The organism is Streptomyces sp. NPDC087859, from assembly GCF_044742595.1.
Lineage (GTDB): Bacteria > Actinomycetota > Actinomycetes > Streptomycetales > Streptomycetaceae > Streptomyces > Streptomyces canus_F.
In genome coordinates this window covers 1-225,132 of sequence record NZ_JBIUUU010000006.1, presented here as the reverse complement: position 1 = coordinate 225,132, position 225,132 = coordinate 1, and the positions used below count along the sequence as shown (strand labels likewise).

Sequence of the window (225,132 nt, the reverse complement as noted above, 5' to 3'; positions counted from 1 at the left end):
CCCTGGTCGGCGCCGCCCGCCGGCTCTCCATCGCCGCGAAGGCCCGCGAGGTGCGCGGGGTGGACCGGGTGGTCGTCCGCGACGGTGACGCGATCGGCGCGCTGCTCACCCGGCTCGGCGCCCATGAGTCGGTGCTGGCCTGGGAGGAGCGCCGGATGCGGCGCGAGGTGCGGGCCACGGCGAACCGTCTCGCCAACTTCGACGACGCCAACCTGCGACGCTCGGCGCGTGCGGCCGTCGCCGCCGGCGCCCGGGTCCAGCGCGCGCTGGAGATCCTCGGCGACGAGGTCCCCGAGCACCTCGCGGCCGCCGGACGCCTCCGCATGGACCACAAGCAGGCCTCCCTGGAGGAGCTCGGCGCGCTCGCCGACCCGCCGCTGACCAAGGACGCCGTCGCCGGCCGGATCCGTCGGCTGCTGGCGATGGCCGACAAGCGGGCCCAGGATCTCGGCATTCCGGGCACGGAGTCCAGCATCACCGAGGAGATGGCCGACAACTTCGCAGGCTGACTCGCCGTCACCACGCCGGTGCCGATACTCCATCGGAGTGTCGGCACCGGCGTTTGTCCGTCCTTGAGGCCCCCTTGACTGGATCATGAACTGTCATGAGCCTGGCATCTGTTCGCTGCTGTGGCGGACACACGCAAGGGGGGCACATGAGACGAAGAGCGAGACCGATCCTCGCTGTCGGCGCACTCCTTCTGGGCGGTGCGGGCATCGCACCCATCGCCCAGGCGGCGGAGAGCGCGGGCTCTCCCGATCCCGACGAGATCAAGGTCTTCCGGGCCGAGGTCACCAACCAGCAGGTACCCCTGCTGCTGGCGGCCGGGCAGGACGGCCACGAACTGAGCGAACAGGTACCCGCCAAGGGCACCGCGACCGTCGAGGTCTATCTGACCGACCAACAGGCGGACAAACTCGAGACACAGGGCGTCGACCTCACCGAGCACACCCTCTCCGCCAAGGCGGAGAAGCGGGTCGAGGCGGCCGCCGACGGTGTGTACCGCCCGTACAGCGGGGCCGGGAACATCAAGGAGGAGATCCTCCGCACCGGCCAGGAGAACCCCGGCCTCACCAAGGTCGTCTCCATCGGTAAGACGGTCAACGGCCAGGACATCCTCGCGCTCAAGCTCACCAAGAACGCGAAGAAGACCAAGGACGGCGCCAAGCCCTCCGTGCTGTACATGTCCAACCAGCACGCGCGCGAGTGGATCACGCCGGAGATGACCAGACGGCTGCTCCACCACTACGTCGACAACTACAAGTCCGACAAGCGCATCAAGAAGATCGTCGACTCGACCGAGCTGTGGTTCGTCATCTCGGCCAACCCCGACGGCTACGACTACACCTTCCAGGGCGACAACTCCCGCCTGTGGCGCAAGAACCTGCGGGACAACAACGCCGACGGCACCATCGCCATCGGCGACGGCGTCGACCTCAACCGCAACTTCTCCTACAAGTGGGGCTACGACAACGAGGGTTCGTCACCCACCCCCACCAGCGAGACCTACCGCGGCACGAGCGCGGGCTCCGAGCCCGAGACGAAGGCCATCGACGCCTTCCAGAAGCGGATCGGCTTCACGTACGGCATCAACTACCACTCCGCCGCCCAGCTCCTCCTCTACGGCGTCGGCTGGCAGGTGGCCACCGACACGCCCGACGACGTCCTCTACAAATCGCTCGCCGGCACCCCGGACAACTCCGCGATCCCCGGCTACCGGCCCCAGGTCTCCTCGGAGCTGTACACCACCAACGGCGAGGCGGACGGCCACGCGTCGAACGTCAACGGCCTGGCGATGTTCACCCCCGAGATGTCAACCTGCCAGACCGCGTCGGACCTCTACCCCGACGACCAGTGGAACGCGGCCGACTGCCAGTCGGTCTTCAACTTCCCGGACGACGAGAAGCTGATCCAGCAGGAGTTCGAGAAGAACATCCCGTTCGCGCTCTCCGTCGCCGAGTCCGCCGCCCAGCCCGACCAGCCGAAGTCCTCGCTCGGTCTGAAGGCCGCCGACTTCACCCCGAAGCAGTTCGCCACGTCGTACTCGCGCGGGGCGGACCAGGAAGTGTCCGTCGTCGCACGCAGGTCCGTGCGCGACAAGGAGCTCAAGTACCGCGTCAACGGCGGCCGTGTCGAGGACATGGCGCTCAAGGCATGGAAGGGCGGCGAGACGTTCGGCGGTGAGGACAACCTCTACTTCGACGAGTACCGCGCCAAGGTCGCCGACGGCGACCCGGGCGACAAGGTCGAGGTGTGGTTCACCGGCGAGACGCGCGGCGGAAAGCGCACCTCCAGCGAGCACTTCACGTACACCGTGGCCGCGCGGCCGCGCGCGGACGCGCTCGTGGTCGCCGAGGAGGGCGCGGCCGCCACGCAGGCGCAGACCTACGTCGACGCCCTGAAGGCCAACGGCCGCAAGGCGATCGTCTGGGACGTCGCCACCCAGGGCGCGCCCGACGCGCTCGGCGTGCTGGACCACTTCAAGACGGTCGTCCACTACACCGGCGCGAGCGTCCCGGGCAACGCCACCCAGCTCCAGCTGCGGGCCTTCCTCAACGAGGGCGGCAAGCTGATCGAGGCGGGCGAGCGGGCCGGCGGCAACGTCGACCTCGGCGGCGGCACCCTGTCGAACGACTTCAGCCAGTACTACCTGGGCGCCTACACCCGTACGTCCCTGCCGGGAACCACCGCCTTCCAGGGCGTCGGCAGACTCGCCGGAGCCGGCGGAGCGCTCGGCGCGGCCCCGGGCAACCCGCTCGACACGGCCGGGTCGTTCAGCGTCACCTCGGACACCCTGCCGGTCGCCACGTTCCCGCAGTTCGCGAGCGCGGGCGGCGGCACCTACCCCGGCACGGTCAACCCGTACGGTCCCTACGAAGGCGCCTCCATGGCGGCCGTCACCCACAGCGACTACGCCTGGAACCGCCTCACCCGCACCATCGACCTCACCTCGGTGACCGCCGCCCAGGCACCCACGCTCAGCACCCGGCTGCTGTGGAGCACCGAGGAGGACTACGACCACGCCGTGCTCGAGGCCCACACCGCCGGGGCCGACGACTGGACCACGCTCCCGGAGAAGAACGGCAAGACCAGCACCGCCGTGCCCGCGGAGTGCGAGGCCGGGTACTTCATCGCGGCCCATCCCGCACTCAAGCGGTATCTGACCCTCGGCGACGGCGGCTGCACGGCCTCCGGCACCAGCGGCCAGTGGAACAGCTTCACCGGGGCGTCGGCCGGCTGGCAGGAGGTCTCCTTCGACCTCTCCGCGTACGCCGGCAAGAAGGTCGAGGTCGCCCTCAGCTACATCACCGACCCCGGATCCGGCGGCCGCGGCGTCCTCGCCGACAACGCGTCCGTGGTGATCGGCGGCAACGCCGTCGAGACCGAGGGCTTCGAGACGTCGCTCGGTGCCTGGAGCGTCCCCGGACCGCCCGCGGGCAGCCCGGCGGTCGTCAAGGACTGGGGGCTCTCCGGAGAGCTGTTCAAGACGTACGGCGCGGTCACCACGGACGACACCGTGCTGCTGGGCTTCGGCCTGGAACACGTCACCGCGGCGGCCGACCGCACGACCCTGCTCGGCAAGGCGCTCGCGGCTCTCGGAAGGTGAACACACCGGTCAACGGTGACTGACGCTCCGTAACCATTTCGAGCGACAGGGCCTTCCGGCCCGGGCGGTCCGTACCCCTACTGGCGGGTACGGACCGCCTGCCCGTGTATGCGGCATCTCGATGTCACTGCGGGAGCTTCCGGGAGGTAGGGTCGTAGGCGGTCGGGGACATCCCAAACAGAGCTCGCCGGCATCGCATAGCCGGCGTACCAACGAGGAGATCGGTTCGTGACGATCCGCGTAGGCATCAACGGCTTCGGTCGTATTGGTCGCAACTACTTCCGCGCACTGCTGGAGCAGGGTGCTGACATCGAGATCGTGGCTGTCAACGACCTGGGTGACACTGCGACCACCGCTCACCTGCTGAAGTACGACACCATCCTGGGTCGCCTCAAGGCCGAGGTCTCGCACACCGCCGACACCATCACGGTGGACGGCCACACCATCAAGGTGCTTTCCGAGCGCAACCCCGCCGACATCCCCTGGGGTCAGCTGGGCGTCGACATCGTCATCGAGTCGACCGGCATCTTCACGAAGAAGGCCGACGCCGAGAAGCACATCGCCGGTGGCGCCAAGAAGGTCCTCATCTCGGCTCCGGCCAAGGACGAGGACATCACCATCGTGATGGGCGTCAACCAGGACAAGTACGACGCGGCCAACCACCACGTCATCTCCAACGCCTCCTGCACCACCAACTGTGTGGCGCCGATGGCCAAGGTTCTGGACGAGAACTTCGGCATCGTCAAGGGCCTGATGACGACGGTCCACGCGTACACCAACGACCAGCGCATCCTGGACTTCCCGCACTCGGACCTGCGCCGCGCCCGCGCCGCCGCCGAGAACATCATCCCGACCACGACGGGTGCCGCCAAGGCCACCGCCCTGGTCCTCCCGCAGCTCAAGGGCAAGCTCGACGGCATCGCGATGCGCGTCCCGGTCCCGACCGGCTCGGCCACCGACCTGGTCGTGGAGCTCCAGCGCGAGGTCACCAAGGACGAGGTCAACGCCGCGTTCAAGAAGGCCGCCGACGACGGCGACCTCAAGGGCATCCTCGTCTACACCGAGGACCCGATCGTGTCCTCGGACATCGTGAGCGACCCCGCCTCCTGCACCTTCGACTCCTCCCTGACCATGGTCCAGGAGGGCAAGTCGGTGAAGATCCTCGGCTGGTACGACAACGAGTGGGGCTACTCCAACCGACTCGTCGACCTCACGGTCTTCGTCGGCAACCAGCTCTGACCGACAGAGCAGGCACGTTGATGTGAGAGCAGGGCTCGGGCGGCGCAACGACGCGCCGCTCGGGCCCTGACTCACGTACAGACCAGCCCTCTTAGGATCACGAGCACCACCAGTCCTCTCGGGAGCCCTCTCAATGAAGACGATCGACGAACTTCTCGCCGAAGGCGTCGCAGGCAAGCGGGTCTTCGTCCGCGCCGACCTGAACGTGCCGCTGGACGGCACCACGATCACCGACGACGGCCGTATCCGCGCCGTGCTGCCCACCGTCAAGGCGCTGGCCGAGGCGGGCGCCCGCGTGGTCGTCGCCTCCCACCTGGGCCGCCCCAAGGGCGCCCCGGACCCCGCCTTCTCCCTCGCTCCCGCCGCCGCGCGCCTCGGTGAACTCCTCGGCGCCGACGTGGCCTTCGCGACCGACACCGTCGGCGAGTCCGCCACGGCCACCGTCGCCGGCCTCGCCGACGGCCGGGTCGCGGTCGTGGAGAACCTGCGCTTCAACGCCGGCGAAACGTCCAAGGACGACGCCGAGCGCGGCGCCTTCGCCGATCAGCTCGCCGCCCTCGCCGACGTGTACGTGGGCGACGGCTTCGGCGCGGTGCACCGCAAGCACGCCTCGGTCTTCGACCTTCCGGCCCGCCTGCCGCACTACGCCGGCTACCTCATCGCCACCGAGGTCGGCGTCCTGAAGAAGCTCACCGACGAGGTGCAGCGCCCCTACGTGGTCGCCCTCGGCGGTGCCAAGGTCTCCGACAAGCTCGCCGTCATCGACCAGCTGCTCGGCAAGGCCGACCGCATCCTCATCGGCGGCGGCATGGCGTACACCTTCCTCAAGGCCAAGGGGTACGAGGTCGGCGCGTCGCTTCTCCAGGAGGACCAGATCCCGGCCGTCCTCGAGTACATCGAGCGCGCGGAGAAGACCGGCGTCGAGCTGGTGCTGCCCGTCGACGCCGTGGTCGCTCCCGGGTTCCCGGACCTGAAGGCCAAGGCTCCGGCGGGTGCCACCACCGTCGCCGCGGACGCCATCCCGGCCGACCGGATGGGCCTGGACATCGGTCCGGAGTCCGACAAGCTGTACGCCTCGAAGATCACCGACGCCGCCACCGTCTTCTGGAACGGGCCGATGGGCGTCTTCGAGCACCCCGAATTCGCCGAGGGCACCAAGGCGGTCGCCCAGGCACTCCTCGACTCCCAGGCCTTCACGGTCGTCGGCGGTGGCGACTCCGCCGCGGCCGTCCGCATCCTGGGCTTCGACGAGAACGCGTTCGGCCACATCTCGACCGGCGGCGGCGCCTCCCTCGAATACCTCGAGGGCAAGACGCTCCCCGGCCTCGCCGCACTGGAGGACTGACCCCGCATGACCACTCGCACGCCGATCATGGCGGGTAACTGGAAGATGAACCTCAACCACCTCGAGGCCATCGCGCACGTCCAGAAGCTCGCTTTCGCCCTGGCCGACAAGGACTACGAGGCCGTCGAGGTCGCCGTCCTGCCGCCCTTCACCGATCTGCGCTCCGTGCAGACCCTGGTCGACGGCGACAAGCTCAAGATCAAGTACGGCGCCCAGGACATCTCCGCGCACGACTCCGGTGCCTACACCGGCGAGATCTCCGGTGCCATGCTCGCCAAGCTGAAGTGCACGTACGTGGCGATCGGCCACTCCGAGCGCCGCCAGTACCACGCCGAGACCGACGAGATCGTCAACGCCAAGGTCAAGGCCGCCTACAAGCACGGTCTGACCCCGATCCTGTGCGTCGGCGAGGAACTGGACGTCCGCGAGGCGGGCAACCACGTCTCCCACACCCTCGCCCAGGTCGAGGGCGGTCTGAAGGACCTCCCGGCCGAGCAGGCCGAGTCCGTCGTGATCGCCTACGAACCCGTGTGGGCCATCGGCACCGGCAAGGTCTGCGGTGCCGAGGACGCCCAGGAGGTCTGCGCCGCCATCCGCGGCAAGATCGCCGAGCTCTACACCCAGGAGCTGGCCGACCGGGTCCGCATCCAGTACGGCGGCTCCGTGAAGTCCGGCAATGTCGCCGAGATCATGGCGCAGGCCGACATCGACGGTGCGCTCGTGGGCGGTGCGTCGCTCGATGCCGACGAGTTCGTCAAGATCGTGCGCTTCCGCGACCAGTGAGTATGCGGTAAGCGGGATCCGTCGTACCCTTGCGGGGGCACAGCCCTGAGGCTGTGCCCCTGTCGTCCATCCAGATCCGAGGAAGTTGGTCCAGCCGTGGTTATGGGGTTCTCGATCGCCCTGATCGTCTTCAGCGGCCTGATGATGCTGCTGGTGCTCATGCACAAGGGCAAGGGCGGCGGCCTCTCCGACATGTTCGGTGGCGGTATGCAGTCCTCCGTCGGCGGCTCCTCGGTCGCCGAGCGCAACCTCGACCGGATCACCATCGTGGTCGGTCTGCTGTGGTTCGCGTGCATCATCGTGCTCGGCCTTCTGATGAAGGTGAACAACTGACCGGCACGCACATTCCGTACGTAAGGCCCCATGTTCGGTACGCGCACCTGAGCGCGGCCTATCATGGGGCTTGCGTCTAGGTGTAGGGGCTGTAACTCCAATCACTGGACGCGCGTTGGGCCTTACGTAGACTGAGGCGCTCGCAACGAAGCGAAAACGCCGACTCGCTTCGCGGCACCATCACGCAGGGAGTTACGACCGTGGCAAGTGGCAACGCGATCCGAGGAAGCCGGGTCGGGGCGGGGCCGATGGGCGAGGCCGAGCGTGGCGAGTCCGCGCCCCGGCTGCGCATCTCCTTCTGGTGCTCCAACGGGCACGAGACGCAGCCCAGCTTCGCCAGCGACGCGCAGGTCCCCGAAACCTGGGACTGCCCGCGCTGCGGCTTCCCCGCCGGACAGGACCGGGACAACCCGCCGGACCCGCCGCGCACCGAACCGTACAAGACGCATCTCGCGTACGTACGGGAGCGGCGCAGCGATGCGGACGGCGAGGCGATCCTCGCCGAGGCGCTCGCCAAACTGCGGGGCGAGATCTAGGAATTGACAGCCGGCCGGGCACCGAGAGGTGCCTGGCCGGAGCTGTTCTCACGTTATCCACAGGCTCACCGCGATGTCAGTGGTGACCTCTACGGTTTGTGCATGCCGCAAGGCGTGTGAATCGTGAGGGGGAAGCTGTGGTGACGGTCGAGGCTGCGGGTGTGCGGGTGCCCGCGTGGCGTGGAGGGTTCGGGCGGCTGTGGAGTGCCGCCGTGCTCTCCAGTTTCGGTGACGCGCTGCGTACGGCGGCGCTGCCCCTGCTGGCCACCACCCTGACCGACGAGCCCCTGGCCATAGCGGCGGTCACCGCCTGCGGCTATCTGCCCTGGATCGTCTTCGGGCTGCTCGGCGGAGCGGTCGCCGACCGGGTGGACCAGCGGCGCGCGATGTGGACGGTGGATGCGCTGCGAGGGCTGCTGGTCGCCTGTTTCGCGGTGGCTGTGGCGCTCGGGCAGGCCTCCGTCGGTCTGCTGATCGCGCTGGCCTTCGCCCTGACCACCCTGCAGACACTCTTCGACAACGCGTCCACCGCCCTGCTGCCCGCTCTGGTGGACGGCGAGGCCCTCGGCAGTGCGAACGCCCGGCTGATGACCGGGCAGAAGATCGCCGGCGGTCTGCTCGGCGCCCCCGTCGTACCCCTGCTGCTGGTGGTCGGCGCCTCCGTGCCCTTCGTGGCCGACGCGGCGACCTTCCTGGTGGCGGCGGCGCTGGTGGCCTCCCTGCGGACCGGTGCGCCCGCGCGGAAGCCGAGACCGGCGGGCAGCACCCTGCGCCGGGAGATCGCGGAGGGGCTGCGCGCCCTGGCCGGGGACCGGGCCCTGCGTGGGCTGTGCGCGGCCACGGCCTTGTGCAATGTCGGCGTGGGCGCCCTCATCGCCACCATGGTGCTTCTGGTGACCGACTGGATCGGCGCGGGACAGGCCGGGTTCGCGGCGGCGACGACCGCCTACACCGTCGGCTCCCTGGCCGGGGGAGCGCTCAACCGCCGGCTGGTCTCCCGCACCGGACGGGTGCGGGCGGTACTGCTCGCCGGGACCGTGCAGATCGGCGCGCTCGTCGTGATGGGGACGGTGCGGAGCCTGACCGCGATGGTGGCGGCGATGGCCGTCTTCGGACTGATGGGCATGGTGTGGAACGTCAACACCACGACCCTCATGCAACAGCGCAGCCCCGCCGACATGCTGGGCCGGGTCAGCTCGGCCTTCCGCACCCTGGCGGTCGCGGGGGCACCCCTGGGCGCGCTCCTCGGCGGCGTCGTCGCCACCGTCTGGGGGCAGGGCACCCCGGCGTTGCTCGCGGCCGGCTTCTTCGTTCTCTCCGTCGCCTCGTTGACACCTGCGCTCAAGCCGGACGTACCTGTTGTTGCACCGCAGGACGGCGCCGCGACAGCTCATGTCACGCGCTGATCAATTAGGTTGGACCAGCTGGGACAGGCACGAAAGAAGGCGGAAGTCGGACATGAACGCAGACGGCCGTACGAGGCTCAACCAGACACCCGAGTGGACCGCTCTGGCCAAGCACCGCGAGGAGCTCGGCGAGGTGCGGCTGCGCGAGCTGTTCGCCGCCGACCCGGGCCGCGGCGCCGGGTACACGCTCCAGGTCGGGGACCTGCACGTCGACTACTCCAAGCACCTCGTCACCGAGGAGACGCTGCGGCTGCTGCGCGAGCTGGCCGCCGCCACCGGTGTCTTCGGCCTCCGGGACGCCATGTTCCGCGGCGAGAAGATCAACACCACCGAGGACCGGGCCGTCCTGCACACCGCGCTGCGGGCGGCCCCGGACGCGGTGGTCGAGGTCGACGGGGAGAACGTCGTCCCGGGCGTGCACGCGGTCCTCGACAAGATGGCCGGCTTCGCCGAGCGCGTCCGCTCCGGGGAGTGGAAGGGGCACACCGGCAGGCGCATCAAGAACGTCGTCAACGTCGGCATCGGCGGCTCCGACCTCGGCCCGGCGATGGCGTACGAGGTGCTGCGCAGCTTCACCGACCGCGACCTCACGGTCCGCTTCGTGTCCAACGTGGACGGCGCCGACCTGCACGAGGCGACCCGCGACCTGGACCCGGCCGAGACGCTGTTCATCATCGCCTCCAAGACCTTCACCACCATCGAGACGATCACCAACGCGACCTCGGCACGCCAGTGGCTGCTGGACGCGCTCGGCGACGAGGCCGCCGTCGCCAAGCACTTCGTCGCGCTGTCGACGAACGCCGAGAAGGTCGGCGACTTCGGTATCGACACGGCCAACATGTTCGAGTTCTGGGACTGGGTCGGCGGACGGTACTCGTACGACTCGGCGATCGGGCTGTCCCTGATGATCGCCATCGGCCCGGACCGCTTCCGGGAGATGCTCGACGGGTTCCGGCTCGTCGACGAGCACTTCAGGACCGCGCCCGCCGAGTCCAACGTGCCGCTGCTCCTTGGCCTGTTGGGCATCTGGTACGGCAACTTCCATGACGCCCAGTCGCATGCGGTGCTGCCCTACAGCCACTACCTGTCCAGGTTCACGGCGTACCTCCAGCAGCTGGACATGGAGTCCAACGGCAAGTACGTGGGCCGGGACGGTGTTCCCGTGGACTGGCAGACGGGGCCCGTGGTGTGGGGGACTCCGGGGACGAACGGGCAGCACGCGTACTACCAGTTGATCCACCAGGGCACGAAGCTGATCCCGGCGGACTTCATCGGCTTCGCCGAGCCCGTCGCCGAGCTGGGCGACCAGCTCAAGGCACAGCACGACCTGTTGATGGCGAACTTCTTCGCGCAGACGCAGGCCCTCGCGTTCGGCAAGACACCGGACGAGGTACGGGCCGAGGGCGTGCCCGAGGAGCTGGTCGCGCACAAGACGTTCCAGGGCAACCACCCGACCACGACGATCCTCGCCCGCGAGCTGACGCCGTCGGTGCTCGGGCAGCTCGTGGCGCTGTACGAGCACAAGGTGTTCGTCCAGGGAGCCGTCTGGAACATCGACTCCTTCGACCAGTGGGGAGTGGAGCTCGGCAAGGTCCTCGCCAGGCGCGTGGAGCCCGCGCTGACCGAGGGCGCGGACGTTCCGGGTCTCGACGAGTCGACCAAGGCGCTGGTGGCCAAGTACCGGGAGCTGCGCGGCCGTTCGTGACCGCAGATCGCGGAAAGCGGGCGGCGAGGTGCCGTCCGCTTCCCGTAGAATCCCCGGCGATCATGGAAGCCATGGCTCGGGGGAGTGCACAGTGGCTGGTTCACAAGGAAGCTGGACGGGCGGCGCGCTGACGGCGGGGCCGCTGTGGAAACCGAAGTACGCGGCACGCGCCGTCTTTCATCCGGCGTGGATACCGGAGTCCGTCGACCCGGCGGTGGAACAGCTGAAGAAGATCCGTCTCATCGCCGGGACGGTCGCGGCGATCGGTGTGTACACCTTCGTCGAGGGCGGGTTCGCCTTCGACGAGATGCTGGAGAACATGCTGACGGCCTCCGTCGTCCTGCTCCTCATCACACCGCTGACGGTCGGCATCATGCTCTTCGTGTGGCGGCGGCGCGGCTCGGTGAGCGGGCTGAAGCCCTCGCTGTTCAACTCGCTGAAGCTACTGCTGCTCTTCGTGGGGACGATCGTGCTCACGGTCGTGCTGCTGCAGTCGGCGGGCGGCGCGGGATTCTTCATCCTGGTCCTCGGCCCGGCCGTGCTCTGGCTGATCGGGTTCGTGGCCCGCGGGGCCTGGCACGTGGGCGCGAACTTCTTCGGCACCGCGGGCGTGCACCGCTGTCTGCCGCCGCTGCTCGCCGCGGTCACGTCCTGGCTGATGGCCCTGCCCGACCTGCTCACGGGCGACCTGCACGGGCTCAGCCTCGGGATGGGCGTCCTGTTCATCCTGGGCGCACCACTGACGGTCACGGGGATCGCGCTGCTGGAGATGCGGCGACTGGAGCAGCGCTACGGCATCCGGCTGGCGGCCCACCCGGCCACCCATCCGCACCTCACCCCACCAGCCCCGCCGATGCCGCCGACCGCCCCTCCGGCGCCGCCGTACCTGCCGCCGCAGGGCAATCCGTACGGGCCGGGCACGGGACAGCCGTACCACCCGGGCAATCCGTACGGGCCGGGCGCAGGACAGCCGTATCCCCACGGCAACCCCTACGGGCCGCCGGCCGGGAACCCCTACAACCAGGGCAATCCCTACGGGCACTGACGGGCCCCGGTTCCGCCGCGGCAACGTGCCGTGAACGCGAGACGGCCCCAGGTCATCGACCTGGGGCCGTCCGGCAGTGCGCTCAGGGTGACGCCGGCGGATACAGCGCGCGCGGCAGTTGTGAGGCCGCTGCCGCGTCCAGGAGCCAGAGGGTGCGCCGGCGGCCCTGTGCGCCGGCCGCCGGGGCCTGGATCTCGCCCGCGCCCGAGAGGGCGATCGCCGCCGCCTGGGCCTTGTCCTCGCCGGCCGCGAGGAGCCAGACCTCACGGGCGGCGCGGATGGCGGGCAGCGTCAGCGTCACACGCGTCGGCGGGGGCTTCGGCGCGCCGTGGACGCCGACCACCGTGCGCTCGGTCTCGCGGACCGCCGGGAGCTCCGGGAACAGCGACGCGACATGCGTGTCCGGGCCGACGCCCAGCATCAGGACGTCGAAGGTCGGCACCGAGCCGTGGTTCTCCGGGCCCGCCGCACGGGCGAGCTCCTCGGCGTAACCGGCCGCGGCGGCGTCGACGTCGGCGCCGTACGGGCCGTCCGAGGCGGGCATGGCGTGCACCCGCTTCGGGTCGAGCGGCACCGAGTCCAGCAGGGCCTCGCGGGCCTGCGTGACATTGCGGTCCGGGTCGCCCTCGGGCAGGAACCGCTCGTCACCCCACCACAGATCGAGCCGGCCCCAGTCGATCGCGTCCCGCGCGGGAGCCGCCGCCAGCGCGGCCAGCAGGCCGTTGCCGTTGCGGCCGCCGGTGAGGACCACGGACGCGTAACCCCGGGAGGCCTGCGCGTCCACGATCTTCGTGATCAGACGGGCCGCGGCGGCCTGCGCCATCAGCTCCTTGTCGCGGTGCACGACCAGCTGCGGAGTGCTCACTTGGCCGCCGCCTTCTTCACCGGGCCGGGCTTGGCCACCGCCTTCTTCGCGGGAGCCTTCGCCGCCTCCTCCACCGGAACCGCGACCGGTTCCTCGGCCGAAGCGACCGGAGCCGAAGCCGCCGGAGCCGCCGTGGCCTGCGCCGAAGGGTTCAGCCGGTCCACCCCGAACCGCAGCGCCGAAGCGTATGTGTCGTCCGGGTCGAGCCGCCGCAGTTCCTCGGCGATCAGCTCGGCCGTCTCCCGCCGCTTGAGTGCCACCGCACGGTCCGGCTGGCCCTCGATGGACAGCGTCGCCAGCGAGCCGTCCGCGCGGTCCAGGGTGATCGGACCGTGGCTGGTGTCCATGCGGACCGCGGTGAGACCGGGGCCGCCCGACAGCGAACGCTTCACCGGGACGTCCAGCCGGTCCGCGAGCCACATCGCCAGGAGCTCGCAGCTCGGGTTGAACTCCTCGCCCTCGACCTCGACGGCGTTGACGTCCACGGTGACCTGGTCCAGGGCCGCGGCCAGCATCGAGCGCCAGGGCGTGATGCGGGTCCAGGACAGATCGGTGTCGCCCGGCGTGTAGGTGTCGGCGCGGGCGCCGAGGTCCCGTACCGGCTGCTCGGAGGCGTAGGTGTCGGTGACCCGGCGCTGGGCGAGGGCGCCCAGCGGGTCGTTCGCCGGGTCGATCGGCGCCTCCACCGGCCACCAGACGACCACGGGGGCGTCGGGCAGCAGCAGCGGCAGGACGACCGACTGGGCGTGGTGCACGACATCGCCGTACAGCCGCAGGACCACCGTCTCGCCGGTGCCCGCGTCCGCGCCCACCCGCACCTCGGCGTCGAGGCGGGACTGGGTGCGGTCGCGGGGAGTGCGGGAGATGCGCTTGATGACCACGAGCGTGCGCGAGGGGTGCTCGCGCGACGCGTCGTTGGCGGCCTTCAGAGCGTCGTACGCGTTCTCCTCGTCCGTGACGATGACCAGCGTGAGCACCATGCCGACAGCCGGTGTGCCGATGGCCCGGCGGCCCTTGACCAGTGCCTTGTTGATCTTGCTGGCCGTGGTGTCCGTGAGGTCTATCTTCATGGCCGGCGCCAGCTCCGTCCCTCTCGTACGAGCATTTCGTCCGCCTCGACCGGCCCCCAGGTGCCGGACGGGTACTGGGCCGGCTTGCCGTGCCGGTCCCAGTACTCCTCGATCGGGTCGAGGATCTTCCAGGACAGCTCGACCTCCTCAGTGCGCGGGAAGAGGTTCGAGTCGCCGAGCAGGACGTCGAGGATCAGCCGCTCGTACGCCTCGGGCGAGGACTCCGTGAAGGACTCGCCGTAGGCGAAGTCCATCGACACGTCCCGGATCTCCATGGAGGTGCCGGGGACCTTCGAACCGAAGCGGACCGTGATGCCCTCGTCGGGCTGGACGCGGATGACGATCGCGTTGGAGCCCAGCTCCTCGGTGGCCGTCGAGTCGAAGGGGGAGTGCGGCGCCCGCTGGAACACCACCGCGATCTCGGTGACCCGGCGGCCCAGGCGCTTGCCGGTCCTCAGGTAGAAGGGGACGCCCGCCCAGCGGCGGTTGTCGACCTCCAGCTTGATGGCGGCGTACGTGTCCGTCTTGGAATTGGGGTCGATGCCCTCCTCCTGGAGGTACCCGACCGCCTGCTCACCGCCCTGCCAGCCCTCCGCGTACTGTCCGCGGACGGTGTCCCGGCCCAGGTCCTTCGGCAGCTTCACCGCGCCGAGCACCTTGGTCTTCTCGGCGGCCAGCGCGTCCGCGTCGAAGGAGGACGGCTCCTCCATGGCGGTGAGGGCCATGAGCTGGAGGAGGTGGTTCTGGATGACGTCACGGGCGGCGCCGATGCCGTCGTAGTAGCCGGCCCGGCCGCCGACGCCGATGTCCTCGGCCATCGTGATCTGCACGTGGTCCACGAAGGACCGGTTCCAGATCGGCTCGAACATCTGGTTGGCGAAGCGGAGCGCCAGGATGTTCTGGACGGTCTCCTTGCCGAGGTAGTGGTCGATCCGGAAGACCTGGTCCGGGGCGAAGACCTCGTGCACGACCTTGTTGAGGTCCTCGGCCGACTTCAGGTCGTGACCGAAGGGCTTCTCGATGACCGCACGGCGCCAGGAGCCGGTGGACTGGTCGGTGAGCCCGTGCTTCTTCAGCTGCTGGATGACCACCGGGAAGGAGCGCGGCGGCACCGACAGGTAGAAGGCGAAGTTGCCGCCCGTGCCCTGTGCCTTGTCGAGCTCCTCGATGGTGCCGCGCAGCCGCTCGAACGCGTCGTCGTCGTCGAAGGTGCCCTGGACGAAGCGCATCCCCTGGATGAGCTGCTGCCAGACCTCCTCGCGGAACGGCGTACGGGCGTGCTCCTTGACGGCGTCGTGGACCTCCTGTGCGAAGTCCTCGTTCTGCCACTCGCGCCGGGCGAAACCGACCAGCGAGAAGCCCGGCGGCAGCAGACCCCGGTTCGCGAGGTCGTACACGGCGGGCATGAGCTTCTTCCGGGACAAATCGCCCGTGACGCCGAAGATGACGAGCCCCGACGGCCCCGCGATACGCGGGAGCCGTCGGTCGGCGGGGTCACGCAGCGGGTTGCTGCTCGACAAGGTTTCAGCCCTCCGAGGGGGCGAGGCGCTCCAGCTCTGCCTCGGTCGACTTGAGCAGATCGTTCCAGGACGCCTCGAACTTCTCGACGCCCTCGTCCTCCAGCAGCTGCACGACCTCGTCGTAGGAGATCCCGAGCTTCTCGACCGCGTCGATCTCGGCACGGGACTGCTCGTAGGTGCCCGCGATGGCGTTGCCGCGGATCTCGCCGCTCGCCTCGGTGGCCTGGAGAGTGGCTTCCGGCATGGTGTTCACCGTGTTCGGCGCCACCAGCTCGTCGACGTAGAGGGTCGGCTTGTAGGCCGGGTCCTTCACGCCGGTCGAGGCCCACAGCGGACGCTGCTTGTTGGCCTGCGCCTTGTCGAGCTCCTGCCAGCGGGAAGAGGAGAAGACCTCTTCGTACGCCTCGTAGGCCAGACGCGCGTTGGCGACGCCCGCCTTGCCGCGGGCGGCCTTGGCCGCGTCGGTGCCGAGCGCGTCGATCCGCTTGTCGATCTCGGTGTCCACGCGGGACACGAAGAAGGACGCCACGGAGTGGATCAGGGAGAGGTCCAGGCCCTTGGCCTTGGCCTTCTCCAGACCCGCGAGGTACGCGTCCATGACCTCGCGGTAGCGCTCCAGCGAGAAGATCAGCGTGACGTTGACGCTGATGCCGTTGCCGATCACCTCGGTGATGGCCGGCAGACCCGCCTTGGTGGCCGGGATCTTGATGAGGGTGTTGGGGCGGTCGACCAGCCACGCCAGCTGCTTGGCCTCGGCGACGGTCGCCTTGGTGTTGTGGGCCAGGCGCGGGTCGACCTCGATCGACACGCGGCCGTCCTGACCGCCGGTGGCGTCGAAGACCGGGCGCAGGATGTCGGCGGCGTCACGGACGTCCGCCGTCGTGATCATGCGGATGGCCTCTTCGACGGTGACCTTGCGGGCGGCGAGGTCGGACAGCTGCTGGTCGTAGCCGTCGCCCTGGGAGATCGCCTTCTGGAAGATCGACGGGTTGGTCGTGACGCCCACGACGTGCTGCTGGTCGATCAGTTCGGCGAGGTTGCCGGACGTGATCCGCTTGCGCGACAGGTCGTCCAGCCAGATCGCGACGCCTTCTTCGGAGAGGCGCTTGAGTGCGTCTGTCATGGAATTACATCTCCTACGTGTCGTATATGAGCGTCAGCGCTGGGCAGCGGCGAGGGATTCCCGCGCCTTCGCGGCCACGTTCTCCGCAGTGAAGCCGAACTCCTGGAAGAGGACCTTGCCGTCGGCCGAAGCACCGAAGTGCTCCAGGGAAACGATGCGGCCCGCGTCCCCGACGTACTTGTGCCAGGTGAGACCGATACCGGCCTCCACCGCGACACGCGCCTTCACCGACGGCGGCAGGACGCTGTCCCGGTACCCCTGGTCCTGCTCCTCGAACCACTCCACGCACGGCATGGACACGACTCGCGTCGGCACACCGTCGGCCTCGAGCCGCTCGCGCGCCTCGACGGCGACGTGCACCTCGGAACCCGTGGCGATGAGCACGACCTCGGGGGCGTCGTTCGACGCCTCGAAGAGGACGTAGCCGCCCTTCACCGCGTCCTCGTTGGACTCGTACGTCGGCACGCCCTGACGGGTCAGCGCCAGACCGTGCGGGGCGCCCTTGCCGAAGACCTTCGTGTAGCGCTTGAGGATCTCGCGCCAGGCGATCGCGGTCTCGTTGGCGTCGGCCGGGCGGACCACGTTCAGGCCCGGGATGGCGCGCAGCGAGGCCAGGTGCTCGACCGGCTGGTGGGTGGGGCCGTCCTCGCCGAGACCGATGGAGTCGTGCGTCCACACGTACGTCACCGGCAGGTGCATCAGCGCCGACAGCCGTACCGCGTTGCGCATGTAGTCGGAGAAGACGAGGAACGTACCGCCGTAGATACGGGTGTTGCCGTGCAGCGCGATGCCGTTCATCTCCGCGGCCATGGAGTGCTCGCGGATGCCGAAGTGGATCGTGCGGCCGTACGGGTTCGCCTCCGGCAGCGGGTTGTCCGCCGGCAGGAAGGAACTGTCCTTGTCGATCGTGGTGTTGTTCGAGCCGGCCAGGTCGGCGGAGCCGCCCCACAGCTCGGGGATCACCGCGCCGAGGGCCTGGAGCACCTTGCCGGAGGCGGCACGCGTGGCGACACCCTTGCCGGGCTCGAAGACCGGGAGCTTGTCCTCCCAGCCCTTGGGCAGCTCACCGGCGACGATGCGGTCGAACTCGGCGGCGCGCTCGGCGTTGTTGTTGCGCCACTCCTGGAGCTGCTTCTCCCACTCGGCCTTGGCCTGGCGGCCACGGTCCAGGGCGCCCCGGGTGTGGTTGATGACCTCGGCGGAGACCTCGAAGCTCTGCTCCGGGTCGAAGCCCAGCACCCGCTTGGTCGCCGCGACCTCGTCGTCGCCGAGCGCCGAGCCGTGGGCGGCCTCGGTGTTCTGCGCGTTCGGGGCGGGCCAGGCGATGATCGAGCGCATCGCGATGAAGGACGGCTTGTCCGTCACCTGCTTCGCGGCCTGGATCGCGTCGTAGAGGGCGTGCGGGTCGAGGTCGCCGTCCGGCTTCGGGGCGACACGCTGCACATGCCAGCCGTACGCCTCGTAGCGCTTGGCGGTGTCCTCGGAGACGGCCGTCTCGGTGTCGCCCTCGATCGAGATGTGGTTGTCGTCCCACAGCAGCACGAGGTTGCCGAGCTTCTGGTGGCCGGCCAGCGAGGACGCCTCGGCGGAGATGCCCTCCTGGAGACAGCCGTCACCGGCGATGGCGTACACGAAGTGGTCGAACGGGGACTCGCCCTCGGCGGCCTCCGGGTCGAACAGGCCGCGCTCGTAGCGGGCCGCCATCGCCATGCCCACCGCGTTGGCGACGCCCTGGCCGAGCGGGCCGGTCGTCGTCTCGACGCCCTTGGTGTGGCCGTACTCCGGGTGACCGGGGGTCTTGGAGCCCCACGTCCTGAACGACTTCAGGTCGTCCAGCTCCAGGCCGAAGCCGGCCAGGTAGAGCTGGGTGTAGAGGGTCAGGGACGAGTGGCCCGCGGACAGCACGAAGCGGTCGCGCCCCACCCATTCGGGGTCGGCGGGGTCGTGCCGCATCACCTTCTGGAAGAGGGTGTAGGCGGCGGGAGCCAGGCTCATCGCCGTACCGGGATGGCCGTTGCCGACCTTCTGTACGGCGTCGGCGGCCAGGACGCGGGCGGTGTCGACGGCCCGCTGGTCCAACTCGGTCCACTCGAGGTCTGTGGTGGTCGGCTTGGTGCTCACCCTGGGTCAGGGCTCCTCTCCACATGTCACGCATGTCGAATGCCGGTGCACGGGGCGCCCCGGCCGTTGTCGAGCCTACCCCCGTAAGTACGTGCGTTTTTTCGCGTCATTCCAGACTGCCGGGAGTCACGACGATCCGCCTCCTGACTGGGCCGATTCGCCATTCGGCAACTGAATACGGACGCGCTCGTTCGAGTGCTCAACCGAGTGTCGATCGGCTCGTCCGGGGGTACTGATCCCCTCTTACGGGGGTGCTGCCCAACACGACCCCACCCCCGCGAATATCGGGGTATGGGCAACGTCTACAGTGGCGTGGTACGCGCGAGCCTTTACCGGGACTTCACACGGGAGGGGCTTGCTGGGATGTCTCTGTAGGGGTGTGCGTGACGGCCGTCGAATCCCGTCCAGCCGGGGTGCTGGGGGAGAGCAAGAGCTCGGGTCACCGGCCGTTCGGGGCCCGTGTCAAGGCATTCGTGGCGCTGACCAAGCCCCGGATCATCGAACTGCTGCTGATCACCACGGTCCCGGTGATGTTCCTCGCCGAGCAGGGGGTGCCCGACCTGACGCTGGTGCTCCTCACCTGCCTCGGCGGCTACCTCTCCGCGGGCGGCGCCAACGCGCTGAACATGTACATCGACCGCGACATCGACGCGCTCATGGACCGCACCTCGCAGAGACCGCTGGTCACCGGCATGGTGTCGCCGCGCGAGTGCCTCGCCTTCGGCATCACCCTCGCGATCGTCTCCACGCTCCTGTTCGGCCTGGCCGTCAACTGGCTGTCCGCCTGGCTGTCGCTCGGGGCGCTCCTCTTCTACGTCGTCGTCTACACGATGATCCTCAAGCGGCGTACGTCGCAGAACATCGTGTGGGGCGGCATCGCCGGCTGCCTCCCGGTGCTGATCGGCTGGTCGTCCGTCACGAACTCCCTGTCGTGGGCGCCGGTCATCCTCTTCCTCGTCATGTTCTTCTGGACGCCGCCGCACTACTGGCCGCTGTCCATGAAGGTGAAGGAGGACTACGCGCGCGTGGGCGTGCCCATGCTGCCGGTGGTCGCCTCCAACAAGGTGGTCGCCAAGCAGATCGTGATCTACAGCTGGGTCATGGTCGCCGTCTCGCTGCTGCTGACCCCGCTCGGCTACACGGGCTGGTTCTACACGCTGGTGGCGCTGCTGGCCGGCGGGTTCTGGCTGTGGGAGGCGCACGGACTGCAGAACCGGGCCAAGGCCGAGGTGACGGGCGGCAAGCTCAAGGAGATGCGCCTGTTCCACTGGTCGATCACGTACGTGTCGATCCTGTTCCTCGCGGTCGCGATCGACCCCTTCCTGCGCTGAGCCCCCGTGAGGGACGTGGGGAACCGCGCGACCGGCGCGTGGTCAACACCACGTGACCCGGCAGTCGCCGTACCGGCTACCCGTCGGTAGCATCCTGGTCATGGCAGACACCAAGCAGGCGGCCCAGGCCGAGCGCCGAGCGACCCGGCTGGCCAAGCAGATCAGCGCCTTCTCCAAGGCACACGGCGGCGCCGAGGGCCAGGTGGCCTACCTGGGCGACCTCGGCGCGCGGATCGCCCTCGTCGGCGAGGACGGCGAGTGGGGCAACCTGGTGGCCCCGACCGTCGAGATCGCGCAGAAGGCGGTCGAGAAGGCCGGCATCACCGTCCACGAGGACTTCGACGGCGAGTTCGCCGCGAAGGTGCGCACGGGACCGTACGAGTGGACCCGCATGGCGGGCATTCAGCTGGGCGGCCCGAAGAACGGCTGACGCACACGGCTTTCACACCGGGTGCGCGACAGCAACACCTGACGCCCCGTTCACCCGTTAGGCCCCGTAGCAAGGACACGGTCCAGCCGCGGGAGCCCGGATGATCGAAACGCCGTCCCTCGTGGACCAGTACTGCCACGGCGTACTGAGAACAGAGCTGGGCCTCGGCACCTTCGAGGCCCAGCTGGCCCGTACGGAGGGGCCGCCCGCCCCCGGTACGACCCTCTTCGACACCCAGACCGGTTTCGCGGTACGGCGGCTGTGCCCCCCGCTCCTCGGTCTGGAACCGCACTGCCCGCCCGCCCGCTATCTCGCCCGGCGTCGTGAACTCGGCGTCATGGAGGCGGGCCGCAGGCTGCTGCGGGGCAGTGGCATCACGACGTACCTCGTCGACACGGGCCTGCCCGGCGATCTGACCGGCCCCGGCGAGATGGCGGCGGCGTCGGCCGCCGAGGCCCGCGAGATCGTGCGGCTCGAACTCCTCGCCGAACAGGTCGCCGACACCTCCGGCACGGTCGAGTCGTTCCTCGCCAACCTCGCCGAGTCGGTACACGGGGCGGCGGTCGACGCGGTCGCCTTCACCTCGGTGGCGGGGGTACGGCACGGACTGGCGCTGGCGCCCGAGCCACCGGGGCCGGGGGAGGTGCGGGGCGCGGCCGGCCGCTGGCTGGCGGGCCGCCGGGTGGGCGGCGAACTGTCCGATCCGGTGCTGCTACGGCACCTGCTGTGGATCGCGGTCGCCTCGGGGCTGCCGCTCCAGCTGCACGCCGGGCTCGGCGAGCCGGGGCTGCGGATCGACCGTACGGACCCGGTGCTGCTCACGGACTTCGTCCGCGCCACCGCCGGGCTCGGTACCGACCTGATCCTGCTGCACGGCTACCCGTACCACCGGCACGCCGCCCATCTCGCCGGTGTCTTCCCGCATGTGTACGCCGACTCGGGCGCCGCTCTGGTGCGTACGGGCGCCCGTGCGGCGACGGTCCTGGCGGAGATCCTCGAACTCGCCCCCTTCGGCAAGATCCTCTTCTCCAGCGGTGCCCAGGGCCTGCCCGAACTGCATGTCGTCGGCGCGCGGCTCTTCCGCGAGGCGCTGGCCCGGGTGCTGGGCAACTGGGTCGCCGAGGGGGCGTGGTCGCTGGCGGACGCACAGCGCGTCGCGGGGCTGATCGCGGCGGGGAACGCGCGCCGGGTGTACGGACTGGAGTGAGCCGGGGGCGGGCGCCGGTCCGGGTGCGCCCGGACGGGGTGCGGGGAGGGTGTACGGGGCCGGGCGGGTTGTACAGGATGGGGCTCATGCAGACCGACGCGTTACTCGACCGCTTCCTCACCGGCCTCGAACCACTCGCGCCACTCGCCGTCTGGGCCCATGGCTCCCTCGCCGGCGGCGACTACCAGGAGGGCCGCAGCGACCTGGACCTGATCGCCGTCCTGGACCGTCCGATCTCGCCCCGCACGATCTGGCGGCTGGCGAAAGTGCACGCCCGGCTGCGGCACGAACCGCTCGCCCCGCATCTGCACTGCACCTATCTGACGCCGGATGCCGTGGAGAGCTCCGCCCGGCCGCACCTGACCTGGGCGCACGAGCAGCTGTTCAAGCGGCCCGTGACCCCGGTGACCCGGCGTGAACTGCACACGTTCGGGCGGGTACTGCACGGGGAGGGTCCGGCCGGACTGCTGCCGCCGGTACCGGACCTCGAACTCGACGAGTTCGTCGTCCGCGACCAGCGTGACTTCTGGCGGCCCAAGCTGGAGAAGGGGGAACGCTGGCGGCAGGCCCCCTGGGTCGACGTCGGCCTGACGACCTTCGCCCGCGCGACCGCCACCCTGCGCGACGGACGGCTCATCACCAAGCGGGAGGCGCTGGAGCTGCTGCCGGAACTGGGGGCGCCCGTCGAGGTGGTGGAGGACATCAGGCGGCGGCGGTACGAGGACCCCGCGCCGCCCACCGAGGAGTGGACGGCACGCAGGGGTGAGCTGACCCGGGGCTACCTGGGGCCGGCGATCGACCGGCTCGTGGCCGCGTACCCCTGACCGGCCGCTCGCGGTGTTCGGGACGGAGGGTCAGATCCCGGCGGAGAGTGATGACGTGGCCTGAGCCGGGAGCGGCACCTCGGTGTCCGTCTCCGGTCGCTCCCGCAGTGCCAGCAGCACCCGCAGGACCGCGATCCAGACCAGGCACGAGCCGAACATGTGCAGGCCGACCAGGATCTCGGGCAGATCGGTGAAGTACTGGACGTAGCCGATGACACCCTGGGCGAGCAGGACCAGGAAGAGGTCACGGGTGCGGTGCAGGGGGCCCTTCGGCGCGTCGACCGCCTTGAGGACGAACCACAGGGCGAACGTCAGCGTCACCACGATCCAGGCGAGGACGGCGTGCAGCTTGCTGACCGTCTCCCAGTCCAGCGGCATCCGCTCGACCTCGCTGGAGTCGCCCGCGTGCGGTCCCGAGCCGGTCACCACCGTGCCCACGGCGATCAGCAGCACGGACGCGGCGACCAGGAACCACACCAGCTGCTGCACCGACTTGCCGACCAGCGGACGCGCCTGCCCGTCGCCCTCCCGGGTGCGCTGCCACATCACCGTGGCCACCGCGATCAGCGCCGTCGACAGCAGGAAGTGCGCGGCGACCGTGTACGGGTTGAGGCCGACCAGCACCACGATGCCACCGAGGATCGCGTTGCCCATCACGACCCAGAACTGCGCCCAGCCCAGCCGGGTGAGGCCGCGCCGGTACGGCTTCTCGGAGCGTGCGGCGATGATCGCCCAGCCGACCGCGGCGCACAGCACGTACGTCAGCATGCGGTTGCCGAACTCGATCACACCGTGCACGCCCATGGCGCTCGTGGTGGTCAGCGAGTCGTCGGTGCACTTGGGCCAGGTCGGGCAGCCGAGGCCCGAGCCGGTGAGCCGCACCGCGCCGCCGGTGACCACGATGACCACCGACATGACGAGGGCGGCGAGAGCCGCCCGCTGTACCGTCCGGGGATCCGGGGTCCAGCGTGCGGCGATGAAGGCGAGCGGGTTGCGCACGGCGGCTGCGGCGTCGGCGGGGGTCAGGTTCGGCACGTGTCCCATCGTAGGCCGCCGCTTGTGCACGCTTTCACGAGGGTCCGGCACGGACCTACTCCCAGCGGAAGAACCTGCCGGCCGCGGCCAGCGCCACGACCGCCCACACCGCCAGGATCCCCAGGTCGCCCCACGGCATGCCGGCCCCGTGCTGGAGCACGTCCCGCAGTCCGTCCGACAAGGCGTTGATGGGGAGCAGCCCGAGTACGTCCTGCGCGCCGGAGGGGAACTTGTCCATGGGCACGATGACTCCGCCGCCGACCAGGAGAAGCAGGAAGACGAGGTTGGCGGCGGCCAGGGTGGCCTCCGCCTTCAGGGTGCCCGCCATCAGCAGGCCCAGGCCGGAGAAGGCGGCGGTGCCCAGCATCAGGAGGAGCAGGACGGCCAAGGGGTTTCCGTGCGGCTCCCAGCCCAGGGCGAAGGCGATCACCGTCAGCAGGACGATCTGGAGGACCTCCGTGACCAGGACCGACGCCGTCTTGGCCGTCATCAGGCCCCAGCGCGGGAGCGGGGAGGCGGCCAGCCGCTTCAGGACGCCGTAGCGGCGCTCGAAGCCCGTCGCGATCGCCTGGCCGGTGAAGGCCGTGGACATGACCGCGAGGGCGAGGATGCCGGGGGTCAGGAAGTCCACCGCCTCGCCCGCGCCCGTGTCGACGATGTCGACCGAGCTGAACAGGACCAGCAGGAGGGTGGGGATCACGACGGTCAACAGGAGCTGCTCGCCGTTGCGCAGCAGCATCCTCGTCTCCAGCGCCGCCTGTGCCGCGATCATGCGTCCCAGGGGAGCCGCGCCCGGCCTCGGGGTGTACGTGCCGGTCGTGGTCATGAGCGCAGCTCCTTGCCGGTGAGCTCCAGGCTGTGTCTTCCCGGGGGATAACCCCCGGACCCCCAGCAGATCATTGTCCGAGCCGGCGTCATGAGCGCAGCTCCTTGCCGGTGAGCTCCAGGAATACGTCTTCCAGCGTGTGCCGTTCGACCGAGATCTTGTCCGGCATCACCCCGTGCTGCGCGCACCAGGAGGCCACCGTCGCCAGCAGCTGCGGGTCGACCTTGCCGCCGACCCGGTAGGAGCCCGGCGTCAGTTCGGCGGCCGTGCAGTCGGCCGGGAGGGCCTTCAGCAGCGAGCCCACGTCCAGGCCCGGGCGGCCGGTGAAGCGGAGGGTGTTCTCGGCGCCGCCCCGGCACAGCTCCTCGGGGGAGCCCTGGGCGATGACCTTGCCCGCGTCGATGATCGCGACGTCGTCGGCGAGCTGTTCGGCCTCGTCCATGTAGTGGGTGGTGAGGACGACGGAGGCGCCGTCGGTGCGCAGATCGCGGATCAGGTCCCAGGTCGCGTGGCGGGCCTGCGGGTCGAGCCCGGCGGTCGGCTCGTCCAGGAACACCAGCTCCGGGCGGCCGACCACGGCCATCGCGAGGGCCAGGCGCTGCTGCTGGCCGCCCGACAGACGCCGGTACGTCGTTCTGCCGCAACTGCCGAGACCCAGCCGCTCGATGAGCGCGTCCACGTCCAGCGGGTGCGCATGCAGCTTGGCGACATGGCGCAGCATCTCGTCCGCCCTCGCACCCGAGTACACGCCGCCGGACTGCAGCATCACGCCGATCCGGGTGTGCAGCTCACGGGATTGCCGGACCGGGTCGAGGCCCAGGACGCGCACCGTGCCGGAGTCCGGCTTGCGGTACCCCTCGCAGGTCTCGACCGTGGTCGTCTTGCCCGCCCCGTTGGGACCGAGTACGGCGGTCACCCCCGCCGTGGCCACCAGGTCGAGGCCGTTCACCGCGGTCTTCGTGCCGTACCGCTTCACCAGGGCCTGGACCTGGACCACGGGCTCGCTTCGCATGGCTCAAGAGTCTAGGTACGCCCTGCGCGCCTCAGGCGGGCGGGTGCAGGATCTCCTCCTCACGGGGGCGGTGCGCGGCCAGCCACCGCTCCGCGTAGGACACCGCGTCGGCCACCGGGAACAGCCGTGCGTCGGCCGCGCCCACCTTGCCCCGTACGACGGGACGGTCCCGCTCGAAGTCGTGCCCGAGCTCGTCGAACTGGTCCGAGGTGATCGACACCTCGGTCACCGTCTCCCAGCCGACCGGGCCCGGCCGGCCCACCTTCACCAGGGGCGACGGGATGCGGTACTCGGCGAGATGGAAGCTCGTACAGGTGTCGTAGCCGGCGCCGAGCAGGAGCACGCGCGCGTCCAGGTCCTCGAGGCGGGCGAGGGGGCTGTGCTCGCCGAGACGGCAGTCGGTGGCGTGTCCTTCGGTGATCTGACGGGCGCGGCGGCCGATCGCCGCGAACGACGTCTGCGGGTGCGCGCTGCGCAGGGCGCCCGGCCAGGTGCGTACGGTCTCCGGGAGCACGCCGACGCCGCGCGAGGGCGTGACCTGGGGGTCGTAGACCGGCATGGCTGCGCGGATCGTGTCCCACCACTCCTCGGGGACCGGCGGGTTTCCCCACAGGGCGGGGTCCGAGAGGTCTCCGGTCTGTGTGGGGACGACGAGGGTGCCGTCCGGGCCGACGGCGTCCAGAAGTCCCTGGACCACGGCCACAGGTCCTCCGCAGACCCAGCCGAGGGACTTCAGGGAGGAGTGGACGAGGAGAGCCTCGCCGTCCCGGACGCCCAGCTCGCGCAGCTGCGCGGCCACGGTGCCGCGGGTGACAAGAGGGCCGGTCGGAGGGGGTATGGGCATGGTTGTGAAGTGTCCCGCAAGAGGCCCGGCGATGCCACCGAATTGATCGATCAAAGATCGTTCCCGCAGGTCAGGTTAGCTTTACCTAAGTGATGCACCGCACCGTCCATCGGCCGGGACGCGGGTTGCCCGCCTCTGAGGAATTACGCAACAATGGTGTTGTGAAAAACGTCGGCGAGGCCCAGGCGACCCCCACGGGGGCCCTGCAGGAGGAGCTCGCGACCGGAGAGCGGTCAACCCGCAACCGGGTCGCGCGGTCCATCCTGGACCACGGGCCGTCGACCGTCGCCGAGCTGGCCGGCCGCCTCGGCCTGACCCAGGCGGCCGTACGCAGGCACCTGGACGCGCTGGTCGTCGACGACGTCGTGGAGGCACGCGAGCAGAAGATCTATGGCGCGCGGACGCGGGGGCGTCCCGCCAAGGTCTTCGCGCTCACCGACTGCGGCCGCGACGCCTTCGACCAGTCCTACGACAAGCTCGCCGCGGACGCCCTGCGCTGGATCGCGGAGCGGTTCGGCGGGGACGAGGCGGTCGTCGCCTTCGCCCGCGCGAGGATCGCCGAGCAGGCCACCGCGTACCGCAGGGCTATCGAGGCCGCCGCCCCCGAGGAGCGCACCGAAGCCCTGGCCAAGGCCCTGAGCGCGGACGGGTACGCTGCTACGGCGCGCAGCGCACCGGTCGGCGAGCAGCTGTGCCAGCACCACTGCCCCGTCGCCCACGTCGCGGAAAAGTTCCCCCAGCTCTGCGAGGCGGAGACCGAGATCTTCTCCCAGCTGCTCGGAACGCACGTCCAGCGACTGGCGACCATCGCGCACGGTGACGGCGTCTGCACGACGTTCATCCCAAAGATTTCCCACACCACACATAACGCATCTGCAAGCACGGCCGGGAGGAACCCCGCATGACTCTCCCCATCGAGGAGACTGCCCACCCCGAGCTCGAGGGCCTGGGTAAGTACGAATACGGCTGGGCGGACTCCGACACGGCTGGTGCTTCCGCGCGGCGCGGCATCAACGAGGACGTCGTCAAGGACATCTCCGCGAAGAAGTCCGAGCCGGAGTGGATGACCAAGCTCCGTCTCAAGGGCCTGCGTCTGTTCGACAAGAAGCCCATGCCGAACTGGGGCTCGGACCTGTCGGGCATCGACTTCGACAACATCAAGTACTTCGTGCGCTCCACGGAGAAGCAGGCGGAGTCCTGGGAGGACCTGCCCGAGGACATCAAGAACACGTACGACAAGCTCGGCATCCCCGAGGCGGAGAAGCAGCGCCTCGTCGCCGGTGTCGCGGCCCAGTACGAGTCCGAGGTCGTCTACCACCAGATCCGCGAGGACCTGGAGGAGCAGGGCGTCATCTTCCTCGACACCGACACCGCGCTGAAGGAGCACCCGGAGCTCTTCAAGGAGTACTTCGGCACCGTCATCCCGGTCGGCGACAACAAGTTCGCGTCGCTGAACACCGCGGTGTGGTCCGGCGGCTCCTTCATCTACGTGCCGAAGGGCGTGCACGTGGAGATCCCGCTCCAGGCCTACTTCCGTATCAACACGGAGAACATGGGCCAGTTCGAGCGGACGCTGATCATCGTCGACGAGGACGCCTACGTCCACTACGTCGAGGGTTGTACGGCGCCGATCTACAAGTCGGACTCCCTGCACTCCGCGGTCGTCGAGATCATCGTCAAGAAGGGCGCCCGCTGCCGTTACACGACCATCCAGAACTGGTCGAACAACGTCTACAACCTGGTCACCAAGCGCGCCGTGGCGTACGAGGGCGCGACCATGGAGTGGATCGACGGCAACATCGGCTCCAAGGTCACCATGAAGTACCCGGCCGTCTACCTGATGGGCGAGCACGCCAAGGGCGAGACCCTCTCCATCGCCTTCGCGGGCGAGGGCCAGCACCAGGACGCCGGCTCCAAGATGGTCCACATGGCGCCGAACACCTCCTCCAACATCGTCTCGAAGTCCGTGGCGCGTGGTGGCGGTCGTACGTCCTACCGTGGTCTCGTCGAGATCGGCGAGGGTGCCCACGGCTCCAAGTCGAACGTGCTGTGCGACGCGCTGCTCGTCGACACCATCTCCCGCTCCGACACGTACCCCTACGTGGACGTCCGCGAGGACGACGTGTCCATGGGCCACGAGGCCACCGTCTCCAAGGTCAGTGACGACCAGCTCTTCTACCTGATGAGCCGGGGCATGACCGAGTTCGAGGCGATGGCGATGATCGTGCGCGGCTTCGTCGAGCCCATCGCGAAGGAGCTGCCGATGGAGTACGCGCTGGAGCTCAACCGGCTGATCGAGCTGCAGATGGAAGGCGCGGTCGGTTAAGACCCGCACTCCTGACACAGCTAGCGAAATCTGACGTAGGAAGAGAGCAGACCGACAGCCATGGCTGAGGCTCAGAACATCCCGGTGGGGTCCACCACCGCCGGCCAGATCGCGGTGGCCGCCGAGTCGACCGTCGCCACGCGCATGAGCGCGCCCCCGTCCTTCGACGTCGCGGACTTCCCGGTCCCGCACGGCCGTGAGGAGGAGTGGCGGTTCACCCCGCTGGAGCGCCTGCGCGGGCTGCACGACGGCACCGCCATCGCCACCGGCGACGGCCTGAAGGTCGAGATCGAGGCGCCCGAGGGTGTCACGGTCGAGACCGTCGGCCGCGACGACGCGCGCCTCGGCAAGGCGGGCACCCCCGTGGACCGCATCGCCGCCCAGGCGTACACGGCGTTCGAGAAGGCCGGCGTGATCACCGTCCCCAAGGAGACGGTGCTCACCGAGCCGATCCGTATCGCCGTGCACGGTGAGGGCGGGACCGCCTACGCCCACCAGGTCGTCGAGCTGGGAGCCTTCGCCGAGGCCGTCGTCGTCATCGACCACACCGGTGACGCGGTGCTCGCCGGCAACGTCGACTACCTCCTGGGTGACGGGGCCAAGCTGACCGTCGTCTCCGTCCAGGACTGGGACGACAAGGCCGTGCACGTGGCCCAGCACAACGCGCTGATCGGCCGGGACGCCACCTTCAAGTCCTTCGTGGTCACCTTCGGCGGCGACCTCGTACGCCTCCACCCGCGCGTCACCTACGCCGGCACCGGCGGCGAGGCCGAGCTCTTCGGCCTGTACTTCACGGACGCCGGCCAGCACCAGGAGCACCGCCTCCTGGTCGACCACAACGAGGCGCACTGCAAGTCCAACGCCGTCTACAAGGGCGCGCTGCAGGGCGAGGGCGCCCACGCGGTGTGGATCGGCGACGTGCTCATCGAGGCCAAGGCCGAGGGCACGGACACCTACGAGATGAACCGCAATCTCGTCCTCACGGACGGCGCGCGCGTCGACTCCGTGCCGAACCTGGAGATCGAGACCGGTGAGATCGTCGGCGCCGGGCACGCCTCCGCGACCGGCCGCTTCGACGACGAGCAGCTCTTCTACCTGATGGCCCGCGGCATCCCCGCCGACGAGGCCCGTCGCCTGGTGGTCCGCGGCTTCTTCGCCGAGCTGGTCCAGCAGATCGGTGTCGACGACATCCAGGAACGCCTTCTCGTGAAGATCGACGAGGAGCTGGAGGCGTCGGTCTGATGACTGCCTCTTCGACGTATGTGCGCGCCTGTGGGCTGAGCGAGCTGGAGGAGGACACCCCGAAGCGGGTGGAACTCGACGGCACGCCGGTCTCGGTCGTCCGCACCGAGGGCGAGGTGTTCGCGATCAACGACATCTGCTCGCACGCGAACGTCTCGCTCTCCGAGGGCGAGGTGGAGGACTGCCAGATCGAGTGCTGGCTGCACGGCTCCGCGTTCGACCTCCGCACCGGCAAGCCGTCCGGCCTTCCCGCGACGCGCCCCGTCCCCGTATACCCCGTAAAGATCGAAGGGGACGACGTGCTCGTCTCCCTCACCCAGGAGTCCTGAGGAACCCATGGCAACGCTTGAAATCCACGACCTGCACGTCACCGTCGAGGCCGACAACGCCACGAAGGAGATCCTCAAGGGCGTCGACCTGACCGTGAAGCAGGGCGAGACCCACGCCATCATGGGCCCCAACGGCTCCGGCAAGTCGACCCTCGCCTACTCGCTCGCGGGCCACCCGAAGTACACGATCACCGGCGGCACCGTCACCCTCGACGGCGAGGACGTCCTGGAGATGTCCGTCGACGAGCGCGCCCGCGCGGGCCTGTTCCTGGCGATGCAGTACCCGGTCGAGATCCCCGGCGTCTCGGTCTCCAACTTCCTGCGCACCTCCGCCACCGCCATCCGCGGCGAGGCCCCCAAGCTCCGCCTGTGGGTGAAGGAGGTCAAGGAGGCCATGCAGCGCCTCAACATGGACCCCGCCTTCGCCGAGCGCAACGTCAACGAGGGCTTCTCCGGCGGTGAGAAGAAGCGCCACGAGATCCTCCAGCTGGAGCTCCTCAAGCCGAAGATCGCGGTCCTCGACGAGACGGACTCCGGTCTGGACGTCGACGCCCTCCGCATCGTCTCCGAGGGCGTCAACCGCGTCCGCGAGTCCGGCGAGGTCGGCACCCTGCTGATCACGCACTACACGCGCATCCTGCGCTACATCAAGCCCGACCACGTGCACGTGTTCGCGAACGGCCGGATCGCCGAGTCCGGCGGCCCTGAGCTCGCCGACCAGCTCGAGGCCGAGGGCTACGACAAGTACGTGAAGGGTGGCGCATCCGCGTGACACAGCTGCCGGGCCTCCTCGACACAGAGGCGATCCGCAAGGACTTCCCCATCCTGGACCGTCAGGTCCATGACGGTAAGAAGCTCGTGTACCTGGACAACGCGGCGACCTCGCAGAAGCCGCGCCAGGTCCTGGACGCCCTGAACGAGTACTACGAGCGCTACAACGCCAACGTCCACCGCGGTGTGCATGTGCTCGCCGAGGAGGCCACGGCGCTGTACGAGGGCGCGCGCGACAAGGCCGCCGCGTTCATCAACGCGCCGAGCCGCGACGAGGTGATCTTCACCAAGAACGCCTCCGAGTCGCTCAACCTCGTGGCGAACATGCTGGGCTGGGCCGACGAGCCCTACCGCGTGGACCACGAGACCGAGATCGTCATCACGGAGATGGAGCACCACTCCAACATCGTGCCGTGGCAGCTGCTGTCGCAGCGCACGGGCGCGAAGCTGAAGTGGTTCGGCCTCACCGACGACGGCCGGCTCGACCTCTCCAACATCGACGAGATCATCACCGAGAAGACGAAGATCGTCTCCTTCGTGCTGGTGTCCAACATCCTGGGCACCGTGAACCCCGTCGAGGCGATAGTGCGCCGTGCGCAGGAGGTCGGTGCGCTCGTCTGCATCGATGCCTCGCAGGCCGCCCCGCACATGCCGCTGGACGTGCAGGCGCTGCAGGCCGACTTCGTGGCCTTCACCGGCCACAAGATGTGCGGTCCGACCGGCATCGGCGTCCTCTGGGGCCGCCAGGAGCTGCTCGAGGACCTGCCGCCGTTCCTGGGCGGCGGCGAGATGATCGAGACGGTGTCTATGCACTCGTCGACCTACGCTCCCGCCCCGCACAAGTTCGAGGCGGGCACCCCGCCGATCGCGCAGGCGGTCGGGCTGGGCGCGGCGATCGACTACCTGAACTCGATCGGCATGGACAAGATCCTCGCCCACGAGCACGCGCTCACCGAGTACGCGGTGAAGCGGCTCGGCGAGGTCCCTGACCTCAGGATCATCGGCCCGACGACGGCCGAGGACCGGGGCGCGGCGATCTCCTTCACGCTCGGCGACATCCACCCGCACGACGTGGGCCAGGTGCTGGACGAGCAGGGCATCGCGGTCCGCGTGGGCCACCACTGCGCCCGCCCGGTCTGCCTGCGCTACGGAATTCCTGCGACCACGCGAGCGTCGTTCTATCTGTACTCCACGCCGGCCGAGATCGACGCTCTGGTCGACGGGCTGGAGCACGTACGGAACTTCTTCGGCTGAAGGGCGTGAGCTGAGACCGTGAAGCTGGATTCGATGTACCAGGAAGTCATCCTGGACCACTACAAGCACCCGCACGGGCGCGGTCTTCGGGATGGCGACGCCGAGGTGCACCACGTCAACCCGACGTGCGGCGACGAGATCACGCTGCGCGTGAAGTACGACGGCGAGCAGATCGCCGACATCTCGTACGAGGGCCAGGGCTGCTCGATCAGCCAGGCCTCCGCCTCCGTGCTGAACGACCTCCTCGTCGGCAAGGACCTCGCCGAGGCGCAGAAGATCCAGGAGACCTTCCTGGAGCTGATGCAGTCCAAGGGGAAGATCGAGCCCGACGACGCCATGGAGGAGGTGCTGGAGGACGCCGTCGCGTTCGCCGGTGTCTCCAAGTACCCGGCCCGGGTCAAGTGCGCCCTCCTCAGCTGGATGGCGTGGAAGGACGCGACGGCCCAGGCCCTGGGCGGGGCCGACGCCGAAAGGAAGACGGCATGAGCGAGACCCTTGAGATGAAGCCGGCCTCCGAAGAGGAAGTCCGCGAGGCCCTGTACGACGTCGTCGACCCCGAGCTGGGCATCGACGTCGTCAACCTCGGCCTCATCTACGGCATCCACATCGACGACGCGAACATCGCGACGATCGACATGACCCTGACCTCGGCGGCCTGCCCGCTGACCGATGTCATCGAGGACCAGGCCAAGTCCGCCACGGACGGCATCGTCAACGAGCTGCGCATCAACTGGGTCTGGATGCCGCCGTGGGGCCCGGACAAGATCACGGACGACGGGCGCGAGCAGCTTCGGGCGCTCGGGTTCAACGTCTGAGACCGACCGCGTACGAAGAAACGGCGACGTCCTCGTGGACGTCGCCGTTTTTCGTGCGTGTGCTCAGGTCAGCCCGTCGACGAGCTGGAACGCCGAGTCCGACCGGTACAGGTCGCTGTACTGGTAAGGGTCCAGCTTCAGCTGGAAGTTCTGGTGACGCAGGAAGCGGCCCGGGTAGTTCATCGACTCCAGCATGACCGCTCCGTACACCGACGAGGAGCGGGCGCAGAAGGTCGCGTCCTGCTTGAACAGGGACGAGCCGTCGTTGCGGTCGGCGATCAGGACGAAGCTGCGATGGCGCAGGTAACCGCCGTCGTGGGTGGCGAAGGAGTAGCAGGAGCTGTCCGCAAGGCCCTTGACCAGTTTGAAGGTGGAGTCCTCGCGGGATTCCGGACCGCGAACCGGGTCGAGCTTCACGTAACCGCCGCTCACGTGCCAGTAGCGGTCGGGGTAGTTCGCCGAGCGGACCGAGCGCCACGTGACCGCCGGCTTCGGGGCCGGCGAACTCGGCTTGGAGGACGGTGACTTGGAGGTCGTAACCGGGGCGGGCGAGGGGGAGGAGCCCTGCTGGCGCGCGGCGGAGGCGGTCTCCTCGGAGGTCGCCAGGCCGCTCTTGCCCTTCGGGGGGACCGTCGTGGTGTCGGACGGACTGGCGTAACCGGCGAGGCCCGGTATCGTCCCGCCGTCCGAGGGGGGCGCCGACTTCGCCACGGCGTCAGGAGTGCTGTCCGTCATGGATATCGCCGTGACGCAGGCGACGACCGTGGCCACGGCGAGGACACCTGCGAGATAGAGACGTCGGGTTCCCGGTGCCCGGGTGGTGTCGGGCGCCCAGCCGGTCTCCCACGGTCGGTCATGTGGAGGCTGGGACTTGGTGTCTGGCATGCGCAGTTCCTCTGGCGGAGCCCATGGGGGGAGGCCGCAGCCGTGACGGCGCGGTAGATGAACGGTGAAGCAGGTCGCACAGTAGTGGACCTTGCGCTCTTCGAGCAGCCGTTTGTGCGAGCGGTTTCCACATCGTTCTCTCAGCGGCTTTCCCACGGCTTTCTCGGAGCCCTCCGCGCCGTGGCAGGCCAACAGTGGCTGACGCCCGATCAGATACGGCTCCGCGACGTGGGTCTGCGTTCCGCGCCGCTGCCTGAGCATCGTTATGTACACTCGTACACATGGGATACGTGCTGCTCGCCGGAGCGATCGCCGCCGAGGTGGCCGCGACGACCGCCATGAAGTACAGCGAGGGCTTCAGCAAGCTGCTGCCGTCGCTGCTGACCGTCCTCGGGTACGCCCTGGCGTTCGCGCTGCTCGCGCAGACGCTGAAGACCGTGTCCGTCGGTACGGCCTACGCGATCTGGGCGGGCGTCGGCACCGCGGTGATCGCCGCGATCGGGTTCACCTTCCTGGGCGAGGGGATGAGCCCCGTCAAGGCCGCCGGGATCGTGCTGATCATCGCCGGGGTGGTCGTGCTGAACCTGGGCGGTGCGCACTGATGGCCCGCCGCTACGACCCCGAGCGGCGGCAGCGGATCATCGACGCGGCGATCCGGGTCGTGGGCCGCCATGGCCTCGCCGGGCTGAGCCATCGCTCCGTCGCCGCCGAGGCCGATGTGCCGCTCGGCTCGACGACGTACCACTTCAAGACCCTCGACGAGCTGATGGTCGCCGCGCTGCGGCAGGCCAACGAGGGGTTCGCGAAGGTCGTCGTGGCGCGGGGCGGCCTGGAGGACCGGGACGCGGACCTGGCCACCGAACTCGCCGGTCTGCTGGGTGAGTGGCTCGCGGGCGACCGTACCGGCGTGGAGTTGGAGTGCGAGCTCTATCTCGCCGCCCTGCGCCGCCCCGCGCTGCGGCCGGTCGCCGCGGAGTGGGCCGAGGACCTCGCCGAGCGGCTGGGCCGCCGCACCGACGCGGTCACGGCGCGGGCGCTGGTGGCGCTGATGGACGGTATCTGTCTGCAGGTGCTGCTGACGGACGGGGTGTACGACGAGGAGTACGCACGGGAGGTCCTGGGGCGGGTCATTCCCGCTGGAGCATGTTGACGGTCGACGGGGTGGTCCTCTTCGCCCCCGCCGCCCCTACCCGTCCCGTCCCCAGGGGCTCCGCCCCGGACCCCGTTCGGCCCCGAAAGAGCCTCGTCCTCAAACGCCGGACGGGCTGAAATGCCTGGACCGGCGTCCGGGGGCAGAAACTGCGTGGGGCGGTGATTCAGGGGGCGCTCCCCGTGTTCCGCCCCCGTTCCGGCCCGGCGTGGCGGTTCGGTACCTGAGATGGTGTCTTGGCTGGTTGGCCTCTGTGGGTGTGGGGCGGTTAGGTTGCCCTCATGACCGACACGACTGCTTCTCGTACCACCGGCGCCGTGGCCGCCGGCCTCGCCACGATCGCCGCCGACGGCACTGTTCTCGACACCTGGTTCCCCGCGCCCGAGCTGACCGCGGAGGCCGGGCCGTCCGGTACCGAGCGGCTGTCCGCCGAGCGGGCCGTGGAGCTGCTCGGTGAGGGTGCCGCGAAGGCGATCGGGCCGGACGCCCGGCGTGGCGTCGAAGTGGTCGCGGTCCGTACGGTCATCTCCTCGCTGGACGAGAAGCCGACCGACACGCACGACACCTACCTGCGCCTGCACCTGCTCTCGCACCGCCTGGTCAAGCCGCACGGCCAGAGCCTGGACGGCATCTTCGGCCTCCTCGCCAACGTCGCCTGGACCTCGCTGGGCCCGGTCGCCGTCGACGACATCGAGAAGGTACGGCTCAACGCCCGCGCCGAGGGCCTGCACCTCCAGGTGACCTCCGTCGACAAGTTCCCGCGCATGACGGACTACGTGGCGCCCAAGGGTGTCCGCATCGCCGACGCCGACCGCGTCCGCCTCGGTGCCCACCTCGCCGAGGGCACCACCGTCATGCACGAGGGCTTCGTCAACTTCAACGCCGGCACGCTCGGCACGTCCATGGTCGAGGGCCGTATCTCCGCCGGTGTCGTGGTCGGTGACGGCTCCGACATCGGTGGCGGCGCGTCGACGATGGGCACGCTGTCCGGTGGCGGCAACGTCCGTATCGTCATCGGCGAGCGCTGCCTCATCGGCGCCGAGGCGGGCGTCGGTATCGCGCTGGGCGACGAGTGCGTCGTCGAGGCCGGTCTCTACGTCACCGCCGGCACCCGCGTCACCATGCCCGACGGCCAGATCGTCAAGGCCCGCGAGCTCTCCGGCGCCTCGAACATCCTCTTCCGCCGCAACTCGGTCACCGGCACGGTCGAGGCCCGGCCGAACAACGCGGTGTGGGGCGGGCTGAACGAGATCCTGCACAGCCACAACTGACAGTCGGCGTCATCATGGTGAGCGCCCTTCCGCCGAGTGCGGGAGGGCGCTCGCTCATGTCCGCAACGTCTTCGCGAACTCCGTCAGGGCCGTGAAGTCGTCCTCACGCAGGCCGAGTCGGGGGTCGACGTGGTGGAGGAGGGCGGGGGCCGGGTGGTGGTCGGTGACGTAGGCGGTGTCCGCCGGGGTCTGCTCGTCGTCGACCCAGGCGAAGGGGCGCCCTTCGGCGTACGCCACGATGGCCTGCGTCTTCCAGTGGATTCCGTCGGGGCGGTGGACGAGCAGGGAGTCGCCGAAGTCGACGTAGGGCAGCCGGGGGAGGCCGATGACCGGGGCGATCCAGCGGTTCGCCGCGTCCATCCAGGTAGTCGCCCAGCACAGGTCGTAGGGAAGCGCGAGGAGGGCCGCGCCGTGGGCGGGGTTGAGCCACACGCGCAGGGGGCGGCCCGGGTGCACGGACGCCCTGATCGTCGTATAGCCCTCAGGGCGGCGCTCGGCCTTCGCCGCGTACGGGTTGAGGGGGCCGTCGACGTCGAGGAAGAGGAGCGGGCGGGCGCGCTGGCGGCTCATCGGGTCACCGTACGGGAGGGCGCCTGGCGGGTCGGTGGAATTTTCTCGTACGCGCAGACATAGCGGGGTGCGGTCCCGCGCGTCAGAAGGGGCACAGGGGGCGGACATCGGGTCCGCCCCGGGGGAAGAGAAGGTGACGATGGATGCCGAAGCGCAGGACAGCTTCCGGGAGTTCGTGGAGCACCGGTCGTCCGCGCTGCTGAAGACGGCCGTGCTGCTCAGCGGCGGGGACCGGCACACCGCCGAGGACCTGTTGCAGAACGCGCTGATCAAGGCGGCCGGCCGCTGGCACCGTATCGACGAACCCGAGGCGTACGTACGGCGGATCCTCTACCGGCAGCAGATCAGCCGCTGGCGGCTGAAGTGGCCCAGACGCGAACTGAGTGTCGCCGAGCCGCCGGAGGGACGGGCGGACCCGGACGCCTCGTCCGCCGCCGAGCTGCGTCTCGTGATGCGCGGCGCGCTCGCCCGCCTCACCGCCCGACAGCGCACCGTGCTCGTGCTGCGCTACTTCGAGGACCTGCCCGAAGCCGAAGTGGCCCGCGTCCTGGGCTGCTCCGTCGGCACCGTACGGTCCACCGCCCACCGCTCGCTCGCCCGGCTGCGCACCCTCGCGCCCGAACTGGCCGCCCTGAGCGGTGGCGAGGACATCCGGCAGCCGCCGGCTCACGACCGCACACCCGTGGAGGTACGTCCGTGAACGTCGAGGAACTCGTGCGTGACTCCCTGCGTGAGCTGGCCGTCGAAGAGGCCTCGGCGGGCCCCGGGTTCGCCGACCGGGTGCTGGCCGTCCGCCGGCGCCGCCGCACCCGCCGGCTCGTGGCCGTCGCCGTCGCCACCGCGGCCGTGGTGGCCGTCTCGGTGGCGATGCCGCTGCTGAACGAAGGACGCGACGACGCACGCCCCGCGCGTGTCACGCAGCAGGACGGGATCAGCGCCCACCCCGACCAGTCGCCGCCGAGCGACCTGATCGCGGCCGGGCGGTCGGCGCTCGCCGCGTACTACACGACGGAGCTCGTGGCGAAGAGCGACAAGGAGGCGACCTACGAGCGGACCTACTGGCTGCTCGATCCCGACACCGGCAAGTACAAGAAGGACACCCGGTGGTCCTTCGTCGCCGTGGCACCGGGCCTGAAGACCGCCGCCGTGCTGGAGCGGACCCTGCCCGCCGCCCGGATCGGGCTGCTCGACCTCGCGACGGGGGAGGTCGAGCGGTGGATCCCGGTCGGGAAGGGGGTCGCCGGGCTGGCGTTCTCGAACGGCGGGACCGAGCTGGTCGCCACGACGTACTCCGAACACCCCGACTCGCTCGAGAAGGTCGAGAACGCCGATGAGGACGAGTGGACGTCCACGCACAGGGTGAGCCGGACCGGGTTCCTCCTCCTGGACCTGGCCGGGAAGGGCGGGGGGATCTGGCACCGGGTCCCGAGTTCCTCCGCGGGTGGCCGCGCCGACTTCGCCTTCACTCGTGACGACAAGCGCCTGTTCGCGGTCGGCGGAGGTCTCGAGACCCTCGTCCGGCCGAAGTTCTACGACCTGTCGGGTGAGGAGACCGCCGCGCCCGCGAACGAGAAGTACCTGCGCTGGGACGTGCCCGCGAGGCTGTCCCCGAACGGCAAGCTGGCCGCCCTCGGTCAGGCCGAGGTGAACGATCCCGCCATCGCCCCGGAGGCCGGGAGGACCCTGCCCGGCCAGTCGTACTCCTTCATCAAGGATCCCCTCACCGGCAAGGAGATCACCAAAGTCCGTGGCGCCGAACTGCTCGCCTGGGTGGACGACCAGCGGCTCATCGCCTGGGAGCGGGCCGCCGGTCATGACGAGCCGTACAAGGACCGGCTCGTGCTGGTCACGATCGGCAGCGACAAGGTCGTACCACTGAGCGGCGTCCGTGAGCATTCGGAGACCGACCCGGAGCCGTGGGAGCCCGTCTTCGCCGAGCGCTGATCAGCCGGCCGTCAGCTCCTCGTATGCCGCCCGCAGCCCGTCGACCGCATCCCGGCCGGCGGGCAGCAGCGGTGCGCGGACCGGGCCCGCGGGCAGGCCCAGGTCGTTGAGGAGGGCCTTCACGGTGACGGTGCCGGGCAGGCCCGCCGACATCGTCAACTCGATGAGGGGTGTGGCGCGTTGCTGGAGGCGCGCCGCCTTGGCCGTGTCGCCCGCGTCGAACAGGTCCAGGACCGCGCGGAGTTGAGCGGGGACGAGGTTCGCGACGGTGCTCACATATCCCGCGCCGCCCACCGCGTACAGGGCGAGGTTGTGTTCGTCGCAGCCCGCGTAGTACGCCAACTCCGTGCGGGAGATGACCTTCTGCGCGGCGAGGAAGTCGTAGGAGCAGTCCTTCACCGCCACGATCCGGGGGTGTTCGGCGAGCCGGATCAGGGTGTCGGGCTCGATACGGGTGCCGGTGCGGCCCGGGATGTCGTAGAGCGTGATCGGCAGGCCGGTGGAGTCCGCGATCTGGCGGAAGTGCGCCTCGATCGCCTCCTGCGGAGGCTTGCTGTAGTACGGGCTGACCACCAACAGGCCGTCCGCGCCCGCCTTTTCGGCCTCCAGGGCGAGTTCGACCGTATGCCGGGTGTCGAAGGTGCCGACGCCCGCCAGGACCGACGCCCGCTCGCCCACCGCCTCCCGCACCGCCCGAACGAGCTCCGCCTTCTCGGCGTCCGTCGTCGTGGGCGACTCGCCGGTCGTCCCGGAGAGCACCAGCCCGTCGCAGCCCTCCGCCACCAGCCGCTCCGCGAGCCGCTGGGCACCGTCCAGGTCGAGGGCGCCGCCCTCGGTGAACGGCGTGATCATGGCGCAGAGGGCGCGACCGAAGGGAGGGGCGGAGGGAGCGGAGTACGTCATGGGGGTAGTCTCGGCGGAGCCATCGTGAAGCTCCACTTAATTTTTCTACGCAGTATCGATAAGTGATGCTAAGAGGTCGCTGGCGGGGAGCGATGCCAGGGCCCTATGTCCAAATCGGCACTTCATGGGTCACCATGGCCAGGACGGTCATCGGCCCCTGGTCATGGGAGGCGTCATGAAGCTCGGTAAGGCACTCGCCACCGGAGTCGCGGAAGAGCGGCCGCAGGCGCACGAGCAGGAACCCGAACTCGGACTTCCGGAAGAGATCAAGGAACTGAAGGCGCCCGAAGAGGTCCCGGCCGCCCGATGAGGCTGCGGCTTCCGGAGGAACGTCCGACGGAGCCGCCGACCGGATACAAGATCGCCCACCCGGTGCTGTCCCACGACGGCACCCGGGCCGGGTTCACCGGTGTGTCGCTGGGCGGCGCGCTGCCGTACGGAGTCGTGGCCGACGCGTCCTGCGTCTATGGCCTGCGGCACCAGGCGCCGCACCGTCGCTGCGACTGCGGCTTCCACTGTGTGCACGACCGCTCGACGGCCGAGGCGCTGCTGTGCACGGCCGAGCACCGGGCGGCCGTCCTGCTCGAGGTCTCGGTCATCGGCCGCTACCTCCGTTTCGAACGCGGCTTCCGCTATGCCCGCCAGCGGATCCGGGTCGCCACCGTGGGCCCCTGCACCTGCGGCACGGTCGCCTCCGCGCTGGCCGACGCCGGCTGGGGCCGCCCCGGCTGGCGTGCGCTCGCGCCCTCGTGCGCGGGGTGTCTGCGGGGTCGTACGTCCGTCTCGCTCGCGTCGTTCGCGCGGCTGGCGGGAGACGGGCTGCGGGTGGTGGCGGGGAGCGGGGCGGCGGTGGCGGATGTCGCTGCCGACGGCCTCGGCGTGCCCGAACTCGCAGCGGAGGCGGCCTTGTTGCAGGCGCGGCTGGACTGGTTCCAGAGCCAGCTGGCGAAGCTGGGGGAGCGCGGGAAGGGCGAGGAAGGCTAGGGGGACGGTCCGGTGACCGAACTCGCGAAACAGCGCTTGTGGGGGCCGCATACGGGTACTCGTCCGCTCCGAACCAGAGAGGAGGCGGACATCGTGACCCACTCCACGGCCCCCGGCCAAGCCCAGCACTCCGTGGGCGAACTCGTCGGCCAGGCCACCGAACAGCTCTCCCAGCTCGTACGACAGGAAGTGGCCCTCGCCAAGGAGGAACTGGCCGAGAAGGGCCGGCGCGCAGGCCGCGGCGGCGGGCTGCTCGGCGCCGCGGGCGCATTCGCCTACGCCGGGCTGCTCGCTCTGGCCGGTACGGCGACCGCCGCGCTCTCGCTGGCGCTGGCCGTCTGGGCCGCGGCGCTCATCGTGACGGCGGTGCTGTTCGTGATCGCGGCGGTGCTTGCCGCTCGCGGTCGCGCCCAGTTGCGTCGGGCCGCACCCCCCACGCCCGAGGAGACCCTCGGCAGCGTCAGGGCCGATGTCGAGGAGATCAGGGAAAGGGCACACCGATGACGGACAAGACGACGCCGGGCGTGGCGGGCGGGGCGAAGAGCCCCGAGGAGCTGCGTCGGCAGATCGAGGAAACAAGGGGCCAACTCGGCGACACCGTCGAGGAGTTGGCGGGCAAGGCGGATGTGAAGGGGCGGGCCATGGCGCGTGCCGCGGATCTCAAGGACAAGGCCGGTGCGATGACCGTGCAGCTGCGCAGCAGTGCGGCCGAGGCCGGTCATGCGGTTCAGGACCGGGCGAGCCGGGCCGGGCATGCCGTGCAGGGCAGGGCGAGCGAGGTCGGGCACACCGTGCAGGACAAGGCGTCGCATGCGGGGCATGCCGTCGAGCACAGTGTGCCGCGGCCTGTTCGTACCGTGGTCCAGGCTGCGCTGCGGAATCCGCGGCCGGTGCTGGTCGTGGGGGCGGTGGTGGGTGTCGTGGTCGTGGAGGAGATGGTGCGGCGTCGGAACGGACGCTAGCGGAGCGAGGAGTTGTGTGACGCCGGCCGGGTGAGTACAGCCCGGCCGGCGTCGTCGTGCCGGGTGGATGTCGTGCGCGCCGGGCTTTTCTCGCCCCCGCCGCCCCTACCCGTCCCATCCCTGGGGGCTGCGCCCCCAGACCCCCGCTTCGGCCCTGAACGGGCCTCGTCCTCAAACGCCGGACGGGCTGAAGGGTGCGGACCGGCATGGTGAGGCGGAGCCCCGGTGGGTGGGTGGGGGGTTGGGACGGTGTGCCCTCGTCCTCGAACGCGGGGCGGGCTGAGATTGCCTGGACCGGCGTCGAGAGGTGATGCCGCCGCCGGGTGGGTGGGGGTTCGGGGCGGTGTGTCCTCGTCGTCGAACGGCGGACCGGCGTTACGGTCACTGCTCCCGTGTCGCTCGCCACTTCGGGGGCCATTTTCGGGTGTCCCGGGGCTCCACGTACGGTTCCTCCGTCGGGGGGCGGCCGTCGGTGATGGCTCGTTCTCGGGCCAGTTCGGCGTCGAATTCCAGGCCCAGGAGGATCGCGAGGTTGGAGAGCCAGAGCCAGACGAGGAAGACGATGGCGCCCGCGAGGGTGCCGTATGTCTTGTTGTACGAGCCGAAGTTGGCCGCGTAGACGGCGAAACCGGCGGAGGCGGCGAGCCAGATCAGGGTGGCGAGGCAGCTGCCGGGGGAGATCCAGCGGAAGCCGCGGCCGCGGACGTTGGGGGCGGCCCAGTACAGCAGGCCGATCATCAGCACCACGAGGATCAGCAGGACCGGCCACTTGGCGATGCCCCACAGGGTGATCGCCGCGTCCCCGAGCCCGATCGCCGTACCCGCCCGTTCCGCCAGCGGGCCGGTGAACACCACGATCACCGCGCTGGCGGCGAGCATCAGCATCAGGGCCACGGTCAGGATCAGCCTGAGCGGCGTCAGTTTCCACACGGGGCGGCCCTCGGGGAGGTCGTAGACCGCATTGGACGTACGGATGAACGCGGCGACGTAACCGGACGCGGACCACAGCGCGGCCAGCAGCCCGAGCACCGCGAGCACGCTCCCCGTGCCTCCCGAGTCGCTCAGCTGCACCACCGCGTCCCGCAGGATGTCCCGCGCCGGACCCGGGGCCAGGTCCCCGATGTTGTCGAGGATCTTGTCCGTGGCGCTGCGCCCCACCACCCCCAGCAGGGACACCAGTACGAGCAGCGCGGGAAACATCGACAACACGCCGTAGTACGTCAGCGCGGCCGCCCGGTCGGAGAGTTCGTCGTCCAGGAACTCCTTCACCGTGCGCCGCAACACCGCCCGCCAGGAACGCGCGGGCAATTCGGAGGGACTGTCCTTGTCGGCCATGAGCAGGCGAGTCTCCCGGAATCCCGTGGCCAAGCACGGGCTTGACCTGAATCTTGGTTGAGGTTGGAGGGTGGGGCCTGCACCGATCGCGAGCGATCACAAGCGATCACGAGTGAGGGAGTCCGCCATGACCCGTCGTACCGACGTTCACCCCGACCTGACCGACCCCCGGGTCGGCGCCCCCTTCTTCAGCACCTGGCGGGTGGGCACCCCCGAGCGGCAGCGCGACGCCGTCGAGGCCATCGCCCGCACCTGGGAGCGCAGGCCCTGGCCGACCCCCGATCTGCGCTCGTACCACGTCTACACCGGCCATGACACGGGCACGCTGCTCCACCATTCGCAGTGGACGGGCGAGGCGGCGTACGAGGCCTTCGTCAAGACGCACCGGCAGGAGCGGGTCGACGAGATCGACACCGCCGTGCCCGGCATCGAGCGCCTGTGGCTCGGCCGCTACCGGCGCTACCGCAGTGCCGTCCGGGAGGGCGACACCCGGGTGCCGGGGTGTGTCGTGATCGTCGACGTGGAGTTCGAGGGTCCCGATCCGGAGCGGCAGCGTGCCTGGGTGGACGCCGTCCTCGAGGCGCTGGAGAGCGAGCCGAACCCGCATCCCGGAGGCATCTCCGGCCACTTCCACCTGAGCACCGACGGCACCCGGGTCCTGAACTACGCCGAATGGGAGAGCGCCCGGGCCCACATTGACGCCATGGCCGCGCCCGGGGACGGCATCGGCTCGGGGAGCGCCCTGTGGGAGCGCGTCCAGACCTGGCCGGGGCTCAAGAGCAGCACGGTCAGCCGGTACGACCACGCGCTGGGGCTCGTGCCCGAGTGACCCGGCCGGCGGGGTCCGCAGCCGAAGACTATTCTCTCCTGGACAAAAAAAGTTTTCGGTGAGACGGTGGACGCATGCTGGACGTGACCGTGATCGAGGACCCCGAGGCCGCAGCCGTCTCGCTGGACCCCATAAGGGCCGGGCTGCTCGCCGAGCTCGCCGCCGGACCCGCGTCGGCGGCGATGCTCGCCGGCAAGGTCGGGCTGCCCCGGCAGAAGGTGAACTACCACCTCAAGGCGCTGGAGCGGCACGGCCTGGTCGAGCTGGCCGGGGAGCGCCGCAAGGGCAATGTCACCGAGCGGCTGATGCGGGCGACGGCCGCGTCGTACGTCATCTCGCCGCTCGCGCTCGCCTCCGTGCAGCCGGACCCGGACCGCTTCCGCGACCAGCTCTCCGCGCGCTGGCTGCTCGCGCTCGGCGCCCGGCTGGTGCGGGACGTCGGGCAGCTGATCACCGGTGCGGCAAAGGCGCGCAAGGGGCTCGCCACCTACGCGCTGGACGGCGAGGTGCGGTTCGCGTCGGCCGCCGAACGGGCCGCGTTCATCCAGGAGTTGACGGCTGGAGTCACCGCGCTGATCCGCAAGTACGACGCCCCGGATTCCGAGGGCGGCCGGGACCATCGGATCGTCGTGGCGGTCCATCCCACCCTCAAGCAGACCGAGTTGGAGTAGATCATGTCCAAAGAGTTCGAGATCGTCCGCGAGTTCGAGGTCGACGCCACCCCGCAGCAGGTGTGGGACGCCGTCACCACCGGCACCGACGGCTATCTGTGGCCGATGGAGCCGCCGGAGCCCAAGGTCGGCGGCAAGGGGCCCTTCGGGTCCACCGTCACCGCCTGGGACCCGCCCCACCGCTACACCAACCGGGTCCAGAACGTGGAGGGCATCTCCGAGCAGACCATGAACCAGCTCGACTACACCGTCGAGCCGCGTGACGACGGCCGCCGCGCCTGGGTGCGGTACGTGCACAGCGGGATCTTCGTCGACGACTGGGACAACCAGTACGACGGCGCCGCCAAGCACACCGACTTCTATCTGCACACCCTGCGCGAGTACCTCACCCACTTCGCGCCCCGGCCCGCCGCCTTCGCGACCTTCGACGGACCTGAGGCGTCGAAGGCCGCGGACGCGCTGGAAACCGTCGCACGGGCGCTCGGGGTCGGGGAGGGCGTGGCCGCCGGGACCTCGGTGCGGGTCCATGGGCCCGACGCGTTCGACGCCGTCGTCGACTTCCGCAACCCCTACTTCATCGGGCTGCGGACCGACCGGGGACTCACCCGCATCTTCGGGCGCAACCACTGGGGTTATCCGGTCGGTGTCTCCCTGCACGACTTCACGCCGGGTGACGACATCAAGGAGTGCGAAGCCGCCTGGCAGGACTGGCTGAACGGGGTGTTCAGCCAGTCCTGAGCCCCGATGACTTCATGGGCCGCGGTGCTTACGGCTGGAAGCGCAGCACCTGCGGGTCGTGGTCGCTGATCTGGTCGTTGAACTCCGAGTTGACGTGCACGCTGTCGTACTCGAAGTCGCAGGACTTCCGGATCGAGGGGCTGACCAGGATCTGGTCCAGGACCTGGGCGTTGCCCTGGTAGACGTACGAGTAACGCTCGCTCTTCGGCAGCGACTTGATCGCCGACCAGAGGGCGCCGTCGGTCTCCAGGATCTTGGCGGTGTCGGAGAACTCGAAGTCGTTGATGTCGCCGAGGGCGATGACGTCCGCGTTCTTCTGGGTGGCGAGGACGTCCTTGACGAACGTGTTCACCGCGGTCGCCTGGAGGTGGCGCTGCGTCTCCGAGCTGCGCGGCACCGGCTGGTACTGCGAGGTCAGGCCGTAGTCGCCGCCCTTGGAGTTGAAGTGGTTGGCGATCACGAAGACCGTCCTGCCCCGGAAGACGAACTCGCCGACCAGCGGCTTGCGGCTGTTCGCCCAGGCCGTGTTCGCCGGGTCGATACGGCCCGGGGAGACCGTCAGGGCGGCCTTGTCCTTCTCCTTGGTGACGCCGACGGCGGTGGTGGCGTCGCCGCCCGCGCGGTCGGTGAAGGAGACCCGCTCCGGGTTGAAGAGGAACACCTGGCGGATGTTGCCGCCGGGCTCGCCGCCGTCGGTGCCGTTCGCCGGGTCGATGGAGCGCCAGTCGTACGCCGGGCCGCCCGTGGCGACGATCGCGTCGATCAGCTTCTGCACCGTCTGGTCGGCGGCGACCGTGCCGTCGTTCGTCGCGCCGTTGTTGTCCTGGATCTCCTCCAGGGACACGATGTCGGGCGACTGGAGGTTGTGCACGATCGCGGCGGCGTGCTCGGCGAAGGTGTTGTCGGACGGGTCGAGGTTCTCGACGTTGTACGTCGCGACCGCCAGCTCGCCCTTCTTCTGCTTCTCGGTCGTCTCACGGGCCACGCCGGCGCTCTGCAGGGTGCCGATCGTGTTGGCGACGAGGGTGTAGCCGCCGAACTGGTTGTAGTCCAGCGGGCCGGAGGTGGCGCCCGTCAGGACGTCACCGACGTTCGCCTTCGGGAAGGCGGAGGTCGCGCCGAGGGACTGGATCTGGATGCGGCCCGTGTTCTGGGAGTCGTAGGAGCCGTAGACCGTGCCGCCGCGGCGGTTGGCGTTCTCGCGCGGCTTCACCGTGACCCAGAGCTCGGTGTACGGGTCGGTGGCGCCGGTCACGCGGGCGTCGGCGACCTGGACGTTCTCGCCCTCCAGGGACTCGTAGTAGTCCAGGGCGTACTTCGACGGCTGCAGGGTCAGGCCGTTGACGGAGTTGTTCGCGGCGCTGTCGCCCGCCGGGGCGTACGCGGCCGGCACCGACTTGGCGCCGATGACCTTCGCGGCCGGGACGGCGTTGCCGCTGGAGACGACGGTGAACGTCGGCTTGGTGATCTCGGTGATCGACTGGTTGCCGGAGGCGGCGCCGGCCGGGACGAACTCCGAGACCGTGCCCGAGACCGTGACGAGGTCGCCGACGGCGACGCCCTTCGGGGTGGAGCTGGTGAAGACGAAGACGCCCTCACTGGTGGCCGGGTCGGCGTCGGCGTTCGGGTCCTGGATCCAGAAGCCTCTGGAGGAGCCGTAGGTGCGGATGCCGGTGACGATTCCGGACACATCCGTGACGGCCTTGCCCGCGTACGGGGATATGCGCGTGGCGCCCTGAATGTCATGGATGGCCACGGAGTCCGCGTGCGCGGGAGAGGTCAGGACGATGGTGGACGCCGCGGAACACACGGCGGCGACGGTGAGCGCGGCGAGGCGCGCAGAGGACTTGCTCGGCAACGGGATCCCTCCGGGGACGTGCGTAAGCGCCGGGACGAGGGTGAAGCGTGTGTGGAGCCGAACCGGTGGGGCGGTGCGACGCGCGTAGAAAATTACAGTGAACACATGTCCAGCAGATTTCTACGCGCGTAATCTCCTGCCTGGTCAGGCCACTTGTCAAGGTTTCGGCCATGTACGCGGCCCGACGGGTAGATGAACCGGGCGGCATGGGTGGAAATCCGTCTAGGCTGAGCGGCTGAGTGGTCACGCCGCGCCTCTAGGAGAACCAGCCGATGTCAGACAGCTCCCCCTTGCCGCCGGTGCGGCTGCATCCCGAAGCGGAGCTGGCGCGGGACGCGTTGTCCACGCCGTTGCTGTCCCGGGCCGCCCGGCTCGCCCGCTGGGCGGGCCCCGACACCCGCGTCGACGCCGGCGGCGAGCTCGTCGAGGAGCAGCTGCCCGCCGCCGCCGAGCTGCTCGGCCTCACCGGGGACGACGCCGCCGCCTGGGCGAGCGAGGCCTGGCGGGTCGCCGTCGACACCGGGCTCGTCGAGATCACCGACGAGGAAGCGGGCACCGTCGCCGCGGGCGAGGAGCTCGCCCTGCTCACCGGCGGCGCACCGCACGACGTGCTCGCCGTGTGGCAGACGGCGCTGGAGACGGTGCTCGCCGACGCGAGCGTGCCCGACCTGGACGACCTGCTCGACGCGGTGAACCCGGAGGAAGAGGTCACGGAGATCGACCTCTCCTCGCTGGACTGGGACCCGGAGGCGGAGGCCGAGTTCCTCGACGGGGTGCTCGGCAACCTGTATCTGCTGACCGTCAACGAGGAAGGGCCCGGCGACGGACCCGTGCCGCTGCCCGCGCTCGCCGCCTCCATGATCGTGCCCAGCGACATGGGGGAGCCCACCAACGACGTCCTGGAGCAGGTCTCCGACGCGATGATGCGCCTCGACGACCAGTTCCGGCTCCTGGAGCCGGTCGGTCTGGTCGAGTACCAGCCCGTCGACGAGGCGCTCATGGCCGACGCCGACGAGGAGCCCGCCGCCCCGGTCGACGACACCGACGTGTCCCGGTACGGCATGGTGCGGCTCACCCCGCTCGGCCTGTACGGGCTGCGGACGCGGCTGCAGGAGGCCGGATTCCCGGCGCCCGCCGTCGGGGACCTCGCCGACAAGGGCGCGGACGCGCTGCTCGACGGCACCGCCCACTTCCCGCCCGCCGCCGCGCAGGCCGAGACCGAACAGTGGCTCGCGCGACGCGAACCCCTCGCCGCGGCACGGGAGTTGCTGGCGGCCGCGCGGGGCGGGGACGCCGGGGCGCCGCTGCGCAGGCTGCGGTGCCAGCAGGCGTTGTCGCTGGTGGGCGCCACTGCCGAGCCCGCCCTGCGGGACGTGCTCGAGGACGCGGAGCTCGGCGGTCTGGCCCGGGTCTGGCTGAGCGAGCAGGGCGCCTCCGACGTTCCGCCGCCGTCCGAGTCGATGATCTTCTGGCTGACCGTCGACACGGTCGCCGCGCAGCTCGCGGCCGAAGGCAACTCCGACGAGCTGAGGGCACTGGTCGAGGGACTGGCCCAGCAGCACAGCGGGTTCTTCTCGGCGGCCTGGCGGGTGGATCACCCGGCGACCGCGGATGTGCTGGAGGCGATGGGGCGGCTGCATCCGGACAAGAAGATCGCGAAGGAAGCGCGGAAGGCGGCCTTCAAGGCGCGTTCCCAGCAGGGGAGTTGACGCGACTGTGGCGGGGAGGTCGCCGGCCTCCCCGCCACAGCACTTACTCGTTCACCGCTTCAGCGGTTCACTGCCTCAGCAGTGGTACCTCGTCGTGTGCTTGAAGGACGACGTCGCCCCGTTGAAGCCGTACGTACCCCGGTAGGCCGACGGGTTCTGGAACTCGCCGACGAGGGTCATCGTGTGGGCGTGAGAGCCCTGGCCGGTGCGCTTCGCGTCCAGGCGAATCGTTTCGCCCATGAAGCCGCCCGTGATGTCCCAGGGGGCGCCGCTGATGCCGGAGGTGATCTTGCCGCTGGTCACGACGTGCGGGTAGGTGTTGGGGTTGTACTTCACCTCCATGGCGAAGGTCACCGTCCCGTTGTGCAGTTCCAGCTTGGCGGACGTGGAGACCGCCTCGGGGGACACGTCCTGAGGTGCGGCGAACGCCTCGTCACGCGTCTTGACTTCCGCGCCCTGGGGGTTGTGGAAGCGGTGTTCGGAGCCGGCTTGGCTCTTCTGCCGCTTGGTCTGCGTGGTCATGCTGATTCCCTCTTCCTGTGCGGGTCTTGAGTGACCGTCAGGCCAGCTGCTCGGCGATCTCCACCCGCAGCAGTGCGCGAACGTTCTCGATGTGGTTGGCCACGGTGACGACCGAGGAGCCCGCGAAGAGCAGACCGGTCGCGACGTTGTCGAGGGAGGTCACCAGCGAACCGGAGTCGCCGCCCGCCGAGATGGCCGTCGTCAGGATCTGGTCCTTGAACCTGGCCGTGCCCGCCGTGCCGTAGCCGACGTCGATCGTGGCGTCGGTCGCGATGATCCGGCCGAAGCTGATGTTCGTCGTACGGCCGGTCTTCTTCACCAGGTCGCCTACCGCGACGTTGGCCTTGCGCCGCCAGGCACGCGGCGTACCGCTGAAGTACTGCTCACGGCTGACGTCCTGGAACTCCACCGCACCGAGCGCGCAGTCCACGACGTTGTTGTGGCGCTCCACCGGGATCTGCGGCGCGAACTGGATCGGGATGAACCGGTCCAGGGTCGCGATCCGGTCCGCCGGGTCCGTGCCGCCGTCGAACGCTCCGGGCTGCAGGATCGAGCTGCCCAGCTGCGCGCGGTTGGAGTCGGCCAGCACGTGGTTGTTGGAGAGGATGTAGAACTTCGACGGTGTGCCGAGGCCGGGACCCGGCGGGTCCACGGAGGCGCCCGGCAGGAAGTCGTACACCACGCTGCCCAGCGTGCCAGCGGTCACCCGTACGTTGCCGACCGAGAAGCCGGAGGGAGACGGGCGCATACGGCGCTTGAGGAGCTGCGGCTCGAACTGTCCGAGCCCGCTGAGCTCTTCCAGCAACGGCTGCGAGAGGCCCGCGAGTTGCTCGGCCACGCTGCCGTCGGACCGGTAGGAGGCGCCGCGGTCCTCGGAGCGGTCCGAGGTCCTGCGCTGCTGCTGACGCTGCGCGGCGACATGGCCGACCGCGATCACGTCGGTGGGGGTTCCGTCGTCCATCATCTGCGGGACGACATCCCGCTCGGGGAGCTGGGACTCCGGAACCTTCTGGGTCACGAACACCAGCACGGCCGCCTCGCCCGTGGGCTGTCCGTCGATCCACTTCACGCCGTGGCCGAAGCCTACGACGTTGGCCAGCGGCGACTGTGCCCGCAGGAAGTCTGAATTCGCTTGCTGGCGGGAGCTGTCACTCAGCTGACCACCAGTCGGTCCTCGCATCATTTCGGGCTGGCTCACGCCAGGCCACCTCTTCAGTTTTCGTCTCTGGGTTCCTTACGGGCCGCGGCGCGGTGACTCAGCGCGCAGGGCTCACAAGGCTCACAAGTCCTCTGCCTGAGCGCTCACTTCACCGATCGCGAGCACGCGCACCGGTACGCCGTCGAGCTCGTCCGGAACCACGTCTTCTTGAAGGAGCCGGTCACGGGGCACTTTCCGGGTGACGAAGACGATGATCACGTCCTGTCCCGAGTGCTCGTCCCTCCCGGTGCCGACTCCACTCACATGGGCCAGCTTCATGAGCCGGCCTTCGTGGAGGCGACTCACCCGCTTCGCGTCCATCGGGCTCGCCTCCCCTTCGGGTGGTGTGCTCTTCCGGTCTATGTCCCTGGGCTTCGAGAGTCAAGGCATTCTGAAATGAATCACGAATTTCATTACGATTCGCCCCTGTTGACCTTCATTACGAAGATTATTCCGCCCATTGGCTCGAACAGCGGCGATCTGGCGGATTCACGGAAGCGGGGCCCTCGCAGCCGCCCCCTGTTCAACTGCCGTTCAGACGTGGGCGGGACGGTGGCGCCGACCCGAGGTCCCCCACCCTCCAGGCCACCCACCGTCACAGGAGACACCATGTCGCTCACCCGCAGGGACTTCGCCGCGAAATCCGCGATCACCGGTGCCGGGGTCGCCCTGGCCGGCAGCGTCGGCGCCCTCGCCACCGCGCCCAACGCACTCGCGGCCACCGACATCGAGAGCCAGGGAGCGGAGGCCGCGGGCGGCCACGGCGGTGTCGGCTACGGGCCGCTGATCCCCGACCCCGACGGCATCCTCGCGCTGCCCGCCGGATTCAAGTACCGCGTCATCACCTACAGCGGGAAGACCAAGCTGGAGTCCGGCGAGATCACGCCCTCCAACCACGACGGCACGGCCACCTTCGCGGGCCCCCGCGGCACCACCCTCCTCGTCAACAACCACGAGCTGAAGGGCCCGCGCGCCAACTGGACGTACCCCGTGCCGCTCACCGAGGGCCTCGTCTACGACCCCGCCGCGTCCGGCGGCTGCACCGTCGTCGAGGTCCGCCCCGACGGACAGGTCGCCGAGTGGGTCGGCATCGCCGGCACCTCCACCAACTGCGCGGGCGGCACCACCCCTTGGGGCACCTGGCTCACCGGCGAGGAGACCGAGGACAAGGCCGGCCAGAACGGCATGACCAAGGACCACGGCTACGTCTTCGAGGTCGACCCCGCCGACCGCCGCGCCAACCGCGACCCCAAGCCCGTCAAGGCGTTCGGCCGGTACGCCCACGAGGCGGTCGTCATCGACCCCAAGCGCGACCACGCCTACCTCACCGAGGACGCCTCGGGCCCCAACGGCCTGCTCTTCCGCTGGACCCCGCCGCAGGGCTTCCGGCACGGCCGCGGCAAGCTGCGCACCCTCGCCGACGACGCCGGCGTCCTCCAGGCGTTCAAGTGCTTCGACTCCGGCGGCAAGTTCGTCGACGACCTCTCCCGCGCCACGAGGATCGGCACGGTCTACGGCGTCGACTGGATCGACGTCCCCGACCGCGACGCCAGGACCGTCCCCGTCCGCAAGCAGTTCACCGACGGCCAGGTCACCCGCGCCCGCAAGCTGGAGGGCATGTGGTGGGGCGACGGCGGCACCTACATCGTCTCCTCCTACGCCCGTGACGAGAGCCCCGTCCAGCACGACGGCGCCGTCTGGTTCTACGACCCCAAGCGCCGCACCCTGACCCTGAAGGTCCTCCTCGGCGTGAACCCCGACCCGTCCGTCGACGGCGCCTTCGACGGCCCCGACAACATCACCGTCTCCCCCTACGGCGGCCTCGTCATCGCCGAGGACGGCGAGGGCGTCCAGCACCTGTTCGGCGCCACCGACAGCGGCCGCACCTACCCCATCGCCCGCAACGAACTCAACATCGGCACCGAAGAGGAGCCCGAGTACAGCGAGTTCACCGGCGTCACCTTCTCGCCCAGCGGCCGGACGCTGTACGCCAACATCCAGACGCCCGGAATCATGCTCGCCATCACCGGCCCCTGGAAGCGCCAGAAGCGCGGGTAATTAATTCGCTCGCCCGTTCCGCGGCCGCCCTCCTACAGTGATGAACGTCCAGGTGCGAAGGCAGGACCTACTTCCACTGATAATGGGGCGGCCGCGGGTTCGAGTCCCGCCACCGGTACAACGCGCCGGTGTAGCTCAGGGGTTAGAGCACCTAATGTCGGTTCCGCCGACCTGAACTCTGGACACCACAACTTCATGCACCTCCCGGTGCGAACCATTTGATCTCGGGGAGGCGCAGCTCAAGGTGGGTGCCCGGTGCGCAGGCAGCGGATACTTCGGGAACTGGTGGGGGCGAGTCCCTCGTGCGGGTTCGAATCCCGTCATCGGCCCAGGGTCGGTGTGGCGGAACGGAAGACGCGCCAGTCATAAGCAACCGCAGTCGACTTCGACCTCGGACACCCTCCTTTTGCTGCGCCTCCCTCCGAAACGGAAATGAATTCGGGGGAATTCACCATGGCGCGATTCAACAAGAAGGCGGCACGAGCCCAGCCCACCTCGCGTGTCACCTCCACCGGACGAGTACTCCGGTCGTACGAGGGCGGCCGCGGCCATGAGCGAGACGCGCGTTCCGAACTCTTTCTGCTGGCGATCGCCAACTTCGTCTCGCAGCAGACCTTCTACGAGTCCGGCGCCGACCGTGACGACCGTTTCGCGCGCCTCGTGCGGCAGCTCGCCGTCGAGGACCCCGCGTGGACGGCCGGCCTGCTCGGCTGGCTGCGCGGCGAGGGCAACCTCCGTACGGCCTCGATCGTGGGCGCCGCCGAGTACGTGAAGGCACGCCTGGACGCGGGCGTCACCGACGGCCCGGCCAACCGGCAGGTCATCGCCTCGGTGCTGCGGCGCCCGGACGAGCCCGGCGAGCTGCTCGGGTACTGGACGGCGACGTACGGCCGCGCGGTGCCCAAGCCCGTCAAGCGCGGAGTCGCCGACGCCGTACAGCGTCTCTACAACGGCAAGTCGCTGCTGAAGTACGACACCGCGTCCAAGGGCTACCGCTTCGGCGACATCCTCAACCTGGTGCACGCGGCGCCCGACGCGGACAAGCCGTGGCAGGGCGAGCTGTTCCGGTACGCGCTCGACCGCCGGCACAACCCGGACACGGCCGTGCCGCCCGCGTCGAACACCGTGCTCACCGCGCACCGCGAGCTGATGGCGCTGCCGGTCGAGCGGCGGCGTGCGGTCATCACGTCCGAGGGCGGCGCCGAGCGGCTGGCGGCGGCCGGGATGACGTGGGAGGCGCTGGCCGGATGGCTCCAGGGCCCGATGGACAAGGCGGCCTGGGAGGCCGTGATCCCGTCCATGGGTGCCATGGCGCTGGTCCGCAACCTGCGCAACTTCGACCAGGCCGGTGTCTCGGACGAGGTCGCGGCCCAGGTCGCGGCGCGCATCAGCGATCCGGCCGAGGTCGCGCGGTCGCGGCAGTTCCCCTTCCGGTACCTGGCCGCGTACCAGCACGCGCCCTCGCTGCGCTGGGCGTACCCGCTGGAGCAGGCGCTCGGCCACTCGCTGGCCAATGTGCCCGCGCTGCCCGGTCGGACGCTGGTCCTGGTCGACCGTTCGGGCTCGATGTGGGCGCGGCTGTCGGACCGCTCGCAGCTCAACCGGGCCGACGCGGCGGCGATCTTCGGTACGGCGCTGGCGCTGCGGGCCGAGCAGGCGGACCTCGTCGAGTTCGGCACCACGAGCCGGAACCTGGCGTACGCCAAGGGCGAGTCGGTGCTGAAGATCCTGGGCCGCTTCGGCGACCTGGGCGGCACCGACACCACCTCGGCGGTCCGTGCGAACTACCGGGGGCAGGACCGGGTGCTGATCGTCACCGACGAGCAGTACACGTTCAACCGGCACGGTGACCCGACCCAGCAGGTCCCCGCCCATGTGCCGGTCTACACCTGGAACCTCGCCGGCTACCGCGCGGGCCACGGCCCCTCGGGCAAGGCGAACCGGCACACGTTCGGTGGTCTCTCGGACGCGGCTTTCCGGATGGTGCCGCTGCTGGAGAGCGCTCGGGACGCCGACTGGCCGTGGGCCGTCTGACCGGTGACCGGCGTGGCCCGCACTTTCACGGGGAGTGCGGGCCACACCCTTGTCCACACCCCTTGTCCGCGCACTTGTCCGCCTCGTGGATTGACATCTAACATTTCAGTTCGTGGAAGCCATACCGCGCACCTTGCTCAGGGACCGCGCCTACGAAGCCATCCGGGACGCCATCGTCGCCGGTGAGCTCGCACCCGGCGCGGTGGTGCGGGACGCCGATCTAGCGGAGCGGCTCGGGCTGTCCCGGGCGCCGGTGCGGGAGGCGTTCTCGCGGCTCGTCGACGAGGGGCTGCTGGAGAGCAAGCCGCAGAGCTATACGCGGGTGACCCCGCTGATGGCCGGTGAGGTGCGGGACGCCGCGGCCGTGGTGGGCGCCATGCACGAACTCGTCACCCGGGTCGCCGTGCCCCGGCTGTTCGCCGCGGACGTCGAGACGATGCGCACGGCCAACGAGCGGTTCGCGGCGGCCGTCGCCGCGGGCGACGTGGACACCGCACTCCAGGCCGACGACGAACTCCACGACGTCCTCGTCCGCGTCAGCGGCAACCGCGCCGCGGCCGCCACCGCCGCCCGCTACACCCCGCTCATCCGCCGGCTGGAGCGACGGCGCTTCGGCGAGGGCGGCGCCTGCCGTTCCGCCGGGCTGCATGAGCGGCTCATCGAGGCCTGTGCGGCCGGTGACGTGGACGGGGCGGTCCGGGTCACGGCCGAGATCTGGCGCGGCCTCGCCGAACTCGCCGACAGCGACTGAACCCGTCCCGGGAGGACCCATGTCCCTTTCCTCGTACGAGCGTTACCCGCTTCTCTTCGGTCCGTCGCCGGTGCACCGGTTGGATCGGCTCACCGCCCACCTCGGCGGCGCGGCGGTCTGGGCCAAGCGTGAGGACTGCAACTCCGGGGTGGCGTACGGGGGGAACAAGACCCGCAAGCTGGAGTACCTGATCGCCGACGCCCTCGCGCAGGGCTGCGACACGCTGGTCTCGATCGGTGGTGTGCAGTCCAACCACACCCGTCAGGTCGCGGCCTGTGCCGCCCGCGCGGGGCTCAAGTGCGTCCTGGTGCAGGAGAGTTGGGTGGACTGGCCGGACGCCGTGTACGACAAGGTCGGCAACATCCTGATCAGCCGGCTCGCCGGGGCCGACGTACGGCTGGTGAAGGCCGGGTTCGGGATCGGGTTCAAGGAGAGCTGGGAGCAGGCGCTCAGGGAGGTCGAGGAGTCGGGCGGCAAGCCCTACGCCATCCCCGCCGGCGCCTCCGACCACCCGCTCGGCGGTCTCGGTTTCGCCGGATGGGCGTACGAAGTCGCCGAGCAGGAACGGGAGTCGGGGGTCTTCTTCGACACCGTGGTGGTGTGCTCGGTCACCGGGTCCACCCAGGCGGGGATGGTCGCCGGGTTCGCCGCCCTGGAGGAGGCGGGGGCGCGGCCGCGCCGGGTGCTCGGCATCGACGCGTCCGCGAAGCCCGCCGCCACCCGTGAGCAGATCGCCCGGATCGCCCACAACACGGGGCAACTCATCGGCGTCAAGCGGGAGTTGACTGAAGCGGACGTGGAGCTGGACGACCGGTACCACGCGGGTGTCTACGGCATCCCCGACGAGACCACCCTCGCGGCGATGCGGCTCGCCGCCCGCACCGAGGGGATGGTCACCGACCCCGTGTACGAGGGGAAGTCGATGGCCGGCCTCGTCGATCTCGTGGAGCGCGGGGAGATCGGGCGGGACTCCACCGTCCTGTACGCCCACCTGGGCGGGCAGCCCGCGCTGAACGCCTACAGCGCGCTCTTCTGAGCTGAGACGGGCGTCGGCGCACCGGTCCGGCGCACCGGTCCGGCGGTCGGGTCCGGCCGGGGGACGACACCGGCCGGACCCGCGACCGCTACAGGGCCTGAGCGGCCGGCTTCACCATTCCGCGCACCGTGCGGGACTTCACGAAGTCACCCATCGCCGTCATCTCCCACTCGCCGGAGAACTGGCGGATCAGCTTGGCCATCATCACGCCGGTCTGGGCCTCGGCGCCGGTGAGGTCGAAGCGGACGAGTTCCTCGCCGGTCGTGGCGTCCAGCAGCCGGCAGTAGGCCTTGGCGACCTCGGTGAACTTCTGCCCGGAGAAGGAGTTGACGGTGAAGACCAGTCCGCTGACCTCCTGCGGCAGCCGTCCGAGGTCGACGGTGATGACTTCGTCGTCCCCGCCGCCCTCGCCGGTGAGGTTGTCGCCCGAGTGGCGGATGGCGCCGCCCACGATCTGGAGCTTGCCGAAGTAGCAGCTGTCGACGTGGTTGCGCTGCGGTCCGTACGCGATGACCGAGGCGTCCAGGTCGATGTCCTTGCCGCGGTACGCCGGCTCCCAGCCGAGGCCCATCTTGACCGAGGAGAGCAGGGGGCGGCCGCCCTTGACGAGGGACACCGTCTGGTTCTTCTGGAGGCTGACGCGGCCCTTGTCGAGGTTGATCTTCCCCGCGCCGGGCGCGTGCGCGGGCGGCGGCGGGGTCGCCGGAGTGGTCATCGGCGGGGCGGGCGGGGTCACGGGGGTCTGGACGGTGGGCTGCGGCGGGGCGACGGGGGCGGCCGGCTGGGGCGGAGCCACGGGGGCCGGTTCCTCCACGCTCACGCCGAAGTCGGTGGCGATGCCGGCCAGGCCGTTGGAGTAGCCCTGGCCCACCGCGCGCGCCTTCCACGCGCCGTTGCGCAGGTAGATCTCCACGACCACCAGCGCGGTCTCGGCGCCGAGCTGCGGGGGTGTGAAGGTGGCCAGCACGGCGTTGTCGTCGGCGCTGCGGATCGTCGCCGTCGGTTCGACGCCCTGGAAGGTCTGGCCGGCGGCGTCCGGGCTGGCGGTGACGACGATCTTCTCGATGCCGGGCGGGAGCGCGGCGGTGTCGACGACGATCGCGTCCGGGGCGGTGCCGCCGCCGGAGCGGTACGTCACGCCCGGGCCGTTGGGTTGGTTGTAGAAGATGAAGTCGTCGTCGGAGCGCACCTTGCCATCGGCGGTGAGCAGCAGGCCCGATACGTCGAGCCGCACCGGGGCGGCGACGTCCACCGTCACGCGCGCGGTGGAGAGAGGGATGTTCGAGCCGGGGGTCATAGCTGTCATGCCCGGTGAACGATCGAGCCCGCTTTACCGTTCCCTTACCTGCGACCGATCGGGTCAGCGGCGGTTTCTGGGGTGGTTGCGGGCGGTGCGTTCATTTCCTCGCTTGTAGTTTCCGGTCCAGCGGGCCATGACGAGCTGGGGGTCGGAGGAGGACTCGACCTCGGCGAGGAACTGGGCGGCTCGGGGGCCGTGGAGGGTGGTGGCGGGGCGGTTGTGGTGGGTGATGTGGACGGTTCCGTTGGTGTGGGCCTCGTAGAGGAATCCATGGGGGCTTGGCATGCGGGGATGGTAGGGGGCCGGTGGGGGCGGGCCCCAACGGTTTTTCGCCCCCGCCGCCCCTACCCGTCCCATCCCTGGGGGCTGCCGCCCCCAGACCCCCGCTTCGGCCCCGAAAGGGCCTCGTCCTCAAACGCCGGACGGGCTGGAAGATGCGGGCCGGCGTCGAGAGGCGAAGCCCCTGGCGGGTGGGTGGGGGTGCGGGGCGGCGAGTCCTTGTGGTGCGTCCCTGGCGGGTGGGTGGGGGTGCGGGGCGGCGAGTCCTCGTGGTGCGTCCCCGGTGGGTGGGTGGGGGGTTAGGGGCGGCGTCAGCCTCGTTCCGGGATGTCGGAGGGGCTGGGCTGTATTCAGCCCCTCCGGCGTTTGAGGAGCGGGGGTCCAGGGGGCAGCGCCCCCTGGGGGCGGGGTCGAAGGGGCGGCAGCCCCTGGAGGACGGGAACGGGTAGGGGCGGCGGGGGCGAGGAAAGTCCCTACGGCACCACCACGATCTTCCTGCCCACGCCCGCCGCGAACTGGTTCAGTGCCTCCGGGTACCGGTCCAGTGGGATGCGGTCGCTGATGAAGATCTCGGGGTCGAGGACGCCGTTCGCGAAGAGTTCCGCCGCGCGTTCGAAGCTGTGCAGGACCGCCATCGAGCCGGTGATGGTGATCTCCTGGTTGTAGATGCGGTAGGGATCGATCGTGACGCGCGTCGCGTAGTCGGCCACGCCGAACTGGAGGAAGGTGCCCGCCTTCGCCACCCGCTCCAGCCCGTCCTGGATCGCCGCCGCGTTGCCCGTCGCGTCGACGACCACGTCCCAGCCCTGAGGCCGCTCGAGCTCGTCCGCGTTCGCCGCCGAGGACGAGACGCCCAGCCGACGGGCCGTCTCCAGACGGGCCGGGTTCACATCCACCACGTCCACGCTCGCCGCACCGGTCCGCTTCGCCAGCTCCAGCATCATCAGCCCCATGGTTCCGGAGCCGTAGATCAGGACGTGGGCGCCGAGGCGGGACTGGAGGACGTCGTAGCCGCGGACCGCGCAGGAGAGCGGTTCCACCAGTGCCGCGTCCTGGGTGCGCACATGCTCGGGCAGCTTCACGCAGTTCGCCACCGGGGCCACCGCGTACTGCGCCGCGCCTCCGGCCGTGGTCACCCCGATCGCCGCCCAGCGTTCGCAGAGGTTGTTGTGGCCGGTACGGCAGTGGCGGCACTCGTAGCAGTACAGGGACGGGTCCACCGCCACCCGGTCACCCACCGACAGTTCCGTCACCTGCCGGCCGACCCCCACCACCTCGCCCGCGAACTCGTGCCCCGGCACGATCGGCAGCTTCGGCGCGAACTCGCCCTGGAGGATGTGCAGGTCGGTGCCGCACAGACCGCACGCGGCGACCTCGACGACGACCTCGCGCGGACCCGGCGTCGGGTCCGGGACCTCGGCGACGACGGCACGGCCCACGGACTCGATGACGGCGGCCTTCATTTCACGGCTCCCAACGACAGACCCTGGACCAGCTTGTCCTGGGCGGCGAACCCCGCGGCGAGCACCGGCAGGGAGATGACGAGCGACGCGGCGCACACCTTCGCCAGGAACAGGCCCTGGCTGGTGATGAAGCCGGTCAGGAAGACGGGGGCGGTCTCCGCCACCACGCCGGTCAGGACCCTCGCGAACAGCAGCTCGTTCCAGCTGAAGATGAAGCAGATCAGCGCCGTCGCGGCGATTCCCGGGAGGGCGATCGGGGCGACCACGCGCGCCAGGATCGTCGGGAGCCGCGCGCCGTCCACCCTGGCCGCCTCGATGATCGCCACGGGCACCTCGGCCAGGAACGACTGCATCATCCAGACCGCGATCGGCAGGTTCATGGAGGTGTAGAGGATGACCAGCAGCCAGATGTTGTCGAGCATGTCCGTGTTCTTGGCGAACAGGTAGATGGGCAGCAGACCCGCCACCACCGGCAGCATCTTCGTCGACAGGAAGAAGAACAGGACGTCCGTCCACTTCTTCACCGGGCGGATCGACAGCGCGTACGCCGCCGGGAGCGCCAGGAGCAGGACGAAGGCCGTCGACGCCAGCGACGCCACCGTCGAGTTGACCAGCGCCGGCCAGGGGCTCGCGCCGCCGCCCGTGCCGAAGAACTCGCGGTAGCCGTCCAGGGTGAGGGCGGCCCCGAAGGACGGCGGGTTGGTCGCCGCGTCCGTCTCCGAGTGGAAGGACGTCAGGGCCATCCACGCGATGGGGAGGAAGAACGCCACTCCCAGGAACCAGGCCAGCAGGCCCAGGCCAACGCCCTTACGGCGTACGGTCGTTGCACTCATGCCCGACCCGCCTCCTCACGGAACAGGGACGACACCACGCGCAGGGCGAAGGTCGCGATGACGATCGAGCCGATGACCACCAGGACGCCCGCGGCCGAGGCGAGGCCGTTCTCGTGGGCCTGGTAGAAGCTCTGGTAGACGGTGTAGGGGAGGTTGGCGGTGCCGAGGCCGCCCGACGTGATGGTGAAGACCGCGTCGAAGTTCTGGACGATGTAGATCGAGCCCAGCAGGGCGCCGAGTTCGAGGTAGCGGCGCAGGTGCGGGAGCGTCAGATGGCGGAAGATCTGCCAGTCGCTCGCGCCGTCCACCCGTGCCGCCTCGATCTGCTGGGGGTCGCGGCTCTGGAGGCCCGCCAGCAGGATCAGCATCATGAACGGGGTCCACTGCCAGACCAGCGAGGCCTCGACCGCCAGCAGCGGGGTGTTGGAGATCCAGTCCGGCTGTGGGCCGCCCACATAGTGCAACAACCCGTTGAGCAGACCGTATTCGGGGTTGTAGAGCACATGCTTCCAGAGCAGGGCCGCCGCCACGGGGACGACGAGGAAGGGGGCGATCAGGAGCGTGCGGACCACGCCGCGGCCCTTGAACCGACGGTCCAGCAGGAGCGCCAGGGCCAGGCCCAGGACCAGGCTGACCAGGACCACCGTCGCCGTCAGCAGGGCGGTCGTCCAGACGGAGTGGCGCAGGTCCGCGTCCGTCAGGACCTGGCGGTAGTTGTCGAGGCCGGTGAAGTGCCGGGCCTTCGGGTACAGGGCGTTCCAGTCGAAGAACGAGATCACCAGCGTGGCCACGAACGGGAGCTGGGTGACCACGATCATGAAGATCAGGGCGGGCAGGAGCGGGGCCCGGGTGGCCCAGTTGCGCAGACGGGCCGACGGCTGACGGGTGGTGCGTACGGGAGTGGCGGCTATCGGAGCCGTAGTCGTCGCTGTCATCGTCCCTCGTACTCCTCGGAGATCTTCTCGGCGAGCCGCTGGGACTTCTCCAGCGCCGACTCGACGGACTGGCGTCCGGCGATGGCCGCGCTGATCTCCTGGGAGACCTTGGTGCCGAGATCGGTGAACTCGGGGATGCCGACGAACTGGATGCCGGGCGCGGGACGCGGCTGCACCCCCGGGTCATTCGGCCGCGCGCCTTCGATGGCCTCCTTGGTCATCTCCTGGAAGGCGGCGGCCTCTTTGACGTACGCCGGATTCGTGTACGTCGACGCGCGCTTGCCGGCCGGGACGTTGGACCAGCCGATCTGGTCGCCGACCAGCTGTTCGTACTGTTTGCCGGAGGCCCAGGACACGAACTTCCAGGCCTTGTCGGGGTTGCGGGAGGCGTCCTGGATGCCCCAGGCCCAGGTGTAGAGCCAGCCGGAGGACTTCGTCTCCTCGACGGGGGCGGGGGCGTAGCCGACCTTGCCCTTGACGGGGGAGTCGTTCGCCTCCAGGGAACCGGCGGCGCTCGTGGCGTCGTACCACATGGCGACCTTGCCCTGGGTCATGTTGTTGAGGCACTCGGCGAAGCCGGACTGGGGCGCTCCCGACTCGCCGTGCTCGCGGACGAGGTCGACATAGAACTTGGTCGCCTTCTCCCACTCGGGGGAGTCGAGCCGGGCCTTCCAGTTCTGGTCGAACCAGGTGCCGCCGAAGGTGTTCACGATGGTCGTCAGGGGCGCCATCACCTCGCCCCAGCCCGGCAGTCCGCGCAGGCAGATGCCCTTCATGCCGGACTCGGCGCCGTCCGCCTTCGCGGCCAGGTCGGCCACCTGGGTCCAGGTGGGGTGGGCCGGCATCGTCAGGCCCGCCTTCGCGAAGACGTCCTTGCGGTACATCAGGAAGGAGGACTCGCCGTAGAAGGGCTGGCCGTAGAGCTTGCCGTCGTCGCCGGTCAGGGACTGGCGCATGGGCTTGAGGACGTCCTGCTCGTCGTATGCCGGGTCCTTGGCGACGTAGGAGTCCATCTCGTGCAGCCAGCCGTTGCGGGCGTAGATCGGGATCTCGTAGTTGGAGAGGGTGGCCACGTCGTACTGGCCGGCCTGGTTGGCGAAGTCCTGGCTGATCTTGTCGCGGACGTCGTTCTCGGGCAGGACGGTGAAGTTGACCTTGATGCCGGTCTCTTCGGTGAAGCGGGGGGCGAGTTTCTGCAACTCGGTCATCTGGGGGTTGTTGACCATGAGGACGTTGATCGAGTCGCCGCCCGCCCCCGCCCCGCCGGCGCCGACCCAGCAGCCGGAGAGCAGCGGGGTGAGCAGCGTCCCTGCGGCGGCCAGGGCGAGCGTGGCTCGCGGTGGCCGTCGTCGGCTCTGGGTTCGCATGGATCGCTCCTGGACGTATGGGGAGATAAAGGGCACGGCAAGGTGTGGCGTGCCGTATTGAGGGGTGAGTCGGTTTTTCAGACGCGGATGACCTGGGGCCCGAGCAGTGAGTAGCGGTGGGCCTCGGACGTGGGGAGCAGGGTGCTCGTGACGATCGTCTCCAGCGCGCCGATCTCCGCGAACCGGCAGAAGCTGACCGCCCCGAACTTGGTGTGGACACCCGCGAACACCGTGCGGCGCGCGGCCCGGATCGCCTGTGCCTTGACCTCGCTGACCGCGGGGTCGGGGGTGGTGAGGCCGTGTTCGCGGGAGATGCCGTTGGCGCCGATGTAGGCGAGGTCGAGGACGAAGCCGGCGAGCATCTTCGTCGTCCAGTGGTCGACGGTGGCCAGGGTGCCGGAGCGGACCCGGCCCCCGAGCAGGAGGACCGAGACGCCGTCCGCCTCGGCGAGGGCGCCCGCGACCGGGAGGGACGCGGTGACCACGGTCAGGGGGCGGTCCCGGGGGAGGGCCTCGGCGATGAGCTGGGGGGTGAATCCCTCGTCGACGAAGACCGTCTCCGCGTCCCCGAGCAGTTCGGCCGCGGCGGTGGCGATGCGGCGTTTCTCCGGGACGTGGCTGGTGGCCCGGAAGGCGAGCGTCGTCTCGAAGCCGGCGCTCTCCACGGGGTAGGCGCCGCCGTGGGTGCGGCGGACCAGGCCGTGGTCCTCCAGGGCGCGGAGGTCCCGGCGGACGGTTTCCTTCGCCACGCCGAGCTGGGTGGCGAGTGTGTTGACGTCCACGGCGCCCGTGGTGCGGGCGGCGTGGACGATTTCCCGCTGGCGTTCCTCCGCGGTTCTGGTCATTCGGTCACCCGCCTTCCTGTCGTGCTGCCCGTTCGGGCCGTATGCAGGAAGTTGTACAGCGGGGACGGGGTGGTGACCAGGTCTGTTACGAAGGGGATGCTGACCGGATGTGCCCGTTCGGGCAGGGTGCGTCCACGCGCTCGGAGGTGGCTGCTGTGTGGCGGCCGCGGGTGCGTTGTGGCTGGTCGCGCAGTTCCCCGCGCCCCTGGACGTGGCGCTGTGCGCCACGGTCCACGGTGCCCGTCATGCCCGTATCGATCTGCGGGCCGGTCCGTTCTGTGACCGTCAGTACGGCCAGATCGGCGGGTCGCTCACGAAGTGGCCGCCCAGGTAGGCGTGGGCGATGTTCTCCGGGTCGAGGTCACCCTGCTCGGCGATGATCTTCTCGGCGTACTGCTCGGAGTCGTCCTGGGGGTCGTAGCCGATCGCCCGGGCGGTGCTGAGGTCCCACCACAGGCGGGTGTTGGCGGAGGAGCCGTAGACGACGGTGTGCTCGACGTTCTCGGCGGTCAGGGCCGCGTGGAAGAGGCGGGCGCCGTCGGCCGGGCTCATCCACACCGAGAGCATGCGGACGCTGCTGGGCTCGGGGAAGCAGGAGCCGATGCGTACCGACACGGTCTCCAGGGCGTGCTTGTCCCAGTAGAGCTGGGCGAGGTCCTCGCCGAAGGACTTGGACAGGCCGTAGAAGGTGTCCGGGCGGTGCGGGGTGTCGATCGGGATCAGCGGGGCGTCGCCCTGGGGGCGGGGGGTGAAGCCCACCGCGTGGTTGGAGGAGGCGAAGACGATCCTCGGTACGCCCTCCTCGCGGGCGGCCTCGTACAGGTTGTAGGTGCCCTCGATGTTCGCCCTGAGGACTTTCTCGAAGGATGCTTCCAGGGAGATGCCCGCGAGGTGGATGATCGCGTCGACGCCCCGGACGGCCTCGCGCACGGCGTCCTTGTCGGCGAGGTCCGCGACGATCGCGTCCGGTTCGCCCTCGATGGGGAGCAGGTCGAGGAGGCGCAGCTCGTAGCCGTACCCGGGAAGCAGGTCCCGCATCAGGGTGCCGAGCCCGCCGGCGGCGCCGGTGAGCAGAACGGTGCGGGGCGCTGGCATCCTCGGTTCTCCTTGAGTCGACGGCCGTAAGACTGCTCGACATTCACATGCGTGGACAAGTTAAGGATCATCGCCACTCCTCGTCAAGGGTGGTGCTACGCATGTTCAGAAATGTAAACTCTGATCAGAATCCCGCACGCCTCTGTTTATCGACCCCAGGGAGAGCCCGTGACGACTGCCGACCTCGCCACCCGACTCGGCATCCCCAGCGGGCCGCTGTTCTTCCCCGTCACCGCCTACGCGCCCGACGGCTCGGTCGACCTCGACGTCTACCGCGCGCATGTGCGCCGCGGGGTGGAGGCCGGGGCCGCCGCCGTCTTCGCCTGCTGCGGCACCGGGGAGTTCCACGCGCTGACGCCCGAGGAGTTCGAGGCGTGCGTGCGGGCGGCCGCGGAGGAGACGGCGGGACGGGTGCCCGTCGTCGCGGGCGCCGGGTACGGCACCGCGCTCGCCGTGCGGTACGCGAAGCTGGCCGAGGCGGCCGGCGCGGACGGACTGCTCGCCCTGCCGCCGTACCTCGTGATCGCCGGGCAGGAGGGACTGCTGCGGCACTACAAGGAGATCGCGGCGGCCACCGCGCTGCCCGTCGTCGTCTACCAGCGCGACAACGCCGTGTTCACACCGGAGACCGTCGTCGAACTGGCCCGCACCGAAGGGATCGTCGGCCTCAAGGACGGGCTCGGCGACCTCGACCTCGTCCAGCGGATCGTCAGCGCCGTGCGCACCGAGGTCCCCGGCGACTTCCTCTACTTCAACGGCCTGCCGACCGCCGAACAGACCCAGCTCGCCTACCGCGCGGTCGGCGTCCCGCTCTACTCCTCCGCCGTGTTCTGCTTCGCCCCCGAGATCGCCCTCGCCTTCCACGGGGCGCTGGAGTCGGGCGACTCGGCGACGGCCAACCGTCTCCTGGACGGCTTCTACCGCCCGTTCGTCGAGTTGCGCGCCCAGGGCCGCGGTTACGCCGTCGCCCTGGTCAAGGCCGGTGTCCGGCTGCGCGGACTCGACGTGGGGGAGGTGCGGCCGCCGCTGCACGAGCCGACCGAGGATCATGTGAAGCAGCTCGCTCAGATCATCGAGCGTGGATACGCGCTGCTGGAGGAGGACACCAAGTGAAGGCGTCGACATTCGTCTACCCCTGGGACGTCAACGGGGACCCGGAGGCCGCCGCGCGCATCGCCTCCCTCGGCGTGCGCCAGGTGACGCTCGCCTCCGCGTACCACTCCACGCGCGCGTTGACGCCCCGCCACCCCCGCCACCGCATCGTCACCGCCGAGCACGCGTCCGTGCTCTACCCCACCGACGACCGCTGGCGGGGACGGGAGCTGAGCCCGTACCCGGCCGGCGACTGGGCGCCCGGCGACGCGTTCGGCGAGGCGGCCGCCGCGCTGACGCGGGCCGGTCTGGAGGTGCACACCTGGGTGGTCCTCGCCCACAACTCCCGCCTGGGCGCGGAACGTCCGCAGACCTCGGTCGTCAACGCCTACGGGGATCGCTACCCGTGGGCCCCCTGTATCGCCCAGCCCGCCACGCGCGCGTACCTCGTCGACCTGGCCGCCGAGGCCGCCGTACGACCGGGCGCGCGCGGCACCGAACTGGAGTCCCTCGGCTGGTACGGCCTCCAGCATCTGCACGCCCACGACAAGACCGGCGGGGTCGGCCTCGGGGACGTCGGCATGTATCTGATGGCGCTCTGCTTCTGCGCGGTCTGCCGGGAGGGCTACGGCGCCCAGGGCCTGGACGCCGACGAACTGGCCGCCGCGGTACGGGACGCGCTGGAGCCGCTGTGGCAGGGGGCGCCGGATGACGGGGACTGGGCGGGGGTCGAGAAGCTCCTCGGTGCCTCGGTCGCGGCGGCCACGCGCGCGTGGCGCGACGAAACCGCCCGCACGCTCCAGGAGGCGGCGGTCGGCGCGGTGCGCGCGGCGGCTCCCGACGGTTTCCGGATCCTGCTGCATGCCGACCCGGTGACGTACCACGTCGGCGCGAACCCCGGCGTGGACCCCGCGCACATCCTCTCCGTCGCGGACGGCGTGGTCGTGCCGTGCGCGGGCGGACCGGGCCTGCTGACGCCGTTCGCCGAGCAGGGCCGGACGGACGTGGTGATCGCCGCCAACTTCGGCGTGGTCTCCGGGATGGGCGGCAGCCCCGGCACACTCGCTACGGACGCGGCACGCGCGCGGGAGCTGGGGGCCACGGAGATGCGGCTCTATCACGCGGGGTTGGCGTCTGACGGGGATCTGGAGCTGGTGCGCGCGGCGCTCGCCGGCCTCTGAGCCAGCCGCACCGCCGTCAGCAGCCACAACCCGCCCAGGACGACCAACAGCGGCTTCTGGTCGACCAGTTCGACCAGGACCGCTCCCGCGGCCAGCCCGAGGACGTTCGGCGCGAACACCAGCGTGTTGGCCGTGGTGACCGTGCGGCCCAGCAGCGCGTCCGGTGTCTCGCGCTGTACGGCGGTGAGCGCGGCGATCAGCACACAGGGCAGCCCCACCCCGCTCGCCGCGGCGCACGTGAGGGCCACCGGATCGGACGGCACGGCCCGCAGCCCCGTCGCCACGGCCGTCAGGGCGATGCCGTACGCCGCGAACCGGCGGGCGCCGAGGAGCCGCAGGGCGGGGCCCGAGAGCAGCCCGACCACCACGGAACCGGCGCCCTGGACGGCGTAGAGGACACCGGCGTACGCGGGGGAGTGCCCGAGGTCGTCGATGACGGCGTAGAGCATCGCACCGCTCAGACCGGCGAAGAGCATGGTGATGCCGCCGGCCAGGACGAGGGGGCGCAGAAGCGGGTGGGCCCGCAGATGGCGGACGGCCTCGGCGGCCGGGGTGCGCCGGGACGGCCCCGGCCCGCTCTCCCGGACGCGGAGGGCGGCGTACAGGATCGTGGCGACGACGAAGGTGCCGGCGTCGAGGAGGGCGACGGCAGGGCCGCCGTACGCGGCGCAGAGTCCGGCGCCCGCCAGGGGAGCCACGAGTTTCATGCCCTCCGTGATCGCCGTCCGCAGCCCGTTGAACTCGCCGAGCAGGGACGGGTCGACGGCGGCGGCGACCAGGGCGGACTCGGCCGCGTCTTGGACGACGCCTGCCGCGCCGTAGACGAAGAGGACCGCGTAGAGAAGCCAGAGGCCGTCGGCGGAGTCGACGGTGAAGAGGGTGGGCAGCAGGGCGGCCAGGAGCAGGTTCGCGCCGATCAGCAGGGGTTTGCGCCGCACACGGTCGGCGAGGGTGCCCAGGAGCGGGCCGAGCAGCGTCGGCGCCCACATGGCGAGCAGGCACAGCGCGGCGAGGCCGTCCGAGCCGGTGAGGTCCTTGACCCAGACGCCCGAGGCCAGCCAGAGCGCGGAGGTGCCGAAGCCGGAGACGACGACGGCGGTGAGGTAGAGGCCTGCGTCGCGGTCGCGCAGGACGGTCCGAAGAGGTGCCATGCCTGTTGATCGTGGGACTGAGGAGGGGGTGCGGGGATCGGGCAGATGCCCTAGAAGGAGAGGTGATTCGGGACGCGGCGATGAGTTCCGGGAGGCCTGCCGGTCTACCTCCTGAAGGGCACCCATCCCGGAGGAGCACGCATGACTGTCGACCTCGGCCCCCAGACCCGCACCCTGGCGCGCCTCGCCCAGGCCGTCCGGGACGACCAGCTGGCGGACCCGACCCCCTGTCCGGCCATGGCGGTCCACAATCTGCTGGGCCATCTGCTGGGCCTGGCCGTCGCCTTCCGTGACGCCGCCCGCAAGGACCTCGGCCCCACGACGAACACCGCCCCCACCGCCGCCGTACCGGACATCGGCCCCGGCTGGCGCGAGGAACTGCCGAAGGTCCTCGACGAGCTCGCCGACGCCTGGCGCGACCCGTCGGCCTGGACCGGTATGACCCGCGCGGGCGGCGTCGACCTGCCGGGCGAGGTCGCCGGAGCGGTCGCGATCGACGAACTGGTCATCCACGGCTGGGACCTGGCCCGCGCCACCGGCCTCCCGTACGACCCGGATCCCGCCGCGCTCCAGGTGTCGTACGACTTCCTGCTCGCGGCCGCCAAGGAGGACGACGGGGGCGGTGGCATCTTCGGTCCCGTCGTCCCCGTGCCGGACGGCGCCCCGCTGCTCGACCGGGCCGTCGGGCTGAGCGGGCGGGATCCCGGGTGGCGGCGGCCTTGATCGAGCGGCCCTGATCGAGCGGCCTTAATCAGAGGCGTGTGCGAGACACCCGGGCCTACGCTCCCCGCATGTCCCTCACCCTCACCGTCCTCGGCACCGCCTCCCCGCACCCCGGCCCGGACACCCCGTGCTCCGGCCATCTGGTGCGGGGAGGCGGTGCCGAGGTGTGGGTGGACGCCGGGACCGGGACCTTCGCCGAGTTGCAGCGGCACACGGACCCGACGCGGCTGAGCGCGATCTGGATCTCGCATCTGCACGCCGACCACTACGCCGACCTCACGGCTGCCCTCTACGGCTTCGCGTACGGCGGGCTCACCCTCCCCGCGCCGATCCCGGTGTACGCGCCGCGCGACTGCGCCGCACGCCTCGCCGGATTCTTCGGGCGGCCGGACACCGGGTTCCTGAGCGGCGTCTTCGACTTCCGGCCGCTGCACGACGGGCACACTGTCCGGCACGGCGATCTGACGCTCACCGCCCGCGAGGTCCTGCACGACGTCGAGGCCTACGGCCTGTGGGCCGAGAGCGGCGGACGGGCCCTGGCGTACTCCGGGGACACCGGGCCGTGCGACGGACTGCTGCATCTCGCCGGCGGGGCGGACCTGTTCCTCTGCGAGGCCGATGTCGACGCGCATTGCGAAGGCGAAGTCGATCCGGTGCATCTGACACCGGAGGAGGCCGGGGCCTTCGCCCGCGGGGCGGGAGACGTGGGGACGTTGCTGATCACCCACGTCGGGCCCACCCTCACCCCCGAGAACGCCACCGCGCGCGCCGCCTCCGTCTTCGGCGGTCCCACTGCCGCCGCCCGTGTCGGCGAGACGTACACCGTCTGAACTCTCTGCTCGGCAACCTCAACTTCCTCTGTCAGAAGCATTGACGAAACACGGGCCCCCTCCTACCTTCAACCCGTCGTACTTCGTACGTCATATATGAGACGCGATACGTGAGATCCGATACGCGAGATCCGAGAGGCGCGCATGACCTCTGTGCCCACGCCGATCCCCTCCCGCACGCAGTACGTGCTCGAGGAGATCAAACGCCGCATCCTCACCGGCCAGTTGACGCCGGGGCAGGCTCTGGTCGAGACCGACCTCGCCGCGCAGTTCGGGGTGTCCAAGACCCCGGTGCGCGAGGCGCTCAAGACCCTGGCCGGCACCGGGCTCGTCGTGATGAACCAGTACAAGGGCGTCACGGTGCGCATGGTGGACGCGGACATGGCGCGCGAGGTCTACGACGTCCGGCTGCTGCTCGAGCCCGAGGCCCTGAAGCGGGCGGTGAAGCGCGGCGCCTCCCTCGACGAGGCCCGTGACGCGCTGACCCGGGCCGACCAGGCCACCGACACCGCCGAACGCTCCCTCGCCAACCGGGAGTTCCACCGGTCCCTGTATCTGCCGTGCGGCAACCCGCTGCTCGGCCGGATGCTCGACGAGGTGCGTGACCAGGCGGCCCTCGTCTCCGCCGTCGCCTGGGCGGCCTCGCCCTCTTGGGAGCGGGAGGCCGGTGAGCACCGGGAGATCCTGCGGCTCGCGCTCGACGGTGACGCCGACGGCGCGGCCCGCGCCCTTCACGCGCACATCGCGTCGTTCGTGCAACGGGCCTTCCCGGACGCGGAGTCCGAGGCCCAGGGAGAGGACGGTCAGGCATGACAGCGACGTTCGAGACCCAGCGGGCGGCCCTGGCCGACGTGGTGGCGATCCCGGTGACACCGTTCGCCGAGGACGGCACCGTCGACCAGGACACCCACCGGGCCCTGCTGCGTCGTCTCCTCGACGGTGGGGTCACGACCCTCACCCCCAACGGGAACACTGGCGAGTTCTACGCCCTGACCCCCGAAGAGCGCCGGCTCGTCACCGAGCTGACGATCGAGGAGGCCGGCGACCGCGCCGTGATCCTCGTCGGCGTCGGCCATGACGTGCCCACCGCCGTCGCCTCCGCGGAGCACGCCCGTGCGCTGGGCGCGGCGATGGTGATGGTCCACCAGCCCGTCCATCCGTACGTCTCCCAGGGCGGCTGGGTCGACTACCACCGCGCCATCGCCGAGGCCGTGCCCGAGCTGGGCGTCGTGCCGTACATCCGCAACGCGCAGCTCACCGGTGCCCGCCTCGCCGAACTCGCCGACGCCTGCCCGAACGTCATCGGGGTGAAGTACGCCGTCCCGGACGCGGCGAGATTCGCCGCCTTCGCCCGGGACGCGGGACTGGAACGCTTTGTGTGGGTCGCCGGCCTCGCCGAGCCCTACGCCCCCTCGTACTTCTCCGCGGGCGCCACCGGCTTCACCTCCGGACTGGTGAACGTCGCCCCGGCCGTCTCGCTGAACATGATCGAAGCGCTGCGGTCCGGCGACTACCCGGCCGCCATGAAGGTCTGGGAGCAGATCCGCCGCTTCGAGGAGCTCCGCGCCGCCAACGGCTCCGCCAACAACGTCACCATCGTCAAGGAGGCCCTCGCCTCCCTGGGCCTGTGCCGCCGCGAGGTGCGTCCGCCGAGCCGGCCGCTGCCCGAGGACGAGCGGGCCGAGGTCGCCGGGATAGCCGCCGGGTGGTCGATATGACCGACAGAGAACGCAAACGCCCCGAGGAGCTCCGGAGCCACCAGTGGTACGGCACCGAGGGCCAGTTGCGCACCTGGTCGCACAACGCCCGGATGCGCCAGCTGGGTTACGAGGCGGAGGAGTACCGGGGCCGCCCGGTGATCGCCGTCCTCAACACCTGGTCCGACATCAACCCCTGCCATGTCCATCTGCGTGAGCGCGCCGAGGCGGTCAAGCGGGGCGTGTGGCAGGCCGGGGGCTTCCCGCTCGAGTTCCCGGTCGCCACGCTCTCGGAGACGTACCAGAAGCCGACCCCGATGCTCTACCGCAACCTCCTCGCGATGGAGACGGAGGAGCTGCTGCGGTCGTACCCGATCGACGCGGCGGTGCTGCTCGGCGGCTGCGACAAGTCGACGCCGGCGCTGCTCATGGGCGCCGCCTCGGCCGATGTGCCGTCGCTCTTCGTGCCCGCGGGGCCGATGCTGCCGGGGCACTGGCGCGGGGAGACCCTCGGGTCGGGCACCGACATGTGGAAGTACTGGGACGAGCATCGCGCGGGCAATCTGACGGACTGCGAACTCCGCGAGCTCCAGGGCGGGCTGGCGCGTTCACCCGGTCACTGCATGACCATGGGCACCGCGTCCACGATGACCGCGGCGGCGGAGGTCCTCGGCATGACACTGCCGGGCGCCTCCTCGATCCCGGCCGTCGAGTCCGGGCACGAGCGGATGGCCGCCGCCTCCGGGCGCCGTGCCGTGGAGCTCGCCTGGACCGCTCTCAAGCCGTCGGAGATCCTCACCCGGGAGGCCTTCGAGGACGCCGTCACCACGGTGCTCGGACTCGGCGGCTCCACCAACGCCGTGATCCATCTGATCGCGATGGCGGGCCGGTCCGGGATCAAGCTCGCCCTCGACGACTTCGACCGCATCGCCCGTACCGTCCCGGTGCTGGCGAACGTACGGCCCGGCGGACAGACGTACCTCATGGAGGACTTCCACTTCGCCGGCGGCCTGCCCGCCTTCCTCACGCGGATCACCGACCTGCTGCACCTGGACCGGCCGACCGTCAACGGCACGCTGGGGGAGCAGCTCGAAGGTGCCGTCGTGCACAACGACGACGTCATCCGCACCCGCGAGAACCCGGTCGCCGGCGAGGGCGGAGTCGCCGTCCTGCGCGGCAACCTCTGCCCGGACGGCGCGGTCATCAAGCACATCTCCGCCGAGCCGCACCTGCTCAAGCACACCGGTCCCGCGGTCGTCTTCGACGACTACAAGACCATGCAGCGGACCATCAACGACCCGTCGCTGAACATCACCGCCGACAGTGTGGTGGTGCTGCGCAACGCCGGGCCCAAGGGCGGACCGGGCATGCCCGAGTACGGCATGCTGCCCATCCCCGACCATCTGCTCAAGCAGGGGGTGCGGGACATGGTCCGGATCTCCGACGCCCGGATGAGCGGCACGAGTTACGGCGCGTGTGTACTGCACGTCGCGCCCGAGTCGTACATCGGCGGACCGCTCGCCCTCGTCCGCAGCGGTGACCGGATCACCCTGGACGTCGAGGCGCGCTCCCTCCATCTCCATGTGGACGACGAGGAGTTGGAGCGCCGCAGGGCGCAGTGGACACCGCCGCCCGTCCGTTACGAGCGAGGCTACGGCGCGCTCTACAACGAGCAGATCACGCAGGCCGACACCGGCTGCGACTTCGAGTTCCTGGCCCGTCCGGGCAAGGCGACCGACCCGCACGCCGGCTGAGCCGCAGCAGCACCACAGCGCACCCGCATGTCCAGAGAGAAAGCGCTTCCCGCAAGGCGTACCAAGACGTACCGAGATCGGAGAACAGTCATGGCCCAAGCCGCAGCCGTGGCGAAACCGCCAGCGCCACCCCGGCGGCGCCGTGCCTCCGCCACCCCACGCAAGCTCCCCTACCTGCTGATCGCACCGGCCGGCCTGCTCATGCTGGGCTTCATCGCCTACCCGGTCATCAGCGTCTTCTACTACAGCCTGCAGAACTACAACCCCACGAAGCCCTGGCGCAACGGATATGCGGGCTTCGACAACTTCGTCCACGCCTTCACCGAGGACCCCATCTTCTGGGACACACTGGTCTTCAGCGCCAAGTGGGTCTTCGTCGAGGTCGGCCTCCAACTGCTCTTCGGTCTCGCACTGGCGCTCATCGTCAACCAGAGCTTCGTGGGCCGGGCCATGGGACGCGCCATGGTCTTCTCCCCGTGGGCCGTCTCCGGTGTGCTGACCTCCGCGATCTGGGTCCTGCTCTACAACTCCCAGACGGGCATCACCCGTTACCTCGCGGACATGGGCATCGGCTCCTACGGCACCAGCTGGCTGTCGGACACCTCCACCGTGTTCCCGGCGGCGATCGTCGCCGACCTGTGGCGAGGGGTCCCCTTCTTCGCGATCCTCATCCTCGCCGACCTCCAGTCCGTCTCCAAGGACCTCTACGAAGCCGCCGAGGTCGACGGAGCCAGCCGGTTCAAGCAGTTCCTGCACATCACGCTGCCGCACCTGAAGGACGCGATCATCCTGTCCACGCTGTTGCGGGCGGTCTGGGAGTTCAACAACGTCGACCTGCTCTACACCCTCACCGGCGGCGGACCCGCGGGCGAGACGACGACCCTCCCGCTATACATCGCCAACACCAGCGTCGACGCCCACAACTTCGGCTACGCATCGGCCCTGACCACGGTGGCGTTCGTGATTCTGCTCTTCTGCTCGATGGTCTATCTGCGCCTGAGCAAGTTCGGAGGCGACGACAAGTGATCACCAAGGAAGCCGCCCCGGTCGCCCCGGCCCCGCAGGCCGCGGATCCCGCACCGCCGCGCCCGAAGAAGCGCCAGCGTGCCTGGGACGAGGTCCCCCGCTGGCACATCTACCTGCCGCTGTCGATCTACCTGCTCTTCACCCTGATCCCGTTCTACTGGATCCTGCTCTTCGCGCTCCGCCCGTCCGGCTCGACCTCGCTCGTACCGTGGCCGATGACCTTCGACCACTTCGAGAAGGTCTGGACGGAACGGTCGTTCGGCACCTACTTCGAGAACAGCGTCCTCGTCGGCGTCGCCACCCTGGTGATGACGACCCTCGTGGCGCTGGCCGGCGGTTACGCCCTCGCCCGGTTCAACTTCAAGGTCAAGCGGGCCTTCATGCTCGGCCTGCTGTGCTCCCAGTTCGTGCCGGGCGCGCTGCTCCTGGTGCCGCTGTTCGAGATCTTCGCCGAACTGCAGATGATCAACTCGCTGACCAGCGTCATCATCGCCGAGACGGTCTTCCAGCTGCCGCTGTCGATCATCCTGATCAGCAACTTCATCAAGAACGTGCCGTACTCCCTGGAGGAGGCGGCCTGGGTCGACGGCTGCAACCGCTTCACCGCGTTCCGGATCGTCGTCCTGCCCCTGCTGCGGCCCGGTCTGATCGCGGTGGGTTCCTTCGCCTTCGTGCACTCCTGGAACCACTTCCTGTTCGCCCTGATGTTCCTCAACAACCAGGACAAGCAGACGATCCCGGTCGGCCTCAACACCCTGATGGGCGCGGACAGCGTCGACCTCGGCGCGTTGGCCGCCGGCGGCATCATCGCGGCGGTGCCGGTGGTGATCGTGTTCGCCTTCATCCAGAAGTGGCTGATCACCGGGTTCAGCGCGGGGGCGGTGAAGGGATGAGCCACCGTCAGAGCGTGGAGGGGGGAGCGCGGCCGGATTCCCTCCGGGCCGGGGAGGGAGGCGCTGGGCCGGATCTCTTTCGGTGCGCCGACCGGGACGGCCGGGCCCGGACGAGGACGGCATCCGCCACCAGCGTGAAGGCAAGGGAGGTGCGAGCATGAGGCTTCGTCACATCGCCGCCTCCGCCGGCGTGTTGGGGCTCCTCTGCGTCCCCGCCCACGCCGAGGCCCGTGACATCGGCCGCGACACGCTGCCGGCGAACGACGGCTGGGCGGCCGAGGGAGCGGGCACCACCGGTGGCGCCGCCGCCGACGACGCCCATGTCTTCACGGTCACCGACCGCGCCGGGCTCGCGGCGGCCCTCGACGGCGGCAGCGCCACCCCGAAGATCATCAAGGTCGCCGGGACGATCGACGCCAACACCGACGACGACGGCGACCACCTGGACTGCGCGGACTACGCCACCGGCGGGTACACCCTGAAGAAGTACCTCGCCGCCTACGACCCCCGCACCTGGGGCCCGGCCAAGCCCGGCGGAGCACAGGAGGAGGCCCGCCAGGCCTCCGCGGCCCGGCAGGCCGAGCGGGTCACGCTGACCGTCGGCTCCAACACCACGATCGTCGGGCTCGAGGGCGCGGTCCTCAAGGGCGCCAACCTCCAGGTCAGGAACGCCTCCAACGTCATCATCCGCAACCTCGACCTGCGCGACGCCTACGACTGCTTCCCCGTCTGGCAGCCCAACACCGGCGGCCTCGGCGACTGGAAGACCGCGTACGACAACATCTGGCTGACCGGCTCCCACCACGTCTGGGTCGACCACGTCACCCTCAGCGACAAGGGCCACCCGGACGAGAAGGAACCCACCCACTTCGGCCGCAACTACCTGCGCCACGACGGCCTGCTGGACATCACCAACGGCTCCGACCTGGTCACCGTCTCCTGGAGCCGGCTCGTGGGCCACGACAAGGCGATGCTCATCGGCAACGGCGACGCGGTGACGGGGGACCGCGGCAAGCTCCGCGTCACCCTGCACCACAACCAGTTCGAGTCGATCGTCCAGCGCGCCCCGCGCGTCCGCTTCGGCCAGGTGCACCTCTACAACAACCGCTACGTCGTCCCCGAGGACGTCCACGACTACCGCTACTCGATCGGCGTCTCCACCGAGTCCGCCATCCACGCCCGGAACAACGCCTTCACCACCCCGGGCCATGTAGAGGTCGCCGACCTGATCAAGAGCTGGAACGGCACCGCCCTGCACGACGAGGGCACCCTCTTCAACGGCTTCCCGGTCGACCTGCTGCCGATCCACAACGCCTACAACTCCGGCAGCGAGCGCGACCTCACGGCCGACGTCGGCTGGACGCCTACCCTGCACACAAAGATCGACAGCGCCGAGGCTGCCGACCGGAAGGTGGCACGCGGCGCGGGCGCAGGGAGGATCCCATGAGCACCGTAGACATCGTCCTGGCGGGAGCGCGCGGCCACGGCCGCTGGCACCTGGAGAACATCCGCCGGCTCCAGGACAAGGGGATCGTCCGCCTGGCGGGCATCTGCGAGCTGACCCCGCTGACCGCTGGCGAGCTCCCCGAGGGCCTCGGCACGCCCGAGCAGTCCGCCGACTTCGGTGCCCTCCTGGACTCCACGGGCGCCCGGATCGCGGTGATCTGCACGCCGATCCCGACCCACACCGACCTGGCGCTCGAAGCGGCTCGCCGGGGTGTGCACATCCTGCTGGAGAAGCCTCCGGCCCCGTCGTACGCCGAGTTCCGGCGCATGGCCGACGGGGTCGCCGCGGCCGGGGTCGTCTGCCAGATCGGCTTCCAGTCGCTGGGCTCGCACGCGGTGCCCGCGATCCGGCAGCTGATCGCCGACGGGGCCGTCGGTGACCTGGTCGGCGTCGGTGGCGCCGGTGCCTGGGCACGCCCGGAGTCCTACTACACGCGGGCCCCCTGGGCGGGCAGGCGGCGCCTGAACGGCGTCGACGTGATCGACGGCGCGTTGACCAACCCGCTCGCGCACGCGGTCGCCACCGGTCTCGCCCTGAACGGTTCCACGCGCGCCGAGGACGTCACCCGCATCGAGACCGAGCTGCTGCACGCCAACGACATCGAGTCCGACGACACCTCCTGTGTCCGGATCTCCACGGCACAGGGCCGCCCGGTCACCGTCGCCGCGACCCTGTGCGCCGAGGACCCGGACGACCCGTACGTCCTCGTGCACGGCACACGCGGCCGGATCACCTTCTGGTACAAGCAGGACCGCGTCCTGCTCCAGCGCGCGGACCACGGCCCGGAGGAGTACGACCACGGTCGCACCGACCTGCTGGAGAACCTCGTCGACCACCTCACCGACGGCACCGACCTGCTGGTCCCGCCGGAAGCGACCGGCGCCTTCATGAAGGTCGTCGAGGCGATCCGGACGGCCCCCGACCCGGCCCCGCTGCCCGCGAGCGCCTGGCACCTGGTCCCCGGCGAGGACCGCAGGGTCGTCCCCGGCGTCGACGGGCTCGTCGCGGCCTCCGCGGACACTCTCGCCCTCTACTCCGAGCTCGGCGCGCCCTGGGTCGTGGATGCCCTACCGAAAGAGGTGAGTACCTGATGACGACCCCCGACTCCCCGGTCCTGCGCGTCGCGGGCCGCCCGGTCGGCCGCTATGTCACCCGGCCCGAGCTGCCCGCGCGGCTCTCCCCGCGCCCCTATCTGCACCCCGTCACCACCCTGGCCGGCACGGCAGTCACCGAACTGAGCCCCGCCGACCACCTCCATCACCTCGGCGTCGGTGTCGCCGTTCCCGACGTCGAGGGGTTCAACTTCTGGGGCGGACGCACCTACGTCCGCGGCCAGGGCCCCACCGAGCTCGACAACCACGGCGCCCAGCGCCACAGCTCCTTCCAGCTCCGCGACCCGGACGGCTTCGTGGAGGAACTGCGCTGGATCGCCGCGGGAGCGGAGCTGCTGCGCGAGCGCCGTACGGTCGCGGCCACCGAACTCACCGACACCGCCTGGGCGTTGGACTTCACGTTCTCGCTCACCAATGTCACGTCCGACCCGCTGTCCATCGGCAGCCCGGCCACCAACGGCCGCCCGGGCGCCGCGTACGGAGGCTTCTTCTGGCGGGCCCGCAAGGAGGACCGGGCGCCGGACGTGTTCACCCCGAGCGCCGACGGCGAGTCCGAGGTGCACGCCCACCGCGCCGACTGGCTCGCCCTCGCCGGCTCCGCCTGGACGCTGGTCTTCGCCGGGGCCACCGAGCAGACCCGCCGGGACCCGTGGTTCGTGCGCACCGGCGAATACCCCGGCGTGGGCTCGTCGTTGGCGCACACCGAGCGGGTACCGGTCGCCGCGGGCGACACCCTCGTCCGCCGGGTCGTCACGGTCGTCGCCGACGGCCGCCTCGACCGCGCCGGGGCCGCCGCCCTGATCCGCAAGGCGGTGAGCCTGTGACCGCCGAGACGTACACCAACCCGGTGCTCGACGCCGACTGGTCCGACCCGGACGTCCTGCGCGTCGGCGACGACTTCTACCTCACCGCCTCCAGCTTCGGCCGCGCCCCCGGCCTGCCGCTGCTGCACTCCCGCGACCTCGTCAACTGGACCCTGGTCGGCCACGCGCTGCCACGGCTGGAGCCCGCGGCCGAGTTCAAGGCACCCCGGCACGACCGCGGTGTCTGGGCCCCGTCGTTGCGCCACCACGACGATCGGTTCTGGATCTTCTGGGGCGACCCCGACCAGGGCATCTTCCAGATCAACGCCCCCGAGATCAGGGGGCCTTGGACCCACCCGCACCTCCTCAAGGCGGGCAAGGGCCTGATCGACGCCTGCCCCCTGTGGGACGACGAGACCGGCGAGGCCTACCTGGTGCACGCCTGGGCCAAGTCCCGCTCCGGCGTCAAGAACCGGCTCACCGGCCACCGGATGCACCCCGACGGCACCGAACTCCTCGACGACGGCAAGGTGATCGTCGACGGCGACCGGATACCGGGCTGGTTCACCCTGGAGGGCCCCAAGCTCTATCAGCACGACGGCTGGTTCTGGATCCTGGCCCCCGCCGGGGGAGTCGAGACCGGCTGGCAGGGCGCCTTCCGCTCACGCGAGTTCTTCGGGCCGTACGAGGAGCAGGTCGTCCTGGAGCAGAAGGACACCGACGTCAACGGCCCCCACCAGGGCGGCTGGGTGCGCACCCCGTCCGGCGAGGACTGGTTCCTGCACTTCCAGCAGAAGGGCGCCTACGGCAGGGTCGTCCACCTCCAGCCGATGCGCTGGGGCGATGGGGGAGGCTGGCCGGTGCTCGGGGACGACGGAGCCCCCGTCGCCGTACACACCAGGCCCGACCTGCCGCCGCAGCCGCCCGCCGCGCCCGCCACCGACGACGACTTCCCCGGCGGACGCTTCGGCCGCCAGTGGAGCTGGACCGCCAACCCGCGGGACGGCTGGGCCACCCACCACTCCGGTGACGGGCTCCGCCTGACCTGCGTCCGCTCGGCCGACGCGCACGACCTGCGCAGACTGCCGAACGTCCTCACCCAGCGGCTGCCCGGCAAGCCCTCCGCCGTCGAGGTGGAGCTGCGCCTGGACAGCGAGGAGCCGGGGGCACGGGCCGGGCTCGCGGTCCTCGGGGACGCGTTCGGCTGGATCGGGCTCCAGCGGGACGAGGACGGAACTGTTCAGGTGGTGCACCGGTTCGCCGAGGCGGTCGCCGAGCGGGAACGCGACGCCGCCCACCCCGTGATCGCCCCCGAGGGACGGGTGCGGCTGCGGATCGAGATCGGCGCGGGGGCGCGGTGCCGCTTCTTCCACGACATCGGCGACGGTCCGCGTCCTTCCGGTCCCGTCTTCGCGGCCACGCCGTGGCGCTGGGTCGGCGCTCTGCTCGGTCTCGTCGCCCTCGCGCCCACCGGACACGGTCATGCCGGCGCGGCAACCTTCACGAAGTTCAGGATCGACCAGCTGTAGCACACCTCTCCTTGTACGCCTGTTGGGAGCCGCAATGACGCACCTCCATAGCAAGCGCTTGTCGGGACTCGGTCCCGGCAGAGTCCTGGCCACCGTCGTGGGCCTGCTGGCCGCCCTCGTACTCGGGGCGAGCGGGGAAGCCGACGCCTCGGCAGGGTCCTCGCCGGTGGCCGCCCCCCGCTGGACCGACCAGCCGCACGGCTTCGCCTCCCTCGCCGGCGGCACCACCGGCGGGGCGGGCGGCAAGGTCGTCACCGTCACCGACCAGGCCTCGCTCACCCGGTACGCGGCGGCCGAAGAGCCGTATGTCATCCGGGTGTCGGGGGCGATAGCCGTCGAGCCGTTCGGCTCGGACATCGTCGTGGCCTCGGACAAGACGATCATCGGCGTCGGCGACACCGGCGAGATCGTCCACGGTGAGCTGCACCTCAACCCCGGCACCAGCAACGTCATCATCCGCAACCTGACGATCCGGGACTCCTACGTCGAGGGCGACTGGGACGGCAAGACCACCGACTTCGACGCGATCCAGATGGACACCGTCGACCACGTCTGGATCGACCACAACCGCTTCACGCACATGGGCGACGGGCTGCTCGACATCCGCAAGGACAGCCGGTACATCACCGTCTCCTACAACCGGTTCACGCACCACAACAAGGCGTTGGGGATCGGCTGGACGACGAATGTCCTGACCGAGATCACGATCGACCACAACTGGTTCACGGGCACGAAGCAGCGCAATCCTTCCGCGGACAACTGTGCCTACGCCCATCTCTACAACAACTACCTCTCGGCCCAGGTCGCCGACGGGGACCCGACGTGGACGTACGGGAACTGGTCGCGCGGCAGGACCAGGATGGTCATCGAGAACAGCTACTACGACGGCGTCCAGCACCCCTACCAGGCCGATGCCACGGCCGAGTTGGTGCAGCGCGGGTCGATCCTGAGGAACACCGCCGGGCGTACCGACGCGTGGGGTGCCGCCTTCGATCCGCGGGAGTTCTACGACTACCGGCTGGACCCGGCCGCCGCCGTTCCCGCGCTGGTGAAGCGGTTCTCCGGGCCGCAGCAGCGGATCGGTGCGACCCTGCACGTCCCGGCCGACTACCCGACCGTGCAGGCCGCCGTGGACGCCGTGCCGGACGGTAACACCGTGCCCGTGACGATCGCCGTCGCGCCGGGGACGTACCGCGCCAAGGTCTTCATCCCCGCGACCAAGCCGAACATCGTGCTGCAGGGGACTGGACAAGATCGGTCCGACACCGTCATCGTCTACGACACGCCCGCCGCGTACGGCGGTTCGACCGGCAGCGCCACCGTGCGCATCGCCGCGAACGACGTCACGGCGCGCAACCTCACCTTCAGCAACGACTTCGACGAGGCCGCGGTCGAGTTGAACGGCGAGCAGGCGCTGGCGATGAAGACGACCGGCGACCGGATCGTCTTCGAGGACACCGCCTTCCTGGGCAACCAGGACACCCTGATGACCGACAGCCCCAAGCTGACCACCGTCAGCCGGGTCTATGTCCGCGACTCGTACATCGAGGGCGACGTCGACTTCGTCTACGGACGGGCGACGACGGTGATCGAGCGGTCGGTCATCAAGGCGCTGAGCCGGGGCTCGGCGACCAACAACGGCTACATCACGGCGGCTTCGACCTGGACCGGGAACCCCTACGGCTTCCTGATCACCGACTCCAGGATCGTGAGCGACGCGCCGGCCGGGAGCTTCCACCTCGGCAGGCCCTGGCATCCGGGAGGGGAACCGGAGGCCGTCGCCCAGGTCCTGATCCGCGACACGAAGCTGCCGGCCGCGATCAAGGCCTCCCCGTGGACCGACATGAGCGGCTTCTCGTGGAGGGACGCCCGCTTCACCGAGTACCGCAACTACGGGCCCGGCGCCGAAGTCACCGCGGACCGGCCGCAGATGAGCGACGCGGACGCCCGCGCCCACACCGTCGCCGACTACCTCCGCGGCAGCGACGACTGGGCGCCCCACGCCCGCCACTGACCCCCACAACTTCATATCTGCACACAGCAGTTCACATCTCGATCCAGCTGAGATTGACCCAGAAGAGAGAGCCGACCAATGAAGATCAGCATCCGCAGAAGCAGGCGAGCCGCCGTGGCGGTCGCCCTGGGCTCCGTCCTCGCGCTGACCGCCACCGCCTGCGGTGACGACGGCAGCAGCACGGGTGACAAGGGCAACGACGGCACCGGCACGGGCAAGATCGTCTTCTGGGACAACAACGGTGGTGTCCGCACCGACATCTGGAAGGAGGTCATCGCCGACTTCGAGAAGGCGAACCCGAAGATCGACGTCGAGTACGTCGGTATCGCCTCCACCGACTACCAGTCCAAGGTCGACACCGCCATCCAGGCCGACAGCCTCCCGGACGTCGGTGGCGTCGGCGCGGCGATGCTCGCGAGCTTCTCCGCCCAGGGCGCCCTGGAGCCGCTGGACAACCGGCTCGCCAAGTCCTCGCTCAACGGCAAGCTCAACGAGGACATGGTCGAGTCGCTGACGGCCGCCGGCGGCGGTGACGGCCGGCTCTACTCGATCCCCACCTCCGCGAACAACGGTGTGCTCTACTACCGCACCGACCTGTTCAAGAAGGCGGGCCTGGACGAGCCGACCACCTGGGACAAGTTCTACGAGGCCGCGGACAAGCTCACCGACGCCGGCAAGAACGAGTTCGGCTACACGATCCGCGGCGGCGCCGGGTCCATCGCGCAGGCACTGGACGCGATGTACGGGCAGTCCGGGATCACGTCGTTCTGGAACGGCGACAAGACCACGGTCAACGACCCGAAGAACGTGGAGGCGCTGGAGAAGTACGCGGCGCTCTTCAAGAAGGTCACACCGGCCGCCGACCTCAACAACGACTTCACCAAGATGGTCGCCCAGTGGGATTCCGGCACCATCGGAATGCTGAACCACAACCTGGGGTCGTACCAGGACCATGTGAAGGCGCTCGGGGTCGAGAAGTTCCGGGGTATTCCGCAGCCGACCGGGCCCGACGGAAAGCGGGTCCAGGTCTCCAACCCCGTTGACGGCATCGGCCTGTTCAAGACCTCCAAGAACAAGGACGCGGCCTGGAAGTTCATCGAGTTCGCCCTGTCGAAGGCGGAGAACTCGAAGTTCAACGAGTCCGCGGGGCAGGTGCCCGCGAACAACGACGCGGCGCAGGACGCGTGGATCTCGAAGGCCGAGCCGACCAAGCTGGCCGCGGCCGCGCTGACCGACGGTTCCACCAGCATCGTCCAGCTGCCGTACTACCTGCCCGACTGGGGCACCATCTCGAAGGCCGACAACGAGCCGAACTTCCAGAAGGTGCTGCTCGGAAAGATGAGCGCGAAGGACTTCCTCGACACGCTGGCGGACCAGCTGAACGAGGCCCAGACCGAGTGGAAGTCGCAGAACGGCTAAGAGCCAAGAGCACGGGTGGTTCGGGTAGTGGGGAGCTGCCGACCGGTTGGGGCCGGTCGCGCAGTTCCCCGCGCCCCTGGGTTGGTCAACGAAAGGCTTTCCTGTGTCCCTTACCCGCAGACAGATGACCACGGCGGCCCTTGCCGCTGTTCCCCTCACCTTTGCGGCCTCCGGTACCGCTTCCGCCGGAATCCGCCGCCCCCGGACGATCTACATCGCCGGTGACTCCACCGCCGCCCAGAAATACGCCGACGCGGCCCCCGAGACCGGGTGGGGCATGGCGCTTCCCTTCTTTCTGCACCGAGACCGGCCCGTCGCCAACCACGCGGTGAACGGGCGCAGTTCGAAGAGCTTCGTCGACGAAGGCCGGCTCGACACGATTCTCGGGCTGATCCAGCCCGGCGACTACCTCCTCGTCCAGTTCGCGCACAACGACGAGAAGTCCGCCGACCCCACCCGCTACACCGAGCCCTGGACGACGTACCAGGACTATCTGCGGCTGTACATCGACGGCGCCCGTGCCCGTGGTGCGCGGCCCGTGCTCGCGACCTCCGTGGAGCGCCGGAAGTTCGACACGGCCGGCAACGCCGTGCCGACCCACGGCGACTACCCGGCGTCGATGCGTGCGCTCGCCGAGGAGGAGCGGGTCGCGCTGCTCGACATCCAGGCGCTGTCCCTCGCGCTGTGGCAGAAGCTCGGGGTCGAGGAGACGAAGACGTACTTCAACTGGACCGCGACCGAGCAGGACAACACGCACTTCAATCCGCCCGGTGCCATCGCCGTGGCGCGGCTCGTGGCGCAGGAGCTGCTGCGCACCCGGGTGCTGCGCCCGCAGGACGTGCGGCGGCTCGACCAGGAGATCCCCACGTCCTGGATCACCTGGCCCGAGGCCACCGCGTAACCACCCCCTGAACCGGAAGAGAGAGCCGCACCATGAGCACACAGAAATGGCATGGGCATGACATAGCAGCCAAGGTGGCGCGTGCCGCCGTCGTCGTCGGCTGCACCGCCCTCGTGCTGACCGTCACCGGGCCCGGCGCCCAGGCGAGCGGTCGTGACGTCGCCCGGCAGACCCTCCCGGCCGGTGACGGCTGGGGTTCCTACGGGACCGGGACCACCGGTGGCGCCGCGGCCGACGCCGCCCATGTCCACACCGTCTCCACCTGGGCCGACTTCAAGGCCGCCCTGGCCGCCGGCGGAGACGCGCCGAAGATCATCAAGGTCAAGGGGACGATCGACGCCGTCTCGGAGGGCTGCGACGCCTTCGCCGCCGCCGGGTACGACTTCGACGCCTACCTCGCCACGTACGCGCCGGAGACCTGGGGGCTCGACACCGACCTCAGCGCCGAGCCCGACGACAGCCCCGAGGGGCTGCGCCGCACCTCCGCCGCCAACCAGGACAAGGCCATCAAGGCCAACGTCCCCTCCAACACCACGATCATCGGCATCGGCAAGAACGCCGGGATCAAGGGCGCCAGCCTCCAGATCAAGGCCGTCGACAACGTCATCATCCGCAACCTCGCCTTCGAGAGCCCCATCGACTGCTTCCCGCAGTGGGACCCGACCGACGGCGCCAACGGCAACTGGAACTCCGAGTACGACACCGCCGTCGTCTACGGCTCCACCCACGTGTGGATGGACCACAACACCTTCACCGACGGCTCCCACCCCGACAGCGCCGCGCCGACCTACTTCGGCATGCTCTACCAGCAGCACGACGGGGAACTGGACATCGTCCGCGGCTCCAACTACGTCACCGCCTCGTGGAACGTCTTCACCGAGCACGACAAGACGATCCTGATCGGCAACAGCGACAGCGAGTCCACGGCGGTGGGCGACCGGGGCAAGCTCAAGGTCACCTTCCACCACAACCAGTTCTCCGACCTCGTCGAGCGCGCCCCGCGCGTGCGGTTCGGGCAGGTCGACTCCTACAACAACCACTTCGTGGCCAACGAGGACTACTCCTACAGCTTCGGCATCGGCAAGGAGTCCCAACTGGTCGCCGAGCACAACGCGTTCACGCTGCCGGAAGGGGTCAGCGCGGCCAAGGTGCTCAAGCGCTGGAACGTCTCCCCGGTCACCGCCGCCGACAACTACGTCAACGGCAAGCCCACCGACCTGATCGCCGTCCACAACGCCGAGATCCCCGCCGAGACCCTCGAGTCCGGCGCCGGCTGGACGCCGACCCTGCGCACGAAGATCGACCCGGTCAAGAAGGTCCCCGGGATCGTCGACCGCGGCGCCGGCGCCGGCCGCGTCTGCTGACACCCGCCCCCTGAACGGCCGGGGCGGCCCGCACCGCGCACTCACCACCCCGAGTGCGCCCGCCCCGGCCCCAGCCCCCCACGGCGAGGAACACCACGCACATCACCGAAGAGCCGCACAGCCAAGGAGCATCGCCATGCCCTCGCCCCACCGCCAACTCCCCCTGTCCAGAAGGGGATTCCTGACCGCGAGCGTTGGCACGGCCGCCGCGCTCGGCCTCGCGTCCGCGCCCGCCTTCGCCGGCGGTCGGCGCCCCTTCGGCCGGTTCGGTTCCCCGGCCGCCCGGCTGACCCCGACCACGCTCTACATCGACACCCAGGGCCGCGGCGACTTCACCAGCGTCCAGGCCGCCGTCACCACGGTCACCACCGCCGGGTACACCCTGGTCCTCGCCCCCGGTGTGTACCGGGAGACCGTCGCCGTCGCGGCCACCGCCACCGAGCTGACCTGGATCGGCGCGAGCGAGGACCCGCGGGACGTCGTCATCGTCTACGACAACGCGGCCGGCACCCCCAAGCCCGACGGCTCCGGCACCTACGGCACCACCGGCTCGGCCACCACCCTGGTCCGCCCCGACGGCTTCACCGCCCGCTGGATCACCTTCGCCAACGACTGGCTGCGCGCCGACCATCCGGGCGTCTCCGGCACCCAGGCCGTCGCCATCAAGGTGCTGGGCGACCGCTCGGCCTTCCACCACTGCCGCTTCCTGGGCCACCAGGACACCTTGTACGCGGACTCCACCGCCCTGGCCGTCTTCGCCCGCCAGTACTTCTCGCACTGCTACGTCGAGGGCGACGTCGACTTCGTCTTCGGCCGGGGCACCGCCGTGTTCGAGCAGTGCCACTTCCGCACCCTGACCCGCACCGACCTGGCCTCCGCCCCGTACGGCTTCGTCTTCGCGCCGTCCACGGCGGGCGCCAACCCGCTCGGCTACCTGGTCACCAAAAGCCGCATCAGCAGCGAGGCCCCCGACGCCTACTACAAGCTGGCCCGCCCCTGGGTGCCCAGCTCCGACCCCACCGCCCGCCCCGGCCTCACCGTCCGGGACAGCCGCCTCGACGCGGGCATCGACGCGGTGGCGCCCTACGCCAACATGTCGGACGGCTTCCCCTGGCAGAACCAGCGTTTCGCCGAGTACCGCAACACGGGACCGGGCGCGGTGATCACGGTCCCCGAGAACCGGCCCCAACTCACCGACGACCAGGCCGAGTCGGCGACCCGCGCCGCCTACCTCGGCGACTGGCAGCCGTGGAAGCGGGGGTGCTGAGATGCGCAGACGCATCCTTCTCGCCGCCGGCGCGGGCCTGTTCGCGGCAGGGGCCGCCACTCCGGCCTCCGCCACCGGTGCCCGCCGGGTCCTGCACGTCCGCCCCGGCGGCTCCGTCCAGGCGGCCGTGGACGCGGTCGACGGTCCCGGCTGGACGATCGTCGTGCACCCGGGGACGTACCGCGAGGTCGTCGACGTGCCCGCCGACAAGGCCGAGTTGACCCTGCGCGGTGCCTCCCGCGACCCCCGCGACACCGTGATCGTCTACGACAACGCGAACGGCACACAGAAGCCCGACGGCTCCGGAACGTACGGCACCGCAGGCTCCGCCACCTTCACCTCCGCCGCCCCCGGCCTCACCGTCCGCGACCTGACCCTCGCCAACGACTGGCTGCGCGCCGACCATCCCGACATCACCGGGACCCAGGCGGTCGCCTCCTGCACGTACGGGGACCGCACCCACTTCGACAACGTCCGGCTGCTCGCCCACCAGGACACCCTCTTCGTCGAGACGACCGCGCTCACCTCCTTCGACCGGCAGTACTTCCACCGCTGCTACATCGAGGGCGACGTCGACTTCGTCTTCGGCCGGGCCACCGCCGTCTTCGAGGAGTGCCACTTCCACACCCTCCAGCGGGACGTCACCTTCACCCCGAAGGGCATGGTCTTCGCCCCGTCCACCGCCCGCGCCAACCCCCACGGCATCCTCGCCCTGCGCTCCCGCATCACCTCGGGCGCCGAGGACGCGGCGTACAAGCTGGCCCGGCCGTGGGTCCCGTCGTACGAGACGACCGCCTGGCCGTCCCTCGTCGTGCGGGACACCCGGATCGGACCCGGCATCGACCCCGTCGCGCCCTACACCAACATGCGGGAGGCGTACCCCTGGCAGACCATGCGGTTCCACGAGTACCGCAACTCCGGCCCCGGCGCGGCGATCCCGGTGCCGGAGAACAGGCCTCAACTGACCCGCGACCAAGCCGAGTCGCACACCAAGGCCACGTATCTCGGCGACTGGTGCCCGCGTGCGTAGGGCTGCCGCCGCCCTCCTCGCCTGCGTGTGCCTGGCCTTCGGTTGGGCGCCGCCGGCCGCCGCCGGCGAGGGCGGTCCCGTCGGCTGGGCCTCCACCGGCGCCGGCACCACCGGCGGGGCGGGCGGCACCGTCTCGACGGTGCACACCCGCGCCGAGCTCAAGGAGGCCCTCGCCAACGCGGGTGATCCCACCGCGCCCAAGGTGATCCGGGTCGTCGGGGACATCAACGGCCATGAGGCGGACGACGGTTCCCTGCTCGGCGAGCAGGACTACGCGCCCGGATACGACCTCGCCCAGTACATGTCCTGCTTCGGCGAGGACGGCACCACCTGGTCCGACACCCGCCACGACTACTGCAGACAGCAGCGGCAGCTGCGCCAGACCGGGTCGAACAAGGAGAAGGCACAGATCCAGCTCACCGTGCCGAGCAACACGACACTCGTCGGTGCCGGCCGTGACGCCCGGCTGCTCGGCGTCTTCCTGACGGTCAACACCGGCACGAACATCATCGTGCGCAACCTCCGGCTGGAGGCTCCCGTCGACCACTTCACCAGCTGGTCGCCCGACGACGGCACCCAGGGCAACTGGAACGCCCGCTTCGACGCGATGACCGTCATCACCGGCAAGAACATCTGGGTCGACCACTGCACCTTCACCGACGGCCGCTTCCCGGACCGCGAGGCACCGCTCGGCTTCCACGGCGAGCACGTCCAACGGCACGACGGACTGCTGGACATCGAGGACGGCTCCGACTTCCTCACCGTCTCCGACAGCCGGTTCACCGACCACGACAAGGCGCTCCTCATCGGGTCGGGGGACGGGCGCGGCGACCGCGACCGGGGGCACCTCAGGATCACCTTCGCCCGGAACCTCTTCACCGACATCATGCAGCGCGGCCCCCGCGTCCGCTTCGGACAGGTGCACGTCGTCAACAACGTCTACCGGGGCCGGGCCCCTCTCTACGCGCTGGGCGTGGGCGTGGAGTCGGCGATCTACTCCGAGCGCAACGTCTTCCGGTACGACCCGGGTCTCGCCCTGGCCGCCTACGGCGGCGAGCACTTCCGCGACACCGGCTCCTGGCACAACGGCCGCCCCGCCAGGCTGAACACGGTGGCGAGCGGCCTCGGACTGACCGACGACGTCGGCTGGGACCCGGCCGGCGTCTACGACTACCGGCCGCTCAGGTCCCCGGCGGCGGTCGAGCACCACGTCCTGACCCACGCCGGCGCGGGGAGGCCGTATGGCCACTCCTGACAGCCTGTACCCGGAGCTGAGGAAGGAGCTCACCTTCCCGCTCGCCTGGGGCACTTCGCGGGTCCGGGACTTCAGCGACTGGCGGCTCCTGGCCCGGGCCAAGGTCGAGCAGCACCTCCTGGTGGAGCGGCAGGACGAGACACCGTACGCGCCGGAGTACGGCGTGCCGTCCCGGACCGACTCCTGCACACGGGAGCTGGTGACGCTCTCCCTCACCCGGTACGAGCGCGTTCGGGGCGTCCTCCTCACCCCGCGAGGCCCCGGCCCCTTCCCCGCCGTGCTCCTCTTCCACGACCACGGGTCCGAGTTCGGCATCGGCAAGGAGAAACTCGTCCGGCCCTGGTACGACGAGACCCGGCTGGCCTCCGCCCAAGCGTGGGCCGACCGGTACTACAGCGGTCGGTTCGTGGGCGACGAGCTGGCCCGGCGCGGATATGTCGTGCTGTGCCTGGACGCCCCGGGCTGGGGCGACCGCGGCCCGATCGCCTACGACCAGCAGCAGGCCCTGGCGAGCAACTTCTTCCACCTCGGCTCCTCGCTCGCCGGACTCATGGCCCGCGAGGACGCCCGCGCCGCCGGCTTCCTGGCCGGCCTGAAGCACGTGCGCCGGGTCGCCGCCCTCGGCTTCTCCATGGGCGCCTACCGCGCCTGGCAGACCGCCGCGCTCAGCCACGACATCGCGGCCACCGCCGCCGTCTGCTGGATGACCGGCCTCAGGGAAATGATGGTGCCCGGCAACAACACGCTGCGCGGGCAGTCGTCGTACTACATGCTCCACCCGGGGCTCTCCCGGTTCCTCGACTTCCCCGACGTGGCGAGCATCGCCGCCCCCAGGCCGATGCTCTTCTTCGACGGCGGGCTCGACCCGCTGTTCCCCGCCGACGGCGTCCGAGCCGCGTACGACACGCTGCGCGCCGTCTGGCACTCGTGCCACGCCGAGGAGCGGTTGCGTCTGAAGACCTGGCCCGATCTCGGCCATGTCTTCGCCGACCGCATGCAGGACGAGGTCTTCCACTGGCTCGACCACGTCCTCTGATCCACCGTCCCCCTCCCCGTCCGTACGAGAAAAGGACCGCACTCCATGTCTCGTCGTACCGCTCTGATCGCCACGACGGCCCTCGCCCTCGGCACCGCCGTGGCCGTCCTCCCCACCCAGGCCCAGGCCGCGACCGTGGTCGTGGACACCTCGGCCGAACTGAGCAGCGCCCTGTCCGGCGCCACCGCCGGCACGGTCATCCAGGTCCGCGGCGGCACCTACTACCCGACGGCCACCCTGCAGTCCACGGCCAACGGCACCTCGTCCTCGCCGGTCCAGCTCACCGCCTACGGCTCGGAGACCGTCAAGATCGACGGCTCGAACCTGCCCGACGGCGACTGGATCTTCAAGCTGACCGCGGACTACTGGAACGTCTCCAACATCACCTTCCAGAACTCCCCGGACAGCGCCGTCGTCTGCCAGTCCTGCACCGGCACGGTGTGGAACAACATCAAGACCATCAACGGCGGCGACTCCGGCTTCACGCTCACCGGCGACGGGACCGTCAACAACACGGTCAAGAACATCGACTCCTACGGCCACTACGACGCCGCGGGCCACGGCGAGAACGCCGACGGCATCGCCGTGAAGTTCGGCTCCGGCACCGGCAACCTGATCACCGGCGCCCGCCTCTACAACAACTCGGACGACGGTCTGGACTTCTGGTCCTTCTCCTCGCCCGTCACCGTCGAGCACACCTGGGCCATGGGCAACGGCGTCAACCGCTGGTCCGACTCGGCCTTCGCGGGCGACGGCAACGGCTACAAGCTGGGCGGCGACGGCGAGGTCGTGGCGCACGTCATCAACAACTCGGCGGCCTGGGGCAACGCCGGCAACGGGTTCACCGAGAACTCCAACAAGGGCGCGATCGTCATCAACCGCACCACCGCCTACGCCAACAGCAAGTGGGGCTACTACTTCGCCACCGGCGCCGCCAAGCTCGGCAAGAACCTCGCCGTCGGCAACAGCGGCGGCTCGGTCAGCAAGGGCTCGTCGGTCACCTCGTCCGGCAACAACTGGGACTCCGGCATCGCGACGCCGGCCTTCATCTCCACGAACGCGTCGACGACCTACAACGCCCGCAGCTCCAGCGGCACCCTGCCGGCCACGACCTTCCTCACCACGGGCTCGACGACGATCGGCGCCACCATGAACTGACCTCTCGGGGTGCTTGACCCGTTTTTTGCCCGGCGGGTCTCGCGCCCACCGGGGTGACGCGCGTAGAACGTCTGTCATGCATAAGTCACTGCGTATCGCGGCGCTCGCCGCGGCGTGTGCCGTCACCGGCGCCGCCCTCTACGGCGCCGGTGCGGCCACGGCCGGCCAGTCCACCGCGAACAGCACCCACGAGCCCTACAACATCGGGCTCCTGGTGAAGGACATCGACACCTACTACGGCACCACACTCGACGCCAACGGCGTCTACCAGGCGTCCACGAGCAGCCAGTACGCCAAGGACCTGGCGAAGCTCGACGCGGCCGCCAGGAAGCAGATCGACAAGGCGGCCCGCAAGGCGCTGAAGAAGCACGACAAGCCCGCGGTCGTCTTCGACATCGACGACACGCTGCTGCTCAGCCTCGACTACGAGAAGAAGACCAACTACACGTACAACGCCACCACGTGGGCCGACTACGTGAACAAGGCCGACCGCCCGGCCGTCTTCGGCAGCCCCGAGCTGGTCCGGTACGCCGAGTCCAAGGGCGTCGAGGTCTTCTACAACTCGGGTCTGTCCGAGGCGCAGCGCTCCGCGGCCGTCGAGAACCTGAAGAAGATCGGCGCCGATGTGAACCTCGACGCCGACCACGTGTTCCTCAAGGACAAGGCCAACCCGCCGTCCTACCTCAGCGCCTGCGCCACGCCGGGCACCTGGACCTGCACGACCGTGCAGTACAAGTCCGGCACCCGCAAGCACATCGAGCAGGACCTCGGGTACGACATCGTCGCCAACTTCGGCGACCAGTACTCCGACCTGGACGGCGGCTACGCCGACAGGACGTACAAGCTCCCGAACCCGACGTACTTCGTCAGCTAGTCCTTCCTGACCGGCTTGATTCCCTCCAGGGTCGGCACCACCGGCAGAATCGATCCGTCGGCCGCGAACTCCATGCGGTCGACGGTCGTCTCCCGGTGCATACCGTCCCCGCCCGCCTTGCCCGGCCCGTTCAGGGCGAACCGGTGGTAGACGATGTACCAGTCGTCGGTGCCGGGCGTGTTCACCACGGAGTGATGGCCGGTGGCGAGGATGCCGTACTCGGGACGCTTGGACAGGATCGTCCCCTTCTTGGTCCACGGGCCGAGCGGGGACGGTCCCGTCGCGTAGGCGACGTGGTAGTTCTCGCTGCGGGTGTCGTCCTCGGACCACATGAAGTAGTACGTGCCCTTCCGCTTGATCACGAAGGATCCCTCGCGGAAGTTGTCCGGGGTGATGTCCTTGACCTGCGCCGGGTCGTACGAGGTCATGTCGTCGTTCAGCGGCACGACGTATCCGTGGCCGTTGCCCCAGTAGAGATACGACGTCCCGTCGTCGTCCGTGTACACGGCGGGGTCGATCATCTGGCCCTGGAACGAGCCGCCCTTCGCCACCAGCGGCTTGCCCAGCGCGTCCTTGAAGGGACCGGCGGGGGAGTCCGCCACCGCGACGCCGATCTGCTGCTCGGCGCAGAAGTAGAAGTAGTACCTGCCGTCCCGCTCGGCGATGGCCGGCGCCCACGCGTACCGGTCCGCCCAGGTGACGTCCGGACCGAGGTCCAGGATGACGCCGTGGTCCTTCCAGTGGACCAGGTCCTTCGACGAGTACGCCGTGAAGCGGGTGCCGCCCCAGCCCTGGAAGCCGTCCGTCGTCGGGTAGATCCAGTACTCGCCGTTCAGATAGTGCACGTCAGGGTCGGCGTTGAGCCCTGGCAGGACGGGACTCCCGGTCCGGACCGCCTCCACCGTCCAGGTCCGCCTGGTGCCGTCGGCGGCCGTCACGGTGTACGTCTGCGGCTTGCGGAAGTCGCGGCGGGTGCCGGACCGGGGGCTGACGGAGGCACCTTCACCGATCGCGAGCTTCGGTGCCAGGCGCGCGAGGTCCGCGTCCGGCCGCATCGGCAGCACGACCTTCGAGGCGGCCTCCGTGACGATGGCGTACCCCTTCTGGTCCTTCGCCGTCACGTCGACGACCGAGGCGGGGGTCGACGGGTAGGCCGCCAGCAGCCGGTCGTACTCGGCCTGCGTCACCGGAAGTACCGTTCCGTGACGGGGACTTGCCGGGAGCTGGTAGTCCGTCGACGGCGTCCACCGGCCCGAGTCGAGGTCGGTCGTCTCGAAGGGGACGTACCCGCGACCGCCGTACTCGTCGATGAAGAGGTACCACTTCTCCTCGGTGTTCGACTTGAACACCGTCGGCCCCTCGCCGCGCGACATCGCGCCGCTGCCGACACAGTCCGCCACGAAGTCGTACGTCGTCGAGGTCAGGGAGGTCGACTTCTCCGCGGTGATGAACTTCGAGCAGGGGCTGGAGGAGCCGGGGTCCCGCTCGTCCTTGGTGTAGCGGTAGTAGGTGTCCTTGTGCTTCACGACCGTCGAGTCGATGACCGAGTAGCCCGGGTCGTCCCAGACCTTCGGCTCGCTGAAGGTGCGGAAGTCCTTCGTGGTCGCGTACAGCATCTTGTTGTACGTCGATCCCGCGTGGTCGGGGTCGTCGTCGGCGTACAGCTTCGACGCCCAGAAGACGACGTACTCGCCGAGGGAGTCGTCCCAGTAGGCCTCCGGCGCCCAGGTGTTGCCCGCGGAGTCGGGGGAGACCTTCACCAGGCGCTGGTCGGTCCAGTGGACCAGGTCGGTGGACTCCCAGACCATGATCGACTTGCTGCCGTGCCGCTGGACGTGGTCCCAACTGCCGCTGCTGTTGCGGTACATGCGCAGGTCGGTGGCGATCAGATAGAACTTGTCGCCCTGGGGGGAGCGGATCACGAACGGGTCGCGCAGCCCCTTCTCGCCGGTCGTCGAGGTCAGGACCGGCTTTCCGGCGTTCAGCTCACGCCAGTGCAGCGGGTCGTTGCCACGGCTGAGGGCATAGCGGATCTGCTCGCCGTCGGCGGTGCCCTCGCCGGTGAAGTAGGTGAAGAGATATCCGGCGTACTTGGACTTGTTCACGGGTGGAGCTCCGGAGTTGGCGGTACTGGGCGGGGCCGACAGCAGACCGAGCAGAAGGGCGAGGAGGGGGAGCAGGAGCGTGCGAGCGGTGCGGGGGCGCATGACACATCCTGTGTGAGTGTGGGGGTTTGTGTTCGATCGGAGTGTCATCGGTGGGGCCGGACGCGTCAATCGGTGTGCGGGGGATGGGCGACACCGAAACTTTCGATCGATCTTCACGCCGCGCGGCAACTTTTACGGGCGTGGTGGCGACCTGGATGCAGAAACGGGCCGGGGCGGCCCCTCCGGCCCGTTTCGCCTTCATCGCCTAGGAAAGGAACGCCCCGTGCGTCAGAGCACCGGACGCCACCGCAGGACCCGTACGCTCTCCGTCGCCGCGGCGGTGGCCGTCGCCGCGGGGGCGGGCGGCGTCTGTCTCGGTCTGTCGAACGGCGGCGCCGAGGCCGCTTCGTCGACGGTCACCGTGTCCACCACCGCGCAGCTCGAAGCAGCCGTGAAGAGCGCCGCCGCGGGCACCACCATCCAGCTCCGCGCCGGCACCTACTACCCGACGGCGACCCTCAAGTCGACCGCGAACGGCACGAGTTCGGCACGGATCACACTCCAGGCGTACGGCGGCGAGAAGGCCAAGGTCGACGGCTCCAAGCTGGCCGCCGGGTCCTGGCTGGCCGGGATCTACGGCGACTACTGGACCGTGCAGAACCTGACCTTCCAGAACTCCCCGGCCCAGGGCTTCGTCGTGACCTCGTCCGTGGGCGGCGTCTTCAAGAACCTCGTCACCGCGAACAACGGCGACTCCGGGTTCACGCTGCGCGGCGACGGCACGACGAACAACCTCGTGCAGAACCTGGACAGTCACGGCAACTACGACCCGGCAGGGCACGGGCAGAACGCCGACGGCATCGCGGTCAAGTTCGGCTCCGGCACCGGCAACAGGATCACCGGAGCCCGTCTCCACAACAACTCGGATGACGGTCTCGACCTCTGGCAGTTCTCCTCCCCCGTCACCATCGAGCACTCCTGGGCGTTCGGCAACGGCAAGAACCGCTGGAACGACGCGGCCTTCGAGGGCAACGGCAACGGCTACAAGCTGGGCGGCGGGGGTGTCACGGTCGCGCACGTCGTCAACAACAACGCGGCCTGGGACAACACGCTGAACGGGTTCACCGAGAACTCCAACCCGGGCGCGATCGTCCTGAACCGCAACACGGCGTACGCCAACGCCGAGGCGGGCTTCTACTTCGCCACGGGCAAGGCCCGTCTGGCGCGGAACCTGGCCGTGGGCAACAAGGGCGGCCTGTCCAAGCTGGGCTCGTCGACGGTGTCCGCCGCGAACAACTGGGACGGCGGGGTCTCGACACCGTCCTTCAAGTCGACGGACGCGGCGACGGCGTACGGCGCGCGGAAGTCGGACGGTTCACTCCCGGCCACCACCTTCCTCACCACCGGCTCGACCGCCATCGGTTCGACCATGAACTGAACGCGGGACACGGAACGCCCCGCCTGTCGTCACAGGCGGGGCGTTCTCTGTGCCGGCCGAGGGGGGCTCGGGCCGGCTACTGCTGACCGAGGGGGGCTCAGGTCAGCAGGTCCACGCAGTCGAACGACGTGCCCGGGCTGAGATAGGCCGTGCCCGTCGAACCACTGACGATCTCGAGCTTCAGGACGTTGTACTGGGAGGTGTCCGTCTGCCACGCACTATTAGGGACGTTGAAGGTGAACGAATGGTTGTTCCCCCGGTATGAACCTGTGGTGAGAGAGCGGGTGTTGGGCTGAGCGGGGGCCGTGGGGACGGCCGAAACCCAGTCGTTCACGGTGACGCGCGGACGGCCGTTGAGAAAGGCGTCCGTGACACCGACCCTGAGAGTGTGCGCGGACGCGGCTTGTGCCTTGGTCAACTTGAAGTGGACCAGGATGCCGTCGTTGACGTCCTTCCAGATGTACGCGGGGAAGGACGCCGCCTCACTGCCGTCGCCGATCGTGACGTTGCCGGTCCACTTCGCCGCGCGGGCGTCGGACGGGTGGGCGTACGTCATCAGCTCGGCGTTCTTGAACTGCCCGGGCGTGCCGTCCCAGTCGCCGAGCCGCCAGATCGCCGAAGCGGTCGACGGGTCGCCCGTGACGGTCAGGCTGTTCAGGGACGTCGTACCGCCCGCCGTGACCTTCACCGACGCGGTGTGCACGGCGAGTTCGCCCTTGTAGACGGTCAGCGTGTACGTCCCCGGCAGCATCCCCTTGCAGGAGAAACCGCCCGTGCCCGCCGCGGCCTTCGCCCAGTACTGGGCGTCCGCGTTGGCGAAGCCCACGGTGTACGGGTATCTGGCGTCCATCCCCTTCAGCCCGACGCCCGCCACCTTGCCGCGGCCGGCCGCGCCGACCCAGCCGGTGATGCCGAGGCCGTCGACCCAGGAGGTGTCGAGCCTGGCGTGGAAGAGGGACGAGGAGGGCGTACCGCCGTCCGTGAAGGCCAGCACGTACGGGCCCTGGAGGCCGAAGCGCTCCGGCTCCGTCTGGGCCTGGTTGTAATGCAGGATCTCGTAGAGCCCCGCGCCCAGGTCGTTGGAGTGGCGCAGCAGCGAACGGTAGAAGGGGCCGCCCGAGGCCTTCTCGTGGTTGGAGCGCACCAGGTACAGACCGACCGAGCCGGTGGTGAGGCCGACGTGGTCGTAGTCGATGACGCGCTTGCCCGAGTAGTGCTTGGAGTGGGTCGTGCCGTCGCCGCGCTTCCAGACGTCACCGGCCTCGATGACCTTGTCCGAGGCCTCGATCCAGGAGTCCGAGCCCTCGTTGGGGAACATCCCGGGCTTGAGGCGGACGAGGTAGCGGGTCGCGGTGAAGGAGGCGTCCGCCTTGTTCGTCCAGGCGTAGACGTTGTTCTGGCCGCTGCGGGCCGCGTACCACTGGGTGATCGCACCGTGCGCGACCTTCACCAGGATCGTCGACCCGGACTGCAGAATCGTCACGGTGGAGGCGCCGAGGCCGGACTCGACGTGCGAGTGCCTGCCGCCGTAGCCCTCGTACTCCTTGCCCTTGTAGGCGAGGGAGGTGATGTCGCCCGTCGACTTGGAGACCTTGAACACGAGCGAGGCACCGGTGTCGATGACGTAGTTCTTGCCGTCGTCCTGGTAGCCGAAGGCGGCGGCGGACGCCGACGACAGCGGGCCGGTGCCGCCCGCGACGGCGGCGCCGGTGGCGGCGACGCCGATCGCGGAGGCCCCGAGCACGCGTCGGCGTGTGAGGTGTCTCTTGTGCGTGCTCAAGGGGATGGCTCCGTCATGCTTGAAGGTTCACTCACTCGTACGAAATGTCAGAGGAAGAGAACTTGCAGAAGGTTCCGTCGGCACCGGTACCGATCTGGGTCGGTTCGGCGCCCGTGTTGTTGCCCTTGAAGCGGACACAGGTCTTGATCTTCTTGCCGCTGTCGCCGTGGATACGGACCTTGCGCAGCGCGGCGGTGTCGCCGTAGTTCGTGTTGATGCCCACGATCGCGTTCATCGGCGCGGTGACGTCCACGTCGTTGAGGATGATCGTGCGCTTGTACTGCGTGGAGCAGTTGCCGCAACTGCGCACCAGCTTGCCGGAGTTCTCGACCTGGAACTTGGAGACGACCAGCTTGCCGGCGCCGTTGAACTGCAGGACCTTGTCCGAGCCGTTCTTCGCGCCGCCGCCGTAGACCGTGTAGACGGACGAGGAGGACTTGCCCTTGAAGGTCGCCGCGTCCTCGCCGACATCCGTCCACCACACGTTCTGCAGCGTGCAGCTGCCCAGGCAGTGGACGCCGTCCGCGGCCGGGGTGCCGATGATCACGTTCTTCAGGACGGCGCCGTCCGCCAGCTGGAAGACCGGGTCCTGGCCCTCGTCCTGGCTGTCGCCGCCGAGGGCACCGCTGCCGTAGAACTGCTTGTAGCCGCCGTTGTAGGTGCCCGTGACCTTGATGGTGCTGCTCACGGCCTGCTTGCCGGTGGCGGTCGGCCAGGAGGACGCGGCGCTCGCGGAGGACAGCATCGTCGTCGTGACGATCGCCGCACCCGTGAGGCCGAGGGCCGAGGCTCCGGCGATCACCGCCCGGCGCTTGGAAACCTGGCGGCGGTGGCGGACGCGCTGTTCAGCTCGTGCAGTCATGCCCATTCCTTGCGTGGGAGAGGATCCTTACGGCTCCTGGTCGCCACGGGTGAAGGAAAGGGTTGCCGTGTCCGCGGATTTCTTTACGAATCCCCGTCGGAGGACGCGTCGTCGCCCGAGTGGGAGGCGAAGTCGCCCTTCACCGCGAGCTGTTCGCCGCCCGCGGTGCCGGTCGCGGTGTACCGGTCGTCCGCCGCGTCGCGGCCGCCGCGCTCATGGTCGTACTGCCCCGCGAACACCCACTCGCCCTTGGCGACCTTGCGGCCCTCCTTGAGCGTCCAGGTGTAGACGAGGAAGCCGTCCTTCTCCTCGGTCGTCAGCGTGAAGTCGTCCTCGGGCAGCGAGCGCCAGGCACCGGACGAGGTGACGCCGCCGGTCTGCGCGACCTTCAACCGCACGGTGAGCGCGGTCAGTTCCTCGGAGGTCTTCAGGGTGATGTTGCTCTGCGCCCAGAAGTCGTTGCTGTGCGGGTCGACCGAGCCGTCCGACCAGAGCGGGCCGTCCTCCTCGCCGGAGGCGGTGACCGGGGCCTGGGCGGTGGGGGTCGCGGAGGGCTGCTGCCGGGTGGGGGTGGCGCTGGGCTTCCTGGTCTCCTGGGCCTCGCCCGGCGACGGGTCGGCCGGTTCGACCGGCGCCCGGCTCGTCGCGTCCGGCGACGGCTCGGGGGTCGCCGTGGTCGCCACGGTCTGCTGCGGAGCGTCGTCCTTCACGGCCGAGGCCACCGCGTAGCCGCCGACGCCGAGCACACACGCGACCGCGGCCGTGGCGCTGACCACCCGCACCCAGCCGAACACCGGCGGGCGGGTCGCCCGGTGGTCCGAGCGGACCTCCTCGGCCATGCCGCGCTCGATCCGCGCCAGGATGCGCGCGCGATCGGGCTCGTGCTGTCCGGCCGCCTCGTGCAGCCGGGCGCGCAGCTCGTCGTGCACGTCCTGCTGCCTCATCGGTTCCGTCCTCCGGTCTCGCCGCCGCGCGCCATCGCCGCGTGCACCTTCTGCGGTACGCCCTGGGAGCCGAGCAGCCGCTGCAGTTCCGCCATGCCCTTGGACGTCTGGGACTTAACCGTACCCACGGAAACACCGAGGGCGAGAGCGGTGTCCTTTTCCGACAGGTCGAACGCGTGCCGCAGGACCACGCACGCCCGTTTCCGGAACGGCAGTCTGCGCAGCGCCTCTTGGACGTCTACGACACCCGCTATGTCCGGGTTCTCCGTCTTCTCCTCGCGCTGTGACCAGAACAGGGCGATCCGCCGGCGCTCGCGGACCGCGCTGCGGATGCGGGTGCGGGCCAGATTGGCGACGACACCACGGGCGTACGCTGCCGGATGGTCGGCCGCGCGCACCCGGTCCCAGCGGTTCCAGAGCGCGAGCAGCGCGTCCGCCGCGAGATCGTCGGCGGCGTCCGACTCGCCGGTCAGCAGATGGGCGAGACGGGACAGTTCGGCGTAGTGACGCTCGAAGAAGGCATGGAACTCCACGGAGGCTGCGTCGTCGACGACCGTGCCCACGGGCGAGACCTCCCTGTGTCTGTCATGTGAATGACATGTGATCATCCGGAGGTTGCCCGGACGAGATCCGGAAGCGTAGCAGTGATCAACCGCGTGGTTCGTACAGGGCTTCGAACGCAGTCTGGCCCACCGGACCCCGATTCCGTAACACGTTGAAAACCTGAAGCGCGTTCAACACGGGAACAATCCAGCCAGCATCCGCGCACAGATCAATCAGGCAACAAGGAGCAACAGCCATGTCCGACACGCAGAAGGTGGCCGACCGGCCGAGTACCCCGCCACCAGCGGCGAACGGCGTCGACCGGTACTTCAAGATCTCCGAGCGGGGATCCACCTTCGCCCGCGAGATACGCGGCGGCTTCGCCACATTCTTCACGATGGCCTACATCCTTGTCCTGAATCCCATCATCCTGGGCAGCGCCAAGGACAAGTTCGGCGACACCCTCGACCCGGTCCAACTCACCACCGCCACCGCCCTGGTGGCCGCGGTGATGACGATCATCATGGGCGTCGGCGGCAACCTGCCCCTCGCGCTCGCCGCGGGCCTCGGATTGAATGCAGTCGTCGCCTTCCAGATCGCCCCGCTGATGAGCTGGGACGACGCGATGGGCCTTGTCGTCCTCGAAGGCCTGCTGATCTGCGTCCTGGTGGTGACCGGTCTGCGCGAGGCCGTCATGCACGCCATCCCGCAACCGCTCAAGCAGGCGATCAGCGTCGGCATCGGCCTGTTCATCGCCTTCATCGGCTTCGTCGACGCCGGCTTCGTCAGTCGCATCCCCGACGCCGCGAACACCACCGTGCCGGTCCAGCTCGGCGGCACCGGCACCCTCTCCGGGTGGCCGATCCTCGTCTTCTGTCTCGGCGTGCTGCTGACGATCGGACTGCTCGCCCGCAAGGTCAAGGGCGCCATCCTGATCAGCATCGTGACCATGACGATCATCGCGATGATCATCAACTCGGCGGCCGACATCAAGAGCTGGGGCCTGACCACGCCCGCGTGGCCCGACAAGCTCGTCGACACCCCGGACTTCGGGCTGATCGGCAACTTCAGCCTCTTCGGGGCGTTCAGCGCCGCCGACGTCGGCATCATCACCGTCGTCCTGCTGATCTTCACGCTGATCCTGTCCGACTTCTTCGACACCATGGGCACGGTCGTCGGCATCAGCGCGGAGGCGGGCCTCCTCGACGAGGAGGGCAAGGTCCCGAACCTCGGCCGGGTGCTGCTCATCGACGGCGCGGCGGCGGTCGCGGGTGGCGCGGCGTCGTCGTCCTCCGCCACGTCGTACATCGAGTCGGCGGCGGGTGTCGGCGAGGGGTCGCGCACCGGCTTCTCGAACCTGATCACCGGTGGCCTCTTCGGCCTCGCCCTGTTCCTGGGCCCGCTGCTCACCATCGTCCCGCTCCAGGCGGCCGCCCCCGCCCTGGTCGCCGTCGGCTTCCTGATGATGACCCAGGTCAAGCACATCGACTGGGAGAAGTACGAGATCGCCATCCCGGCGTTCCTCACCATCGCCGTGATGCCGTTCACGTACTCGATCACCAACGGCATCGGCGCGGGGTTCCTCGCCTACGTCGTGATCAAGACGGTTCTCGGCAAGGCGAAGGAGATCCACTGGCTGCTGTGGGGGACGTCGGCGCTGTTCCTGATCTACTTCGCGATCGACCCGATCGAGCAGATCCTCGGCGCGAAGTGACGTGAGGGGTGGCCCTTGCCAGGGCCACCCCTTCCGCTAGTTCTTGAGCGCCGCTTCCATCATCGCCTTGGCCACCGGCGCCGCCAGACCGTTGCCGCTGACCTCGGAGCGCTCCGCGTTCGACTGCTCCACCAGGACCGCGACGGCGACCTCCTTGCCGTCGGCCTTGCCGTACGAGGTGAACCAGGCGTACGGCGACTCGCTGTTGTTCTCGCCGCGCTGTGCGGTACCCGTCTTGCCGCCGACGGTCGCCCCGGCGATCTGCGCGTTGGTGCCGGTGCCGTCCTTGACGACCGTCTGCATCGCGGACTGGAGCTGCTCGGCGGTCTCGGAGCTGACGACCTCGGTCGTCGACGTCTCGTCGTCGTAGTTCTCCAGTGCATCCCCGCCGTTGTCCGTGATCTGCGACACCATGTGCGGCGAGACCAGCTTGCCGCCGTTGGAGATGGCCGCGGACACCATGGCCATCTGGAGCGGCGTCGCGGTGACATCGAACTGGCCGATGCCGGTGAGGGCCGTCGACGAGTCGTTCATGTCCGACGGGTAGACGCTGGTGTACGCCCGCACGGGCACGTCCTGCGACTCGTCGTTGAAGCCGAACTTCTCCGCCATCGCCCGCAGCTTGTCCTGGCCGAGGTTGAACGCCATCTTCGCGAACACGTTGTTGCAGGAGTACTGGAGCGCGGTGCGGATCGAGGCGTTCTCGCAGGGCGCGGACTTGTTCTCGTTCTCCAGATCGGTGACCGTGCCCGGCAGCCGGTACGGGTCCGGGCTCTCGGTCTTCTCGTCCACCGACGAGTACAGACCGTCCTCCAGCGCGGCCGCCGCCACGACCAGCTTGAACGTCGAACCCGGCGCCACGGGCTGCCGCAGCGCGCGGTTGGTCAGCGGCTTGTCGGAGTCCGTGGTGAGCTTCTTCCAGGCCGAACCGGCCGTGTTGGCGTCGGTCAGCGAGGACGGGTCGTACGACGGGGTCGACACGACGGCAAGAATCCTGCCGGTCGCCGGATCGATCGCGACGGCCGCGCCCTGCTTGTCGCCGAGCGCCTCATAGGCCGCCTTCTGCACGTCCGGGTCGATCGTGGTGACCACGTTGCCGGGTTCGGCGCGCTGGTTGGTGACCGTGTCCATGACGGACTTCAGCCGGCTGTCCGTGCCGTTGAGAAGGTCGGTGTAGATGCCTTCCAGCTGGGTCGGGGCGTAGGCCTGCGAGGCGTAGCCCGTCACCGCGGCGTACAGCTCGCCGTCCTTGTAGGTGCGCTTGTACTTGAGGTCGCTGCCCTTCGTCTGCGTGGAACCGGTGATCGACTCACCGGCCACGATGATGTTCCCGAGCGGCGACGAGTACGTCTCGATCGCGTTCCGCCGGTTGTCGCTGTCGTCCGCGAGCGCCTGGCCGTCGTAGAACTGCACCCAGGTCGCCCGCAGCAGCAGAGCGAACACCAGCAGCAGCGCGAAGACCGAGGCGCGCCTGATCGTCTTGTTCATCCCGCTCAGGTAGACGAGCAGGGCACCGCGAATCGTTCCCGTGCGTCCGCGTTTCTCATGGGACGTTCATACGCGGGCGCCGTCAGCCGTCCAGCGTCAGGACGACCTCGTCGATCTCCTCGCCGCGGGCGTTCGCGTACCCCCGCGCATGGGCCGTCAGCCGGAAACCGCACTTCTCCAGCACGCGCCGGGAACCGGCGTTGTCGGCGGCGGCGCGGGCGTACAGCGGGCGCTCGGGCACCTGGGTCACCAGCTCGCGCAGGGCCGACGTGGCGATGCCCCGCCCCCAGTACGCGCGGTCGATCCAGTACGTCACCTCGCGCTCGTTCGGTTCGCCGTACACCGACGCGCTGCCCACCACGTCCCCGTCCGCCAGGACCGTGCGATGCACGGCGTCGGAGGCCCGGATGCGCTCCCAGTGGGCGTCGAAGGCGTCCCGGTCGGTCGGGTCCTTCGAGGTGAAGGCCGCCATGTGCAGGGCTTCGGGATCGTTCATCTGCCGGAAGAACACCGGCAGATCGCTGTCGTGGACCTCTCGGAGCGTGATCTGCATGCCTCAGAGCCTACGGGTGGCCAGTGTCAGCCGGTCCCGCGCGTCGAACAACGCGTCCTTCACCATCTGTTCGTGCGCCGGCGTGAGCCGGGCCACCGGCACCGAGCAGCTGATCGCGTCCCGCGCGGGGGTCCGGTAGGGGATCGCCACGCCGAAGCAGCGCAGCCCCAGCGTGTTCTCCTCGCGGTCCACGGCGAAGCCCTGCTCCCGCACCAGGTGCAGCTCCTCGATGAGCTTCTCCCGGTCGGTGATCGTGTTCTCGGTGAGCGCGGGCAGTGTCTCCGGGAGCATCTTGCGGACCTGCTCGTCGGTGTAGGTGCTCAGCAGCGCCTTGCCGAGGGAGGTGGAGTGCGCCGGCAGCCGGCGGCCGACCCGGGTGAAGGGGCGCAGATAGTGCTGCGACTGCCGCGTGGCCAGATAGACGACGTTCGTCCCGTCCAGACGCGCCAGGTGGATGGTCTCGGTCGTGTCGTCCGACAGCCGGTCCAGCGTCGGACGCGCCGCCGCGACCACCTCGTCGCCGTCGATGTACGACGTGCCGACCAGCAGCGCCCGCACCCCGATGCCGTACCGCGTGCCCGTCGCGTCCGTCTCCACCCAGCCCAGCTCCACCAGCGTGCGCAGCAGCATGTAGAGGCTGGACTTGGGATAACCGACGGCCTCCTGGACCGCCGCGAGGGAGTGCATGCCGGGGCGTCCGGCGAAGTATTCGAGCAGTTCAACCGTCCGTACCGCGGACTTGACCTGCGCCCCGCCGCCCGTCTCGCCTGCCGACATCGCCCTTGACCCCTTCGTTGGACGGGAAATAGTCTCCAACAGCATATTCACCATCAGAGACAGCGTTCAGTATATCGAACGACCCTGGTGGATGACCTAGGAACTGTGTGGAGGGACCCGCGGTGGCAGCAGCACCAGTCTGGAGTGTCGACCCCCGAACCGGGAAGCAGCGTGAGCAGGTTGCCGTGGAGGCTACCGCCCAGGAGGTGGACGCCACCGTCCGGGCCGCGCACGACGCCCGCGGCGCCCTCGCCGACCGCACGGTCCGCGCCGCTTTCCTGCGTACCGCGGCCGACAAGCTGCAGACCGCCAAGGACCAGCTCGTCGAGGCCGCGGACGCCGAGACCGCGCTCGGCCCGGTCCGGCTCACCGGCGAACTCGCCCGCACCAGCTACCAGCTGCGGGCCTTCGCCGACATCGTCGACGAGGGTGCCTTCCTCGACGTCGTGATCAACCACCCCGACGACACCGCGACGCCGCCGATCCCGGACCTGCGCCGCTACAAGGTGCCGCTCGGCGTCGTCGCCGTCTACTCGGCCTCCAACTTCCCCTTCGCGTTCTCCGTCGCCGGCGGTGACACCGCGAGCGCGCTGGCGGCCGGCAACCCGGTCGTCGTCAAGTCGCACCCCGACCACCCGGGCCTGTCCGAGCTGGTCGCGGCCGTCCTGCGCCGGGCCGCCGCCGAGCACGGCATCCCCGAGAGCGTGCTCGGTCTCGTGCACGGCTTCGAGGCGGGCATCGAGCTGATCAAGCACCCGCTGGTCGCCGCGGCCGGCTTCACCGGGTCCATCCGTGGCGGGCGGGCCCTCTTCGACGCGGCCGCCGCCCGTCCGGTCCCGATCCCCTTCCACGGCGAGCTGGGCTCCCTGAACCCCGTCGTCGTCACCGAGGCCGCGGCCGCCGAGCGCGCCGAGGCCATCGGTACGGGCCTCGCGGGCTCCATGACGCTGGGCGTCGGCCAGTTCTGTGTGAAGCCGGGCCTGGTGCTGGTGCCGTCGGGCGCCGCCGGTGACGGCCTGGTCAAGTCCCTCACGGACGCCGTCAGCGACACCGACGCCGGCGTGCTGCTCGACCACCGTATGCGGGACAACTTCATCGCCGGGGTCGCCGAGCGCGCCCGACTGGCCGATGTGGAGACGCCGGTCACGCCGGGCTCGGGCGGTGACCACACGGTGAGCGCGGGCTTCCTGACGGTACCGGCGGACAAGCTGGCCGCCGAGGGCGAGCACGATCTGCTCCTGGAGGAGTGCTTCGGTCCGGTGACGGTCGTGGCGCGCTACGACGACGACGCGCAGGCGCGGGCCGTGCTGTCGCGGCTGCCGGGCAACCTCACCGCGACGGTGCATCTGTCGACCGAGGAGACCGAGGGCAAGGGGCGTGGCACGGAGATCCTGGCGGAGCTGACGCCGCTGGCGGGGCGAGTGCTCGTCAATGGCTGGCCGACCGGGGTTGCCGTGGCGGCGGCTCAGCATCACGGTGGTCCGTACCCGGCGACGACGTCGACGTCCACGTCGGTCGGTGGCACGGCCATCGAGCGGTGGATGCGGCCGGTTGTCTATCAGACGACGCCCGAGGCTCTGCTGCCGGTGGAGCTGCGGGATGACAACCCGCTGGGGCTGCCGCGTCGGTTCAACGGGCAGTTGGAGCGATAGCGCCGTAGGGGTGCGGGGCTGTGTGGCGGCTGCGGGTTCGTTGTGGCTGGTCGCGCAGTTCCCCGCGCCCCTAAGTTTCTCGACCCACCCTGAGATAGTTGGCTGATGGACATCGAGCTCCCCGAACTGCCCTTCCGCCTCCGTACCTACGGACCTGACGGGCACTGGTCCTACGAGGACGGTGTGCTCACCGGGTGGGCCGGGCCACGGCAGGACCGGTTCGTGCCGCCCACCGCCGAAGGGCTCGATCCCGCCTCCGACGCGCCGCGGCTGCTGGGGGCGCCCGAAGGGGACTTTCAGCTCATCGCCCGTGTCACCGTGGGGTTCAACGCGTCCTTCGACGCGGGTGTGCTCTACGTCCATGTCGGCGACCGGGCCTGGGCCAAGCTCTGTCTGGAGTACTCCCCGGACGTGGCCACCATCTGCACGGTGGTCACCCGGGGACACTCCGACGACGCCAACTCCTTCACCGTGGACGGCAGTTCGGTCTGGCTCAGGGTGAGCCGCACCGGCCGCGCCTTCGCCTTCCACGCCTCCCGGGACGGCGAACGCTGGATATTCGTCCGGCTGTTCACCCTCGACGACGAGAAGAAGAGCGACGCCGCCCTCGTCGGCTTCATGACCCAGTCCCCGATGGGGGAGGGCTGCGTCGTGACGTACGACCACCTGGAGTTCAGGCCCGACTGGCCGAAGGACCTGAGAGACGGAAGCTGAACAGCCACGTCACCGCGAACAGGGCCGCGCCGATCCCGAGGCTCTGCCGCATCCCCTCGACGAACCCGTGGGAGACCAGCGTCCCGAACACCGCGATCCCCAGCCCTCCCGCCGTCTGGCGGGCGGAGTTGAGGACGCCGGCCGCCAGCCCGGCCCGCTCCGCCGGCACCGCCTCCATCATCAGGGACGTCAGTGGCGGCACCGTCAGCGCGCAGCCGACGGACAGCGGGATGAGCAGGGCCGCCACCAGGGCCGCGGGGGTCCCCTCGTCGACGCACACGAGCAGCAGCAGGAGACCGGCCGTCGCCAGGCCCTGGCCGATCAGGATCGGCACCCTCGGCCCGTAGCGCCCCGCCAGCCGTCCCGCGGACACGTTCGATGCCGCGATCAGCCCCGACATCGGCAGGAACAGCAGCCCGGCGTACAGCGCCGAATGCCCCTGCACCTGCTGGAAGAAGAGGGAGAAGACGAACACCACCCCGTAGAAGGCCACACTGCACGCCACCCCCGCCGCGACCGCCACGGAGACGGCCCGGGTATGGAACAGGCCCGGCGGGACCACCGGATGCGCCTGCCGCGCCTCGACCCGCACGAAGAGCAGGCCCGACACCACCGCCACCGTCAGCGCCACCAGCCCTCTCGCCCCGCCCTCGATCACCGCGAACGTCAGCGCCGTCAGGGCCACGATCGCCGTCAGCTGTCCGGGCAGGTCGAGAGGGGCCGGACGCCGCTCCGACCGAGGGGCCCGCACCAGCAGCGCCAGCGCCACGGCCCCCAGCGGCAGGTTGATGAAGAAGATGCCCCGCCAGTCCCAGGCCGTTGTCAGCGCACCGCCCGCCACCGGCCCCAGGGCGACCGCCACCGAACCGCCCGCGGCCCACGCGGCCACGGCACGCGCCCGGCGCGCGGCATCGGGATACGCCTGCCGTACCAGGGCCAGCGACGCCGGAAGCACCACGGCCGCCGCGACGCCCTGCACCGCCCGGGCGCCGATCAGCACCGCCAGGTTCGGTGCCAGCCCGCAGGCCGCCGAGGCGAGGGTGAAGAGCAGGATGCCGATCGTGTACGCCCGGCTCGCCCCGGCGCGGTCCGCGAAGGCGCCGGTGGACAGCATGAGCGCGGCGAAGGCGAGGGTGTAGGCGTCCACCACCCACTGCAGGCCCGCCATCTCCCCACCGAGCGCCGAGCCGATGGCCGGGAGGGCCACGTTCACCACGGACGCGTCGAGAGTGATCAGCGCGAAGCCGAGAAGGGCGGCGACCAGAGTGGTGGCGGGAGAGGTCCTCATGGACTGCGACTCCCCGGAAGGGACGGCGAGTTGACGTTTCCTGGCCAAGTGATTACCGGACATGGCCTCCATGCTGCGGATCTCCGCCGACGTACAGTAGTGGCCTGAATGCCATACGTCCGGAGGGTCTGGCCATGTCCCGCGCCCCGCACCGTGTCGTCGTCATCGCGCCGTCACCGGTCTCGATGTTCAACCTGGCCATCCCCGAGATGCTTTTCGGGAAGGTCGAGGTGGACGGCGGCCAGGGGTACGAGGTCGTCGTCTGCACCCCGGACCCGGGCCCCGTCGCCACCACCGGCGGCCTCGCCCTCCACATCGACCGGGATCTGGACGCGGTCGGGGGCGCCGACACGGTGGTGGTGGCCGGGACGGGCCACCACTACGTCCCCGACCCGCGCACCATCCACGCCGTGCGCGAGGCGGCGGCGGCCGGCAAGCGCGTGACCTCCATCTGCAGCGGCGCCTTCGTCCTGGCCGAGGCCGGCCTCCTGGACGGCCGCAGCGCCACCACGTACTGGCAACTGGCGGACGAACTGCGCGACCGCTACCCGTCCCTGGATCTCCAGGGCGATGTCCTGTACGTACAGGACGGCCAGGTCCTCACCTCCTCCGGCTACGCGGCCGGCATCGACATGTGCCTGCACATGATCCGCACCGACTACGGCGCCGCGGTCGCCAACGAGGTGGCCCGCCTCTCCCTGGTGGCCCCGGTGCGGCCGGGCGGCCAGACCCAGTTCACCCAGACCCCGCTGCCCCCCGAACGCGGCACGGCCTGCGCCGATACCCGGGGCTGGGCCATGCGCCACCTCGACAGGCCCCTCACCCTCACCGACCTCGCCCGCCACGCCGGCGTCTCGGTACGCACCCTCACCCGCCGTTTCCACGCGGAAAGCGGCGTCAGCCCCCTCCAGTGGCTCCTGCACCAGCGCGTCGAGCGCGCGAAGGAACTCCTGGAGACGACCACCCTCCCCATGGACCAGGTGGCCCGTTCCTGTGGCCTCGGCACCGCCGACTCCCTCCGTGCCCATCTGGTGCGCCGCACCGGTCTGACACCGAGCGCCTACCGGGCCCAGTACAGCCGTCTGGGAACCGGGCCGACCGAGGTCACGTCCTCCGTTGCATGATCCATGACAGGGCCGCAGGAGCCCGGGTGATCCGGACCGCCGTACCCGCCGAGGCGGAGGTGGTCGCCGCACTCCACGCGCGCGCCCGGGCCACGTACTACCCCGACGGCGTCCCGGACGACGGCACCGACTGGCTCGCCGCCTGGCAGGGCGCCATCGCCCGGCCGGACGGCCATGTCCTGTGCCTGGTGGACGACGGGCGCGTCGTCGCGCTCGCCTCGTTCCGTACCCCCGAGGGAGCCCCGGCGGAGACGGTCGAGCTCTTCCAGTTCCACGTCGACCCCGACCGGTGGCGCTCCGGCGTCGGCAGTGCCCTGCACGCGGCGTGCGTGGAGCAGTGGCGGGCCGACGGCAAGCGGACCGCCGCGCTGGGGGTGCATGCGGACAACGCGCGGGCGCAGGCCTTCTACACACGCCAGGGCTGGACCCCGCACCCCCTCGAACCGGGGGACCACCATCTGCGCATGACCCTCGCGGTGACCGGGGAATGATCCCCACTCCTTGAACGTTCACCGATTAACCGGAGGCCGTCTCCGTACCCGTGCGACCTGGAAAGAGCCGAAGACATGCGCGTCGAGATCTGGAGCGACATCGCCTGCCCCTGGTGCTACGTGGGCAAGGCCCGCTTCGAGAAGGCGCTCGAGGCCTTCCCGCACCGTGAGCAGGTCGAGGTGGTCCACCGCTCCTTCGAGCTGGACCCGAACCGCGCCAAGGGCGACGTCCAGCCGGTGATCAGCATGCTGACCAAGAAGTACGGCATGAGCGCGGCGCAGGCCCAGGCCGGCGAGGAGAACCTCGGCACGCAGGCCGCCGCGGAGGGCCTGGAGTACCGCACCCGGGACCGCGACCACGGCAACACCTTCGACATGCACCGCCTGCTCCACCTCGCCAAGGCGCGCGGCAGGCAGGACGAGCTCATCCAGCTCTTCTACCGGGCCAACTTCGCGGAGGAACGCTCCGTCTTCGCCGAGGGCGAGGAGCGGCTCGTGGAGCTGGCCGTCGCCGCCGGTCTGGACGCCGACGACGCCCGCAAGGTCCTGGCCGATCCGAACGCCTACGCCGACGACGTCCGCGCCGACGAGCGCGAGGCCGCCGAACTCGGCGCGAACGGCGTGCCGTTCTTCGTCCTCGACCGCAAGTACGGCGTCTCCGGCGCCCAGCCCGCCGAGGTCTTCACCCAGGCGCTGACCCAGGCCTGGGGCGAGCGCCCGCCGCTGAAGCTGATCGAGGACAACGGCGCGGAGGCCTGCGGCCCCGACGGATGCGCGGTACCGCAGCAGCACTGAGACAGCGCAGGTCGGGACGGACCCATAAGAGTTCCTTAGGGGAACCACGTAAAAAATCGCAATGGACTAATGCTTCGAGCGGCTCCAGAGTGGACGTATGGAGACCTTCGAGAGCCTGGTCCGTTCCGAGTTCGCCCCGAAGAACACCTTTCTGAACACCGCGTCCAGCGGTCTGCTCCCCGCCCGCACCGTGACCGCCCTGACGGAGGCCACGAGGATCCGGGCCGAGGGCAGGCCGCTGGACCCGCTGTTCGAGGACGTGGAGAGGGCCCGCGCGGCCTTCGCCCGCCTCGCGGCGGTGCCGACGCACCGGGTGGCGGCCGGCGCCTCCGTCTCCACCTACTCCGGCCTGGTCGCGGCCTCGCTTCCCGCGGGCGCCGAAGTCCTCACCGCGGAGGACGACTTCACGTCCGTCGTGAACCCCTTCCACGCCCGGGGCGACCTCAAGGTCCGCATCGTCCCCCTGGAGCGGCTCGCCGAGTCCGTCCGCCCGGAGACCGCCCTCGTCGCGGTCAGCGCCGCCCAGTCCGCCGACGGCCGCATCGCGGATCTGCCCGCGCTGCGCGAGGCCGCCCGGGCGAACGAGGCCCGGACCTACGTCGACTTCTCCCAGGCCGCCGGATGGCTGGCCATGGACGCGACCGAGCACGACTACACCGTCTCCACCGGCTTCAAATGGCTGCTCGGCCCGCACGGCGCCGCCTTCCTGGTGGTCCCGGAGGACTTCGGCGCCCTGACCCCCCTGCTGGCCGGCTGGGTCGCGGGCGAGATCCCCTGGAACAGCTGCTACGGCCCGATCGCCGAACTCGCCCACTCCGCCCGCCGGTTCGACATCAGCCCCGCCCTGTTCACCTACGCCGGCCTGCGCGCCTCCCTCTCCCTGATCGAGGAACTCGGCGTGGCCGCCATCCACGCCCACGACCTCTCCCTGGCCGACCGCTTCCGCGCGGGCCTCGCCACCCTCGGCCACGAACCGGTGCCGGCCCCCGGCTCGGCGATCGTCTCCGTCCCCGGACTCGGCGCGAAACAGCCCGCGTTGAGCGCGGCGGGCATCGAGGTCTCCGACCGCGCGGGCCATCTGCGCGCCTCCTTCCATCTCTACAACACCCCCGCGGACGTCGACCGCCTGCTGGACGCCCTGTCCGTCTGACCTACGGCGCGTGAATCATTGGCCATGGCCTGTTGTCGTGAACCGCTGGCGCGGGCCCGGCGAGGACGCTAGGAAAGGCACCAGGGGTGGTGGTGCCGGTGGAACACGCGGGCGACACGTCCGTGCGGCCTCCTGTCGACATGGAGCTGCACAGGCGGCTGGTGTACGGCGACGAGTCCGCGCTGACCGAGGCGTACGAGGCGTACGGCGGCCTGGTCCGGCGGGTCGCCGTACGGGTCACCCGCAGCCCGGGCGCCGCCGAGGACGTGGCGCAGGAGGTCTTCACCCACCTGTGGACCAGGCCGTACGCCTTCGACGCCGACCGCGGCACCCTGCGCACCTGGCTCTCCATGCTCGCCCACCGGCGGGCCGTGGACTGGGTGCGCAGCGAGGCCCGGCACCGCAAGGCCGCCGGCGCCGACGACTCGGCGCTCCAGGCCATCCCCGAGCCCGGTCCCGGCCCCGACGAGACGGTCGTCGACCGGGAACGCGCCCTCCTGCTCCACTCCGCCCTCGCCGAACTCCCGCAGACCCAGCGGGAGGTGGTGCACCTGGCCTACTTCGCGGGCCGCACCTACCGGCAGGCCGCGATCGAACTCGGCATCCCCGAGGGAACGGCCAAGACACGGCTGCGCACGGCGTTACGTACCTTGGCCGACTCTTTGGCGGACCCGCCCGACCCCGCGCTGGAAAGAGGCGCATGATGGCAGGAGACCTCGCGCGAAAGGGGGGCGTCCGGTGACCACCGAACACGACGGCGTACGCGACCTGCTGGCCGCCTGGGCCTTCGGAGCGCTGGACCCCGCCGACCGCAGAACGGTCCCGCTGCACCTGGCCGAGTGCGAGAGCTGCGCGGCGGAGGCGGAACGGCTGCGCGAGACGGTACGACTCCTCGACGGCCCCGCGTCGAACGGCGCGGGCCGCCGCCCGGCCGCCGGCATCCTCTCCGGCGCCCTGCGCACCCGCCCCGCCGCACCCCGGGTCGCGCCGCACGCCGCCCCGTACGCCGCGGCGGTGGCCGGCCTCAAGGCGCTGCTGCCCGAGATCGAGGGCCGCTGGACCACCCCGGTCGTGCACGACTGGGATGTGCACGCGACCCTCGCCCACCTCCTCGCCGCCGACGAACACCTGGCGCGGTTGCTCGGTCTGGACACCCGTCTGCCGCTCTCCCGGATCCCGCCCGACACCGACTGGGGGGCGGCCTGGAACGCGCGGACCGCCGAGGTCATCGCCCACGAGTACGGCCGTACGCCCGAGGAGACCGTCGCCGACTGGGCGGCGCAGGCGGACGACCTGCTCACCGCGCCCGAGGCCCTCGATCCCGAACCGGCCGCCCGCGCGGTGACGTTGACGGGGGTACGGCTGCCGATCGCCGACCACTACGTGGTGCGCGCCTTCGAGGCGTGGATCCACACCGACGACATCGGCCGCGCCCTCGGACTCGCCGTCCCGCCGCCGCCCGAGGCGCACCTGTGGCAACTGGTCCACCTGGCCGTCCGTATCCTCGGCCTGGCCCTGGGCCCGGACGCCGCGCCGGTGCTGGTCTCGGTCACCGGCGGCGAACAGTGGGTACTGGGCTCGCAGGACGATCCCGTACGGGCCGAACTCACCCTGGACCCCGTCGACTTCTGCCTGCTGGTGGGCGGCCGCCACACCCCCGACGAGATACCGCGCGGCACCTCGGGCGACGAGGACGCGGCACAGAACGTACTGGACCAGGCGTCCCGGCTGGCCTGGCTCTGAGCGGTCTCGGCGGAACCTTCGACGCCCCCGACCGCGGGACGTTCCACGGCGGGGGCGCGAAGGGCGGCAGGGGCTGCCCGGTGCTCAGCGGACGGGAGTGAAGTCCCGCGCGCCGATGAACTCGGGCCGGCGGATCGGTGCCGCGAACGGCTCCACGGCCGCGTTCTCCACACTGTTGAACACGATGAAGACGTTGCTGCGCGGGAACGGCGTGATGTTGTCGCCGGACCCGTGCATGCAGTTGCAGTCGAACCAGGTCGCCGAACCGGCCTTGCCCGTGAACAGCTTGATGCCGTACTCACCGGCCATCGCGGTGAGCGCCTCGTCCGAGGGCGTGCCCGCGTCCTGCATCTGCAGCGACTGCTTGTAGTTGTCCTTCGGCGTGGCCCCCGCACAGCCGAGGAACGTACGGTGCGAGCCCGGCATGATCATGAGCCCGCCGTTGGTGTCGTAGTTCTCCGTCAGGGCGATGGAGACGGACACCGTCCGCATGTTCGGCAGCCCGTCCTCGGCGTGCCAGGTCTCGAAGTCCGAGTGCCAGTAGAAGCCGGAGGCACCGAAGCCGGGCTTGACGTTGATCCGCGACTGGTGGACGTACACGTCCGAGCCGAGGATCTGCCGGGCCCGTCCGACGACGCGCTCGTCCCGCACCAGGCGCGCGAACACCTCGCTGATCCGGTGCACCTCGAAGACGGACCGGATCTCCTTGGACTTCGGCTCGATGATCGACCGCTCGTCCTCGCGGATCGCGGGGTCGGTGACGAGACGCTCCAACTCCTGCCGGTAGACGGTCACTTCGTCATCGCCGATGAGCTGGTCGACGGCGAGGAAGCCGTCGCGCTCGAACGCCTCCAGCTCGCCCGTGGCGATGGGTCCCGGCGCTCCGGGCCCCGACCAGACGACCGGGTCCTTGCGCGGGAGGGTCACCTCGGTGGCGCCGCGGCTGGGGTAGAGATCGGTGACGGTGGTCATGCGGTCACACCTCCTCGGGTTCGGTGAGCAGTGGGTAGACGCCGTTGTCGTCGTGGTCCTCCCGGCCGGTCACGGGCGGGTTGAACACGCAGATGCAGCGGAAGTCCTCCTTGACCCGCAGCGTGTGCCGCTCGTGCCCGTCCAGGAGGTACATGGTCCCGGGCGTGATCGAGTGGGTCAGCCCGCTCTCGTGGTCGGTCAGCTCGGCCTCGCCCTCCACGCAGACGACGGCCTCGATGTGGTTCGCGTACCACATCGACGTCTCCGTACCCGCGTACAGGATCGTCTCGTGCAGCGAGAAGCCGACCCGCTCCTTGGCGAGGACGATGCGTTTGCTCTCCCAGGTACCGGACGCGGCCTTCACATGGCGGTCGGTGCCTTCGATGTCCTTGAACGAACGGACGATCACGGTGCTGCGATGCCTCCTATGTAGACGGTTGGTGCAGACGGTGGTTCAGACGGTTTCCCGTACGGAGCGGGCCAGGACGCTCAGTCCCTCGTCCAGCTCCTCGGGGGTGATCGTGAGCGCCGGAAGCAGCTTCACGACCTCGCTCTCCGGGCCCGACGTCTCGATGAGCAGCCCGAGCTCGAAGGCCCGGTGGGCCACCCGCCCGGCGCGCTCCTTGTCGTGGAACTCCAGGCCCCACACCAGCCCGCGGCCCCGGTACTCCTTCACATCGGCGAGGTTCTCCTCGGTGATGGAGATGAGGGCCTGCTCGATCTGCTCACCGCGCTTGCGGGTCTGCTTCTCCATCGCGGAGCCGTCCGCCCAGTACGTCTCCAGGGCGGCGGTGGCGGTGACGAAGGCGGGGTTGTTGCCGCGGAAGGTGCCGTTGTGCTCGCCCGGCTCCCAGATGTCCAGCTCCGGCTTGAACAGGCAGAGGGACATGGGGAGGCCGTAGCCGCTGATCGACTTGGACACGGTGACGATGTCGGGCGTGATGCCGGCCTCCTCGAACGAGAAGAAGGCGCCCGTACGTCCGCAGCCCATCTGGATGTCGTCGACGATGAGCAGCATGTCCTGCCGCTCGCACAGCTCGGCGAGCGCCTGCAGCCACTCCTTGCGGGCCACGTTGATGCCGCCCTCGCCCTGCACGGTCTCGACGATCACGGCGGCCGGCTTGTTGAGTCCGGAGCCCTGGTCCTCCAGGAGCCGCTCGAACCACAGGAAGTCCTCGACCGTGCCGTCGAAGTAGTTGTCGAACGGCATCGGCGTGCCGTGCACGAGCGGGATACCGGCGCCGGCCCGCTTGAAGGCGTTGCCGGTGACGGCGAGCGACCCGAGGGACATCCCGTGGAAGGCGTTGGTGAACGAGACGATGGCCTCGCGTCCCTTGACCTTCCGCGCCAGCTTGAGCGCGGACTCGACGGCGTTGGTGCCGGTCGGGCCGGGGAACATGACCTTGTACGGCAGGTCACGCGGCCGCAGGACGACGTCCTGGAAGGTCTGCAGGAAGGCCCGCTTCGCGGTGGTGGACATGTCGAGCCCGTGCGTGACGCCGTCCCGCTCCAGGTAGTCGATCAGCGCCCGTTTCAGGACGGGGTTGTTGTGCCCGTAGTTCAGGGAGCCGGCGCCCGCGAAGAAGTCCAGGTACTCGTGGCCGTCCTCGTCGAACATGCGGCTGCCCTGCGCGCGGTCGAAGACGGTGGGCCAGCCGCGGCAGTAGCTGCGCACCTCGGACTCGACGGTCTCGAAGACACTGAGGTCGGGCTGGGTGATGGTCACGAAGAATCGCTCCTCGATGCGTGGGGGAGGGGAGTGCGTTCGGGTCGTCTCGGGTCGTCAGAGGGAGAGGGGGCCGATGCGGTACAGGACTTCGGCTTCGTGCGGCCCGTCGGGGAACAGGCCCGCGTCGAAGAGCACCTCACGCTCCAGGTCGGCGTCATGACGCTCGGCGAAGGCGCCGAACAGCCGCTCGGAAGCGGTGTTGCCGGGCGTGATGGTGGTCTCGACGGCGGTGATCCGCTGCTCGGCCGAGGCCCGCACGGCGAGGGCGTCGAGCAGCGCCGCGGCGAGCCCGCGCCCGCGGTGCGCCTCGTCCACGGCCACCTGCCAGACGAGCAGGGTGCGCGGACGGTCCGGCCGCAGGTACCCGGTGACGAAGCCGACCGGCTCGCCGCTCCCGTCCCGCGCGACGGCCGACGTCGCGGCGAAGTCGCGACACCACAGCAGATAGCTGTACGACGAGTTCAGGTCGAGGACCTTGGAGTCCCTCGCAATCCGCCACAACGCGGCGCCGTCCGCGACGGTCGGTCGGTCGATTTGCAGTTCTGCGGTCGTGTCTGCTGGTGCGGCAGTCATGCGAATTGAATTTACCCAGGGAAATTAAAAATTGCATCGCCGGGAGGGGTTACGGGTCGGCGGTGCATGTGTTATCACGCGGGCGCGTGCAGACGCGTGAAAGGTGCGAGGTATGGCCGGGTTTGACACGATCAAATGGCGCAAATCGCCCGTGGTGTGTAACGCGTCACAGCCATGTAACCCCCATGAGATCTGCCCGAATTCATCCGGTTGGCGTTCGCAGAATCTTTGCGTTTAGGACGAGAGAAAGCGGGCAGAAGAATACGGGAGGCTATTCTGGAATGAATTCCAGAATTACCCTTGAATTAGGTTCCGGTTACCCCGTCGATTCGTTCCCGCAAGATGTCGGCATGTCCGTTGTGCCGGGCGTACTCCTCGATCATGTGGACAAACACCCACCGCAGACTCACCTCCATCCCGGGAACGGGCCCCTCCATGACCCGACCGGTGTCGTCCAGCGACCGCCCGGCGACGATCTCGCGGCCCCGCGCGATCTCCCGCCGCCAGACACCGAGCGCGTCCTCGAGCGTGCGGGCGGGATCGAGGCGGTACCCGGTCGCCTCACCGAACACGGGCGGCACATCGAGCCCCGCGACCACCCGCTGGAACCAGTTCCGCTCGACCTCGGCAAGATGCTGCACCAGCCCGAGCAACGTCAGCCCGGACGGCTCGGCGGAGGCCCGCCGCACCTGCTCGTCGTCCAGCCCCGCACACTTCAGCTCCAACGTGGCCCGATGGAAATCCAACCAGCTCTCCAGCATCGGGAGTTCAGCGCCGGTGACAAGGGGGATGGGGCGGCCGTCGGGGAGGGCGTGGGGCGTGTCGGTGGTCATGCGGGGAGCATGGCACGGGGTCACGGCACACCGGAACGTACCTTTCAGCCCCGTCCGCACCTTCCGGCCCGCCCGGCGCGCGGGGACGTGTCTTTCAGCCCGTCCGGCGTTCGAGGACGAGGCCCTTGGGGGCCGACGGGGGTCTGGGGGCGGAGCCCCCAGGGATCGGGGTCGAAGGGGCGGGGTCGAAGGGGCGGGGTCGAAGGGGCGGCGCCCCCGGGGATGGGACGGGCAGGGGCGGCGGGGGCGAGAAAAACCCGGCCCGCGCCCGAACACCTACCGCCAGCTGTCCTCCACAGCCCGCAGCGCCCCCTCCACATCCACATCCAGCCCCTGCTCACTCAACGCGGCCCCCAGCGCCGCAAGGCTCGCCCGCACGGCCCCCGGCGTCGCATCCGCCCCGTAGTGATTGACCCGGATCATCTCCTTGGCCAACACGCCCCCACCCGCGGCCACCGGCAGCGCCGGATCCGACGCCAGCGCCCGAGCCACCAGCTCCGACGCCACCACTCCCGCCGGCGCCCGCAGCGTCGTGGCGACCGGCGCCGCGTCCCGCGCCTCGTACACATACGGCTCGAGCCCGCCCCCCAGGGCCACGGCCCCCGCCCGGACCGCCGCGGCCGCGGACGCGTGGCGGGCCATCACCGCGTGGAGCCCGACCGACTCGATCCGCTCGACGCAGGCCTCCAGCGCCAGCATCTCCAGCTGGGCCGGCGCGTGCAGCAACGCCTTGCGCCCGCCGTCGACCCACCGCTCCTTCCAGTCCAGCAGGGACAGATACGACCGCCGAGGCGCCTGCGGGTTCGCCGCCATCCGGGCCCACGCCCGCGAGCTCACCGACACCGCCGAGACACCCGCGGGCCCGCCCATCGCCTTCTGCGCCCCGATCACGCACAGGTCGACACCCCACGCGTCCGGCAGCACCGGCTCGGCCCCGATCGAGGCGACGGCGTCCAGGTAGAACAGCGCACCGTGCGACCGCACCACCTCCCCGATCTCCGCGACCGGGTTGGTGTTGCCCGTCGCCGCCTCCGCGTGCACCAGCGAGACGAAGTCGATCGACGGATGCTCGGCGAAGGCCTCCCGGATCTGCTCCGCGGTCACCGCCGTGTGGAACGGCACCGCCAGATCGATCACGGTGGCCCCGCAGTCCCGCAGCCAGTCCCCGAAGGTCTGCCCGTACGGCCCGGTGATCACGTTCAGCGCCACGGTGCCGGGACCCGCGGTCGCCCGGATCGCCCCCTCCAGCGGCAGCAGCGCCTCCCCCTGCATGATCACGACATCCTGCGAGGTGCTCAGCAGCCGCGCCACGCGGTCCTCGATCGACGCGAAGTGCGCCGCGCTGAGCGGGGCCAGGTCCAGGAAGGGGTGCGTCACAGTGGTGCTCTCTTCACTCACGGGATCAACGAATCGAGGGTAACCGGCACCCCGAGCACCCCAGCCCGCCACCGACTTCTTAGGTCAGACGGCCCTATAACCATCGGTTTGATTTGAGGGTCTCAAACTTCTCCTTATAATCGGAACCCGATATCCGGAACAGACAGTTCCCTCACAGGAGGCTTCCCCGTGAAGACGATCCTCGGGCGTCGGGCCCGCGTCCTGGCCGCCACCACCGCGACGGCCGGGCTCGTGCTCGTGGCCGGCTGCTCCTCGGACGACGACGGCGGCAGCGGCACCAAGACCGCCGCCGGCGGTGTCGAGCTCGTCAAGGCGGGGCAGCTCACCACCTGCACCCACCTTCCGTACCCGCCCTTCCAGTCGGAGATCGACGGCAAGGTGCAGGGCTTCGACGTGTCGCTGATCGACCTCGCCGCCAAGGACCTCGGCGTGAAGCAGGAGATCCTCGACACGCCGTTCGAGAACTTCAAGACCGGCGCGTTCCTCAACTCCGGCGAGTGCGACCTCGCGGCCGCAGGCATGACCATCACCGACGAGCGCAAGAAGAACGTCGACTTCTCGGACCCGTACTTCGAGGCCACCCAGGCCCTCCTCGTCGACAAGGGCAGCGGCATCACGTCCCTCGCCGACGCCAAGTCCAAGAAGGTCGCGATCGGCGCCCAGGCACAGACCACCGGCGAGGACTACGCCAAGAGCCAGGGCTTCGACCCGGTCTCCTTCGAGTCCTCCGACGCCGTCCTCAACGGTCTGCGCTCCGGCCAGGTCAAGGCCGTCGTCATCGACTACCCGGTCGTCCAGGGCTGGCTGAAGACCAAGGCCAACGCCGACGCCTTCCAGGTCGCCGAGCAGATCAACACCGGTGAGCAGTACGGCTTCACGGTGAAGAAGGGCAACACCAAGCTGCTCGCCGCCATCAACAAGGCCCTCGCCGAGGCCAAGTCCGACGGCACGTACAAGACGCTGTACGAGAAGTGGATCGGCCCCTACGACGAGTCCGCGGCCTCCGCGTCCCCGTCCGCCTCATGACGAGCTCCGACGCACAACTCCAGCCTCGCAAGAAGGGCCTGACCCGCAGTCAGAAGCGCCGTCTGTCGCGCGGCGCCCAGTACGTCGTGTTCGTCGCGGCCGTCGTCGCCTTCGCGGCGTCGGCCGACTGGGACCGGCTCAAGAACCAGTTCGCGCAGTGGGACATCGCCGAGCAGATGTTCCCCGACGTCATCACGCTCGCGCTGAAGAACACCGTGCTCTACACGCTGTCCGGCTTCGTGTTCGGACTCGTCCTCGGCATGGTCATCGCGCTGATGCGGCTGTCGTCGGTGGGCCCGTACCGCTGGTTCGCCGGCGTGTACATCGAGATCTTCCGCGGCCTGCCCGCGCTGCTGATCTTCATCTTCATCGGCGTGGCCGTACCGCTGGCCTTCCCGGGGACCGAGATCCCCGGCGGCACCTACGGCAAGGTCGCCCTCGCGCTCGGCCTGGTGGCGGCCGCGTACATGGCCGAGACGATCCGCGCGGGCATCCAGGCGGTGCCCAAGGGGCAGATGGAGGCGGCCCGTTCGCTGGGCTTCTCGCCCGCGCGGGCCATGGTCTCGATCATCATCCCGCAGGCGTTCCGGATCATCCTCCCGCCGCTGACCAACGAACTCGTCCTGCTCTTCAAGGACTCCTCGCTGGTCCTCTTCCTCGGCGTCACCCTGGAGGAGCGCGAACTGTCCAAGTACGGCCGTGACCTGGCCAGTACGACCGCCAACTCCACGCCGATCCTCGTCGCCGGCCTGTGCTACCTGCTGGTGACGATCCCGCTCGGCTTCGTCGTGCGCCGTATGGAGGCGAAGGCCCAGGAGGCCGTGAAATGAGCCGACCGGAAATCGAAGTCCGCGGACTGCACAAGTCGTTCGGCGACAACGAGGTCCTCAAGGGCATCGACCTGGAGATCGGCCAGGGCGACGTCGTCTGTGTCATCGGCCCCTCCGGCTCCGGCAAGTCCACGCTGCTGCGGTGCGTGAACCTCCTGGAGGAACCCACCAAGGGCCGGGTCTTCGTCGGCGGCACCGAACTCACCGACCCCGATGTCGACATCGACGCCGTACGCCGCCGTATCGGCATGGTCTTCCAGCAGTTCAACCTCTTCCCGCACCTCACCGTGACCGAGAACCTCACGCTGCCCCAGCGCAGGGTGCTCAAGCGGGACAAGGCGCAGGCGGCGAAGGTGGCCGCCGAGAACCTGGAGCGGGTGGGTCTGTCCGAGAAGGCGAACGCCTACCCGGCCTCCCTCTCCGGCGGCCAGCAGCAGCGGGTCGCGATCGCCCGCTCGCTGTCGATGGGCCCCGAGGTGATGCTCTTCGACGAGCCGACGTCGGCACTGGACCCGGAGCTGGTGGGGGATGTGCTCGCGGTGATGCGGATGCTGGCGCGGGAGGGCATGACGATGATGGTCGTCACCCACGAGATGTCGTTCGCGAAGGAGGTCGCCGACCGGGTGGTCTTCATGGACGGCGGAATGATCGTGGAGGACGGCACGCCGGCCCAGGTCATCGGCAGTCCCCGCCACGAGCGGACGCGCCATTTCCTGTCGCGGCTACTGGACCCGGCGATGGCTGATGTCGAGGAGGAGACGTCCGACCAGGTCGGCGACGGTGGCTGATTAAGCTCCTGGGCATGAGCGATCACCCGGTGCTGCACGTGAAGGGCAGGGTCCTGGTCGGACCCGACGACGTCCGCGACGAACTGTGGGTCGTCGACGGCCGGATCTCCTACGACCGTCCCGTCGGCGCCCAGGACGTCCGTACCGTCCCGGGCTGGACCCTGCCCGGTCTGGTCGACGCACACTGCCACGTGGGCCTCGGCCCCCACGGTCCCGTTCCCCAGGACGTCGCCGAGCGGCAGGCCCTCACCGACCGGGAGGCCGGTACCCTGCTGATCCGCGACGCCGGTTCCCCCTCGGACACCCGCTGGACCGACACCCGCGAGGACCTCCCGAAGATCATCCGGGCCGGCCGCCACATCGCCCGTACCCGCCGCTATATCCGCGGCTACGCCCATGAGATCGAACCGGACGACCTGGTCGCGTATGTTGCCCAGGAGGCCCGCCGGGGCGACGGCTGGGTCAAGCTCGTCGGTGACTGGATCGACCGCGAAGTCGGCGACCTGGCCCCCAGCTGGCCGCGCGCCGCGGCGCAAGCGGCGATCGCCGAGGCCCACCGCCTGGGCGCAAGGGTCACGGCCCACTGCTTCGCGACCTCGTCCCTCCGCGACCTCGTGGAGTCCGGCATCGACTGCGTCGAACACGCCACAGGCCTCACCGACGACCTGATCCCCCTCTTCGCCGACCGCGGCGTGGCGATCGTCCCGACCCTGGTCAACATCGCCACGTTCCCGAAGCTGGCCGAGGGCGGCGAGGCCAGGTTCCCCCGCTGGTCGGCCCATATCCGCCGCCTCCACGAACGCCGCTACGACACGGTCCGGGGCGCCTACGACGCCGGTATCCCGGTCTACGTCGGCACCGACGCCGGCGGCACCCTGCCGCACGGCCTGGTCGCGGCCGAGGTCGCGGAACTGACCAAGGCGGGCATCCCCCCGACCGAGGCCCTCGCGGCGACGACCTGGGCGGCCCGCGAGTGGCTGGGACGCCCCGGCCTGGAGGAGGGCGCCACGGCCGACCTCGTGGTGTACGACGAGGACCCACGGGCCGATGTACGCGTACTGGCGGCGCCGCGACGGGTCGTACTGAACGGACGCGTCGTTGACGGAGCGTGACCGAAAATCGCCCCGTGTCGTTGTGCACCCCGGCTCTCGAACCGGCGCGTCAACGGGAGCGCTCGCACACATGAGGGCCCAGGGGTGACTTCGAGGAACACCCGTGCCGTGCGATTCGAAAAGGTTCACGGAAACACCACGTTGGGGTGAAGTCCCGTCGGACTGCTGACTGTTCACTCTGAGTGCGTAATTCTTGCCGGGTCCCGAGCAAGTCTCCTCTGAGGGGTCCCCACCTTGAACGGCAAGAACTTCCGCATGCCCGCACGCCGTCTGGCGACCGTCGCGACGGCCGCGGCCCTGGCCGCAGGTCCCGCGGTCCTGGCCGGCGCCGGCTCCGCGCACGCGACCGGTGACGAAGGGCGTGCGAGCGCCGTCGTCCTGCGCACCGGGCTCGACGTGTCCCTGCTCAACAAGACCGTGAACGTCCCGCTCGCGGTCTCCCTCAACGAAGTGCAGGCGCCGCAGAGCGCCGAGAAGACCGCGCTGAGCGCCCGGTTGAACGGCGTCGACGGCGGAAAGGCCTTCAGCGTGCTCGACGCGCAGGTGGCGTCGGCGAAGGCGGACGTGACCGACACCAGGGCCGAGGCCTCCACCACCCTCGCCCACGCCAAGCTCCATGTCCCCGGCCTGCCCCTGCTCTCGCTCATCGAGCTCGGCACGGTCACCTCCAAGGCGACGTGCGAGGCCGGCGAGACCCCGACCGCCACCTCCAACCTGCTGGGCTCGGTCACCGTCCTCGGCAAGAAGGTCACGCTCACCGCCGGCGGCCCGACCGAGGTCAAGGTGCCCGGCGTCGGCGAGGTCCGTCTCGACCTCTCCAGGACCGAGACCACGACGGACACGGCAGCCGCCACCGCCCTCGAACTCACCGTCTCCATCAACCCGTTGAAGCTCAACGTGGCCGAGGTCGAGGGAACCCTGACGCTGGCGAAAGCCACCTGCGAGGCCCCGGCCGCACCCGCCGCCGCGACCACTCCCGCGAAAGACGTGAAGCCCCAAGGCGCCCCCGCCGAGGCGGGGTTGGCCGAGACCGGCGGCAGCTCGACGACCCCGTACATCGTGGGCGGCGCCCTCGCCCTGCTCGTCGCCGGCGGGGGAGCGGTCGCCCTCGCCCGCCGCGCCAGGAACTGATTCACGGGTCCCGAAGGTCAACAGCCTTTCTCTGTCAGAGCTGTTGACCGACCAATGAAAACGTTTTAACTTCCTCTCGCTCCGACTTCGAGACGTGAGGGGGACCCGTGGCCGCTGTACTACGGGAACGTGCAGGTACCGAGGAGGTGAAGGAGGCGCGCCGTCGATCCGGCGGTGCGCCCCGACGGAGAAAAGGTTTTCAGAGCAGGGCCTCACGATCCCTGGTCCTGCTCATGCTGCCCGGCCTCGCCTACTTCCTGCTCTTCCACTACGGCGCCCTCGTCGGCAACGTCATCGCCTTCAAGGAGTACGTCCCCTTCGACGGCATCTGGGGCAGCCCCTGGGTCGGACTCGGCAACTTCCAGCGGATGTTCGAGGACGCGGCCTTCTGGGACTCGGTCCTCAACACCCTCTGGATCTCCGTCCTCCAGCTGGTCTTCTTCTTCCCGGTGCCGCTCGCCCTCGCCCTGCTCCTGCACAGCCTCACCTGGAGCAGCGTCCGCCGGTTCGTGCAGTCCGTGGCGTATCTCCCGCACTTCATCTCATGGGTGATCGTCGTCGCCCTCTTCCAGCAGCTCCTCGGCGACACCGGGCTGCTCAACTCCGGCCTGGACGGCATGGGCCTGCACACCGTCGACATCATCGGCAACCCCGACGCCTTCAAGCCGCTCGTCGTCGCCCAGGTCATCTGGAAGGACGCCGGCTGGGGCACGATCATCTTCCTCGCCGCCCTCGCCCAGGTCGACGAGCAGCAGTACGAGGCCGCCGCGATCGACGGCGCCGGACCCTGGCGGCGCTTCTGGCACGTCACGCTGCCCGCCATCCGCCCGGTGATCGTGCTGCTGCTGATCATGCGGCTCGGCGAGATCCTCTCCGTCGGCTTCGAGCAGATGCTGCTCCAGCGCGACGCGGTCGGCCCGGAGGCCGCCGAGATCATCGACACCTTCGTCTACTACCAGGGCATCGTCGGCGGCGACTACGGATTCGCCGCCGCCGCGGGCCTGTTCAAGGGCGTCATCGGCGCCCTCCTCGTCTACGCCGCCAACAAGGTCGCCCACCGCCTCGGCGAACAGGGGGTCTACAAGTGAGCAGCCCTGTACGGCCCGGCTGGATGGAGAAGCCGAAGCCGGTGACCCAGGCAGCCAAGGGCCTGGCCCTCGTGGCCGTCGTCCTCCTGGTCTGCGTCCCGTTCCTCGTCATCGTCTCGACCTCACTCGCCTCCACCGACGAGGTCGTGGCCAACGGCGGCTGGGTGCTCTGGCCGACCGAGCCCTCGCTCGACGCCTACCGCGACATCCTCGACGGCGGCATCGTCACCCACGCCCTCGGCGTCAGCGCCGGCGTCACGATCGTCGGCACCCTGCTCAGCCTCGCCTGCACGGTCACCCTCGCCTACGCCCTCTCCCGCCCCGGCGTCTTCGGCGGCAGGCCCGTGCTGCTGCTCGTCCTGTTCACGTTCCTCTTCCCGCCCGGCATGATCCCGAGCTTCCTGCTGGTCAAGGAGCTGGGCCTGCTGGACAGTTACGCCTCGCTCGTCCTGCCGGTCCTCGTGAACGTCTTCAACCTCGTCGTCCTGCGCGGCTTCTTCCAGGGCATCCCCGAGGAGCTGTACGAGGCCGCACGGCTCGACGGTGCGGGGGACTGGCGGGTGCTCTTCTCCGTCGTACTACCGCTGTCCAAGGCCGCGTTGGCGGTCGTGGGACTGTTCTACGCGGTGGCCTACTGGAACTCCTGGTTCTACGCCTCGCTCTATCTGGAGAGCGATCACTGGCCGCTCCAGCAGGTGCTGCGGACCTATGTGGTGGCCGGCTCCGGACTCACCGACGCGACCACCGGCGAGGGCACGGTCACCGCTCCGCAGACCGTGCAGATGGCGGTCCTGGTGATCGCCACCGTGCCGATCCTGCTGGTCTATCCCTTCCTGCAGAAGTACTTCACCAAGGGCGTGCTCACCGGCGCCATCAAGAGCTGACGCAAGCTCCCACAAGCTGACACGAGGTGATTCACCCATGCCCCGCATGTCCCGTCGCACCCTGCTCGGCTCCATGGCCGCCGTCGCCGTCCCGGGCGTACTGACGGCCTGTTCCACCGGCTCCGGCGACAGCGACGTCTCCAACGCCGGCAAGAAGCTCGCCCCCTGGCCGTCCTACCGGCCCGCCACCGGCCCCAAGCCCGACCTGGCCCCCACCGACGCCGGTGTCCAGGCCGGATACACCGCCTACCCCGCCGAGTTGGTGCAGTCCGTCGCCCGCACCCCCGGCGACGGCTCCACGGTCAAGGTCATGTCGGTGTCCTTCGGCACCCCGCCCAAGCCGGCCTCCGCCAACCAGTTCTGGGCGGCGGTCGAGAAGGCCCTCGGCGTGAAGATCGAGTACACGATCATCTCCCAGGCCGACTACCAGAAGAAGATGGCGACGGTGATGGCGGGCGACCCCGACAGCCTGCCGGACATCATCAACATGTTCTCCGGGTTCGTCCTGCCCCGCGAGGCCGAGTTCGTGCAGCGCAGGGCCGAGGACCTCACCCCGTTCCTCTCGGGCGCGGCCGTCGCCGACTACCCCAACCTCGCCAACATCCCCACCCACGCCTGGCGGGACATGGGCCGCATCGGCGGCCGCGTCTACGGCATCCCCCTGGAACGCCCGCTGCCCGGCTCCACCCTCTGGCTCAACCAGGGGATGTTCACCGACGCCGGCATGACGGAGGGCTGGACCTCCCAGGACTTCGCGGCCGTCGCCAAGAAGGCCACGAGCGGCCGTACCTACGCACTCGGCGCCGCCCAGGGGTCCCTGTTCGGCAACGCCGTGCACTCCGCCGCGCACCACGCACCCCAGGAGTGGGCCGTCACCAAGTCCGGTGCCTTCCAGCCGGGTTGGGCCGACGAACGCTTCAAGGCCGCGATCGCCTTCCAGGCCGGACTGCGCAAGGGCGGCGCGTACCACCCGGACGCGACCTCCATCTCCCAGATCGACCTGACGACCCTCTTCTACAACGGCACCGTCGGCTCCATGCAGGACGGCTTCGGCGCCTACCTCCCCAAGTACCGCGAGACACAGGGCAAGCTGACACCGGCCGCCGCCCTCCCGTACAGCGTCGACGGCACCCCCGGCGGCATCGTCGCCGCCCGCCGCTCCTTCGGCTACACCGTCCTGAAGAAGGCGAAGAAGGAACGCGTCGAGCTGCTCCTGCGCATCCTCGACTACCTCGCCGCCCCCTTCGGCAGCAAGGAGTGGGAGCTCGTCCACTATGGCGTCGAGGGCACCCACTTCACCCGCGGCAAGGACGGCTCCCCGCAGCCCACCAAGCTCGGCGAGGTCGAGAACAACACCAACCTGCCGCTGAAGTACCTCGCCGAGGGCCCGCAGGTGCTGTTCGTACCGGGGATGCCGGACGCCGTACGGGCCCTGCACACCTGGCAGCGGCAGACGGTGCCGCACGCCGTCCGCAACGCCTCGTACGGGCTCCAGTCCCGTACGAAGAACGCTCAGGGGACCACCCTCAAGGCGATGCTCGACGACACGGTCACCGGCATCGTCGCTGGACGGGTCCCGCTGTCGGAGTGGGACGCGGCCGTGAAGAAGTGGCGATCGCGGGGCGGCGACAGAATGGCCGAGGAGTTCGCGAAGGACTATGCGGCCAATACGTGACGCTCCGCAGGTGGAGCGCGAGGCGCGGGGGATGGGGAGCGGTATGACAGGCAAGGGACGGGTCACGATCCGCGAGGTCGCCGAGCGGGCGGGTGTCTCGACGGCGACGGCGTCGCGCGCGCTCACCGGGAACCATCCGGTGCCGCCCGCGACCCGGGCCCGGGTGCTGCGTGCCGCGCGTGACCTCGACTATGTCGCCAACGCGCACGCCCGGGCGCTGGTCGGGGGTGGCCGGAAGATGGCCGCGGTCGTCGTCCGACAGGTCACCAGCCCCTTCTACGCCCAGGTCGCCGAGGGCGTCGAGGCCGAGGCCGCCGACCGGGGCTGGCTGTGCGTCGTGGGCGCCACCGGCGGGGATCCGCAGCGGGAGATGGAGTTCGTGCAGCTCATGCGGGAGGAGGGGGCGCGGCTGGTGATCCTGGTGGGCGGCGTGGTCGAGGACGACGCGTACCGGTCGCGGGTGGCTCACTACGCGCAGGCGCTGGACTCGTCGGGGGCGCGGCTCGTGCTGTGCGGGCGTCCGGCGCCGGATCCGGAGATCCCGGCGCTGGTCGTGGAGTTCGACAACGAGGCGGGGGCGCGGGCGATCACGGGGCACCTGTTGTCCGCGGGGCACCGCCGGATCGTCTTCCTCGGCGGGCTGCCCGGGAACACCGCGCTGGACGCCCGTGTCGCCGGATACCGTGCGGCGCTCGCCGAGCACGGGCTGCCCGGGGAGGCCGCGCGTGTCGTCGACTGCGGGCTCGGGCGGGCGGCCGGGTTGCGGGCGATGACCGAACTGCTGAAGCAGACGCGGGAGTTCACGGCGGTCGTCGCCGGTGACGACATGGTCGCGGCGGGGGTGCTCCGCGCGATAGCGGACGCGGGACTGAGGGTGCCGGATGACATCTCCGTCGTCGGGTACAACGACATCCCGCTTGCCGAGGACTTCAATCCCCCGCTCACGACTGTGCGTACGCCTGCGGAGGAGCTGGGGCGGGCCGCCGTTCGGATTGCGTTGCGCGATCCCGCTCAGGCGGCCGGCAGTCACCACCTGCTCGGCACGCACATCGTCGTTCGTCGCAGCGTGAGCGGCCCGCCGTCGTGAGGCTGCCGGTTCGTTGTGGCTGGTCGCGCCCACGCGGCGGTAGCCGCACATCGACATAGCCCCGCGCCCCTGACGGGGCGCTCCACATCCCCCTGACAAATGGAGACCCCAAGCCGTATGGCCGCGCCTCACGTGCCGCTTTCCGAATCGACGTACCTTCTTCCCCCAGACACACTGCGCTCCCCCCTCACCGGCTGGACCCGCGTCCACTGGGAAGCCCTCGCCGACCGGCTCCTCGGCGGCGTGCTTCCCTACGCCTCCCCGAACTACGCCCAGTACCGGCTCCCCGGGCCACCCAGCCACTCCGGCCCCTGGTCCGACGGGCTCGAAGGGTTCGCCCGGTCCTTCCTGCTCGCCGCGTTCCGTATCGCGGGCGCCGAGGGCCGGGTCGCCCCCGCCCTCGTCGAGCGGTACGCGGCCGGGCTGGCCGCCGGTACCGATCCGTACGGTGACGAGCGCTGGCCGCCCATCACCGACCGGGGGCAGCCGATGGTCGAGGCCGCCTCGATCGCGATCGCCCTGCACGAGTCGCGGCCCTGGCTCTGGGATCAGCTGGATGACACCGTAAGAGGTCAAGTCACCGAGTGGCTCGGCCACTTCGTCGGTGCTGTCGCCAACGACTCCAACTGGCGGCTCTTCCAGGTCATCACGGAGGAGTTCCTCGCCTCCGTCGGCGCCCCGCACAGCCGTGGCGAGATCGACGCCGGGCTCGCCAGGCTGGACGACTGGTACCGGGGCGGGGGCTGGTACACGGACGGTGACGGTAAGAAGTTCGACTACTACAACGCCTGGGCGCTGCACCTGTACCCGGTGCTGTGGGCGCGGATCGCCGGCCCCCGTGCGGAAGCCGGCACCGTCGCCCGGCACCGCGCCCGACTGCGCGAATTCCTCGCCACCCACCAGTACTTCTTCGGTTCGGACGGCGCCCCCGTCCACCAGGGCCGCTCCCTCACCTACCGCTTCGCCGCGGCCGCCCCCCTCTGGGCCGGCGCCCTCGCCGACGCCACCCCGCTGCCGCCCGGCCGCACCCGGCGCCTGGCCTCCGGCACCCTGAAGCACTTCGCCGAGCGCGGCGCACCCGACGAACACGGTCTGCTCAGCCTCGGCTGGTACCGGCCCTTCCTCCCCGTCACCCAGCGCTACTCGGGCCCCGCCTCCCCGTACTGGGCAGGCAAGGCCTTCCTCGGCCTCCTCCTTCCCGAGACCCACCCCGTGTGGACGGCCACCGAGGAACCCGGCCCCGTCGACACCGCCGATTCCACCCTCGCCCTGCCCGCCCCGGGCTGGCTGCTGCACTCCACGGCGGCCGACGGGATCGTCCGGCTCGTCAACCACGGCAGCGACCGCCTCCCGCCCCCGCCGGCCACGGACGAGGACAGCCCGCACTACGCCAAGCTCGCCTACTCCAGCGCCACCGCCCCGGACACACCGACCGGGCCCGACAACCACATCGCCCTCCTCGGCCCGGACGGGACACCGTCCGAACGGGGACGCATCCACCCCCTGGGCGTCGAGGGCCGACGCGCCGCCTCCAGCCAGGCCACGGGGATCGAGACGGTGAGCGTCGTGCACGGACCGTGGGAAGTACGGGTCCACCGGGTCCCCGGCAACTCACGCGTGCGCGAAGGGGGTTGGGCCGTCGCCGACGACACCGCGGCACCCCACGCGCAGACCGGCCCCGGCCACGCCCTCGCCCGCCGCACCGACGGCCTCACCAGCGCCCTCGTGGCCCTGTACGGCTGGAGCGACGTCGAGGGCACGGTCGTCCGCGCCCTCGACGCCAACGCCTACGGACACCACTCCGCGACCCCCGTCCTCGAAGGCACGGGCCCGCTCCTGGTCACTCTCGTCGTCCTGACCAAGGGCGAGGCGCGCACCACCGGCGCGGGCGTCACCGTCGACGACGAGGGTTCCGTCGACATCCGCTTCCCGGACGGAACCCGGGAGCGGATCAGTACTTCGCCAGGACCATCGCCTGATCCAGCGCCTGGAGGAACGAGTTGACCGTCTGACGGTCCCGCACCGCCAGCCGCAGCCACTCCTCGTCCAGACCCGGGAACGTGTCCCCGCGCCGCACCGCGAAACCGAGGTCGCGCAGATGCCGGCGTACGGCGGCCGCACGAGGCAGCCGTACGAGGACGAAGGGGCCCTCCGCCGGTTCGGCCACCGTCAGGCCGTCCGGGGCGAACTCCCGCAGTCCCGCGACGAGATGGGCGCGGTCGGCGGCGATGCGGTGGGCGGCGTGGGCCGCCTCGGCCAGGGCCTGCGGCTCGACGCACGCCTGGGCCGCCGCGAGCGCCGGGGTGGACACCGGCCACAGGGGCTGGGCGCGCTCCAGTTCCGCGATGGTCTCCGGGGCGGCCAGGACGTAGCCGATGCGCAGACCCGCCAGACCCCAGGTCTTCGTCAGGCTCCGCAGGACGACCAGACCGGGGATGTCCGTGCGGCCCGCCAGCGCCTCGCGCTCGCCCGGCACCGCGTCCATGAACGCCTCGTCCACCACCAACGTCCGCCCTGGACGGGCCAGTCGGGCGAGGGCGTCGGCCGGGTGCAGGACGGACGTGGGGTTGGTCGGGTTGCCGATCACCACCAGGTCCGCGTCCGCCGGGACGGCCGCCGGGTCCAGGCGGAAGCCGTCCTCCTGGCTCAGCAGCAGCCGCTCGACCGTGTGGCCCGCGTCCCGCAGCGCCGCCTCCGGCTCCGTGAACTGCGGGTGCACGACGAGCGGCCGACGGACATCCAGGGCACGGGCGAGGAGCACGAAGGCCTCCGCCGCGCCCGCCGTCAGCAGGACGCGTTCCGCCGGGAGGCCGTGCCGTGCGGCCACCGCCGCCCGCGCGTCCCGGCCGTCCGGGTAGGCGGCCAGGCCGGTCAGCGACTCAGCGATCCGCCCCCGCAGCCACGCCGGGGGCGTGTTCGCGCGGACGTTCACGGCGAGGTCGGTGAGCCGGGCCCCGTCGTCGCGGACCTCCGCGTCGCCGTGGTGGCGGAGGTCGTGCGCCGCCGCCCCCTCCGCGTCAGTGCGCATGTGAGTGGGCGCCATGGTGGTGTCCGTGGTGGTGATGGTGCCCGTCGTCGTCGGGGTGGAAGTGCGGCTGCTGCGGCAGACCCACCTTGTCCTCGAAGCCCGGCAGCGCGATGCGGTACACGCACGAGTCGCAGTTCATCCGCAGATCGCCCGCGACGGCCTCCCGGTACCGCTCCATCACCAGGTCGAGCAGCTCCGGCTCCGGACCGATGACGTCCGCCGAGCGCACCTCGACGTCCGGGTGGGCGGCCGCCCAGCCCTCGGTCTGCTGCCGGACCCGCTCCGGGAGGATGCCGGTGAACAGGAAGTAGGGGAGCACGACGATCCGCCGCGCGCCCAGCTTCACACAGCGGTCGAGCCCGCCCGGCACGTCCGGCGCGGCCAGCGACACGAACGCCGTCTCCACACCCGCGTACCCGCGCCCCTCCCACAGCAGCCGGGCCGCCTTGTACACCTCGGCGTTGGCGTCCGGGTCGGTCGAGCCGCGCCCGACGAGCAGCACGGTCACGTCCGAACGGTCGCCGGGGGAGCGCTCGGCGGAGCCGAGGGCCTCGTCCAGCCGCCGCTCCAGCACCGACAGCAGCGCCGGGTGCGGGCCCAGCGGACGGCCGTAGGTGTACGAGATCCCGGCGTGCCGTTCCTTCTCGCGGGCCAGCGCCGCCGGGATGTCACCCTTGGCGTGCCCGGCGGACACCAGCATCAGCGGAACGGCGGCGAACCGCCGCACACCCCGCTCCACCAGCTCGGCGACGGCCTCGCCCAGCGGCGGTGGGGACAGCTCGATGAAGCCGCCCGCGACGGGCAGATCGGGGTTACGGCGCCCCAGCTCCCGTACGAAGTCGCGGAACGCCTCGGCTCCGGCCTCGTCCCGGGTGCCATGGCCGGCGATGAGCAGGGCGGGCGGCGGGGTGGTCACGATTTCTCCTCAGGGGAAACGGGGTGGTACAGCAGGGCGTTGAGCGCGGCCGAGGCGACCGCGGAGCCGCCCTTCTCGGACACGTTGCTCACGGCGGGCAGCCCGCTCTCGCGCAGCGCGGCCTTGGACTCGACCGCGCCGACGAAGCCGACGGGCAGACCGATGACGAGTGCCGGGGCGGCGTCCAGGGTCAGCAGCTCCTCCAGCGCGGTGGGCGCGTTGCCGATGACCCACAGGGCGCCGGGTCCGACCTGCTCGTAGGCGAGCCGGACGGCGTGCGCGGAACGGGTCAGCCCCGCACCGGCCACGGCGTCCCTCAGCCGGCAGACGGTCTCGCGCCGGGTGATGCCGGCCGCGACCATCTCCACGTCCACGACGACGGGCGCACCGCCGTGCAAGGCCGCGTGTGCCTTCTCCAGCTCGCCCTCGTCCATGACGAGATCGCTCGCGTACTCCAGGTCGGCGGCGGAGTGGATGACCCTCTCGACCACTGACCGGGTCAGCGGCGGGAAGTGCGAGGTGTCCAGGCGGGCGCGCAGCCGCCGGTAGGACTCCACCTCGATCGGATGGATCTCACGGATCACCGGGCACCCTCCTCTGCCGTCTGCCAGCGGTAGCCGCGCGGCGTCACCATGCGTCCCGCGATGTCACGGGTCGCCGTGTTGCCCACGGTCACCACCGTCATCATGTCGACCGTCGCCGGATCGAGGGAGCCCAGTGACGTGAGACGACCGGACTCGTCCGGCCGCGACGCGTTCCGTACGACACCGACCGGCGTCGTCGGCTCCCGGTGCTCGGCGAGGATCGCGAGCGCCTTCGGCAGCTGCCAGTCCCGGCCGCGCGAGCGGGGGTTGTAGAAGGTGACCACGATGTCCGCCTCGGCCGCCGCGCGCACCCGCCGCTCGATGACCTCCCACGGAGTGTGCAGGTCGGAGAGGCTGATGGACACGTGGTCGTGGCCCAGGGGCGCACCGAGAACGGCCGCCGCGGCGAGGGCGGCGGTCACCCCCGGCACGCCGATCACGTCGATGTCGTCGGACGCCTCGGCGAGCGCGGGGGAGGCCATGGCGTACACGCCCGCGTCCCCGCTGCCGATCAGCGCGACGGCCTGCCCCGCGCGGGCCTCCGCCACAGCGGTCCGCGCCCGCTCCTCCTCGGCCCCCAGCCCCGACTCCAGGATCCGGGTGCCGGGCCGCAGCAGATCGCGGATCTGGTCGACGTACTGGTCCAGCCCGACGAGCACCGAAGCCCGCCGCAACTCCGCCTTCGCGCGGGGCGTGAGCAGGTCCCGGGCACCGGGGCCGAGCCCGACGACCGCGAGCCGGCCGCGCGCGGGACGCCGTACGACGGCACAGGTCGCCATGGCCGGCAGTCCGTCCGCACGCTCCGACTTCCGCTTGGGGACGAGGAGTTCCCCGCCCCGGACGAGCGCGGCGGCCTCCGCCACCGACGGCGTGCCCACCGCGGCGAGGGGCGCGTCCGAGGGGTTCGGGACCTCGACGGACGCCAATTCCTCGGCGGAGTACGTCACCAGGGGCACGCCGAGCCGCTGAGCCGCCCGGACGATGCCGGGCTCCTCGGACTTGGCGTCCACGGTGGCCAGTTCGGCGACCGACGCGGCCGACAGCCCGGCGTCCCGCAGCGCACCCTCGATCAGGCCCAGCACCTCGTCCACCGGCGCCCCCTTCGAGGCACCGACCCCGACGACGAGGGACGGCGGCCGCAGCACGACCTCGCGCTCGGTCGCCTCCACGAGACGGTCGGTGAGACGGACGGAGTAGTCGCCCTCCTCCGTGACCTTCAGCGCGGGCAGCGGCCACGTCAACTCCGCCTTGAGAGCGACCGGTTCACCGTCGAGCAGTGCCCGCGACACGGCGGCGACATCGCCCTCGACCGGGAATCCGAGCGTGTCCAGGCCCGGCAGTCCGACGGCGTCCGTGGCCGTCGTCACCACGGGCTCCGCGCCCAGCAACTCCCCGACCTCACGGGCGAGGTCATTGGCGCCACCGCCGTGCCCGCCGACCAGCGACACGGCGAACCGCCCGCCCTCGTCGACGCACACCACACCCGGGTCCGACGACTTGTCGCCGAGCAGCGGCGCGACCAGCCGCACCACGGCCCCCGTGGCGAGGAAACACACGAGCTGCTCGCACTCCGCGAACGCGGCCCGTACGGCATCCCCGACGGGACCCTCGTACACACGCGTCCGCTCCGGCCACGCCGCGGCCAGCCGGTCCCGCGCAGCCGCCCCCGCCGAGGTGGCGGAAATGAGGCCGATCACAGAGCAACTCCTTCTTCAGGGTCGGGGATTCGGACCCCCCACAACAGAAAAACAGGATTGGTGGCCGCGAGCCGGGTCACCTCACCCGGCAGCGGCGCGAGCCGCGAGGACTGCAACAGCACCCCGTTACAGGTGAACCCGGCACCGGTGAGCGCCTCGCGTACTCCCGGCACCCGGTCGAGCGCCGCCATCGCGACCACGACCGTCCGCCGGGCCCGCCGCGCGCACGCCGTGACGATGGCGGGCAGCTCACGGCCCCCGCCGCCGACGAACACGGCGTCCGGGTCGTCGAGATCGGACAGCACGGTCGGCGCGGCCCCGTGCACGGCCCGTACGTCGACACCGTGCGCCGCCGCGTTGGCGCGGATCCGCTCGACGCCGTCCCGGGTCTTCTCGACCGCGACGACGGCGGCCCCGAACCGCGCGCACTCCACGGCCACGGACCCGGAGCCCGCGCCGATGTCCCAGACCAGATCACCGAGCCGGGGACCGAGCCGCGCCAGTGCCAGCGCCCGCACCTCGAACTTGGTGATCATCGAGTCGCGGTGGGTGAACTCGCTCTCGTCCAGGGCCCATTGCGCGGGCCCGGGCGTGGTCCCGGCGACCGTCCGCACGGCACCGAGCGCCCGCGCCTCGTCCAGGCACAGCACCACGCTCACCGCCGTCCCCCAGTCCCGGGCGGCGGCCTCGGCGGGCGTGACGCGCTCCACGCGCTCCTCCCGCGACCCGAGCGCGGACGCCACGACGAGGACCCGGTCGTCGGCCCGGAGCGCGGCCCCGATCTCCGCGGGTCCGGCCCCCGGTCCGGTCAGCACGGCGACCTTGGGCCGCGCCCGGCACACGTTGACGGCCGTACGCAGGTCTCTGCCATGTGCGCTGACCACCACGGCGTCGTCCCACGGCAGCCCGGCCCGCGCGAAGGCGGCGGCGACGGAGGAGACCCCGGCACGGACATCGAGCCGCTCGGCCCCGAACCGCTCGGCCAGCACCCGTACGATCCCGAAGAACCCGGGGTCGCCGGAGGCCAGCACGACCACCCGGTCCTGCTTGTCCAGATGCCGCTCGATGACGTCCAGCGCGGGCGCGAGCGGCCCGAGGACGACCTGCTCGACGTCCCCGGGGACGGCCGCGGACGCCAGATGACGCCGGCCGCCCACGACCAGCCGGGCCCCGGCCAGCACCTCGGCGGGAACCGGCGTCCCCGTGCCCGTGCCGAAGACCGTGATCATGTACTCGCACCCCGCTCCCGCAACGCCCGGCGGGCCTCCGGGTCGGCCTTGCGGTACCCGTGGAAGTGGCCGGGGTGGTAGAGGTGCGAGCGGGTGCCCTCGGCGTCGAGCGCCGGGCCGACGAGGAAGAGGGTGTGCTTCCAGAGCTTGTGCTCCTTGACGGTCTCCTCCAGCGTCTCGATCGTGCACCGCACGATGAGCTCCTCGGGCCAGGTGGCCTGGTAGGCGACGACGACGGGGGTGGCGGTCGGATAGCCGCCCTCGAGCAGCTCCCGCACGAGCTGCCCGCTGCGGGCCGCCGACAGGAAGATCGCCATGGTGGTCCCGTGCTTGGCGAACTCGCGCACCTCCTCGCCGGGCGGCATCGGCGTCTTGCCGCCGCCGAGCCGGGTCAGGACGACGGACTGCGCGACCTCCGGGATGGTCAGCTCCCGCCGGGCGAGCGCGGCGACGGCGGAGAACGCGGAGACGCCGGGGATCACCTCGGTGGCGATCCCGATCCGGTCGCACCGGTCGAGCTGCTCCTGCGTGCCGCCCCACAGGGCGGGGTCGCCGGAGTGGATACGGGCGACGCGGAGGCCCTCGGCGACGGCCCGCTCGTACACGGCGACGACGTCCTCCAGGGACATGGTCGCCGAGTCGAGGATCTCCGCGCCCTCGCGTGCGTGCTCCAGAACCTCCGCCTGGACCAGGCTGGCCGCCCAGATCACGACGTCGGCCTCGGCGATCGCGCGCGCGGCACGGAACGTCAGCAGGTCGGCGGCGCCGGGGCCGGCACCGACGAAGGTCACCTTGCCGGCAGGGGCGTCGGCCATGGTTTCGGGTCCTCTCGAACGAAGATTCACGGAGATTCGCAGGGCAGCTGGATGTGCGCGCACAGGGCCTGATCGGATACGAAGGGCCCATGGCGGTGTTCGTCGCGCTCGGCGCGTTCCTGATGACGTTGGCCGGCGGCTGGACGGCACAACGCGTGACGGACCGCCGTCACCTCGTCCTCGGCCTGGCTGGCGGCCTGATGCTGGGTGTGGTGGGCCTGGACCTGCTGCCGGAGGCGCTGGAGGCGGCGGGCACCGAGGTGTTCGGCGTACCGGCGGCACTCCTGCTGTTCGTGGCCGGCTTCCTGTTGGCCCATCTGGTGGAACGTCTGCTGGCGGTCCGCCAGGCGGCACACGGCGGCGAGGAGCACGACGGCCGGGTCCCCGAGGTGGGCCTGACGGCCGCGGCCGCGATGGTCGGACACAGCGCGATGGACGGCGTGGCGATCGGCGCGGCCTTCCAGGTCGGCGGCGGCATGGGCACGGCCGTGGCCCTGGCGGTGATCGCCCATGACTTCGCGGACGGCTTCAACACGTACACGATCACGAGCCTGTACGGGAACGCCCGCCGCAAAGCGCTCGCGATGCTGTTCGCGGACGCGGTGGCCCCGGTGGTGGGAGCCGCGTCCACCCTGTTCCTGACCATCCCGGAGCAGCTGCTCGGCGCCTATCTGGGCTTCTTCGGCGGCGCACTCCTCTACCTCGCGGCAGCCGAGATCCTCCCCGAGGCGCACCACGAACACCCCGCCCGCTCGACCCTGTTGTGCACGGTCGCGGGCGCGGCGTTCATCTGGCTGGTGGTCGGCGTGGCCGACTGAGCCTCTGGCGGGCGGACCGGGGGGTGTCACAGCTTGCCGCCCCGGCCGCCGTCGCGCGGGGCGGGCGCGATGAGCGTGGAGAGATAGGGAAGCGCGTCCTCGCCGAGCTCGGAGGCGGGCCGCACCGACTCCTCCGGCAGCCCGAGCGCGGAACCCCATACGGCGTCGTCGATCCGCCCGGTCTCCCGCAGCGCCTCGGCGACTTCCTGGGCCTGCCGCCCGAACTTGTACGCCACCACGGTCCCGGGCCCGGCGAGGGCCTCCTTGAGCGCCGCGGCCCCGGCGGTCACCGGCACGAGCGTCAGCGGCTCGGTCCCCTCGGTGAGCACGGCACCGGAACGGGCGGCGAGATCCTGCATGGCCGTGATGCCCGGCACGGTCTCCACGACGGTCCCCGGCACGAGCTCGGCGATGGTCTGCGCGAGATAGGTGAAGGTGGAGTACACGTTCGGATCGCCGATGGTGGCGAAGGCGACGCGGGAGTGCTCGGCGAGCAGCTGGGCGACCCGCGCCCCGGCGGCGTCCCAGGCGGTCGCGCGCCGGGCCCGGTCGGTCCGCTCGTTGAGCGCGAACACGACCCGTACGACCTTCTCCTGACCCACGTAGTGCAGGACCGTCGCCTCGGCCCGCCCCCGCTCCCCGGTGTCCATCACCGGCACGACGACGACATCGGCGGCCCGCAGAGCGTTGACGCCCTTGACGGTCACCAGCTCCGGATCACCGGGCCCTACCCCGACCCCGATCAGCTTGCTGCTCATGACGTCCGGCACCTCTCCACGAACCGACGGGCGACACCGGGCTGCGACGCCCAGTGCGTGTGCACATAACTCGCGTGCACCCCTTGTTGTACGAAACCTTCGACCCGCCGTTGAGGGGCGCGTACACCCCAGGCGGGAGCCGCCCCCGAGCCCGGCTCGACGACGGTCCGGTGAAACTCGTGCCCGCGCATCCGGGTCCCGGCGACGGCGAGGGCACTGTCACTCACGGCCACGGCATCCCGGTACCCGAGCGTCAGCCGCTCGCTCATCCGCGCGGAGGCGTCGAGCACCCCGCACATCGGCAGCCCGTCGAGCTCCCGGCACAGATAGAGCAGCCCGGCACACTCGGCGGCCACGGGAGCACCGCTGAGAGCGAGCTCCCCGACGGCCTTGCGCAGCGGCTCGTTGGCGGACAACTCGGACGCGTACACCTCGGGAAACCCACCCCCGATGACCAACCCGCGGGTACCGTCGGGCAGTTGCTCGTCACGGAGCGGATCGAAGGGAACGACGACGGCTCCGGCAGCGGTGAGCAACTCGGCATGCTCGGCGTAGGAGAAAGTGAAAGCGGACCCACCGGCGACGGCTACTGTCACGCCCCGGTCCGCACCCTCCAGCCCGTCCGGCGTCTGAGGGCGAGGCCCTTCGGGCCGAAAGCGGGGGTCTGGGGGCGCAGCCCCCGGGGTCGGGTCGGGAAGGGGCGGAGGGGGCGAAGAAGCCAGTACCTCAGCTGCGTCCCAGGCCGCACAGGACAACGCACCCGCACTCCGCGCCAACGCGGTCAACGCCTCCAGATCACAACCGGCCTCGACCTGCGCGGCCATCGCCGCCACCGCGTCCACCGCCGCCGCCCGCCGCTCGGCGACCGGCACCAACCCCAGATGCCGCGACGGCGTGTCCACCTGAGCCACCCGCCGCAGCACCCCGAGCACCGGCACCCCGGCCGAGTCCAACGCCTCCCGCAGCAACTCCTCATGCCGATCCGAGGCGACCTTGTTGAGGATCACGCCCCCGACCCGCACCTCGGGATCCCAGGAGGCGAACCCGTGCACCAGCGCCGCCACCGACCGCGACTGCGACGACGCGTCCACGACCAGCACCACCGGCGCCCGCAGCAGCTTCGCCACATGAGCCGTGGACGCCAGCTCACCTTCCCCCGCGGCCCCGTCGTACAGCCCCATCACACCCTCGACGACGGCGATGTCACACCCGCGCGACCCGTGCGCGAACAGCGGCCCGACCAACTCGGCCCCGCACAGATACGCGTCGAGATTCCGCCCCACCCGCCCGGTGGCGAGCGCGTGATACCCGGGATCGATGTAGTCGGGGCCCACCTTGTGCGCAGACACGGCGAGCCCCCGCGCGGCGAACGCGGCCATCAACCCCGTGGCAACGGTGGTCTTGCCGCTGCCCGACGAGGGCGCGGCGATGACCAGCCGAGGAACGGAAACGGACGAGGACATCACCACTCGATACCCCGCTGGCCCTTCTGCCCGGCGTCCATGGGGTGCTTGACCTTGGACATGTCGGTCACGAGATCGGCGAAGTCGACCAGCTTCTCGGGAGCGTTCCGCCCGGTGATGACGACGTGCTGCGTGCCCGGCCGGTCCCGCAGCACGGAGATCACCTCATCGGTGTCCACCCACCCCCAGTGCATGGGGTAGGCGAACTCGTCGAGCACGTACAGCTGATACGTCTCGGCGGCCAGGTCCCGCTTGACCTGCTCCCAGCCCTCCCGGGCCTTCTCCTCGTTGTCCATCTGCTGGTCGCGCTGGACCCAGGACCAGCCCTCACCCATCTTGTGCCAGTCGACGGAGCCACCCTCACCGCTGGCGCCGAGCACCCGCAGCGCGTTCTCCTCGCCGACCTTCCACTTCGCCGACTTGACGAACTGGAACACCCCGATGGGCCACCCCTGGTTCCAGGCCCGCAGCGCAAGGCCGAAGGCGGCGGTCGACTTCCCCTTGCCGATCCCCGTGTGCACGACCACCAAAGGCCGGTTACGACGCTGACGCGTGGTCAGACCGTCGTCCGGCACCACACTCGGCTGCCCCTGAGGCATTACGCGGCCCTCCTCTGTACGTCCTTCACGAGCCCGGCGATGGAGTCCGCCCGCAGCTCGTCCAATGTGACCGCGGTGCCGCCCAGTTCACCGGCGAGCTGCCCCGCCAGCCCCAAACGCACCGGCCCCGACTCACAGTCGACGACCACGGAGGCGACCCCCTCGGCGGCGAACAGCCGGGCCGCCCGCGAAGCCAGCGCGACCGGCTCGGGCCCACCGGTGGCCCGGCCGTCGGTAACGACCACCACGAGCGCCCGCCGCGCGGGATCCCGCAGCCGCTCGACCCGCAGCACCTCATGGGCCTTCAGCAGCCCGGAGGCAAGCGGCGTCCGCCCGCCGGTGGGCAACGTCTCCAGCCGAGCCGCGGCCGCGTCCACGGACGACGTCGGCGGCAGCGCCACATCCGCCGCCGAACCCCGGAACGTCACCAGCCCCACCTTGTCCCGCCGCTGATACGCGTCCAGCAGCAGCGACAGCACGGCCCCCTTCACCGCGCTCATCCGCTGCCGCGCCGCCATCGACCCGGAGGCGTCCACGACGAACAGCACGAGGTTCCCCTCACGCCCCTCCCGCGTCGCCTGCCGCAGATCGTCCCGGCGCACCACGAGCCCGGGCCCGGACCGCCCGCGCGCCCGCTGATGCGGGGCGGCAGCCTGCACGGTCGCCGCGAGGTGGAGCTTGGTCAGCGCCCCCCGCGGCCGTCGCGCACCGGTCGTCCGGCCGTGCTCGGTCCGCGCCCGCGAACGCCGCCCGGCGGCCCCGTCCCCGAGCCCCGGCACGCTGAGCACCTTGGTACGGAAGGGCTCGGCAGCCCGTACGGCGGACTGCTCACCCGCACCGGCCCCGCCGGCCTGCGGCTCGCCGCTGTCACCGGCCTCGGGCTGAGCACCGGAGGAACCGTCGTCCTGGGGCCCCTCGGAGGGCGGCTGACCGCCACCCCCGCCGGGCCCGTCCGGATCGGGGTCCTCGTCGCCCTCGCTGTCGCCGGAGAACTCCTCCAGCGTCTCGTCGAGCTTGTCCTCGTCAAGTCCAGGAGCGTCAAAGGGATTACGTCGACGCCGGTGCGGCAGCGCGAGCAGCGCGGCCTGCCGCACGTCCTCCGCCAGCACCTCGGTCCGGCCCGCCCAGGCCGCCAGCGCGGTGGCCGTCCGGGCCATCACGATGTCGGCCCGCATGCCGTCCACCTCGAACGCCGCACAGGTCGCCGCGATCTGCCGCAGCGCACCGTCCCCGAGCCGCACCGACGGCAACAACTCCCGCGCGCCGATGATCCGTTGCCGTACGGACGCTTCCTCGTCCGCCCAACGTGCCGTGAACCCGCCCGGATCGTCGTCGTACGCCAGCCGCCGCCGTACGACCTCCACCCGCTGGTCCGGTTCCCGCGAGGCCGCGACCTCGACGGTCAGCCCGAACCGGTCGAGCAACTGCGGCCGCAGCTCGCCCTCTTCGGGGTTCATGGTGCCGACGAGCAGGAACTTCGAGGCGTGCCGTACGGAGACGCCCTCGCGTTCGACGTACGACGCGCCCATCGCCGCCGCGTCCAGCAGCAGGTCGACAAGGTGGTCGTGGAGCAGGTTGACCTCGTCGACGTAGAGGATGCCGCGGTGCGCGTCCGCGAGGAGGCCCGGCTCGAAGGACTTCACGCCCTCGGCGAGCGCCCGCTCGATGTCGAGCGATCCGACGAGCCGGTCCTCGGAGGCGCCGACGGGGAGTTCGACCATGCGGGCGGGGCGCTCGACGCCGTTGCCGGCCTCGTGCGGCCCGTCCGGGCACGCGGGGTCCGGCTTGGCCGGATCACACGAGAAACGGCACCCGGCGACGACCGGCACCGCCGGCAGCAACGCCGAAAGCGCCCGCACGGCCGTGGACTTGGCCGTGCCTTTCTCGCCGCGCACCAGCACACCGCCGACCGCCGGCGACACGGCGTTCAGCAGCAGCGCGAGCCGTAGATCGTCCTGTCCGACGACGGCCGTAAAGGGAAAGGGGGTGGTCACTGGTCGTCGCCCTCCAGGTCGCCTTCGAGCTCCAGGTAGGTGGCGCGCAGCCGCTCCAGCGTCTCCGCGTCCGGCTCGGCCCACAGGCCACGGTCGGCGGCCTCGAGCAGCCGCTCGGTGATGCCGCGCAGCGCCCACGGGTTGGACTTCTTCATGAAGTCCCGGTTCTCCGGGTCGAAGACGTACTCGGCGCTGAGCTTCTCGTACATCCAGTCGTCGACCACGCCCGCCGTGGCGTCGTAGCCGAAGAGGTAGTCGACGGTGGCCGCCATCTCGAAGGCGCCCTTGTAGCCGTGGCGGCGCATGGCCGCCATCCAGCGCGGGTTGACCACGCGGGCGCGGAAGACCCGGTGGGTCTCCTCACCGAGGGTGCGGGTCTTCACCTGGTCCGGGGTCGCCGAATCGCCCACGTACGCCTCGGGGTTGGCGCCCGTGAGGTGGCGGACCATGGCGACCATGCCGCCGTGGTACTGGAAGTAGTCGTCGGCGTCGACGAGGTCGTGCTCGCGGGTGTCGACGTTCTTCGCGGCGATGTTGATCCGCTTGAACGCGGTCTCCATGTCCCCGCGCGCCGCCCGTCCGTCGAGTCCGCGCCCGTAGGCGTAACCGCCCCAGACGGCGTACACCTCGGCGAGGTCCGCGTCCGACCGCCAGTTGCGCGCGTCGATCAGCGGCAGCAGACCGGCGCCGTACGCACCCGGCTTGGAGCCGAAGATACGGGCCGTCGCGCGCCGCCGGTCACCGTGCTCGGCGGTGTCCTCGTCGGCGTGCGCCTTGACGAAATTCCGCTCGGCGGGCTCGTCCAGTTCGGCGACCTTGCGCACCGCGTCGTCGATCAGCCCGACCACGTGCGGGAACGCGTCCCGGAAGAAGCCGGAGATACGGACGGTGACGTCGACGCGCGGGCGCCCGAGCTCCTCCAGGCCGATGATCTCGAAGCCGGTCACCCGGCGCGAGGCCTCGTCCCACACCGGACGGCAGCCCAGCAGCGCGAGGATCTCGGCGATGTCGTCGCCCTGCGTGCGCATCGCGGAGGTGCCCCAGACCGTCAGGCCGACGGACTTCGGGTACTCGCCGTTGTCCTGGAGGTACCGCTGGACCAGCGAGTCGGCGAGCGCCTGCCCGACCTCCCAGCTCAGCCTGGACGGAATGGCCTTGGGGTCGACCGAGTAGAAGTTGCGGCCGGTCGGGAGCACGTTGACGAGACCGCGGGTGGGGGAGCCGGACGGACCGGCGGGGACGTAACCGCCGTTCAGCGCCTTGAGGATGTGGCCGATCTCGTCGGTGGTCTTCGCGAGACGCGGTACGACCTCGTCGCAGGCGAACTCCAGCACCGCGACCGCGTCCGGGAGTTCGGTGCCGAGCACACCACGGACGAGAGCCGGGACGACCGCGGCGTCCCAGTGCCGCGCCTCCATCCCCTCCGCGACCCGCCGGCACAGCTGCTCCAGCAGGTCGATCGCGTCGGCGGCCGTCCGCGACGGGCCCTCGACGAGGTCGGAGAGCTCCACCGGCACCTTCACCGGCGCCCCGGGCTCGGCGAGCAACTCCTTCTCGACCAGCCCGAAATGGGCCGCGAAGGAGGCCCGCAGCCCCGGCAGCGCGTTCGCCTGCCCGCCCCACACCTGTGAGGCGCGCAGCACGGCGAGCACGAGGTTGACCCGTGCCTCGTCGACCGGGCCCCCGCCGAGGATGTGCAGCCCGTCGCGGATCTGCACGTCCTTGATCTCGCACAGATAGCCGTCGATGTGCATGACGAACTCGTCGAAGGCGTCGTCGTCCGGCTGGTCCTCGACATGCAGGTCGTGGTGGAGCTCGGCGGCCTTCACCAGCGTCCAGATCTGCGCCCGCACGGCCGGTGCCTTCGTCGGGTCCAGGTCGGAGACGAGCGCGTACTCGTCGAGGAGCTGCTCCAGTTTGGCCAGGTCGCCGTACGTGTCCGCACGCGCCATGGGCGGTACCAGGTGGTCGACGACGGTGGCGTGCCCGCGGCGCTTGGCCTGGGTGCCCTCACCGGGGTCGTTGACGATGAACGGGTAGATGAGCGGCAGTTCACCGAGGACGGCGTCCGGCGCGCAGCCCCCGCTGAGGCCGAGGCCCTTGCCGGGCAGCCACTCCATCGTGCCGTGCTTGCCCATGTGGACGACCGCGTCGGCGCCGAAGGAGTTGTCGAGCCACCGGTAGGCGGCCATGTAGTGGTGCGACGGCGGCATGTCGGGGTCGTGGTAGATCGCGATCGGGTTCTCACCGAAGCCGCGCGGCGGCTGGATCATCACGACGACGTTCCCGAACTGGAGGGAGGCGAGCACGATGTCGTCGCCGTCGACGTACAGGCTGCCCGGCGGCTCGCCCCAGGCCTCCAGCATGCCGTTCCGCAGCTCCGGGTCGAGCTTGTCGAACCACGCCCGGTAGTCGGCCAGCGGCACGCGCGCGGGCGCGGCGGCCAACTGCTCCTCGGTGAGCCACTCCACGTCGTGGCCACCGGCGTTGATGAGCCGGTGGATCAGCTCGTCACCGTTGTCGGGGTGCCCTTCGACGACGTAACCGGCGTCCCGGAGCGCGTCCAGCACCCGCACCGCCGACACGGGCGTGTCCAGTCCCACCGCGTTGCCGACGCGTGAGTGCTTGGTCGGGTACGCGGTGAAGACGAGCGCGAGCTTCTTCTCGGCGTTCGGCTTGTGCTTCAACCGGGCGTGCCGTACGGCGATCCCGGCGACGCGCGCGGCCCGCTCGGGGTCGGCGACATAGACCGGGACGTCGTCCGGACCCTGCTCCTTGAAGGAGAAGGGAACCGTGATCAGCCGCCCGTCGAACTCGGGGATCGCGACCTGCATCGCCGCGTCCATGGGGGAGAGGGCGGCGTCGGACTCGTCCCAGGCCGCCTTGGATGACGTGAGACAGAGTCCTTGCAGCACCGGCACGTTCAGGTCGGCCAGCGCCCCGATGTCCCAGGCCTCCTCGTCACCGCCGGCCGAGGCCTGCGAGGCGTGGGTGCCGCCGGCGGCGAGGACGGTGGCGACGAGGGCGTCGGCCTTGGTCAGCAGTTCGTAGAACTCCGCGTCGGCGCCGCGCAGCGAACCGCAGTACACGGGAAGGGCGTTGGCGCCGCGTGCCTCGACGGCGTCGCAGAGGGTGTCCACGAAGGCGGTGTTGCCGCTGAGTTCATGGGCCCGGTAGAAGAGCACGCCGATGGTCGGGCGCCCTTCCACGAAGGTCCGCTCGCCATGGACGCCGTACTCCGGCATCTTCTGCGGCTCGTCGAACCCCTCACCGGTCAGCAGCACGGTGTCGGACAGGAACCGGGCCAGCTCGGTCAGGTTGGCGGGCCCGCCCTCGACGAGATACTTGAGCGCCTCTGCCACGACACCGGCCGGCACCGACGACTCGGCCATCAACTCGGCGTCCGGAACGGACTCTCCGCCCAGCAGCACGGTCGGGATTCCGGCGGCCTTCAGCGCGGCCAGCCCGTCCTCCCAGGCACGCTTGCCGCCGAGCAGCCGTACGACGGCGATGTCGGCGCCCTCGACGAGCGCGGGCAGCTCCTCGGCGACGTCCACGCGGGTCGGGTTGCCGATCCGGTAGTCGGCACCGGAGGCGGCGCGGGCCGCCAGCAGGTCCGTGTCGGCGGTCGACAACAACAACACAGTGCTCATGCAGGCGCTCCCGGTGGAATGAAAGGCAGTCCTTGCGGCGCGCCGGACTCGATGAGCCGCCACAGCGCGTCGGTGTCCGCGTGCTGTTCGATGAGGTCGCCGAGCCGGTCGAGCTGCTCCTCGCGCAGCGCGGCGAACGACGTGTCGGGGGCCGGTACGAAGCGGCGGCCCGCGGCGGCCGCCACCTCGCGCAGGAAGGCCCGCCGGAATCCGTCCGACTCCAGCGAGCCGTGCCAGTGGGTGCCCCAGGTCTGGCCGACCCGGCAGCCGTCGAGGAACGCTTCCCCGCCGCTGACGTCGGCGACCCCGTGATGGATCTCGTACCCCTCGACCCGCTCGCCGAGGGCTTCGCCTTCCGGCCGGGTGAGGGTCTTCTCGCGGGCGAACCGCACCCGCACGGGCAGTACGCCGAGCCCCTCGACATGCCCCCGCCGGCTCTCGACCTCGTCCTCGATGTGCTCACCGAGGACCTGGAAGCCCCCGCAGATACCGAGGACGGGCCGCTGCTCGGCGACCCTGCGCTCGATGGCCCGCGCGAGTCCCCGCTCCCGCAGCCACTCCAGCGCCCGGACCGTCCCCCGGGTCCCCGGGATCACCACGAGGTCGGCGTCGGCCAGCTCCTCCGGCCGGTCCACGAACCGCACGACGACGCCCGGTTCGGCGGCGAGGGCGTCCACGTCGGTGAAGTTGGACATGAGCGGAATCGCGCAGACGGCGACCCGCAGCACGTCCTCGCCGACGGGCGGGGCCGTGCTGGACTCCCGTACGGTCCCCCGCAGGGAGACCCGCAGCCCGTCCTCCTCGTCGATGCCGAGCCCGTGCCGGAAGGGCAGCACACCGTACGTGTGCCGCCCGGTGAGGCCGTGGAGCATGTCGAGCCCGGGCTCCAGGAGGCTGACATCGCCCCGGAACTTGTTCACGAGGAACCCGGCGACGAGGGCCTGGTCCTCCGGCGAGAGCAGCGCGACGGTCCCGAAGAAGGAGGCGAAGACGCCCCCGCGGTCGATGTCGCCGACGACGAGGACAGGAAGTCGGGCATTCCTGGCGATGCCCATGTTGACGATGTCGGTCCGCCGCAGATTGATCTCGGCAGGACTGCCGGCCCCCTCACAGATCACCGCGTCATACGTGCCCCGCAGTTCGGCGAGACAGTCCAGCACGGTGCCGAGCAACTGCTGCTGGCGTCCCCCGTGGTACCCGCGCGCACTGAGCTCACCGACCGGCTTGCCGAGCAGCACGACCTGACTGCTCTGCTCGCCACCCGGCTTCAGCAGCACGGGATTCATGAGCGCGGTCGGCTCGACCCGGCAGGCCTGGGCCTGCATGGCCTGCGCCCGCCCGATCTCGGCGCCCTCGCGGGTCACGAACGAATTGAGGGACATGTTCTGCGCCTTGAAGGGCGCGACCTTGACCCCCTGCCGTACCAGCCACCGGCAGATCCCGGCGGTGACGACACTCTTGCCCGCGTCGGAGGTGGTGCCGGCGACGAGCAGTCCACCGCCGCTCATGACGCACGCGCCCTGAGAGCGGCCCGCGCGGCGGCACTGACGCCGAGCGCGAGCAGACCGACGCGACGGGACAGCCGTACGGCCCGCTCGATGTCCTGGACCTCCACGGAACGCCCCTCCTGATTCAGCACGGGCCGGTGCTCGACGCGCCCCGCGTACGACAAGGTCCCGCCGAGCCGCACGCCCAGGGCCCCGGCGAACGAGGCCTCCACGGGCCCGGCGTTGGGGCTCGGATGCCGGCCGGCGTCGTTGCGCCAGGCCCGCAGCGCCCCCCGCGGATCGCTCCCGGCGACAGCGGCCAGTACGGCGGTCAGCCGGGCCCCCGGCCACCCGGCGACGTCGTCGAGCCGCGCGGAAGCCCATCCGTACCGCCGGTGACGCGGCGACTTGTGCCCGACCATGGCGTCAAGGGTGTTGACGGCGCGGAACCCGAGCAGCCCGGGCACCCCGCCGACGGCTCCCCACACCAGGGCACCCACGACGGCGTCGGAGGTGTTCTCGGCGACGGACTCGACCACGGCCCGGGCGATCCCGTCGGCATCGAGGGCCTGCGGATCCCGCCCGCACAGATGAGGCAGCCGCTCCCGCGCCGCCTCGACGTCCCCGACTTCCAGGGCCCGCCCGATGGTTCGTGCCTCGCGTACGAGCGACGTACCGCCCACGACGGCCCAGGTGGCGGCACCGGTCAGCGCGACGGAGGCGGCGGGGGAGGGGCGTACGGCCTTCTGTGCCATGGCTCCGAGCACGACGGCGCCCCCGGCGCACACCGCGGTGTGCAAGGCCCCCCACCCCCGGTGGTCCCGCCACAACACCCGCTCCACGGCACCCGCGGCCCGCCCGAACACGGCGACCGGATGCCCCCGGCGTGGATCACCGAGCAGCAGGTCACCGAGAAGTCCGGCGGCGGCGCCGTACGCGAAGACGCGATCGGCACGCATCGGCTCAGCCGGCCGTGGCGTCGGAAAGTGACCTGGTGCGGTATCTCAAACGGCAGGCGAGCATGGCGATATGTCCTCACTCAGGGTGTCCACGCCCTGGTTCGACGAGACCGACGACGAGAGTTCCTGGCTCCCGGGGCTACCTACCCCGGTCACAGTGGCGGGACCGCGCCGGACTTCCACCGGCTTCCTCTTCTGCCGTCGTACATGGCCCCGGCAGTCCACCACGGGCCCGGAAGGGCCGTCAACTTGCCGTTGACCTGGGACGGGAGAGTGTGCTGAGGCCCACACACGGGGGGTTGCGGGCCCGACAAAAACGTGGGGTGCGGGACGGTGACCGTCCCGCACCCCACGGGGTGTTCGCTCGTCGCGTCAGGCGACGATCAGATAGATCCCGTACGTCACCGCCGCCGCGCACGCCGCGAAGCAGGCGTACGCGCCGGTGACCGCGAGACCCGCGGATCCGCCCTGTGCGGTGGCCCGCTCCTGGCGGGACAGGCCCATGATGCCGAGGGTGAACAGGGCCACGAGGGCCACGGTGACCACGAGGCTGACGCCGAAGACGGAGCCCAGCGCTTCCCAGTCGATCTTCATGTCGGTGATTCCTTCGTTCCTGGGTGCGGCGGGCTCAGACGGCGGCCGGCGGAGCGGCGGGCTCCGGGGCGGCGGTCGCGGCCGGGGCCGGGATCGTGGCCGTGAGGTCCTCGGTCACCGTGCCCGCCGGGGGAGGGGTGACCGCGGCGATCGCCGTCGTCACCACGCCGGCCGGCTCCTCGTCGCTGTCGTTGACGTTCGTGTGGTCGATGACCTCACGGCGCGAGAGCTTCCAGATCGCCGCGCTGGAGGCGATCAGGAAGACCGCCACGACCGCGGTGCCCCAGTCGCCGAAGCCGGTGACCCACTCCGCCAGCGCGCCGACCAGCGCCGCGGCCGGGAGCGTCAGGCCCCACGCCACGAACATCCGCGTCGCCGTGGACCAGCGGACGACGCCGCCCTTGCGGCCGAGGCCCGCGCCCATCACCGAACCGGAGACCGAGTGCGTGGTGGAGAGGGAGAAGCCGAGGTGCGAGGAGGCCAGGATGACCGTGGCCGCGCTGGTCTGGGCCGCGAAGCCCTGCTGCGGCTGGAGGTCGGTCAGGCCCTTGCCCATCGTGCGGATGATGCGCCAGCCGCCGAGGTAGGTGCCGAGCGCGATGGCGAGACCCGCGGAGAGGATGACCCAGGTGGGCGGGTCGGAGTCGGGAGCGACGGCGCCGCCGGCGACCAGGGCCAGGGTGATGATGCCCATCGTCTTCTGCGCGTCGTTCGTGCCGTGGGCCAGCGAGACCAGGCCCGCCGAGGCGATCTGGCCGGCGCGGAAGCCCTTCGCGGCGGCCTTGCCGTCGGCCTTCTTGCCGATGGAGTAGGAGAGGCGGGTCGCGAGCATCGCGGCGAGGCCCGCGACGATGGGCGCCGCGATTGCCGGGATCAGGACCTTGGTGACCAGGACGTCACCGTGGACCGCGCCCATGCCCGCGGAGGCGATGGTGGCGCCGATCAGACCGCCCATGAGGGCGTGCGAGGAGCTGGAGGGGAGTCCGACCAGCCAGGTCAGCAGGTTCCAGAGGATCGCGCCGACCAAGGCGGCGAAGATGACCTCGGGACGTATGCCGCTCTCGTCGACGAGACCCTTGGAGATCGTGTTGGCGACCTCCACGGAAAGGAAGGCGCCCACAAGGTTCAGCACGGCGGACATGGCCACCGCGACCTTGGGCTTGAGCGCACCGGTCGAGATGGTGGTGGCCATCGCGTTGGCGGTGTCGTGAAAACCGTTCGTGAAATCGAACGCAAGTGCGGTTACTACCACAATCGCGAGGATCAGCGAGAAGTTTTCCATTTACCCAGGCAATCGTTCGAGCGTCATTGGCTGGTCGAACGTAAGTAACCAGGGTGAACGGAAGATGAACTGAGGCGGGCCGCACGGTGTCTGGAACCGAGGGATTCCCCTCCGATCCTCCAGCGCGGCCCGACCACCGCACGATTACGAGCCCCGGGCGAACTCCTTCAGCTGTGCCAGGGACCCGTTGAAGAGATTCTGATCACCCGGCAGGCTGCCGCCGTTGTCGTACTGCCAGATGGTCCAGTACCCCCATCCGGTCGGCAGCGCCCCGGCGTCCGCCGCGTTGTAGCGGGCCACCCACAGCGCGTGGTTCGAGGCGAAGGCGCCGCTGCCGCCGGTGCACGTGTTCCACCAGTGGGCGGTCGTGTAGATCACCGGGCGGCGCCCGGTCAGCCGCTTCACCTCGTTGCTGAAGGACTTGATCCAGCTGACCATCCTGGCCTTCTTCAGGCCGTAGCACTTGTGCTTGCCGTCGTACGGGTTGTACTCGATGTCGAGCGCCGGCGGCAGCGTCCAGCCGTCCGCGCTCCAGCCGCCGCCGTTGCGCACGAAGTGCGCCGCCTGTGCCTTGCCCGACGACTTGTCCGGCAGGGCGAAGTGGTAGGCCCCGCGGATCAGGCCCGCGTCGCGCGCGCCGTTGTACTGCTGGTCGAAGTACGGGTTGCGGTAGGTGTGGGACTCGGTCGCCTTGACGTAGACGAACCTCGCCCCCTTGGACCTCGCCTTCTGCCAGTCGACGTTCTTCTGGTGCGAGGAGACGTCGTGCCCCTTGGGTTTACCGGCCGCCGACGCCGGAAACTCGGCCAGCGCGGTCCCCGCAAGGGTGAGCGCGGCAACGGACGCGGCAAGGACGCGGCCGCGGCCGCGGTGACGGGAAGGTGTGCGATCACGGGCCATATTTCCCCCCGGAATGGCGACGTGCACGACAAAACAGGCAGAGATTACTGGAAGATCCGCGCATGCCCGGCGCTCTACGGCCAAGCCCTCACAGAGGGGGAGTTATCCGCATTTGCTACCTTCCGGACGCCTGGCCTCCGCCCTAAAGTGCCCCCGCCCGGCCGTGTTCGGCGGCCCCACCTGACAGGATCGCGACATGGCTGAGCAGCGACGCGACCAGCGGGACGGACGGGGTGCCGGAGAGGGCGCACGGGATGTGCCGGAGCCGTGGAAGCGAAGTGTGCGCGCCGAGGAGGTGCCCGCCTGGGAGGAACTGGTCGCGACCGCCCGTCGCACCGTCTCCGACGGACTCGTCGTCGGCACCTCCGGCAACGTCTCCGTACGCGTCGGCGACACCGTGCTGGTCACACCCTCGGGCGTGCCGTACGACCGGCTGACCCCGGACGACGTGACCGGCGTCGACCTCGACGGCCGCCAGGTCCTGGGCACGCTCGTCCCGACCAGCGAACTCCCCATGCACCTCGCGATCTACCGCACCACCGACGCCGGCGCCGTCGTCCACACCCACGCCGTCCACGCGACGGCCGTCTCGACGCTCGTCCCGGAGCTCCCGGCGATCCACTACATGTCCGGCGCCCTCGGCGGCGCCGTCCGGGTTGCCCCGTATGCGGCGTACGGCACCGAGGAGTTGGCCGAGAACATGCTCCACGCCCTCGCCGACCGCACCGGCTGCCTCCTGCGCAACCACGGCACGATCACCTACGGCACCACCCTGGACCAGGCCTACGACCGCACCGCCCAGCTGGAGTGGATGTGCCGCCTGTGGCTGACGGCGTCCTCCGTGCCGGGCCTGACCCCGACCCTGCTGTCGCCGGAACAGGTGGCCGAGGCGGGGGAGCGGCTACGGGGGTACGGGCAGCGCGCGTGACACGGGTCCGTGAGCGCCCGGCCGTCCCCGCGATGAGCGGTCCCGGCGGCGGCGAACTGTCCCGCATCACTCCGAATCGTCCTCCCACTGGCCCGTGACCGGGTCCGCCAGGACACTGGACGGGTGCGCACTGTCAAAGCGACGGCAGCAGCCGTCACCATGGCCCTGGCCGCCGGCGCCGCGAGCGTCGCCGCGGGACGACTCGCCAGCGACGCCGCGCTGAAGGCGCCCCCCGGTCGTCCGCTGCCCAACGAACCCCGGCTCACCGTGCACGCCACGGCCGCCGGCCAGGTCGCGCTCACCCGGGACCTGGCCGCCCTGCGCCCCGGCATCTACGGCCTCTCCGGCGACACCACCCACGCGGTCGTCGGTCCCGTCCTCGGCACCGCGTCCCACTCCGCCGACACCGTCGTACGCCGCCTGGAACGCGTCACACACGGCACCCTGCGACCCGGCGACACGGTGTGGTTCACCCCCAACACCCACATCGGCGACCCCGGATCCGCCCTGGGCCTCGACCACGAGGACGTCGAGATCCCGGGCGAACTCGGCACCCTGCCCGCCTGGTTCGTCCCCGGCGTCCGGAGCACGTGGGTCATCTCCGTGCACGGCCTCGGCACCACCCGTGAACTCTCCCTGAACGGGATGGAGTTCCTCACGAGCCGCCGCTTCCCGGTGCTCGCCCTCGCCTACCGCGGCGACCTCGGCGCGCCCCGCCCCCCGGACGGCCTCAACCACCTCGGCGAGACCGAGTGGCGCGACCTGGACGCGGCGATCCGCTACGCCGTCCGCCACGGCGCCAGGAAGGTCGTCCTGCACGGCTGGTCCACCGGCGCCACCATGGCGCTGCGCGCCGCCGCCCACTCCGGGGTCCGCGACCGCGTCTCCGGACTGATCCTGGACTCCCCGGTCCTCAGCTGGCAGACCACCCTGCGCGCCCTCGCCACCGCCCGCCGCACCCCCGGCGCCCTGCTGCCGCTCGCCGTCCGCGCCGCCCAGGGCCGCACCGGACTGCACACCGACGCCGCCGCCGAGGGCGCCGACCCGGACCTCCTCAAGGTGCCCACCCTGATCGTCCACGGCCCCGACGACACGATCGCCCCCTGGGACCTCTCGCGCCGTCTCGCCGCCGCCCGCCCCGACCTGATCGCCCTCCACACCGTGCCGCACGCTCCGCACGGAGCCATGTGGAACGCCGACCCCGAGGGGTACGAAGAGGCGCTCCGCCGCTTTCTGACCCCGCTGATGTAACGACCGCCGACGGCACCCGGCGGACTCATCCACCGGTTCCGTTTAAGGGCGTACCACTGGCCGGTTCCCGGCCCCCGGCCGCCCGCCGGGACCCCTGCGTTGGCCATCCCCGTAGCCCGCCGTTACATTCCGTTTGGGTTTTCGGACCGTCAACCGGAAGACTGCACCCGTGACGTCCCGTATCCCGCGCGACTCCAGGCTTCGACTCGTCCGACCGCGACCCCTGGCCGCCGCCCCCCGAGCGATGACCCAGCGGCCCTCGCGCCGCCCCGCACCCCGCCCCCCGGAGGGCACCCCGGCCCAGGCCGAGCTGGCCAGAATGGCGCGCTCCCTCCTGGCCGGCGCCGCCCGCGTCGCCCACTGGGCCGACGCCGCCCTGGGCCCCGACCGGGACGCCGGGCAGCACGACGCCAAGGCCACCCTGTCCGACGCCAGCGCCGAACAGGCCGCGGCCTCTCTGGGCCTGAGCACGGCTCAGGTGCGTGCCGAGTGGGACACCGCCCGGCTCGCCGGCCTGGTCGAGGTGCACGGCGACAGCGCCCGCCCCGGCTGGCGCCTGCGTGCCTGGGACCGCGACGACAGCGCCGTCCTGCGCGGCTGGGTCGCCCTCTTCGACGCCTGGTCGCTCGCCCACCCGGAACCCGCGGAGCACGAGGCCGCCACGGTCGCCGAGGTCGTCTCCGCCATGCCGCAGGTGCTCTCCTTCCTCCAGCTCTCCGCCGGGCCCGTGCCCGTGGAACAGCTGCTGGACCTCCTGGAGCAGCGGGTCACCGAACTGCGCACCGAACGCTGCGAGATCCCCTACGGCCCGCAGCCCGACCCGGACCAGGCACAGCCCCGGGACACCCCGCTCGGCCCCCTCCTCGACTGGGCCCTGCACGCCCTCGCCTCCGTCGGCGCCCTCACCTACGGCGACGGGCAGGCCACGCTGACCCCGCTCGGCAGCTGGGCGGTCTGGGTCAAGCTGGAACAGATCTGCGTCGCCGCGCAGAGCCCCGCCGGCAACATCGAGGCCGTCGCCGAGGAGATGCTCCGCGGCTGTGCCCAGCTCCGCCCCCAGGCGGCCCGCGACGAGTACCGGGCCTGGCTCGCCGCCCGCCCGGTCGGCAGCGCCGTCACCGAGCTCCTCGGCGCCGCCCGCGGCGAGGACGCCCTGCTGCGCGGTCTCGCCTTCGAGGCGCTGCGGGTCGTCGGCGCCCCCGCCGAGCCCGATGTGCGCGCGGTGGCCGACGAGCCGACCCTGCGGCCGTACGCCCTGCTGTGGCTCGCCGTGCACGACGGCGCCGACCCGGAGGACGCCCACGAGGTGCTCACCCGGGAGGAGGCCACGTGGCTGTGGGTCGACACCGCCGCCGCCGTCGCCGACCACGGGGAGGCCCCGCTGCTGGTGCGGCATCTGGAGTCCGCGGTGCAGCCGACCGTCCCCATGCTGCTCGACGAGGTGCGTGCCGTCGGTCACCCCCGCACGGTGCAGGTCCTGGTCGCGCTCGCCGCCGCCCACCCCGACCCCGCGCTGGCCAAGGCGGTCCGCCGGGCGGCCTTCCAGGTGCACACGGGGGGCAGCTGACAGCGGGTCAGGCCGTGATCTCGGGGGCGTACGTCCCGAAGCTCCACACGTTGCCCTCGAGGTCCCGGGCCATGTAGTCGCGCGATCCGTAGTCCTGGTCGGTCGGGGGCATCAGGATCTCCGCGCCCTGCTCCACCGCACGCCGGTGGTGTGCGTCGACATCGTCCACGACGACGTACACCCCGGTGGTGCCGGCGTCCTTCATGGCGGTGTCGAACTTGCTGCCGGTGCCCTTTGAACCGAGCATGATCACGCCGTTGCCCTGCGCCAGCTCGGCGTGCGCCACCTTGCCGTCCTCGCCCTCGAAGACCGCCAGCTCGGAGAAGCCGAAAGCCTCCGTGAGCTGCCTGACCGCGGCCTTGGCGTCCGCGTACAGCAGCGTGGGAAAGATGCTGGGCCGTCCACCGCTCGTGCCTGCCATGCCGATCACTCCCTTGTGATCAAATGCCGCGAATCCGAACCTGCCACCAGTCTCGCAGCGACCACTGACAACACCGCCCGACCAGCCGGAACATCGCCGGGCCGGCTCAGCGGAAGGTGTTGCACCGGGCCATGTCGCCGGTCTCGAACCCCTGGTGGAACCACTGCTGCCGCTGCGCCGCCGACCCGTGCGTCCACGACTCCGGCGTCACCCGTCCCTGGAACCGCTCCTGGATCCGGTCGTCCCCCACGGCCGCCGCCGCGTCCAGACCGTCGGCGATGTCCGCCTCGGTGAGGCTGGTGATCAGCGGCCGCCCGGTCGACTCGTCCTTCGTCGTGGTCGCGTGGTGCGCCCACACGCCCGCGTAGCAGTCGGCCTGCAGTTCCACCTTCACCGCGTTGCTGTTCTCGCCGGTGCGCCCGTCCCGCGACCGGCTCAGCGTGCCCATCAGGTCCTGCACGTGATGCCCGTACTCGTGCGCGACGACATAGGCCTGGGCGAAGGCGCCGCCGCTCGCGCCGAACGTGGAGCGCAGCTCGTCGAAGAAGCCCAGGTCCAGATAGACCTTGCGGTCGCCTGGGCAGTAGAACGGCCCGACCGCCGAGGTGGCCGCGCCGCACGCGGTGCCGACCCGCTCGCTGAAGAAGACGGTGGGGGAGCGGGTGTACGTCCCGCTGCGCCGCTGGAACTCCTGGTCCCAGTGGTCCTGGACGCTGTTGACCACGGCCACCATGCGGCAGTCGTCCCTGGTGTTGGCGTCCTGGCCGGTGCGGCAGGACTGCTGGACCTGGGCGAGGCCGGAAGCCGTGGCGACGGGGCGGTCGCCTCCTTCGTCGCTGAGCCCGAGCTGGTCGGGACCGACTCCGAGGAACAGCCCCAGCAGCAGCACGATCAGTCCGGCGATGCCGCCGCCCACGGTTGCCCTGCCACCGGGGACGCGGCTGCCGCGCACGTCCTGGACCTCGGAGGTGTCCAGCCTGGCGTCGTCGTCGAACTGCATGGGGTCATCGTCGCCCGGTGTCAGGGGCACGGCCGCGGGCGCTCACCCGAACGAGGGATACCGCGCCGTGCGCCATCGAACACCCGAACTCAGAAAAAGTGGTTGCACGGCCCCGTTAGACTTGGCCCATGGCCATTCTCCTCGCGCATTAGACGGCGGGAACGTCCTCAGCCGCCCAACCGCCAAACAACCTGCCCTGGAGTCTGTCCGTGATCTCCGCCTCCGGTATCGAGCTGCGCGCCGGCGCCCGAGTACTCATCGAGTCCGCCACCTTCCGTGTCGCCAAGGGCGACCGCATCGGTCTGGTCGGCCGCAACGGCGCGGGGAAGACCACTCTCACCAAGTGCCTCGCCGGCGAGGGCCAGCCGGCCGGCGGCACCATCACCCGCTCCGGCGAGGTCGGCTACCTGCCGCAGGACCCCCGCACCGGCGACCTCGACGTCCTCGCCCGCGACCGGATCCTCTCCGCGCGCGGTCTCGACGTACTGATCCGCAAGATGCGCGAGAACGAGCAGCGGATCGCCAACGGCAGCGGCGCCACCCGTGAGAAGGCCCTGCGGCAGTACGAGCGCCAGGAGACCGAGTTCCTCACCAAGGGCGGGTACTCCGCCGAGGCCGAGGCCGCCACCATCGCCGCCGCGCTCAACCTGCCCGACCGAGTCCTCGGCCAGCCGCTGCACACGCTCTCCGGCGGTCAGCGCCGCCGTATCGAGCTGGCGCGGATCCTGTTCTCGGACGCGGACACCCTGCTCCTCGACGAGCCCACGAACCACCTCGACGCCGACTCGATCGTCTGGCTGCGCGACTACCTCAAGACGTACCGCGGCGGCTTCATCGTGATCTCCCACGACGTCGACCTGGTCGAGACGGTCGTCAACAAGGTCTTCTACCTGGACGCCAACCGCGCCCAGATCGACGTCTACAACATGGGCTGGAAGCTCTACCAGCAGCAGCGCGAGGCGGACGAGAAGCGTCGCAAGCGCGAGCGGCAGAACGCCGAGAAGAAGGCCGCCGCACTGCACTCCCAGGCCGACAAGATGCGCGCCAAGGCCACCAAGACGGTCGCCGCGCAGAACATGGCCAAGCGCGCCGACCGGCTGCTCGCCGGGCTCGACGCGGTGCGGGTCTCCGACAAGGTCGCCAAGCTCCGCTTCCCCGACCCCGCGCCCTGCGGCAAGACCCCGCTGACGGCCGAGGGCCTGTCGAAGTCCTACGGCTCCCTCGAGATCTTCACCGATGTCGACCTGGCCATCGACAAGGGATCCAGGGTCGTCATCCTCGGGCTCAACGGCGCCGGAAAGACGACCCTGCTCCGGCTCCTCGCCGGTGCCGAGCAGCCGGACACCGGCGCGGTCGTCCCCGGCCACGGGCTCAAGATCGGCTACTACGCCCAGGAGCACGAGACCCTCGACCCGGAGCGCTCGGTCCTGGAGAACATGCGCTCCTCCGCCCCCGACCTGGACCTGGTCGAGGTCCGCAAGGTGCTGGGCTCCTTCCTGTTCTCCGGTGACGACGTCGACAAGCCCGCCGGGGTCCTCTCCGGCGGTGAGAAGACCCGTCTGGCCCTCGCCACCCTGGTCGTCTCCTCGGCGAACGTGCTGCTTCTGGACGAGCCCACCAACAACCTCGACCCGGCCAGCCGCGAGGAGATCCTCGGCGCGCTGCGCACCTACAAGGGCGCTGTCGTCCTGGTCACCCATGACGAGGGCGCCGTCGAGGCGCTCCAGCCGGAGCGGATCATTCTGCTGCCGGACGGGGTCGAGGATCTGTGGGGTTCCGACTACGCGGACCTCGTCGCCCTCGCTTGATCGAACGGTTGATCAACTAGGTATGGATCATTCGGCCTACCGGTGATCCATCATCTGTGTGAGATCTCCTCGTACCGAGGTGTGTCCTACATCCACTTCGCGGCCGAGCCCTTTATCGCCAAGGGCTCGGCCGCGCCGCGTCTCTGACCAGGCACTTCACAAAAGAACCCGTTCGGCGGTACGAACGGCGCGGTGCGGAATCACGGATTCCGTATGTGGGGATGCGCTCCTGTCGTCACAACCTTGTCTTACGGACCTTGCCGAATGGGTGGCCATGAAGCCCGGGAGGGGTGATCATGAGGGGACCAGAGCGCACTTCCCATGAGGAGGCACGGGTGGCCGAGACTCTGAAGAAGGGCAGCCGGGTAACCGGCGCCGCGCGCGACAAGCTCGCGGCAGACCTGAAGAAGAAGTACGACTCCGGTGCGAGCATCCGAGCGCTGGCCGAGGAAACCGGCCGCTCGTATGGCTTCGTCCACCGGATGCTCAGCGAGTCGGGCGTCACGCTCCGTGGGCGTGGCGGCGCGACCCGGGGCAAGAAGGCCGCGTCGTCCTGATTCCGGGCGGCCCCTCGGCTTTCGATGGTGGCCACCCGGTCGGTCTTCCGATCGTCCGGGTGGTTACTGTGCAGTCACTTAGCCGTGCCATGTGGCACGGAGGATGACCGCACTCATCGGAGGCGCCCCATGGGCCAGGAACTCGTTCCCCTGCTCGACAAGGACGGCGTACGGCTCACCGTCGACAACGCGCTCGCCACGGTGACGCTGACCAACCCCGCCAAGCGCAACGCGCAGAGCCCCGCTCTGTGGCGCACGCTCGCCGAGGCCGGTCGGCTCGTGCCCGGCTCCGTTCGTGTCGTCGTGCTGCGTGGAGAGGGCAAGTCCTTCTCCGCGGGGCTCGACCGGCAGATGTTCACGCCGGAGGGGATCGAGGGCGAGCCGTCGTTCATCGACCTCGCCCGCAGTGGTGACGCCGAACTCGACGCTGCCATCGCGGAGTTCCAGGAGGGCTTCACCTGGTGGCGGCGTAGTGACGTCGTGTCCATCGCCGCCGTCCAGGGGCATGCCATCGGGGCGGGCTTCCAGCTCGCGCTCGCCTGCGACTTTCGCGTCGTCGCCGACGACGTGCAGTTCGCCATGCGCGAGACCAGCCTGGGCCTGGTCCCGGACCTCACGGGAACGCATCCGCTCGTCTCGCTGGTCGGCTACGCCCGGGCGCTGGAGATCTGCGCCACCGGGCGCTTCGTGCTGGCCGAGGAAGCGGTGAACACCGGCCTCGCCAACATCGCCGTACCGCTCGACCAGCTCGACGGCGCGGTCCAGGACCTGGCCGCGGCACTTCTGGCCGCCCCCAGGGACGCCGTCATCGAGACGAAGGCCCTGCTGCGCGGTGCGCAGGACCGCACCTACGACGAGCAGCGCGCCGCCGAGCGTGCCGCTCAGACGCGCCGTCTGCGGGACCTGGCGGGCGTGGGCGAGTGAGCCCTCACCCGACGGCGGTGACCAGCACCGCCACCGTCGGGTGATCGGGGAGCGCCTTCCCCACTTCTCGGCGGACCGCCCGGGCGACCTCCACCGCCCGGTGCTCCGCGTCCACCGCCACCTCCACCCGGACGTGGCGCCGCGGCAGGGCCGCCTCGCCCTGCTGCTCCTCGACGTGCACCGCACGGCCCAGCGCGGCGGTCAGCCCGGTGACACCGGGCACCGACAGCGCCGCGGCGGCCACGGGATCGCCGGCCGGCTCGGCCGACGGCGGTTCCGGCCGCCGTACGGGGCCGGCCTCCGGTTCCTCGTCCAGCAGGGACGTCACCCGCAGGTCGACCTCGGTCACCGTCAGACCGAGCCGTTCCGCCGCCGTCGCCAGGGCGGTGCGCAGGAGGGTCGCCGTGGCCGGCAGCGGCTCGTCCGCCGTCGCGGCGAACTCCGCCGTCACCCGCAGCGGGCCCGGCGGCAGCGCACTGGGCGGAGGCGGTACGACGGGGTCGTGCACGTCCTCCGGGTCGGCGAGGGAGATCCGCGCCCGGTCCAGTCGTACGCCCCGCAGATCCCTTACCGCACGCCGTAGCACCGCCTCGGCCGCCTCCTCCGAGATCCACGCGCCCTCGTGCGCGCCGCCCAGCGGCAGCAGCCTGCCGAGCCCCAGCTGATGCCGCACTGTCTGCGTCCACCGGTCCGCTGTCATTCCCCCAGCCTGCCGCATCACAGGCGCGCGACGACGCAACCCCGCTTACGGTGGTCGAAGGAGACGATCGAAGGGATGTACCGCGATGACTGACATGACGCAGACTCCCGAGGTGGAGACCGGCGTGCAGCCGCGTAAGCCCACCAAGCGCGGCGGCGGGGATCCGGCGACGCGCGGGCGCACCACCATCGCCGACGGGGTCGTGGAGAAGATCGCCGGACTGGCCGCCCGGGACGTGGTCGGCGTGCACGCGATGGGCAGTGGGCTGAGCCGCACCTTCGGGGCCGTACGGGACCGGGTGCCGGGCGGTGCGAAGTCCGTGACCCGGGGCGTGAAGGTCGAGGTCGGCGAGGTGCAGACCGCGCTCGACCTGGAGATCGTCGTCGACTACGGCGTGTCGATCAACGACGTGGCCCACGCCGTACGGGAGAACGTGATCGCGGCGGTGGAGCGGATGACCGGCCTCGAGGTCGTCGAGGTCAACATCGCGGTGAGCGATGTGAAGCTGCCCGAGGAAGAGGACGAAGAGCCGGAGTCCCGGCTCCAGTGAGTCCGCCGAGAGCTGAGGGGAGCGCAGGATGAGCATGGCCGTGGTCGGCTTGATCGCCGGCATGGCGCTGGGCTTCGCCGGGTACTTCGGCGGCTTCGGTGCCTTCCTCCTGGTGGCGGCGCTGGGCGCCATCGGTTTCGTCGTCGGGCGGTTCCTTGAGGGGGACCTGGAGGTCGGTGACTTCTTCCGTACCCGTGACAGCCGCCGTGACCGGCGGTGACCTTGGTGACGACCGACTCCGGTGAGCTCCGCAGACCGCCGACCGTCGTCCCGCCCGGCGAGCGCGGTGCGACCCGGATCGCCGACCGGGTCGTGGCGAAGATCGCCTCCCAGGCGGCGGGCGAGGCGATCGGAGGCCTCCCCGAGGGGGCCGCACGCCCGCACGCCACCGTGGTCGTCCACCACGAGACCGCCCGCGTCCGTGTCCACCTCGAACTCGGCTACCCCGGCGACATCGGGGCCCGTTGCGCGCGGGTGCGTCGTCATGTGGGGGAGCGGGTAGTCGCGTTGGTGGGAATGGAGGTGTCGGAGGTCGTCGTCCATGTGGAACGACTGCACCTGACCCCGACGCACGGTCCGGCACAGGGGAGGACGCGATGAGCGAGCCCCAGGGCTCACAGGGCACGGAAGGCACCACACAACGACTGCCGGTGCTGGAAAAGGCGACCGACACCGACATCGGGGAGTACGAACCCCCACCCGTACCGGAGAGCGAGGGCGCGCCGGAGGGCCGTTTCTGGTCGGCACGGCGCGTCCCCGCGGGCATCGTCGCGCTGCTGCTCGTGGTGATCGCCGGGTTCTTCCTCTACGACATCACAGCGGTCCGCGCCGAGCAGCCCGCCATGCGCTGGCGCCGAGAGCTGGCCGCGCAACTCGCCGAACGCCCCCTCGACGACACCTGGGTCCTCGTCGGCGCCGGCGTCGCCGCGGCCCTCGGCGTCTGGCTGATCGTCCTGGCCGCCACCCCCGGTCTGCGCGGCGTCCTGCCGATGCGGCGCGCCGGGACCGACGTACGCGCCGGACTCCACCGCGAGGCCGCCGCCCTGGTCCTGCGCGACCGGGCCGTGGAGGTCGCCGGCGTCCAGTCGGTGCGCGTACGCCTGACCCGTTCCAAGGCCGACGTCGGCGCGGTCGCGCACTTCCGTGAACTGGACGACGTACGCGCCGACCTGGACGCCACGCTGGCCGAGGCGATCAGCGGGCTCGGCCTGGCCAGGCCGCCCGCGCTGTCGGTGCGGGTGCGGCGGCCGGGAAAGAAGGGGTGAGTCCGATGCTGCGGATCGTCAACCGTGTCGTGCTGGGTGCGGTCGGACTCGTCCTGCTGGTGGCCGGCGGTTCGGTGCTGGCCGTGGGGCTGGGGCTGAACCCGCCGTCCTGGTGGATCCACGACGGCCCTCACGACGTCCTGCTCGACGACACCGAACGCACCCGCTGGGAGCAGCACGGCTGGTGGTGGCCGACCGTCCTCGCCGTGCTGGCCGTCCTCGTCCTGCTCGCCCTGTGGTGGCTGACCGCGAACCTGCGCCGGCACCGGCTGACCGAGGTCCTGGTGGACACCGGCGACGGCGAGGGCGCGCTGCTGCGGGGCCGGGCCCTGGAAGGCGTACTGGCCGACGAGGCGACCGGGCTGGAGGGCGTGTCCCACGCCCACGTCCGGCTGACCGGCAGGCGCGACGCCCCGAAGACCCGCGTACGGCTCCTGCTGGAACCGCACGTGGACCCCGGGACGGCGCTGAGCCATCTGACGACGGAGGCCCTGACCCACGCCCGCAATTCGGCGGGCCTGGCGTCACTGCCGGCGGAGGTCCGCATGAAGGCGGTCAAGCACCGTGCGGAGAGGGTCAGTTGACGGCTAGAACCCGTGCCGCATCCCACCGTCGACAGGCACCATGATCCCGGTCAGATAGGAGGCGGCCGGCGACAGCAGGAACGCCGCCGTACGCCCGAACTCCTCCGGCGTCCCGTACCGCCGCAACGGGATCCTCGACTCGTTGGCCGCACGCGTGGCCTCCGGGTCGGCGGACAACCCGTCCAGCTCGCGCACGCGGTCCGTGTCGATACGGGACGGCAGCAGCCCCACGACCCGGATTCCGCGCGGCCCCAACTCGTCCGCGAGGGACTTCGCGAACCCGGCGAGCCCCGGCCGCAGCCCGTTCGAGATGGTCAGCCCCGGAATCGGCTCGTGCACCGAGCCCGACAGCACGAACCCGATGACACCGCCCGCCTCCAGCTCGGCCGCCGCCGCACGGGCGAGCCGCACCGCGCCCAGGAACACCGACTCGAAGGCCGCGGCCCACTGCTCGTCCGTGTTGTCCGCGAGGAAGCCGGGCGCCGGACCGCCGACGCTGATGAGGATGCCGTCGAAGCCGCCGAAGTTCTCCCGGGCGGCCGCGATCAGCCGTGCGGGTGCCTCCGGATCGGCGTTGTCGACGGCCACCCCCACCGCGCCGGGTCCCAGCTCGGCTGCCGCGTCGGCGGCCCGCTTCTCGTCGCGCCCGGTGAGAACGACCTTCGCCCCGTCGGCGACCAGTTCACGCGCCGACGCGTTGCCGAGGCCACGCGTGGCCCCGGTGACGACGTACACGCGGTCCTTCAGTCCAAGATCCATGGCTCCTATCCTGCCTCCTCGCCCCCGAACAGGGCGAGGGCGGTGTTCACCAGACCGATGTGGCTGAACGCCTGCGGGAAGTTGCCGAGCTGCACGCCGCCCACCGGGTCGTACTCCTCGGCCAGCAGCCCCACGTCGTTGGTCAGCGCCAGCAGCCGTTCGAAGAGGTCCCGTGCCTCCTTCGTGCGGCCCGTCATGTGGAGCGCGTCGGCGAGCCAGAACGAACACGCCAGGAACGCGCCCTCGCCGCCCGGCAGCCCGTCCACGGGCATCCCCTCGACGCTGTAACGCCGTACGAAACCGCCGTGGTTCAGCTCCGCGCGGATCGCGTCGACGGTGCCGACGACCCGGGGGTCGTCGGGCGGCAGGAAGCCGACGCGCGGAATCAGCAGCAGGGACGCGTCGAGTTCGCGCGAGCCGTAGTACTGGGTGAACGTGTTCCGCTCGGCGTCGTAGCCCTTCTCGCACACCTCGTCGTGCACCTCGTCGCGCAGCGCGCGCCAGCCGTCCACGTCGCCGCTCAGCTCCGGGTAGGCCTCCAGGGCGCGCACCGCGCGGTCGGCGGCGACCCACACCATGACCTTCGAGTGGACGAAGTCGCGCCGACCGCCGCGCACCTCCCACAGCCCCTCGTCCGACTGGCGCCAGGAGGACCGGAGGAAGTCCAGCAGGACGCTCTGCAGGGACCATATGTGCGGTTTGGCGGGCAGCCCCGCCCGACGGGCCAGCGACAGCGAGTCCATGACCTCGCCGTACACGTCCAGTTGGAGCTGTTTCACGGCCTCGTTGCCGATCCGGACCGGCTTGGAGTCGGCGAAACCGGACAGCCAGGGCAGCTCGTACTCGGGCAGCCGCCGCTCGCCCGCGAGGCCGTACATGATCTGGAGGTCCGCGGGATTGCCGGCGACCGCGCGCAGCAGCCAGTCCCGCCAGGCCTCGGCCTCCTCCAGGTAGCCGCACGACGCCAGGGCGCCCAGGGTGAGCGTGGAGTCGCGCAGCCAGCAGTAGCGGTAGTCCCAGTTGCGTACCCCGCCCAGCTCCTCGGGCAGTGAGGTGGTGGCCGCGGCCACGATGCCGCCGGTCGGCCGGTAGGTGAGCGCCTTCAGGGTGATCAGGGAACGGACCACGGCGTCCCGGTGCGGACCGTCGTAGCGGCAGCACGCCGCCCACGCCTGCCAGTCGGCGACGCTGGACTCCAGCGCCTCGTACGGGTCGACCAGCGCGGGGCGCGGCTCGTGCGAGGGGTGCCAGGTGAGCACGAACGCGACCTTCTCGCCCTCCTCGACGGTGAACTCGGAGTACGTTCCGAAGTGCTCGCCCCAGGTGCGGACCGGGGGCTCGCTGCGCAGCCACGTCGAGTCGGGCCCCGCCACGGCCACCCGGTGCCCGTCGGACCTGCGCACCCACGGCACGACCGAGCCGTAGTCGAAGCGCAGCCTGAGCGTGCTGCGCACGGTGACCCGGCCGCTGAGACCTTCCACGATGCGTACGAGGTCGGGAGCTTGGTGGCGTTGCGGCATCAGGTCGGTGACGCGTACCGCCCCCTCGTCCGTCTCCCAGTCGGTGTCCAGGACGAGGGTGCCGGGGCGGTAGGCGCGGCGGGTGCACTCACCGTCGGCGCCCTTGGGTGCGATGCGCCAATGGCCGTTCTCCTCGTCGCCGAGCAGTCTGGCGAAGCAGGCGGCGGAGTCGAAGCGTGGCAGGCACAGCCAGTCGACGCTGCCGTCCTTGCCGACCAGGGCCGCTGTCTGTTCGTCGCCGATCAGGGCGTAATCCTCGATACGGGGCACGGGAGTGCGGGTTCCCGGTGAACCCCGGCGACAATCAGGGGGAGGGCCGTGGGAGTGATCCCTGGGTACCGGAGAAGATGACCCCCGGGTCCGTGGGCGCCTGGTTCAGCACCCATAGACCGATGAGTGTCGCCAGCGCGAAGACGACCGCGATGAGTACGGTCAGGACGAGTCGGCGGCGGCGTTCGCGGCGCAGCCACTCGCCGCGTGCCGTGCGATAGGCGTCGGGGGCCGCGTGCACACCGCCCGCCAACGCGGCCAGCGCCTCCTGGAGTTCCCGCTCGGTGCGGTCCGGAGTCGTGTCCTTCATCGCCGGGCCTCCATCGCCTGGGTCAGGGCGGCGAGGCCGCGTGCCGTGTGCGTCTTGACGGAGCCGCAGGAGATCCCCATCGCGGAGGCGATCTCGCTCTCCTTCAGACCGAGCCAGTGCCGCAGCACCAGCGCCTCGCGCTGCCGGGGCGGCAGTTGCTGGAGGGCGTCGATGAGGACGCGCTGGTCGTCGTGGAGGAGCGCGGTGCTCTCGGCGGAGGCGACGAGTTCGTCCAGTGGGGCAGGGGGGTTCTCCACATGTCTGCGGGCGACCTGGAGATGCCGTATCCGCATCCGGGTCAGATTGCAGACGGTGGAGCGCAGATAGGCCTCCGCCGCCTCGGTGTCCCTGAGCCGCCGCCACTTGCGGTAGATCTGGTAGTAGGCCTCGGCGACCACGTTCTCCGGGTCGTCGGCGCCGAGCAGCACGGCGAGCCGCAGCATCGAGGCGTAGTGCTGCTCGAAGAGCCGGGCCACGCCGGCCTCGCGTTCCAGCTCGGCCGGATCGGTTGCCGCGGGGGTGAGCGGTACCGGTACGGAGGTGGTGTGTCTCAGGTGCTGTCTCACGGGTTGTTCGCTCCCGTCTCCGGGCGCCGGCCGAGGGACAGGCGCGACGGCAGATCGGTCAGGTCGGCGCCGCGCGGGACACCGAGTCGTTCGAGAACCGCGGTGCCGATCACGGCGACGGTCAGGTTCAGCAGCAGGGCGGTGAGGCCGGCGTAGATCTGGAAGGGGCCGGTGCCGACCGACGAGAACCCCTCGCGGACGACCAGGTAGGTGCCGGACAGCATTCCCGCGCCCCATCCGGCGAGCAGCGCCCGTGGATGCAGCCGGCCGGTGAACAGGCCCACGGCGACGGCCGGGAAGATCTGCAGGATCCAGACCCCGCCGAGGAGTTGGAGATTGACGGCGTCCTGGTCGCGCAGCCCGAACACGAACGCGACCGCGCCGACCTTCGCCGTCAGCGACACCGCCTTGGCGATGCGCACCTGGCGCTTGGGCGTGGCGGTGGGGTGCACGTACTCGACGTAGACGTTGCGCACGAAGCTGGTGGCCGCCGCGATCGACATCACCGCGGCCGGAACCAGCGCCCCCACGGTGATCGCCCCGAAGACCAGTCCGGCGAGCGGTCCCGGCATCAGCCGGTCGACCAGCATCGGTACGGCGGTCTCGGCGCCGCCCTCCGGTGCCCGCACGCCCGCCGCGAGCGCCGCGATGCCGAGGAACCCGAAGAGGGCGAGCAGCCCGGTCCAGGCGGGCAGGGCCACGGCGACCTTGCGCAGGGTGCGCGGGCTGTCGGCGGCGAAGGCGGCGGTCAGGACGTGCGGGTACATCAGCAGGGCGAGGGCGGAGCCGAGGGCGAGGGTGGCGTAGGAGGGCTGCTGCTCGGGGGAGAGGAGCAGCGCCGGGCCGCCGAGGCGTTCGGCGGCTCCGTCGAAGACGGCGCCCGGTCCGCCGAGCCGTTCCAGGACCAGCCAGGTGACGGCGGTGAGCGAGACGAAGACGGCGACCGCCTTGAGCGCGGAGATCACGGTGGGCGCCCGCAGCCCGTGCCGGTAGGTGGCGACCGCGAGGCCCGCGAACAGCGCCACCATCACCAGATCACCGGCCGCGCCCCGCGGGTAGACGCCGCCCGCGGTCAGCACCGCCCGTATCCCGAGCAGCTGGAGCGCCAGATACGGCATGGTCGCGAGGATCCCGGTCAGCGCGACCACCAGGGCCAGCGGCGCCGAACCGTAGCGGCCGCGCACGAAGTCGGCGGCGGTGATGTAGCCGTGCCGCCGGGCCACCTCCCCGAGGCGGCTGAGCAGCACGAAGGCGATCGGGCAGACGATCACCGTGTAGGGCACCGCGAAGAAGGCGGCCGCGCCGTTGCCGTACGCCAGTCCCGGTACGGCCGTGAAGGTGTACGCGGTGAAGATCGTGCCGCCCAGCAGCAGCCAGGTCCACACCGGGCCGAGGCCGCGGTCGGCGAGCGCCCAGCCCTCCAGGGACGGCAGCCGGTCGCTGGGGTGCAGCCGGCGCGCGGTCACGGCGAGCAGCGACGCTCCGCCGATCACGGCGAGGAACGTCGCGGTCATGGCGCTGTCGGCCATGGTCACCGTCCTTGGTGTGCCCGCAGGTGTGGCTTGACCCTCGCGCAAGAGTTGCGCGTGCGGCCGGTTCGGATGACAGGGAACCGGCGGGAAATCTTCTGGACATTCGCTGTCAACCGTCTGCGACGGGTGGGCAACTCTTGCACAGACCCACAGCGAAGGGGAGAGGAGCGCAGGTCATGGCACGGACCGGTCATCACCGGCTACGGCGCGTCGCGATCGCCGTACTGCTTCTCGCACCCGCCGCGGGACTGCTGTGGGTTCCGCTGTACGCCGGTGCCGAGCCGCGGCTCGCGGGGACGCCGTTCTTCTACTGGTACCAGCTCGCCTGGGTGCCGGGGTGCGGTCTCTGTCTGCTCGCGGCGTACGCGCTGACGGACCGACATCGCCGCTGAGTCTTTCTCTTCCTTCTCTCTCCTTCTCTCTTCCTGTCTCGTTCCACCGTTTCCGGTGAGGAGCCGCCATGCCCGAAACCGCCCTTCAGCCTGCCCTCGAGGCGCCTGAAAAGTCACGTATGTCACCTCGGTCGATCCTCTTGTGGGCCGGCGTCGCGCTGCTCGGCGCGGTCGCCTGGGGCGTCCTCGCGCTGGCCCGCGGGGAGAAGATCTCCGCGGTCTGGCTGGTCGTCGCCGCGCTCGGCTCGTACGCGATCGCCTACCGCTTCTACTCCCGCTTCATCGTGCGGCGCGTCCTGAAACCGGACGACCGCCGGGCCACCCCGGCCGAGCGCCTGGAGGACGGCGTCGACTTCCACCCCACCGACCGCCGGGTGCTCCTCGGCCACCACTTCGCGGCGATCGCGGGCGCCGGACCGCTGGTGGGCCCGGTCCTCGCGGCCCAGATGGGCTATCTGCCCGGCACGCTGTGGATCGTCGCCGGAGTGATCTTCGCGGGCGCGGTGCAGGACATGGTCGTGCTGTTCCTGTCCATGCGCCGGGACGGCAAGTCGCTCGGGCAGATGGCCCGCGACGAGATCGGCCGGGCGGGCGGCGCGGCGGCGCTGATCGCGGTCTTCGCCATCATGATCATCCTGTTGGGCGTGCTCGCCCTGGTCGTGGTCAACGCCCTCGCCCACTCCCCGTGGGGCACCTTCTCCGTCGCGATGACCATCCCGATCGCCCTGTTCATGGGCTTCTGGCTGCACCGCATCCGCCCGGGCCGGGTCGTCGAGACCAGCCTCATCGGTGTCGTCCTGCTGCTGCTCGCGATCGTCGGCGGCAGCTGGGTCCAGGAGTCCTCGCTGGCCTCGGCCTTCACCCTGAGCCCGACGACCCTCGTCTTCTGCCTCGTCGGCTACGGCTTCGTCGCCTCCGTCCTCCCGGTCTGGATGCTGCTCGCGCCCCGCGACTACCTCTCCACCTTCATGAAGATCGGCACGATCGCGCTGCTCGCGGTGGGGGTCGTCGTCGCCGCCCCGGTGCTGCGCGCGGACGCGGTGACCGACTTCGCCTCCTCGGGCGCGGGCCCGGTCTTCGCCGGTTCGCTGTTCCCCTTCCTCTTCATCACCATCGCCTGCGGCGCCCTGTCCGGCTTCCACGCCCTGGTCTCCTCCGGGACGACCCCGAAGCTGATCCAGAAGGAGTCGCAGATCCGGATGATCGGCTACGGCGCCATGCTGATGGAGTCGTTCGTCGCGATCATGGCGCTGATCGCCGCGGCGACCCTGGAGCCGGGTCTGTACTACGCGATGAACGCCCCGGCGGGACTGCTCGGCACGACGGCCGAGTCGGCGTCCCACGCGGTCGCGGGCCTGGGCTTCACCATCACGCCCGACCAGCTCACGCAGGCCGCGAAGGCGGTCGAGGAGCAGACGCTGATCGCCCGCTCCGGCGGCGCCCCGACCCTCGCGGTCGGCATGTCGGAGATCTTCTCCGGGGTCTTCGGCGGAACGGCCATGAAGGCCTTCTGGTACCACTTCGCGATCATGTTCGAGGCGTTGTTCATCCTGACGACCGTCGACGCGGGCACCCGGGTCGGGCGCTTCATGCTCCAGGACATGCTCGGCAACGTCTGGAAGCCGGTCGGCCGGGTCAACTGGAAGCCGGGCATCTGGCTGTGCAGCGGACTGGTGGTGATGGCCTGGGGTTACTTCCTCTACAGCGGCGCCACCGACCCGCTCGGCGGGATCAACCAGCTCTTCCCGCTCTTCGGCATCGCGAACCAGTTGCTGGCCGCCGTGGCGCTGACGGTGTGCACCACGGTCCTGGTGAAGTCCGGGCGGCTGCGCTGGGCCTGGGTCACCGGCGTCCCGCTGGCCTGGGTGGTCGCGATCACCTTCACCGCCGGCTGGCAGAAGATCTTCTCCGACGACCCGCGCGTCGGCTTCTTCGCCCAGCGCGCCAAGTACGCCGACGGCATCGACGCCGGCCAGGTGCTGCCGCCCGCCAAGTCCCTCGACGACATGCGGACCGTGGTCACCAACTCCACCGTCGACGGCGTACTGATCGCCCTGTTCCTGCTGCTCGTCGCGGTCGTGATCGTCAACGCGGCGGTGGTGTGCGTACGGGCCGTCCGCACCCCGGGCACCCTGCCGACGACCGAGTCGCCGTACGTCGAGTCCCGCATCGAGATACCCGAGCAGGCCGGTGAGGCGCCGCTGGCCGGGGCGCGGTCATGAGCGTCCGGCGCTGGGCGCGGGCCGTCCGCTGGTACCTGAGGGAGCTCACCGGGGAGACGGAGTACGACCGCTACTGCGAACGCCACCTCCGCCACCATCCGCTCGCGCCCGTACCGACCCGGCGCGACTACCAGGTGCTGCGCACCCGGCACCAGGAGGCCCACCCGCAGGGCCGCTGCTGCTGACCTCCACCGCCAGCGGACCGCGGGGCGGACGCACCGCCCCGCGGTCCCCGACGACTCACCTCCGGGACCGAGATGTTCAGACGCCGCCCCGCCCTGCTGGTCCGCCCCGCCCTCGACGACGACGCGCTGCACACGACCCTGACGGAGCTGCGCCCCAGCCCTCAGCTGCACGGCCTGGGCGCCGGCCGCACCCGCCCCCTGTGGCAGCCGGCCGCCGAACTGCTGCGCGACACGGGCCGCGACTGGGACCGCCGGTGGCACCGGATGTCCGTACTGGCGGGGGAGCTGCCGCCCGCGGTCTGCGAGCGCTGGACCGCCGAGCGGCCCGATGACGGGGACGCCCTGGTACTGCGGGCCTGCGTACGGTCCGCGCGGGCCGCTGCCGAGGGGCGGGCCGCCGCCCGGGAGGCGGAGCAGGCGTGCCTGCGTGCCGCCGACGCCTGCCCCGAGGACCCGACCCCGTGGCTGGCCCTGCTGGACGTGATGTACGCGCTCGCCGTCCCCGTCCGGGACGCCGTGCCCGTGTGGACCGAGGCCGTCAACCGAGCCCCCTGGCACCGGGGTGCCTACCACCGGCTGCTGCGCCATCTGTCCCCGCGCGGCCCCGGCACGGTCACCGCCATGACGGACTTCGCCCGGCACGCGGCCGCCCGCGCACCGCACGGATCACCCCTGGCCCTGCTTCCCGTGGCGGCCCGCGTCGAACTGGTCGCGCACCGGCACCTGCGGGGACGGACGGGGCTCGGGGCCGACGCCCACTGGAACGAGGTCCGGGCCGCCGAGGAGATCGAGACGGCTCTGGACCGCTGGTTCCGCACCGCCGCCACGCCGCATGCCGAGGCCGTCGCCGACCTCAACCTCCTCGCCTTCGCCCTGGTCCGCACCCACCGCCCGGACGAGGCCGCACCCGTCTTCCGGCGCATCGGCCGCCATATGACGACGCATCCCTGGGAGCTGCTGCCGGCGCCGGAGCGCACGTTTCTCTACTGGCGCGACCGGCAGGGGGTGTGAGGAGGAGGGACGGGCGTCGCCCGTCTCAGACCGCCGCCGGCTCCGCCTCCGCCGCCGTTTCCTTCTCCGCCGCCTCCCGGCGGTCCCGCAGCTCGCGCCGGACCAGGACGATCCAGCCGATCGGGACGCCCGCGGCGAACAGCCACCACTGGTAGGCGTAGGCGTAGTTCAGCGGGGCGTTCTCCTTGCCCGGCCTGCCGAGCGGCTCCGGGGTGTCGCCCTTGGGTTCGGGCGTGGTCAGGGCGATGTAGCCGCCGAGGACCTGCTTGCCGAGGCGCTGGGCCTCCTGCTCGCTGTTGATCAGCATGATCTGGCGGTCCGGCAGACCCTTGAGGTTCTTGATGCCGCTCGCCTCGGTCGTCTCGTCGGGCATCAGCCGCCCGGTGACGGTGACCTCGCCCGCGGGGGGCGCCGGGACCTTCGGGAAGGCGGTCTGGGTGGCGCCGGTGGGGACCCAGCCGCGGTTGACCAGCAGCACCTTGCCGTCGTTCAGGACGAACGGGGTCAGGACGTGGTAGCCGACCTCGTCGTCGGAGTTGGTACGGCGGCGGACGACGAGCTCGTCATCGGAGTCGAAGCGACCCGTCGCGGTCACCGACCGGTACCGCTCCTTGCTGGTGACCGTGTGCCCGGCGGCCGTCATCCGCTCCACCGGCACCGGGTCGGCGGACAGCGCGTCGGAGACCAGCTGGTTGCGGGCGCTGCGCTCGTCGTAGCGATGCATCTGCCAGATGCCCAGCCGGATCATCGTGGGGATGAGGACGAGGGCGACCAGCGTGAGGATCACCCACTGCCGGGACAACAGGAAGCGGTACACCCCATGACCGTACAACTCGGGTCATGGGGTGTTCGCACAGGGGTGTGGTCAGACGCGGTCGACGATGCCCACCTTTCCCTCCGCGCGGGCGCAGTGGGCGCCGCAGAACCAGTGGCCCTCGACCTCGACGCCCTGGCCGATGATCTGCACACGGCAGTGCTCGCAGATCGGGGCCATGCGGTGGATCGCACAGGAGAAGCAGTCGAACACGTGCACCGCTCCCTGTGCGTGCACCTCGAAGGTCATGCCGTAGTTGTTTCCGCATACTTCGCAAGTCGCCATGGGCCACAGGGTGGGCCGTCGGTCCGGCGCGGGCGAGGCGGCGGCGGGCGAGTCGCGGCGCAATCACCCGTCCGTACGGTCATCCCCGCGACGCCGGTGCCACATTGCCGAGGAGCTGCCCGAAGGCCGCCTCGTCGACGACCGGCGTGCCGAACTGCCGGGCCTTGACCACCTTGGACGTGCCCGAGTCCGGGTCGTTGGTGACGAGGAGGCTGGTCAGCCGGGAGATGCTGGTGGCGACGTGCAGCCCGGCCTCGATCGCGCGGTCCTCCAGGAGGTCGCGCTCGGTGGAGGTGTCGCCGGAGAAGGCGATACGCATGCCCTGCTTGAGCGGTTTGCCCTCTTCGTAACGTCCCGGGTTGGGATAGGGGCATGCGGGCCTTTTGCGGGCGGGGCGCCAACTCGTCGGCCGGTAGCTGCCGTAGCTCGACTGCTGCTGCCGGGGCACGGCCCGGTCCGTCCACTCCGTCAGCGGCCGGCACTCGTGCAGCGGCAGCCGTACACCGCCCTCGGCCGCGGCCCTGAGGCTCGGCCGGAACGCCTCCGCGAGCACGCGCGCGTCGTCGAGCGCGTGGTGCGCGCGCTGCTGTACGACACCGAAGTGGGCGGCCAGCGACTCCAGCTTGTGGTTGGGCAGCGGCAGGGCGAGCTCCTTGGACAGCGCGATGGTGCACAGCCGCTGGCGCACCGGCGCCTCGCGCTCCGCGCGCGCGTACTCCCGCGCGATCATCTGCCAGTCGAAGACCGCGTTGTGCGCGACGAGCACCCGGCCGTCCAGCCGGGTCGAGAACTCCTCGGCGATGTCCTGGAAGAGGGGCGCGCCCTCCAGCACATCGCTCGTCAGACCGTGGATCCACACCGGGCCGGGGTCGCGCTCCGGGTTGACCAGCGTGTACCAGTGGTCCTCGACCTCGCCGCGCGCGTCCAGCCGGTAGACGGCCGCGGAGATTATCCGGTCGTCCCGGGCGAGGCCGGTGGTCTCCACGTCGACGACCGCGTACCCCTGCGGATACGCGGCCGGCCACGTTGTGGGGGAGGACGCTGCGGTCGACTGGTCTTCGAGCATGGTCCCTGAGGATACGGGCCCTCACTGACAGCGCCGCGCGCACCCGGCCGAGAGGGGCCCGTGTGCGGCGGCGGGCGGTGCCGTGAGTTCGTACAAAGGCGTGAGGAACCGTACGCACGCGCGCGTAGGGCCACCAATCCCGTACCGAAGCGCGGCAGTTGTTCGCCGGGCCCGCCCCCTCACCCCAGCGCCGCCACCAGGTCCCCCGCCGTCAGCGCCTCCAGACCGCAGCCGTCGACGGGCCCCGGCAGCAGCCGGTACACCGACCCGGCCGCACCCTCGGGGGCCACTGCGCCGTGGACCAGCGCGAGGAACACCTGCTTCTTCGCGGCCGCTTCACCCGCGAGGGCGTCGGCGTCCTCGGACGGCTGCCGGCTCTCCGGCGGCTCCAGGGCACGCACGCGTGCCGCGAACTCCGTGGCCGGTTCCCCGACGTGCCGCCGGTAGTGCCAGAGCTCGTCCACCGCGCGCGGATGCGGCGCGCGCCGTACCACCGCGACCTCGTCGCCCCGCGCGGTCGCCCGCCACACGGCCAGGTCCCACAGGGTCGTACGGCCGCAGGAGAAGTACTGATGCAGGTCCTCGGCGACCCGCCCCAGGTCGGCCCCGTGCGCATACAGGCTGTGGAAGCCCTCGGCGGCCGGCAGATGCAGATCGGTCCACAGGAACGTGCGGCGGTCCAGGTCGACCAGCATCGGGACGTGGATGCGCGAGTCGCCCACCAGGTCGTACCGCTGACGGACCGTGCGCGGGTCGTAGGACGCGTCACGGTCCTCCGAAGCGGCGGACGGCAGCGCCATGAAGCCGGCGAAGGCGTCCAGGAGCGCCTCGAACGGGACGTCGTTGAAGCTGAAGACGACGGGCAGCGCGAACCGCACCCCGCGGTCGGCGAGCGCGCCGAGGTCCAGGTCGACGTACTCGGTCGCCCCGTCCGGCGCGGGCCCCGAGACCAGATCACCGGAGTGGACCGCCGAACGGCCCTCGTACACGAGGTTGGTGTAGTCGCACAGACCCGCGAACTTCCAGTCCTCGTCGTACAGCGCCACCGACAGGTCCAGGTCCACCCGGGTGCCGGCGGGCTCCATCCAGTGCAGGAAGAGCCGCAGGACCTCCCCCTCGGGCAGCGGCTGGGTGCTGCCGCGCGGCACCGTCACGAGCGCCTTCGCGGCGGCGCTCTCGGCGGCCGGCACCGCGAGACCGGTGAGCGCCGAGTCCAGCACGGCCAGGTCGAGCCGAGGCCCGTCGGCCAGGCGGCGCAGCGCCTCGGCCTCCAGCAGCGCGCACACCTCGCCCGTCACCTCCGAAGACAGCGGCACGCGCGTGTCGTCGATCGTGAAGGAGTGGGTGACCTGACCGCGCGGGAAGAACACCCGCCGCCCGCCCGGCAGATGACGGATCCGCATCCGGCTGAGCGCCGCCAGCAGCGGACCCGGCCCCGCCTTGGGCAGCACACGGCGCAGGACGTCCCCGAACCCCTCCGGCAGTACGTCGAGTTCGCGCAGCCGCAGCAGATGGTCGAGCCTGCGGAGCAGTTCGCCCGGCCGCTGGGCGAGCAGCTCCAGGGCGGCCGCCATGTCCTTCTCGTGCAGCGCCTGTTCGACGCCCGCCGCCCAGGTGGCCGGCTTGACGCGGACGCCGTCGACCCGCACCGCGTCCGGGTGTTCGGCGGCGGTCCGCAGCAGTGCCTCGCCGAGCGCGCCCTCGGACGTGTCCGTGGCACGCAGGACGGCGAACGCGAGGGCGGCCCGGGGATGGCGGGCGTGCTGTTCGTAGGGGTGCAGGATCTCGGCGGCGCGCTTCCAGGCGCCCGGGTGCCGCAGCACGTCCTCGACCAGCGACGGCATCGCCAGGCCGTCGAGTGTGCCGAGCAGTTGTCGGCGCAGCGCGCGCGGCAGGGAGCGCATACGGGGAGGGTCGAGCAGATCGGACTCGCCGCCCGACCACACGCACAGCAGCCGCAGCACGTCCGTCGCGGTCGTCAGATGCGTGGCGAGGAGCCCGGTCGCCGTCACGCGCGTGTCCCGGTCGAGCAGCAGCGTGCCGAGGACCAGCGCCTTGGTCTGACGCACCGGGATGTCCGCCGGGAACCAGCCGAGGTCGGCCGGTGCGTGCGCCAGCAGGATCTTCACGTCGTCCCGGTCCTGCGGCGGCAGCGGGGTACGACGGGCCAGCAGTTTCAGCAGGGCCCGGACCGCGTCCGCCTTCGCGTCCACTCCGAGGGCGAGCGACTTCAGCGGGCCGACGGCGAGTTCGCGCTCGTGGCGCGGATGCTGCGGCTTCAGGAAGGGGTCGGTCCGGTCGATGCGGCGATGACAGACCGGGCAGCCCGCGTAGTCCGCGCCGTCCCAGCACTCCCGGCACACCAGATGCGCGCACGGCGACACCGGGTGCACGCTGCCGACCGTGCCGCACAGCACACACGGCTGGGCCGGCCACTGCAGCAGCAGGGTGAAGATCCGGTCGACGTACAGCTGGAACGTGTCGTCCGGCACCGAGGCCGGGAAGCTGCGGAACATCGGCATATGGGTGCGGTCCGCGCCCAGTTCGGCGTCGATGTGCCGGACCAGCTGCCTGCCGGCGTCCCCGAGCCCGGCGGGTCCCAGCCAGGCGAGCGCCGCGTGCAGCTCCGCCGTCGGTGCGAATCCCCGGTCCAGCAGCTCGGCTTCGAGCGCGACGAGCCCTTGCGTCGTCGACGGGTCGCCCGGGCGTGGCCCGGCCTGGTCGACGTAGACGGTACGAAGGCGGCGGAGCAGCACGGACGACAGTACGGACAAGCGGAGGCCCCCGGCGGGAAGGAAGAGAGGAAGAGGGCGAGGGGCGGGGAGTGAGCGCGCTGTCAGCGTCGGAAAGGGAGAAGGAAGCACGCTTGCGGAGCCGCCCCCGCGATCACGAATGTAGGAGAGCACATCCGTACGGCGCCACTCATTTGTTTTCGAGCAGTGATCGCGTCAACGCCCGCACGGACGTGACGAACAGCCGCTCCTCGTTAACCGGCCGCGCGAAGGCACGGGCGAGCCCCGGGTCGTCGTAGGCGGTCGTCTCCTGCGCGGGCCGCTGCACGGGCGCGCGCTCCCGGTTGCGTTCGACGAGGACGAAGCCCACGACCTGGAACTGCACCGCCCGCACCGCCTCCGCCGCCCGGGCGCCGCGCAGCCCGGCCGCGTGCACCTCCCGCGCCAGCGCCTCCCGCGCGGGCAGGAACATCCGTTCGGTCAGGCCGCGTTCGTGTGCCATCGCGATCAGATGCGGATGGGCGCGCAGCCGCCGGCGCAGGATGCGGGCCAGCGAGACGACCCGCTCGGCCGGGGTGCGCCCGACCGGCCGGAACTCGCCCAGGTCGGCCACGGTCCGCTGCACGAGCGCGTCCAGCAAGGACTCCCGGTTGCCGACATGCCAGTAGATCGAGGTCACGGCGGTGCCCAGTTCGGCGGCGAGCTTGCGCATCGTCAGCGCCTCGGGGCCGTGCTGCCTCACCAGGTTCGCGGCGGTGTCCAGGACCTCGTCCCGGGTGAGCGACGCTCTCGCCATGCTGCCCCCAAGTCCGGCTCGTGCATGCCTATTTACCCTGCGGGACGAGTGCTGTAACTGTGTTACAGGTGACGGCCCATCAGAAGAAGGGCGGTACGACATGGCACGCGTACGGTACGGCGCACGGACCGAGGCGGAGATCGCCGCCGCGCGCACCGCGAGCTCCAGGCTCCCCGACATCTGGTCCACCGGTGTGGTGGCGGTCTGGGAGACCGACCCGGACGCGCTCGCGGCGGTCCTGCCACCCCCTCTGAAACCCACGGACCGGCCGCTGGCCCGGGTGAACATCAGCAAGGTCGACCTGCCCGGATATCCGCTCGGCGCGGGCTCGTTCGCGGTCGCCGCGGCCCATGACGGCGTCGAGGGCTGGTATCCCCTCGTCATGCCGATGACCCACGAACGGGCCCTCGTCGGCGGCCGCGAGGTCTTCGGTGAACCCAAGAAGCTCGGCGAGGTGGTCGTCGAGCGCGACGGCCTGATCGTCCGGGCGTTCCTCGCCCGCCACGGCATCGCCTTCGCCGAGGTGCGCGGCGCGGTCGCCGGCGAGCTGCCGCTGCCGGAACCGGTCCGCAAGACCGACTTCTACTTCAAGTTCCTGCCCGCCGTGGACGGCTCGGGCTTCGACTCCGACCCGGTGCTCGTGCGCTGTGTGCGCAACGAGAAGGTCCGCAAGCTGGAGCGGATCACCGGCGACGTCGTCCTGCGCGAGTCGATGTACGACCCGGTCGCCGACCTCCCGGTGTGCCGCCTCGTCGAGATCACCATCGGCGAGAAGACCAGCGACCAGCGGGGCAAGGTGGTCGAGCGGGTCGACGCGCGGGCGTTGCTGCCGTACATCCATCAGCGCTACGACGATCCGGCGCAGGTCCTCGACGCGCCTCCCGAGGGGAGTGCGTGATGGACCTCCGGGAAGGTCAGGTCGCCGTGGTGACCGGCGCGGCGAGCGGCATCGGCCTCGCGATGGTCCGGCGGTTCGCCGCAGAAGGGCTCAAGGTCGTTCTCGCGGACGTCGAGGAGGGCGCCCTGGAGAAGGCTGTGACGGGCCTTCGCGCGGACGGTGCGGACGTGCGCGCGCGGGTGGTGGACGTCGGTGAGCGTGAACAGGTCCTGGAGCTGGCGGACTTCGCCTACGAGACGTACGGGGCCGTCCATGTGCTGTGCAACAACGCCGGGGTCGGCTCGGGCGCCGAGGGCCGGATGTGGGAGCACGAGCCGAACGACTGGAAGTGGGCGTTCGCCGTCAACGTGTGGGGTGTCTTCCACGGCATCCAGGCGTTCGTGCCCCACATGATCACGTCGGGTCAGCCCGGTCATGTGGTCAACACGTCCTCCGGTGACGGCGGTATCGCCCCGCTGCCCACCGCCTCCGTGTACGCCGTCACCAAGGCGGCCGTCGTGACGATGACCGAGTCCCTGTACGCCCACCTCAAGGCGGAGCACGCACGCGTGGGCGCCTCCGTCCTCTTCCCCGGCCCGCACATGCTCCGCACGGGCCTGTGGGAGTCGCACCGCAACCGGCCCGACCGGTACGCCAAGGAACGGCCGCGCCGGACGCCGTACCGCAGCCTCGACCAGTGGGAGGCCGCGATGAAGGAGGCGGGCCGGGAGGTGGAGTTCACGCCGGTGGAGGAGGTGGCCGAGGCCGTGGTCGACGGCATCCGCGCGGACCGCTTCTGGATGCTGCCGCCGAGCGAGCACAGTGACGCCCAGATCAGGGCGCGGGCGCAGTCGATGCTCGACCGCGCCGACCCGTCGTACCTAGAGAGCTTCATCCTGGACTGAGGGGCTGCGATGACTGACCAGGACGACCCGTACCTGATCATCTCCTCCGACTGCCACGCCGGACTGCCCACCGAGGAGTACCGGCCCTATCTGGACTCCCGCTTCCACCGGGAGTTCGACGACTTCCTCGCCGGGCGCGACCGGCGCCGCGAGGAGATGACCCGGCTCGGTATCCGCAACGAGGCGTTCGCGAACAAGTGGTTCCAGGACAACGAGGAGGGCCTGCGCGGGGGCTGGGAGACCGCGCAGCGGCTGAAGGAGCTCGACGGCGACGGGGTGGCCGCCGAGGTCGTCTTCCCGGACGCCGACGCGGTCGACAGCCAGACCGCCGCGCCCTTCGGGGTGGGACTCGGGCTCTCCGGCGATCACGACCCGGAGCTCGGCATGGCGGGCGCGCGGGCGCACAACCGCTGGCTGGCCGAGTTCGTCTCCGAGCACCCCGAACGGCACTGCGGGGTGGCCCTGTTGCCGGTCACGGCTCCGACCGAGCGGGTCGTCGCCGAGGTGTACCGGGCCAAGGAGTCCGGACTCGGCGCGCTGATGATCCCGTCCATGTGGGTCGACAAGGAGCCTTACCACGACCACCGTTACGACCCGGTGTGGGCGGCGGCCGCCGAATGCGGGATGCCGGTGATGACCCACTCCGGCGCCGCGCCGCGCCACGAGTACGGCGACCACCTCGGGATCTTCGTCTCCGAGGTCACCTGGTGGCCCGCGCGGCCACTGTGGTTCATGCTCTGGTCGGGCGTCTTCGAACGCCATCCGGGACTGAGGTTCGGTGTCGCCGAGTCGGGTTGCTGGTGGCTGCCGAACCTGCTGTGGTTCATGGACCGCCTCTACCTCGGCGCACACGGCGGCAAGAAGCTCTCGCCCTTCCAGCAGGTGAGGCGTCCGCCCCACGAGTACCTCGACCGGCAGGTCTTCATCTGCGCGACCAACACCAAACGCCGCGAACTCGCCCAGCGCTACGAGATCGGCGTCGACAACATCCTCTGGGGCAGCGACTTCCCGCACCCCGAGGGCACCTGGCCCGACACCCGCGCGTGGCTCGGGCGCACCTTCCACGACATCCCGGTCGCGGAGACCCGCCGCATGCTGGGGCTGGCCGCGGCGGAGGTCTTCGGCTTCGACGTGGCGAAGCTGGCCCCGCTCGCCCGCCGTATCGGCCCCACCCCCGCCGAGCTCGGCCAGCCCGCCGACCAGGGGGCCGTGGAGGCGTCCTGGGCGCGCTCGCGCGAGGTCGGCCGGCACTGGCTGACGGGCCATGACTTCCCGGCCCTGGGGGTGACGCCGTGACCGATCGCTACACGGTCATCTCCGCCGACTGCCACGCGGGCGCCGACCTGCTGGACTACAAGACCTATCTGGAACGGCGGTACCACGACGAGTTCGACGCGTGGGCGGCGACGTACGTCAATCCCTACGAGGACCTGCTCGCCGACACCGCCGACAAGAACTGGAACTCCGAGCGGCGGCTCGCGGAGCTGGAGGAGGACGGGATCGTCGCCGAGGTGGTGTTCCCCAACACCATCCCGCCGTTCTTCCCGTCCGGCTCGCTCATGGCGCCCGCACCGGACGCCGGGGAGTTCGAGCGCCGCTGGGCCGGTCTGCGCGCCCACAACCGCTGGCTGGCGGACTTCTGCGCGGCGGCACCGGGGCGGCGGGCGGGCGTCTTCCAGATCCTGCTCAACGACGTCGAGGAGGCGGTGAAGGAGATCCGCCGGTCCGTCGAAGCGGGCCTCAAGGGCGGCCTGCTGCTGCCGGGCACACCGCCGGGCAGCGGTCTCCCGGAGCTCTACTCGTCGGCGTACGACCCCATCTGGGCCGTCTGCGCGGAACTGGGCGTCCCCGTCAACCACCACGCGGGCTCGGCCTCCCCGCCGCTCGGCGAGGAACCGGCGGCGCGCGCGGTCTTCATGGTCGAGACGACCTGGTTCTCGCACCGGGCGCTGTGGCACCTGGTGTTCGGCGGTGCCTTCCGCCGTCACCCGGAGCTGAGGCTCGTGCTCACCGAACAGGGATCGGGGTGGATCCCGGGTGTGCTGGAGATGCTGGACTACTACCACGGGCGCCTGGTCGCCGCCGCGACGAGGGCGTCCACGGCGGAGTCCAAGTTCGGCGCGGGCCTCGCCGCCCGCATGGGCGACGCGCCCTCCCAGGTCTGGCGCGACCACTGCTTCGTCGGCGCCAGCTTCATGCGCCCGCACGAGGTGCCGCTGCGTGACCGGATCGGCATCGACAAGATCATGTGGGGCAGCGACTATCCGCACGACGAGGGGACGTATCCGTACTCGCGCGAAGCCTTGAGGTTCGCGTACGCGCGCGTGCCCCGCGCGGAGGTCGCCGCGATGGTCGGCGGCAACGCCGCGCGCGTGTACGGCTTCGACCTGGACCTCCTCGACCCCATCGCGGCGAAGGTGGGCCCGACGGTCGAGGAGATCGCCGAGCCGCTCACCGAGCCACCGGCGGACGCGACGAGCCCGGTGTTCGCGAAGGGAGCGTCGGTACGGGTCTGGTGAGCGTCGGTGCGGACCGGAGGGCGCCCGGGGTGCGATCCTCCCGTCTGTGACCGAACCCACGCATGACGAGGCCCACGGCGGCGCCCTCGCCGAGCGGCTGAACTGGCTGCGGGCGGCTGTCCTCGGAGCCAACGACGGCATCGTGTCCACCGCGGGCCTCGTCGTCGGCGTCGCCGGCGCCACGGACGACCGCTCGGCCCTGCTGACGGCGGGCCTCGCGGGACTCCTCGCGGGGTCGATGTCGATGGCGGCCGGGGAGTACGTCTCCGTCTCCACCCAACGGGACTCCGAGAAGGCCGCCCTCGCCGTCGAGAAGAGGGAACTGCGCGAGCAGCCCGAGGCCGAACTGGAGGAGCTCACCGAACTCCTCCAGGACCGGGGCCTGTCCCGGGACGTGGCCCGCGAGGCGGCCGTCCAGCTCACGGAGCGGGACGCTCTGAGAGCCCACGCGCGTGTGGAGCTCGGCATCGACCCCGACCAGCTCACCAACCCCTGGCACGCCGCGTGGGCGAGCTTCCTGTCCTTCACGGTCGGCGCCCTGCTCCCGCTCCTCGCCATCGTCCTCCCGCCCACCGACTGGCGGCTGGCCGTCACCGTCCTGTCCTCCCTCGCCGCTCTCGTCCTCACCGGCTGGAGCAGCGCCCGCCTCGGCGCCGCCGACCCGGTCCGCGCGGCGCTGCGGAACGTGGCGGGCGGGGCATTGGCGATGGGGGTGACGTATGCGGCGGGGACGCTGCTGGGGGCGGCCGGAGTCTGAAACCGCCGGTGGTGGCTTTGGTGGAGATCGCCAACAAGTAAGCGCGTACTCGCTGTAATACTTGTCAGTAACAACGTCTAGCCGCGGCCGACCAGCGGTTCTACGGTGCCAACATGCCGAACCTGCCCGATGTCGTGCTGTGGTCGATACCCGCCTTCGTGCTGCTCACCGTGGTCGAGGTGATCAGCGTCCGGATCCATCCCGACGAGGATGCCGCCGGATACGAGACGAAGGATGCCGCGACCAGCGTCGGCATGGGGCTGGGAAGCCTCGCCTTCGACTTCCTCTGGAAGATCCCGATCGTCGCCATCTACACGGCGATCCACGAACTCACCCCCCTGCGCGTCCCCGTGCTGTGGTGGACCGTCCCGCTGATGCTGCTCGCGCAGGACTTCTTCTACTACTGGTCGCACCGCGGCCACCACGTCATCCGCATCCTGTGGGCCTGCCACGTGGTCCATCACTCCAGCGAGAAGTTCAACCTCACCACCGCCCTGCGCCAGCCGTGGACCACGCTCACGGTGTGGCCGTTCTACGTGCCCCTGATCGCCGCCGGTGTGCACCCCGCGGCCCTCGCCTTCTGCTCCTCGGCGAACCTCGTCTACCAGTTCTGGATCCACACGGAGCGCATCGACAAGATGCCCCGATGGTTCGAGTTCGTGTTCAACACGCCCTCCCACCACCGGGTCCACCACGCCTCCCAGGGCGGCTATCTGGACCGCAACTTCGGCGGCATCCTCATCGTCTGGGACCGGCTCTTCGGGTCGTTCGTCGCCGAGACCGAACGGCCTGTCTACGGGTTGACCAAGAACATCAACACGTTCAACCCGATCAAGGTCGCCACTCATGAGTACGTCTCGATCGTCAAGGACATCAAGGCGGCGCACAGTTGGCGCGAGCGCGCGGGGCGGGTGTTCCGGGGGCCGGGGTGGAAGCCGGCGACGGTGGCGGAACCGGCCGAGGAGACCGTGGCCGCGTGAGACGCCCGCTCGCAGCAGCCTTCGCCCTCACGGCCGTCGTCGACCTCGCCTCCCTGGCGGCCGGATGGGACGTCGGGCACACCGTCGCCAAGCCCCTCCTGATGCCGCTGCTCGCCGCATACGCGGCGTCCCGCGGCGCACCCCGGCTCCTGATCGCCGCCCTGCTGTGCGGCTGGGGCGGCGACACCCTGCTCCTCATCGACGCCGAGCCCGCCTTCCTCGCCGGGATGGGCTGCTTCGCCGCCGGGCACGTCTGCTACCTCGCGCTCTTCAGGCCGTACGACGAGCCACGCGCGCGCGGTGCCTTCCTCGCCCCCGCCTACGCCGTCGTCCTCGGCACCGGCGTCGCCCTGCTCTGGTCCGACCTGCCCGCCGACCTGCGCGTCCCCGTCGCGGGCTACAGCCTGCTGCTCACCGCCATGGCGTACACGGCCGCCACCCGGCTCGGACTTCTCGCCGGGCTCGGCGGCGCGCTCTTCGTGCTCTCCGACAGTCTCATCGCGACCGGCGTCGCGGAGTGGCCCCAGCCGCCCCGGCCGGACCTGTGGATCATGCTCACCTATATCGCCGCGCAGTCACTGCTGGTCACCGGCGTACTCGGCGAGCGACGGCCGCGGGAGTCGGCGTACGGTGAAGTGCGCCCGACCACCCCCTGAGCGCACGTACCACCACAGACGAGAAGGATCCTCGCCATGCGCGCCACCACCATCCACGCCCCCTTCGACATGCGCGTGGAGGACGTGCCCGACCCCGTGGTGCAGCTGCCCACCGACGCGGTGGTCCGCGTCCTGCGCTCCTGCATCTGCGGCAGCGACCTGTGGGCATACCGCGGCACGGCCACGCGGCAGCCGGGGCAGCGCATCGGGCACGAGTTCCTCGGCGTGGTCGAGGAGACCGGCTCCGAGGTGGGCACCGTTCGCCGCGGCGACCTCGTCGTCGCGCCGTTCATGTGGTCCGACGGCGTCTGCGACTACTGCCGCGAGGGACTGAACACCTCCTGCGAGCACGGCGGCTTCTGGGGCTCCGTCGGCTACGACGGCGGCCAGGGCGAGGCCGTGCGCGTGCCCTTCGCCGACGGCACCCTCGTCCAACTGCCCAAGGACGCGGCCTCCGACGACCGACTGCTGACCGCCCTGCTGAGCCTGTCCGACGTCATGGGCACCGGCCACCACGCCGCCCTCGGCGCCGGAGCCCGCGCGGGTGCCACGGTCGCCGTCGTCGGCGACGGGGCCGTCGGCCTGTGCGCGGTGCTCGCCGCCAAGCGGCTGGGCGCCGAACGGATCATCGCGCTCGGCCGTCACCGGGCCCGTACCGACATCGCCCGCCGTTTCGGCGCCACCGACGTGATCGCCGAGCGCGGGGACGCGGCGGTCGAGGCCGTTCGTGAACTCACCCGCGGCCAGGGCGCGCATGCCGTCGTCGAGGCCGTCGGCACCGAGCAGTCGATGCGCACCGCGGTCGACATCACCCGCGACGGCGGCACCGTCGGCTGGGTGGGCGTGCCGCACGGCAGCGGCACCGGGATCGACCTGGGCGTCATGTTCGACCGGAACATCGCGCTGCGCGGCGGTGTCGCGCCGGTCCGCGCGTACATCCCGGAGCTGCTGCCCGACGTCCTGGACGGCACCATCGACCCGTCGCCCGTCTTCGACCTGACCCTCGGTCTGGAGGACGTCCCGGCCGGCTACAAGGCGATGGACGAGCGGACGGCCCTCAAGGTGCTCGTCGCCGACTGACCCTCCCCAGGGCGGTTCACCAGCGGATCGGCACCGGCAGCGCCGTCAGCAGCCCCGACACCACGACCACCACGCCCAGCGCGACGACCTCCGCCCGAGCGGGGGAGCAGGCGGTCAGCGGGTCGGGCGCCCGGCGCAGCCGGAACCGCGCCCACAGGGCGAGCGCGGCGACCACGGCCACGAGCAGCACCTTGGCGAGCAGCACCCGCCCGAACGCGGTCGCCGTCAGCTGGTGCAGGACCGTGCCCGGCGGCATCCGGCGCAGGGTGCTGCACACCCCGGTGGCGGTGATCACGGCGAGCAGGACGACGGCCACGCGCGCGTAGCGGCCCAGCAGAGCCGCACCCGCGTCCGTCGGCCCCCACCGGCGCAGCGTCCGCAGCGCGTACAGCAGCCCGCCCACCCACAGCGCCGCACAGGTCAGATGCACCAGGGTCAGCCCCGACCCGACCAACGGGCTCTGCTCGGTCGTGGGATGCGCCCGCAGAGCCTCCGCCACGACGACCGCGACCGACGGCAGGACCTGTGCGGCGGGGCGGGCCGAGCGGGCGCACAGGCCCGCCACGAGGAACGCGTTGACCTCGACGAGCGCGAGCTTGCCGTCCCGGGACGCGTACAGGCCGCCCATGTCGATCTCGGCGAGGCTGTGCGGCACGAGGTTGCCGGTCGCCACCACCGAGGCGAGCCCCAGGGCGGCGACGAAACCGGCGGCGGCCGCGTACGGGGCCCAGCTGCGCGGCGCGGCCGGGGGAGCGCCGGGCAGGGTACGGGCCAGCCGGTTCACGAAGAGCTCGCCCACGGGGACGCACAGCGCCGCGAACAGCACCGCCCGCAGCAGCGCGATGCCGCCTGTGCCGGGCGCCGCGGCCTCCCCGGTGCCGTGCAGCGCGGCGGACGGGCCCAGCAGCGGGATCAGCGCGCCGAGCGCCACCAGCACGAGGAGGGCGACAGCCCTGCCGGTACCGGAGCGTGGCGAGGGCCCGGTCGCGTCGGAGGCCCCGGCCGTGGGTCTTGTCAAGGTCACCTCGTGATCTTCACCAGCTGTCGCAGAACGGGGCAAGTCCGGGAGAACAACTGGCGGTACGGCATTCCGCCCAGGGATACGTCTTCCGGTCGGCCGCCGCTCACGCCCACCGCGCGGGATCCGCCCCCCATGGCCCCGGTGGCCGCGCCCAGTCCGTCGGCCCGCCCGCGAAGGAGACCGGCGGCAGGGCGTACCGCAGCCGCCCGAGGCCACTGTCGGTCTCGGCGAGCCAGGCATCGGGCCCGTCGTGCGAAGCATCCCCGGGGGAATCGCCCGCGATGCCGTTCATCAGCCACTCCGCCGTCCGCGCCAGTGCCAGCCGTACGAACCGGCTGCCGCCCTCGTCCGACTGCTCGGTCAGCGCCCGCAGCACCTCCGCCGCCAGCAGATACCCCGTGCCGTGGTCGAGGGCCTGTGCGGGCAGTGCCCCCGGTTGCTCCACCGACCCCTCCACCGCCGCGATGCCGGTCGCCACCTGCACGAGACTGTCGAACCCGCGCCGCTCACGCCAGGGCCCGTACGCGCCCCAGGCCGACAACTGCGCCACGACGATGCCCGGCCGTCGCTCCGCCAGCGCCCGCGGCGACAGCCCGAGCCGGTCCAGCGCGCCCGGCCGGTATCCGGTGACGACCACGTCCGCCGCCGCGAGCAGTTCCTCGAAGGTCCGCCGGTCGGCCGTCAGGTCCAGCGTCGCCGACCGCTTCCCGAAGCCCGTGTCGGCATGCTGGTCGGGGAGTTCGGGCAGCCGGGGCGCGTCCAGGCGCAGTACGTCCGCGCCGAGCAGGGCGAGCGTGCGGGTGGCGACCGGGCCCGCGATCACCCGGGTCAGATCCAGGACCCGCAGTCCGGCGGCGGGCAGCAGGGGAGCCCCGTCGAGCGGTGTGAACGCACGTGCGCGTGCGGAGTCGAGCCGGCCGCGCTCGGCCAACGGCCGCTCGGCCACCGCCACGGCCTGAGGATGCGCCGCCCACTCCTGCGGTGTCCGCAGCGCGACGGCGAGGCCCCCGGCCGCGTACACGGCCTCCTCGATCTCCAGGGCGGAACGCTCGGCGAAGGCCGCCTCGAGGGAGTGCGGCGGACCCATCACCTCGAGCAACCGCTCCCGGTGGTGCGGATAGTTGGCGTGCGTCCGCACCCAGCCGTCGGCCGTGCGCCAGAACCTGGACAGGGGCGCGAAGTTGACCGGGGCCCGGCCATTGATCAACAGATGCCGTTCGCTGACGAACGCCGTGGCGACAGCCCCGTCGTCCACCCGCACGGAGGGCACCTCGCCGAGCCCGGCCCGCCGCGCCCCCAGCTCGGCGGCGGCCCGCGCACACCTCTCGACGCAGGCACGGGCCAGCTCCCGTACGGGAAGCCGCGCTTGCAGAACGCCCTTGGACTTGACTCCGGTCATGACTTCACTATGCAGTATTGATTCAATCAAGCTAAGAAGCGGCGGACCACCAGAGACGCACCTCCTTGCGCACGTCCGTGGGCCGCAGCTCCCACCCCTGGGCGAGGGCGACCTGGGCGACGTACTGCCCGCCCACAGCGCGGTAGTCACGCAGCGGTATCGCGCACTCGACCGGCGGCAGCGTCTTCTTCGGAGTGCGCGGGGCCGAGGCGCGCGCGGTCCAACCGGCGACCACCTTGTCGACACGTGCCCTGTAGTACGCCGAGTCGCCCTCGTGCCGCAGCTCCGGCCAGCTCACACACCAGGAAGGCAGGCGGCGGATGCGCTCGATCGCGCGGTCCATGCTGACCGAGGCGATCGCCTCCGTGAAGGTGCTGACGACGACGAGAACGACGACAGCCGCCAGCCAGAACACGTACAACGCCGGCAGGAACAACACGGTCCCGATGAAGCGTAGGGCCAACACCCCTCTGGACCGGACCGGTTCGGGTGTCCAGGTCGCGGGATCTTCGTAGCCATCCATGCCGGCGATCCTGCCGCATCACACGAAAGGGCCGGACGGCGGATCCGTCCGGCCCCTCACGCGCGCGTAGGTGCTACTTCGTCACCGCGTCCAGCGCGTCCGCGGTACCCCACCCGTAGAAGCCGTTGTAGTTCTTCGGCCCCTCACACACCGCGTCGACCTTCCCGTCGCCGTCGATGTCGTACGGGTCGGTGCACGGCGTCGCGTCGGCCTCCGCGTACAGCAGGGCCTTCACCAGGGCCGGGGAGGCCTTCGGGTGCGTCGACTTGATGAGCGCGGCCACGCCCGCGACATGCGGCGAGGCCATCGACGTACCGGCCATGTAGCCCCAGCCGCCGCCCGGCAGCGTGCCCAGGATCAGGCCGCTGGTGGCCGGCGGGGCCGGGGTCTGGAAGCGGGTCGAGTCGCCGCCGGGCGCGGCGATGTCGATGACACCCAGACCATGGTTGGAGAAGGACGACTTGATGCCCTTCGCCCCGGTCGCCGCGACCGTCACGACACCCGGCAGCTGGGTCGGGATGTCAAGGCACTCCGACGGGTCGATGACCCGGTCCGAGGGCGTGGCGTCGTTCGGGGAGACCGGGTCGGTGATCTCGTCGGCCGCGAGGTCGTAGTTCTCGTTGCCGGCCGCCGCGACATTGACGGCGCCCTTCTTCTCCGCGTACCGCGAGGCCCGGGAGACGGCGTCGACGAGCGCCCTCTGGTCCGGGTCGTTCTTGCAGTTGAAGTACCACGGATCGGTGTAATAGCTGTTGTTCGTCACATCGACGCCGTGCTCGGCCGCCCACACGAAGCCGCAGACCACGGCCTCCGTGTAGAAGTAGCCGGCCGTCGTGGACACCTTGATGCCGGACACCTTCACACCGGGCGCGACACCCGTCATGCCGACGCCGTTCTTGGCGGCCGCGATCTCACCGGCCACATGCGTGCCGTGCGGGCTTTCACCCGTGGTCGGCCGCCACGCCCCGTCGGTCGTGTCCGGCTTGCCCGTCACACAGTTGACCGATGCGGCACGGTCGAAGTTCGGCGCGATGTCCGGGTGCGTGTCGTCGACACCGGTGTCGATGACGGCGACGGTCACCTTGCTGCTGCCGAGCGACTTCTCGTGCGCCTTGTCCGCCTTGATGGCGGGCAGGTCCCACTGCAGGGGCTCCAGCGGGTCCTGTCCCTCGACGGCGTCGACATCCGCGAGGTCCTCGGCGGCGAGCACCTTCGGCGTACCCACGTCGGTCGTCGACTGCGCGGGCAGCGGCGCGTTACGGGTGTTGCCGGCCGACTCCACCCCGCGCACCGTGCGCACGACCTTGGCGAAGTCGGGGTTCGCCGAGTGGACGACGATCACGCCTATCCGGTCGTACGACGTGACGATCGTGCCGCCGGCCTTGGAGATCGCCTTCCGCACATGCTTCGAAGGCCCGTGTCCGGGGCTGACGTTGACGACATAGCTGAGCGAGGTCGCGTCGGCCGCGGGGGACTCCTCCGCCGCGGATGCCGAGACGTTCGGCAGGAACGCGAGTGCCGTCGCCATGGCCATCCCCATCGGAATGGCCAGCGCACGGCGGAAGCGCGGGTCAGGCGCTGTCATGCTGTCTCCAGTTCGTTCGCGGTACGAGCGGACCGTGCGGGTGCTCTGCGGGCTACTTGACCGCGCGCAGCGCGTTGACGATGCCGTAGCCGTAGAACCCGTTCACCCGCTTGCCCCCGACACAGGTCGCGTCCTGAGTGCCGTCGCCGTCCTGGTCGTAGGAGGCCGGGCAGCCGGGGTTGTTCGCCTGCGCCTTCAGCAGCGCCTGCAACTGCGCCGGGGACGCCTTCGGGTGCGTCGACTTCAGCAGCGCGGCGACGCCCGCGGCGTGCGGGGAGGCCATCGAGGTGCCCTGCAGGAAGCCGTACGAGTTGTTCGGCATGGTCGACAGGATGCGGCCGTTCTTCGACGGCGTGTCCGGGATCTGGTAGAGCCGGTCACCGCCCGGGGCCGCGATGTCGACGACGCCGTAACCGTACGAGGAGTAGTACGACTTCAGGTTCTGCACGCCCGTGGCGCTGACCGTCACGACACCCGGCAGCTGGGTCGGCACGTCGAAGCACTCGTGCGGGTCGATGGTGCGCGTCACCGGCGTGGAGTCGTCGGGGCTGCTGTCGTCGACCAGGGCGTCCGAGTCGAGGTCGTCGTTGGAGTTGCCCGCCGACGCCAGGTTGAGCGTGCCCTTCTTCTGGGCGTACAGCGAGGCCCGGTTGACCGCGTCGACGATGGCCCGCTGGTCGGGGTCGTCGAGGCAGTTGTACAGCCACGGGTCCACGTAGTAGCTGTTGTTCGTGACTTCGACGCCGTGGTCGGCGGCGAACACGAACGCGCAGACGACGCTCTCCGGGTAGAAGAGGCCGTTGCTCGGGTCGGTCACATTGATGGCCGAGACCTTCACGCCGGGCGCGACACCGGCCACACCGATGCCGTTGCGGGCGGCGGCGATCTCACCGGCCACGTGCGTGCCGTGGTAGTCGTCCACGGTGTACGGCCGCCAGGCGCCCTCGGTGGTGTCCGCGACACCGCCGTCGCAGTTGGCCGACTGCGAGGCCGAGAAGTTCGGCGCGATGTCCGGGTGGGTGTCGTCGACGCCGGTGTCGATGACGGCGACGGTCACCTTCTTGCTGCCCGGGTTGATCTGCGCGGCCTTGTCCGCGCCGATCGCCCGCAGGTCCCACTGGTCGGCCTCGAGGGGCTCGCTCTCCGCGTCGGCCGCGGAGGCGCTCTCGATCTTCTCGGCCTGTTCCTTCGTCAGGATCTGGGCCGCGCCCTCGTCCGTGGTGCTCGCGGGAGTGAGCGCCGAGGTGCGCGTCGCCCCCGCCGACTGCACGCCGCGCACCGCGCGTATCTGTGCGCCGAAGTCGGGGTTGGCCGAGTGGACGACGATCACGCCGATCTTCGCGTACGTGATGACGACGGTGCCGCCCTTGGCGACGACGGCCTTCTTCACCGACTCGATCGTCTTGCGGTCCACCTTGGTGTTGACCACGTACGACAGGTTGGGCGCGTCCGCGGCCTGCGTGGCCGGCGCCGCGTACGGGGCCGCCGAGGCGGCCGCCGGCAGGAAGCCGAGCGAGGCGGTCAGCGAGAGAACGACCGGCACGGCGAGCGCGAGCCGACGTCTGGAACGCAGATGAGGCATGGGGTCTCCACATCATCCGGAAACGAGAACCGCCCGAACACAGGTGGTGCTCGGGCAGGTACATGACGGGTGGTGCATGGCGAAGCTATCCCGCGAAGTCGCTGGCCAGCAATGACCTACCCGAGGTGACTTCGGAAAGAAGCCCGGGCAGTTGAACCGCTCCTCGTGTGCCGCCGTGACGTTGGACAGGGAGCACGAGCACGATCGAGCCCCCTGGTCACCGCGAGGAACAGAGCCGTCACATGTCCGTCGTACCGAACCCGTCCCCGAACCCAGACCCGTCCCCGTCCCCGTCCACCGTGGCAACAGCACCCGCAACGCGAGGAGACTCCGTGGCTACCGACGCACCGCCCCCCTCGAAAGAGCAACACAAACTCCCCAGCACCGATGAGTTCACCGCGGTGCAGGAGAGTGCGGAGTTCGGTGAACTACGCCACTCCTACCGCTCCTTCGCCTTTCCGCTGACCGTCGGCTTCATCGCCTGGTACCTGCTGTACGTCCTGCTGTCGAACTTCGCCGGCGACTTCATGGGCACCAAGCTGTTCGGCAACATCAACGTCGCCTTCGTCCTCGGCATCGCCCAGTTCGTCACCACGTTCGTCATCGCCTGGTGGTACTCCCGGCACGCCGCCGCGAAGCTCGACCCCAAGGCCGAGGCGATCAAGTCCCGTATGGAGGGCGACGCATGAGCATCGCGCAGCAGAGTGTCCTCGCGGCCGGAGAGGCCGGCGAGCACCGACCACTGATCATCAGCCTCTTCGCGGTGTTCGTCGTCGCGACCCTGGTCATCACTGTGTGGGCGGGCCGCCAGACCAAGGACGCCGCCGACTTCTACGCCGGCGGACGCCAGTTCAGCGCCTTCCAGAACGGTCTCGCGGTCTCCGGCGACTACATGTCGGCCGCCTCGTTCCTCGGCATCGCCGGCGCCATCGCCCTCTTCGGCTACGACGGCTTCCTGTACTCCATCGGCTTCCTGGTCGCCTGGCTGGTGGCGCTGCTCCTGGTCGCCGAGCCGCTCAGGAACTCCGGCCGCTACACCATGGGTGACGTACTGGCGTACCGCATGCGCCAGCGGCCGGTCCGTACCGCGGCCGGCACCTCCACGATCGTCGTCTCGATCTTCTACCTGCTGGCCCAGATGGCCGGCGCGGGCGTCCTCGTCTCGCTGCTGCTCGGCATCACCTCCGACGCGGGCAAGGTCGCCATCGTCGCCCTCGTCGGCATCCTGATGATCGTGTACGTCTCGATCGGCGGCATGAAGGGCACCACCTGGGTCCAGATGGTCAAGGCCGTCCTCCTCATCAGCGGCACGATCCTGATCACCTTCCTGGTGCTGCTGAAGTTCAACTTCAACATCTCCGACCTGCTCGGCACGGCCGCCGAGAAGAGCGGCAAGGGCTCCGCCTTCCTGGAGCCCGGTCTCCAGTACGGCGCGACCGGCACCTCCAAGCTGGACTTCATCTCCCTGGGCATCGCCCTGGTGCTCGGCACGGCGGGTCTGCCGCACATCCTGATCCGCTTCTACACGGTGCCCAACGCCAAGGCCGCCCGTAAGTCCGTGAACTGGGCCATCGGCATCATCGGCGGCTTCTACCTGATGACGATCGCGCTCGGCTTCGGCGCCGCCGCGCTGATCGACCAGAAGGAGATCATCGAATCCAACCCGTCCGGCAACACGGCGGCCCCGCTGCTCGCCCTGCACCTGGGCGGCGTCGACTCGACGTGGGGCGCGATCCTGCTGGCGACGATCTCGGCGGTGGCCTTCGCGACGATCCTCGCCGTGGTCGCCGGTCTGACCCTCGCCTCGTCGTCCTCGTTCGCGCACGACATCTACGCCAACGTCATCCGCAAGGGCGAGGCGTCCGGCAAGGAGGAGGTCCGCGCGGCCCGCGTGGCGACCGTCTTCATCGGTGCCGCGGCCATCGGCCTGGGCGCCCTCGCCCGTGACCTCAACGTGGCCGGCCTGGTCGCGCTGGCCTTCGCGGTCGCCGCGTCCGCCAACCTGCCGACGATCCTCTACAGCCTGTTCTGGAAGAAGTTCACCACCCAGGGCGCGCTGTGGTCGATCTACGGCGGTCTGATCGTCGCCGTCGGCCTGGTGCTGTTCTCGCCCGTCGTCTCCGGCGACCCGAAGGCGATGTTCCCGGACGTCGACTTCGCCTACTTCCCGCTGAAGAACCCGGGCATCATCTCCATCCCGTTCGGCTTCGCGATGGGCTGGCTCGGCACCGTCCTGTCCAAGGAGGAGCCCGACGCCGGCAAGTACGCGGAGCTGGAGGTCCGGTCCCTGACCGGCACCGGCGCCCACTGAGTCCGCCGCACAGCGCTCTGTGACCGGCCGCGTCGTAGGTCTCTACGACGCGGCCGCGTCTTACCTCGTGGGATCGGGCACTGTCGATGTCAGTCGGGTCACGTAGGCTCGCAGGTGACGGGAAACGAGTGCTCCTCGAGTGCTCCGACAGTGTTCCGACAGTGTTCCGCAGACGAGGGAGGGGGCCCACGTGCTCATCGACACCTACGGCCGGCAGGCCACCGACCTGAGAGTCTCGCTGACCGACCGGTGCAATCTGCGCTGTACGTACTGCATGCCCGAGGAGGGCCTGCAGTGGCTGGCCAAGCCCGATCTGCTCACCGACGACGAGATCGTCCGCCTGATCGACATCGCGGTCACCTCACTGGGCATCCAGGAGGTCCGCTTCACCGGCGGCGAGCCGCTGCTGCGCCCCGGCCTGGTGGGCATCGTGGAGCGGGTCGCGGCCCTGGAGCCCCGCCCCCAGATGTCGCTGACGACCAACGGCATCGGCCTCAAGCGCACCGCGACCGCCCTGAAGGCCGCGGGCCTGGACCGGGTCAACGTCTCCCTGGACACCCTGCGCCCGGACGTCTTCAAGACCCTCACCCGCCGGGACCGCCACCACGACGTCCTCGAGGGCCTGTACGCCGCCCGCGAGGCCGGCCTGACCCCGGTGAAGGTCAACTCGGTCCTGATGCCGGGCCTGAACGACGACGAGGCCCCCGACCTGCTGGCCTGGGCGGTGGAGCACGACTACGAACTGCGCTTCATCGAGCAGATGCCCCTGGACGCCCAGCACGGCTGGAAGCGCGACGGCATGATCACCGCAGGCGACATCCTCACCTCCCTGCGCACCCGCTTCGACCTGACCGAGGAAGGCTCCGAAAAACGCGGCTCGGCCCCCGCCGAACGCTGGCTGGTGGACGGCGGCCCGCACGTCGTGGGCGTCATCGCCTCGGTCACCCGCCCGTTCTGCTCCGCCTGCGACCGCACCCGCCTCACCGCCGACGGCCAGATCCGCACCTGCCTGTTCGCCACCGAGGAGACCGACCTGCGCGCGGCCCTGCGCTCGGGAGCCCCGGACGAGGAGATAGCCCGCATCTGGAAGGTCGCGATGTGGGGCAAGAAGGCGGGCGCGGGCCTCGACGACCCGACCTTCGTCCAGCCGGACCGCCCGATGTCCGCGATCGGCGGCTAGGGAAGCCGGCCCTGCGCTTCCCACTCCTTCAGCAGGACGACGTCCTTCAAGAACCCCCGTACACCGAGGAACTGGGACAGGTGCTCCCGGTGCTCCTCACACGCCAGCCACGTCTTTCGGCGCTCCGGCGTGTGGATCTTCGGGTTGTTCCACGCGAGCACCCACACGGCGTCCAGGCGGCAGCCCTTCGCGGAGCAGATCGGGGCGGTCTCTTCACTCACTGTTTCGTCTCACAAAGTGCCGTGAACAAAGGCGACGCCGAGCAGCCACGGGGGGAGCTGCCCGGCGTCGGTCTGTCGCTCCGACGGGGGATGCGGAGCGCGTAGGAAGTATGTCACGGGTAACCCGTCGCCCGGCACTGGAACAACATGATTGATCTGAGCTTTTCTTGAGCTTGGTGCGGAGGAAACTTCCGGATTCGGGCCCTCCGCCGAGGTCACGTCCGCTCGCGCGGCTCGCCCCGTGCACCCGCCTCCGCATCGCCCACGGCGTCTTCCGGGAACGGTTCCGCGGAGCCCTTCGGAGCACTCGGCGGTGTGATCATCGGAGGCAGCGGCGCGGTCACGAACGTCGACGGCAGGGACGGCGCGTTCTCCCGTCCCGCGTTGGCGATCACCACCGCGACGTAGGGAAGCAGAGCCCCCAGCACCAACGCGACGATGGCGACGTGCCGTTCGACGTTCCAGAGCGAGACCGCGAGGATCACCGACGCCGTACGCACGGCCATCGAGATCACATACCGCCGCTGCCGGCCGCGCACATCGTCCTGAAGCCCCTGACGGGCTCCGGTGATCCGGAAAACCTGGGCGTTGCCTGCCGCATGCTGCTTCCGCATCACATTCCACCATCCGCCCGTATCGGACTCTCCCCGGCCCGTACCCACTCCGCCCCCGGCAGAGGTTCCGGGCCCGGACACGTCCTACGTTACGCCGCGCCTGCGCCGCCTACGAGACCGGGGCACCTCCCTGCCAGGCGAACGACCTGCGCCGTAGCGCGTACGGCTGACTCGACATGCGCCGTACAGTGCATGCGCCGACACTGGGCGTAATGCTCACGTCGAGCCGTACTAGGAGGCAGCCATGGGCTGGTTGTGGGCGATCATCGTGGGATTCGTGCTGGGCCTGATCGCGAAGGCGATCCTCCCGGGCAAGCAGCACAGCCCGCTGTGGTTGACGACCATCTTCGGCATGCTGGGCGCCCTCGCGGGCAACGCGATCGCGCGTGCCGCAGGCGTGGACGAGACCTCCGGCATCGACTGGAGCCGCCACGCCTTCCAGCTGGTCGCCGCGATCATCATCGTGGGCGTCGGCGACATGCTGTACATGGCGACGCTGGGCAAGAGGAAACAGCGGACCTGAGAGCACCCACGCCGAGAGGGGCGGCCTCCCGCACGGGAGACCGCCCCTCTCGCCGTGTGCTCAGGCGCTCGTGACCTCGACCGCCGCCAGGTTCTTCTTGCCCCGGCGCAGCACCAGCCAGCGACCGTGGAGCAGGTCCTCCTTGGCGGGAACCGCGTCCTCGGCCGCGACCTTCACGTTGTTCACGTAGGCCCCGCCCTCCTTCACGGTCCGCCGCGCGGCGGACTTGCTGGCCACGAGGCCGACCTCGGCGAGCAGGTCCACGACGGGGCCGAGCTCGGCGACCTGGATGTGCGGCACCTCGGAGAGGGCCGCCGTGAGCGTCTTCTCGTCCAGGTCCGCCAGCTCGCCCTGACCGAACAGCGCACGGCTCGCGGCGACCACGGCGGCGGTCTGGTCGGCGCCGTGCACCAGCGTCGTCAGCTCCTCCGCCAGTGCGCGCTGCGCGGCACGGGCCTGCGGACGCTCCTCGGTCTGCTTCTCCAGCTCCTCGATCTCGTCGTGGGAGCGGAAGCTGAAGATGCGCAGGAACTTGGAGACGTCCCGGTCGTCCGCGTTCAGCCAGAACTGGTAGAAGGCGTACGGCGTGGTCATCTCCGGGTCGAGCCAGACCGTGCCGGACTCCGTCTTGCCGAACTTGGTGCCGTCGGCCTTGGTGATCAGCGGCGTGGCCAGCGCGTGCACGACGGCGTCGGGCTCGACCCGGTGGATCAGGTCGGTGCCCGAGGTGAGGTTGCCCCACTGGTCGCTGCCGCCGGTCTGGAGCGTGCAGCCGTGCCTGCGGAACAGCTCCAGGAAGTCCATGCCCTGGAGGATCTGGTAGCTGAACTCCGTGTAGCCGATGCCCGCGTCGGAGTTGAGCCGCCGGGCGACGGCCTCCTTCGCGATCATCTTGTTGACCCGGAAGTACTTGCCGACGTCCCGCAGGAACTCGATGGCCGACAGCCCCTGGGTCCAGTCCAGGTTGTTGACCATGATCGCGGCGTTCGGGCCCTCGAAGTCGAGCAGCGGGGTGATCTGCGCCCGGAGCCGCTCGACCCACTGGGCGACGACGTCCGGCGAGTTCAGCGTCCGCTCCGCGGTCGGCTTGGGGTCGCCGATCAGACCCGTCGCACCGCCCACCAGGCCCAGCGGACGGTTGCCCGCCTGCTGGATCCGGCGCATCGTCAGGATCTGCACGAGGTTGCCGAGGTGGAGGCTGGGCGCGGTCGGGTCGAACCCGCAATAGAACGTGACGGGGCCGTCCGCGAACGCCTTGCGCAATGCGTCCTCGTCAGTGGAGAGGGCGATGAGCCCGCGCCACTTCAGCTCGTCGACGATGTCCGTCACGGTTCTCGTATCTCCTTGGATGATCTTCGGCGGTCGGGTGACAACCAGCTACGAGGTTATACGCCCCGACTGACAGAGCTCATATTGAAGTCCGGCACCCTCAGGGCCGGCATCGCAGCCCTAGTGAACCAGTCGCTCCACTCCCTCGGCAGCGTCTTTTCCGTGCGCCCGGCCTCCGTGGCCCGGCCCAGCAGGTCCACCGGCGACTCGTTGAACCGGAAGTTGGTGACCTCTCCGGTGACCTCGCCGTTCTCGACGAGGTAGACGCCGTCGCGGGTCAGGCCGGTCAGCAGCAGCGTGGCCGGGTCGACCTCGCGGATGTACCAGAGGCAGGTCAGCAGCAGCCCGCGCTCGGTGTTCGCGACCATCTCCTCCAGGGAGCGGTCCTCGCCGCCGTCCAGGATCAGGTTGTCGATGCCCGGCGCCACCGGCAGCCCGGTCAGCCCGGCGCTGTGCCGGCTGGTCAGCAGGCTGCTCAGCTCGCCCGCCCGCATCCACTCGGTGGCCGTCAGCGGCAGCCCGTTGTCGAACACCGACGAGTCACCGCCGGAGGAGTGCGTGAGCACGAAGGGCGAGGACTCCAGACCCGGCTCGTTCGGGTCGCTGCGCAGGGTCAGCGGCAGCTCGGTCAGCCGGTCACCGAGCCGGGTGCCGCCGCCGGGCTTGGAGAACACGGTCCGGCCCTCGGCCGCGTCCCGGCCCGACGCCGACCACATCTGGTAGATCAGCAGGTCCGCCACGGCGGTCGGCGGCAGCAGCGTCTCGTACCGCCCGGCGGGCAGGTCGTGCTTGCGCTCGGCCCATCCCAGGCGTACGGCGAGCTCGGCGTCCAGCGCGGCCGGGTCGACGTCCTTGAAGTCCCGGGTGGAGCGGCCGGCCCACGCCGAGCGCGTACGGTCCGGCGACTTGGCGTTGAGCTCCAGCGTCCCGTTGGGCTGGTCGTGCCGCAGGCGCAGACCCGTCGACGTACCGAGGTAGCTGGAGACCAGCTCGTGGTTGGCGAAGCCGTACAGCTCGCGGCCGCCCGCACGCGCGCGTGCGAAGGACTCGCCGAGCGCCGGCGCGAAGTCGGCGAACACCGCGGAGGAGGTCTCGGCGGGCCCGTCCGTGAAGTCGGGGGACGCCGGTACGCCCGTCACCAGCGGCTGCGCGTCCTCGGCGGGCGCCGCACCGCGCGCGGCGGCCTCGGCGGCCCGCACCAGGGACTCCAGCTCGTCCACGGTCACCGCGGCCCGTGAGACGACTCCGGAGGCGGTGCCCTCCTTGCCGTCGACCGTCGCGATCACGGTGAGGTTACGCGTGCGGGTGACACCGTTGGTGGTGAGCGCGTTGCCGGCCCAGCGCAGGTTCGCCGTGGACTGCTCGTCGGCGATGACGACACACCCGTCGGCGGTGGACAGCTCCAGGGCACGTTCGACGATCTCGTGCGGCTTGTTCGTACGAGGACTCATCGACCGGCCTCCTGGGTCGTGTTGAGGATGTTGACGCCCTTGAAGAGGGCCGACGGGCAGCCGTGCGACACGGCCGCGACCTGACCCGGCTGGGCCTTGCCGCAGTTGAAGGCGCCCCCGAGGACATATGTCTGCGGACCGCCCACCGCGGCCATCGAGCCCCAGAAGTCGGTGGTGGTCGCCTGGTAGGCGACGTCCCGCAGCTGGCCGGTGATCCGGCCGTTCTCGATCCTGAAGAACCGCTGACCGGTGAACTGGAAGTTGTAGCGCTGCATGTCGATCGACCAGGACCGGTCACCGACGACATAGATGCCCCGGTCGACCCCGCCGATCAGGTCCTCCGTCGACATCCCGGCCGGGTCCGGCCGGAGCGAGACGTTGGCCATGCGCTGCACGGGCACATGGCCGGGGGAGTCGGCGAACGCGCACCCGTTGGACCGCTCGAAGCCGGTCAGCTTCGCGATCCGCCGGTCCAGCTGGTAGCCGACGAGCGTGCCGTCCTTCACCAGGTCCCAGGACTGGCCCGCCACGCCCTCGTCGTCGTAGCCGACGGTCGCCAGGCCGTGCTCGGCGGTGCGGTCGCCGGTCACGTTCATCAGGTCGGAGCCGTACCGCAACTTGCCGAGCTGGTCGAAGGTGGCGAAGGAGGTGCCGGCGTAGGCCGCCTCGTAGCCGAGGGCGCGGTCCAGCTCGGTGGCGTGGCCGATGGACTCGTGGATCGTCAGCCACAGGTTGGACGGGTCGACGACCAGGTCGTACACCCCCGACTCGACACTGGGCGCCCGCATCTTCTCGGCGAGCAGCTCCGGGATCTGCTCGAGCTCGCTGTCCCAGTCCCAGCCGGTGCCCGTCAGGTACTCCCAGCCGCGTCCGACCGGCGGCGCGATGGTCCGCATGGAGTCGAACTCGCCGCTCGACTCGTCGACCGACACCGCGGTCAGCGACGGGTGCAGCCGAACCCGCTGCTGGGTGGTCACGGTCCCGGCGGTGTCGGCGTAGAACTTGTTCTCGTGGACGGTCAGCAGGGACGCGTCGACGTGGTTGACCCCGTTCGCCGCCAGCAGCCGCGCGCTCCAGTCCGCCAGCAGCCCGGCCTTGTCCTCGTCCGGCACGGTGAACGGATCGATCTCGTACGACGAGATCCATGTCCTCTCCGAGTGCACCGGCTCGTCGGCGAGCTCGACGCGCTCGTCCGAACCCGCCGCCTTGATCACCTGGGCGGCCAGTTTCGCCATCGCCACGGCCTGCGAGGCGACCCGCGCCGCCGCGTCCATGCTCAGATCCACGCCCGACGCGAAACCCCACGTGCCGCCGTGCACGACCCGCACCGCGTACCCGAGGTCGGTGGTGTCCGACGACCCCGCGGGCTTGGCGTCCCGCAGCCGCCAGGACGCGCTGCGCACCCGCTCGAACCGGAAGTCCGCGTGCTCGGCGCCCAGCGCACGCGCGCGTGCCAGCGCGGCGTCGGCCAAGGCGCGTAGGGGAAGCGCTGTGAAGGCTTCGTCGATGGAATGAGGCACCGAGGTATCTCCCTGCTCTCGTGACCTGTGGACTCCGATCATGTCGTGTGCGCAGGTCCGGGGACCATACGTTTCCGTGCGTGGTCGCCGTCTTCTGTAGGGACCCGACAGTGGGGCCCCCGAGCCACTGTCGGTGCCCGAATGTCCGCACGCCGGGGCAGACCGATAGGTTTCGAAGGAAGCCGCCTGCCCTCCGGGTGCCGGGCGGGTGAGTTCAGACCGCTATGGAAAGGGTGATCCGTTGAGCCGCTCGGTTCTCGTCACCGGAGGCAACCGGGGCATCGGCCTCGCCATCGCCCGAGCTTTCGCCGAAGCCGGCGACAAGGTCGCGATCACGTACCGCTCGGGTGAGCCACCGGCCGCCCTGGCGGAACTGGGCTGCCTCGCCGTCAAGTGCGACATCACCGACACCGAGCAGGTGGAGCAGGCCTACAAGGAGATCGAGGACGCGCACGGTCCCGTCGAGATCCTGGTCGCCAACGCCGGCATCACCAAGGACCAGCTCCTGATGCGCATGTCCGAGGAGGACTTCACGTCCGTCCTCGACACCAACCTCACCGGCACCTTCCGCGTCGTCAAGCGCGCCAACCGCGCCATGCTGCGCGCCAAGAAGGGCCGTGTCGTCCTGATCTCGTCGGTCGTCGGACTGATGGGCGGCCCTGGCCAGGCCAACTACGCCGCCTCCAAGGCCGGTCTGGTCGGCTTCGCGCGCTCCCTCGCCCGTGAGCTGGGCTCGCGCAACATCACCTTCAACGTCGTCGCGCCCGGCTTCGTCGACACCGACATGACCAAGGTGCTCACCGACGAGCAGCGCGAGAACATCGTCAAGCAGGTGCCGCTCGGTCGTTACGCGCAGCCCGAGGAGATCGCCGCGACGGTGCGGTTCCTCGCCTCGGACGACGCCTCGTACATCACTGGAGCCGTCATCCCGGTTGACGGCGGACTGGGAATGGGTCACTGAACACCATGGCTGGAATCCTCGAGGGCAAGAAGATCCTCATCACCGGTGTGCTGATGGAGTCCTCCATCGCCTTCCACACCGCCAAGCTGGCCCAGGAGCAGGGCGCGGAGATCATCCTCACCGCGTGGCCGCGTCCGACCCTCACCGAGCGCATCGCCAAGAAGCTGCCCCGGCCGGAGAAGGTCAAGGTCCTGGAGCTCGACGTCTCCAACGACGAGCACCTGGCCCGCCTGGAGAGCCAGGTCCGTGAGCACCTCGGCGACCGGCTCGACGGTGTCGTGCACTCCATCGGCTTCGCGCCGCAGGACGCGCTCGGCGGCAACTTCCTGAACACGCCGTTCGAGTCCGTGGCCACCGCCATGCACGTCTCCGCGTTCTCGCTGAAGTCGCTGACCATGTCGCTGCTGCCGCTGATGACCGAGGGCGGTTCCGTCGTCGGCCTCACCTTCGACGCCCAGTTCGCCTGGCCGCAGTACGACTGGATGGGCCCGGCCAAGGCCGCCCTGGAGGCCACCAGCCGCTACATGGCCCGTGACCTGGGCAAGCACAACATCCGCTGCAACCTGATCTCGGCCGGTCCGATCGGCTCCATGGCCGCGAAGTCGATCCCCGGCTTCGCCGAACTGGCGTCGGTGTGGGACAGCCGCTCCCCGCTGGAGTGGAAGCTGGAGGACCCGGAGCCGGCCGGCAAGGGCGTCGTCGCCCTGCTGAGCGACTGGTTCCCGAAGACCACCGGCGAGATCGTCCACGTGGACGGCGGTCTGCACGCCATCGGAGCGTGACGCTGCCGCTGAGCCTCGGCCGACACTGAGGGGCCGCACCCGCTGTGAAGGGTGCGGCCCCTCAGCGCGTCCGCGCGGGGTAACCCGTTCGGCCTATCCGGCCGGGCGGGCAGGGCGCACAACTGGGCACTCTGGATTACGCGTTCACCACGCTTCCCTCCCCAGCACGGCCGAGGAGGTCCCCTTGTGCGCCTGTCCCGCAGCCTCGCCTCAGCAGCCGTCGCCGTAGCCCTCCTGCTGTCCCTGCCGCACGACGCATCACCGCACGCACACGTGGAGAGACCGAGGGCCGAGGAACCCGAGTTGTTCGGCGCCGCCTGCCACAGCAGGATCACCGGCTCCCATGTGACCGCGTACTGCCACAACCCGTATCCCGACGTCGACCGCGTCCGGCTGCACATCGAGTGCACCCGCTGGTGGGACGTCGACAGCGACGGTGCCCCGGTCGAGGCCGGGCCCGCGCAGACCGTACGTCTGGACGGCCGCTGCTGGAAGGAAGTCCGCTCGGTGTGGGTCAGCCACCAGAAGCGGTGAACCGGCCCGGCCGGCACAGGAACGGATAGCCCGCCGCCTCCGCCGCGGCCGTCTCCGCGTCGCCCGCGCGGATCGCGTCGACCAGCCGCGTGTGGTCCATGTACGTCTCCGGCGTCAGCTCCGCGCCGACGTCCTCGCGCAGCCAGTCCCGCAGCACCTCGCCCAGGTCCGCGTACATCGCCGACATCACGTCGTTGTGGGACGCCGCCACCACCGCCAGGTGGAAGGACGAGTCCGCCGTCACGAAGGCCTCCGCGTCACCCGACTCCCACGCCTCCTCGCGCCGTACGAGAAGCGCGTCGAGCTGCTTGAGGTCCTTCTCCGAACGCCGCTCGGCGGCCAGCCGCGCCGCGGAGGACTCCAGCGTGGCGCGGAGCTCGGCGATGTGCCGGGGATCGGCGTCGGCGAACCGGCGGTGCATCACACCGGCCAGCTCACTGGTCGCCACGACATAGGTGCCCGAGCCCTGGCGGATGTCCAGCAGACCGTTGTGCGCGAGCGCGCGGACGGCCTCGCGGACCGTGTTGCGGGCCACCCCGAGCTGCTCGACGAGCTCCGGTTCCGTCGGGATGCGCGAGCCGACCGGCCACTCGCCCGACGTGATCTGCTGCCGCAGCGCCGCGATGACCTGCTCGGACAGTGCCGATCGACGGGGATGGCTCAGAGGCATGGCACACCTTCGCATGGGATCGCCGACCCGGGGCAGCCGGGGGATGGACAACCAATCATCCCATGATTCTATGATGGGCGGCATGGCACGTGAGGAAACCCGGACGATGACGTCCCCGCACATCCGCAGCTCGGCGCCGAGCGAGCCCCCGGCGACCGCCACGCGCGCGTGGCCGGCACGGCTGCTCGTGCTCGGCATCGTCCTGGCCGCCGTCAACCTGCGCCCCGCCATCACCAGCCTCGGCGCCCTCCTGGAGGAGGTCCGCGACGGACTGGGCATGAGCGGGAGCATGGCCGGGCTCCTGACCTCCGTGCCCCCGCTCTGCTTCGCCTTCTTCGGTGTCATGGCCCCACGCCTGGCCCGCCGCTTCGGACCGGGAGCGGTGGTGTGCGCCGGCATGGTCGCCATCACGGCAGGCCTGCTCATACGGCCGTACACGGGCAGCACGGTCGGCTTCCTGGCCGCCAGCGCTCTCGCCCTCATGGGCATCGCGGTCAGCAACGTCCTGATGCCCGTCATCGTCAAGCGCTGGTTCCCGGACCGCGTCGGCACCATGACCGGCCTCTACTCGATGGCCCTCGCCCTGGGCACGGCGACCGCGGCCGCCGTCACCGTGCCGGTGACCGACAAACTGGGCGGCAGCTGGCAGACCGGGCTCGCGGTCTGGGCGGGGCTGGCCGCCGCGGCCGTACTGCCGTGGATCCCGTCGGTACGGCGGCGGGGGACGGCGTCCGCCACGGAGGCACCCGCGCGCGAGGAGCGGCCCGCGCTGCGCATCACCCGCAGCCGTACCGCCTGGGCGCTCGCCGTCTTCTTCGGGCTCCAGGCCACCGCCGCCTACATCACCATGGGCTGGATGGCGCAGATCTTCCGCGACGCGGGCGTGCCCGCGAGCACGGCCGGACTGCTGCTCGCCGTCACGATGGTGATGGGCGTACCGCTCGCCTTCGTCATCCCGCGCGTGGCCACCCGGCTGCCGCACCAGGGCCCGATCGTCCTCGTGCTCGGCGTCTGCGGCCTCGCCGGATACGCCGGCCTCTACTTCGCGCCCGCCTCCGGAGCCTGGGCCTGGGCCTTGCTGCTCGGCGTCTCCAACTGCGCCTTCCCGCTGGCCCTGACGATGGTCGGGATGCGGGCCAGGACCGGGGCCGGCGTCGCCCAGCTCTCCGCGTTCGCGCAGAGCACCGGCTATCTGATCTCCATCCCGGGCCCGCTCCTGGTCGGCGTGCTCTACCAGCACAGCGGCGGCTGGGGCCTGCCGATCGCCCTCATGGCCGCCCTGATGGTCCCGCAGATGGCCGTGGGCGTCCTCGCGGGACGCGACAGGACGGTCGAGGAAGAGGCGGCCCGCTGACGCCACCCCGGCGGATCCGATGCCGGTCGGAAGTGCGAGACTGGCCGCATGCCAGTGCTCGACCCGAACCCGCAGAACGGCCAGAAGAAGATGCTGCTCGTCTTCGGCGCGTTCCTCGCCATCTTCGTGATCATCGCCGTCATCGCGTCGATCGCCTCACCCTGAACCGGCGGGGGTGGGGCTAGCCCCACCATCCCCTAGGGGGCGAGTCTCAGGGTCAACTGGGTGGATCACCGGATGGGTTGAGAGCCCGCGATTCCGTAACTTCGAGATGTGACCGCGGCACAGCGGACCACCGGCCCACTCGAAGACGCGGAGGCAACCATGTCGGCCCCTACGCACACCCCGCCCCACCCGGCGACCCGGGGACGCGTCGACATCCGGCTGCCCTGGTGGGCCCTCGCCCTGCCGACGCTGGCCTTCATCACGCTGCTGGCGCTGATCCTGAACCCGTCCGACGCGCACGCCGCCGCGGACGATCCCCTGATCACCCAGCTCTTCGAGCGCATACAGCAGCTGGTCACGCGCTGAGCACCCCGGCGGCACCGGCTCTCGACCGCCTCCACACACCTGTGGGGCCGCCTGTCAACTCCCTGCGCCTTATGGCCTATTTCATGCGAAGCTGGGTCTCATGAGCGTCGCAGAATCCCGCAGGATCGTCCTCTTCCGGCATGCGAAAGCCGACTGGCCACAGGTGACCGACCACGAGCGGCCGCTCGCCGACCGGGGCCGCAAGGATGCCGCAGAAGCCGGACGCAGGCTGGCCGACACCGAGATCCCCATCGACCTGGCCTTGTGCTCCACCGCGGCCCGGACCCGCGAGACCTGGAAGCTCGCCGTGCACGAGTTCGCGCACCGGCCGAAAACCGTCTACGAGGAGCGGGTCTACGAGGCCTCACCCGGCGAGCTGATCGCCGTGCTCAACGAGACCCCGGACGACGCGCGGAACATCGTCCTGATCGGCCACAACCCGGGCGTGCAAGGCCTCGCCGACATCCTGGCCGGCTCGGCCGAGGGGGATGCCGGCGAGCGGATGAGCCGGCGCGGCTTCCCGGCCGCCGCCTTCGCCGTCCTGTCGTTCACCGGCCCCTGGAAGACGCTGGAGCCGGGCGCGGCCACGCTCCTGGACTACTGGGCACCGTCCGAATGATCCGACCGATGTGAGAACCCTGTGAAAGGGCCCGGCACCGTCACGGTGCCGGGCCCTTCTCACGCGGTGCGACGCCCGCCGTACGCGACGGCTCAGTCGATGTCGTCGTGGGTGTCCGCCGCCTCGACCTCTTCGCGGGTCACACCCAGCAGATACAGGACGGTGTCCAGGAAGGGCACGTTCACCGCGGTGTGCGCCGCCTCCCGGACCACCGGCTTGGCGTTGAAGGCGACCCCGAGGCCGGCCGCGTTGAGCATGTCCAGGTCGTTGGCACCGTCACCGATGGCCACGGTCTGCGCCAGCGGCACCCCCGCCTCGGCGGCGAACCGGCGCAGCAGTCGCGCCTTGCCCGCCCGGTCCACGATCTCGCCGGTGACCCGGCCGGTCAGCTTCCCGTCGACGATCTCCAGGGTGTTGGCCTGGGCGAAGTCCAGCCCGAGGCGCTCCTTGAGGTCGTCGGTGACCTGGGTGAATCCGCCCGAGACGACACCGACTTGGTAGCCGAGGCGCTTGAGCGTACGGATGAGGGTGCGGGCGCCGGGGGTCAGCCGCACCTCGGTGCGCACCTTGTCCACGACCGAGGCGTCGAGCCCTTCGAGGAGGGCCACACGCGCGTGCAGCGACTGCTCGAAGTCCAGCTCCCCGCGCATCGCGGCCGCCGTCACCTCGGCGACCTTGTCCTCGCAGCCGGCGTGCGCGGCGAAGAGCTCGATGACCTCGTCCTGGATGAGCGTCGAGTCGACGTCCATGACGACGAGCCGCTGCGCGCGCCGGTGCAGCCCGGCCGCGACGACGGCGACGTCCACGCCGAGCGCGGCGGCGTCGGTCACCAATGCGGTCCGCAGGGGCTCGGTCTCCACACCGGACACCGCGAACTCGACCGCGGTCACCGGGTACTTGGCCAGCCGGAAGATACGGTCGATGTTGCCGCCGGCCTTGGTGATCCGCGCGGCGGTCGCGGCGGTCGCCTCCGCGGTGAGCGGGTGTCCGAGCACGGTGACGAGGGAGCGGCCGAGGCCACGGGGCCGGTTGTCGCCCAGGCCGGAGATGATCTCGGCCTGCATCTTCATCGACTCCGCCCAGCTGTGGACGGTCTTGCGCAGGTCGCCCTCCAACCCGCGCGGCGGCTCGGTCACGAGCGCGCACAGCACCATGCGGCCACGGGTGACGACCTGCTCGATGTCGACCACGTCGACGGAGTAGGCGGCGAGAGTGTCGAAGAGTCCGGCAGTGATGCCCGGCCTGTCCTTGCCGAAGATCTTGACGAGCAGAGTGGGGACGTCGGAGGTCTGCGAAGCGCTCATGGTGTACCCACCGTATCCGGCACCCAGTGCCTTCCGCCCCTGAGGTCCGCCTGACGGACAGGGAACACTGAGCGTCGCTCAAGTGGCGGGGGCCTTACGCGGTGGCTACGGCTCTATGGGCACATGTCGGGAGACCGGACCGACGGATACCGGCCACGTGGTCGGCGCGCCGGGGACCGAGGACGACGGAGACCAGGGGTGCAGCGGGCGCCTCGCCCCGCTGCCGCGCCCCCGAAACGCCTTCACCGACCGTCCTCGCCCGCATCACCGCGCCCGGATCACCTCCGCCCCTTCGGCTTCCCCGGCGGGGGAGGGGGCGGCGGTGGCGGCGGACCGTCGTCGGGCGTGGACGGCTCGCGCCCCGGGGGCATACGCCGGGGCGGCGGCTCGATCGGACGCACCACAGTGGGAGCGCCGTACAGGTCGTCACCGGCCGGCGGCGACTCGTCGTCACCCCCAGGCGGCGGCCCACCGCTCGCACCCCCGGCGGACGGATCCACCTCACCCCGCCAGACACCCTCACCGGGCCGCGCCCCTCGCCCAGGCGGCGCGCTCGAGGACGGGCGCCCCCGCCCCGGAGGAGGCGCCCCGGGCCGCCAGGCGCTCTCGCCCGGCCGACCCCCGGGACCGCCAGGCGCTTCCGAGGGGGAGCGGCCTTGCCCCGGGGGGCGTGTCCCGGCCCGCCAGGCGCCCTCGGTCGGTTGTGCGTTCTGTCCTGGTCGCCAGTTGCTCTCGCCAGGTGGAGCCACTTGCCCTGGCGGTGGTTCCGAGGGGGAGCGGCCTTGCCCCGGGGGGCGTGTCCTGGGCTGCCAGGCGCCCTCGGTCGGTTGTGCGTTCTGTCCTGGTCGCCGGCTGCTCTCGCCGGGCGGAGCCCCCTGTCCCGGCGGTGGTCCCGAAGGTGAGTAGCCCTGCCCGGGGGGAGGCGTCCCCGGCTGCCTGCCACCCTCAGCGGACTGTGCCCCTCGCCCCGGCGGCGCCCCGCCCGGTGGCCGCCCGCGTCGGGGCGGTCGCGCGTCGGACGGTCGCGCGTCCTCCGGTCCCCGCAGCTCGTCCGGCATCCGCAGGTACGGATTGGTCGCGGGGTTCGGCGGCCGGTACGGCGCACCCGGCGCGTACGGCCCGGACTCGCCACCCGCAGGCGTCGCCTCGGCCTCGCCACCGCGCGGCGCGCCCCGGGAACCACCCGCATAAGGATCTGCCCCCGACGCCCCCGCGTACGGATCCGCCCCCGACGCCCCCGCATACGGCGCCCCCCGCGAAGGCCCCCCATGCGGCGCCGACCCGGGCTCGCCCGGATACCGCCCGGGCGGTCGCGGATACGCCTCGGCCCCGCCCGCATACGGCGGCTGCCGCCCGGCGTCCGGCCCCCCGTTCCCCGGAGCCCCGCCCACGCCACTCAGTGCCAGCGGTGCCGCACGGTTCCCCGCCGCCCCGGTCGCACGGGCGAGCAGTGCCCCGACGGCGCCCGCGCCCGCTCCCCACAGGGCGCCGAGAAGCAGTGCCATGCCGAGCTGCCCGTGCAGTTCGATGCCGGCGCCGAACGCGTCGAAGCCCAGCACCGACAGCGAGGCGTTCACGGACACCTCCGTCATCCAGGCGAGCAACGGCAACGTCAACGCCGTCACGACCCCCAGCCGCAACGCACAGCGCCCGGCGAAACCGAGGGCGCCCGGATCCCGTACCTGCGCACTCCCCGCGCCGCCCCCGGAGCCTCGTACGCCCGTCAACCCCCCGAGAGCACCCCCGGCCTGCGCCGACCCAGGGACAGGTACCCCCACCGGCGTCCGCACCGCCGTCAGCACCCCCGCCAGCAGCAGCATCATCGCCGCCGCGACCCCCAGCAGCCACACCCGTCCGTCCAGCTCCGCGAGGCGCGACAGCGACACGGACTGGTCGCGCTCGGAGCTCAGGAGGTCGTCCAGGGGGTCCGGGAGGAAGCCGGCCAGCGGGCCGGTCGCCCGGCCGTCCCACGGCACGAACAGGCCGATCGGGATGCCCAGCCACGTGCCGTTGGGCGTGCCCAGCAGCGCCGCGCCCGCGATCCGCTTCGGGTGATCGTCGCTGATCGACGCGTACGCCGCCGCCGCGAGCCCCGCCGCCACGGCGACCAGCAGGACGGTCACGAGGGCGGACACCGCCGGGCGTACGACGCGATGCACCGCTTCCCAGCCGCGGGGCAACGGCGTGCGGCGCGAGGCGAGGAGCGCGATCAGCAGGACGCCGGCCGACCAGACCAGGCCCCCGAGCAGCGTCGGCACCGTGTCCACCGTGAAGCCGACCGCCGCCTTCGCGTCGACCAGGTCGCCGATCTGGTCCGGGAGCAGTCCGCCGATGTCCCCGACATCGCCGAGTCCCGGGATCTCCAGACCCCCGCCCCCTCCTCCGCCGCCGGGCAGCTCGTCGAGACCGAGCGCGCTGCCGTCGATCGTGATGACGTCGTGACCCGCCCAGGCCAGCCCGCCCAGCGTGGCCACGAAGAGCGCGACCACCGCACCCGCGCGCGCGAGGAGTTCGGCCGGTGCGACGACAACTCCGGCCGCCCGTAAGGACCGTAGAAAAAACCATGACAAAAGGAGCGCGCCGACCAGACTGACGCCCAGTGGCGTGATCTCGATGGCCGTCGCCGCCTCCGCGCCCGTCAGCCCGAAAGCGGACACGTCGCCGGACGGTGTCACCGCACCACCCGCCCCGAGCGCCACCACCGCCGCGGTCATCGGGCCCAGCGATGCCGCCGAGTCGGCCTCCAGCAGGTGCAGGCCGAGCGCGGCGACGCCCGCCATCCCGATCAACGCCCAGCTCACGGCGGCGATCGCGGACAGCAGGATGTCTCCCCACGGCACCTTCGAGCCGTGCTTGGTGGTGTCGACGCTCATGGACGCACTCATGGCAGACCCCCCGATCCGCGGATGCGGCGATCGCCGCGCATGTCCCCCTCGCGTGGATTACCACTCTCCGGGTCGGTTTCAACCCCGTCAACGGAACCGGTCGAAGCGTGTGTGCGTGGTCTTCACGAGGCCCGGCTTTCGGTCAGGGGGCAGAGCCTGAAATAGTTCCCGACGATGTTCGACATCCCTAGACTCCCTGTGTTGGGGGTAACTCGGGGGACTACTCATGGGGCATGGAGTGCCGGAACTCGTACTGGAATTGAATGGACGTACCTGGACGCTAGACGCGTCCAGGCCCTACACCCTCGGACGCGATCCGCAGGGTGACATCGTGCTCGACGACGCCAGGGTGTCCTGGAGGCACGCCACTATCAGCTGGAGCGGCCGTAGTTGGGTCATCGAGGACCACGGCTCCACCAACGGCACCTTCGTGCAGGGCCAGCGGATCCACCAGCTGGAGCTCGGCCCCGGCTCGGCGGTACATCTGGGCAACGCGACCGACGGCCCGCGGGTGAGCCTCTCCGGCACCGCGGCCCCGGCCGCGCAGCCTCAGCAGCAGCCGTACGCCGCCCAGGGCGCTCAGGGCGGGGGCGCTCAGGCCGCTCCGGCCGCGAACCCGGGCTGGGCCCAGCAGACACCGCAGCACCAGCAGGCCCCGCAGGCCGGCTGGCAGCAGCCGCAGCAGCAGCCCTCTGTCGGGAAGGTTCCGCAGCAGCAGGGTCCCGGCGTCGGCGCGGGGGCGCCGCCGGTCTACGGCGACCGCAGCCCGACCACGTTCCACCAGTTCTCGATCGGCCGCGTGATGCGGATCGGTCGTGCCCTGGAGAACGAACTGGTCGTCTCCGACCTGCAGGTCTCCCGTCACCACGCCGAGTTCCACTCGACGCCCGACGGGCGCATGGAGATCCGCGACCTCGGCTCGCACAACGGCACCTACGTCAACGGTCAGCCGATCGCCAAGGGCGGCTCGATCCTGCTCGGCCCGACGGACATCGTCGGTGTCGGTCACTCGACGTTCCGGATCGTGGGCGACCGCCTCGAGGAGTTCGTCGACACCGGTGAGGTCTCCTTCTCGGCCCGCCATCTGACCGTCACGGTCGACGGCGGCAAGCAGATCCTCAAGGACGTCTCCTTCGGCGTCCCGGAGAAGTCGCTGATCGCGGTCATCGGACCGTCCGGTTCCGGCAAGTCGACGCTGCTCAAGGCGCTGACGGGCTACCGGCCCGCCAACCAGGGCGACGTCCTCTACGACAACCGGAACCTGTACAAGCAGTTCGCCGAGCTGCGCCAGCGCATCGGTCTGGTCCCGCAGGACGACATCCTGCACAAGGAACTGACCGTCAAGAAGGCCCTCAAGTACGCGGCCAAGCTCCGCTTCCCCGCCGACACCACCGGCGCCGAGCGCGACGCCCGTATCGACGAGGTACTGCGCGAGCTGAAGCTGGACATCCACAAGGAGAAGAAGGTCACCTCCCTCTCCGGTGGCCAGCGCAAGCGTGTCTCCGTGGCCCTGGAGCTGCTCACCAAGCCGTCGCTGATCTTCCTGGACGAGCCCACCTCGGGCCTCGACCCGGGCATGGACCGCGACGTCATGCAGCTGCTGCGCGGCCTCGCCGACGACGGCCGTACCGTCCTCGTCGTCACCCACTCGGTGGCCGAGCTGGCGATCTGCGACAAGCTCCTCGTGATGGCTCCCGGCGGTGCGGTCGCCTACTTCGGCCCGCCCGAGGAGGCGCTGAACTTCTTCGGCTACGACACCTGGGCCGACGTCTTCTCCGCCTTCGAGAACTACCGCGACTACGACTGGGCCGGACGCTGGAAGGGCTCGCAGCACTACCAGATGTACGCCGCGGACATCGACGCCGTTGCGCCGCAGTCCGTACAGATGCCGCCGATGCAGGCGATGCGGCCACCGAAACCACAGGGCTGGATGTCCCAGTTCAGCACTCTCGTGCGCCGGTACACCTCGGTGATCGCCTCCGACAAGGGCTTCCTGGCCCTGTCGATCATCCTGCCGCTCGTCCTCGGCTCGGTGAGCCTGCTCATCGACTCCGGCAAGGACCTCCTGGTCAACACGGAGATCAACCCGAACACCGGCAAGCCTGTCGCCAACAGCACGGCTCTCACCGTCCTGCTGATCCTCGCGGTGGGCGCCTGCTTCGCCGGCGCCGCCAACTCCGTCCGTGAGCTGATCAAGGAACGGGTCATCTACGAACGGGAGCGCGCGACCGGCCTGTCCCGGTCCGCGTACCTGATGTCCAAGGTGTTCGTGCTCGGCGTGATCACCGTGCTCCAGGGCCTGATGGTGGGCCTCATCGGCTTCACCAGCCGCACGGTCCCGAAGGAGGGCCTGCTCCCGGGCGTCCCGATCCTGCTGGAGCTGTGCATCCCGATCATGGCGCTGGGCTTCACCGCCATGATGTTCGGCCTGATCATCTCGGCCCTGGTGAAGACCGCCGAGAAGACCATGCCGCTGCTGGTCATGTTCGCGATCGTCCAGGTCGTCTTCACCGGCTGTCTGTTCCCGCTGGCCAACTCGGTCGGCGTCAATGAGCTTTCGTACCTGATGCCGTCGCGCTGGGCGGTCGCGGCCGCGGGTGCCACGCTCGACTTCAACCGGATCAGCCCGCCCGCCAAGGGCGACAGCAACGACCCGCTGTGGGAGAACACCCTCGGCGCCTGGGGCATGGACATGGCCGCCCTGATCGTCCTCGGCGTGATCTGCGGCTTCTTCGTGGCCCGCTTCCTGCGCCGCCACGAGCCCGAGGTGATGCGCAAGTAACCGCGTCCGTACGACGGTGAAGGGCGGCACCCCGGTGGGGGTGCCGCCCTTCGGCGTGCTTCGCCTACGCAGGCGTACGAGAGGTCCGCGCGACCTCAGTACGCGCCGTTGACGTTGTCGATCGAGCCGTACTTGTCGGCGGCGTAGTTGGCGCTGGCGACGATGTTGGCGACCGGGTCGTACTGGCTGAAGGGGGTGCCGGAGACGTGGTACGCGTCGAAGGTCGGCTTGATGATCTGGAGCAGGCCGATCGACGGGGTTCCGTTGATGGCGTTGATGTCCCAGTTGTTGATGGCGTTCGGGTTGCCCGAGGACTCCCGGATGATGTTGCGGTGCAGGCCGTTGTAGGTACCCGGGATGCCCTTGGACTTCATGATGTCCAGGGACTCCTTGATCCAGCCGTCGAGGTTGTTGGCGTAGGTCTTCGCGGCGACAGGCTTGACCGCGGCACGCTTGGCGGACCGGCTCGCGGCCGCCTTCGCCTTGCGCTCCTGCTCGGCCTTCTTCTTGGCCGCGGCCTCGGCGGCCGCCTTCTTCTTCGCGGCGGCTTCGGCGGCGGCCTTCTTCGCAGCGGCCTTCTTCGCAGCGGCGGCCTGGCTCTGCAGGTTGGTCTCGGCGAGCTGCTCGGTCACGTCCGACTGGAGACCCTTGAGCTGCTCGGAGCTGTACGCGACCTTGGCCGAGGACGCGGCCTCGCTCGTGGTCGTCTCCGCGTTGCTGGGAACCGCGGAGAACGCGAGGGCGGCGGCGCCGAGCGTGGCGATACCGGCGATGGCGACCTTGTGGCGCTTGGTCAGCGCGCGACTGTGGCTCTTCTTGGACATGCGGATGGACCTCTTCGAATAGCGCGGAGGTCGCTCTTCGTCCGGCGGGGGACACCGGTGCTTCCGGCACCCGGTACTTCCGGCACGAACGCCGCGGGCGGAACCCGCGGCGCTGAGCGACGGCTGCCATTCTTAGCGGCCGCAAAATTGTGTGGCAAAGGTGTGACGTACGATCCCGGGTAGTGGATCGGGGAAGGGCAAATCGGGACAGACAGGAACGTCTTTCCCGCTCACCGGGGGCCGGTTTATCTCCTATGCCCCTTCGTACGTGATGTGCGCCCTATGCGCGGGCTCACATCGGGGGCGTAACAGTCTCACCGGCAGTTGCGCCAGCAATGCTCTGTGTGAGGGCCCTCCTCCGGGAGGAGGAGATGCACGTCCCCGAACTCGTGCCACAGGTACAGCCCGCGCAGCGCCTCCGCGTAGGCGCGATCGATCGCCGCCCGCCCGGCCACCGCCTCCAGCATCAGCAGATGCGACGCCTCCGGCTCGTGCAGCCCGGTCAGCAGCCCGTCCACCGCACGCACCCCGCGCTCCGGGGTCACCACGAGATCCGTCCACCCCGCACGCGCGCGTACCGCCCCGTCGGCGCCGGCCGCCGACTCCACGGCCCGGACGGCGGTCGTCCCGACGGCGATCACCCGGCCGTCCCCCGCCTTCACGGCGTTGATCAGCCGCGCCGACGCCTCCGGCACCGCGAACCGCTCCGGATACGGCGCCTCGTGCACCTCCCCCGAAGCGACCCCGGTATGCAGCGTCACCGGCGCGAACTGCACCCCCCGGCTCACCAGCTCCGCCACCAGCCGCGCCGTGAAGGGCCGAGCGGCACTCGGCATCTCCGCACTGCCGGTCCCGTCGGGGGAGGGCAGCGCGAACACCGTCTGATAGACGGAGAGGGGCTGGTCGCGCTCGGTGTAGGAGTAACGGATCGGCCGCCCGTACTCCCGCAACAGCCCGACGATCCGGGCTCCGCCCCCGGCCTCCGGCACCCGCGCCCACCACAGCCGCCCGCTCGCCGCGCTCAGCGGCTCCTCCAGCCGCAGCCGCACACCCCCGGGCAACCGCACCTCCGTACCCGCGGGGCCGCCCGCACGCGCACGCGTGGTGCCCCGCTCGTCGGGGTCCCGCAGCTCGACCGCCCACCGGCCGTCGTCCCCGCGCGTGGAGAAGTGCGCCACCACGCGCGTGTGCCCGATCTGCCCGTCCACGGCCGCGGCGAGCGTCGGCGACGTGTTGACGACGAGCAGGTCCCCGGCCCGCAGCAACCGCGGCAGCTCCGTGAAGGCGCGGTGCGACACCTCGGTGCCGCGCGACACGAGCAGCCGTACGGCGTCCCGGTCCAGCCCCGGCCCACGCTGTTCGACCGGGATCCGGGCGGACAGCTCCTCCGGGACGTGCAGGGCTGTGGTCATCGCCCCTCCACCAGCGCGGGCGCGGTGTACCGGCCGCTCGCCGGCCGCTCGTCCAGCAGCCGCAGAAAGCCGGGGACCACGTCGGCCGGGTCGGGCCGTGGCTCGTCGTCGTCCGGTACGGCCGCCGCGTACAGCGCCGTGGCCATGTCCCCGGGATCGACCGCCCAGACCCGCAGCCCGGGTTCCTCCTCGCCCAGCACCGCCACGAGGTGGTCCAGGGCCGCCTTCGACGCCCCGTAGCCGCCCCAGGTCTCGTAGGCCTCGGCGGCCGCGTCCGAGCTGACCGCGATCACCGCCCCGGCAGACGCACGCAGCAGCGGCAGCGCCTCCTGGACCAGGCCCAGCGCGGCCACGACGTTCACTTCCAACGCCCGCCGCAGCCCCTCCAGGGGCAACTCGTCCAGCCGTACGAGCGGCTCGGCGCCCAGCGCGCTGGCATTGCTCACCACCAGATCGACCCCGCCGAACCGCCACGCGGCCGCGACCAGCCCGGCCCGGTGCCCGGCGTCCGTCACGTCCCCCGGCAGTGCCGCCACGCGCACGCCGTACTTCTCCAGCCCCTCGGCCGCCTCCCGAAGGGCCTGCGCGCCTCTGGCGTCGAGCACCAGATCCCAGCCGCGCGCGGCCAGCGCCTCGGCGAGCGCCCGCCCCAGCCCCTTCGAGGCCCCCGTGATGATCGCTACCGACATGACCACGTCCCCTCGCCGTTCTCGACGCCTTCCGATCGGCGTGATCTCACCGTAGGAACCGGACCGCCCCGGCCGCGTCGGACGCGGGTCGCGAGACGGTGGGGCCCTTTGCCCTAGGCCCACCGCCCTAGGCGGCCGCCGCCACAGGTCCGATACGGACTGTCACACCCCGCCGGTACCGTGAGGACATGAGTCAAGGACCCAGGTCCGGCCTGGCGGCGGTGAGTTCCGCGCTGCTGGCCATGAGCAGGCATCTCGAGGTGCGCGACGTCCTCAAGACGATCGTCGCCTCGGCGCGCGAGCTGCTCGACGCGCAGTACGCGGCGCTCGGTGTCCCGGACGACCACGGAGGCTTCGCCCAGTTCGTGGTCGACGGCGTCAGCGACCAGCAGTGGAAGGCCATCGGCCCGCTCCCGCGCCAGCACGGCATCCTCGCCGCGATGCTGCAGGAGGCGAAGGTCGAGCGCCTCGCCGACGTGCGCAAGGACCCCCGCTTCGAGGGCTGGCCCTCGGCCCACCCCGACATGTCCGACTTCCTCGGCCTGCCCATCCGCGACGGCGACGAGGTCATCGGCGCCCTCTTCCTGGCCAACAAGAACTGCCCGAAACCGGACGGCAGCTGCGGCTTCACCGCGGAGGACGAGGAACTGCTCTCCATCCTCGCCCAGCACGCCGCGATCGCCCTGACCAACGCCCGGCTGTACGAGCGCAGCCGCGAACTGACCATCGCCGAGGAACGCTCCCGCCTGGCGCACGAACTGCACGACGCGGTCGCCCAGAAACTCTTCTCCCTGCGCCTCACCGCACAGGCCGCCGCAGCCCTCGTCGACCGTGACCCCTCGCGCGCCAAGGGCGAGCTGCAGCAGGTCGCCGCGCTCGCCGCCGAAGCCGCCGACGAACTGCGCGCCGCCGTCGTGGAGCTGCGCCCCGCGGCCCTCGACGAGGACGGCCTCATCGCCACCCTCCGCACCCAGGTCCACGTCCTCGACCGCGCCCACACCGCACACGTGACCTTCGACAGCTGTGGCGTCCGCGCCCTGCCCGCCTCCCAGGAGGAGGCCGTCCTGCGGGTCGCCCAGGAGGCCCTGCACAACGCCCTGCGGCACTCCGGTGCCGAACAGGTCGACGTGACACTGGCCCGGCGCGACGGCGGAGTCGTGCTGCGGGTCACCGACGACGGCAGCGGCTTCGACCCGCAGCAGACCCGGCGCGCGGGCCGTCACCTCGGACTGGTCTCCATGCGGGACCGGGCCGGCGGGGTCGGCGGCGCGCTGACCGTGGAATCGGCGCCCGGCAAGGGCACCACGATCGAGATGGAGGTTCCTGGTGGCTGACGCAATCAAGGTGCTGCTCGTCGACGACCACCAGGTGGTCCGCCGCGGACTGCGTACCTTCCTCGAGGTGCAGGACGACATCGAGGTCGTCGGCGAGGCCGCCGACGGCGCCGAAGGAGTCGCCCGCGCCGAGGAACTCCAACCCGACGTCGTCCTCATGGACGTCAAGATGCCGGGCATGGACGGCGTCGACGCGCTGCGCAAGCTCCGCGAACTGAACAACCCCGCGCGCGTGCTGATCGTCACCAGCTTCACCGAACAGCGCACGGTGGTCCCGGCGCTGCGCGCGGGCGCCGCGGGGTACGTCTACAAGGACGTCGACCCCGACGCCCTCGCCGGAGCCATCCGCTCCGTCCACGCCGGGCACATCCTGCTCCAGCCGGAGGTCGCGGGCGCCCTGCTCTCCCAGGAGGAGGCCAACAACGGCCAGGGAAGAGGCGGCTCGCTCACGGAACGCGAGCGGGAGGTCCTGAGCCTGATCGCGGACGGCCGCTCGAACCGCGAGATCGCCCGTGCCCTCGTCCTGTCCGAGAAGACCGTCAAGACCCATGTCTCGAACATCCTGATGAAACTCGACCTGGCGGATCGCACACAGGCCGCACTGTGGGCGGTACGTCATGGAGTGACCGGTTGATCCATGGGGCGCACGGCAACACGGAGGGTTCCGCTCCGGACTGAGATTCATACCGTCGTGGGAATGTCCCCCGGATGGCGCATCCTTCGTGGATCTCCACCGTTCTCCAGTGCGTGCTGCGGCGACTGCCGCGGCAATCGCTAGGAGGGGCTCAGAAGTGAAGAACCTGAAGAAGGTAGCGGCCGTGACGATGGTGGCCGGCGGGCTGGTCGCCGCCGGTGCCGGTATGGCCTCCGCCACCGACGGCTCGCACGCCGACGGCAAGGCCGTCGGCTCGCCCGGCGTCATCTCGGGCAACCTCGTCCAGGCCCCGGTGCACGTTCCGGTGAACGCGGTCGGCAACAGCGTGAACGTCATCGGTGTGCTGAACCCGGCGTTCGGCAACCTGGGCATCAACCGCTGACCTCCGCCACGGAGCGGCAGTGACCTCCGGCCTCCCAGGCACTCACTCCTGGGGGGCCGGTCAGTTTGTCGGCCCAATGATCCGAACGGGCAGTCGCGGTCCACTTTCCGTACCGTTCCCCCACGCTTCCGCGTTGATCAGCGCACGACCCGCGGCCGGGTCGGATACGCAAACGCAGGAGGAACGCTTCTTATGAACATCGCCAAGAAGGCTGCCGTGGCCCTCACCGTCGCCGGTATCGCCACGGGTGCCGCTGCCGGTGCCGCTGTCGCCGACGCGGGTGCCGACGGCGCGGCCGTGAAGTCGCCGGGCGTCGCCTCGGGCAACCTGGTCCAGGTTCCCGTCCACGTCCCCGTCAACGTCGTCGGCAACGCGGTCGACGTCATCGGCCTGCTCAACCCGGCCTTCGGCAACCAGGGCGCGAACGACTGACGTCGGTTCTGAACCTACGAGGGGCTCCGCGAATCAAGGGCGATTCGCGGAGCCCTTTGTCGTGTTGCGCCTCAGGTTGCTCGGCCCAGTCCGCGACCAGCCGTGCACGCACCCCGCCGCACCCGCTACCGCACGCCCCGCTCCCGCTCCTCCACATACGCGTTGTACGCAGCCACCTGCGCCCGCCGAGCCGTCCGCTCGACCGGCCGCAACGCCTCGGCGCGCGCCGCCATCTCACCGGCGCTCACCGCACCGCCAGGCCCCTTCTCGTAGGCCACGGAGATCAACAACCCCACCCGCTGCGCGAGCTCCAGCACCCGCACCGCCCGAGGCGGATACCCCGGCGCAAGCACCTCCCGCCCCCGCTCGGACCGAGCCCGGTACGCGTCGATCGCCGCCGCGGCCACCGGCCCCGACCCGGCCACGTCCAGCCGCGTCAGAACATCCGTCGCCTCCCGCAACGCCTCCGCGAGCTCCCGCTCGGCCTCGCCCAGGGACGGCACATCCGCGGGCGGCGCCTCCCGCACCGGAAGCACCTGCCACACCACCTCGACATGCACATCACCGGACGGCCCGGCCTCGTACACCTCCGGCACCAACCCGAGCGCGGCCCCGTGGCAGATCACCGCCTCCTCGGCCTCCAACGCCCGCGCGTTGAACTCCGGCGGCCCGCTCAGTCCGAGCGGATGTCCGGGCGCCGGCAGCGCGATGCGCAACCCCGTCACCCCGAGCGTCCGCAGCCGCCCGAGCGCGAGTGTGAGACCGACGGGCGAGGACTCGCCCGGCAGCCCCTCCACCCGGTGCACGGCGTCCTCACCCACCATCGCGAGCACGGCGTCGTCAGGCGACACAAGTCCGGCAAGAAGGCCATTTCCCCAAGCGGCGAGGCGTCCAGAGCGTGGTTCCGAGAGCATGCCCCCACCCTAAGGACCGGACCGATGGAATGGACCGGCCGGCCGGTGGCGTAGATTTCGTTGAGGGCTGCGCTCAAACGCGCACGCGACAGCCGAGACGCCGAGACCGGTCAGACAGCAAGGGGAGACAACGCGCTCATGAGCGATGTTCTGGAGCTTGAGGACGTATCCGTGGTCCGTGAGGGCCGGGCTCTGGTGGACCAGGTCTCCTGGTCGGTCAAGGAGGGCGAGCGCTGGGTCATCCTCGGCCCCAACGGCGCCGGCAAGACCACCCTCCTGAACGTCGCCTCCAGCTACCTCTACCCCACCAAGGGCACCGCGACGATCCTCGGCGAGACCCTCGGCAAGCCCGGCACCGACGTCTTCGAGCTCCGCCCGCGCATCGGCGTGGCCGGCATCGCCATGGCCGACAAGCTCCCCAAGCGCCAGACCGTCCTGGAGACCGTGCTGACGGCCGCGTACGGCATGACGGCCACCTGGCAGGAGGACTACGACGAGATCGACGAGCAGCGCGCCCGCGCCTTCCTCGACCGTCTCGGCATGAGCGACTACCTGGAGCGCAAGTTCGGCACGCTCTCCGAGGGCGAGCGCAAGCGCACCCTGATCGCCCGCGCCCTGATGACCGACCCCGAACTGCTGCTCCTCGACGAGCCCGCCGCCGGCCTCGACCTCGGCGGCCGCGAGGACCTCGTACGCCGACTCGGCCGCCTCGCCCGCGACCCGATCGCCCCCTCGATGCTGATGGTCACCCACCACGTCGAGGAGATCGCCCCCGGCTTCACCCACGTCCTCATGATCCGTCAGGGCCAGGTCCTCGCCGCGGGTCCGCTGGAGCTCGAACTCACCTCTCGCAACCTCTCCCTCTGCTTCGGCCTCCCGCTCGTCGTCGAGCAGGTCGGCGAGCGCTGGACCGCACAGGGCCTGCCGCTGTCCTGAGCCCTTCTCACCTTCGCAGCAAGGGAGTTCACGGGTAAGAACCCCGTGCAGACCCGCACTGCGCCCTGTCCGCGGCGGGACCTGCGCAACTACCATGACCACGTGAACGACATCGACGCATGGGTGTGGTGGCTCATCGGCGCGGCAGGGCTGGGCATCCCGCTCGTGGTCACAGCCATGCCGGAGTTCGGAATGCTCGCCGTCGGCGCCGTCGCGGCCGCGATCACGGCCGGACTCGGCTTCGACATGGTGGTCCAGGTACTCGTCTTCGCCGTCGTCTCGGTGGCCCTCATCGCCGTCGTACGACCCGTCGCGGCGAGGCATCGCGCACAACGGCCCCAACTCGCCACAGGTATCGAGGCGTTGAAGGGAAAGCAGGCCGTAGTACTGGAGCGCGTCGACGGCACCGGCGGCGGCCGGATCAAGCTCGCCGGAGAGGTCTGGTCGGCCCGCGCTCTCGACACCGACCACGCCTACGAAGTAGGCCAGGAAGTGGACGTCGTGGATATCGAGGGGGCCACGGCGATCATCATGTGACCTCGCACGATGCAAGTGGCGCGAACACCCCACGAGGCACACGACGGTCTGTCAGACTCGACCAGCAAGATCTTCAACAACCATAAGATCTTCCGAAAGCGCCGAGGCGGAGAGAGGTACGGGGAAGCGACGATGGAACCGGTCATCATCGTTTTGATCATTCTGGTGGTGTTGGTCTTCATCGCCTTGATCAAGACCATCCAAGTCATCCCACAGGCCAGCGCCGCGATCGTCGAGCGCTTTGGCCGCTACACGCGGACACTCAACGCGGGCCTCAACATCGTCGTCCCGTTCATCGACACCATCCGCAACCGCATCGACCTGCGCGAACAGGTCGTTCCGTTCCCGCCGCAGCCGGTGATCACCCAGGACAACCTGGTCGTCAACATCGACACGGTCATCTACTACCAGGTGACCGACGCGAGGGCCGCGACCTACGAAGTCGCCAGCTACATCCAGGCAATTGAGCAGCTGACGGTCACCACGCTCCGCAACATCATCGGCGGCATGGACCTCGAACGCACCCTGACCTCCCGCGAGGAGATCAACGCGGCCCTGCGCGGCGTCCTCGACGAGGCGACGGGCAAGTGGGGCATCCGGGTCAACCGCGTGGAGCTGAAGGCCATCGAGCCCCCGACCTCCATCCAGGACTCGATGGAGAAGCAGATGCGCGCCGACCGGGACAAGCGCGCCGCGATTCTCACGGCGGAGGGCACGCGCCAGGCGGCCATCCTCACCGCCGAGGGTGAGAAGCAGTCCCAGATCCTGCGCGCGGAAGGTGAGGCCAAGGCCGCGGCCCTGCGCGCAGAGGGCGAAGCCCAGGCCGTCCGCACGGTCTTCGAGGCCATCCACGCCGGCGACCCCGACCAGAAGCTCCTCTCCTACCAGTACCTCCAGATGCTCCCCAAGATCGCCGAAGGCGACGCCAACAAGCTCTGGATCGTCCCCAGCGAAATCGGCGACGCCCTCAAGGGCCTCTCCGGCGCCATGGGCAACTTCGGCAACCTGGGCGGCGGTTCAGGAGGCGGCAGCCAGGGCAACGGCGGATCGGAACGCCGGGAGAAGCCGTCGATCGACTGACGCGGAAGTCGTTGTACGACCATGGGGGCCGCCTTCTTGAGAAGGCGGCCCCCATACGCACCCCAGGGGCGCGGGCAGACGCTCAGGCGCTACGCAGCATCCCGAGCCAACCAGTCAGGCAGTGCCTGAAACTCCTCGGTCCCCAGCGACAGCAGCATCGCATCCGCAGGACTGGGCTCGAACGGCGCCCGCAGCAACGGCATACCCGCCTGCTCCGGAGTCCGGTCTGCCTTACGGTGATTGTCCTCCGCGCAGGAAGCCACCGTGTTCAGCCAGGAGTCCTGACCGCCCTGCGCCCTCGGCACCACGTGGTCCACCGTCGTCGCCCTGCGCCCGCAGTACGCGCACCGGTGCCGGTCCCTGACCAGCACACCCCGCCTGGACCACGGCGCTTGTCTTCGGAAGGGCACCCTCACGTACCTGCACAGCCTGATCACCCGGGGCGCCGGTATGTCGACCGCGGCTCCGCGCATACGCAGTTCGGGGTGGGACTGCTCGACGACGGCCTTGTCCTGAAGCACCAGAACGACGGCTCGGTTCAACGTCACCGTCGACAGCGGCTCGAAGCTCGCGTTCAGTACCAGCGTGTCCCGCATGACCAGCCCACCTCCCGTGTGCACCCGCCCACCCCTCGGCGGACTGGGATCAACTCTGGCCGGGCACGCCGAGATGGACAACGAAATAAAAAGTGCCCGCCCCTGATCACTTCCAAGACCAGGGGCGGGCAAACGTTCCGTGAACGGTGGGCTTGTTCAGCTCTGTTCGGGGATCTCGTACTCACCGATCAGCTGCGCACGCGCGATCGTGTGGAACCTCAGATTGAAGCCCACGTAGGCGGGAGAGGCGTCGGCATCCGGCCCGAGCTTCTCCTGGTCGACCGCGTACACCGTGAAGACGTACCGGTGCGGTCCGTCCCCGGGAGGCGGCGCGGCCCCACCGAAGTCCTTGCTGCCGTAGTCGTTACGTGCCTGTACGGCACCCTCGGGCAGCCCTTCGAACTTGCCGCTGCCCGCGCCCACCGGCAGCTCGGTCACCGAGGCCGGGATGTCGAACAGCACCCAGTGCCAGAACCCGCTGCCCGTCGGCGCGTCGGGGTCGTAGCAGGTCACGGCGAAGCTCTTGGTCTCCGGCGGGAAGCCCTCCCACCGCAGCTGCGGCGAGGTGTTGCCTGCCGCGTACACCTGGGCTTCCTTGAGCGTCGCCCCTTCCTCGATGTCCTCGCTCGTCACCGTGAACGACGGGACGGGCGGGTGGAAGTCATGGGGGAGAGGCCGCCGCTTCAGTTCGGTCACCTCGGTACCTCCTGCTCGATCAACGGAATCAGCAGTTCCGAGCCTAGAACCAGTTGCGCTTGCTGCCGACCTCGGACAGCCACTGGTTGAGGTAAGCCGCCCAGTCGGTGCTCTGGTGGTCGTGCAGACCCACCTGGAAGGAACGGAACGTGTCGCTGCCCTCGCTGAAGAGCCCCGGCTTCTTGTCCATCTCGAGCACGACGTCCATCGCGTTCTGATCGGCCACGAAGCTCAGCTCGACCTGGTTGATACCGCGGTACTGCTGCGGCGGGAAGAACTCGATCTCCTGGTAGAACGGCAGCTTCTGCCGCGTACCCCGGATGTGACCGCGCTCCATGTCCGCGTTCTTGAACCGGAAGCCCAGCTGGATGAAGGCGTCGAGGATCGCCTTCTGCGCGGGCAGCGGGTGCACATTGATCGGGTCCAGGTCACCGGAGTCCACCGCACGCGCGATCTCCAGCTCCGTGGTCACACCGATGTGCATACCGCGCAGCGGCTGACCGTCGATCGTCGTGATCGGCGTCTCCCACGGGATCTCAAGCCCGAACTGCACCGCGTGCACGGCGTTCGCCTTCAGCTCGAAGGCACCGCCGAGTCGCTGCTTGGTGAACTCGATGTCCTGCTTGTACTCCTGGTCGCCGCTCTCGACCTCGACCTTGGCCTGCAGCCCGACCGACAGCCCCTCGATCTGCTGGTCCACGGACCCACCCTGGATCCGCACCTCGCCCTGGACGACACCACCCGGAACGACATTGCCCTCGGTCAGCACCGTCTCGACCGAAGCCCCGCCGGCCCCCAGGCTCGCGAGCAGCTTCTTGAACGCCATGACTCTCCCTCTTACGTCGTCCTGCTTCTTGTGCGTGGATCCTTGATCCATACAAACGCGATCCGGCCGTGGCCGGTTCCGCGTCCTCACCCTTGCAAGGCGAACGCCCCCTGACCACCCCGTGGCAGCCACCCGTCTGCACTACCCTCGGACGGCATGATCGCGACCCCCGACCGTACGCCCCTCCCGCGCGAGTTCTTCGACCGACCCGTGCTGGAAGTCGCCCCCGACCTCCTGGGCCGCATCCTCGTACGCACCACCCCGGACGGTCCGATCGCCCTCCGCCTTACAGAGGTGGAGGCCTACGACGGTCAGAACGACCCCGGCTCCCACGCCTATCGCGGCCGCACGGCCCGCAACGACGTGATGTTCGGCCCGCCCGGTCATGTGTACGTCTACTTCACCTACGGCATGTGGCACTGCATGAACCTGGTGTGCGGTCCGGACGGCAGGGCGAGCGCGGTCCTGCTCCGCGCCGGCGAGATCGTCGAGGGCGCCGAGCTCGCCCGTAAACGTCGACTCTCGGCCCGAAATGACAAGGAACTGGCCAAAGGCCCCGCACGCCTGGCCACCGCACTGGACGTGGCCCGCCCCCTGGACGGCACGGACGCGTGCGCCGTGGACAACACCCCGCTGAGGGTCCTTGCCGGTACCCCGATCGCCCCCGACCAGGTACGCAACGGTCCCCGCACCGGGGTGTCCGGCGACGGGGGTGTTCACCCCTGGCGCTTCTGGGTCGCCAACGACCCGACGGTGAGCCCTTATCGGGCCCATACGCCGAGGCGTCGCTCAAGTTGACGCGCCCTTGCGGGGTGCGTAATGTAGCCCGAGCCGCTTGAACCGGGTACTGCGATCGTCAGCAGCCGGAGGCGGCCAAACCACTACCTACGACTTCCTCTCAGCGAGGGTCAATTCGGCGTGCCTGCATGCCTGAATTCAAACTCGCGGAACTCGATTATGAGTTGCCGAGCGGATGGGCTAACGTAGTGAATGTCGAAAGGCCGACAGGCGAAAGCCCAAAACCTCTAGACAATCCCAACCGATAGGGAATCGGACGCCGAAAGGGTCTGATAGAGTCGGAAACGCAAGACCGAAGGGAAAAGCCCGGAGGAAAGCCCGAGAGGGTGAGTACAAAGGAAGCGTCCGTTCCTTGAGAACT

At 70.5% G+C, this 225,132-nt stretch carries 215 protein-coding genes, 1 pseudogene and 1 riboswitch (1 of these 217 only partly in view); of the genes and pseudogenes, 126 read left to right on the top strand and 90 right to left on the bottom strand.

What is annotated here, in order from left to right; all coding sequences use genetic code 11:
• From whiA to ACIOHP_RS16320, 10 genes are all read left to right on the top strand, one after another.
• Positions 1-509, top strand: the 3' portion of a protein-coding gene (gene whiA, locus ACIOHP_RS16365; protein WP_401887943.1) for a DNA-binding protein WhiA. Its footprint begins 481 nt before the window's first position; 509 of the gene's 990 nt are visible here — the last part of the coding sequence; the start codon falls outside the window, past its left edge; the stop codon is at positions 507-509.
• Between the two features lie 146 nt (positions 510-655).
• Positions 656-3,607, top strand: coding sequence for a M14 family zinc carboxypeptidase (locus tag ACIOHP_RS16360; RefSeq protein ID WP_401887940.1), 2,952 nt, complete (start codon positions 656-658; stop codon positions 3,605-3,607).
• Between the two features lie 228 nt (positions 3,608-3,835).
• On the top strand, positions 3,836-4,846 hold the full coding sequence (gene gap, locus ACIOHP_RS16355) for a type I glyceraldehyde-3-phosphate dehydrogenase (RefSeq protein ID WP_361488049.1): 1,011 nt from the start codon (positions 3,836-3,838) through the stop codon (positions 4,844-4,846).
• 133 nt (positions 4,847-4,979) lie between these two features.
• Positions 4,980-6,191, top strand: a complete 1,212-nt coding sequence (locus tag ACIOHP_RS16350; protein WP_401887937.1) for a phosphoglycerate kinase — start codon at positions 4,980-4,982, stop codon at positions 6,189-6,191.
• Positions 6,192-6,197: 6 nt separating this feature from the next.
• A complete protein-coding gene (gene tpiA, locus ACIOHP_RS16345) occupies positions 6,198-6,974 on the top strand; it encodes a triose-phosphate isomerase (protein WP_361544789.1) in 777 nt (258 codons plus the stop codon).
• 102 nt (positions 6,975-7,076) lie between these two features.
• Entirely contained in the window at positions 7,077-7,307 is a 231-nt protein-coding gene (secG, locus tag ACIOHP_RS16340) for a preprotein translocase subunit SecG (protein ID WP_046261782.1), read from the top strand.
• A gap of 200 nt (positions 7,308-7,507) precedes the next feature.
• Positions 7,508-7,843: an RNA polymerase-binding protein RbpA gene (locus ACIOHP_RS16335; RefSeq protein WP_003976875.1), complete on the top strand. Its 336-nt coding sequence runs from the start codon at positions 7,508-7,510 to the stop codon at positions 7,841-7,843.
• 137 nt (positions 7,844-7,980) lie between these two features.
• Entirely contained in the window at positions 7,981-9,249 is a 1,269-nt protein-coding gene (locus ACIOHP_RS16330; RefSeq protein ID WP_401887934.1) for an MFS transporter, read from the top strand.
• A gap of 52 nt (positions 9,250-9,301) precedes the next feature.
• Complete coding sequence (pgi, locus tag ACIOHP_RS16325; RefSeq protein WP_361544784.1) at positions 9,302-10,954, top strand: glucose-6-phosphate isomerase; 1,653 nt, start codon at positions 9,302-9,304, stop codon at positions 10,952-10,954.
• A 91-nt stretch (positions 10,955-11,045) separates the two neighbouring features.
• Positions 11,046-11,999: a proline-rich domain-containing protein gene (locus ACIOHP_RS16320; RefSeq protein WP_401887931.1), complete on the top strand. Its 954-nt coding sequence runs from the start codon at positions 11,046-11,048 to the stop codon at positions 11,997-11,999.
• Positions 12,000-12,081: 82 nt separating this feature from the next.
• On the opposite strand, the gene pgl is transcribed toward ACIOHP_RS16320, so the two are convergent.
• From pgl to tkt, 5 genes are read right to left on the bottom strand one after another with little or no spacing between them, the layout of a single operon-like run.
• Positions 12,082-12,864, bottom strand: a complete 783-nt coding sequence (pgl, locus tag ACIOHP_RS16315; protein ID WP_401887930.1) for a 6-phosphogluconolactonase — start codon at positions 12,862-12,864, stop codon at positions 12,082-12,084.
• Positions 12,861-13,934 (bottom strand): glucose-6-phosphate dehydrogenase assembly protein OpcA, encoded by a 1,074-nt coding sequence (opcA, locus tag ACIOHP_RS16310; protein WP_401887927.1) that lies wholly within the window; start codon positions 13,932-13,934, stop codon positions 12,861-12,863. Before opcA ends, pgl begins: the two co-directional genes overlap by 4 nt.
• The gene (gene zwf / locus ACIOHP_RS16305) at positions 13,931-15,454 is read right to left on the bottom strand and encodes a glucose-6-phosphate dehydrogenase (protein WP_401887924.1); all 1,524 of its coding nucleotides are present in this window, start codon (positions 15,452-15,454) and stop codon (positions 13,931-13,933) included. Before zwf ends, opcA begins: the two co-directional genes overlap by 4 nt.
• A 4-nt stretch (positions 15,455-15,458) precedes the next feature.
• Positions 15,459-16,577, bottom strand: a complete 1,119-nt coding sequence (tal, locus tag ACIOHP_RS16300) for a transaldolase (RefSeq protein WP_361544769.1) — start codon at positions 16,575-16,577, stop codon at positions 15,459-15,461.
• Positions 16,578-16,610: 33 nt separating this feature from the next.
• The gene (gene tkt, locus ACIOHP_RS16295) at positions 16,611-18,698 is read right to left on the bottom strand and encodes a transketolase (RefSeq protein WP_361544766.1); all 2,088 of its coding nucleotides are present in this window, start codon (positions 18,696-18,698) and stop codon (positions 16,611-16,613) included.
• A gap of 377 nt (positions 18,699-19,075) precedes the next feature.
• Here tkt and ACIOHP_RS16290 point away from each other — a divergent pair, with 377 nt between their 5' ends.
• From ACIOHP_RS16290 to ACIOHP_RS16275, 4 genes are all read left to right on the top strand, one after another.
• Complete coding sequence (locus ACIOHP_RS16290) at positions 19,076-20,029, top strand: heme o synthase (protein ID WP_327716410.1); 954 nt, start codon at positions 19,076-19,078, stop codon at positions 20,027-20,029.
• A 100-nt stretch (positions 20,030-20,129) separates the two neighbouring features.
• Positions 20,130-20,459: a hypothetical protein gene (locus ACIOHP_RS16285; protein WP_361544763.1), complete on the top strand. Its 330-nt coding sequence runs from the start codon at positions 20,130-20,132 to the stop codon at positions 20,457-20,459.
• A gap of 100 nt (positions 20,460-20,559) precedes the next feature.
• Positions 20,560-21,666: an amidohydrolase family protein gene (locus tag ACIOHP_RS16280; RefSeq protein ID WP_361544760.1), complete on the top strand. Its 1,107-nt coding sequence runs from the start codon at positions 20,560-20,562 to the stop codon at positions 21,664-21,666.
• Positions 21,667-21,752: 86 nt separating this feature from the next.
• On the top strand, positions 21,753-22,490 hold the full coding sequence (locus ACIOHP_RS16275) for a nucleotidyltransferase (RefSeq protein ID WP_401887919.1): 738 nt from the start codon (positions 21,753-21,755) through the stop codon (positions 22,488-22,490).
• A 30-nt stretch (positions 22,491-22,520) separates the two neighbouring features.
• On the opposite strand, the gene ACIOHP_RS16270 is transcribed toward ACIOHP_RS16275, so the two are convergent.
• From ACIOHP_RS16270 to ACIOHP_RS16255, 4 genes are all read right to left on the bottom strand, one after another.
• A complete protein-coding gene (locus tag ACIOHP_RS16270) occupies positions 22,521-23,534 on the bottom strand; it encodes a COX15/CtaA family protein (RefSeq protein ID WP_361544754.1) in 1,014 nt (337 codons plus the stop codon).
• 46 nt (positions 23,535-23,580) lie between these two features.
• Complete coding sequence (locus tag ACIOHP_RS16265) at positions 23,581-24,351, bottom strand: ABC transporter permease (RefSeq protein WP_401887917.1); 771 nt, start codon at positions 24,349-24,351, stop codon at positions 23,581-23,583.
• A gap of 88 nt (positions 24,352-24,439) precedes the next feature.
• Entirely contained in the window at positions 24,440-25,363 is a 924-nt protein-coding gene (locus ACIOHP_RS16260; protein WP_401887914.1) for an ABC transporter ATP-binding protein, read from the bottom strand.
• A gap of 31 nt (positions 25,364-25,394) precedes the next feature.
• A complete protein-coding gene (locus ACIOHP_RS16255; RefSeq protein ID WP_401887911.1) occupies positions 25,395-26,207 on the bottom strand; it encodes an aminoglycoside N(3)-acetyltransferase in 813 nt (270 codons plus the stop codon).
• Positions 26,208-26,368: 161 nt separating this feature from the next.
• On the opposite strand from ACIOHP_RS16255, the gene ACIOHP_RS16250 reads away from it, so the two are divergent.
• From ACIOHP_RS16250 to ACIOHP_RS16215, 8 genes are read left to right on the top strand one after another with little or no spacing between them, the layout of a single operon-like run.
• Positions 26,369-27,112, top strand: coding sequence for a metalloregulator ArsR/SmtB family transcription factor (locus ACIOHP_RS16250; RefSeq protein ID WP_361544742.1), 744 nt, complete (start codon positions 26,369-26,371; stop codon positions 27,110-27,112).
• Entirely contained in the window at positions 27,109-28,533 is a 1,425-nt protein-coding gene (gene sufB, locus ACIOHP_RS16245; RefSeq protein WP_361544739.1) for a Fe-S cluster assembly protein SufB, read from the top strand. The genes ACIOHP_RS16250 and sufB overlap by 4 nt, the downstream gene beginning before the upstream one ends.
• Before the next feature lie 60 nt (positions 28,534-28,593).
• Positions 28,594-29,775 carry a Fe-S cluster assembly protein SufD gene (gene sufD / locus ACIOHP_RS16240; protein ID WP_401887909.1) on the top strand — a complete coding sequence of 394 codons (1,182 nt, stop codon included), beginning with the start codon at positions 28,594-28,596 and terminating at the stop codon, positions 29,773-29,775.
• Positions 29,775-30,104, top strand: a complete 330-nt coding sequence (locus ACIOHP_RS16235; RefSeq protein ID WP_361544733.1) for a non-heme iron oxygenase ferredoxin subunit — start codon at positions 29,775-29,777, stop codon at positions 30,102-30,104. Before sufD ends, ACIOHP_RS16235 begins: the two co-directional genes overlap by 1 nt.
• 7 nt (positions 30,105-30,111) lie before the next feature.
• Entirely contained in the window at positions 30,112-30,876 is a 765-nt protein-coding gene (sufC, locus tag ACIOHP_RS16230) for a Fe-S cluster assembly ATPase SufC (protein ID WP_361544730.1), read from the top strand.
• A complete protein-coding gene (locus ACIOHP_RS16225) occupies positions 30,873-32,129 on the top strand; it encodes a cysteine desulfurase (RefSeq protein WP_361544727.1) in 1,257 nt (418 codons plus the stop codon). Before sufC ends, ACIOHP_RS16225 begins: the two co-directional genes overlap by 4 nt.
• Before the next feature lie 18 nt (positions 32,130-32,147).
• Positions 32,148-32,615: a Fe-S cluster assembly sulfur transfer protein SufU gene (gene sufU / locus ACIOHP_RS16220; protein WP_266828752.1), complete on the top strand. Its 468-nt coding sequence runs from the start codon at positions 32,148-32,150 to the stop codon at positions 32,613-32,615.
• Positions 32,612-32,944, top strand: a complete 333-nt coding sequence (locus ACIOHP_RS16215; protein ID WP_005477879.1) for a metal-sulfur cluster assembly factor — start codon at positions 32,612-32,614, stop codon at positions 32,942-32,944. Before sufU ends, ACIOHP_RS16215 begins: the two co-directional genes overlap by 4 nt.
• A 63-nt stretch (positions 32,945-33,007) precedes the next feature.
• Here ACIOHP_RS16215 and ACIOHP_RS16210 read toward each other — a convergent pair whose 3' ends face one another.
• On the bottom strand, positions 33,008-33,829 hold the full coding sequence (locus tag ACIOHP_RS16210; protein WP_401887904.1) for an AbfB domain-containing protein: 822 nt from the start codon (positions 33,827-33,829) through the stop codon (positions 33,008-33,010).
• Between the two features lie 281 nt (positions 33,830-34,110).
• On the opposite strand from ACIOHP_RS16210, the gene ACIOHP_RS16205 reads away from it, so the two are divergent.
• The 3 genes from ACIOHP_RS16205 (at position 34,111) to dapD (ending at position 36,250) form a co-directional block, all read left to right on the top strand.
• Positions 34,111-34,431, top strand: coding sequence for a multidrug efflux SMR transporter (locus ACIOHP_RS16205; RefSeq protein WP_361544720.1), 321 nt, complete (start codon positions 34,111-34,113; stop codon positions 34,429-34,431).
• The gene (locus ACIOHP_RS16200; protein ID WP_361544717.1) at positions 34,431-34,979 is read left to right on the top strand and encodes a TetR family transcriptional regulator; all 549 of its coding nucleotides are present in this window, start codon (positions 34,431-34,433) and stop codon (positions 34,977-34,979) included. Before ACIOHP_RS16205 ends, ACIOHP_RS16200 begins: the two co-directional genes overlap by 1 nt.
• 281 nt (positions 34,980-35,260) lie before the next feature.
• Positions 35,261-36,250: a 2,3,4,5-tetrahydropyridine-2,6-dicarboxylate N-succinyltransferase gene (gene dapD / locus ACIOHP_RS16195; RefSeq protein ID WP_361487984.1), complete on the top strand. Its 990-nt coding sequence runs from the start codon at positions 35,261-35,263 to the stop codon at positions 36,248-36,250.
• 54 nt (positions 36,251-36,304) lie between these two features.
• Here dapD and ACIOHP_RS16190 read toward each other — a convergent pair whose 3' ends face one another.
• On the bottom strand, positions 36,305-36,820 hold the full coding sequence (locus ACIOHP_RS16190; protein ID WP_401887902.1) for a hypothetical protein: 516 nt from the start codon (positions 36,818-36,820) through the stop codon (positions 36,305-36,307).
• A gap of 139 nt (positions 36,821-36,959) precedes the next feature.
• Here ACIOHP_RS16190 and ACIOHP_RS16185 point away from each other — a divergent pair, with 139 nt between their 5' ends.
• Together ACIOHP_RS16185 and ACIOHP_RS16180 are read left to right on the top strand one after the other, a co-directional pair.
• Positions 36,960-37,520: a SigE family RNA polymerase sigma factor gene (locus tag ACIOHP_RS16185; protein ID WP_401887899.1), complete on the top strand. Its 561-nt coding sequence runs from the start codon at positions 36,960-36,962 to the stop codon at positions 37,518-37,520.
• Positions 37,517-38,764: a YncE family protein gene (locus ACIOHP_RS16180; protein ID WP_401887896.1), complete on the top strand. Its 1,248-nt coding sequence runs from the start codon at positions 37,517-37,519 to the stop codon at positions 38,762-38,764. Before ACIOHP_RS16185 ends, ACIOHP_RS16180 begins: the two co-directional genes overlap by 4 nt.
• On the opposite strand, the gene dapA is transcribed toward ACIOHP_RS16180, so the two are convergent.
• Positions 38,765-39,667: a 4-hydroxy-tetrahydrodipicolinate synthase gene (dapA, locus tag ACIOHP_RS16175; protein WP_401887893.1), complete on the bottom strand. Its 903-nt coding sequence runs from the start codon at positions 39,665-39,667 to the stop codon at positions 38,765-38,767.
• Between the two features lie 175 nt (positions 39,668-39,842).
• Between dapA and ACIOHP_RS16170 the strand changes: the two genes are divergently transcribed.
• The 4 genes from ACIOHP_RS16170 to ACIOHP_RS16155 all read left to right on the top strand — a co-directional run bounded on the left by ACIOHP_RS16170 (position 39,843) and on the right by ACIOHP_RS16155 (position 41,613).
• Positions 39,843-39,977 (top strand): hypothetical protein, encoded by a 135-nt coding sequence (locus ACIOHP_RS16170; protein ID WP_401887890.1) that lies wholly within the window; start codon positions 39,843-39,845, stop codon positions 39,975-39,977.
• Positions 39,974-40,651, top strand: a complete 678-nt coding sequence (locus ACIOHP_RS16165; protein ID WP_401887888.1) for a hypothetical protein — start codon at positions 39,974-39,976, stop codon at positions 40,649-40,651. Before ACIOHP_RS16170 ends, ACIOHP_RS16165 begins: the two co-directional genes overlap by 4 nt.
• Positions 40,652-40,744: 93 nt before the next feature.
• Positions 40,745-41,155, top strand: a complete 411-nt coding sequence (locus tag ACIOHP_RS16160; RefSeq protein ID WP_361544697.1) for a phage holin family protein — start codon at positions 40,745-40,747, stop codon at positions 41,153-41,155.
• Positions 41,152-41,613, top strand: a complete 462-nt coding sequence (locus ACIOHP_RS16155) for a DUF3618 domain-containing protein (protein ID WP_361544694.1) — start codon at positions 41,152-41,154, stop codon at positions 41,611-41,613. The genes ACIOHP_RS16160 and ACIOHP_RS16155 overlap by 4 nt, the downstream gene beginning before the upstream one ends.
• A gap of 381 nt (positions 41,614-41,994) precedes the next feature.
• Here the strand turns inward: ACIOHP_RS16155 and ACIOHP_RS16150 are convergent, their stop codons facing one another.
• Positions 41,995-42,948, bottom strand: a complete 954-nt coding sequence (locus ACIOHP_RS16150) for a YihY/virulence factor BrkB family protein (protein ID WP_401887885.1) — start codon at positions 42,946-42,948, stop codon at positions 41,995-41,997.
• Between the two features lie 127 nt (positions 42,949-43,075).
• Between ACIOHP_RS16150 and ACIOHP_RS16145 the strand changes: the two genes are divergently transcribed.
• The 3 genes from ACIOHP_RS16145 to ACIOHP_RS16135 all read left to right on the top strand — a co-directional run bounded on the left by ACIOHP_RS16145 (position 43,076) and on the right by ACIOHP_RS16135 (position 45,186).
• Positions 43,076-43,777, top strand: coding sequence for an antibiotic biosynthesis monooxygenase (locus ACIOHP_RS16145; protein ID WP_401887882.1), 702 nt, complete (start codon positions 43,076-43,078; stop codon positions 43,775-43,777).
• 74 nt (positions 43,778-43,851) lie between these two features.
• The gene (locus tag ACIOHP_RS16140; protein ID WP_401887879.1) at positions 43,852-44,448 is read left to right on the top strand and encodes an ArsR/SmtB family transcription factor; all 597 of its coding nucleotides are present in this window, start codon (positions 43,852-43,854) and stop codon (positions 44,446-44,448) included.
• Positions 44,449-44,451: 3 nt separating this feature from the next.
• Positions 44,452-45,186 carry an SRPBCC domain-containing protein gene (locus ACIOHP_RS16135; RefSeq protein WP_401887877.1) on the top strand — a complete coding sequence of 245 codons (735 nt, stop codon included), beginning with the start codon at positions 44,452-44,454 and terminating at the stop codon, positions 45,184-45,186.
• A gap of 28 nt (positions 45,187-45,214) precedes the next feature.
• Here the strand turns inward: ACIOHP_RS16135 and ACIOHP_RS16130 are convergent, their stop codons facing one another.
• Positions 45,215-47,044 (bottom strand): endonuclease/exonuclease/phosphatase family protein, encoded by a 1,830-nt coding sequence (locus ACIOHP_RS16130; RefSeq protein ID WP_401887874.1) that lies wholly within the window; start codon positions 47,042-47,044, stop codon positions 45,215-45,217.
• 272 nt (positions 47,045-47,316) lie between these two features.
• Here ACIOHP_RS16130 and ACIOHP_RS16125 point away from each other — a divergent pair, with 272 nt between their 5' ends.
• Positions 47,317-48,753 (top strand): hypothetical protein, encoded by a 1,437-nt coding sequence (locus tag ACIOHP_RS16125; RefSeq protein ID WP_401887872.1) that lies wholly within the window; start codon positions 47,317-47,319, stop codon positions 48,751-48,753.
• A 75-nt stretch (positions 48,754-48,828) separates the two neighbouring features.
• On the opposite strand, the gene ACIOHP_RS16120 is transcribed toward ACIOHP_RS16125, so the two are convergent.
• From ACIOHP_RS16120 to ACIOHP_RS16110, 3 genes are all read right to left on the bottom strand, one after another.
• Entirely contained in the window at positions 48,829-49,275 is a 447-nt protein-coding gene (locus tag ACIOHP_RS16120; protein WP_401887869.1) for a hypothetical protein, read from the bottom strand.
• Positions 49,276-49,312: 37 nt separating this feature from the next.
• Positions 49,313-50,473 carry a hypothetical protein gene (locus tag ACIOHP_RS16115; RefSeq protein ID WP_361561079.1) on the bottom strand — a complete coding sequence of 387 codons (1,161 nt, stop codon included), beginning with the start codon at positions 50,471-50,473 and terminating at the stop codon, positions 49,313-49,315.
• An 81-nt stretch (positions 50,474-50,554) separates the two neighbouring features.
• Positions 50,555-50,794 (bottom strand): hypothetical protein, encoded by a 240-nt coding sequence (locus ACIOHP_RS16110; RefSeq protein WP_361561077.1) that lies wholly within the window; start codon positions 50,792-50,794, stop codon positions 50,555-50,557.
• A gap of 288 nt (positions 50,795-51,082) precedes the next feature.
• On the opposite strand from ACIOHP_RS16110, the gene ACIOHP_RS16105 reads away from it, so the two are divergent.
• The 4 genes from ACIOHP_RS16105 to ACIOHP_RS16090 all read left to right on the top strand — a co-directional run bounded on the left by ACIOHP_RS16105 (position 51,083) and on the right by ACIOHP_RS16090 (position 56,352).
• Entirely contained in the window at positions 51,083-52,531 is a 1,449-nt protein-coding gene (locus ACIOHP_RS16105) for an alkaline phosphatase PhoX (RefSeq protein WP_401887865.1), read from the top strand.
• 453 nt (positions 52,532-52,984) lie between these two features.
• Entirely contained in the window at positions 52,985-54,565 is a 1,581-nt protein-coding gene (locus tag ACIOHP_RS16100; protein ID WP_401887863.1) for a TROVE domain-containing protein, read from the top strand.
• A 121-nt stretch (positions 54,566-54,686) separates the two neighbouring features.
• On the top strand, positions 54,687-55,316 hold the full coding sequence (locus ACIOHP_RS16095; protein ID WP_361561095.1) for a GntR family transcriptional regulator: 630 nt from the start codon (positions 54,687-54,689) through the stop codon (positions 55,314-55,316).
• Positions 55,317-55,335: 19 nt separating this feature from the next.
• Complete coding sequence (locus ACIOHP_RS16090; RefSeq protein ID WP_401887860.1) at positions 55,336-56,352, top strand: 1-aminocyclopropane-1-carboxylate deaminase; 1,017 nt, start codon at positions 55,336-55,338, stop codon at positions 56,350-56,352.
• Positions 56,353-56,440: 88 nt separating this feature from the next.
• Here ACIOHP_RS16090 and ACIOHP_RS16085 read toward each other — a convergent pair whose 3' ends face one another.
• The 8 genes from ACIOHP_RS16085 to ACIOHP_RS16050 form a co-directional block, all read right to left on the bottom strand.
• Positions 56,441-57,649 carry a TerD family protein gene (locus ACIOHP_RS16085; RefSeq protein WP_361561093.1) on the bottom strand — a complete coding sequence of 403 codons (1,209 nt, stop codon included), beginning with the start codon at positions 57,647-57,649 and terminating at the stop codon, positions 56,441-56,443.
• A 63-nt stretch (positions 57,650-57,712) separates the two neighbouring features.
• Positions 57,713-57,937 carry a hypothetical protein gene (locus ACIOHP_RS16080; RefSeq protein WP_401887857.1) on the bottom strand — a complete coding sequence of 75 codons (225 nt, stop codon included), beginning with the start codon at positions 57,935-57,937 and terminating at the stop codon, positions 57,713-57,715.
• 467 nt (positions 57,938-58,404) lie between these two features.
• Positions 58,405-59,394, bottom strand: a complete 990-nt coding sequence (locus tag ACIOHP_RS16075; RefSeq protein ID WP_361487929.1) for a zinc-dependent alcohol dehydrogenase family protein — start codon at positions 59,392-59,394, stop codon at positions 58,405-58,407.
• On the bottom strand, positions 59,391-60,227 hold the full coding sequence (locus ACIOHP_RS16070; RefSeq protein ID WP_361553973.1) for a carbohydrate ABC transporter permease: 837 nt from the start codon (positions 60,225-60,227) through the stop codon (positions 59,391-59,393). The genes ACIOHP_RS16075 and ACIOHP_RS16070 overlap by 4 nt, the downstream gene beginning before the upstream one ends.
• Complete coding sequence (locus tag ACIOHP_RS16065; protein WP_361553970.1) at positions 60,224-61,162, bottom strand: sugar ABC transporter permease; 939 nt, start codon at positions 61,160-61,162, stop codon at positions 60,224-60,226. The genes ACIOHP_RS16070 and ACIOHP_RS16065 overlap by 4 nt, the downstream gene beginning before the upstream one ends.
• Positions 61,159-62,529, bottom strand: coding sequence for a sugar ABC transporter substrate-binding protein (locus tag ACIOHP_RS16060; protein WP_361553968.1), 1,371 nt, complete (start codon positions 62,527-62,529; stop codon positions 61,159-61,161). Before ACIOHP_RS16060 ends, ACIOHP_RS16065 begins: the two co-directional genes overlap by 4 nt.
• A gap of 77 nt (positions 62,530-62,606) precedes the next feature.
• Positions 62,607-63,374 (bottom strand): DeoR/GlpR family DNA-binding transcription regulator, encoded by a 768-nt coding sequence (locus ACIOHP_RS16055; protein WP_361553966.1) that lies wholly within the window; start codon positions 63,372-63,374, stop codon positions 62,607-62,609.
• 285 nt (positions 63,375-63,659) lie between these two features.
• Positions 63,660-64,469, bottom strand: coding sequence for an NAD(P)-dependent oxidoreductase (locus tag ACIOHP_RS16050; protein ID WP_361553964.1), 810 nt, complete (start codon positions 64,467-64,469; stop codon positions 63,660-63,662).
• 168 nt (positions 64,470-64,637) lie between these two features.
• Here ACIOHP_RS16050 and ACIOHP_RS16045 point away from each other — a divergent pair, with 168 nt between their 5' ends.
• Together ACIOHP_RS16045 and ACIOHP_RS16040 are read left to right on the top strand one after the other, a co-directional pair.
• Complete coding sequence (locus ACIOHP_RS16045; RefSeq protein ID WP_361553962.1) at positions 64,638-65,582, top strand: 5-dehydro-4-deoxyglucarate dehydratase; 945 nt, start codon at positions 64,638-64,640, stop codon at positions 65,580-65,582.
• Positions 65,579-66,742, top strand: a complete 1,164-nt coding sequence (locus tag ACIOHP_RS16040; protein ID WP_401887848.1) for a hypothetical protein — start codon at positions 65,579-65,581, stop codon at positions 66,740-66,742. Before ACIOHP_RS16045 ends, ACIOHP_RS16040 begins: the two co-directional genes overlap by 4 nt.
• Here ACIOHP_RS16040 and ACIOHP_RS16035 read toward each other — a convergent pair.
• Entirely contained in the window at positions 66,679-67,893 is a 1,215-nt protein-coding gene (locus ACIOHP_RS16035; protein ID WP_401887845.1) for an MFS transporter, read from the bottom strand. The genes ACIOHP_RS16040 and ACIOHP_RS16035 overlap by 64 nt on opposite strands.
• Positions 67,894-68,034: 141 nt before the next feature.
• Here ACIOHP_RS16035 and ACIOHP_RS16030 point away from each other — a divergent pair, with 141 nt between their 5' ends.
• From ACIOHP_RS16030 to ACIOHP_RS15930, 21 genes are all read left to right on the top strand, one after another.
• Complete coding sequence (locus tag ACIOHP_RS16030; protein ID WP_401887842.1) at positions 68,035-68,616, top strand: TIGR03086 family metal-binding protein; 582 nt, start codon at positions 68,035-68,037, stop codon at positions 68,614-68,616.
• Between the two features lie 68 nt (positions 68,617-68,684).
• Positions 68,685-69,446: an MBL fold metallo-hydrolase gene (locus ACIOHP_RS16025; RefSeq protein WP_401887840.1), complete on the top strand. Its 762-nt coding sequence runs from the start codon at positions 68,685-68,687 to the stop codon at positions 69,444-69,446.
• A gap of 144 nt (positions 69,447-69,590) precedes the next feature.
• Entirely contained in the window at positions 69,591-70,259 is a 669-nt protein-coding gene (locus ACIOHP_RS16020; RefSeq protein WP_361487902.1) for a GntR family transcriptional regulator, read from the top strand.
• Positions 70,256-71,164: a dihydrodipicolinate synthase family protein gene (locus tag ACIOHP_RS16015; protein WP_361553950.1), complete on the top strand. Its 909-nt coding sequence runs from the start codon at positions 70,256-70,258 to the stop codon at positions 71,162-71,164. Before ACIOHP_RS16020 ends, ACIOHP_RS16015 begins: the two co-directional genes overlap by 4 nt.
• A complete protein-coding gene (araD, locus tag ACIOHP_RS16010) occupies positions 71,161-72,897 on the top strand; it encodes an L-arabinonate dehydratase (protein ID WP_401887836.1) in 1,737 nt (578 codons plus the stop codon). The genes ACIOHP_RS16015 and araD overlap by 4 nt, the downstream gene beginning before the upstream one ends.
• 90 nt (positions 72,898-72,987) lie before the next feature.
• Positions 72,988-73,923 (top strand): sugar ABC transporter permease, encoded by a 936-nt coding sequence (locus ACIOHP_RS16005; protein WP_351687685.1) that lies wholly within the window; start codon positions 72,988-72,990, stop codon positions 73,921-73,923.
• Positions 73,920-74,816, top strand: coding sequence for a carbohydrate ABC transporter permease (locus ACIOHP_RS16000; RefSeq protein WP_401887833.1), 897 nt, complete (start codon positions 73,920-73,922; stop codon positions 74,814-74,816). Before ACIOHP_RS16005 ends, ACIOHP_RS16000 begins: the two co-directional genes overlap by 4 nt.
• Positions 74,817-74,973: 157 nt before the next feature.
• Positions 74,974-76,263, top strand: coding sequence for a polysaccharide lyase family 1 protein (locus tag ACIOHP_RS15995; protein ID WP_401887831.1), 1,290 nt, complete (start codon positions 74,974-74,976; stop codon positions 76,261-76,263).
• Positions 76,260-77,414: a Gfo/Idh/MocA family protein gene (locus ACIOHP_RS15990; RefSeq protein WP_401887828.1), complete on the top strand. Its 1,155-nt coding sequence runs from the start codon at positions 76,260-76,262 to the stop codon at positions 77,412-77,414. Before ACIOHP_RS15995 ends, ACIOHP_RS15990 begins: the two co-directional genes overlap by 4 nt.
• Positions 77,414-78,259 carry a PmoA family protein gene (locus ACIOHP_RS15985; protein ID WP_401887825.1) on the top strand — a complete coding sequence of 282 codons (846 nt, stop codon included), beginning with the start codon at positions 77,414-77,416 and terminating at the stop codon, positions 78,257-78,259. Before ACIOHP_RS15990 ends, ACIOHP_RS15985 begins: the two co-directional genes overlap by 1 nt.
• Positions 78,256-79,767 carry a family 43 glycosylhydrolase gene (locus ACIOHP_RS15980; RefSeq protein ID WP_401887823.1) on the top strand — a complete coding sequence of 504 codons (1,512 nt, stop codon included), beginning with the start codon at positions 78,256-78,258 and terminating at the stop codon, positions 79,765-79,767. Before ACIOHP_RS15985 ends, ACIOHP_RS15980 begins: the two co-directional genes overlap by 4 nt.
• Positions 79,768-79,801: 34 nt before the next feature.
• Positions 79,802-81,781 carry a pectinesterase family protein gene (locus tag ACIOHP_RS15975; protein WP_401887820.1) on the top strand — a complete coding sequence of 660 codons (1,980 nt, stop codon included), beginning with the start codon at positions 79,802-79,804 and terminating at the stop codon, positions 81,779-81,781.
• A 78-nt stretch (positions 81,782-81,859) separates the two neighbouring features.
• Positions 81,860-83,200, top strand: a complete 1,341-nt coding sequence (locus tag ACIOHP_RS15970) for a sugar ABC transporter substrate-binding protein (protein WP_361553925.1) — start codon at positions 81,860-81,862, stop codon at positions 83,198-83,200.
• 103 nt (positions 83,201-83,303) lie between these two features.
• A complete protein-coding gene (locus ACIOHP_RS15965; RefSeq protein ID WP_401887817.1) occupies positions 83,304-84,101 on the top strand; it encodes a rhamnogalacturonan acetylesterase in 798 nt (265 codons plus the stop codon).
• A 32-nt stretch (positions 84,102-84,133) separates the two neighbouring features.
• Positions 84,134-85,465, top strand: coding sequence for a polysaccharide lyase family 1 protein (locus ACIOHP_RS15960; protein ID WP_401887815.1), 1,332 nt, complete (start codon positions 84,134-84,136; stop codon positions 85,463-85,465).
• Between the two features lie 136 nt (positions 85,466-85,601).
• The gene (locus ACIOHP_RS15955) at positions 85,602-86,732 is read left to right on the top strand and encodes a pectinesterase family protein (protein WP_401887812.1); all 1,131 of its coding nucleotides are present in this window, start codon (positions 85,602-85,604) and stop codon (positions 86,730-86,732) included.
• Position 86,733: 1 nt separating this feature from the next.
• Positions 86,734-87,762, top strand: coding sequence for a pectinesterase family protein (locus ACIOHP_RS15950; protein ID WP_401887809.1), 1,029 nt, complete (start codon positions 86,734-86,736; stop codon positions 87,760-87,762).
• Complete coding sequence (locus ACIOHP_RS15945) at positions 87,755-89,017, top strand: polysaccharide lyase family 1 protein (protein WP_401887807.1); 1,263 nt, start codon at positions 87,755-87,757, stop codon at positions 89,015-89,017. Before ACIOHP_RS15950 ends, ACIOHP_RS15945 begins: the two co-directional genes overlap by 8 nt.
• Positions 89,004-90,053, top strand: coding sequence for a dienelactone hydrolase family protein (locus tag ACIOHP_RS15940; RefSeq protein WP_401887805.1), 1,050 nt, complete (start codon positions 89,004-89,006; stop codon positions 90,051-90,053). Before ACIOHP_RS15945 ends, ACIOHP_RS15940 begins: the two co-directional genes overlap by 14 nt.
• 45 nt (positions 90,054-90,098) lie before the next feature.
• A complete protein-coding gene (locus ACIOHP_RS15935; protein ID WP_401887802.1) occupies positions 90,099-91,211 on the top strand; it encodes a pectate lyase in 1,113 nt (370 codons plus the stop codon).
• A 76-nt stretch (positions 91,212-91,287) separates the two neighbouring features.
• On the top strand, positions 91,288-92,085 hold the full coding sequence (locus ACIOHP_RS15930) for an HAD family acid phosphatase (protein ID WP_361553897.1): 798 nt from the start codon (positions 91,288-91,290) through the stop codon (positions 92,083-92,085).
• Here ACIOHP_RS15930 and ACIOHP_RS15925 read toward each other — a convergent pair.
• Complete coding sequence (locus tag ACIOHP_RS15925) at positions 92,082-94,292, bottom strand: family 43 glycosylhydrolase (protein WP_401887799.1); 2,211 nt, start codon at positions 94,290-94,292, stop codon at positions 92,082-92,084. The genes ACIOHP_RS15930 and ACIOHP_RS15925 overlap by 4 nt on opposite strands.
• A gap of 223 nt (positions 94,293-94,515) precedes the next feature.
• On the opposite strand from ACIOHP_RS15925, the gene ACIOHP_RS15920 reads away from it, so the two are divergent.
• Complete coding sequence (locus ACIOHP_RS15920) at positions 94,516-95,670, top strand: right-handed parallel beta-helix repeat-containing protein (protein WP_401887796.1); 1,155 nt, start codon at positions 94,516-94,518, stop codon at positions 95,668-95,670.
• Between the two features lie 97 nt (positions 95,671-95,767).
• On the opposite strand, the gene ACIOHP_RS15915 is transcribed toward ACIOHP_RS15920, so the two are convergent.
• From ACIOHP_RS15915 to ACIOHP_RS15900, 4 genes are all read right to left on the bottom strand, one after another.
• Positions 95,768-97,450: a rhamnogalacturonan lyase B N-terminal domain-containing protein gene (locus ACIOHP_RS15915; RefSeq protein WP_401887793.1), complete on the bottom strand. Its 1,683-nt coding sequence runs from the start codon at positions 97,448-97,450 to the stop codon at positions 95,768-95,770.
• 31 nt (positions 97,451-97,481) lie between these two features.
• On the bottom strand, positions 97,482-98,312 hold the full coding sequence (locus ACIOHP_RS15910; protein WP_361553885.1) for a pectate lyase: 831 nt from the start codon (positions 98,310-98,312) through the stop codon (positions 97,482-97,484).
• A gap of 83 nt (positions 98,313-98,395) precedes the next feature.
• Entirely contained in the window at positions 98,396-99,256 is an 861-nt protein-coding gene (locus tag ACIOHP_RS15905) for a hypothetical protein (RefSeq protein ID WP_361553882.1), read from the bottom strand.
• Positions 99,253-99,819: a SigE family RNA polymerase sigma factor gene (locus ACIOHP_RS15900; protein ID WP_266828930.1), complete on the bottom strand. Its 567-nt coding sequence runs from the start codon at positions 99,817-99,819 to the stop codon at positions 99,253-99,255. Before ACIOHP_RS15900 ends, ACIOHP_RS15905 begins: the two co-directional genes overlap by 4 nt.
• Before the next feature lie 236 nt (positions 99,820-100,055).
• Between ACIOHP_RS15900 and ACIOHP_RS15895 the strand changes: the two genes are divergently transcribed.
• Entirely contained in the window at positions 100,056-101,513 is a 1,458-nt protein-coding gene (locus tag ACIOHP_RS15895) for an NCS2 family permease (RefSeq protein WP_401887789.1), read from the top strand.
• 36 nt (positions 101,514-101,549) lie between these two features.
• Here ACIOHP_RS15895 and ACIOHP_RS15890 read toward each other — a convergent pair whose 3' ends face one another.
• The 3 genes from ACIOHP_RS15890 to ACIOHP_RS15880 form a co-directional block, all read right to left on the bottom strand.
• Positions 101,550-103,001 carry a penicillin-binding transpeptidase domain-containing protein gene (locus ACIOHP_RS15890; protein WP_361553876.1) on the bottom strand — a complete coding sequence of 484 codons (1,452 nt, stop codon included), beginning with the start codon at positions 102,999-103,001 and terminating at the stop codon, positions 101,550-101,552.
• Positions 103,002-103,083: 82 nt separating this feature from the next.
• Entirely contained in the window at positions 103,084-103,554 is a 471-nt protein-coding gene (locus tag ACIOHP_RS15885; RefSeq protein WP_401887786.1) for a GNAT family N-acetyltransferase, read from the bottom strand.
• 3 nt (positions 103,555-103,557) lie between these two features.
• Positions 103,558-104,331, bottom strand: a complete 774-nt coding sequence (locus tag ACIOHP_RS15880; RefSeq protein WP_327716337.1) for an IclR family transcriptional regulator — start codon at positions 104,329-104,331, stop codon at positions 103,558-103,560.
• Between the two features lie 122 nt (positions 104,332-104,453).
• On the opposite strand from ACIOHP_RS15880, the gene ACIOHP_RS15875 reads away from it, so the two are divergent.
• Both ACIOHP_RS15875 and ACIOHP_RS15870 read left to right on the top strand, forming a co-directional pair.
• On the top strand, positions 104,454-105,983 hold the full coding sequence (locus ACIOHP_RS15875; protein ID WP_401887782.1) for an aldehyde dehydrogenase (NADP(+)): 1,530 nt from the start codon (positions 104,454-104,456) through the stop codon (positions 105,981-105,983).
• Between the two features lie 105 nt (positions 105,984-106,088).
• The gene (locus tag ACIOHP_RS15870) at positions 106,089-106,697 is read left to right on the top strand and encodes a DUF1349 domain-containing protein (protein ID WP_266828942.1); all 609 of its coding nucleotides are present in this window, start codon (positions 106,089-106,091) and stop codon (positions 106,695-106,697) included.
• Here ACIOHP_RS15870 and ACIOHP_RS15865 read toward each other — a convergent pair.
• On the bottom strand, positions 106,657-107,985 hold the full coding sequence (locus tag ACIOHP_RS15865) for an MFS transporter (RefSeq protein WP_401887779.1): 1,329 nt from the start codon (positions 107,983-107,985) through the stop codon (positions 106,657-106,659). The genes ACIOHP_RS15870 and ACIOHP_RS15865 overlap by 41 nt on opposite strands.
• A 134-nt stretch (positions 107,986-108,119) precedes the next feature.
• Here ACIOHP_RS15865 and ACIOHP_RS15860 point away from each other — a divergent pair, with 134 nt between their 5' ends.
• From ACIOHP_RS15860 to ACIOHP_RS15835, 6 genes are all read left to right on the top strand, one after another.
• Positions 108,120-109,109 carry a GlxA family transcriptional regulator gene (locus tag ACIOHP_RS15860; protein WP_401887777.1) on the top strand — a complete coding sequence of 330 codons (990 nt, stop codon included), beginning with the start codon at positions 108,120-108,122 and terminating at the stop codon, positions 109,107-109,109.
• Complete coding sequence (locus tag ACIOHP_RS15855) at positions 109,106-109,600, top strand: GNAT family N-acetyltransferase (RefSeq protein WP_401887774.1); 495 nt, start codon at positions 109,106-109,108, stop codon at positions 109,598-109,600. The genes ACIOHP_RS15860 and ACIOHP_RS15855 overlap by 4 nt, the downstream gene beginning before the upstream one ends.
• A 75-nt stretch (positions 109,601-109,675) precedes the next feature.
• A complete protein-coding gene (locus tag ACIOHP_RS15850) occupies positions 109,676-110,395 on the top strand; it encodes a DsbA family oxidoreductase (protein WP_401887772.1) in 720 nt (239 codons plus the stop codon).
• Positions 110,396-110,492: 97 nt separating this feature from the next.
• The gene (locus ACIOHP_RS15845) at positions 110,493-111,545 is read left to right on the top strand and encodes an aminotransferase class V-fold PLP-dependent enzyme (protein WP_401887769.1); all 1,053 of its coding nucleotides are present in this window, start codon (positions 110,493-110,495) and stop codon (positions 111,543-111,545) included.
• 86 nt (positions 111,546-111,631) lie between these two features.
• Complete coding sequence (locus ACIOHP_RS15840) at positions 111,632-112,249, top strand: RNA polymerase sigma factor (RefSeq protein WP_401887767.1); 618 nt, start codon at positions 111,632-111,634, stop codon at positions 112,247-112,249.
• 34 nt (positions 112,250-112,283) lie between these two features.
• Positions 112,284-113,288: a maleylpyruvate isomerase family mycothiol-dependent enzyme gene (locus ACIOHP_RS15835; RefSeq protein WP_401887764.1), complete on the top strand. Its 1,005-nt coding sequence runs from the start codon at positions 112,284-112,286 to the stop codon at positions 113,286-113,288.
• An 84-nt stretch (positions 113,289-113,372) separates the two neighbouring features.
• Here the strand turns inward: ACIOHP_RS15835 and thpD are convergent, their stop codons facing one another.
• From thpD to ACIOHP_RS15805, 6 genes are all read right to left on the bottom strand, one after another.
• Complete coding sequence (thpD, locus tag ACIOHP_RS15830) at positions 113,373-114,260, bottom strand: ectoine hydroxylase (protein WP_401887762.1); 888 nt, start codon at positions 114,258-114,260, stop codon at positions 113,373-113,375.
• A 4-nt stretch (positions 114,261-114,264) separates the two neighbouring features.
• Positions 114,265-114,669 (bottom strand): ectoine synthase, encoded by a 405-nt coding sequence (locus ACIOHP_RS15825; RefSeq protein WP_361487811.1) that lies wholly within the window; start codon positions 114,667-114,669, stop codon positions 114,265-114,267.
• A gap of 45 nt (positions 114,670-114,714) precedes the next feature.
• The gene (gene ectB, locus ACIOHP_RS15820; protein ID WP_361553840.1) at positions 114,715-115,986 is read right to left on the bottom strand and encodes a diaminobutyrate--2-oxoglutarate transaminase; all 1,272 of its coding nucleotides are present in this window, start codon (positions 115,984-115,986) and stop codon (positions 114,715-114,717) included.
• Positions 115,987-116,043: 57 nt separating this feature from the next.
• Positions 116,044-116,562 (bottom strand): diaminobutyrate acetyltransferase, encoded by a 519-nt coding sequence (gene ectA / locus ACIOHP_RS15815; RefSeq protein WP_361487806.1) that lies wholly within the window; start codon positions 116,560-116,562, stop codon positions 116,044-116,046.
• A gap of 305 nt (positions 116,563-116,867) precedes the next feature.
• A complete protein-coding gene (locus tag ACIOHP_RS15810; protein ID WP_401887757.1) occupies positions 116,868-117,395 on the bottom strand; it encodes a DinB family protein in 528 nt (175 codons plus the stop codon).
• A gap of 276 nt (positions 117,396-117,671) precedes the next feature.
• A complete protein-coding gene (locus tag ACIOHP_RS15805; protein WP_361553976.1) occupies positions 117,672-118,772 on the bottom strand; it encodes an aminotransferase class V-fold PLP-dependent enzyme in 1,101 nt (366 codons plus the stop codon).
• Between the two features lie 189 nt (positions 118,773-118,961).
• On the opposite strand from ACIOHP_RS15805, the gene ACIOHP_RS15800 reads away from it, so the two are divergent.
• From ACIOHP_RS15800 to ACIOHP_RS15755, 10 genes are all read left to right on the top strand, one after another.
• Positions 118,962-119,819, top strand: coding sequence for a transporter substrate-binding domain-containing protein (locus tag ACIOHP_RS15800; protein WP_361487802.1), 858 nt, complete (start codon positions 118,962-118,964; stop codon positions 119,817-119,819).
• Complete coding sequence (locus tag ACIOHP_RS15795; RefSeq protein WP_351687573.1) at positions 119,816-120,649, top strand: amino acid ABC transporter permease; 834 nt, start codon at positions 119,816-119,818, stop codon at positions 120,647-120,649. The genes ACIOHP_RS15800 and ACIOHP_RS15795 overlap by 4 nt, the downstream gene beginning before the upstream one ends.
• Positions 120,646-121,437 carry an amino acid ABC transporter ATP-binding protein gene (locus ACIOHP_RS15790; protein WP_401887754.1) on the top strand — a complete coding sequence of 264 codons (792 nt, stop codon included), beginning with the start codon at positions 120,646-120,648 and terminating at the stop codon, positions 121,435-121,437. Before ACIOHP_RS15795 ends, ACIOHP_RS15790 begins: the two co-directional genes overlap by 4 nt.
• A 14-nt stretch (positions 121,438-121,451) precedes the next feature.
• Complete coding sequence (locus ACIOHP_RS15785; protein ID WP_401887751.1) at positions 121,452-122,549, top strand: amidohydrolase family protein; 1,098 nt, start codon at positions 121,452-121,454, stop codon at positions 122,547-122,549.
• A 234-nt stretch (positions 122,550-122,783) separates the two neighbouring features.
• A complete protein-coding gene (locus ACIOHP_RS15780) occupies positions 122,784-123,680 on the top strand; it encodes an SCO1860 family LAETG-anchored protein (RefSeq protein WP_401887749.1) in 897 nt (298 codons plus the stop codon).
• 233 nt (positions 123,681-123,913) lie between these two features.
• A complete protein-coding gene (locus tag ACIOHP_RS15775) occupies positions 123,914-124,768 on the top strand; it encodes an ABC transporter permease subunit (protein ID WP_361553821.1) in 855 nt (284 codons plus the stop codon).
• A complete protein-coding gene (locus tag ACIOHP_RS15770; RefSeq protein ID WP_401887746.1) occupies positions 124,765-125,652 on the top strand; it encodes a carbohydrate ABC transporter permease in 888 nt (295 codons plus the stop codon). Before ACIOHP_RS15775 ends, ACIOHP_RS15770 begins: the two co-directional genes overlap by 4 nt.
• A 37-nt stretch (positions 125,653-125,689) precedes the next feature.
• Positions 125,690-127,327, top strand: a complete 1,638-nt coding sequence (locus ACIOHP_RS15765; RefSeq protein ID WP_401887744.1) for a sugar ABC transporter substrate-binding protein — start codon at positions 125,690-125,692, stop codon at positions 127,325-127,327.
• Positions 127,328-127,370: 43 nt separating this feature from the next.
• Positions 127,371-128,414: a LacI family DNA-binding transcriptional regulator gene (locus ACIOHP_RS15760; RefSeq protein ID WP_401887741.1), complete on the top strand. Its 1,044-nt coding sequence runs from the start codon at positions 127,371-127,373 to the stop codon at positions 128,412-128,414.
• A gap of 117 nt (positions 128,415-128,531) precedes the next feature.
• Positions 128,532-130,418, top strand: a complete 1,887-nt coding sequence (locus ACIOHP_RS15755) for a DUF2264 domain-containing protein (RefSeq protein WP_401887738.1) — start codon at positions 128,532-128,534, stop codon at positions 130,416-130,418.
• Here ACIOHP_RS15755 and cobC read toward each other — a convergent pair.
• The 6 genes from cobC to cobM are packed head-to-tail and all read right to left on the bottom strand — an operon-like array spanning position 130,366 to position 136,683.
• Complete coding sequence (gene cobC, locus ACIOHP_RS15750; RefSeq protein ID WP_361553809.1) at positions 130,366-131,442, bottom strand: Rv2231c family pyridoxal phosphate-dependent protein CobC; 1,077 nt, start codon at positions 131,440-131,442, stop codon at positions 130,366-130,368. The genes ACIOHP_RS15755 and cobC overlap by 53 nt on opposite strands.
• Positions 131,432-132,358 carry a sirohydrochlorin chelatase gene (locus ACIOHP_RS15745; protein WP_361553806.1) on the bottom strand — a complete coding sequence of 309 codons (927 nt, stop codon included), beginning with the start codon at positions 132,356-132,358 and terminating at the stop codon, positions 131,432-131,434. The genes cobC and ACIOHP_RS15745 overlap by 11 nt, the downstream gene beginning before the upstream one ends.
• Positions 132,355-132,942 carry a precorrin-8X methylmutase gene (locus ACIOHP_RS15740; protein ID WP_401887735.1) on the bottom strand — a complete coding sequence of 196 codons (588 nt, stop codon included), beginning with the start codon at positions 132,940-132,942 and terminating at the stop codon, positions 132,355-132,357. Before ACIOHP_RS15740 ends, ACIOHP_RS15745 begins: the two co-directional genes overlap by 4 nt.
• Positions 132,939-134,639 (bottom strand): precorrin-3B C(17)-methyltransferase, encoded by a 1,701-nt coding sequence (gene cobJ, locus ACIOHP_RS15735; RefSeq protein WP_401887733.1) that lies wholly within the window; start codon positions 134,637-134,639, stop codon positions 132,939-132,941. The genes ACIOHP_RS15740 and cobJ overlap by 4 nt, the downstream gene beginning before the upstream one ends.
• Positions 134,636-135,868, bottom strand: a complete 1,233-nt coding sequence (cbiE, locus tag ACIOHP_RS15730; protein ID WP_401887730.1) for a precorrin-6y C5,15-methyltransferase (decarboxylating) subunit CbiE — start codon at positions 135,866-135,868, stop codon at positions 134,636-134,638. Before cbiE ends, cobJ begins: the two co-directional genes overlap by 4 nt.
• Positions 135,865-136,683 carry a precorrin-4 C(11)-methyltransferase gene (gene cobM / locus ACIOHP_RS15725; protein ID WP_361553794.1) on the bottom strand — a complete coding sequence of 273 codons (819 nt, stop codon included), beginning with the start codon at positions 136,681-136,683 and terminating at the stop codon, positions 135,865-135,867. Before cobM ends, cbiE begins: the two co-directional genes overlap by 4 nt.
• 89 nt (positions 136,684-136,772) lie before the next feature.
• Here cobM and ACIOHP_RS15720 point away from each other — a divergent pair, with 89 nt between their 5' ends.
• Positions 136,773-137,501: a ZIP family metal transporter gene (locus ACIOHP_RS15720; protein WP_361487762.1), complete on the top strand. Its 729-nt coding sequence runs from the start codon at positions 136,773-136,775 to the stop codon at positions 137,499-137,501.
• Between the two features lie 26 nt (positions 137,502-137,527).
• On the opposite strand, the gene cobI is transcribed toward ACIOHP_RS15720, so the two are convergent.
• The 10 genes from cobI to ACIOHP_RS15670 all read right to left on the bottom strand — a co-directional run bounded on the left by cobI (position 137,528) and on the right by ACIOHP_RS15670 (position 151,190).
• Positions 137,528-138,259, bottom strand: a complete 732-nt coding sequence (gene cobI, locus ACIOHP_RS15715) for a precorrin-2 C(20)-methyltransferase (protein ID WP_401887727.1) — start codon at positions 138,257-138,259, stop codon at positions 137,528-137,530.
• A complete protein-coding gene (locus ACIOHP_RS15710) occupies positions 138,256-139,722 on the bottom strand; it encodes a cobyrinate a,c-diamide synthase (protein ID WP_401887724.1) in 1,467 nt (488 codons plus the stop codon). The genes cobI and ACIOHP_RS15710 overlap by 4 nt, the downstream gene beginning before the upstream one ends.
• Positions 139,722-140,321 carry a cob(I)yrinic acid a,c-diamide adenosyltransferase gene (gene cobO / locus ACIOHP_RS15705; RefSeq protein WP_266894205.1) on the bottom strand — a complete coding sequence of 200 codons (600 nt, stop codon included), beginning with the start codon at positions 140,319-140,321 and terminating at the stop codon, positions 139,722-139,724. The genes ACIOHP_RS15710 and cobO overlap by 1 nt, the downstream gene beginning before the upstream one ends.
• Positions 140,321-142,315: a putative cobaltochelatase gene (locus ACIOHP_RS15700; protein WP_401887720.1), complete on the bottom strand. Its 1,995-nt coding sequence runs from the start codon at positions 142,313-142,315 to the stop codon at positions 140,321-140,323. Before ACIOHP_RS15700 ends, cobO begins: the two co-directional genes overlap by 1 nt.
• Positions 142,312-145,968, bottom strand: coding sequence for a cobaltochelatase subunit CobN (cobN, locus tag ACIOHP_RS15695; protein WP_401887717.1), 3,657 nt, complete (start codon positions 145,966-145,968; stop codon positions 142,312-142,314). The genes ACIOHP_RS15700 and cobN overlap by 4 nt, the downstream gene beginning before the upstream one ends.
• A complete protein-coding gene (locus ACIOHP_RS15690) occupies positions 145,965-147,476 on the bottom strand; it encodes a cobyric acid synthase (RefSeq protein ID WP_401887714.1) in 1,512 nt (503 codons plus the stop codon). Before ACIOHP_RS15690 ends, cobN begins: the two co-directional genes overlap by 4 nt.
• On the bottom strand, positions 147,473-148,414 hold the full coding sequence (locus ACIOHP_RS15685) for a cobalamin biosynthesis protein (RefSeq protein ID WP_401887711.1): 942 nt from the start codon (positions 148,412-148,414) through the stop codon (positions 147,473-147,475). Before ACIOHP_RS15685 ends, ACIOHP_RS15690 begins: the two co-directional genes overlap by 4 nt.
• A 100-nt stretch (positions 148,415-148,514) precedes the next feature.
• A riboswitch (cobalamin riboswitch) is annotated at positions 148,515-148,647 on the bottom strand.
• Between the two features lie 139 nt (positions 148,648-148,786).
• Entirely contained in the window at positions 148,787-149,008 is a 222-nt protein-coding gene (locus tag ACIOHP_RS15680) for a hypothetical protein (protein WP_266894215.1), read from the bottom strand.
• A gap of 34 nt (positions 149,009-149,042) precedes the next feature.
• The gene (locus tag ACIOHP_RS15675; protein ID WP_361553770.1) at positions 149,043-150,290 is read right to left on the bottom strand and encodes an inorganic phosphate transporter; all 1,248 of its coding nucleotides are present in this window, start codon (positions 150,288-150,290) and stop codon (positions 149,043-149,045) included.
• Between the two features lie 144 nt (positions 150,291-150,434).
• Positions 150,435-151,190 (bottom strand): lysozyme, encoded by a 756-nt coding sequence (locus tag ACIOHP_RS15670; protein WP_401887707.1) that lies wholly within the window; start codon positions 151,188-151,190, stop codon positions 150,435-150,437.
• Positions 151,191-151,386: 196 nt separating this feature from the next.
• On the opposite strand from ACIOHP_RS15670, the gene ACIOHP_RS15665 reads away from it, so the two are divergent.
• The 3 genes from ACIOHP_RS15665 to ACIOHP_RS15655 all read left to right on the top strand — a co-directional run bounded on the left by ACIOHP_RS15665 (position 151,387) and on the right by ACIOHP_RS15655 (position 154,936).
• Positions 151,387-152,118, top strand: a complete 732-nt coding sequence (locus tag ACIOHP_RS15665; RefSeq protein ID WP_401887705.1) for a class II aldolase/adducin family protein — start codon at positions 151,387-151,389, stop codon at positions 152,116-152,118.
• Between the two features lie 123 nt (positions 152,119-152,241).
• Complete coding sequence (locus ACIOHP_RS15660; RefSeq protein ID WP_361553761.1) at positions 152,242-153,369, top strand: alpha/beta fold hydrolase; 1,128 nt, start codon at positions 152,242-152,244, stop codon at positions 153,367-153,369.
• A 169-nt stretch (positions 153,370-153,538) separates the two neighbouring features.
• The gene (locus ACIOHP_RS15655) at positions 153,539-154,936 is read left to right on the top strand and encodes a hypothetical protein (RefSeq protein ID WP_361487732.1); all 1,398 of its coding nucleotides are present in this window, start codon (positions 153,539-153,541) and stop codon (positions 154,934-154,936) included.
• Positions 154,937-154,943: 7 nt separating this feature from the next.
• Here the strand turns inward: ACIOHP_RS15655 and ACIOHP_RS15650 are convergent, their stop codons facing one another.
• Both ACIOHP_RS15650 and ACIOHP_RS15645 read right to left on the bottom strand, forming a co-directional pair.
• Positions 154,944-155,357 carry a VOC family protein gene (locus ACIOHP_RS15650; RefSeq protein WP_401887700.1) on the bottom strand — a complete coding sequence of 138 codons (414 nt, stop codon included), beginning with the start codon at positions 155,355-155,357 and terminating at the stop codon, positions 154,944-154,946.
• 106 nt (positions 155,358-155,463) lie between these two features.
• The gene (locus ACIOHP_RS15645) at positions 155,464-156,357 is read right to left on the bottom strand and encodes a neutral zinc metallopeptidase (RefSeq protein ID WP_401887697.1); all 894 of its coding nucleotides are present in this window, start codon (positions 156,355-156,357) and stop codon (positions 155,464-155,466) included.
• A 209-nt stretch (positions 156,358-156,566) separates the two neighbouring features.
• Here ACIOHP_RS15645 and ACIOHP_RS15640 point away from each other — a divergent pair, with 209 nt between their 5' ends.
• The 3 genes from ACIOHP_RS15640 (at position 156,567) to ACIOHP_RS15630 (ending at position 159,646) form a co-directional block, all read left to right on the top strand.
• Positions 156,567-158,165 (top strand): ABC-F family ATP-binding cassette domain-containing protein, encoded by a 1,599-nt coding sequence (locus tag ACIOHP_RS15640; RefSeq protein ID WP_361553750.1) that lies wholly within the window; start codon positions 156,567-156,569, stop codon positions 158,163-158,165.
• A gap of 335 nt (positions 158,166-158,500) precedes the next feature.
• The gene (locus ACIOHP_RS15635; RefSeq protein WP_004002281.1) at positions 158,501-158,722 is read left to right on the top strand and encodes a helix-turn-helix domain-containing protein; all 222 of its coding nucleotides are present in this window, start codon (positions 158,501-158,503) and stop codon (positions 158,720-158,722) included.
• 129 nt (positions 158,723-158,851) lie between these two features.
• Positions 158,852-159,646: an enoyl-CoA hydratase/isomerase family protein gene (locus ACIOHP_RS15630; RefSeq protein WP_266894231.1), complete on the top strand. Its 795-nt coding sequence runs from the start codon at positions 158,852-158,854 to the stop codon at positions 159,644-159,646.
• Positions 159,647-159,650: 4 nt separating this feature from the next.
• Here ACIOHP_RS15630 and ACIOHP_RS15625 read toward each other — a convergent pair whose 3' ends face one another.
• The gene (locus ACIOHP_RS15625; protein ID WP_401887692.1) at positions 159,651-160,346 is read right to left on the bottom strand and encodes a nucleopolyhedrovirus P10 family protein; all 696 of its coding nucleotides are present in this window, start codon (positions 160,344-160,346) and stop codon (positions 159,651-159,653) included.
• 85 nt (positions 160,347-160,431) lie between these two features.
• On the opposite strand from ACIOHP_RS15625, the gene ACIOHP_RS15620 reads away from it, so the two are divergent.
• Genes ACIOHP_RS15620 through amaP form a run of 5 tightly spaced genes read left to right on the top strand, consistent with a single transcriptional unit; the run spans position 160,432 to position 162,745 of the window.
• Positions 160,432-160,896 carry an Asp23/Gls24 family envelope stress response protein gene (locus ACIOHP_RS15620; protein WP_401887689.1) on the top strand — a complete coding sequence of 155 codons (465 nt, stop codon included), beginning with the start codon at positions 160,432-160,434 and terminating at the stop codon, positions 160,894-160,896.
• Between the two features lie 28 nt (positions 160,897-160,924).
• On the top strand, positions 160,925-161,116 hold the full coding sequence (locus tag ACIOHP_RS15615; RefSeq protein WP_361487720.1) for a hypothetical protein: 192 nt from the start codon (positions 160,925-160,927) through the stop codon (positions 161,114-161,116).
• Between the two features lie 5 nt (positions 161,117-161,121).
• Positions 161,122-161,496 carry a hypothetical protein gene (locus ACIOHP_RS15610; RefSeq protein WP_401887686.1) on the top strand — a complete coding sequence of 125 codons (375 nt, stop codon included), beginning with the start codon at positions 161,122-161,124 and terminating at the stop codon, positions 161,494-161,496.
• Positions 161,493-162,161 carry a DUF6286 domain-containing protein gene (locus tag ACIOHP_RS15605; protein ID WP_401887683.1) on the top strand — a complete coding sequence of 223 codons (669 nt, stop codon included), beginning with the start codon at positions 161,493-161,495 and terminating at the stop codon, positions 162,159-162,161. Before ACIOHP_RS15610 ends, ACIOHP_RS15605 begins: the two co-directional genes overlap by 4 nt.
• Before the next feature lie 5 nt (positions 162,162-162,166).
• On the top strand, positions 162,167-162,745 hold the full coding sequence (gene amaP / locus ACIOHP_RS15600) for an alkaline shock response membrane anchor protein AmaP (protein WP_401887680.1): 579 nt from the start codon (positions 162,167-162,169) through the stop codon (positions 162,743-162,745).
• Positions 162,746-162,748: 3 nt separating this feature from the next.
• On the opposite strand, the gene ACIOHP_RS15595 is transcribed toward amaP, so the two are convergent.
• The 5 genes from ACIOHP_RS15595 to ACIOHP_RS15575 are packed head-to-tail and all read right to left on the bottom strand — an operon-like array spanning position 162,749 to position 167,699.
• Positions 162,749-163,504 (bottom strand): SDR family oxidoreductase, encoded by a 756-nt coding sequence (locus ACIOHP_RS15595; protein ID WP_361553734.1) that lies wholly within the window; start codon positions 163,502-163,504, stop codon positions 162,749-162,751.
• Between the two features lie 5 nt (positions 163,505-163,509).
• Complete coding sequence (locus ACIOHP_RS15590) at positions 163,510-165,294, bottom strand: glycoside hydrolase family 15 protein (protein ID WP_361553731.1); 1,785 nt, start codon at positions 165,292-165,294, stop codon at positions 163,510-163,512.
• A 34-nt stretch (positions 165,295-165,328) separates the two neighbouring features.
• Positions 165,329-165,604 carry a hypothetical protein gene (locus ACIOHP_RS15585; protein ID WP_401887676.1) on the bottom strand — a complete coding sequence of 92 codons (276 nt, stop codon included), beginning with the start codon at positions 165,602-165,604 and terminating at the stop codon, positions 165,329-165,331.
• Positions 165,601-166,170, bottom strand: coding sequence for a SigE family RNA polymerase sigma factor (locus tag ACIOHP_RS15580; RefSeq protein WP_307032526.1), 570 nt, complete (start codon positions 166,168-166,170; stop codon positions 165,601-165,603). Before ACIOHP_RS15580 ends, ACIOHP_RS15585 begins: the two co-directional genes overlap by 4 nt.
• Positions 166,167-167,699, bottom strand: coding sequence for a sodium:solute symporter (locus ACIOHP_RS15575; protein WP_307032528.1), 1,533 nt, complete (start codon positions 167,697-167,699; stop codon positions 166,167-166,169). Before ACIOHP_RS15575 ends, ACIOHP_RS15580 begins: the two co-directional genes overlap by 4 nt.
• A gap of 179 nt (positions 167,700-167,878) precedes the next feature.
• Between ACIOHP_RS15575 and ACIOHP_RS15570 the strand changes: the two genes are divergently transcribed.
• From ACIOHP_RS15570 to ACIOHP_RS15555, 4 genes are all read left to right on the top strand, one after another.
• Positions 167,879-168,094 carry a DUF3311 domain-containing protein gene (locus ACIOHP_RS15570; protein WP_266829048.1) on the top strand — a complete coding sequence of 72 codons (216 nt, stop codon included), beginning with the start codon at positions 167,879-167,881 and terminating at the stop codon, positions 168,092-168,094.
• A gap of 119 nt (positions 168,095-168,213) precedes the next feature.
• A complete protein-coding gene (locus ACIOHP_RS15565; RefSeq protein ID WP_401887671.1) occupies positions 168,214-170,316 on the top strand; it encodes a carbon starvation CstA family protein in 2,103 nt (700 codons plus the stop codon).
• Complete coding sequence (locus tag ACIOHP_RS15560) at positions 170,313-170,501, top strand: YbdD/YjiX family protein (protein ID WP_266894255.1); 189 nt, start codon at positions 170,313-170,315, stop codon at positions 170,499-170,501. The genes ACIOHP_RS15565 and ACIOHP_RS15560 overlap by 4 nt, the downstream gene beginning before the upstream one ends.
• 72 nt (positions 170,502-170,573) lie before the next feature.
• Positions 170,574-171,512 carry a hypothetical protein gene (locus ACIOHP_RS15555; RefSeq protein ID WP_401887669.1) on the top strand — a complete coding sequence of 313 codons (939 nt, stop codon included), beginning with the start codon at positions 170,574-170,576 and terminating at the stop codon, positions 171,510-171,512.
• 25 nt (positions 171,513-171,537) lie between these two features.
• On the opposite strand, the gene ACIOHP_RS15550 is transcribed toward ACIOHP_RS15555, so the two are convergent.
• The 5 genes from ACIOHP_RS15550 to ACIOHP_RS15530 all read right to left on the bottom strand — a co-directional run bounded on the left by ACIOHP_RS15550 (position 171,538) and on the right by ACIOHP_RS15530 (position 177,205).
• On the bottom strand, positions 171,538-172,329 hold the full coding sequence (locus tag ACIOHP_RS15550) for an SURF1 family protein (protein WP_361553717.1): 792 nt from the start codon (positions 172,327-172,329) through the stop codon (positions 171,538-171,540).
• Between the two features lie 48 nt (positions 172,330-172,377).
• A complete protein-coding gene (locus ACIOHP_RS15545; protein ID WP_079083468.1) occupies positions 172,378-172,611 on the bottom strand; it encodes a hypothetical protein in 234 nt (77 codons plus the stop codon).
• Positions 172,612-172,690: 79 nt separating this feature from the next.
• Positions 172,691-173,677 (bottom strand): DEDDh family exonuclease, encoded by a 987-nt coding sequence (locus tag ACIOHP_RS15540; RefSeq protein ID WP_361553714.1) that lies wholly within the window; start codon positions 173,675-173,677, stop codon positions 172,691-172,693.
• Between the two features lie 179 nt (positions 173,678-173,856).
• Positions 173,857-176,451 (bottom strand): MXAN_6230/SCO0854 family RING domain-containing protein, encoded by a 2,595-nt coding sequence (locus tag ACIOHP_RS15535; protein WP_401887665.1) that lies wholly within the window; start codon positions 176,449-176,451, stop codon positions 173,857-173,859.
• 148 nt (positions 176,452-176,599) lie between these two features.
• Positions 176,600-177,205, bottom strand: a complete 606-nt coding sequence (locus tag ACIOHP_RS15530; protein ID WP_401887663.1) for a TetR/AcrR family transcriptional regulator — start codon at positions 177,203-177,205, stop codon at positions 176,600-176,602.
• 100 nt (positions 177,206-177,305) lie between these two features.
• Between ACIOHP_RS15530 and ACIOHP_RS15525 the strand changes: the two genes are divergently transcribed.
• The 8 genes from ACIOHP_RS15525 (at position 177,306) to ACIOHP_RS15490 (ending at position 184,979) form a co-directional block, all read left to right on the top strand.
• Entirely contained in the window at positions 177,306-178,103 is a 798-nt protein-coding gene (locus ACIOHP_RS15525; protein ID WP_361487678.1) for an acetoacetate decarboxylase family protein, read from the top strand.
• The gene (locus tag ACIOHP_RS15520) at positions 178,103-178,987 is read left to right on the top strand and encodes an SDR family NAD(P)-dependent oxidoreductase (RefSeq protein WP_401887660.1); all 885 of its coding nucleotides are present in this window, start codon (positions 178,103-178,105) and stop codon (positions 178,985-178,987) included. Before ACIOHP_RS15525 ends, ACIOHP_RS15520 begins: the two co-directional genes overlap by 1 nt.
• Before the next feature lie 9 nt (positions 178,988-178,996).
• Positions 178,997-180,283, top strand: coding sequence for an amidohydrolase family protein (locus tag ACIOHP_RS15515; RefSeq protein ID WP_401887658.1), 1,287 nt, complete (start codon positions 178,997-178,999; stop codon positions 180,281-180,283).
• The gene (locus tag ACIOHP_RS15510) at positions 180,280-181,506 is read left to right on the top strand and encodes an amidohydrolase family protein (protein WP_401887656.1); all 1,227 of its coding nucleotides are present in this window, start codon (positions 180,280-180,282) and stop codon (positions 181,504-181,506) included. Before ACIOHP_RS15515 ends, ACIOHP_RS15510 begins: the two co-directional genes overlap by 4 nt.
• Before the next feature lie 46 nt (positions 181,507-181,552).
• The gene (locus ACIOHP_RS15505; RefSeq protein ID WP_361553696.1) at positions 181,553-182,263 is read left to right on the top strand and encodes a VIT family protein; all 711 of its coding nucleotides are present in this window, start codon (positions 181,553-181,555) and stop codon (positions 182,261-182,263) included.
• 113 nt (positions 182,264-182,376) lie between these two features.
• Positions 182,377-183,243 (top strand): sterol desaturase family protein, encoded by an 867-nt coding sequence (locus ACIOHP_RS15500; RefSeq protein ID WP_401887653.1) that lies wholly within the window; start codon positions 182,377-182,379, stop codon positions 183,241-183,243.
• Entirely contained in the window at positions 183,240-183,899 is a 660-nt protein-coding gene (locus tag ACIOHP_RS15495; RefSeq protein WP_401887651.1) for a lysoplasmalogenase, read from the top strand. The genes ACIOHP_RS15500 and ACIOHP_RS15495 overlap by 4 nt, the downstream gene beginning before the upstream one ends.
• 36 nt (positions 183,900-183,935) lie before the next feature.
• A complete protein-coding gene (locus tag ACIOHP_RS15490) occupies positions 183,936-184,979 on the top strand; it encodes a zinc-dependent alcohol dehydrogenase family protein (RefSeq protein WP_401887648.1) in 1,044 nt (347 codons plus the stop codon).
• Positions 184,980-184,995: 16 nt separating this feature from the next.
• On the opposite strand, the gene ACIOHP_RS15485 is transcribed toward ACIOHP_RS15490, so the two are convergent.
• The 5 genes from ACIOHP_RS15485 to ACIOHP_RS15465 all read right to left on the bottom strand — a co-directional run bounded on the left by ACIOHP_RS15485 (position 184,996) and on the right by ACIOHP_RS15465 (position 191,089).
• Positions 184,996-186,003 (bottom strand): CopD family protein, encoded by a 1,008-nt coding sequence (locus tag ACIOHP_RS15485; RefSeq protein ID WP_401887645.1) that lies wholly within the window; start codon positions 186,001-186,003, stop codon positions 184,996-184,998.
• Positions 186,004-186,103: 100 nt separating this feature from the next.
• Complete coding sequence (locus ACIOHP_RS15480; RefSeq protein ID WP_401887642.1) at positions 186,104-187,399, bottom strand: CoA transferase; 1,296 nt, start codon at positions 187,397-187,399, stop codon at positions 186,104-186,106.
• 31 nt (positions 187,400-187,430) lie between these two features.
• Positions 187,431-187,922, bottom strand: a complete 492-nt coding sequence (locus tag ACIOHP_RS15475) for a hypothetical protein (RefSeq protein WP_401887640.1) — start codon at positions 187,920-187,922, stop codon at positions 187,431-187,433.
• Between the two features lie 73 nt (positions 187,923-187,995).
• Entirely contained in the window at positions 187,996-189,507 is a 1,512-nt protein-coding gene (locus tag ACIOHP_RS15470) for a S8 family peptidase (RefSeq protein ID WP_401887637.1), read from the bottom strand.
• Positions 189,508-189,559: 52 nt separating this feature from the next.
• Positions 189,560-191,089 (bottom strand): S8 family peptidase, encoded by a 1,530-nt coding sequence (locus ACIOHP_RS15465; protein WP_401887634.1) that lies wholly within the window; start codon positions 191,087-191,089, stop codon positions 189,560-189,562.
• 332 nt (positions 191,090-191,421) lie between these two features.
• Between ACIOHP_RS15465 and ACIOHP_RS15460 the strand changes: the two genes are divergently transcribed.
• From ACIOHP_RS15460 to moaA, 3 genes are all read left to right on the top strand, one after another.
• Positions 191,422-191,778: a DUF485 domain-containing protein gene (locus ACIOHP_RS15460; RefSeq protein ID WP_401887631.1), complete on the top strand. Its 357-nt coding sequence runs from the start codon at positions 191,422-191,424 to the stop codon at positions 191,776-191,778.
• Positions 191,775-193,400 (top strand): cation acetate symporter, encoded by a 1,626-nt coding sequence (locus tag ACIOHP_RS15455; RefSeq protein WP_401887628.1) that lies wholly within the window; start codon positions 191,775-191,777, stop codon positions 193,398-193,400. The genes ACIOHP_RS15460 and ACIOHP_RS15455 overlap by 4 nt, the downstream gene beginning before the upstream one ends.
• A 190-nt stretch (positions 193,401-193,590) precedes the next feature.
• The gene (moaA, locus tag ACIOHP_RS15450) at positions 193,591-194,580 is read left to right on the top strand and encodes a GTP 3',8-cyclase MoaA (RefSeq protein ID WP_401887625.1); all 990 of its coding nucleotides are present in this window, start codon (positions 193,591-193,593) and stop codon (positions 194,578-194,580) included.
• Here the strand turns inward: moaA and ACIOHP_RS15445 are convergent.
• Together ACIOHP_RS15445 and ACIOHP_RS15440 are read right to left on the bottom strand one after the other, a co-directional pair.
• Complete coding sequence (locus ACIOHP_RS15445; RefSeq protein ID WP_361487637.1) at positions 194,577-194,801, bottom strand: hypothetical protein; 225 nt, start codon at positions 194,799-194,801, stop codon at positions 194,577-194,579. The genes moaA and ACIOHP_RS15445 overlap by 4 nt on opposite strands.
• Before the next feature lie 215 nt (positions 194,802-195,016).
• Positions 195,017-195,415, bottom strand: coding sequence for a DUF3099 domain-containing protein (locus ACIOHP_RS15440; RefSeq protein ID WP_401887622.1), 399 nt, complete (start codon positions 195,413-195,415; stop codon positions 195,017-195,019).
• A 244-nt stretch (positions 195,416-195,659) separates the two neighbouring features.
• Between ACIOHP_RS15440 and ACIOHP_RS15435 the strand changes: the two genes are divergently transcribed.
• On the top strand, positions 195,660-195,938 hold the full coding sequence (locus tag ACIOHP_RS15435; protein WP_361560585.1) for a GlsB/YeaQ/YmgE family stress response membrane protein: 279 nt from the start codon (positions 195,660-195,662) through the stop codon (positions 195,936-195,938).
• A 60-nt stretch (positions 195,939-195,998) separates the two neighbouring features.
• Here the strand turns inward: ACIOHP_RS15435 and tyrS are convergent, their stop codons facing one another.
• From tyrS to ACIOHP_RS15420, 3 genes are read right to left on the bottom strand one after another with little or no spacing between them, the layout of a single operon-like run.
• Positions 195,999-197,267, bottom strand: coding sequence for a tyrosine--tRNA ligase (gene tyrS, locus ACIOHP_RS15430; RefSeq protein ID WP_361560588.1), 1,269 nt, complete (start codon positions 197,265-197,267; stop codon positions 195,999-196,001).
• Between the two features lie 56 nt (positions 197,268-197,323).
• Positions 197,324-198,718, bottom strand: coding sequence for a metallopeptidase TldD-related protein (locus tag ACIOHP_RS15425; RefSeq protein ID WP_361560591.1), 1,395 nt, complete (start codon positions 198,716-198,718; stop codon positions 197,324-197,326).
• Positions 198,715-200,238, bottom strand: a complete 1,524-nt coding sequence (locus tag ACIOHP_RS15420; protein WP_361560594.1) for a TldD/PmbA family protein — start codon at positions 200,236-200,238, stop codon at positions 198,715-198,717. The genes ACIOHP_RS15425 and ACIOHP_RS15420 overlap by 4 nt, the downstream gene beginning before the upstream one ends.
• 241 nt (positions 200,239-200,479) lie before the next feature.
• On the opposite strand from ACIOHP_RS15420, the gene fabG reads away from it, so the two are divergent.
• The 3 genes from fabG (at position 200,480) to ACIOHP_RS15405 (ending at position 202,515) form a co-directional block, all read left to right on the top strand.
• On the top strand, positions 200,480-201,199 hold the full coding sequence (gene fabG, locus ACIOHP_RS15415) for a 3-oxoacyl-[acyl-carrier-protein] reductase (protein WP_266894307.1): 720 nt from the start codon (positions 200,480-200,482) through the stop codon (positions 201,197-201,199).
• Between the two features lie 5 nt (positions 201,200-201,204).
• Positions 201,205-201,981 (top strand): enoyl-ACP reductase FabI, encoded by a 777-nt coding sequence (fabI, locus tag ACIOHP_RS15410; RefSeq protein ID WP_266829110.1) that lies wholly within the window; start codon positions 201,205-201,207, stop codon positions 201,979-201,981.
• Between the two features lie 186 nt (positions 201,982-202,167).
• Positions 202,168-202,515 (top strand): hypothetical protein, encoded by a 348-nt coding sequence (locus ACIOHP_RS15405; protein WP_401887615.1) that lies wholly within the window; start codon positions 202,168-202,170, stop codon positions 202,513-202,515.
• On the opposite strand, the gene ACIOHP_RS15400 is transcribed toward ACIOHP_RS15405, so the two are convergent.
• Positions 202,496-203,185: a FadR/GntR family transcriptional regulator gene (locus tag ACIOHP_RS15400; RefSeq protein ID WP_361560602.1), complete on the bottom strand. Its 690-nt coding sequence runs from the start codon at positions 203,183-203,185 to the stop codon at positions 202,496-202,498. The two genes, ACIOHP_RS15405 and ACIOHP_RS15400, sit on opposite strands and share 20 nt — an antisense overlap.
• Before the next feature lie 70 nt (positions 203,186-203,255).
• On the opposite strand from ACIOHP_RS15400, the gene ACIOHP_RS15395 reads away from it, so the two are divergent.
• The 4 genes from ACIOHP_RS15395 (at position 203,256) to ACIOHP_RS15380 (ending at position 205,689) form a co-directional block, all read left to right on the top strand.
• The gene (locus tag ACIOHP_RS15395; RefSeq protein WP_401887612.1) at positions 203,256-204,539 is read left to right on the top strand and encodes a CynX/NimT family MFS transporter; all 1,284 of its coding nucleotides are present in this window, start codon (positions 203,256-203,258) and stop codon (positions 204,537-204,539) included.
• A gap of 48 nt (positions 204,540-204,587) precedes the next feature.
• Positions 204,588-204,704, top strand: a complete 117-nt coding sequence (locus tag ACIOHP_RS15390; protein ID WP_266829118.1) for an SGM_5486 family transporter-associated protein — start codon at positions 204,588-204,590, stop codon at positions 204,702-204,704.
• Between the two features lie 159 nt (positions 204,705-204,863).
• Positions 204,864-205,070, top strand: coding sequence for a hypothetical protein (locus ACIOHP_RS15385; RefSeq protein WP_046257754.1), 207 nt, complete (start codon positions 204,864-204,866; stop codon positions 205,068-205,070).
• Positions 205,071-205,170: 100 nt separating this feature from the next.
• Positions 205,171-205,689, top strand: a complete 519-nt coding sequence (locus tag ACIOHP_RS15380; RefSeq protein WP_401887608.1) for a SixA phosphatase family protein — start codon at positions 205,171-205,173, stop codon at positions 205,687-205,689.
• A gap of 92 nt (positions 205,690-205,781) precedes the next feature.
• Here ACIOHP_RS15380 and serB read toward each other — a convergent pair whose 3' ends face one another.
• Positions 205,782-206,993 (bottom strand): phosphoserine phosphatase SerB, encoded by a 1,212-nt coding sequence (gene serB, locus ACIOHP_RS15375; RefSeq protein WP_266894319.1) that lies wholly within the window; start codon positions 206,991-206,993, stop codon positions 205,782-205,784.
• A gap of 1,015 nt (positions 206,994-208,008) precedes the next feature.
• A pseudogene (locus ACIOHP_RS15370) lies at positions 208,009-209,878 on the bottom strand (streptophobe family protein); the annotation flags it as partial.
• A 238-nt stretch (positions 209,879-210,116) separates the two neighbouring features.
• Between ACIOHP_RS15370 and ACIOHP_RS15365 the strand changes: the two are divergent.
• Positions 210,117-212,660 carry an FHA domain-containing protein gene (locus tag ACIOHP_RS15365; protein WP_401888380.1) on the top strand — a complete coding sequence of 848 codons (2,544 nt, stop codon included), beginning with the start codon at positions 210,117-210,119 and terminating at the stop codon, positions 212,658-212,660.
• 95 nt (positions 212,661-212,755) lie between these two features.
• Here the strand turns inward: ACIOHP_RS15365 and ACIOHP_RS15360 are convergent, their stop codons facing one another.
• The 3 genes from ACIOHP_RS15360 to ACIOHP_RS15350 form a co-directional block, all read right to left on the bottom strand.
• The gene (locus tag ACIOHP_RS15360; RefSeq protein ID WP_401887606.1) at positions 212,756-213,484 is read right to left on the bottom strand and encodes a transglycosylase SLT domain-containing protein; all 729 of its coding nucleotides are present in this window, start codon (positions 213,482-213,484) and stop codon (positions 212,756-212,758) included.
• A 314-nt stretch (positions 213,485-213,798) separates the two neighbouring features.
• Entirely contained in the window at positions 213,799-214,896 is a 1,098-nt protein-coding gene (locus tag ACIOHP_RS15355; RefSeq protein WP_401887604.1) for an S-adenosylmethionine:tRNA ribosyltransferase-isomerase, read from the bottom strand.
• Positions 214,893-215,585: an SDR family NAD(P)-dependent oxidoreductase gene (locus ACIOHP_RS15350; RefSeq protein WP_401887602.1), complete on the bottom strand. Its 693-nt coding sequence runs from the start codon at positions 215,583-215,585 to the stop codon at positions 214,893-214,895. The genes ACIOHP_RS15355 and ACIOHP_RS15350 overlap by 4 nt, the downstream gene beginning before the upstream one ends.
• A gap of 188 nt (positions 215,586-215,773) precedes the next feature.
• Between ACIOHP_RS15350 and ACIOHP_RS15345 the strand changes: the two genes are divergently transcribed.
• The 4 genes from ACIOHP_RS15345 to ACIOHP_RS15330 all read left to right on the top strand — a co-directional run bounded on the left by ACIOHP_RS15345 (position 215,774) and on the right by ACIOHP_RS15330 (position 218,388).
• Complete coding sequence (locus tag ACIOHP_RS15345; RefSeq protein ID WP_361487600.1) at positions 215,774-216,919, top strand: GAF domain-containing sensor histidine kinase; 1,146 nt, start codon at positions 215,774-215,776, stop codon at positions 216,917-216,919.
• Positions 216,912-217,553 (top strand): response regulator transcription factor, encoded by a 642-nt coding sequence (locus ACIOHP_RS15340; protein ID WP_361487598.1) that lies wholly within the window; start codon positions 216,912-216,914, stop codon positions 217,551-217,553. The genes ACIOHP_RS15345 and ACIOHP_RS15340 overlap by 8 nt, the downstream gene beginning before the upstream one ends.
• Positions 217,554-217,710: 157 nt before the next feature.
• Positions 217,711-217,956, top strand: a complete 246-nt coding sequence (gene chpE, locus ACIOHP_RS15335; protein WP_307032609.1) for a chaplin ChpE — start codon at positions 217,711-217,713, stop codon at positions 217,954-217,956.
• A gap of 192 nt (positions 217,957-218,148) precedes the next feature.
• Positions 218,149-218,388, top strand: coding sequence for a chaplin family protein (locus tag ACIOHP_RS15330; RefSeq protein WP_361487595.1), 240 nt, complete (start codon positions 218,149-218,151; stop codon positions 218,386-218,388).
• A gap of 125 nt (positions 218,389-218,513) precedes the next feature.
• Here ACIOHP_RS15330 and ACIOHP_RS15325 read toward each other — a convergent pair whose 3' ends face one another.
• Positions 218,514-219,302, bottom strand: coding sequence for a hypothetical protein (locus ACIOHP_RS15325; protein WP_401887598.1), 789 nt, complete (start codon positions 219,300-219,302; stop codon positions 218,514-218,516).
• A gap of 138 nt (positions 219,303-219,440) precedes the next feature.
• On the opposite strand from ACIOHP_RS15325, the gene ACIOHP_RS15320 reads away from it, so the two are divergent.
• From ACIOHP_RS15320 to ACIOHP_RS15310, 3 genes are all read left to right on the top strand, one after another.
• Positions 219,441-220,238 carry an ABC transporter ATP-binding protein gene (locus ACIOHP_RS15320; protein WP_307032614.1) on the top strand — a complete coding sequence of 266 codons (798 nt, stop codon included), beginning with the start codon at positions 219,441-219,443 and terminating at the stop codon, positions 220,236-220,238.
• Between the two features lie 102 nt (positions 220,239-220,340).
• Complete coding sequence (locus ACIOHP_RS15315; RefSeq protein ID WP_361560629.1) at positions 220,341-220,775, top strand: NfeD family protein; 435 nt, start codon at positions 220,341-220,343, stop codon at positions 220,773-220,775.
• A 132-nt stretch (positions 220,776-220,907) separates the two neighbouring features.
• On the top strand, positions 220,908-221,855 hold the full coding sequence (locus tag ACIOHP_RS15310; protein WP_361560631.1) for an SPFH domain-containing protein: 948 nt from the start codon (positions 220,908-220,910) through the stop codon (positions 221,853-221,855).
• Positions 221,856-221,944: 89 nt separating this feature from the next.
• Here ACIOHP_RS15310 and ACIOHP_RS15305 read toward each other — a convergent pair whose 3' ends face one another.
• From ACIOHP_RS15305 to ACIOHP_RS15295, 3 genes are all read right to left on the bottom strand, one after another.
• On the bottom strand, positions 221,945-222,451 hold the full coding sequence (locus ACIOHP_RS15305) for an HNH endonuclease (protein WP_171146632.1): 507 nt from the start codon (positions 222,449-222,451) through the stop codon (positions 221,945-221,947).
• Between the two features lie 156 nt (positions 222,452-222,607).
• Positions 222,608-223,147 (bottom strand): YbhB/YbcL family Raf kinase inhibitor-like protein, encoded by a 540-nt coding sequence (locus tag ACIOHP_RS15300; RefSeq protein WP_307032620.1) that lies wholly within the window; start codon positions 223,145-223,147, stop codon positions 222,608-222,610.
• 43 nt (positions 223,148-223,190) lie between these two features.
• Positions 223,191-223,973 (bottom strand): sporulation protein, encoded by a 783-nt coding sequence (locus ACIOHP_RS15295; protein WP_361487582.1) that lies wholly within the window; start codon positions 223,971-223,973, stop codon positions 223,191-223,193.
• Between the two features lie 156 nt (positions 223,974-224,129).
• On the opposite strand from ACIOHP_RS15295, the gene ACIOHP_RS15290 reads away from it, so the two are divergent.
• Entirely contained in the window at positions 224,130-224,771 is a 642-nt protein-coding gene (locus ACIOHP_RS15290) for a DNA-3-methyladenine glycosylase (RefSeq protein WP_401887592.1), read from the top strand.
• Positions 224,772-225,132 lie beyond the last annotated feature (361 nt).

What these genes read in the sequence shown, in the direction of transcription:
- ACIOHP_RS16360 (WP_401887940.1), top strand. Translation starts at nt 656, where the DNA reads ATGAGACGAAGAGCGAGACCGATCCTCGCTGTCGGCGCACTCCTTCTG.
- ACIOHP_RS16350 (WP_401887937.1), top strand. Translation starts at nt 4,980, where the DNA reads ATGAAGACGATCGACGAACTTCTCGCCGAAGGCGTCGCAGGCAAGCGG.
- tpiA (WP_361544789.1), top strand. Translation starts at nt 6,198, where the DNA reads ATGACCACTCGCACGCCGATCATGGCGGGTAACTGGAAGATGAACCTC.
- secG (WP_046261782.1), top strand. Translation starts at nt 7,077, where the DNA reads ATGGGGTTCTCGATCGCCCTGATCGTCTTCAGCGGCCTGATGATGCTG.
- pgi (WP_361544784.1), top strand. Translation starts at nt 9,302, where the DNA reads ATGAACGCAGACGGCCGTACGAGGCTCAACCAGACACCCGAGTGGACC.
- opcA (WP_401887927.1), bottom strand. Translation starts at nt 13,934, where the DNA reads ATGAAGATAGACCTCACGGACACCACGGCCAGCAAGATCAACAAGGCA.
- tal (WP_361544769.1), bottom strand. Translation starts at nt 16,577, where the DNA reads ATGACAGACGCACTCAAGCGCCTCTCCGAAGAAGGCGTCGCGATCTGG.
- ACIOHP_RS16285 (WP_361544763.1), top strand. Translation starts at nt 20,130, where the DNA reads ATGGCAGACACCAAGCAGGCGGCCCAGGCCGAGCGCCGAGCGACCCGG.
- ACIOHP_RS16280 (WP_361544760.1), top strand. Translation starts at nt 20,560, where the DNA reads ATGATCGAAACGCCGTCCCTCGTGGACCAGTACTGCCACGGCGTACTG.
- ACIOHP_RS16275 (WP_401887919.1), top strand. Translation starts at nt 21,753, where the DNA reads ATGCAGACCGACGCGTTACTCGACCGCTTCCTCACCGGCCTCGAACCA.
- ACIOHP_RS16270 (WP_361544754.1), bottom strand. Translation starts at nt 23,534, where the DNA reads ATGGGACACGTGCCGAACCTGACCCCCGCCGACGCCGCAGCCGCCGTG.
- ACIOHP_RS16265 (WP_401887917.1), bottom strand. Translation starts at nt 24,351, where the DNA reads ATGACCACGACCGGCACGTACACCCCGAGGCCGGGCGCGGCTCCCCTG.
- ACIOHP_RS16260 (WP_401887914.1), bottom strand. Translation starts at nt 25,363, where the DNA reads ATGCGAAGCGAGCCCGTGGTCCAGGTCCAGGCCCTGGTGAAGCGGTAC.
- ACIOHP_RS16255 (WP_401887911.1), bottom strand. Translation starts at nt 26,207, where the DNA reads ATGCCCATACCCCCTCCGACCGGCCCTCTTGTCACCCGCGGCACCGTG.
- sufB (WP_361544739.1), top strand. Translation starts at nt 27,109, where the DNA reads ATGACTCTCCCCATCGAGGAGACTGCCCACCCCGAGCTCGAGGGCCTG.
- sufD (WP_401887909.1), top strand. Translation starts at nt 28,594, where the DNA reads ATGGCTGAGGCTCAGAACATCCCGGTGGGGTCCACCACCGCCGGCCAG.
- ACIOHP_RS16235 (WP_361544733.1), top strand. Translation starts at nt 29,775, where the DNA reads ATGACTGCCTCTTCGACGTATGTGCGCGCCTGTGGGCTGAGCGAGCTG.
- sufC (WP_361544730.1), top strand. Translation starts at nt 30,112, where the DNA reads ATGGCAACGCTTGAAATCCACGACCTGCACGTCACCGTCGAGGCCGAC.
- ACIOHP_RS16215 (WP_005477879.1), top strand. Translation starts at nt 32,612, where the DNA reads ATGAGCGAGACCCTTGAGATGAAGCCGGCCTCCGAAGAGGAAGTCCGC.
- ACIOHP_RS16210 (WP_401887904.1), bottom strand. Translation starts at nt 33,829, where the DNA reads ATGCCAGACACCAAGTCCCAGCCTCCACATGACCGACCGTGGGAGACC.
- ACIOHP_RS16205 (WP_361544720.1), top strand. Translation starts at nt 34,111, where the DNA reads ATGGGATACGTGCTGCTCGCCGGAGCGATCGCCGCCGAGGTGGCCGCG.
- ACIOHP_RS16200 (WP_361544717.1), top strand. Translation starts at nt 34,431, where the DNA reads ATGGCCCGCCGCTACGACCCCGAGCGGCGGCAGCGGATCATCGACGCG.
- dapD (WP_361487984.1), top strand. Translation starts at nt 35,261, where the DNA reads ATGACCGACACGACTGCTTCTCGTACCACCGGCGCCGTGGCCGCCGGC.
- ACIOHP_RS16190 (WP_401887902.1), bottom strand. Translation starts at nt 36,820, where the DNA reads ATGAGCCGCCAGCGCGCCCGCCCGCTCCTCTTCCTCGACGTCGACGGC.
- ACIOHP_RS16185 (WP_401887899.1), top strand. Translation starts at nt 36,960, where the DNA reads ATGGATGCCGAAGCGCAGGACAGCTTCCGGGAGTTCGTGGAGCACCGG.
- dapA (WP_401887893.1), bottom strand. Translation starts at nt 39,667, where the DNA reads ATGACGTACTCCGCTCCCTCCGCCCCTCCCTTCGGTCGCGCCCTCTGC.
- ACIOHP_RS16170 (WP_401887890.1), top strand. Translation starts at nt 39,843, where the DNA reads ATGAAGCTCGGTAAGGCACTCGCCACCGGAGTCGCGGAAGAGCGGCCG.
- ACIOHP_RS16165 (WP_401887888.1), top strand. Translation starts at nt 39,974, where the DNA reads ATGAGGCTGCGGCTTCCGGAGGAACGTCCGACGGAGCCGCCGACCGGA.
- ACIOHP_RS16155 (WP_361544694.1), top strand. Translation starts at nt 41,152, where the DNA reads ATGACGGACAAGACGACGCCGGGCGTGGCGGGCGGGGCGAAGAGCCCC.
- ACIOHP_RS16150 (WP_401887885.1), bottom strand. Translation starts at nt 42,948, where the DNA reads ATGGCCGACAAGGACAGTCCCTCCGAATTGCCCGCGCGTTCCTGGCGG.
- ACIOHP_RS16145 (WP_401887882.1), top strand. Translation starts at nt 43,076, where the DNA reads ATGACCCGTCGTACCGACGTTCACCCCGACCTGACCGACCCCCGGGTC.
- ACIOHP_RS16140 (WP_401887879.1), top strand. Translation starts at nt 43,852, where the DNA reads ATGCTGGACGTGACCGTGATCGAGGACCCCGAGGCCGCAGCCGTCTCG.
- ACIOHP_RS16135 (WP_401887877.1), top strand. Translation starts at nt 44,452, where the DNA reads ATGTCCAAAGAGTTCGAGATCGTCCGCGAGTTCGAGGTCGACGCCACC.
- ACIOHP_RS16125 (WP_401887872.1), top strand. Translation starts at nt 47,317, where the DNA reads ATGTCAGACAGCTCCCCCTTGCCGCCGGTGCGGCTGCATCCCGAAGCG.
- ACIOHP_RS16120 (WP_401887869.1), bottom strand. Translation starts at nt 49,275, where the DNA reads ATGACCACGCAGACCAAGCGGCAGAAGAGCCAAGCCGGCTCCGAACAC.
- ACIOHP_RS16110 (WP_361561077.1), bottom strand. Translation starts at nt 50,794, where the DNA reads ATGGACGCGAAGCGGGTGAGTCGCCTCCACGAAGGCCGGCTCATGAAG.
- ACIOHP_RS16105 (WP_401887865.1), top strand. Translation starts at nt 51,083, where the DNA reads ATGTCGCTCACCCGCAGGGACTTCGCCGCGAAATCCGCGATCACCGGT.
- ACIOHP_RS16100 (WP_401887863.1), top strand. Translation starts at nt 52,985, where the DNA reads ATGGCGCGATTCAACAAGAAGGCGGCACGAGCCCAGCCCACCTCGCGT.
- ACIOHP_RS16090 (WP_401887860.1), top strand. Translation starts at nt 55,336, where the DNA reads ATGTCCCTTTCCTCGTACGAGCGTTACCCGCTTCTCTTCGGTCCGTCG.
- ACIOHP_RS16085 (WP_361561093.1), bottom strand. Translation starts at nt 57,649, where the DNA reads ATGACCCCCGGCTCGAACATCCCTCTCTCCACCGCGCGCGTGACGGTG.
- ACIOHP_RS16080 (WP_401887857.1), bottom strand. Translation starts at nt 57,937, where the DNA reads ATGCCAAGCCCCCATGGATTCCTCTACGAGGCCCACACCAACGGAACC.
- ACIOHP_RS16075 (WP_361487929.1), bottom strand. Translation starts at nt 59,394, where the DNA reads ATGAAGGCCGCCGTCATCGAGTCCGTGGGCCGTGCCGTCGTCGCCGAG.
- ACIOHP_RS16070 (WP_361553973.1), bottom strand. Translation starts at nt 60,227, where the DNA reads ATGAGTGCAACGACCGTACGCCGTAAGGGCGTTGGCCTGGGCCTGCTG.
- ACIOHP_RS16065 (WP_361553970.1), bottom strand. Translation starts at nt 61,162, where the DNA reads ATGACAGCGACGACTACGGCTCCGATAGCCGCCACTCCCGTACGCACC.
- ACIOHP_RS16060 (WP_361553968.1), bottom strand. Translation starts at nt 62,529, where the DNA reads ATGCGAACCCAGAGCCGACGACGGCCACCGCGAGCCACGCTCGCCCTG.
- ACIOHP_RS16055 (WP_361553966.1), bottom strand. Translation starts at nt 63,374, where the DNA reads ATGACCAGAACCGCGGAGGAACGCCAGCGGGAAATCGTCCACGCCGCC.
- ACIOHP_RS16050 (WP_361553964.1), bottom strand. Translation starts at nt 64,469, where the DNA reads ATGCCAGCGCCCCGCACCGTTCTGCTCACCGGCGCCGCCGGCGGGCTC.
- ACIOHP_RS16035 (WP_401887845.1), bottom strand. Translation starts at nt 67,893, where the DNA reads ATGGCACCTCTTCGGACCGTCCTGCGCGACCGCGACGCAGGCCTCTAC.
- ACIOHP_RS16030 (WP_401887842.1), top strand. Translation starts at nt 68,035, where the DNA reads ATGACTGTCGACCTCGGCCCCCAGACCCGCACCCTGGCGCGCCTCGCC.
- ACIOHP_RS16025 (WP_401887840.1), top strand. Translation starts at nt 68,685, where the DNA reads ATGTCCCTCACCCTCACCGTCCTCGGCACCGCCTCCCCGCACCCCGGC.
- ACIOHP_RS16020 (WP_361487902.1), top strand. Translation starts at nt 69,591, where the DNA reads ATGACCTCTGTGCCCACGCCGATCCCCTCCCGCACGCAGTACGTGCTC.
- ACIOHP_RS16015 (WP_361553950.1), top strand. Translation starts at nt 70,256, where the DNA reads ATGACAGCGACGTTCGAGACCCAGCGGGCGGCCCTGGCCGACGTGGTG.
- araD (WP_401887836.1), top strand. Translation starts at nt 71,161, where the DNA reads ATGACCGACAGAGAACGCAAACGCCCCGAGGAGCTCCGGAGCCACCAG.
- ACIOHP_RS16005 (WP_351687685.1), top strand. Translation starts at nt 72,988, where the DNA reads ATGGCCCAAGCCGCAGCCGTGGCGAAACCGCCAGCGCCACCCCGGCGG.
- ACIOHP_RS15995 (WP_401887831.1), top strand. Translation starts at nt 74,974, where the DNA reads ATGAGGCTTCGTCACATCGCCGCCTCCGCCGGCGTGTTGGGGCTCCTC.
- ACIOHP_RS15990 (WP_401887828.1), top strand. Translation starts at nt 76,260, where the DNA reads ATGAGCACCGTAGACATCGTCCTGGCGGGAGCGCGCGGCCACGGCCGC.
- ACIOHP_RS15985 (WP_401887825.1), top strand. Translation starts at nt 77,414, where the DNA reads ATGACGACCCCCGACTCCCCGGTCCTGCGCGTCGCGGGCCGCCCGGTC.
- ACIOHP_RS15975 (WP_401887820.1), top strand. Translation starts at nt 79,802, where the DNA reads ATGACGCACCTCCATAGCAAGCGCTTGTCGGGACTCGGTCCCGGCAGA.
- ACIOHP_RS15970 (WP_361553925.1), top strand. Translation starts at nt 81,860, where the DNA reads ATGAAGATCAGCATCCGCAGAAGCAGGCGAGCCGCCGTGGCGGTCGCC.
- ACIOHP_RS15960 (WP_401887815.1), top strand. Translation starts at nt 84,134, where the DNA reads ATGAGCACACAGAAATGGCATGGGCATGACATAGCAGCCAAGGTGGCG.
- ACIOHP_RS15955 (WP_401887812.1), top strand. Translation starts at nt 85,602, where the DNA reads ATGCCCTCGCCCCACCGCCAACTCCCCCTGTCCAGAAGGGGATTCCTG.
- ACIOHP_RS15950 (WP_401887809.1), top strand. Translation starts at nt 86,734, where the DNA reads ATGCGCAGACGCATCCTTCTCGCCGCCGGCGCGGGCCTGTTCGCGGCA.
- ACIOHP_RS15940 (WP_401887805.1), top strand. Translation starts at nt 89,004, where the DNA reads ATGGCCACTCCTGACAGCCTGTACCCGGAGCTGAGGAAGGAGCTCACC.
- ACIOHP_RS15935 (WP_401887802.1), top strand. Translation starts at nt 90,099, where the DNA reads ATGTCTCGTCGTACCGCTCTGATCGCCACGACGGCCCTCGCCCTCGGC.
- ACIOHP_RS15930 (WP_361553897.1), top strand. Translation starts at nt 91,288, where the DNA reads ATGCATAAGTCACTGCGTATCGCGGCGCTCGCCGCGGCGTGTGCCGTC.
- ACIOHP_RS15925 (WP_401887799.1), bottom strand. Translation starts at nt 94,292, where the DNA reads ATGCGCCCCCGCACCGCTCGCACGCTCCTGCTCCCCCTCCTCGCCCTT.
- ACIOHP_RS15910 (WP_361553885.1), bottom strand. Translation starts at nt 98,312, where the DNA reads ATGACTGCACGAGCTGAACAGCGCGTCCGCCACCGCCGCCAGGTTTCC.
- ACIOHP_RS15905 (WP_361553882.1), bottom strand. Translation starts at nt 99,256, where the DNA reads ATGAGGCAGCAGGACGTGCACGACGAGCTGCGCGCCCGGCTGCACGAG.
- ACIOHP_RS15895 (WP_401887789.1), top strand. Translation starts at nt 100,056, where the DNA reads ATGTCCGACACGCAGAAGGTGGCCGACCGGCCGAGTACCCCGCCACCA.
- ACIOHP_RS15890 (WP_361553876.1), bottom strand. Translation starts at nt 103,001, where the DNA reads ATGAACAAGACGATCAGGCGCGCCTCGGTCTTCGCGCTGCTGCTGGTG.
- ACIOHP_RS15885 (WP_401887786.1), bottom strand. Translation starts at nt 103,554, where the DNA reads ATGCAGATCACGCTCCGAGAGGTCCACGACAGCGATCTGCCGGTGTTC.
- ACIOHP_RS15880 (WP_327716337.1), bottom strand. Translation starts at nt 104,331, where the DNA reads ATGTCGGCAGGCGAGACGGGCGGCGGGGCGCAGGTCAAGTCCGCGGTA.
- ACIOHP_RS15870 (WP_266828942.1), top strand. Translation starts at nt 106,089, where the DNA reads ATGGACATCGAGCTCCCCGAACTGCCCTTCCGCCTCCGTACCTACGGA.
- ACIOHP_RS15865 (WP_401887779.1), bottom strand. Translation starts at nt 107,985, where the DNA reads ATGAGGACCTCTCCCGCCACCACTCTGGTCGCCGCCCTTCTCGGCTTC.
- ACIOHP_RS15860 (WP_401887777.1), top strand. Translation starts at nt 108,120, where the DNA reads ATGTCCCGCGCCCCGCACCGTGTCGTCGTCATCGCGCCGTCACCGGTC.
- ACIOHP_RS15855 (WP_401887774.1), top strand. Translation starts at nt 109,106, where the DNA reads ATGATCCATGACAGGGCCGCAGGAGCCCGGGTGATCCGGACCGCCGTA.
- ACIOHP_RS15850 (WP_401887772.1), top strand. Translation starts at nt 109,676, where the DNA reads ATGCGCGTCGAGATCTGGAGCGACATCGCCTGCCCCTGGTGCTACGTG.
- ACIOHP_RS15845 (WP_401887769.1), top strand. Translation starts at nt 110,493, where the DNA reads ATGGAGACCTTCGAGAGCCTGGTCCGTTCCGAGTTCGCCCCGAAGAAC.
- thpD (WP_401887762.1), bottom strand. Translation starts at nt 114,260, where the DNA reads ATGACCACCGTCACCGATCTCTACCCCAGCCGCGGCGCCACCGAGGTG.
- ectA (WP_361487806.1), bottom strand. Translation starts at nt 116,562, where the DNA reads ATGACTGCCGCACCAGCAGACACGACCGCAGAACTGCAAATCGACCGA.
- ACIOHP_RS15810 (WP_401887757.1), bottom strand. Translation starts at nt 117,395, where the DNA reads ATGACCACCGACACGCCCCACGCCCTCCCCGACGGCCGCCCCATCCCC.
- ACIOHP_RS15795 (WP_351687573.1), top strand. Translation starts at nt 119,816, where the DNA reads ATGACGAGCTCCGACGCACAACTCCAGCCTCGCAAGAAGGGCCTGACC.
- ACIOHP_RS15790 (WP_401887754.1), top strand. Translation starts at nt 120,646, where the DNA reads ATGAGCCGACCGGAAATCGAAGTCCGCGGACTGCACAAGTCGTTCGGC.
- ACIOHP_RS15785 (WP_401887751.1), top strand. Translation starts at nt 121,452, where the DNA reads ATGAGCGATCACCCGGTGCTGCACGTGAAGGGCAGGGTCCTGGTCGGA.
- ACIOHP_RS15775 (WP_361553821.1), top strand. Translation starts at nt 123,914, where the DNA reads ATGCTGCCCGGCCTCGCCTACTTCCTGCTCTTCCACTACGGCGCCCTC.
- ACIOHP_RS15765 (WP_401887744.1), top strand. Translation starts at nt 125,690, where the DNA reads ATGCCCCGCATGTCCCGTCGCACCCTGCTCGGCTCCATGGCCGCCGTC.
- ACIOHP_RS15760 (WP_401887741.1), top strand. Translation starts at nt 127,371, where the DNA reads ATGACAGGCAAGGGACGGGTCACGATCCGCGAGGTCGCCGAGCGGGCG.
- ACIOHP_RS15755 (WP_401887738.1), top strand. Translation starts at nt 128,532, where the DNA reads ATGGCCGCGCCTCACGTGCCGCTTTCCGAATCGACGTACCTTCTTCCC.
- cobC (WP_361553809.1), bottom strand. Translation starts at nt 131,442, where the DNA reads ATGCGCACTGACGCGGAGGGGGCGGCGGCGCACGACCTCCGCCACCAC.
- cbiE (WP_401887730.1), bottom strand. Translation starts at nt 135,868, where the DNA reads ATGATCACGGTCTTCGGCACGGGCACGGGGACGCCGGTTCCCGCCGAG.
- cobM (WP_361553794.1), bottom strand. Translation starts at nt 136,683, where the DNA reads ATGGCCGACGCCCCTGCCGGCAAGGTGACCTTCGTCGGTGCCGGCCCC.
- ACIOHP_RS15720 (WP_361487762.1), top strand. Translation starts at nt 136,773, where the DNA reads ATGGCGGTGTTCGTCGCGCTCGGCGCGTTCCTGATGACGTTGGCCGGC.
- cobI (WP_401887727.1), bottom strand. Translation starts at nt 138,259, where the DNA reads ATGAGCAGCAAGCTGATCGGGGTCGGGGTAGGGCCCGGTGATCCGGAG.
- ACIOHP_RS15710 (WP_401887724.1), bottom strand. Translation starts at nt 139,722, where the DNA reads ATGTCCTCGTCCGTTTCCGTTCCTCGGCTGGTCATCGCCGCGCCCTCG.
- cobO (WP_266894205.1), bottom strand. Translation starts at nt 140,321, where the DNA reads ATGCCTCAGGGGCAGCCGAGTGTGGTGCCGGACGACGGTCTGACCACG.
- cobN (WP_401887717.1), bottom strand. Translation starts at nt 145,968, where the DNA reads ATGAGCACTGTGTTGTTGTTGTCGACCGCCGACACGGACCTGCTGGCG.
- ACIOHP_RS15690 (WP_401887714.1), bottom strand. Translation starts at nt 147,476, where the DNA reads ATGAGCGGCGGTGGACTGCTCGTCGCCGGCACCACCTCCGACGCGGGC.
- ACIOHP_RS15685 (WP_401887711.1), bottom strand. Translation starts at nt 148,414, where the DNA reads ATGCGTGCCGATCGCGTCTTCGCGTACGGCGCCGCCGCCGGACTTCTC.
- ACIOHP_RS15680 (WP_266894215.1), bottom strand. Translation starts at nt 149,008, where the DNA reads ATGAAGATCGACTGGGAAGCGCTGGGCTCCGTCTTCGGCGTCAGCCTC.
- ACIOHP_RS15675 (WP_361553770.1), bottom strand. Translation starts at nt 150,290, where the DNA reads ATGGAAAACTTCTCGCTGATCCTCGCGATTGTGGTAGTAACCGCACTT.
- ACIOHP_RS15670 (WP_401887707.1), bottom strand. Translation starts at nt 151,190, where the DNA reads ATGGCCCGTGATCGCACACCTTCCCGTCACCGCGGCCGCGGCCGCGTC.
- ACIOHP_RS15665 (WP_401887705.1), top strand. Translation starts at nt 151,387, where the DNA reads ATGGCTGAGCAGCGACGCGACCAGCGGGACGGACGGGGTGCCGGAGAG.
- ACIOHP_RS15650 (WP_401887700.1), bottom strand. Translation starts at nt 155,357, where the DNA reads ATGGCAGGCACGAGCGGTGGACGGCCCAGCATCTTTCCCACGCTGCTG.
- ACIOHP_RS15645 (WP_401887697.1), bottom strand. Translation starts at nt 156,357, where the DNA reads ATGCAGTTCGACGACGACGCCAGGCTGGACACCTCCGAGGTCCAGGAC.
- ACIOHP_RS15630 (WP_266894231.1), top strand. Translation starts at nt 158,852, where the DNA reads ATGGGCCAGGAACTCGTTCCCCTGCTCGACAAGGACGGCGTACGGCTC.
- ACIOHP_RS15625 (WP_401887692.1), bottom strand. Translation starts at nt 160,346, where the DNA reads ATGACAGCGGACCGGTGGACGCAGACAGTGCGGCATCAGCTGGGGCTC.
- ACIOHP_RS15620 (WP_401887689.1), top strand. Translation starts at nt 160,432, where the DNA reads ATGACTGACATGACGCAGACTCCCGAGGTGGAGACCGGCGTGCAGCCG.
- ACIOHP_RS15615 (WP_361487720.1), top strand. Translation starts at nt 160,925, where the DNA reads ATGAGCATGGCCGTGGTCGGCTTGATCGCCGGCATGGCGCTGGGCTTC.
- ACIOHP_RS15605 (WP_401887683.1), top strand. Translation starts at nt 161,493, where the DNA reads ATGAGCGAGCCCCAGGGCTCACAGGGCACGGAAGGCACCACACAACGA.
- amaP (WP_401887680.1), top strand. Translation starts at nt 162,167, where the DNA reads ATGCTGCGGATCGTCAACCGTGTCGTGCTGGGTGCGGTCGGACTCGTC.
- ACIOHP_RS15595 (WP_361553734.1), bottom strand. Translation starts at nt 163,504, where the DNA reads ATGGATCTTGGACTGAAGGACCGCGTGTACGTCGTCACCGGGGCCACG.
- ACIOHP_RS15585 (WP_401887676.1), bottom strand. Translation starts at nt 165,604, where the DNA reads ATGAAGGACACGACTCCGGACCGCACCGAGCGGGAACTCCAGGAGGCG.
- ACIOHP_RS15575 (WP_307032528.1), bottom strand. Translation starts at nt 167,699, where the DNA reads ATGGCCGACAGCGCCATGACCGCGACGTTCCTCGCCGTGATCGGCGGA.
- ACIOHP_RS15570 (WP_266829048.1), top strand. Translation starts at nt 167,879, where the DNA reads ATGGCACGGACCGGTCATCACCGGCTACGGCGCGTCGCGATCGCCGTA.
- ACIOHP_RS15565 (WP_401887671.1), top strand. Translation starts at nt 168,214, where the DNA reads ATGTCACCTCGGTCGATCCTCTTGTGGGCCGGCGTCGCGCTGCTCGGC.
- ACIOHP_RS15560 (WP_266894255.1), top strand. Translation starts at nt 170,313, where the DNA reads ATGAGCGTCCGGCGCTGGGCGCGGGCCGTCCGCTGGTACCTGAGGGAG.
- ACIOHP_RS15555 (WP_401887669.1), top strand. Translation starts at nt 170,574, where the DNA reads ATGTTCAGACGCCGCCCCGCCCTGCTGGTCCGCCCCGCCCTCGACGAC.
- ACIOHP_RS15545 (WP_079083468.1), bottom strand. Translation starts at nt 172,611, where the DNA reads ATGGCGACTTGCGAAGTATGCGGAAACAACTACGGCATGACCTTCGAG.
- ACIOHP_RS15540 (WP_361553714.1), bottom strand. Translation starts at nt 173,677, where the DNA reads ATGCTCGAAGACCAGTCGACCGCAGCGTCCTCCCCCACAACGTGGCCG.
- ACIOHP_RS15530 (WP_401887663.1), bottom strand. Translation starts at nt 177,205, where the DNA reads ATGGCGAGAGCGTCGCTCACCCGGGACGAGGTCCTGGACACCGCCGCG.
- ACIOHP_RS15525 (WP_361487678.1), top strand. Translation starts at nt 177,306, where the DNA reads ATGGCACGCGTACGGTACGGCGCACGGACCGAGGCGGAGATCGCCGCC.
- ACIOHP_RS15520 (WP_401887660.1), top strand. Translation starts at nt 178,103, where the DNA reads ATGGACCTCCGGGAAGGTCAGGTCGCCGTGGTGACCGGCGCGGCGAGC.
- ACIOHP_RS15515 (WP_401887658.1), top strand. Translation starts at nt 178,997, where the DNA reads ATGACTGACCAGGACGACCCGTACCTGATCATCTCCTCCGACTGCCAC.
- ACIOHP_RS15500 (WP_401887653.1), top strand. Translation starts at nt 182,377, where the DNA reads ATGCCGAACCTGCCCGATGTCGTGCTGTGGTCGATACCCGCCTTCGTG.
- ACIOHP_RS15490 (WP_401887648.1), top strand. Translation starts at nt 183,936, where the DNA reads ATGCGCGCCACCACCATCCACGCCCCCTTCGACATGCGCGTGGAGGAC.
- ACIOHP_RS15480 (WP_401887642.1), bottom strand. Translation starts at nt 187,399, where the DNA reads ATGACCGGAGTCAAGTCCAAGGGCGTTCTGCAAGCGCGGCTTCCCGTA.
- ACIOHP_RS15475 (WP_401887640.1), bottom strand. Translation starts at nt 187,922, where the DNA reads ATGGATGGCTACGAAGATCCCGCGACCTGGACACCCGAACCGGTCCGG.
- ACIOHP_RS15470 (WP_401887637.1), bottom strand. Translation starts at nt 189,507, where the DNA reads ATGACAGCGCCTGACCCGCGCTTCCGCCGTGCGCTGGCCATTCCGATG.
- ACIOHP_RS15465 (WP_401887634.1), bottom strand. Translation starts at nt 191,089, where the DNA reads ATGCCTCATCTGCGTTCCAGACGTCGGCTCGCGCTCGCCGTGCCGGTC.
- ACIOHP_RS15455 (WP_401887628.1), top strand. Translation starts at nt 191,775, where the DNA reads ATGAGCATCGCGCAGCAGAGTGTCCTCGCGGCCGGAGAGGCCGGCGAG.
- ACIOHP_RS15440 (WP_401887622.1), bottom strand. Translation starts at nt 195,415, where the DNA reads ATGCGGAAGCAGCATGCGGCAGGCAACGCCCAGGTTTTCCGGATCACC.
- ACIOHP_RS15435 (WP_361560585.1), top strand. Translation starts at nt 195,660, where the DNA reads ATGGGCTGGTTGTGGGCGATCATCGTGGGATTCGTGCTGGGCCTGATC.
- ACIOHP_RS15425 (WP_361560591.1), bottom strand. Translation starts at nt 198,718, where the DNA reads ATGAGTCCTCGTACGAACAAGCCGCACGAGATCGTCGAACGTGCCCTG.
- fabI (WP_266829110.1), top strand. Translation starts at nt 201,205, where the DNA reads ATGGCTGGAATCCTCGAGGGCAAGAAGATCCTCATCACCGGTGTGCTG.
- ACIOHP_RS15400 (WP_361560602.1), bottom strand. Translation starts at nt 203,185, where the DNA reads ATGCCTCTGAGCCATCCCCGTCGATCGGCACTGTCCGAGCAGGTCATC.
- ACIOHP_RS15395 (WP_401887612.1), top strand. Translation starts at nt 203,256, where the DNA reads ATGATGGGCGGCATGGCACGTGAGGAAACCCGGACGATGACGTCCCCG.
- ACIOHP_RS15390 (WP_266829118.1), top strand. Translation starts at nt 204,588, where the DNA reads ATGCCAGTGCTCGACCCGAACCCGCAGAACGGCCAGAAGAAGATGCTG.
- ACIOHP_RS15385 (WP_046257754.1), top strand. Translation starts at nt 204,864, where the DNA reads ATGTCGGCCCCTACGCACACCCCGCCCCACCCGGCGACCCGGGGACGC.
- ACIOHP_RS15380 (WP_401887608.1), top strand. Translation starts at nt 205,171, where the DNA reads ATGAGCGTCGCAGAATCCCGCAGGATCGTCCTCTTCCGGCATGCGAAA.
- serB (WP_266894319.1), bottom strand. Translation starts at nt 206,993, where the DNA reads ATGAGCGCTTCGCAGACCTCCGACGTCCCCACTCTGCTCGTCAAGATC.
- ACIOHP_RS15360 (WP_401887606.1), bottom strand. Translation starts at nt 213,484, where the DNA reads ATGTCCAAGAAGAGCCACAGTCGCGCGCTGACCAAGCGCCACAAGGTC.
- ACIOHP_RS15355 (WP_401887604.1), bottom strand. Translation starts at nt 214,896, where the DNA reads ATGACCACAGCCCTGCACGTCCCGGAGGAGCTGTCCGCCCGGATCCCG.
- ACIOHP_RS15350 (WP_401887602.1), bottom strand. Translation starts at nt 215,585, where the DNA reads ATGTCGGTAGCGATCATCACGGGGGCCTCGAAGGGGCTGGGGCGGGCG.
- ACIOHP_RS15345 (WP_361487600.1), top strand. Translation starts at nt 215,774, where the DNA reads ATGAGTCAAGGACCCAGGTCCGGCCTGGCGGCGGTGAGTTCCGCGCTG.
- ACIOHP_RS15330 (WP_361487595.1), top strand. Translation starts at nt 218,149, where the DNA reads ATGAACATCGCCAAGAAGGCTGCCGTGGCCCTCACCGTCGCCGGTATC.
- ACIOHP_RS15325 (WP_401887598.1), bottom strand. Translation starts at nt 219,302, where the DNA reads ATGCTCTCGGAACCACGCTCTGGACGCCTCGCCGCTTGGGGAAATGGC.
- ACIOHP_RS15320 (WP_307032614.1), top strand. Translation starts at nt 219,441, where the DNA reads ATGAGCGATGTTCTGGAGCTTGAGGACGTATCCGTGGTCCGTGAGGGC.
- ACIOHP_RS15310 (WP_361560631.1), top strand. Translation starts at nt 220,908, where the DNA reads ATGGAACCGGTCATCATCGTTTTGATCATTCTGGTGGTGTTGGTCTTC.
- ACIOHP_RS15305 (WP_171146632.1), bottom strand. Translation starts at nt 222,451, where the DNA reads ATGCGGGACACGCTGGTACTGAACGCGAGCTTCGAGCCGCTGTCGACG.
- ACIOHP_RS15295 (WP_361487582.1), bottom strand. Translation starts at nt 223,973, where the DNA reads ATGGCGTTCAAGAAGCTGCTCGCGAGCCTGGGGGCCGGCGGGGCTTCG.
- ACIOHP_RS15290 (WP_401887592.1), top strand. Translation starts at nt 224,130, where the DNA reads ATGATCGCGACCCCCGACCGTACGCCCCTCCCGCGCGAGTTCTTCGAC.